The organism is Paenibacillus filicis (assembly GCF_038070315.1).
In the GTDB taxonomy this organism is placed as follows: Bacteria; Bacillota; Bacilli; order Paenibacillales; family NBRC-103111; genus Paenibacillus_G; species Paenibacillus_G filicis.
In genome coordinates this window covers 1-208,964 of record NZ_JBBPCC010000016.1, presented here as the reverse complement: position 1 = coordinate 208,964, position 208,964 = coordinate 1, and the positions used below count along the sequence as shown (strand labels likewise).

At 54.9% G+C, this 208,964-nt stretch carries 198 protein-coding genes, 1 other RNA gene, 3 pseudogenes and 2 riboswitches; of the genes and pseudogenes, 72 read left to right on the top strand and 130 right to left on the bottom strand.

Annotated features, from left to right (window positions below; translation table 11 throughout):
* Window positions 1-270: 270 nt before the first annotated feature.
* From WMW72_RS23190 to rpoE, 16 genes are all read right to left on the bottom strand, one after another.
* Window positions 271-540, bottom strand: a complete 270-nt coding sequence (locus WMW72_RS23190; RefSeq protein WP_341417947.1) for a pro-sigmaK processing inhibitor BofA family protein — start codon at window positions 538-540, stop codon at window positions 271-273.
* Complete coding sequence (locus tag WMW72_RS23185; RefSeq protein WP_341417946.1) at window positions 537-818, bottom strand: DUF2508 family protein; 282 nt, start codon at window positions 816-818, stop codon at window positions 537-539. Before WMW72_RS23185 ends, WMW72_RS23190 begins: the two co-directional genes overlap by 4 nt.
* Window positions 819-973: 155 nt before the next feature.
* A complete protein-coding gene (gene recR, locus WMW72_RS23180; RefSeq protein WP_341417945.1) occupies window positions 974-1,570 on the bottom strand; it encodes a recombination mediator RecR in 597 nt (198 codons plus the stop codon).
* 79 nt (window positions 1,571-1,649) lie between these two features.
* The gene (locus tag WMW72_RS23175) at window positions 1,650-1,961 is read right to left on the bottom strand and encodes a YbaB/EbfC family nucleoid-associated protein (RefSeq protein WP_341417944.1); all 312 of its coding nucleotides are present in this window, start codon (window positions 1,959-1,961) and stop codon (window positions 1,650-1,652) included.
* Window positions 1,962-2,001: 40 nt separating this feature from the next.
* A complete protein-coding gene (dnaX, locus tag WMW72_RS23170) occupies window positions 2,002-3,783 on the bottom strand; it encodes a DNA polymerase III subunit gamma/tau (protein WP_341417943.1) in 1,782 nt (593 codons plus the stop codon).
* Window positions 3,784-3,868: 85 nt separating this feature from the next.
* On the bottom strand, window positions 3,869-4,930 hold the full coding sequence (locus tag WMW72_RS23165) for an ATP-binding protein (RefSeq protein WP_341417942.1): 1,062 nt from the start codon (window positions 4,928-4,930) through the stop codon (window positions 3,869-3,871).
* A gap of 189 nt (window positions 4,931-5,119) precedes the next feature.
* An RNA gene (ffs, locus tag WMW72_RS23160) (signal recognition particle sRNA large type) lies at window positions 5,120-5,383 on the bottom strand.
* A 76-nt stretch (window positions 5,384-5,459) separates the two neighbouring features.
* A complete protein-coding gene (locus WMW72_RS23155; RefSeq protein ID WP_341417941.1) occupies window positions 5,460-5,852 on the bottom strand; it encodes a hypothetical protein in 393 nt (130 codons plus the stop codon).
* A gap of 89 nt (window positions 5,853-5,941) precedes the next feature.
* Window positions 5,942-6,139: a 50S ribosomal protein L31 gene (rpmE, locus tag WMW72_RS23150; protein WP_341417940.1), complete on the bottom strand. Its 198-nt coding sequence runs from the start codon at window positions 6,137-6,139 to the stop codon at window positions 5,942-5,944.
* A 78-nt stretch (window positions 6,140-6,217) separates the two neighbouring features.
* Window positions 6,218-7,495 carry a radical SAM family protein gene (locus WMW72_RS23145; protein WP_341417939.1) on the bottom strand — a complete coding sequence of 426 codons (1,278 nt, stop codon included), beginning with the start codon at window positions 7,493-7,495 and terminating at the stop codon, window positions 6,218-6,220.
* 13 nt (window positions 7,496-7,508) lie between these two features.
* Window positions 7,509-8,813, bottom strand: coding sequence for a transcription termination factor Rho (gene rho, locus WMW72_RS23140; RefSeq protein ID WP_341417958.1), 1,305 nt, complete (start codon window positions 8,811-8,813; stop codon window positions 7,509-7,511).
* A gap of 87 nt (window positions 8,814-8,900) precedes the next feature.
* Window positions 8,901-10,154 carry a UDP-N-acetylglucosamine 1-carboxyvinyltransferase gene (locus tag WMW72_RS23135; RefSeq protein WP_341417938.1) on the bottom strand — a complete coding sequence of 418 codons (1,254 nt, stop codon included), beginning with the start codon at window positions 10,152-10,154 and terminating at the stop codon, window positions 8,901-8,903.
* 188 nt (window positions 10,155-10,342) lie between these two features.
* Window positions 10,343-11,197: a class II fructose-1,6-bisphosphate aldolase gene (fba, locus tag WMW72_RS23130; protein WP_341417937.1), complete on the bottom strand. Its 855-nt coding sequence runs from the start codon at window positions 11,195-11,197 to the stop codon at window positions 10,343-10,345.
* Between the two features lie 164 nt (window positions 11,198-11,361).
* Window positions 11,362-11,754, bottom strand: coding sequence for a response regulator (locus tag WMW72_RS23125; protein ID WP_341417936.1), 393 nt, complete (start codon window positions 11,752-11,754; stop codon window positions 11,362-11,364).
* A gap of 178 nt (window positions 11,755-11,932) precedes the next feature.
* Window positions 11,933-13,534, bottom strand: coding sequence for a CTP synthase (locus WMW72_RS23120; protein ID WP_341417935.1), 1,602 nt, complete (start codon window positions 13,532-13,534; stop codon window positions 11,933-11,935).
* Window positions 13,535-13,738: 204 nt separating this feature from the next.
* Entirely contained in the window at window positions 13,739-14,317 is a 579-nt protein-coding gene (rpoE, locus tag WMW72_RS23115) for a DNA-directed RNA polymerase subunit delta (protein WP_341417934.1), read from the bottom strand.
* Between the two features lie 425 nt (window positions 14,318-14,742).
* Here rpoE and WMW72_RS23110 point away from each other — a divergent pair, with 425 nt between their 5' ends.
* Window positions 14,743-15,945, top strand: a complete 1,203-nt coding sequence (locus WMW72_RS23110) for a S8 family peptidase (protein ID WP_423227582.1) — start codon at window positions 14,743-14,745, stop codon at window positions 15,943-15,945.
* Window positions 15,946-15,959: 14 nt separating this feature from the next.
* Here WMW72_RS23110 and WMW72_RS23105 read toward each other — a convergent pair whose 3' ends face one another.
* Complete coding sequence (locus WMW72_RS23105) at window positions 15,960-16,415, bottom strand: YwiB family protein (protein WP_341417932.1); 456 nt, start codon at window positions 16,413-16,415, stop codon at window positions 15,960-15,962.
* A gap of 192 nt (window positions 16,416-16,607) precedes the next feature.
* Here WMW72_RS23105 and WMW72_RS23100 point away from each other — a divergent pair, with 192 nt between their 5' ends.
* The gene (locus WMW72_RS23100) at window positions 16,608-17,522 is read left to right on the top strand and encodes a metallophosphoesterase (protein WP_341417931.1); all 915 of its coding nucleotides are present in this window, start codon (window positions 16,608-16,610) and stop codon (window positions 17,520-17,522) included.
* Here the strand turns inward: WMW72_RS23100 and WMW72_RS23095 are convergent.
* The 3 genes from WMW72_RS23095 to speE all read right to left on the bottom strand — a co-directional run bounded on the left by WMW72_RS23095 (window position 17,503) and on the right by speE (window position 19,794).
* A complete protein-coding gene (locus WMW72_RS23095) occupies window positions 17,503-18,135 on the bottom strand; it encodes a DUF2238 domain-containing protein (protein WP_341417930.1) in 633 nt (210 codons plus the stop codon). The two genes, WMW72_RS23100 and WMW72_RS23095, sit on opposite strands and share 20 nt — an antisense overlap.
* Window positions 18,136-18,293: 158 nt before the next feature.
* Window positions 18,294-18,833, bottom strand: a complete 540-nt coding sequence (locus WMW72_RS23090; protein WP_341417929.1) for a hypothetical protein — start codon at window positions 18,831-18,833, stop codon at window positions 18,294-18,296.
* A gap of 133 nt (window positions 18,834-18,966) precedes the next feature.
* A complete protein-coding gene (gene speE / locus WMW72_RS23085) occupies window positions 18,967-19,794 on the bottom strand; it encodes a polyamine aminopropyltransferase (protein WP_341417928.1) in 828 nt (275 codons plus the stop codon).
* 216 nt (window positions 19,795-20,010) lie between these two features.
* On the opposite strand from speE, the gene WMW72_RS23080 reads away from it, so the two are divergent.
* The gene (locus WMW72_RS23080; protein WP_341417927.1) at window positions 20,011-22,068 is read left to right on the top strand and encodes a transglycosylase domain-containing protein; all 2,058 of its coding nucleotides are present in this window, start codon (window positions 20,011-20,013) and stop codon (window positions 22,066-22,068) included.
* Window positions 22,069-22,259: 191 nt separating this feature from the next.
* Here WMW72_RS23080 and WMW72_RS23075 read toward each other — a convergent pair whose 3' ends face one another.
* Complete coding sequence (locus tag WMW72_RS23075; RefSeq protein ID WP_341417926.1) at window positions 22,260-22,793, bottom strand: YwhD family protein; 534 nt, start codon at window positions 22,791-22,793, stop codon at window positions 22,260-22,262.
* A gap of 169 nt (window positions 22,794-22,962) precedes the next feature.
* On the opposite strand from WMW72_RS23075, the gene WMW72_RS23070 reads away from it, so the two are divergent.
* Window positions 22,963-25,170, top strand: a complete 2,208-nt coding sequence (locus WMW72_RS23070; protein ID WP_341417925.1) for a M1 family metallopeptidase — start codon at window positions 22,963-22,965, stop codon at window positions 25,168-25,170.
* Between the two features lie 11 nt (window positions 25,171-25,181).
* Window positions 25,182-25,991 carry a hypothetical protein gene (locus WMW72_RS23065; RefSeq protein ID WP_341417924.1) on the top strand — a complete coding sequence of 270 codons (810 nt, stop codon included), beginning with the start codon at window positions 25,182-25,184 and terminating at the stop codon, window positions 25,989-25,991.
* Between the two features lie 74 nt (window positions 25,992-26,065).
* On the opposite strand, the gene WMW72_RS23060 is transcribed toward WMW72_RS23065, so the two are convergent.
* From WMW72_RS23060 to WMW72_RS23050, 3 genes are read right to left on the bottom strand one after another with little or no spacing between them, the layout of a single operon-like run.
* Entirely contained in the window at window positions 26,066-26,773 is a 708-nt protein-coding gene (locus WMW72_RS23060; RefSeq protein ID WP_341417923.1) for a YceI family protein, read from the bottom strand.
* Between the two features lie 54 nt (window positions 26,774-26,827).
* Window positions 26,828-27,679 (bottom strand): M56 family metallopeptidase, encoded by an 852-nt coding sequence (locus WMW72_RS23055; protein ID WP_341417922.1) that lies wholly within the window; start codon window positions 27,677-27,679, stop codon window positions 26,828-26,830.
* 3 nt (window positions 27,680-27,682) lie between these two features.
* The gene (locus WMW72_RS23050) at window positions 27,683-28,099 is read right to left on the bottom strand and encodes a BlaI/MecI/CopY family transcriptional regulator (RefSeq protein ID WP_341417921.1); all 417 of its coding nucleotides are present in this window, start codon (window positions 28,097-28,099) and stop codon (window positions 27,683-27,685) included.
* A gap of 310 nt (window positions 28,100-28,409) precedes the next feature.
* Window positions 28,410-28,545, top strand: a riboswitch (cyclic di-AMP (ydaO/yuaA leader).
* Window positions 28,546-28,548: 3 nt separating this feature from the next.
* On the opposite strand from WMW72_RS23050, the gene WMW72_RS23045 reads away from it, so the two are divergent.
* Together WMW72_RS23045 and WMW72_RS23040 are read left to right on the top strand one after the other, a co-directional pair.
* The gene (locus WMW72_RS23045; protein ID WP_341417920.1) at window positions 28,549-29,022 is read left to right on the top strand and encodes a C40 family peptidase; all 474 of its coding nucleotides are present in this window, start codon (window positions 28,549-28,551) and stop codon (window positions 29,020-29,022) included.
* A gap of 157 nt (window positions 29,023-29,179) precedes the next feature.
* Complete coding sequence (locus WMW72_RS23040; protein WP_341417919.1) at window positions 29,180-30,595, top strand: cryptochrome/photolyase family protein; 1,416 nt, start codon at window positions 29,180-29,182, stop codon at window positions 30,593-30,595.
* A 92-nt stretch (window positions 30,596-30,687) separates the two neighbouring features.
* Here WMW72_RS23040 and WMW72_RS23035 read toward each other — a convergent pair whose 3' ends face one another.
* Complete coding sequence (locus WMW72_RS23035) at window positions 30,688-31,047, bottom strand: response regulator (RefSeq protein ID WP_341417918.1); 360 nt, start codon at window positions 31,045-31,047, stop codon at window positions 30,688-30,690.
* A 303-nt stretch (window positions 31,048-31,350) separates the two neighbouring features.
* Between WMW72_RS23035 and WMW72_RS23030 the strand changes: the two genes are divergently transcribed.
* Window positions 31,351-32,073, top strand: a complete 723-nt coding sequence (locus WMW72_RS23030; protein ID WP_341417917.1) for a response regulator transcription factor — start codon at window positions 31,351-31,353, stop codon at window positions 32,071-32,073.
* Between the two features lie 67 nt (window positions 32,074-32,140).
* The gene (locus WMW72_RS23025; RefSeq protein ID WP_341417916.1) at window positions 32,141-32,851 is read left to right on the top strand and encodes a response regulator transcription factor; all 711 of its coding nucleotides are present in this window, start codon (window positions 32,141-32,143) and stop codon (window positions 32,849-32,851) included.
* Between the two features lie 95 nt (window positions 32,852-32,946).
* Here WMW72_RS23025 and WMW72_RS23020 read toward each other — a convergent pair whose 3' ends face one another.
* The 8 genes from WMW72_RS23020 to WMW72_RS22985 form a co-directional block, all read right to left on the bottom strand.
* Window positions 32,947-34,749, bottom strand: coding sequence for a SpoIIE family protein phosphatase (locus WMW72_RS23020; RefSeq protein WP_341417915.1), 1,803 nt, complete (start codon window positions 34,747-34,749; stop codon window positions 32,947-32,949).
* A gap of 4 nt (window positions 34,750-34,753) precedes the next feature.
* A complete protein-coding gene (locus WMW72_RS23015) occupies window positions 34,754-35,152 on the bottom strand; it encodes a DUF1987 domain-containing protein (protein ID WP_341417914.1) in 399 nt (132 codons plus the stop codon).
* A gap of 2 nt (window positions 35,153-35,154) precedes the next feature.
* Entirely contained in the window at window positions 35,155-35,703 is a 549-nt protein-coding gene (locus WMW72_RS23010) for a SiaB family protein kinase (RefSeq protein WP_341417913.1), read from the bottom strand.
* The gene (locus tag WMW72_RS23005; protein ID WP_341417912.1) at window positions 35,700-36,725 is read right to left on the bottom strand and encodes a sensor histidine kinase; all 1,026 of its coding nucleotides are present in this window, start codon (window positions 36,723-36,725) and stop codon (window positions 35,700-35,702) included. The genes WMW72_RS23010 and WMW72_RS23005 overlap by 4 nt, the downstream gene beginning before the upstream one ends.
* 213 nt (window positions 36,726-36,938) lie before the next feature.
* Window positions 36,939-37,565 (bottom strand): hypothetical protein, encoded by a 627-nt coding sequence (locus WMW72_RS23000; RefSeq protein ID WP_341417911.1) that lies wholly within the window; start codon window positions 37,563-37,565, stop codon window positions 36,939-36,941.
* Entirely contained in the window at window positions 37,555-38,394 is an 840-nt protein-coding gene (locus WMW72_RS22995; RefSeq protein ID WP_341417910.1) for a hypothetical protein, read from the bottom strand. The genes WMW72_RS23000 and WMW72_RS22995 overlap by 11 nt, the downstream gene beginning before the upstream one ends.
* A 90-nt stretch (window positions 38,395-38,484) precedes the next feature.
* Window positions 38,485-40,092: a GNAT family N-acetyltransferase gene (locus WMW72_RS22990; protein ID WP_341417909.1), complete on the bottom strand. Its 1,608-nt coding sequence runs from the start codon at window positions 40,090-40,092 to the stop codon at window positions 38,485-38,487.
* Between the two features lie 6 nt (window positions 40,093-40,098).
* The gene (locus WMW72_RS22985; RefSeq protein WP_341417908.1) at window positions 40,099-40,686 is read right to left on the bottom strand and encodes a glycerol-3-phosphate acyltransferase; all 588 of its coding nucleotides are present in this window, start codon (window positions 40,684-40,686) and stop codon (window positions 40,099-40,101) included.
* Window positions 40,687-40,910: 224 nt separating this feature from the next.
* Here WMW72_RS22985 and WMW72_RS22980 point away from each other — a divergent pair, with 224 nt between their 5' ends.
* Window positions 40,911-41,135, top strand: a complete 225-nt coding sequence (locus tag WMW72_RS22980) for a DUF1540 domain-containing protein (protein WP_341417907.1) — start codon at window positions 40,911-40,913, stop codon at window positions 41,133-41,135.
* A gap of 240 nt (window positions 41,136-41,375) precedes the next feature.
* Complete coding sequence (locus WMW72_RS22975) at window positions 41,376-41,801, top strand: VOC family protein (protein WP_341417906.1); 426 nt, start codon at window positions 41,376-41,378, stop codon at window positions 41,799-41,801.
* 24 nt (window positions 41,802-41,825) lie between these two features.
* Here WMW72_RS22975 and WMW72_RS22970 read toward each other — a convergent pair whose 3' ends face one another.
* The 9 genes from WMW72_RS22970 to WMW72_RS22930 all read right to left on the bottom strand — a co-directional run bounded on the left by WMW72_RS22970 (window position 41,826) and on the right by WMW72_RS22930 (window position 54,806).
* A complete protein-coding gene (locus WMW72_RS22970) occupies window positions 41,826-43,649 on the bottom strand; it encodes a sensor histidine kinase (RefSeq protein ID WP_341417905.1) in 1,824 nt (607 codons plus the stop codon).
* Between the two features lie 10 nt (window positions 43,650-43,659).
* The gene (locus WMW72_RS22965; RefSeq protein WP_341417904.1) at window positions 43,660-44,493 is read right to left on the bottom strand and encodes a response regulator transcription factor; all 834 of its coding nucleotides are present in this window, start codon (window positions 44,491-44,493) and stop codon (window positions 43,660-43,662) included.
* Between the two features lie 83 nt (window positions 44,494-44,576).
* Window positions 44,577-46,244 carry an extracellular solute-binding protein gene (locus WMW72_RS22960; protein ID WP_341417903.1) on the bottom strand — a complete coding sequence of 556 codons (1,668 nt, stop codon included), beginning with the start codon at window positions 46,242-46,244 and terminating at the stop codon, window positions 44,577-44,579.
* A gap of 70 nt (window positions 46,245-46,314) precedes the next feature.
* On the bottom strand, window positions 46,315-47,205 hold the full coding sequence (locus WMW72_RS22955; protein WP_341417902.1) for a carbohydrate ABC transporter permease: 891 nt from the start codon (window positions 47,203-47,205) through the stop codon (window positions 46,315-46,317).
* A gap of 13 nt (window positions 47,206-47,218) precedes the next feature.
* Window positions 47,219-48,082 carry an ABC transporter permease gene (locus tag WMW72_RS22950; protein ID WP_423227585.1) on the bottom strand — a complete coding sequence of 288 codons (864 nt, stop codon included), beginning with the start codon at window positions 48,080-48,082 and terminating at the stop codon, window positions 47,219-47,221.
* Between the two features lie 400 nt (window positions 48,083-48,482).
* Window positions 48,483-48,911, bottom strand: coding sequence for a DUF6157 family protein (locus tag WMW72_RS22945; RefSeq protein WP_341417901.1), 429 nt, complete (start codon window positions 48,909-48,911; stop codon window positions 48,483-48,485).
* 76 nt (window positions 48,912-48,987) lie between these two features.
* Window positions 48,988-50,529, bottom strand: coding sequence for an MDR family MFS transporter (locus WMW72_RS22940; protein ID WP_341417900.1), 1,542 nt, complete (start codon window positions 50,527-50,529; stop codon window positions 48,988-48,990).
* A gap of 97 nt (window positions 50,530-50,626) precedes the next feature.
* Window positions 50,627-51,763, bottom strand: coding sequence for a response regulator (locus tag WMW72_RS22935; protein ID WP_341417899.1), 1,137 nt, complete (start codon window positions 51,761-51,763; stop codon window positions 50,627-50,629).
* Window positions 51,738-54,806, bottom strand: coding sequence for an ATP-binding protein (locus WMW72_RS22930; protein WP_341417898.1), 3,069 nt, complete (start codon window positions 54,804-54,806; stop codon window positions 51,738-51,740). The genes WMW72_RS22935 and WMW72_RS22930 overlap by 26 nt, the downstream gene beginning before the upstream one ends.
* A 226-nt stretch (window positions 54,807-55,032) precedes the next feature.
* On the opposite strand from WMW72_RS22930, the gene WMW72_RS22925 reads away from it, so the two are divergent.
* The 3 genes from WMW72_RS22925 (at window position 55,033) to WMW72_RS22915 (ending at window position 57,155) form a co-directional block, all read left to right on the top strand.
* Window positions 55,033-55,806 (top strand): 3'-5' exonuclease, encoded by a 774-nt coding sequence (locus WMW72_RS22925; RefSeq protein ID WP_341417897.1) that lies wholly within the window; start codon window positions 55,033-55,035, stop codon window positions 55,804-55,806.
* A gap of 29 nt (window positions 55,807-55,835) precedes the next feature.
* On the top strand, window positions 55,836-56,612 hold the full coding sequence (locus WMW72_RS22920; RefSeq protein WP_341417956.1) for an exodeoxyribonuclease III: 777 nt from the start codon (window positions 55,836-55,838) through the stop codon (window positions 56,610-56,612).
* Window positions 56,613-56,819: 207 nt separating this feature from the next.
* Complete coding sequence (locus WMW72_RS22915; protein WP_341417896.1) at window positions 56,820-57,155, top strand: antibiotic biosynthesis monooxygenase; 336 nt, start codon at window positions 56,820-56,822, stop codon at window positions 57,153-57,155.
* A 151-nt stretch (window positions 57,156-57,306) separates the two neighbouring features.
* On the opposite strand, the gene WMW72_RS22910 is transcribed toward WMW72_RS22915, so the two are convergent.
* Complete coding sequence (locus WMW72_RS22910) at window positions 57,307-57,594, bottom strand: DUF2178 domain-containing protein (protein ID WP_341417895.1); 288 nt, start codon at window positions 57,592-57,594, stop codon at window positions 57,307-57,309.
* 17 nt (window positions 57,595-57,611) lie between these two features.
* Complete coding sequence (locus tag WMW72_RS22905; RefSeq protein WP_341417894.1) at window positions 57,612-57,824, bottom strand: helix-turn-helix transcriptional regulator; 213 nt, start codon at window positions 57,822-57,824, stop codon at window positions 57,612-57,614.
* Window positions 57,825-58,139: 315 nt separating this feature from the next.
* Between WMW72_RS22905 and WMW72_RS22900 the strand changes: the two genes are divergently transcribed.
* Window positions 58,140-59,567 (top strand): GNAT family N-acetyltransferase, encoded by a 1,428-nt coding sequence (locus tag WMW72_RS22900; protein ID WP_341417893.1) that lies wholly within the window; start codon window positions 58,140-58,142, stop codon window positions 59,565-59,567.
* Window positions 59,568-59,673: 106 nt separating this feature from the next.
* Here WMW72_RS22900 and WMW72_RS22895 read toward each other — a convergent pair whose 3' ends face one another.
* From WMW72_RS22895 to WMW72_RS22880, 4 genes are all read right to left on the bottom strand, one after another.
* Window positions 59,674-59,940: a hypothetical protein gene (locus WMW72_RS22895; RefSeq protein WP_341417892.1), complete on the bottom strand. Its 267-nt coding sequence runs from the start codon at window positions 59,938-59,940 to the stop codon at window positions 59,674-59,676.
* Window positions 59,941-59,965: 25 nt separating this feature from the next.
* Window positions 59,966-60,940 carry a permease prefix domain 1-containing protein gene (locus WMW72_RS22890; protein WP_341417891.1) on the bottom strand — a complete coding sequence of 325 codons (975 nt, stop codon included), beginning with the start codon at window positions 60,938-60,940 and terminating at the stop codon, window positions 59,966-59,968.
* Window positions 60,941-60,943: 3 nt separating this feature from the next.
* A complete protein-coding gene (locus WMW72_RS22885) occupies window positions 60,944-61,273 on the bottom strand; it encodes a PadR family transcriptional regulator (protein WP_341417890.1) in 330 nt (109 codons plus the stop codon).
* 196 nt (window positions 61,274-61,469) lie between these two features.
* On the bottom strand, window positions 61,470-62,111 hold the full coding sequence (locus tag WMW72_RS22880) for a nucleoside/nucleotide kinase family protein (RefSeq protein WP_341417889.1): 642 nt from the start codon (window positions 62,109-62,111) through the stop codon (window positions 61,470-61,472).
* 166 nt (window positions 62,112-62,277) lie between these two features.
* Here WMW72_RS22880 and WMW72_RS22875 point away from each other — a divergent pair, with 166 nt between their 5' ends.
* The 3 genes from WMW72_RS22875 (at window position 62,278) to WMW72_RS22865 (ending at window position 66,791) form a co-directional block, all read left to right on the top strand.
* Window positions 62,278-62,874, top strand: coding sequence for a PadR family transcriptional regulator (locus tag WMW72_RS22875; protein WP_341417888.1), 597 nt, complete (start codon window positions 62,278-62,280; stop codon window positions 62,872-62,874).
* On the top strand, window positions 62,852-63,706 hold the full coding sequence (locus WMW72_RS22870) for an alpha/beta fold hydrolase (RefSeq protein WP_341417887.1): 855 nt from the start codon (window positions 62,852-62,854) through the stop codon (window positions 63,704-63,706). The genes WMW72_RS22875 and WMW72_RS22870 overlap by 23 nt, the downstream gene beginning before the upstream one ends.
* Before the next feature lie 64 nt (window positions 63,707-63,770).
* Window positions 63,771-66,791: a hybrid sensor histidine kinase/response regulator gene (locus WMW72_RS22865; protein WP_341417886.1), complete on the top strand. Its 3,021-nt coding sequence runs from the start codon at window positions 63,771-63,773 to the stop codon at window positions 66,789-66,791.
* A gap of 106 nt (window positions 66,792-66,897) precedes the next feature.
* Here WMW72_RS22865 and WMW72_RS22860 read toward each other — a convergent pair whose 3' ends face one another.
* On the bottom strand, window positions 66,898-67,800 hold the full coding sequence (locus WMW72_RS22860; protein ID WP_341417885.1) for an AraC family transcriptional regulator: 903 nt from the start codon (window positions 67,798-67,800) through the stop codon (window positions 66,898-66,900).
* Window positions 67,801-67,895: 95 nt separating this feature from the next.
* On the bottom strand, window positions 67,896-68,468 hold the full coding sequence (locus tag WMW72_RS22855; RefSeq protein WP_341417884.1) for a DJ-1/PfpI family protein: 573 nt from the start codon (window positions 68,466-68,468) through the stop codon (window positions 67,896-67,898).
* Window positions 68,469-68,525: 57 nt separating this feature from the next.
* Window positions 68,526-68,605: riboswitch (ZMP/ZTP riboswitch) on the bottom strand.
* Between the two features lie 187 nt (window positions 68,606-68,792).
* Here WMW72_RS22855 and WMW72_RS22850 point away from each other — a divergent pair.
* The 3 genes and pseudogenes from WMW72_RS22850 (at window position 68,793) to WMW72_RS22840 (ending at window position 72,895) form a co-directional block, all read left to right on the top strand.
* A pseudogene (locus WMW72_RS22850) lies at window positions 68,793-69,644 on the top strand (Rpn family recombination-promoting nuclease/putative transposase).
* A gap of 548 nt (window positions 69,645-70,192) precedes the next feature.
* On the top strand, window positions 70,193-71,821 hold the full coding sequence (locus WMW72_RS22845; protein ID WP_341417883.1) for a helix-turn-helix domain-containing protein: 1,629 nt from the start codon (window positions 70,193-70,195) through the stop codon (window positions 71,819-71,821).
* A gap of 87 nt (window positions 71,822-71,908) precedes the next feature.
* A complete protein-coding gene (locus WMW72_RS22840) occupies window positions 71,909-72,895 on the top strand; it encodes an ABC transporter substrate-binding protein (RefSeq protein ID WP_341417882.1) in 987 nt (328 codons plus the stop codon).
* Between the two features lie 329 nt (window positions 72,896-73,224).
* Here the strand turns inward: WMW72_RS22840 and WMW72_RS22835 are convergent, their stop codons facing one another.
* Complete coding sequence (locus tag WMW72_RS22835) at window positions 73,225-73,776, bottom strand: TetR/AcrR family transcriptional regulator (RefSeq protein ID WP_341417881.1); 552 nt, start codon at window positions 73,774-73,776, stop codon at window positions 73,225-73,227.
* Window positions 73,777-73,925: 149 nt separating this feature from the next.
* On the opposite strand from WMW72_RS22835, the gene WMW72_RS22830 reads away from it, so the two are divergent.
* Entirely contained in the window at window positions 73,926-74,849 is a 924-nt protein-coding gene (locus WMW72_RS22830; RefSeq protein ID WP_341417880.1) for a ketopantoate reductase family protein, read from the top strand.
* 215 nt (window positions 74,850-75,064) lie between these two features.
* Here the strand turns inward: WMW72_RS22830 and WMW72_RS22825 are convergent, their stop codons facing one another.
* Complete coding sequence (locus tag WMW72_RS22825) at window positions 75,065-75,241, bottom strand: hypothetical protein (protein ID WP_341417879.1); 177 nt, start codon at window positions 75,239-75,241, stop codon at window positions 75,065-75,067.
* Window positions 75,242-75,299: 58 nt separating this feature from the next.
* Between WMW72_RS22825 and WMW72_RS22820 the strand changes: the two genes are divergently transcribed.
* Window positions 75,300-76,379, top strand: coding sequence for an NAD(P)/FAD-dependent oxidoreductase (locus tag WMW72_RS22820; protein WP_341417878.1), 1,080 nt, complete (start codon window positions 75,300-75,302; stop codon window positions 76,377-76,379).
* Window positions 76,380-76,611: 232 nt separating this feature from the next.
* Here the strand turns inward: WMW72_RS22820 and WMW72_RS22815 are convergent, their stop codons facing one another.
* Together WMW72_RS22815 and WMW72_RS22810 are read right to left on the bottom strand one after the other, a co-directional pair.
* Entirely contained in the window at window positions 76,612-77,598 is a 987-nt protein-coding gene (locus WMW72_RS22815; protein ID WP_341417877.1) for an aldo/keto reductase, read from the bottom strand.
* Between the two features lie 279 nt (window positions 77,599-77,877).
* Complete coding sequence (locus tag WMW72_RS22810) at window positions 77,878-79,347, bottom strand: esterase-like activity of phytase family protein (RefSeq protein WP_341417876.1); 1,470 nt, start codon at window positions 79,345-79,347, stop codon at window positions 77,878-77,880.
* A gap of 208 nt (window positions 79,348-79,555) precedes the next feature.
* Here WMW72_RS22810 and WMW72_RS22805 point away from each other — a divergent pair, with 208 nt between their 5' ends.
* On the top strand, window positions 79,556-80,275 hold the full coding sequence (locus tag WMW72_RS22805) for a YebC/PmpR family DNA-binding transcriptional regulator (protein WP_341417875.1): 720 nt from the start codon (window positions 79,556-79,558) through the stop codon (window positions 80,273-80,275).
* A 78-nt stretch (window positions 80,276-80,353) separates the two neighbouring features.
* On the opposite strand, the gene WMW72_RS22800 is transcribed toward WMW72_RS22805, so the two are convergent.
* From WMW72_RS22800 to WMW72_RS22785, 4 genes are all read right to left on the bottom strand, one after another.
* Entirely contained in the window at window positions 80,354-81,217 is an 864-nt protein-coding gene (locus WMW72_RS22800) for a GyrI-like domain-containing protein (RefSeq protein WP_341417874.1), read from the bottom strand.
* A 138-nt stretch (window positions 81,218-81,355) separates the two neighbouring features.
* Window positions 81,356-82,201, bottom strand: a complete 846-nt coding sequence (locus WMW72_RS22795; protein ID WP_341417873.1) for an ornithine carbamoyltransferase — start codon at window positions 82,199-82,201, stop codon at window positions 81,356-81,358.
* A 99-nt stretch (window positions 82,202-82,300) separates the two neighbouring features.
* The gene (locus WMW72_RS22790; RefSeq protein ID WP_341417872.1) at window positions 82,301-82,810 is read right to left on the bottom strand and encodes a DUF4188 domain-containing protein; all 510 of its coding nucleotides are present in this window, start codon (window positions 82,808-82,810) and stop codon (window positions 82,301-82,303) included.
* Between the two features lie 17 nt (window positions 82,811-82,827).
* Window positions 82,828-83,457, bottom strand: a complete 630-nt coding sequence (locus WMW72_RS22785) for a TetR/AcrR family transcriptional regulator (RefSeq protein ID WP_341417871.1) — start codon at window positions 83,455-83,457, stop codon at window positions 82,828-82,830.
* Between the two features lie 223 nt (window positions 83,458-83,680).
* Here WMW72_RS22785 and WMW72_RS22780 point away from each other — a divergent pair, with 223 nt between their 5' ends.
* Window positions 83,681-84,154, top strand: coding sequence for a MarR family transcriptional regulator (locus tag WMW72_RS22780; RefSeq protein ID WP_341417870.1), 474 nt, complete (start codon window positions 83,681-83,683; stop codon window positions 84,152-84,154).
* Window positions 84,155-84,311: 157 nt separating this feature from the next.
* Window positions 84,312-85,544: an MFS transporter gene (locus WMW72_RS22775; protein ID WP_341417869.1), complete on the top strand. Its 1,233-nt coding sequence runs from the start codon at window positions 84,312-84,314 to the stop codon at window positions 85,542-85,544.
* Between the two features lie 151 nt (window positions 85,545-85,695).
* Here the strand turns inward: WMW72_RS22775 and WMW72_RS22770 are convergent, their stop codons facing one another.
* The 8 genes from WMW72_RS22770 to WMW72_RS22735 form a co-directional block, all read right to left on the bottom strand.
* Window positions 85,696-86,349, bottom strand: a complete 654-nt coding sequence (locus tag WMW72_RS22770) for a hypothetical protein (protein WP_341417868.1) — start codon at window positions 86,347-86,349, stop codon at window positions 85,696-85,698.
* A 58-nt stretch (window positions 86,350-86,407) separates the two neighbouring features.
* Complete coding sequence (locus WMW72_RS22765) at window positions 86,408-86,824, bottom strand: NUDIX hydrolase (RefSeq protein ID WP_341417867.1); 417 nt, start codon at window positions 86,822-86,824, stop codon at window positions 86,408-86,410.
* A gap of 206 nt (window positions 86,825-87,030) precedes the next feature.
* Window positions 87,031-88,596, bottom strand: a complete 1,566-nt coding sequence (locus WMW72_RS22760; protein WP_341417866.1) for an endonuclease MutS2 — start codon at window positions 88,594-88,596, stop codon at window positions 87,031-87,033.
* Between the two features lie 433 nt (window positions 88,597-89,029).
* Window positions 89,030-89,425, bottom strand: coding sequence for an RrF2 family transcriptional regulator (locus tag WMW72_RS22755; RefSeq protein WP_341417865.1), 396 nt, complete (start codon window positions 89,423-89,425; stop codon window positions 89,030-89,032).
* A 164-nt stretch (window positions 89,426-89,589) separates the two neighbouring features.
* Window positions 89,590-90,528: a hypothetical protein gene (locus WMW72_RS22750; protein ID WP_341417864.1), complete on the bottom strand. Its 939-nt coding sequence runs from the start codon at window positions 90,526-90,528 to the stop codon at window positions 89,590-89,592.
* Between the two features lie 194 nt (window positions 90,529-90,722).
* Entirely contained in the window at window positions 90,723-91,004 is a 282-nt protein-coding gene (locus WMW72_RS22745) for a barstar family protein (protein WP_341417863.1), read from the bottom strand.
* Window positions 91,001-91,537 (bottom strand): ribonuclease domain-containing protein, encoded by a 537-nt coding sequence (locus WMW72_RS22740; protein ID WP_341417862.1) that lies wholly within the window; start codon window positions 91,535-91,537, stop codon window positions 91,001-91,003. The genes WMW72_RS22745 and WMW72_RS22740 overlap by 4 nt, the downstream gene beginning before the upstream one ends.
* A 176-nt stretch (window positions 91,538-91,713) precedes the next feature.
* On the bottom strand, window positions 91,714-92,586 hold the full coding sequence (locus WMW72_RS22735; protein ID WP_341417861.1) for a LysR family transcriptional regulator: 873 nt from the start codon (window positions 92,584-92,586) through the stop codon (window positions 91,714-91,716).
* A gap of 111 nt (window positions 92,587-92,697) precedes the next feature.
* Here WMW72_RS22735 and dapA point away from each other — a divergent pair, with 111 nt between their 5' ends.
* The 6 genes from dapA (at window position 92,698) to WMW72_RS22705 (ending at window position 98,987) form a co-directional block, all read left to right on the top strand.
* Entirely contained in the window at window positions 92,698-93,588 is an 891-nt protein-coding gene (gene dapA / locus WMW72_RS22730) for a 4-hydroxy-tetrahydrodipicolinate synthase (RefSeq protein ID WP_341417860.1), read from the top strand.
* A gap of 239 nt (window positions 93,589-93,827) precedes the next feature.
* Window positions 93,828-95,087 carry a mechanosensitive ion channel family protein gene (locus WMW72_RS22725; protein WP_341417859.1) on the top strand — a complete coding sequence of 420 codons (1,260 nt, stop codon included), beginning with the start codon at window positions 93,828-93,830 and terminating at the stop codon, window positions 95,085-95,087.
* 114 nt (window positions 95,088-95,201) lie between these two features.
* On the top strand, window positions 95,202-96,311 hold the full coding sequence (locus WMW72_RS22720) for an ABC transporter ATP-binding protein (RefSeq protein ID WP_341417858.1): 1,110 nt from the start codon (window positions 95,202-95,204) through the stop codon (window positions 96,309-96,311).
* Window positions 96,308-97,114 carry an ABC transporter permease gene (locus WMW72_RS22715; RefSeq protein ID WP_341417857.1) on the top strand — a complete coding sequence of 269 codons (807 nt, stop codon included), beginning with the start codon at window positions 96,308-96,310 and terminating at the stop codon, window positions 97,112-97,114. Before WMW72_RS22720 ends, WMW72_RS22715 begins: the two co-directional genes overlap by 4 nt.
* Entirely contained in the window at window positions 97,111-97,917 is an 807-nt protein-coding gene (locus tag WMW72_RS22710; protein WP_341417856.1) for an ABC transporter permease, read from the top strand. The genes WMW72_RS22715 and WMW72_RS22710 overlap by 4 nt, the downstream gene beginning before the upstream one ends.
* Window positions 97,914-98,987, top strand: a complete 1,074-nt coding sequence (locus WMW72_RS22705) for an ABC transporter substrate-binding protein (protein ID WP_341417855.1) — start codon at window positions 97,914-97,916, stop codon at window positions 98,985-98,987. The genes WMW72_RS22710 and WMW72_RS22705 overlap by 4 nt, the downstream gene beginning before the upstream one ends.
* Window positions 98,988-99,060: 73 nt before the next feature.
* Here the strand turns inward: WMW72_RS22705 and WMW72_RS22700 are convergent, their stop codons facing one another.
* The 13 genes and pseudogenes from WMW72_RS22700 to WMW72_RS22645 all read right to left on the bottom strand — a co-directional run bounded on the left by WMW72_RS22700 (window position 99,061) and on the right by WMW72_RS22645 (window position 111,103).
* Window positions 99,061-99,516: an EVE domain-containing protein gene (locus tag WMW72_RS22700; protein ID WP_341417854.1), complete on the bottom strand. Its 456-nt coding sequence runs from the start codon at window positions 99,514-99,516 to the stop codon at window positions 99,061-99,063.
* 3 nt (window positions 99,517-99,519) lie between these two features.
* Window positions 99,520-100,068: a DinB family protein gene (locus WMW72_RS22695; protein ID WP_341417955.1), complete on the bottom strand. Its 549-nt coding sequence runs from the start codon at window positions 100,066-100,068 to the stop codon at window positions 99,520-99,522.
* 68 nt (window positions 100,069-100,136) lie between these two features.
* Window positions 100,137-101,084 carry a helix-turn-helix transcriptional regulator gene (locus tag WMW72_RS22690; protein ID WP_341417853.1) on the bottom strand — a complete coding sequence of 316 codons (948 nt, stop codon included), beginning with the start codon at window positions 101,082-101,084 and terminating at the stop codon, window positions 100,137-100,139.
* A gap of 84 nt (window positions 101,085-101,168) precedes the next feature.
* Window positions 101,169-101,489 (bottom strand): pentapeptide repeat-containing protein, encoded by a 321-nt coding sequence (locus WMW72_RS22685; RefSeq protein WP_341417852.1) that lies wholly within the window; start codon window positions 101,487-101,489, stop codon window positions 101,169-101,171.
* 111 nt (window positions 101,490-101,600) lie between these two features.
* Window positions 101,601-101,771, bottom strand: a pseudogene (locus tag WMW72_RS35650) (pentapeptide repeat-containing protein); the annotation flags it as partial.
* 257 nt (window positions 101,772-102,028) lie between these two features.
* A complete protein-coding gene (locus tag WMW72_RS22680; protein WP_341417851.1) occupies window positions 102,029-103,099 on the bottom strand; it encodes a glycoside hydrolase family 76 protein in 1,071 nt (356 codons plus the stop codon).
* Between the two features lie 6 nt (window positions 103,100-103,105).
* Window positions 103,106-104,158 carry a glycoside hydrolase family 76 protein gene (locus WMW72_RS22675; RefSeq protein ID WP_341417850.1) on the bottom strand — a complete coding sequence of 351 codons (1,053 nt, stop codon included), beginning with the start codon at window positions 104,156-104,158 and terminating at the stop codon, window positions 103,106-103,108.
* Between the two features lie 256 nt (window positions 104,159-104,414).
* The gene (locus WMW72_RS22670; RefSeq protein ID WP_341417849.1) at window positions 104,415-105,305 is read right to left on the bottom strand and encodes a carbohydrate ABC transporter permease; all 891 of its coding nucleotides are present in this window, start codon (window positions 105,303-105,305) and stop codon (window positions 104,415-104,417) included.
* Between the two features lie 28 nt (window positions 105,306-105,333).
* On the bottom strand, window positions 105,334-106,245 hold the full coding sequence (locus WMW72_RS22665; RefSeq protein ID WP_341417848.1) for a carbohydrate ABC transporter permease: 912 nt from the start codon (window positions 106,243-106,245) through the stop codon (window positions 105,334-105,336).
* A gap of 118 nt (window positions 106,246-106,363) precedes the next feature.
* Complete coding sequence (locus tag WMW72_RS22660) at window positions 106,364-107,656, bottom strand: ABC transporter substrate-binding protein (RefSeq protein ID WP_341417847.1); 1,293 nt, start codon at window positions 107,654-107,656, stop codon at window positions 106,364-106,366.
* A 37-nt stretch (window positions 107,657-107,693) separates the two neighbouring features.
* Window positions 107,694-108,998 carry a glycoside hydrolase family 125 protein gene (locus tag WMW72_RS22655; RefSeq protein WP_423227584.1) on the bottom strand — a complete coding sequence of 435 codons (1,305 nt, stop codon included), beginning with the start codon at window positions 108,996-108,998 and terminating at the stop codon, window positions 107,694-107,696.
* A 233-nt stretch (window positions 108,999-109,231) separates the two neighbouring features.
* Window positions 109,232-110,416, bottom strand: coding sequence for a GntR family transcriptional regulator (locus WMW72_RS22650; RefSeq protein ID WP_341417846.1), 1,185 nt, complete (start codon window positions 110,414-110,416; stop codon window positions 109,232-109,234).
* A 129-nt stretch (window positions 110,417-110,545) separates the two neighbouring features.
* A complete protein-coding gene (locus WMW72_RS22645) occupies window positions 110,546-111,103 on the bottom strand; it encodes a DUF4352 domain-containing protein (protein WP_341417845.1) in 558 nt (185 codons plus the stop codon).
* A gap of 553 nt (window positions 111,104-111,656) precedes the next feature.
* On the opposite strand from WMW72_RS22645, the gene WMW72_RS22640 reads away from it, so the two are divergent.
* Window positions 111,657-112,016, top strand: coding sequence for a YmaF family protein (locus WMW72_RS22640; protein WP_341417844.1), 360 nt, complete (start codon window positions 111,657-111,659; stop codon window positions 112,014-112,016).
* Window positions 112,017-112,084: 68 nt separating this feature from the next.
* On the opposite strand, the gene WMW72_RS22635 is transcribed toward WMW72_RS22640, so the two are convergent.
* The 5 genes from WMW72_RS22635 to WMW72_RS22615 form a co-directional block, all read right to left on the bottom strand.
* Window positions 112,085-112,195, bottom strand: a complete 111-nt coding sequence (locus WMW72_RS22635) for an IS3 family transposase (protein ID WP_423227583.1) — start codon at window positions 112,193-112,195, stop codon at window positions 112,085-112,087.
* A gap of 352 nt (window positions 112,196-112,547) precedes the next feature.
* Window positions 112,548-113,372 carry a VOC family protein gene (locus tag WMW72_RS22630; protein WP_341417843.1) on the bottom strand — a complete coding sequence of 275 codons (825 nt, stop codon included), beginning with the start codon at window positions 113,370-113,372 and terminating at the stop codon, window positions 112,548-112,550.
* 361 nt (window positions 113,373-113,733) lie between these two features.
* Window positions 113,734-114,537, bottom strand: a complete 804-nt coding sequence (locus WMW72_RS22625; RefSeq protein WP_341417842.1) for a methyltransferase domain-containing protein — start codon at window positions 114,535-114,537, stop codon at window positions 113,734-113,736.
* Between the two features lie 147 nt (window positions 114,538-114,684).
* Window positions 114,685-114,963, bottom strand: a complete 279-nt coding sequence (locus WMW72_RS22620) for a CD3324 family protein (RefSeq protein ID WP_341417841.1) — start codon at window positions 114,961-114,963, stop codon at window positions 114,685-114,687.
* 203 nt (window positions 114,964-115,166) lie between these two features.
* Complete coding sequence (locus WMW72_RS22615; RefSeq protein ID WP_341417840.1) at window positions 115,167-115,535, bottom strand: winged helix-turn-helix transcriptional regulator; 369 nt, start codon at window positions 115,533-115,535, stop codon at window positions 115,167-115,169.
* A 254-nt stretch (window positions 115,536-115,789) separates the two neighbouring features.
* Between WMW72_RS22615 and WMW72_RS22610 the strand changes: the two genes are divergently transcribed.
* Window positions 115,790-116,338 carry an NAD(P)H-dependent oxidoreductase gene (locus WMW72_RS22610; RefSeq protein ID WP_341417839.1) on the top strand — a complete coding sequence of 183 codons (549 nt, stop codon included), beginning with the start codon at window positions 115,790-115,792 and terminating at the stop codon, window positions 116,336-116,338.
* A gap of 489 nt (window positions 116,339-116,827) precedes the next feature.
* Here the strand turns inward: WMW72_RS22610 and WMW72_RS22605 are convergent.
* Both WMW72_RS22605 and WMW72_RS22600 read right to left on the bottom strand, forming a co-directional pair.
* Window positions 116,828-117,001, bottom strand: a pseudogene (locus WMW72_RS22605) (carboxymuconolactone decarboxylase family protein); the annotation flags it as partial.
* Between the two features lie 60 nt (window positions 117,002-117,061).
* Window positions 117,062-117,907 carry a sulfurtransferase gene (locus WMW72_RS22600; RefSeq protein ID WP_341417838.1) on the bottom strand — a complete coding sequence of 282 codons (846 nt, stop codon included), beginning with the start codon at window positions 117,905-117,907 and terminating at the stop codon, window positions 117,062-117,064.
* A gap of 203 nt (window positions 117,908-118,110) precedes the next feature.
* Here WMW72_RS22600 and WMW72_RS22595 point away from each other — a divergent pair, with 203 nt between their 5' ends.
* Window positions 118,111-118,602, top strand: coding sequence for a GNAT family N-acetyltransferase (locus WMW72_RS22595; RefSeq protein WP_341417953.1), 492 nt, complete (start codon window positions 118,111-118,113; stop codon window positions 118,600-118,602).
* 17 nt (window positions 118,603-118,619) lie between these two features.
* Window positions 118,620-119,228, top strand: a complete 609-nt coding sequence (locus tag WMW72_RS22590; protein WP_341417837.1) for a nucleotidyltransferase family protein — start codon at window positions 118,620-118,622, stop codon at window positions 119,226-119,228.
* Window positions 119,229-119,449: 221 nt separating this feature from the next.
* Here the strand turns inward: WMW72_RS22590 and WMW72_RS22585 are convergent, their stop codons facing one another.
* Window positions 119,450-119,767, bottom strand: coding sequence for a 4a-hydroxytetrahydrobiopterin dehydratase (locus WMW72_RS22585; RefSeq protein ID WP_341417836.1), 318 nt, complete (start codon window positions 119,765-119,767; stop codon window positions 119,450-119,452).
* A gap of 114 nt (window positions 119,768-119,881) precedes the next feature.
* Window positions 119,882-120,175 carry a hypothetical protein gene (locus WMW72_RS22580; protein WP_341417835.1) on the bottom strand — a complete coding sequence of 98 codons (294 nt, stop codon included), beginning with the start codon at window positions 120,173-120,175 and terminating at the stop codon, window positions 119,882-119,884.
* A 195-nt stretch (window positions 120,176-120,370) separates the two neighbouring features.
* Between WMW72_RS22580 and WMW72_RS22575 the strand changes: the two genes are divergently transcribed.
* Together WMW72_RS22575 and WMW72_RS22570 are read left to right on the top strand one after the other, a co-directional pair.
* Window positions 120,371-121,972, top strand: coding sequence for an SWIM zinc finger family protein (locus WMW72_RS22575; RefSeq protein WP_341417834.1), 1,602 nt, complete (start codon window positions 120,371-120,373; stop codon window positions 121,970-121,972).
* Window positions 121,960-125,079, top strand: a complete 3,120-nt coding sequence (locus tag WMW72_RS22570) for a DEAD/DEAH box helicase (protein WP_341417833.1) — start codon at window positions 121,960-121,962, stop codon at window positions 125,077-125,079. The genes WMW72_RS22575 and WMW72_RS22570 overlap by 13 nt, the downstream gene beginning before the upstream one ends.
* A 13-nt stretch (window positions 125,080-125,092) precedes the next feature.
* On the opposite strand, the gene WMW72_RS22565 is transcribed toward WMW72_RS22570, so the two are convergent.
* Window positions 125,093-126,292 carry an EAL domain-containing protein gene (locus WMW72_RS22565; protein WP_341417832.1) on the bottom strand — a complete coding sequence of 400 codons (1,200 nt, stop codon included), beginning with the start codon at window positions 126,290-126,292 and terminating at the stop codon, window positions 125,093-125,095.
* A gap of 199 nt (window positions 126,293-126,491) precedes the next feature.
* Between WMW72_RS22565 and WMW72_RS22560 the strand changes: the two genes are divergently transcribed.
* The gene (locus tag WMW72_RS22560) at window positions 126,492-129,431 is read left to right on the top strand and encodes an ATP-binding protein (RefSeq protein ID WP_341417831.1); all 2,940 of its coding nucleotides are present in this window, start codon (window positions 126,492-126,494) and stop codon (window positions 129,429-129,431) included.
* A 60-nt stretch (window positions 129,432-129,491) separates the two neighbouring features.
* On the opposite strand, the gene WMW72_RS22555 is transcribed toward WMW72_RS22560, so the two are convergent.
* Window positions 129,492-131,726, bottom strand: coding sequence for a methyl-accepting chemotaxis protein (locus WMW72_RS22555; protein WP_341417830.1), 2,235 nt, complete (start codon window positions 131,724-131,726; stop codon window positions 129,492-129,494).
* Window positions 131,727-132,000: 274 nt separating this feature from the next.
* Entirely contained in the window at window positions 132,001-133,152 is a 1,152-nt protein-coding gene (locus WMW72_RS22550) for a response regulator (RefSeq protein WP_341417829.1), read from the bottom strand.
* Between the two features lie 253 nt (window positions 133,153-133,405).
* Between WMW72_RS22550 and WMW72_RS22545 the strand changes: the two genes are divergently transcribed.
* Together WMW72_RS22545 and WMW72_RS22540 are read left to right on the top strand one after the other, a co-directional pair.
* A complete protein-coding gene (locus WMW72_RS22545) occupies window positions 133,406-136,465 on the top strand; it encodes an ATP-binding response regulator (RefSeq protein WP_341417828.1) in 3,060 nt (1,019 codons plus the stop codon).
* Window positions 136,466-136,598: 133 nt separating this feature from the next.
* Entirely contained in the window at window positions 136,599-136,847 is a 249-nt protein-coding gene (locus WMW72_RS22540; RefSeq protein WP_341417827.1) for a hypothetical protein, read from the top strand.
* A gap of 157 nt (window positions 136,848-137,004) precedes the next feature.
* Here the strand turns inward: WMW72_RS22540 and WMW72_RS22535 are convergent, their stop codons facing one another.
* The 3 genes from WMW72_RS22535 to WMW72_RS22525 form a co-directional block, all read right to left on the bottom strand.
* Window positions 137,005-138,591, bottom strand: coding sequence for a UDP-glucose--hexose-1-phosphate uridylyltransferase (locus WMW72_RS22535; protein WP_341417826.1), 1,587 nt, complete (start codon window positions 138,589-138,591; stop codon window positions 137,005-137,007).
* Between the two features lie 104 nt (window positions 138,592-138,695).
* On the bottom strand, window positions 138,696-139,682 hold the full coding sequence (gene galE / locus WMW72_RS22530; protein WP_341417825.1) for a UDP-glucose 4-epimerase GalE: 987 nt from the start codon (window positions 139,680-139,682) through the stop codon (window positions 138,696-138,698).
* A gap of 48 nt (window positions 139,683-139,730) precedes the next feature.
* A complete protein-coding gene (locus tag WMW72_RS22525) occupies window positions 139,731-140,906 on the bottom strand; it encodes a galactokinase (protein WP_341417952.1) in 1,176 nt (391 codons plus the stop codon).
* Window positions 140,907-141,181: 275 nt separating this feature from the next.
* Here WMW72_RS22525 and WMW72_RS22520 point away from each other — a divergent pair, with 275 nt between their 5' ends.
* The gene (locus WMW72_RS22520) at window positions 141,182-142,066 is read left to right on the top strand and encodes an AraC family transcriptional regulator (protein WP_341417951.1); all 885 of its coding nucleotides are present in this window, start codon (window positions 141,182-141,184) and stop codon (window positions 142,064-142,066) included.
* A 96-nt stretch (window positions 142,067-142,162) separates the two neighbouring features.
* Here the strand turns inward: WMW72_RS22520 and WMW72_RS22515 are convergent, their stop codons facing one another.
* Window positions 142,163-144,217, bottom strand: coding sequence for a sensor histidine kinase (locus WMW72_RS22515; protein ID WP_341417824.1), 2,055 nt, complete (start codon window positions 144,215-144,217; stop codon window positions 142,163-142,165).
* Between the two features lie 119 nt (window positions 144,218-144,336).
* Between WMW72_RS22515 and WMW72_RS22510 the strand changes: the two genes are divergently transcribed.
* Window positions 144,337-145,029 (top strand): response regulator, encoded by a 693-nt coding sequence (locus tag WMW72_RS22510; RefSeq protein WP_341417823.1) that lies wholly within the window; start codon window positions 144,337-144,339, stop codon window positions 145,027-145,029.
* Window positions 145,030-145,042: 13 nt separating this feature from the next.
* Here the strand turns inward: WMW72_RS22510 and rluF are convergent, their stop codons facing one another.
* Window positions 145,043-145,747: a 23S rRNA pseudouridine(2604) synthase RluF gene (gene rluF / locus WMW72_RS22505; protein WP_341417822.1), complete on the bottom strand. Its 705-nt coding sequence runs from the start codon at window positions 145,745-145,747 to the stop codon at window positions 145,043-145,045.
* 67 nt (window positions 145,748-145,814) lie between these two features.
* On the opposite strand from rluF, the gene WMW72_RS22500 reads away from it, so the two are divergent.
* The gene (locus WMW72_RS22500) at window positions 145,815-146,189 is read left to right on the top strand and encodes a hypothetical protein (protein WP_341417821.1); all 375 of its coding nucleotides are present in this window, start codon (window positions 145,815-145,817) and stop codon (window positions 146,187-146,189) included.
* 54 nt (window positions 146,190-146,243) lie between these two features.
* Here WMW72_RS22500 and WMW72_RS22495 read toward each other — a convergent pair whose 3' ends face one another.
* Complete coding sequence (locus WMW72_RS22495; RefSeq protein WP_341417820.1) at window positions 146,244-147,221, bottom strand: LacI family DNA-binding transcriptional regulator; 978 nt, start codon at window positions 147,219-147,221, stop codon at window positions 146,244-146,246.
* A 63-nt stretch (window positions 147,222-147,284) separates the two neighbouring features.
* Here WMW72_RS22495 and WMW72_RS22490 point away from each other — a divergent pair, with 63 nt between their 5' ends.
* From WMW72_RS22490 to WMW72_RS22465, 6 genes are all read left to right on the top strand, one after another.
* On the top strand, window positions 147,285-147,458 hold the full coding sequence (locus WMW72_RS22490; RefSeq protein ID WP_341417819.1) for a hypothetical protein: 174 nt from the start codon (window positions 147,285-147,287) through the stop codon (window positions 147,456-147,458).
* A 39-nt stretch (window positions 147,459-147,497) separates the two neighbouring features.
* The gene (locus WMW72_RS22485; protein ID WP_341417818.1) at window positions 147,498-148,280 is read left to right on the top strand and encodes a Cof-type HAD-IIB family hydrolase; all 783 of its coding nucleotides are present in this window, start codon (window positions 147,498-147,500) and stop codon (window positions 148,278-148,280) included.
* A gap of 6 nt (window positions 148,281-148,286) precedes the next feature.
* Window positions 148,287-148,442, top strand: a complete 156-nt coding sequence (locus WMW72_RS22480) for a hypothetical protein (RefSeq protein WP_341417817.1) — start codon at window positions 148,287-148,289, stop codon at window positions 148,440-148,442.
* Window positions 148,443-148,494: 52 nt separating this feature from the next.
* Window positions 148,495-148,953 (top strand): hypothetical protein, encoded by a 459-nt coding sequence (locus WMW72_RS22475; RefSeq protein ID WP_341417816.1) that lies wholly within the window; start codon window positions 148,495-148,497, stop codon window positions 148,951-148,953.
* Between the two features lie 242 nt (window positions 148,954-149,195).
* Window positions 149,196-151,478: a PBP1A family penicillin-binding protein gene (locus tag WMW72_RS22470; protein WP_341417815.1), complete on the top strand. Its 2,283-nt coding sequence runs from the start codon at window positions 149,196-149,198 to the stop codon at window positions 151,476-151,478.
* Window positions 151,479-151,589: 111 nt separating this feature from the next.
* Entirely contained in the window at window positions 151,590-151,751 is a 162-nt protein-coding gene (locus WMW72_RS22465) for a hypothetical protein (protein ID WP_341417814.1), read from the top strand.
* Window positions 151,752-151,902: 151 nt separating this feature from the next.
* On the opposite strand, the gene WMW72_RS22460 is transcribed toward WMW72_RS22465, so the two are convergent.
* Window positions 151,903-152,433 carry a hypothetical protein gene (locus WMW72_RS22460; RefSeq protein WP_341417813.1) on the bottom strand — a complete coding sequence of 177 codons (531 nt, stop codon included), beginning with the start codon at window positions 152,431-152,433 and terminating at the stop codon, window positions 151,903-151,905.
* A 154-nt stretch (window positions 152,434-152,587) separates the two neighbouring features.
* Here WMW72_RS22460 and WMW72_RS22455 point away from each other — a divergent pair, with 154 nt between their 5' ends.
* A complete protein-coding gene (locus WMW72_RS22455; protein ID WP_341417812.1) occupies window positions 152,588-152,737 on the top strand; it encodes a hypothetical protein in 150 nt (49 codons plus the stop codon).
* A gap of 98 nt (window positions 152,738-152,835) precedes the next feature.
* Here the strand turns inward: WMW72_RS22455 and WMW72_RS22450 are convergent, their stop codons facing one another.
* From WMW72_RS22450 to WMW72_RS22425, 6 genes are all read right to left on the bottom strand, one after another.
* Entirely contained in the window at window positions 152,836-153,393 is a 558-nt protein-coding gene (locus tag WMW72_RS22450; RefSeq protein WP_341417811.1) for a DNA-deoxyinosine glycosylase, read from the bottom strand.
* Between the two features lie 188 nt (window positions 153,394-153,581).
* Window positions 153,582-155,300 carry a hypothetical protein gene (locus tag WMW72_RS22445; RefSeq protein ID WP_341417810.1) on the bottom strand — a complete coding sequence of 573 codons (1,719 nt, stop codon included), beginning with the start codon at window positions 155,298-155,300 and terminating at the stop codon, window positions 153,582-153,584.
* A gap of 128 nt (window positions 155,301-155,428) precedes the next feature.
* Complete coding sequence (locus WMW72_RS22440; protein ID WP_341417809.1) at window positions 155,429-156,631, bottom strand: class I SAM-dependent methyltransferase; 1,203 nt, start codon at window positions 156,629-156,631, stop codon at window positions 155,429-155,431.
* A 37-nt stretch (window positions 156,632-156,668) separates the two neighbouring features.
* Complete coding sequence (locus WMW72_RS22435; protein WP_341417808.1) at window positions 156,669-159,029, bottom strand: PAS domain S-box protein; 2,361 nt, start codon at window positions 159,027-159,029, stop codon at window positions 156,669-156,671.
* Between the two features lie 152 nt (window positions 159,030-159,181).
* Window positions 159,182-159,412, bottom strand: a complete 231-nt coding sequence (locus WMW72_RS22430) for a hypothetical protein (protein ID WP_341417807.1) — start codon at window positions 159,410-159,412, stop codon at window positions 159,182-159,184.
* Between the two features lie 74 nt (window positions 159,413-159,486).
* Complete coding sequence (locus WMW72_RS22425) at window positions 159,487-159,864, bottom strand: hypothetical protein (protein ID WP_341417806.1); 378 nt, start codon at window positions 159,862-159,864, stop codon at window positions 159,487-159,489.
* A 291-nt stretch (window positions 159,865-160,155) separates the two neighbouring features.
* Between WMW72_RS22425 and WMW72_RS22420 the strand changes: the two genes are divergently transcribed.
* Together WMW72_RS22420 and WMW72_RS22415 are read left to right on the top strand one after the other, a co-directional pair.
* On the top strand, window positions 160,156-160,377 hold the full coding sequence (locus tag WMW72_RS22420) for a hypothetical protein (RefSeq protein WP_341417805.1): 222 nt from the start codon (window positions 160,156-160,158) through the stop codon (window positions 160,375-160,377).
* 229 nt (window positions 160,378-160,606) lie between these two features.
* Complete coding sequence (locus WMW72_RS22415) at window positions 160,607-161,977, top strand: D-alanyl-D-alanine carboxypeptidase family protein (protein ID WP_341417804.1); 1,371 nt, start codon at window positions 160,607-160,609, stop codon at window positions 161,975-161,977.
* Between the two features lie 96 nt (window positions 161,978-162,073).
* Here WMW72_RS22415 and WMW72_RS22410 read toward each other — a convergent pair whose 3' ends face one another.
* Together WMW72_RS22410 and WMW72_RS22405 are read right to left on the bottom strand one after the other, a co-directional pair.
* The gene (locus WMW72_RS22410; RefSeq protein ID WP_341417803.1) at window positions 162,074-162,349 is read right to left on the bottom strand and encodes a hypothetical protein; all 276 of its coding nucleotides are present in this window, start codon (window positions 162,347-162,349) and stop codon (window positions 162,074-162,076) included.
* Window positions 162,350-162,537: 188 nt separating this feature from the next.
* A complete protein-coding gene (locus WMW72_RS22405) occupies window positions 162,538-163,383 on the bottom strand; it encodes a DUF72 domain-containing protein (RefSeq protein WP_341417802.1) in 846 nt (281 codons plus the stop codon).
* Between the two features lie 136 nt (window positions 163,384-163,519).
* Here WMW72_RS22405 and WMW72_RS22400 point away from each other — a divergent pair, with 136 nt between their 5' ends.
* Window positions 163,520-164,380: an EcsC family protein gene (locus WMW72_RS22400; protein ID WP_341417801.1), complete on the top strand. Its 861-nt coding sequence runs from the start codon at window positions 163,520-163,522 to the stop codon at window positions 164,378-164,380.
* A 104-nt stretch (window positions 164,381-164,484) separates the two neighbouring features.
* On the opposite strand, the gene WMW72_RS22395 is transcribed toward WMW72_RS22400, so the two are convergent.
* A complete protein-coding gene (locus WMW72_RS22395) occupies window positions 164,485-166,212 on the bottom strand; it encodes a methyl-accepting chemotaxis protein (RefSeq protein ID WP_341417800.1) in 1,728 nt (575 codons plus the stop codon).
* Window positions 166,213-166,428: 216 nt separating this feature from the next.
* On the opposite strand from WMW72_RS22395, the gene WMW72_RS22390 reads away from it, so the two are divergent.
* Entirely contained in the window at window positions 166,429-168,102 is a 1,674-nt protein-coding gene (locus WMW72_RS22390) for a glutamine--tRNA ligase/YqeY domain fusion protein (protein ID WP_341417799.1), read from the top strand.
* An 81-nt stretch (window positions 168,103-168,183) separates the two neighbouring features.
* Here the strand turns inward: WMW72_RS22390 and WMW72_RS22385 are convergent, their stop codons facing one another.
* Window positions 168,184-168,456: a hypothetical protein gene (locus WMW72_RS22385; RefSeq protein ID WP_341417798.1), complete on the bottom strand. Its 273-nt coding sequence runs from the start codon at window positions 168,454-168,456 to the stop codon at window positions 168,184-168,186.
* 206 nt (window positions 168,457-168,662) lie between these two features.
* The gene (locus WMW72_RS22380; RefSeq protein ID WP_341417797.1) at window positions 168,663-168,797 is read right to left on the bottom strand and encodes a hypothetical protein; all 135 of its coding nucleotides are present in this window, start codon (window positions 168,795-168,797) and stop codon (window positions 168,663-168,665) included.
* A 223-nt stretch (window positions 168,798-169,020) separates the two neighbouring features.
* On the opposite strand from WMW72_RS22380, the gene WMW72_RS22375 reads away from it, so the two are divergent.
* Window positions 169,021-169,506, top strand: coding sequence for a DinB family protein (locus tag WMW72_RS22375; protein ID WP_341417796.1), 486 nt, complete (start codon window positions 169,021-169,023; stop codon window positions 169,504-169,506).
* 27 nt (window positions 169,507-169,533) lie between these two features.
* Here WMW72_RS22375 and WMW72_RS22370 read toward each other — a convergent pair whose 3' ends face one another.
* The 5 genes from WMW72_RS22370 to rsgA all read right to left on the bottom strand — a co-directional run bounded on the left by WMW72_RS22370 (window position 169,534) and on the right by rsgA (window position 175,719).
* The gene (locus WMW72_RS22370) at window positions 169,534-171,192 is read right to left on the bottom strand and encodes a HAMP domain-containing sensor histidine kinase (protein ID WP_341417795.1); all 1,659 of its coding nucleotides are present in this window, start codon (window positions 171,190-171,192) and stop codon (window positions 169,534-169,536) included.
* Window positions 171,189-171,896, bottom strand: a complete 708-nt coding sequence (locus WMW72_RS22365) for a response regulator transcription factor (RefSeq protein ID WP_341417794.1) — start codon at window positions 171,894-171,896, stop codon at window positions 171,189-171,191. Before WMW72_RS22365 ends, WMW72_RS22370 begins: the two co-directional genes overlap by 4 nt.
* Window positions 171,897-172,074: 178 nt before the next feature.
* Entirely contained in the window at window positions 172,075-172,824 is a 750-nt protein-coding gene (locus tag WMW72_RS22360; protein WP_341417793.1) for a hypothetical protein, read from the bottom strand.
* Window positions 172,825-173,263: 439 nt separating this feature from the next.
* Entirely contained in the window at window positions 173,264-174,514 is a 1,251-nt protein-coding gene (locus tag WMW72_RS22355; protein ID WP_341417792.1) for an MFS transporter, read from the bottom strand.
* Between the two features lie 131 nt (window positions 174,515-174,645).
* Window positions 174,646-175,719 carry a ribosome small subunit-dependent GTPase A gene (gene rsgA / locus WMW72_RS22350; protein ID WP_341417791.1) on the bottom strand — a complete coding sequence of 358 codons (1,074 nt, stop codon included), beginning with the start codon at window positions 175,717-175,719 and terminating at the stop codon, window positions 174,646-174,648.
* Between the two features lie 221 nt (window positions 175,720-175,940).
* Between rsgA and cysC the strand changes: the two genes are divergently transcribed.
* Window positions 175,941-176,507, top strand: a complete 567-nt coding sequence (gene cysC / locus WMW72_RS22345; RefSeq protein ID WP_341417950.1) for an adenylyl-sulfate kinase — start codon at window positions 175,941-175,943, stop codon at window positions 176,505-176,507.
* Between the two features lie 4 nt (window positions 176,508-176,511).
* Here the strand turns inward: cysC and WMW72_RS22340 are convergent, their stop codons facing one another.
* From WMW72_RS22340 to WMW72_RS22320, 5 genes are all read right to left on the bottom strand, one after another.
* On the bottom strand, window positions 176,512-177,018 hold the full coding sequence (locus WMW72_RS22340) for an SRPBCC family protein (protein WP_341417790.1): 507 nt from the start codon (window positions 177,016-177,018) through the stop codon (window positions 176,512-176,514).
* Window positions 177,019-177,046: 28 nt separating this feature from the next.
* Complete coding sequence (locus tag WMW72_RS22335; RefSeq protein ID WP_341417789.1) at window positions 177,047-177,664, bottom strand: TVP38/TMEM64 family protein; 618 nt, start codon at window positions 177,662-177,664, stop codon at window positions 177,047-177,049.
* Between the two features lie 61 nt (window positions 177,665-177,725).
* A complete protein-coding gene (locus WMW72_RS22330; RefSeq protein WP_341417788.1) occupies window positions 177,726-178,415 on the bottom strand; it encodes a response regulator transcription factor in 690 nt (229 codons plus the stop codon).
* Window positions 178,412-179,458, bottom strand: coding sequence for a sensor histidine kinase (locus WMW72_RS22325; RefSeq protein WP_341417787.1), 1,047 nt, complete (start codon window positions 179,456-179,458; stop codon window positions 178,412-178,414). Before WMW72_RS22325 ends, WMW72_RS22330 begins: the two co-directional genes overlap by 4 nt.
* A gap of 130 nt (window positions 179,459-179,588) precedes the next feature.
* Entirely contained in the window at window positions 179,589-181,412 is a 1,824-nt protein-coding gene (locus WMW72_RS22320) for an ABC transporter ATP-binding protein (protein ID WP_341417786.1), read from the bottom strand.
* A 210-nt stretch (window positions 181,413-181,622) separates the two neighbouring features.
* On the opposite strand from WMW72_RS22320, the gene WMW72_RS22315 reads away from it, so the two are divergent.
* Window positions 181,623-182,261: a DsbA family oxidoreductase gene (locus tag WMW72_RS22315; RefSeq protein WP_341417785.1), complete on the top strand. Its 639-nt coding sequence runs from the start codon at window positions 181,623-181,625 to the stop codon at window positions 182,259-182,261.
* 82 nt (window positions 182,262-182,343) lie between these two features.
* Here WMW72_RS22315 and WMW72_RS22310 read toward each other — a convergent pair whose 3' ends face one another.
* From WMW72_RS22310 to WMW72_RS22280, 7 genes are all read right to left on the bottom strand, one after another.
* Entirely contained in the window at window positions 182,344-183,498 is a 1,155-nt protein-coding gene (locus WMW72_RS22310; protein ID WP_341417784.1) for a response regulator, read from the bottom strand.
* 239 nt (window positions 183,499-183,737) lie between these two features.
* Complete coding sequence (locus tag WMW72_RS22305) at window positions 183,738-184,175, bottom strand: Dps family protein (protein ID WP_341417783.1); 438 nt, start codon at window positions 184,173-184,175, stop codon at window positions 183,738-183,740.
* A gap of 24 nt (window positions 184,176-184,199) precedes the next feature.
* Window positions 184,200-184,658, bottom strand: coding sequence for a Fur family transcriptional regulator (locus tag WMW72_RS22300; protein WP_341417782.1), 459 nt, complete (start codon window positions 184,656-184,658; stop codon window positions 184,200-184,202).
* 22 nt (window positions 184,659-184,680) lie between these two features.
* A complete protein-coding gene (locus tag WMW72_RS22295) occupies window positions 184,681-186,162 on the bottom strand; it encodes a catalase (protein ID WP_341417781.1) in 1,482 nt (493 codons plus the stop codon).
* 140 nt (window positions 186,163-186,302) lie between these two features.
* Window positions 186,303-187,178 (bottom strand): winged helix-turn-helix domain-containing protein, encoded by an 876-nt coding sequence (locus WMW72_RS22290; protein WP_341417780.1) that lies wholly within the window; start codon window positions 187,176-187,178, stop codon window positions 186,303-186,305.
* Complete coding sequence (locus WMW72_RS22285) at window positions 187,157-187,549, bottom strand: Fur family transcriptional regulator (RefSeq protein ID WP_341417779.1); 393 nt, start codon at window positions 187,547-187,549, stop codon at window positions 187,157-187,159. Before WMW72_RS22285 ends, WMW72_RS22290 begins: the two co-directional genes overlap by 22 nt.
* A 182-nt stretch (window positions 187,550-187,731) precedes the next feature.
* Entirely contained in the window at window positions 187,732-188,445 is a 714-nt protein-coding gene (locus tag WMW72_RS22280) for a DUF3221 domain-containing protein (protein ID WP_341417778.1), read from the bottom strand.
* Window positions 188,446-188,675: 230 nt separating this feature from the next.
* Between WMW72_RS22280 and WMW72_RS22275 the strand changes: the two genes are divergently transcribed.
* From WMW72_RS22275 to WMW72_RS22265, 3 genes are all read left to right on the top strand, one after another.
* Complete coding sequence (locus WMW72_RS22275; protein WP_423227581.1) at window positions 188,676-189,368, top strand: response regulator transcription factor; 693 nt, start codon at window positions 188,676-188,678, stop codon at window positions 189,366-189,368.
* On the top strand, window positions 189,365-191,023 hold the full coding sequence (locus WMW72_RS22270) for a sensor histidine kinase (RefSeq protein WP_341417777.1): 1,659 nt from the start codon (window positions 189,365-189,367) through the stop codon (window positions 191,021-191,023). Before WMW72_RS22275 ends, WMW72_RS22270 begins: the two co-directional genes overlap by 4 nt.
* A gap of 163 nt (window positions 191,024-191,186) precedes the next feature.
* On the top strand, window positions 191,187-192,821 hold the full coding sequence (locus tag WMW72_RS22265; RefSeq protein ID WP_341417776.1) for a stalk domain-containing protein: 1,635 nt from the start codon (window positions 191,187-191,189) through the stop codon (window positions 192,819-192,821).
* 107 nt (window positions 192,822-192,928) lie between these two features.
* On the opposite strand, the gene WMW72_RS22260 is transcribed toward WMW72_RS22265, so the two are convergent.
* The gene (locus tag WMW72_RS22260; protein WP_341417775.1) at window positions 192,929-193,906 is read right to left on the bottom strand and encodes a Gfo/Idh/MocA family protein; all 978 of its coding nucleotides are present in this window, start codon (window positions 193,904-193,906) and stop codon (window positions 192,929-192,931) included.
* A 92-nt stretch (window positions 193,907-193,998) separates the two neighbouring features.
* On the opposite strand from WMW72_RS22260, the gene WMW72_RS22255 reads away from it, so the two are divergent.
* Both WMW72_RS22255 and WMW72_RS22250 read left to right on the top strand, forming a co-directional pair.
* On the top strand, window positions 193,999-195,756 hold the full coding sequence (locus tag WMW72_RS22255) for a sensor histidine kinase (RefSeq protein ID WP_341417774.1): 1,758 nt from the start codon (window positions 193,999-194,001) through the stop codon (window positions 195,754-195,756).
* A gap of 156 nt (window positions 195,757-195,912) precedes the next feature.
* Window positions 195,913-196,683 (top strand): response regulator transcription factor, encoded by a 771-nt coding sequence (locus tag WMW72_RS22250; protein WP_341417773.1) that lies wholly within the window; start codon window positions 195,913-195,915, stop codon window positions 196,681-196,683.
* Here the strand turns inward: WMW72_RS22250 and WMW72_RS22245 are convergent.
* Window positions 196,680-197,438, bottom strand: coding sequence for a LytR/AlgR family response regulator transcription factor (locus WMW72_RS22245; protein WP_341417772.1), 759 nt, complete (start codon window positions 197,436-197,438; stop codon window positions 196,680-196,682). The two genes, WMW72_RS22250 and WMW72_RS22245, sit on opposite strands and share 4 nt — an antisense overlap.
* Before the next feature lie 347 nt (window positions 197,439-197,785).
* On the opposite strand from WMW72_RS22245, the gene WMW72_RS22240 reads away from it, so the two are divergent.
* The 4 genes from WMW72_RS22240 to WMW72_RS22225 all read left to right on the top strand — a co-directional run bounded on the left by WMW72_RS22240 (window position 197,786) and on the right by WMW72_RS22225 (window position 201,206).
* A complete protein-coding gene (locus WMW72_RS22240; RefSeq protein WP_341417771.1) occupies window positions 197,786-198,646 on the top strand; it encodes a MurR/RpiR family transcriptional regulator in 861 nt (286 codons plus the stop codon).
* A 27-nt stretch (window positions 198,647-198,673) separates the two neighbouring features.
* A complete protein-coding gene (locus WMW72_RS22235; RefSeq protein ID WP_341417769.1) occupies window positions 198,674-199,582 on the top strand; it encodes a LysR family transcriptional regulator in 909 nt (302 codons plus the stop codon).
* A 124-nt stretch (window positions 199,583-199,706) separates the two neighbouring features.
* A complete protein-coding gene (locus tag WMW72_RS22230) occupies window positions 199,707-200,249 on the top strand; it encodes an OsmC family protein (protein ID WP_341417768.1) in 543 nt (180 codons plus the stop codon).
* A gap of 36 nt (window positions 200,250-200,285) precedes the next feature.
* Window positions 200,286-201,206 (top strand): ABC transporter permease, encoded by a 921-nt coding sequence (locus WMW72_RS22225; protein ID WP_341417767.1) that lies wholly within the window; start codon window positions 200,286-200,288, stop codon window positions 201,204-201,206.
* Between the two features lie 89 nt (window positions 201,207-201,295).
* Here WMW72_RS22225 and WMW72_RS22220 read toward each other — a convergent pair whose 3' ends face one another.
* Complete coding sequence (locus tag WMW72_RS22220; protein WP_341417766.1) at window positions 201,296-202,612, bottom strand: LLM class flavin-dependent oxidoreductase; 1,317 nt, start codon at window positions 202,610-202,612, stop codon at window positions 201,296-201,298.
* A gap of 364 nt (window positions 202,613-202,976) precedes the next feature.
* On the opposite strand from WMW72_RS22220, the gene WMW72_RS22215 reads away from it, so the two are divergent.
* The 5 genes from WMW72_RS22215 to WMW72_RS22195 are packed head-to-tail and all read left to right on the top strand — an operon-like array spanning window position 202,977 to window position 208,812.
* Window positions 202,977-203,840: an ABC transporter permease gene (locus tag WMW72_RS22215; protein ID WP_341417948.1), complete on the top strand. Its 864-nt coding sequence runs from the start codon at window positions 202,977-202,979 to the stop codon at window positions 203,838-203,840.
* 37 nt (window positions 203,841-203,877) lie between these two features.
* Window positions 203,878-204,861: an ABC transporter ATP-binding protein gene (locus WMW72_RS22210; RefSeq protein ID WP_341417765.1), complete on the top strand. Its 984-nt coding sequence runs from the start codon at window positions 203,878-203,880 to the stop codon at window positions 204,859-204,861.
* On the top strand, window positions 204,858-205,844 hold the full coding sequence (locus WMW72_RS22205) for an ABC transporter ATP-binding protein (RefSeq protein ID WP_341417764.1): 987 nt from the start codon (window positions 204,858-204,860) through the stop codon (window positions 205,842-205,844). Before WMW72_RS22210 ends, WMW72_RS22205 begins: the two co-directional genes overlap by 4 nt.
* A 59-nt stretch (window positions 205,845-205,903) precedes the next feature.
* Window positions 205,904-207,232: an LLM class flavin-dependent oxidoreductase gene (locus WMW72_RS22200; protein WP_341417763.1), complete on the top strand. Its 1,329-nt coding sequence runs from the start codon at window positions 205,904-205,906 to the stop codon at window positions 207,230-207,232.
* A 32-nt stretch (window positions 207,233-207,264) separates the two neighbouring features.
* Complete coding sequence (locus tag WMW72_RS22195; protein ID WP_341417762.1) at window positions 207,265-208,812, top strand: ABC transporter substrate-binding protein; 1,548 nt, start codon at window positions 207,265-207,267, stop codon at window positions 208,810-208,812.
* Window positions 208,813-208,875: 63 nt separating this feature from the next.
* On the opposite strand, the gene WMW72_RS22190 is transcribed toward WMW72_RS22195, so the two are convergent.
* Window positions 208,876-208,959 (bottom strand): IS3 family transposase, encoded by an 84-nt coding sequence (locus WMW72_RS22190; protein WP_341414600.1) that lies wholly within the window; start codon window positions 208,957-208,959, stop codon window positions 208,876-208,878.
* Window positions 208,960-208,964: the final 5 nt, after the last annotated feature.

The window sequence follows — 208,964 nt, the reverse complement described above, 5'->3', positions numbered from 1 at the left end:
GGTAGTCTTTTCGATCCGAAGGTCGAAATGACTACAAGGTTTGTTCGACTTGCTCAAAAGTAATGCTAGCGAGAATTTTCATTCTCTATTTAACACTCACTCGTTGTTCAGTTTTCAAAGGGCAATTGATTACCGACAGAAGATAAAGCTTTAGCGCTTGTTTCTTTTGTCGTTTATTGTCGCTTTTGTTTAGCGGCGACTTTTTAAATATAGCACATTTACCTAAGTTAATGCAAGTGTTTTTTTGAAATTATTTTTTATTACGAGTGATTACCCCACAACCCACAGTTTGAGCGCGGTTATGGCAGCCAGTCCCGGCATTCCCAATACGCTTACCGTTCCTATTGTAGCTGCATTTAACGGCAGCTCCAAATGGGTGTACGGACTGAACAGATTAATAACATACAACAAAATGGAGGAAAACACAACCTGCAGCATCAACATTCCGATCCATTGGAAGGCTGCACGGCTGCGAAGAACCAGAATACCGAGCAGTCCGCCGGAGGCAATCAGCACTCCCCACAGCAAGTACGACTTCATCGCGTCTCCTCCATGGCATAGCTTGCGCTCACTTCGGATAACGACACCTGGCTGTCTTTAGCCAGCTTAATCAGCATCTCAAAGCGTTTTTCGGCAGCTTCCAGCGCGTAGACCGCGTAGTCAATCTGCTCCTTGCCAAGCGCGTACTCGAACCGCTTCTGAGCGACCTCCCATTCCATATGAGCCTTCGTAATTTCCTGAACCAATCTCACTCTTTCTATGAACACCGTTTCCGCCTGCTTGTCCATCCTGCGGGACTTCCACCATCTCCAGCCCATCGCCCACACCCCCCTACAGATTTGTCCTATAGTACATACATATAGGAGGAGAGGAGGGCTTAGAACCAAAAAAAGCCTGGCCTCCAGCAGCCGGGAGCCCCGTACATGCATTCAGCCAGACTTCGCTACTACATCTTACAAACCGATATGAAAGCCTACAGCTCCCGACGGCCTTCTAATGCCTTCGTTAGCGTCACTTCATCCGCATACTCCAGATCCCCGCCAACAGGCAGACCATGAGCGATACGGGTAACCTTCAGTCCGAAAGGACGAACGAGCCGCGATAAATACATGGCCGTCGCTTCGCCTTCGATATTCGGATTCGTGGCCAGGATTAATTCCTGAACACGTTCATCGCTCAGACGCTTCAGCAGGTCGGCAATCCGGATCTCATCCGGTCCGATACCCTCCATCGGCGATATAGCGCCGTGCAGCACGTGGTAATAACCGTTATATTCTTTCGTCCGCTCCATGGCAACCAGATCCTTCGGTTCCTGTACGACACAGATTGTCGAGAGATCCCTGGACTTATCCTGGCAGATCCGGCACGGGTCGGTGTCCGTGATATTACAGCAGACGGAGCAGTAATGGAGATTGCGCTTGACGTTGACGAGCGCCTTGGCGAAATCGATAACGTCATCTTCCTTCATGCGCAGCACGTGAAAAGCCAGTCTCCCTGCCGTTTTGGGCCCTATGCCGGGAAGACGCGAGAAAGAATCAATCAATCTGGCTAAAGGTTCCGGATAAAACAAAGGCGTTGCTCCTCACACGTTGAAGTTCTTCTGCACCGGCACATACGGGTCATCGCTTCCGAGGACCGCGCTATCCGGACTAGAACAAGCCTGGAATATTCATGCCGCCAGTCAGCTTGGACATTTCTTTGCCGGCCAGTTCCTCGGCCTTGGTCATGGCATCGTTAATCGCTGTCAGCACGAGATCCTGCAGCATTTCGACATCGTCCGGATCTACAGCTTCGGGCTTGATCGTGACGCTGGTTACTTTCTTCTGACCATTGACGATGACGCTGACTACACCGCCGCCAGCTGTGCCTTCGATCGATTTGGTAGCCAGATCCTCTTGAGCCTTGAGCATTTGCTCCTGCATCTTTTTAACCTGCTTCATCATTTGGTTCATGTTATTCATGACATTCTCTCCTTTATGATCATGGTATGCGTCATTGCGCTCAATCTTCCTTAATCTTCACCAGATCCTCGCCAAACAGCTGGATCGCTTCGCTAATCCATTCTTCCTTGACGACGCCTCCCGGCTCATCCTCCGGGACAAGCTGCAGTTCCTCCTTGGGAGCCTCCTGCTGCTTGCTGTCCGCTGCGGCCTGCCAGTCCTTCTGCATAACCGTTATCAGCTTGTACGGATGACCCAGCACCTCCTGCAGCGCCTGCTCGATCAGCTGCTTATTAGCCGGCTTCTCGCTCGTCTCGCGGTGCATGGAGCTTTTGAAGGCGACCAGCAGATTCGAATCGGCTCTGGCAACAGGCTCGCCATCGACCAGCCAAGCATGAACCGTAATCTTCAGCTCTTTCACGCGGCCGAGCACCTGGCTCCATCGCTGGGCGGCATCCCGAAATTCGGGGGTCTCCCGCCCAGCCAGATAAATGTCGGCCTTCTCCAGCGTTTTCCTGGAGGAAGCTGCCGTCTGGACCGCAGAAGTCCGGGTGGAACCCGATGCGGAGGCTCCGGAAGCCGGAGCGCCCGCAGACACCGTTCCGCCCTGCTTGACGATAGCTGCCAACTGGCTCTCCAGACGCTCAATCCGCCCGAGCAGCTGCGATACTACGGCATCCTGCCGTTCGCCGCCAGCTGCAGCAGGCGAGACAGCTCCGCCGGAAGCCGGCGCTGCAGCTCCGCTACGGCCCGGCGCACCGCCGCCGCTGCATAGCTTCATGACGGCTACTTCGAGCAGCGTCTGGGGTTGGACGGAATACTTCATCTCCGTCTGGTAGTAATTGAGCGTATCGATCATCGAGATCAGCCCGTCGGGCGTGAAGCGTTCGGCCACTGCTGCGAACCGGCGCACATCCAGAATTCGTTCCGTCAGCGCTTCCGAATTCGGCACCATGCGGACCATCAACAGATCGCGGAAATAATAGATCAGATTCTCCATACACTTATCCGCACTCTTGCCTTCCTGCATAAACGAATCGATCAGCGTCAGCGCCGCGCCGATATCGCGGTCCTGAATCACCTGGGCCAGCTTCTCGAACTGATCCGAAGCCATCCCTCCGGTGATGGAGAGCACATCGTCATAGGTGATCTTTTGGCCGGAGAACGCAATAATCTGGTCCAGCAGGCTGAGCGCATCCCGCATCCCGCCATCGGATAGCCGCGCGATAAATGCGACGGCATCCTCCTCAATCTCAATGCCCTCTTCGCCGCAGACGCGGCGCAGACGCTCGGCCTGCTCCTCCAGCGCCACACGGCGGAAGTCAAAGCGCTGACAGCGCGAGATGATCGTCGCCGGAAGCCGATGAGGCTCAGTCGTCGCCAGAATAAACATCACGTGCGCGGGAGGCTCCTCCAGCGTTTTCAGCAGCGCGTTGAACGCCTCTGTGGTCAGCATGTGAACCTCGTCGATGATGTATACCTTCTGGCGCACTTCCGTCGGCGCATACTTGACCTTATCACGGATATCGCGGATTTCCTCGACACCCCGGTTGGAGGCGGCATCGATCTCCACGACATCCATGACCGAGCCGTCGGTGATACGCCGGCAGGCCTCACATTGGTTGCAAGGCTCTATGCCGGGACCGTTCTGGCAGTTGACGGCCTTGGCCAGTATCTTGGCTGCGCTCGTCTTGCCGGTTCCTCGCGGACCGCTGAATAAATAGGCGTGGCTGAACCGCCCTTCGCGCAGCGAATTTTGCAGGGTCTGGACAATATGCTTCTGGCCAACCATATCCTCAAAGGACTGCGGCCTCCACGTACGATATAAAGCGATATGTGCCATGCTGCCCTCTCCAATGGTTGTTTATCCTATTCATTATACTACACCTGGAAAGCGGTTTGAAGCGAGCTTTGATTTCGGGGTCGCTTTAGGGGAATGGAATGCCGATCGTGAAGGTCGTGCCGTAGCCCTTGGACGATACCCGGATATGACCCCCGATATCATGAATGATACGCTGGCAGACGGATAGCCCGAGACCCGTGCCCTCCGCCTTGGTGGTGAAGAACGGATCAAAAATCTTGTCGATGACATAGAGCGGGATTCCCGGCCCGGTGTCATGGATTTCAATATTAACCCGGCGTTCCTCCAAGTCCAGCTTTTCCGTTATGCTCAAATATCCCCCTTCGCCCATGGCTTCGATGCCGTTTTTGCATATATTCAGAAACACCTGCTTCAAATATTCTCGATCAGCGATAACCGCCGGCAGGCCGAGCACGGCTTCATACTGAACGGTTACCTTATGTAGAATGGCTTCGTTATTAATGATAGGCAGCAACTCCCTGAGCACCATGGAGACATCGACCGCTTCGTACGTCGTATTCTTAGGTTTGCTGAGCAGCAGAAACTCATTGACCAGCTCATTGATGCGGTTGATTTCCTTCAGCATCACCTCGGTATAGCTGCTCTCGCGCACCATACCCTTGTCTTCGAAGGTTTTGCGGAACATCTGCAGGAACCCCTTGATGGAGGTTAGCGGATTGCGGATCTCATGCGCCGTCCCGGCGGCAATCTGACCGATCATCGCAAGCCGGTCGCTGCGCTGCACTTGTTCCTCCAGCGAGCGGAGATTCGTGACATCCTTGAAAATGATGCAAGCACCAACAACCTGCCCTTGTTCATCGCGCAGTACGCTGGAATCCACGAGAAGCTCGTAACGTTCCTGATCCTTGGTCCAGGACAACGCCTGATTGCGCACTACCCGTCCGTCCAAAACCCGCGGATCGACAATCCGGTGATCCTCCGGCAAATCCTGAAAGACCCGGTCCATCGGCAAATGGAGTACTTCTTCCCGCTTGAGTCCGAGAATTCGGCATGCCGTATCGCTGATATCCACAAGTTCGAGTCCGGTGTTTACCAGAATAACACCCAGATTCACATCCTTCAAAAACATATCGGCGAAACGTTGAAGCAAGCTGAGTTCCCTCTGCATCTACAGCCACCCCCCTCTATTTATACAACCGACTGCACAGTCTGTCTCCCGTGGCTCGGGTGAACTTTAGTATACAATTCTCCCCTTTCCTTTATTTTCCTCCAAAACCATACAAAAAAACACCAGAAATCCGCCAATAGCGACATTCGGTGTTCATAAACTTCTATGCTCTAATGGAAAAAATGTAAACCGTGCACCAACTTCGATAAGACGATCCAAGTGGAATTTTTATCACCAGCTCAAGTTAGGCTCCCCTTCGGCACATGAAACATCACGCTTATGGCTGCTTCCTTCCGGACCTGACCAGATTCACGAGCATCCATTGCGAAGGACCCGACTCTCAACACCAGCTTTAAAACCCAACCCTTACATCGCAATACCTCATGAAGGCGTTCAACCCCGCTACAGCGGATTGCGGGTTACAGGGCACCGCTACCTCCCCGTCTAGCACGGCAAACATAAGTATAGTCGAATCAGCAGCAAATAGCAACCTCACACCATGATTTGGCTAACTCGGTACCAATTCGCATTAGGAACGCTCAACGGTAACCTTGGCCTCGTAGCGTGGAGCATCGGCAGCGAGCACACGGACAGCTTCCTGCTGCAGCTTCTGCAGCTCCGCATCGGCCGTGCCGGACGGTGCCAGCAAGCGGATATGGGCTGTCGTACCGTTGAGGCGTATCGCTTGGACTTGAAGCTGCGGCAAGCTGCGGTTCAGCGCGTTCTGCATCACCGTCATATCAGACTCATAGGTGCGGTACGAGCCGCCAAGAGGATTGTTCGGATTGGCATCCACAATTCCGAGTGCTCCTCCGCTGGAATGCGCCTTCACTTTGGCATCCTGCTGCGATTGGCAGGCCGTCAGAACCGGCAGCATGAACAGCATCAGTCCCAGCCAGCCGATCAGAAGTCGTGGCAGCATATAAAAAACACCTCCTGCAGTCACTAAGATTTGTAATCTTAGCATGACCACAGAAGGTGTGTTTATGCTCGGAAGCAAATGGCAATCGATTAGATGCCGTATTTCTTTTTGAATTTGTCGACGCGACCGCCGGCATCCAAGAATTTTTGCTTGCCTGTAAAGAAAGGATGGCAGGCGGAGCAAATCTCAACGCGGAGATTTTGTTTCAAGGATCCCGTTTCAAACGTGTTACCGCATGCGCAAGTAACGGTAGTTTGATGATATGTCGGATGAATCGCTGCTTTCATTGACCTTTCACCTCTTTTGCCCTGAAACACCATGTGAATCAGAGTTGTAATCATACAAATGGCATTATATCATGCAGCCTATCCATGCTGCAAGTGTTTCTTCTGCATCTCGGCCAAGTCTCCGGGGATGTGTGTATACGATCCGAGCACGACACCTGGCAGTTCCTCGCGGAAAATTTCCAGCATCTGCTTCATCCCATAACGCTCGCCCTGCGCCGGCGGAATCAATTGCAGGTAGCTCTCCGGATCAATATTCAGATTCCGCAGCTGAATCAGCTTCAGATCGGTGCGCCGCACGAATTCAATCATCGCTTCCATCTCTTCCTCACGGTCAGTAACGCCAGGGAAGATCAGGTAGTTGATCGAGGTAACGACACCGCGGTCTGCGGCGTAGCGCAGCGACTTCTCTACATGCTTCAGCGTGTAACCGCGCGGCTTGTAGTAGGCGTTGTAATGATCATCCAGCGCGCTGATCGTGCTGACACGCATCAGGTTCAGACCTGCGTCCACGATCGCGCGGATATGGTCGGTCAATCCGGCGTTCGTATTGATATTGATGTAGCCCATATCCGTCCTGCTGCGCACCTCGCGAATCGCCTCGATGATGATCTTGGCCTGTGTGGACGGCTCACCCTCGCAGCCTTGGCCGAAGCTGATGATACTCTCCGGCGTCTTCAGATGCTCCAGCATGACCTGTACGACCTCGTCCACGTTCGGCTTGAAGTTCATCCGTGTCTGAGGAGCCGGGAACCCGCTATCGTCCGGCTGCTCGGATATACACCCGAAGCAGCCCGCGTTACAGGAGAACGAGACCGGCACCGCACCTTCCCAGCGATTCAGGAACGTATTGGAGGCGGTCAAGCATTCATACCCAAGCGCACAGTTGGACAGATGCTGGTACAGCCGGTTCTCCGGGTATTGCGTCAGCAAGCCCTGTACCTTAACCTCCAGCTCGTCCGGATCACAATTGCGCGGATTCCACCGCTCGGGATCGTCACAGGCTTCGGCCGCCACATAGAAGCCGCCGTCCTTCCAGACTACTGCCGTATATCCGAACAAAGGCAGCACCTTGGTCTTGTCCGCCTTGGCATAGCCGGGGAGCAGCAGCCGCGTGAAGCCCTGCGGCAGCAAAGCGCCGACTGCGTTGACCTCGCCAGGCACAACTTCCATAGCGCCGGTCTTGGCATGTAGGCCAATGGGACGCGTGTCCGGCAGACTGACCAGCGTAGCGCCTTCAGGGAGCGGAATCAGCTCCTCCTCCAGCAATTCGGTGACCAATTCGCCATTACGGCCAAGCGCAATATAATCCGGGTGGTCATACACATGACCGTCCGGTCCCGCATATACGAGATTCATCCTGATGTCCCTCCTAGGAGACGGAGTGTTTCACGCGCCGGGAGGCGCCTCCGCTGCCACCGGAGTTCGATCCGCCCGAGGTCTCCAGTGTATCCAAAAATTCTTGATTCGTTTTGGTGTCCGCAAACTTCTTCAAGAAGGATTCCGTATATTCGTGGGAATCGTTCATGTTTTTGCGGATGGCCCATACTTTCTCCAGCTCTTCCTTGGTCAGCAATATTTCTTCGCGTCTCGTACCCGAGCGGCGGATATCGATCGCCGGGAATACGCGGCGCTCAGCAAGCTTGCGGTCCAGATGCAGTTCCAGGTTGCCCGTTCCCTTGAATTCTTCATAGATCACGTCATCCATCCGGGAGCCTGTCTCGATCAGCGCGGTCGCCAGAATTGTCAAGCTGCCGCCTTCCTCGATGTTCCGGGCAGCTCCGAAGAACCGCTTGGGACGATGGAACGCACCCGGGTCGATACCCCCGGACAGCGTGCGGCCTGTCGGCGGCACGACCAGGTTGTACGCGCGTGCCAGACGGGTAATGCTGTCCAGCAGGATGACGACATCCTTCTTGGATTCAACCAGCCGCGTTGCTCTCTCGAGGACAAGCTCCGCAACCTTGATGTGATTTTCCGGCAGCTCGTCGAAGGTCGACGCGATAACTTCGCCTTTGACGGAACGCTGCATATCCGTAACTTCTTCCGGCCGCTCGTCGATCAATAATACGAATAATTCCACATCAGGATGATTGGTCGAAATACTGTTGGCGATTTCTTTCAGGAGCAGCGTTTTGCCCGCTTTGGGCGGAGCCACGATCAGTCCGCGCTGCCCGAAGCCGACAGGGGCCAGCAAATCCATCAGACGAGTGGAGACTTTGTTCGGGGTCGTTTCCAGAACCAGTTTTTTCTGCGGATAGAGAGGTGTCAAGGCCGGAAAGTGAAGGCGCTCAGAGGCCGTATCCGGGTTCTCTCCATTTACAGCATCTACATGAAGCAGCCCGAAGTAACGCTCATTTTCCTTAGGAGGTCTGCATTTACCTGATACCAAATCGCCCGAGCGAAGGTCAAATCTGCGAATCTGCGAGGCGGAGATATAGATGTCCTCCGAGCTCGGCAAGTAGTTGATCGGCCGCAGAAAGCCGAAACCCTCCTGCAGAACGTCCAGCACGCCCTGCATGAACATGAGTCCGCCCTTCTCGGCTTGCGCACGGAGAATGGCGAAGATCAGTTCTTTCTTCTTCATCTGACCGTAATACGGGATCTGATGCGTCTTGGCGAGCTTGTAAAGCTCTGTAAGCTTCAGCGCTTCTAATTGCGCGAGCTGCATATCCATCATTACCAACCACCAAACTATTAAATTTCTATTCTTCCGAAATATACTCTAACCTTGCCCAAAACAGCCGTGATCTATACTCGGCACCTAGTCTTTCTCCCGCCATACCTCGGCACCCAGATTTACTAGATTGGTCACCAGATGATCGTAGCCCCGGTCGATATATTCCACCCCGGTAATCTCCGTTGTCCCTTGGGCTACCGTCAGCCCGGCAATGACCAGCGCCGCCCCGGCGCGCAAGTCGGTCGCCTTGACCTTAGCCGAGGACAGAGCGCCGCCTTCGATGATGGCAGAACGTCCCTCCACCTTGATGCGGGCCCCCATGCGGACAAGCTCGGGAATGTGCTTAAACCGGTTCGAGTACACATAATCGCTAAGAATACTGACGCCTCGGGTCTGCGTAAGCAGACTGCTCATCGGCGACTGCAGATCGGTAGCAAAGCCCGGATACACCAGTGCCTTCACATCGACACTCTCATATTCAGGCTGACCGACTACACGAATGGATTCATCCATCTCGTAAATATGAACACCCATCTCCTGAAGCTTCGCGGTGAGCGCCTCCAGATGTTTCGGGATAACATTATCGACAATGACATCTCCGCGCGTAGCGGCGGCGGCAATCATGTATGTACCCGCCTGAATCCGATCTGGGATGATCGAATGCCGGCAGCCCTGAAGACCGTCTACCCCTTCGATGCGGACTGTTTCCGTACCTGCGCCCTTGATCTTGGCGCCCATTGCGTTCAAAAGCGTTGCTACATCTATGATTTCAGGCTCTTTTGCCGCATTTTCAATAATTGTGACGCCTTTGGCTCTCGCAGCCGCCAGCATAATATTAATCGTCGCACCTACACTCACAACGTCCAGATAAATCTTGGCACCGCGCAATTGCTTCGCGCGGATATGAAGCGCACCGTTCTCATTGGAAACCTGCGCACCAAGTGCTTCAAAGCCTTTGATATGCTGGTCAATCGGTCTCGGTTCGAAATTACAGCCTCCCGGCATACCGATCACCGCTTCACCGAAGCGGCCAAGCAGGGCACCCATCAAATAATAGGAAGCACGAAGCTTCTTCACATTACCGTTTGGCATCGGCCTGGATACAAGCCGGCTCGGGTCGATCACCATCTGATCGTTATCCCATCTTACCGTCGCGCCAAGCTCTTCGAGCAGCTCCGTATAAATCGCCACATCGCTGAGCGCAGGCAGATTGTCCAGGATCACTGTCGATTCCGATAATATGGCAGCCGGTATCAGCGCAATTGCGCTATTTTTGGCGCCGCTGATTTGCACGGTTCCCCGCAGCGGGCGTCCGCCGGCGATCATCAATTTCTCCATTCGATGTCGTTCCTCCTACTTCACCACTTGAAAAAAGCGCAAGCAAAAAACTCAGAATCAAAGCTTTCCGTGTAAACCATAGCATTCGTTTCCGATCTTAGATATGAGGGCGTATATAGAGACATGAGATAAATCCTGATAGAAGAAAAAGGGGAAATGCACCTTGCGGTGCACCCCCTTCATAACATTTAGGCTTGGTTGGAGCTGCCGAATAGCTTGATCTTGGATGTCACTACTTCAACCATTGCTTTGCGAGCAGGAGTGAGGTATTTGCGAGGATCGTAAACTTTGGCATCTTTGTTCAATACTTCGCGGATCGTTTCGGTACACGCCACTTGGTTCTCCGTGTTGACGTTGATCTTGCCTACGCCAGCTACGATCGCTTGCTTGATCATCTCGTCAGGTACGCCCGAACCGCCATGCAGAACGACAGGTACAGGAATAGCGGATGCTACCTTCTCGATGATGTCGAAACGGATGTTCGGTTCGCCAGCATACATACCGTGAGCCGTACCAACAGCAATTGCCAGGCAATCTACGCCTGTTTCTTCGTAGAAACGGATCGCTTCTTCCGGCTTAGCCAGGTTTGCATCGGACTCGTCTACGCTGATATCATCCTCAACGCCGCCGATCGTGCCGAGCTCGCCTTCGACGGAAACGCCCATCGCACGCGCCGCTTTCACGACTTCTTTGGTCAGACGGATGTTTTCTTCGAACGAATAGTGGGAACCGTCGAACATAACGGAGCTGAAGCCCGCACGGATACATTTCATAGCGACTTCAAAGCTGCTGCCATGGTCCAGGTGAAGAGCGATCGGCAAGCCGGATTTCTTCGCAGCCGCTTCAGCGATCGCTACGGTGTACTCGATACCCATGTATTTCAACGCACCTTCGGATACACCGAAGATGAATGGGGAGTTCAGTTCTTGAGCAGCCTCGGTGATCGCTTGCGCGAACTCCAGGTTGTTCATGTTAAATTGGCCAACCGCATACTTTCCTGCTTTGGCTTTCGGCAAAAATTCGTTCATAGAAACTAATGGCATGGTAATACTCTCCTCCTATGTGTTTGTGACCGTGCCGAGGGGGTTGACAACCGCCCTCCTGTCATACTGCGCTATTATATCATAGATAGGGACAAACGTTAAACAAGAAATGGCACAGAGTGGTCACTTACCAACAAGTGGCATCTAAGAAAAAAGGACCCTTGTCAGGATCCCATCGCATAAGAGCTGTTATTGGGGGAACGCAGTTGCTGATTGACGGCCTGCCTCAGCTCATCGATATCGAAGGGCTTCGTAAAATGCATGATAGCTCCCAGGTCCGTGGCTTCCTTAATCATATCCAGCTCCCCGTAAGCCGTCATCATGATGACCTTGATCGAAGCATCGATGCTCTTGATATGCTTCAGGATATCGAGTCCATCCATGCCTGGAATTTTCATATCCAGGAGTACCAGATCCGGTGACGAATTTCTGACAATTTCGAGCGCGAGCTTTCCGTTCGAGGCTTGAAACGTTTCATACCCTTCACTGTTGAACACTTCCATCAACAGGATGCGGATACCGTTCTGGTCATCAACGATGAGGAGCTTTTTTTTCACTAAGTGTACCCTCCCATTTCCGTTTCCCGGGTTCGTGAATCCATCCCGATTTGACGCTATTGATTTGTATTCGCTGCGGAGAAAGGGATTCCTGCCGCAGCGGATAAAAAAGTTGAAAACTTTTACAAATCAAGCAGAGTTTACAGAAAGGCGCTTAGGAGGGTATCTTCGTGATATTTTAGTAAGCCTGCTGGTAGGCAGCCTGTACAAAATGTTTGAATAAAGGCTGCGGACGATTCGGTCTGGACGTGAATTCCGGGTGGAACTGCACAGCCAGGAACCATGGATGCTCCGGACATTCGATAATTTCGACCAGACGTCCGTCCGGACTTGTACCGGAGATAATCAGCCCCGCCGCTTCGATCGCATCGCGGTACTCATTATTGAATTCGTACCGGTGACGGTGACGCTCGTAAACCAGCTCATCGTCGTAGCAGTGCATCGCGAGCGAGCCTTCCTTCAGCTTGCACGGATACAGGCCAAGACGCATCGTGCCGCCCAGATCCTCGATATCCTTCTGTTCAGGCAGCAGATCGATGACCGGATAAGCGGTTGTCGGATGAATCTCCGAGCTGTTGGCACCCTCTAGGTTCAGTACGGAACGTGCATACTCCACGACCGCTACCTGCATGCCGAGACAAATACCGAAGAACGGCACCTTGTTCTCGCGCGCATAGCGAATCGCCGACACCTTGCCTTCGATGCCGCGGTCTCCGAAGCCGCCCGGCACGAGAATACCGTGTACGCCTCCCAGCAGCTCGCCCACATTGTGGTCGAACACTTCCTCCGCGTTGACCCAGCGGATCTTCACTTCCGTATCGCAGGCAATGCCAGCATGTCCGAGCGACTCCACGATGCTGAGGTAAGCGTCGTGCAGGGCTACATATTTGCCGACGATGGCGATCTCGGTCGTCGTCTTGAGCGACTTGACGCGGTCAACCATAGCCTTCCACTCTGTCATGTCCGGCTCACCAGCCGTCAGCTTCAGGTGGTTGACAACAATATCATCAAGCCCTTGCTCGCGGAGCATCAATGGAACTTCGTACAGCGTCTCAGCGTCGATACATTCGACGACAGCGCCTGGATCGACATCACAGAATTGAGCCAGCTTACGCTTCATATCCTCAGCGAGCGGATGCTCCGTCCGGCAGACGATCACATGCGGCTGAATCCCGATGCTGCGCAGTTCCTTCACGCTATGCTGGGTCGGCTTCGTCTTGACTTCGCCCGCAGCTTTCAGATAAGGAATCAGCGTAACGTGAATGTACATCACATTATCACGGCCGATGTCGCTCTTGATCTGACGGATCGCTTCGAGGAAAGGCAAGCTCTCAATATCGCCTACGGTCCCGCCAATCTCGGTAATGACTACATCGGAATGAGCCTCACGGCCAGCACGGAATACGCGCTCCTTGATTTCATTGGTAATATGGGGAATGACCTGAACAGTACCGCCCAAATATTCGCCGCGGCGTTCCTTCGCGATAACGGAGGAGTAGATTTTACCTGTCGTGACGTTGCTGTTCTTGGACAGATTGATATCGATAAACCGTTCATAGTGACCGAGGTCCAGATCCGTCTCTGCGCCGTCATCCGTGACGAATACTTCGCCGTGCTGGTACGGGCTCATCGTTCCCGGGTCTACGTTAATGTACGGGTCGAACTTTTGAATCGTGACCTTGAGGCCGCGGTTTTTAAGCAATCTGCCCAGCGAAGCGGCAGTAATCCCTTTACCCAGTGAAGAAACGACGCCTCCGGTGACGAAAATATACTTTGTCATTATGTAAAACCTCCCAAGTTTATCATGCCGCACATAGTTGGTTGCCGATCCGACCCATTACCGAGTTAAAAAAAGAAAAAGTCCCCCGCATCGGCGGGGCACTTTTCCATAAAAAGACCTATTCGGTCTAAGCGTCCATCTAAAGCCCAGAAAATAGTTTACTCTGAACGATGCGCAGTGTCAAGGATAACCGGGAATAAGTGATTATTTGCCATCCTCTTCGTCATCTTCGTACTCGCCAGCTTCTTCTTCGGCATCTTCCTCTTCGCCTTCTTCGCCCTCTAGCGTCTCACCGTCAATCTCTTCTTCCTCGATCTCTTCATCCTCGAAGAACTCGGTCTCTTCTTCGACCTCTTCCTCGGATTCGAAGTCGTCGCGAGGCGCATCGAAGGAATCGTAATCCTCTTCCTCGACGAATGTATCCTCTTCCTCGGCGAACAAATCCTCGTCGTCCAGATCATCGTCTTCGTCGTTAATGATCCGCGGACGCTTGCCGCTGCCGACCGTATCCTCAGATTTCTCAATCGGATACCAGCGCTTCAGTCCCCACAGATTGGTGCCGACGCAGGCGAACCGGCCGTCAATATTGATCTCCGTATATAGCTGTGCGATAACCTGCATAACCTCGTCATCGGACAACCCTTTGATTTTGGCGATCTCCGCCATTAAATCCCGATAGTAAAATGGCGTATTAACCGCCTTCAGAAGCTCAAACGCCAGATCCACCATCGGCATTTCCTTGGCTTTCTCCGCGCTCACTTTGAGCTGATACTGGGCACTCATGACATGGCACATCCCTTCCGACATGTTCAATGTGGTACTGATTCCGGCGCGGCATCCGCCTTCCTACTACAATATCCACTAGTACCACTAAGTAAACCTTATTTTATGTAAAATTGCAACTGCTTCTACGAAGAGGAAGCTTGTCCGCCTTACGTGCGAAACGAGGGATCTCGCCCCGGAACATACGCCTCCTGCCGGTGGCCGTCCTGAAGCGGGATCCTCCGTCCCGACTGTACCCGCGGCAAGCGAATCCGGGCCTGTTCCCGTCCCCGCCTGCCGCCCCTTTGTAAAACGGAGAAGAAAGCCCCTCCCAATGTATCCTATGTGCCGCGCACCCGTTTGACACGGCCAAACACCTAATTATTTGGAATAAGGCGAACTGCTCATACCTATGGATAGCCTCCCACATACGATACAGCAAGGATATGGTAGAGGGGGATCGATCAACATTGAATCCATCGTCTTTCGGCAAATGGCTTCGTCATGCGATGGACGCAGGAGGGGCAGGCAGCAGACGCCGTCATATCATCCGGTTCCGCTCGCATGACGATTACGCGGCCTTTGTCCGCTACATGCGCAGCGAGTCCAAGGCGTTTCCCCGCATGCAGCAGGCTGTCCGGCTGCTGCCCCTGATCCGTGCCATCTCCTGTCCGCTGCGCTCGGTCGAACCGCTGACCGCGATCCCCGCCGTGCAGTCCGTCGAGGCGGACATCCGCCTCCGGCTGCAAGCATCTGGCCCCAATCTCGGTCCGGCCGGGCTCCATAGCCGACGTTCTTCTCCGCCGTCGAAAATTCCTTGGGGGATTCGCCATATCCGGGCCCATCAGGTATGGCCCAAGTCCAAGGGAGACCGAATTCATGTCGGCGTGGTGGACACCGGCGCGGATTATACGCATCCGGATCTGCGCCACTGCCTGGCCCGGGGAGTCAATCTGTTGCATCGACATCTGTACCCCATCGACGATAATGGCCACGGCACACATATCGCGGGTACCATCTCCGCCTTCACCAAGCATCGGGGAATCGTCGGCGTGGCGCCGCATGCACTGATTCACCCCGTGAAGGCCTTCGACCATCAGGGTGGCGCCTTCGTCTCGGACATCATCAAGGCGATCGACTGGTGTGTGCTTAGCGGGATGGATATTATCAATATGAGCTTCGGGATGAAGACGCACAGCAAGGCACTTGAAGCAGCCGTACTCAGCGCTCACCGGTCCGGCATCGTCATCGTCGCTTCCTCCGGCAACGAGGGCAAGCGGGCCGAGATCGATTATCCGGCCCGCTTCCCGCAGTCGATCGCCGTAGGAGCGACGACGCGCAAGGGACGGATCGCCCCGTTCAGTAATGACGGCCAGCAGATCGATATCTACGCGCCGGGTGAGAAGATCTACTCTACCTGGCTGGACGGGAAGTACCAGGAGCTGAGTGGAACCTCCATGGCGACATCTCATGTAACGGGCGTCGTCGCCCTTATGCTCTCCTTGAGGCCGGGCTTACGCCCGGGGCGCATCAAGACGCTGCTGCGCAAGTATGCCCGCTACATTGTAAGACCCGGCAAGCAAAGCTTCATCAAGGAGCTGCATGCGGCTCGTACCGTTAACAACCTGACACGGAGGCCCCTCAAGTAGGTGTCCTCCGCTTCCTAGGTTCCAGCCGTAACCTGGAGTCTCACCTCGAAGCCGCCTGCGGCTTCGCCCATAGCCGTAAGCTCATAGCACCAGCTGGCTTCCAGCGGGAGCGCTCTTCCGGCTGCCGGCCGCTTCAGCTCGACGGACTGCGTCAATGTCTCCAGCTCCATCCGCCCATGCGGCGTGTCCATGTACCCCACATGCTTGCGGCCCGCTGCGAATGTTTGCTCGAAGCTTACATCCCCATGCCGGATGATGCGAACCTCCTCCGGGTGCAGACGGACGGTCGTCGTCGTCCTGCCCATCTGAGCTTCTTCCGGCTCCTCGTAGCGAAGGTATAGCCATGATCCCTTCTCAATTAGGACCCCGGGCATCTCCCTATCCATCTGCTGTCCATCCGCCGAGCTGAGCAGACGGATCCTGACTTCGGTTTTGTCCGGCCCTGTTCCCGATTCCTGACGCTCATTCATTAGAATTGTCCTTCTTTCTCCACGATGACTTCCTGACCCCAGTGTACCTGAGCCCAATTCGGCAAGCAACTCGTTTGTTGGCCCAGCCTATGCCGAACTGAGGCTTCTTCGCTCAAGGGGAAACCTATCCGCCGCCTCGAGCGTCTAATAGCATACAGCCATGAAGAATAAAAGCGGAGGGCCTGCTGATCTATGACCAACTCATCATCTCAATCACCGAACCCTAACGATCCTAACGATCACCATCATACGAAGAAAACCTCCAGGCGCTCCTTTTTGTCCAAGGCGGCGCTCACGCTGCTCGGGATTGTAGCTTTGCCGCCTGCAGCGGTCGCTTATGCCCGATACGCAGAACCCAAGTGGCTCGATATCGAGCGTGTGACCTTACGGACACCGCGATTGCCGCAAGCGATGGACGGATTGAAGGTCGTGCAGTTCAGCGATACGCATCTCGGCTTTCATTATGATGCTGCGAGCCTGACTCAGCTGGCGGACATCATCAACAAGCTGGAACCGGACATCCTCTGCTTCACCGGTGACCTCGTCGATTATGCCGTCGGATCGGAGGGCTCCGCCTATGCGGAGGCGCTCGGCCGGATGCAAGCGGGGCTCGGGAAGTTTGCCGTGCTCGGCAACCATGACTACTTCAAGGGAGGCGACGTGGTCGTCGCCAAGACACTGGCAGCCGGCGGCTTCCGAGTACTCCGCAATCAGGCGGCGCGCGTCCAGAAGGGCAACGGGAGTATGTGGGTTGCCGGTGTAGAGGACATGTGGTACGGCAAGCCGGATATCGCCAGGAGCCTGAACGCCGTCAATCCGGATGACTATGTCCTGCTGCTCTCTCACAGCCCTGATTACGCCGACACGGTCGTCGACTTCCCCGTCGATGTCCAGTTGTCCGGACACAGTCACGGAGGCCAGGTACGTATCCCTTTCTATGGGCATGTCGTCGTCCCCAAGTTCGCCGAGAAGTACGTTATCGGTCACTATAACCTGGGCGAGAGGGACTTCCAGCTCTATGTCAACCGCGGCATCGGCGTCTCACAGCAGCCTATTCGTTTCAACTGCCGCCCGGAGCTGACGTGCTTCACGTTGAAGAGGGGATAATCCGGCGCTTCAGCGCCAGCAGGGCCATCGCGAGGATGCTGCCGGCAAGTTCCAGCTCCATGTCATGATGCGTATCCCACGGATCTCCCTGAGAGCCGAGAAACAGCGCCCCCAGCTCTGGTGCGACGAGCAGGGTAACCCACATCTCGATCAGCTCATAGAAAGCTCCGGTAGCCAGCACGACAGCGACGGTGTACCCGTAGGCTGCAAGGCCTCTCACACCGGTTAGGCGCACCAGCACCTCGCGGACCGGATGGGCCAGCAGTAAGCCATAACAGAGATGCACCAGCCGGTCGTACGGCAGCCTTCCTCCCCCGAACAAGCGCTGCAGCCATGGATCGATCGGCGTAGCCCCATAAGAGGTATTGGCGCCATAAGCATGCAACGCCAAGAAAAGGGCAATACCGGCATACGAAGCCAGCGACAGCGGAACTCTGCGGTAGGTGGCTCCGAGCACGCCGAGACAAGCAATGACGAGCAACTGCTCCAGCAGCCAGTCCGACCGGCTAGCCGGTGCCACAGCCAGCCACCCCCACAGCATCATGTAGACTCCAACAAGCAGAATCAGCGCAGCCCCTTTCCCGCGCGCTCGCCTAGGCTTATGACCCTCCATCGATAAAGCCCCTTCCCCATCGGTTTTGGCTTCATTGTATGCGGGTGCGGGGATAGGGGTAAGTACTAACTTGCCGTAGTACCGACCGGCTTCCTAAGCAGATGGCAACCTAAAATCACTAGTACCCCAGCCGGACTCACAGCGCTCCCGCTTCCTGCTTACCTGGCTGAACGCCAATACAGGAGGAGGGACGACACAGCCTCCGTTAACCTGACCACAGCAAGTTTGTCAGAAGCGGAGAACAGGATAAGCCTCCCCAAACCATCCTCCCCTTCATATACATAAACCTGCAGGATCGGCTCGGACAACCAGCGGGAGGCTGCATGGCCTGCCCTCTGGGCCGGTGGCAGCTCCAGCTTCACGATCAGCCCCCGTGATGGCAGCTGGACCCGCATCTGCTGCTCCAGAGTGCCCTCGGCACGCAGCAGGTGCTCGAGCCTGCGCACATCCTCCTCGGTGGCCGCTCTCCTCGTCAACACCCGCCCCTCGGCGGCATCGAACACTTCCAGTCTTATTTCGCCTGGCGTATGGCTGTCGGGATGTTGGCTCCCCATCCCGTTCGGTGCGGCGGCAGCCCGCGTAGTCACGGGACGGGAATCGTCCGTCGCTTCTGCCGCAGCCGGCACCTTCCCTAGACTTGAGAGGATACAGATCAGCAGCAGCCCTGGCCGGAACAGGCTGTTTAGCTTGCGAACCATCAGGAATCACCTCCGGTATTGCGATTACTGTCCCCGACAGCCAGTGAATGAATCCCTCACTGAACAGAAGAAGCCGGCTATTCCACCCCTCAGGGCGAAACAGCCGGCTTCCTTTATGAAAATAGAACCCTATTCATTTCGTCAGGTCCTCGACGAACTTAGGCAGCACGAATGCTGCTTTGTGCAGACGAGGCGTGTAGTATTTCGTATCGATCTCCGGGATAGCCGTCTCGTCGACAGCCAGGGGGTCATACTTCTTGCTACCTAGCGTGAATGTCCACAGACCGCTTGGATACGTAGGGATGTTGGCCACGTATACCCGTACGATCGGGAAGATCTCTTTGACATCGCGGTTGACGGTCTGGATCAGATCCGCCTTGAACCAAGGATTGTCCGTCTGAGCGACGAAGATGCCGTCTTCCTTCAGTGCATCGTAGATGCCTTTGTAGAAGCCTTGGGTGAACAAATTAACCGCCGGGCCTACAGGCTCGGTGGAATCGACCATGATGACATCATACGTATTCTTGTGATCATGAATATGCATGTAGCCGTCGTTCACGATGACCTCGACGCGCGGGTTGTCCAACTCACCGGCGATCGTAGGCAAGTATGTCTTGGAGTATTCGATCACCTTGCCGTCGATGTCGACCAGTACAGCCTTCTCCACCTCAGGGTGCTTGAGCACTTCGCGGACTACACCGCCGTCGCCGCCGCCTACAATTAGCACCTGCTTAGGGTCCGGGTGCGTGTAGAGAGCCGGGTGCGCGACCATTTCGTGATAAACAAACTCATCCTTGACCGTTGTCATGACCATGCCGTCCAGGACAAGCATTGTGCCCCATTCGACCGTTTCGATCATCGCGAGATCTTGAAAGTCCGTCTGTTCCTTTACATGCGTTTCCGTAATCTTCGCCGTAATCCCGAAATTATCCGTTTGTTTCTCCGTATACCACAACTCCATATGTGCTCAGCCACCTTTCCTTGGTTGCAAACCACTGCACGGGCATGTCAAGTTGTATTATAGTAGATATCCCTGGAAATGCAACTCCAACGGGAGGCATCGACTGGGGGTTCAAAAAAATTAATCCAATTCGACGAAGCAGGTGAATACGTTCTTCTATGTTTTTCCATACTGGATAGAAGAAGACTTCACGACCGGAGAAGGGAGGATGGCAGGATGGCCTCATCAAACAAACAGCAGAATAAACCTCAAAACACCCAGAGAAAGGGCCCCTTCCGGACTTTTCTGTCCTATTCCTTCACCTTCCTTATTCTCGGCGCCGCCTGCGGCATCGTTGCGCTGCTCTTCATGCGCTCCCAGGCGCTCCCCGTCTCCAAGATGGTGGCTGCCTCTGAGCTGTATGACGTACACGGCAAGCCGATCGAGGCCTACGGCGGCGGGAAAAGCACCCAGACCATCCCGCTGAAGGATATGTCTGAAAGCCTTATCCAAGCTACGCTCGCTGTTGAAGACCGCAGCTTCTATAATCACTACGGCTTCGATCCGCGGGGTATCGCCCGTGCCGCTTGGGTCAACCTTCAGCATATGTCCAAGGTACAGGGTGCAGGGACCATTACTCAGCAGCTCGCACGGAATCTGTATCTAAATCATGACCGGACGTGGTCCCGCAAGCTGAAGGAAACGTACTACGCCATCCAGATGGAACTGCAGATGGGCAAGGACCAAATTCTTGAGCAATATTTAAATCAGATTTATTACGGTCATTCCACCTATGGCATCCAGGCCGCTTCCCAGTTGTTTTTCGGCAAGAACGCCAGCGACCTGACTCTGGCCGAGAGCGCGCTGCTGGCCGGCGTCCCGAAGGGTCCGCGTTATTACTCCCCCTATTACGACTTGAACAGCGCGCTGGAGCGCCAGAGAACGGTGCTGGGCACGATGGTGGAGGCAGGCTTCATCTCGCAACAGCAGGCCGATCAGGCCGCCAAGGAAAAGCTTAGTATTATCCCGCTGGAAGCGAAGAAAACAGCCGTCACTGCTCCTTACTTCCGCGATTATATCCGCAGTCAGACCATCGACCTGCTCGGGATCGAGGAAAATGAGTATGATGACATGGGGCTGCGCATCTATACGACGCTCGATCTGAATGCCCAGCAGATTGCCGAGGATACGGTGAAGAAGGAGCTGGATCCCTATCCGGAGCTGCAAACCGCACTCGTCGCCATCGATCCGAGAAACGGCTATGTGAAGGCCATGGTGGGCGGACGCAGCTACGCGGCCAACCAGTTCAACCGGGTATTCGCCAGCACCCGGCAGCCGGGCTCGTCCTTCAAGCCAATCGTATACTTGACCGCTCTCAAGGAAAAGCAATATACGGCGGTCACCCGCGTCACTAGCGAGCCGACTACCTTCACGTATGACAAGGGCCGCAAAACGTATACGCCGAGCAACTTTGACGGCAAGTTCTTCGGGCAGATCGATCTGCGGACGGCCATCTCCAAGTCGGATAATATCTTTGCCGTGCATACGATTCTGGAGACAGGCCCGGAACGCGTCATCGAGATGGCGCGCCACATGGGCATTACGAGTCCTATGGAACCTCTGCCCTCCCTCGCGCTGGGTACCTTTCCGGTCAGCCCGTTCGAGATGGCTTCGGCCTTCAGCATGTTCGCCAACCAGGGCGTGCGGGTCGAGCCGACAGCGATCCTGCGCATCGAGGACCGCAGGGGCCGCCTGCTCTACGAGGCGGCTCCGACTCAGACGACCGTGGTAGAGCCGACCTACGCCTATGTCATGACGCATCTGATGGAGAGCGTCTTCGATCAGGGGGGGACGGGCAGCCGGGTCTCCAAGGTCTTGAAGCGCCCTGTAGCGGGCAAGACCGGCACGACGGATACGGATGCGTGGATGGTCGGCTATACGCCTGAGCTGACCACGGCGGTATGGGTCGGCTATGACAAAGGCCGGAATGTCGGCACCGTCGAATCGCATCTGGCTGCGCCGATCTTCGCGGAGTTTACGGAGAAGACGCTGGAATCCGTCCCTCCGAAGATGTTCCCGATCCCCGAGGGGGTCACGCATCTGTACATCGATCCAGCCACCGGCAAGCTGGCTAATGACAGCTGTCCCAAGTCGCGGATGGAGGCATTCGTGCAGGGTACGGAGCCACAGGAAACCTGCACCTCCGAGCCCGCCCCGGACAAGCTGCCTCAGCCGAGCCAGGAGAAAACAGGCGGGTCGTGGTGGAATGATCTCAAGCGCTGGTGGGCGAGCTAATCTCGCCTGGCAAGCCGGCCTGCTGTCCGGTCGAAGCGCGTAAAGCCGCGGCCGGTGCAGGTTTTCTTGCAAACACAAAGAGGCAGACCCGGGGGTCTGCCTCTTTGCTGTCCTAGTATATGATGCATATACTAGGCATTAGTATACATCGTTACGACAGACGACACAAGACCGTCACATAATGGACAAAATTACGCCAGAGCGTCCTTGAGCGCATCGTCCGAGCGCTCCCACATTTCGCTGTCCGTATCGATCAGGAACTGCTTGAGCTGTTCTTTTTGCTTGGCTCCCAGGTTATCCACCAGGATGCGGCGTTTCAGCGCATAGTCCATCCGGTTGACGTGATCGGCGAGAATTTTCCACCCTCTGCGGATTTCCGGATCAACCGTCATCTCACAAGAAGTGACGCCGGCATAGTATTTGCCGTCCTCCCGGAAGTCTACGGCTACCCACACGATCCAGCAGGTACGGCCGTTAGGCACCTCATCTTTATTCAATAGAAACTTGATGCCCTTCTCGATCTTGCTCTTCGCATGCAGCGCCCCTACATCCAGGTAAACCTCATCCCCGTCGATAATGACGCTGGAGAGCTGACTCAAATCGATGGAGCCTTGACCGAACCCCCGGTGCTTCGTTTCCTTGCCGCTTACAATATTCAACGACGGCAGCTTCTTCTTCTCCCCCGCCTCTGCGGCTGGCTGGCCGTTCTGATTATGATCTTCCATCCTGTACAGCTCCTTTCCTTACTTAGGCACCGCCTTGGCCCCAGGCCTTACGATAACCTTTCCTGCCCTTATTATCCATGAAACCGACGAGCTTGACAATTTTTTGTTCATGGAAAACTCCCTGTCCACATATACATGCTGTAGATGCTTGTCAACGGGGTGAATATGGATGAAAAAACGACTCGGCAATCGACTAGCGATATGGGGATGCTTGACGCTCCTCGCCTGCAGCACCGCCCTGATTCCGCGCCTCTCCGGCCTCGGCCTGCGCACAGGCGCTCCGGATAGCTCCTGGCGCCTACCCTCCACAGCCCTAACCCTTGCAAGCGGCTTGCCCGATGACGGCACGGAGCCGCTGATTCTCAAGCCGATCCGTGGGACGGACGGGCGCGCGGTCATCGCGGCACCTCCCTGGCCGGCCCGGGTAGGCGCCGACGGCTCATCGATCGGCCTCTTCCTGCCGCAAAGCGAGGCGCTGCCCGCCAGCGCCAGCGCCAGAGCCTACGAGCCTGCCGCTCCGCCACCCGCCCCGCCCGGCCTGCCGGCCAAGCCTGTGGAGAAACCGGCGCCAAGGCCACTGTCCAACCGCATCGTCGAGTACCATCTCAATGCGGAGTTTGACGCCCCAGGCAAGCTGATACGGGGCACCTCCTCATTGACCTGGAAAAACCCGGGCAGCGTGCCGGTGGAGGCCTTGTACGTTCATTTGTACCCCAATGCGTTCGAATCCAAAAAAACGACGTTCATGCAAGAATCAGGCGGCCGACTGCGCAATGATGCCAGCAGCGACAATAACTATGGCAGCATGCAGCTGACCTCCGTTCAATTGCTGGACGGGCATGAATCGGAGCTGGCGGATCAGATCGAGTTCGTCCAGCCGGATGACGGCAATGCACATGACCGTACGCTGGCGAAGGTTCCGCTCCCCCGGGCCGTAGCGCCGGGCGAAGAGGTCACGCTGCAGATGGCCTTTACCGTGCAGCTCCCCCAGGTATTTGCCCGCATGGGCTATGCCGGAGATTTCGTCATGGCCGGCCAATGGTTTCCGAAGATTGCCGTGTATGAACCGAAGGGCACCCGAGGCAACGCGGAGGAAGGGTGGAACCTGCACCAGTACCATGGCAATTCAGAGTTTTATGCCGACTTCGGCATCTTCGACGTCAAGCTGAAGGTCCCCTCGGCCTACACGGTAGCCGCGACAGGCTTCCCGACAAAGCCTGTCTCCGACGACGGCAAGACGAAGACTTACACCTTCTATGCCGATGATGTCCATGACTTTGCCTGGGCGGCTTCCCCCCACTTTATCTACGTCGAAGAGCCTTACGCAACCAAGCAGCTACCCGGCGTCCGGATCAAGCTGTACCTGGACCCCAAGCATGAGCATCTGAAGGCCCGCTACATGACAGCCGCCAAGAAAGCGCTCGCCCGCTACTCGGAATGGTACGGCAGCTATCCGTACTCCACCCTGTCCATCGTGGTCCCGCCTGAGAACGGCAATGGAGCGGGCGGTATGGAATACCCGACACTGGTCACTTCCTGGGGGGCCTCCGAAGAGAATCCCAGCCTCGAGCTGGAGCGGGTTATCGTCCACGAGATCGGGCATCAGTTTTTCTATGGCATGGTAGCCAGCAATGAATTCGAGGAAGCCTGGCTGGACGAAGGCTTCACCTCTTACGCCGAAGACCGGCTGATGGAGAAGGAATACGGAGTGCGCTCCAACCGGCTCGTGGAGGCCAGCTACATGACAAACCCCGCCTCCCTGAAGCAGCATGCCTGGAAGTATAGCGGGCATGACCAATATGCGGAGAATGTGTACACGCGCGCCAAGTTGGTACTCAAGGCGATGGAAGCTCAGCTCGGCAGCGAGACGATGAACAAGGTCATGCGTACCTACTTCCAGCGCTGGAAGTTCAAGCATCCGGGAACCGGCGATTTCCAAAAGACCGTGGAGGATGTAACGGGCAAGAGCTGGAAGGAGTTTTTCGACCAGTACGTCTACGGCGGCATGATGACAGACTATGAAGTAGCCGGCATACAGGTCAAGGAGCTGACGGACAACGGTCAGAAGCTGTACGACAGCAGCGTCAAGCTGCGCAGGCTCGGAGGCACGATGCAGGCGGTCCCGGTCCGCTTCCACTTTACGGACGGTACGCAGATCGACAAGTCGTGGAACGGTACGGAGACGGAAGTCATTTATACGCTCAGACATCCCGCTCCGCTTGAGTGGGCAGCGATTGATCCGCAGCATTCCCTAGTGCTTGAGAACAAGCGGATCAATAGTTTTATGAAAACAAACGTAGACAACAAGCTGTCTGTCCGCCTGAATCTCGGTGTCGTCAAAATTCTGGAGACCTTCTTCGGCTGGGTCGTGTGGTGAGGTGATCCTAGATGTGGAATCGAATCAAGTCCGGCTGGAGCCTCGCCTGCGGGCAGCCCTTCGCCGTGTTCGTTCTCTTCGCGTACCATCTGATCTGGGGCGTAATGCTGTATAAGCTCGTGCAATCCGTGCTGGTCCCTCTGCTCCATCGCTACCCGAGCGAGCTGTCGCGCGAAGCCGTGCAGTTATTCTGGATCGAGGGCCAGTTCCGGCTGATGAAAACGGATGTGCTGGACCCGCTGCTATGGTGGGCACTGGCACTGCTCCTCCTGCGCCTGCTGCTTCATCCGCTGCTGAACGCCGGCGTCTACTACTCCCTGCATCATACCGGAATGAACGCAGGCTACAGGTTCGTAGAAGGCATCCGCAAGCTGTCGCTGCCGTTCCTCGGCTACTATATCCTGCAGCTCGCCCTGATGGCCGCGCCTCTCTCCTGGCTGGCTCCTTACCTCTGGGAGCATGTGTCCAAGCAAGCCTCCTACCCGGAGCTGGGCAAAGCACTGCTGCCGGCGCTGGCCGTCTATGTCCTCTATGTCTTCCTCATCCAGTTGTTCTTCATGCATCTGCAGATCGGGCGGACGGACGAGCGCTCCCTGCTGTCCACGGTCCTGTTCGTGCTTCGCCACCTGCCTGCCATCGTCGCTGCGGCCGTGATCGTCGCGGCACTGACGGCAGCGGTGACCGCCGCAGTGATGACTGCCTCCTTCATCTGGGCAGGCTTCCTCGCTCTGGCAGGCATCCAGGCCTACCGGCTGGCCCAGATGTTCTTCAAGCTGTGGTCCATCGGCACCCAGTATGCTCTATGGACCGAGAAAGCCTGAGCGGTCCGACCCGAACGTCAAGAAGGCTGCCCGGAAGTTCTTCCGAGGCAGCCTTCTTATCTATATCAAACAGCTTAGGCCTTCTCCAGCACAAGCCGCAGCTGTACCTGCAGATCGTTCTGCGTGCTCAAGGTGACGGCGTGAGGATTTTTCATGCCGAAATCATCGAAGGTTACCACCGTGCTTCCCTGCAGCTTGAGTTTACCCTGCTCGTACACCGCCTCACTCTTGAAGACGACATCCTTCGTTTTGTCCTTCACCTTCAGTGTTCCGGGGAGCTCCAGAGGCAGCTTCTCACCTTCCTTCCATTGCTTCGGCAATTCGCCGAATGACTTGACGGTGAACGTAGCCTCGGGGAATTTGGCGGTATCCAGATATTCCTCGCTCTTCACATGGCTGTCCCGCTGACCGTTGCCCGAGCTCAGCTTGCCTACCTCCACCTTGCCCTCGGCCGTAGACTTGGCAGGCGCAGACGTATCCAGCTGCCAGGCTCCTTGAACAGGGGTCACCACGAAATTAACAGTCTCCTTCGATGTCGTAACGGAGAAATAGACTTCGGAAGCCGGGAGAACCTTCCAGCTGCCATTGATTTGATCCGCAGCTACCGCTCCTCCTGAGGGTGCAGGGGTCGACCCTCCTGCCGTACCAGCAGGACTGGCGGTCGAGATCACATCCTTAACCTCCACATGATTGCCTGCATAGTAGTCATAGGCCCAGTAACCACCAGCCAATAAAACGACCAAGACTCCTGCCGCTGTAGCGGCCAGCTTATTTTTATTCATCTTCAAACTCCTCCTAATAGCACTACACAACGTAGTGTTTGTTGGTAAAAAAATTTAAAGCAGGGAAAGAAAGAATACCCCCGATAACACGAGCACGACCGGCAGCGAGATGACGGCTAGCATCACCGGCAGCTGCGGCGATGCTGCGGATTCGGGATCTATGATATGGTGAATCCTGTAGTTGATCGACGTATCGGCAAAGGACACATAAGCAAAGTCCACAGCCTGCGGGCGATCCTGCTTCTTGAGCAGCTTGAGCAGCGCACTGCCAAGGCTTGCGGGCGTACCCATGACGGTCATCGCCTCATGATCGGCAATAATCTCTCTGGCGATCTTGTAATGACGGCTGCACCAGTCCAGAATGGGGACATACCACATGACCTTGCTGACGACCAGCAGCACGAAGGTTTTGAGCGGATCGCGATGACGCCGGTGCGAGCGCTCGTGATAGTAGACGGCTTCGATCTCGCTGGGGTCCAGCAGCTCCAGCAAGCCGGACGAGAGCACGATCCGGGGACGGAACAGTCCGAGCGTCAAGGCAAATGGCTGCTTGGCTGCGATCACGATCAGCGAATGCTTGTCCTCCGGAAATCTGGCCTGCAGCATAGCCGTAAGCGGGTGATGCGTCCGCTCCTGAACCTTCCGCAGCGCTTGCCTGGCCGCATAGGCTTGCTTCGCCACGAGCCAGAGAGTGACGACTGCCGTATAGGCTACGAGCAAGTTGAGCACAGGGCTGATCGAGCCAAAGCCTAATTTCAAGAGCAGGTGGTTGCACAGGTCGATGATATTGAATCTGATGTCCCAGCCGAGTGTCTTATGGGCCGCATACAATCCCATCTGCGACCACACCAGCAGCGCAATGAGCAACGGTGTGGCAAAAAGAAGTTTGGACCTGTTCTTCCACATGGTCTAGGTTTCCTTTTTCAACGCTTTGATTTTTTGTTCCAGCTTCTCGATCATCTCAGGGTCCGCTTCCTCCAGCGCATCCAGCATATGATTAACGACAAGCGGGCCGAAGTCCTCCAGCAGCTCGTGGGTGATCTCCTTGGACTGCATCTCCAGAAAGTGCTCCTTCGTGTCGAAAGGCTCGTATACCGAAGCACGCCCCTCCAGCTTCTTGTTCAGCACCCCTTTGGTTACTAGCCGGTTCATGACCGTCATCACGGTATTGAAGTTCAGCCGCTCCTCCTGTTGCTCCAGCTTCTGCTGCACTTCCTTGATCGACAGCCCGGGCTTCGCCCACAATATCTCGAGCACCTTCGCCTCCAGCGGCCCGAAGAACCGGTTGAGACCTTTCTCGTAAAACTTGAAATTTTGAATTTTCATGGCTTTGCGCACCTCACACTACAAATTGTAGTGGTTCTCCCCAGGTAAAGTCAAATCTTAACCCGTCTGCTTGTTCGCCATCCTTTGCGCTCCGGTCCGGCATTCGATAGTTTCAGACAAAAACGCAGAGCCTGTGCAGCTTTCTCTGGCTATTAGCCGTATCTACTCCTGAATTGATGAATACGTTATCAAGACGCAAAGCTCATTACCCGTCAGGGTTTCACTTTAAACAGTTTAAATGTGACAAATTTGTGACGAAGAAGGAGTTCGTCAGTTTAGCTCGAATACTTGTACTTCAGGAAAACCAAATAAGAAAAAATTGCCGAATTTCTGTCTTAGAAAACGGGGGAACCATTTCTGGGTGAATTGATCTCGCTTTAGAGTGATCATAGGGAACCTTCAACCGAACCCTTCAGCTAACCTCGTAGGCACTGGAAGGGGAAACTTCTTTGAAGAAGCTTGTCGGGTTTGTCTGCTCTACGGTTTTATTCTTTAGTGTTTCGCTTGGAAGCGCTCTTGCTGAAAGCCCACTAAGCGCAGCGGTTAACGAGGGTTTAGGTGCTCCGTACAAATGGTCGGGCACGACACTCAAAGGTTTTGACTGCTCCGGATATACTTCTTGGGTCTTCAACAAGCTCGGTCTTGACCTGCCGCATTCCTCCAAGAGCCAAGCTCAGGAGGGCACTCAAGTCGAAAAAAGCGACTTACGCCCAGGCGATCTTGTATTCTTCAACACCGACGGCAAAGGAATTTCCCATGTCGGCGTCTATGTAGGAGACGGTAAATTCTATCATTCCGCTACCGATGAGGGCGTTGTGATTACGAAGCTGTCTGACAACTACTACGCCAAGCGTTATGTTACCGCACGTCGCGTCCTGTCCGAAGATCAATTCAATCAAGTGATGTCCGACACCCAGAAGTAAGCTGCTCTGTTGTCCATTCCACATACCATGCGAGAAAGCCCTGGCCTGCTCCGCTGATTCGTTCGTTCTCCGAACGGCTCTCCGGTGCGAAGCCCGGGCTTTCTCTCTTTCCAGCATGGTATTCATGCTAATTTGGCCGAAAAGGAGCCAGTCTCTTATGATCTTATTCATTCACCGCAAAGACCTACGCACACATGATCTGCCTGCTCTGGACGCTATATTCGCCTCCGGACTTCCCAGTCTGCATATCCTGGTCCTGGACCCGTTCCTGCTGCGCAACGGCCGGGGCCGGGAACACAGCGGACGGAACTTCCTCGCTCATGCGGGCAGGCTGCAGCGGCTCTATACGAAGCATGGTCGCCGGCTTCATGTGCTGTACGGTGAGCCTGCGGCTGTTGTGAGCCGGATCGCCGACGCGCATCCGATCCGGGAGATCGTCTGGCACGAGGACCACACGCCCTATGCCCTGACCCGGGACCGTGAGCTGCGTCAGCTGGCGGCGGAGCGCGGTATCCCGGCGACTGCCTATGACGAGGCGGCGCTCGCCGACCTGCGCGACTTCGTGCGCTGGAGCGGCAGGGAAGATCCTTACAAGGTATTCACTCCGTTCTACAAGCGCTGGAGCGCCTATGTAACGGAGCGGTTCAAGCCAGCCTCCACCCGGTCTGTGGCTGAGCTCGAAACTGCCGAGCTCCACTCCGATGTGAGGGACGGCTTCCGGCTCCCGCCTGAGCTGGGAGCGCAGCTTCAGCATGATGACCCAGCTGATTCCGGCGACGAACCGGACCCGATGCAGGCGCTGGAGAGCTTCCTCGATGAGCGGCTGGCTGGCTACGCCGACGGACGGGACCGCTTCGCGCGCGAGGATACGAGCCGGATCAGCCGCCACTTGAATGTCGGCGCCCTATCCATACGTGAGGTCTACGAGCGGCTGATGGAAGCGCCGATCGGCATCGAACCATGGCTGCGCCAGCTCGCGTGGCGCGACTTCTACCTCTACCAGTCGAGACTTGACCCGGATTTTTTCCGCTATGAGCAGGTATTCGATCTGTCTCCGCTCGGCGATACGCACTTCCGGGCCTGGGCCGAGGGACGTACCGGCATTCCGATCATCGATGCGGCCATGACCGAGCTGAATGAAACCGGCTGGATGCCTAACCGGCTCCGAATGATCACCGCTATGTTCCTGACGAAAAACCTGGGCTGTCCATTTCCTTACGGGGAGCGCTACTTCCGGTACAAGCTGAGCGATTACGACAACGTGCTGAACCGGGGCGGCTGGCTCTGGTGTGCCTCCCTAGGCTTCGATGCGGCCCCCTACTTCCGGGTGATGAACCCGGCTACCCAGTCCGAGACCCACGATCCCTCGGGCGCTTATATTCGCCGGTGGCTGCCGCATCTCGCGGGCCGCTCCGACAAAGAGATTCACAAGCCTCTGCCCGAGGCAATCGTCGATCTGAAGGCCTCACGGGCGCAAGCGATCGAGACATACAAGCTCATTCTCAAGTCCGAGAGCGCAAGGCCTGCCGGAGATGACCTGGATGCAGGAGCCGACAGACCGTGGAGAGACTGACGACACGCCGGAAGAACCAAGCTGCCGGGCTGCCGACACAGCAAAGAAGGAGACTTCGCTTGCCGACTTGGCAAGCAAAGCCTCCTTCCCTATTAACCGAGCAGCCGCTGCAGCGTACTGACTACGCGCTCCTTCTGGATTGGCTTGACCAGAAAATCCTTAGCCCCGAGCTTGATCGCTTCGATGACCAGACTCTGCTGCCCCATAGCCGAGCACATCAGCACCTTGGCATTGCGGTCCTGCTTCATGATATTGCGCAGCGCCTCGACTCCATCCATCTCCGGCATCGTGATATCAAGCGTGACAAAATCCGGCTTGAGGAGCGAATATTTTTGCAGGGCGACGAGCCCATTCTCAGCCTCACCGACCACCTCGTGGCCCAAATCTCGCATCATCCCGCCTATAATGGCACGCATGAAAGCCGCATCGTCCACAACCAGTACTTTAGCCATCTCCAGCACCCCTTATCCTTGTCTGTTGTCTACGGGTGTTCTCTCTCTCAGTCCCTCTAGCGGCATCGCAAACTTCCAGAACTATGGTATACTGAAAAGTATACTGGATTTCCGCCCGCAACGGCTTCAAATCGAGGTCAATTTATCTTAAAGATGCTTAATACTTATGCCTTCCGTATACAGCCTCGGCTTTCCGATGAACCATGGTGCAACGCGCCTCGGATTCCGCCTTCCGACTGATTCCAATGAGCTTCCGGGGTCCGGCAGGCAGCCTGCAGGGCAAGGGAAAGGAGCCACCCATTCGTGAACCACCGGAAAATCCTCATCATTGAGGAAGAGCCCGAAGCTAGAAACATATTGAAGGTTTACCTGACCGAAAGCGGCTTCGAGGTGCACGAAGCTACCGGCTCGCTAGAAGCAATCGAGCAGTTCGACCGCTTAGAGCCGGATCTGGTCCTTCTGAATATTGCGCCTCCGCTGACGGATGGCCTGGAGCTCTGCCAGCAGATCCGCAGCTACTCCAATGTCCCGATCGTACTGGTGAGCGGGCATCCCCATTCCTCGGACATCATCCGCGGTTTGGAGCTTGGGGCGGATGACTATATTGCCAAGCCCTTCGATCCGGAGGTCGTGGTCGCCAGAGTACAGGCGAATCTGCGGCGCTCCGCGGTTTTCCGGCGGGACCGCCGGTGGGAGTCCCCAGCAGGGACGCTATCCAAGGAGGAAACCATCCGCTGGAAGGGTCTCGAGATCGATCCGCTCCGCTTCCAGGTGCTGCTCGGCGGCTCTCCGGTTATGCTGGTCACCAAGGAGTTCCAGCTCCTCGTCTATCTGGCCCGGAATCCCGGCACCGTCTTCACGCTGGAGGAGCTCTATGCCGCTGTCTGGGGGATGGAAAGCCATGGCAATACGCGAACGGTCATTGTCCATCTCAGTAACCTGCGCAAGAAGCTCGAGCCGCATCCGAACGGTCCGCTTTATATTCATAACATTCGTGGCGTAGGCTATAAGTTTGATCCCAGATAACCCTATGCAGCAAGCCTAGCCATTATTTTATCCAAGTACGTTATTATCCCGTATTAAGGAGACCGTCATGGTAAAGGAAAAAATACTCATCGTAGAAGATACGGATGACATACGCGATCTGCTGAAGCTCTATCTCGAGCCCCAGGGATTCACCGTCATTGAAGCCGGCAACGCAACGGAAGGCTTGGAGCGCTTCGAGGCCGAATCGCCGGATCTGGCACTTCTGGATATCGTCCTGCCGGATATGGACGGCTACGAGCTGTGCAGACGCATCCGCAGTGTATCCAGGGTGCCGATTGTCTTCATCAGCTGCAATACGTCCTCCGGCGATATTGTGCGGGGACTGGAGATCGGCGGCGATGATTACATCGAGAAGCCGTTCGACCCGGCGGTCGTAGTCGCGAGAATTCAGGCCAATCTGCGCCGCGTTCCGCTGTCACGCCCACGCCCGGACACACGGGTGGCCTCCCCGGCCTCAGAAATCATCCATATCAGCGGACTGGAGATCGACCCGCCTCATCTCCGCGTGAAAACCGGCACGGAGACGGCGCTGCTGACGGTGAAGGAGATGCAGCTGCTGGTTTATTTGGCCGCTCATCCCAATCAGGTATTCGCACCCGAACAATTGTATAAGGAGGTGTGGGGAAGCGACAGTGCAGGGGATACACGCACGATCTTCGTCCACATCAGCAGCATCCGTAAAAAAATAGAGCCGGATCCCTCCCATCCTGCTTACCTGCTGAACATCCGCGGTTCCGGGTATATGTTCAAGGGATGATTTCCAGCATCAACAGGCCGGCCCTCGGCGCTTCCTCTCTCGAAGGGAAACGACCGGGGGCCGGCCTGTTCATTATTCGCTATGCAGCTTGATCGCTAAGAGGCCTGAAAGGCGAGAAGCGTAATATCGTCGCGCTGTGTCTCATCGCCTCTATACGCCTCCAGCTCCGACCAGAACAGCTCAGCCTGCTCATGGAGCGGAGAACTTCCATAACGCTCCAGCAGCTCCGTGAACCGGCGCTTGCCGAAGGCATAACCCTTCTCCCCGCCGCTTTGATCGAAGAAGCCGTCCGTCGCCATATAGCACAACGTCCCCTGCTGCAGACGGATCTCATGAGAGACGAACGGATGCTCCATCGGCGTTCGGCGGTAGCCGATGCTCTTGCGCCCTCCTTCCAGCAGACGCAATTCACCCGAATCCCGGACGTACAGAGAGCAGCAAGCCCCTGCGAACCGCAGCACAGAACGGTCCCGGCTCACATAGCACAGGCCGATATCCAGTCCGTCGTCCGTCGGTCCATACGGCTCCGTCTGCTGGAGGGTCCGCTTGACCAGACGATTCAGCTCCCCGAGCACGCGTGCCGGCTCATCCGCATAGCCTTCCTCGGCCACCCGGTCCAGCAGGGAAATAGCCAGCATCGTCATGAGCGCTCCGGGAACCCCGTGACCGGTGCAGTCGCCGATCGCGATCAGCGTGCCGCCTTCCAGCGGCTTCACCCAGTGAAAGTCGCCCCCCACGCCGTCTCTCGGCTTGTAGAGCAGCACATGCTCCTTGGCCGCCTCGCTCCACTCCTGCGGGCGAAGCAGCAGTGACTCCTGGATGCGTTTGGCATAATCGATGCTGTCCATCAGCTTCTCATTGCGCTCGGCCAGCTCCTGCGTCCGCTCGCGCACCTTGCGCTCCAGCTGCTCATTCATCTGCAGCGCCCGCTCGTACGGATTGGCCAAGCGGTGGGATACGTAGTAGAACAGGAATAAGATCAGGATGAAGGAGATCAGCGATACCGCTATCGTGTTCAGCTTAATCCGGCTTAGGAACGATACGGTCTCCTGCCGCTCGATCTGGAACAGCAGCTGCATCGGGGTCGAAGACAGCGGATAGCTGATCAGGTCCGTTAAACTGCCGTTCGGGCCCTTGAACTCCAGCGTCTGCATCACAGGCTTCGCTTGCCCGAGCAGCGACCGCACCGTATCTTCATCCAGAACCGTATCGATCTGACGGCCATAGTCCGCTTCGTTCGCCGAGAGAATGACCTTGCCTGCCGGGTTGATCAGCCATAACTGGCTCGTAGAGCCATACTTGAACGCCTGAAATTCCTCGGCCAGATCCACCAGGCTTTGTCCGACACCCACAACGGCCAGCGGCCTGTCGCCCTCACGCACAAGCGCATTCGTAAACACGAACGCCTCCTGCCGCTCCTTGCTGTAATCCAGATTGACCTGAATCTCATCCCCGGACCCGATAAAGTCATAGAACCAGCGGTCGCCGGGGTCGGTCCGGCTGATCGTACCGAGCAGCTTGCCGCTCTCGCCCCAATACTGATGCGTCTCATTGCTGACGATGAAGGAATTGCTGTACCCGAACTGCTTCACCAGCGTCGACAGCCGCTGCAAGGAATGATCCCGTCTCTCTCCGGCAGGCTCACCGTCAAGCACCCACCGGCGGACCTCCGGGTCCGATGCCAGCACCATGGATGTTTCCCGGGAACGCTCGATTCTGGACTCTACCTTGGCGGCCATCGCTTGTGCGATCACCGGCAGATCCTTCTCCTTCAGCTTCTTCACCATGCCCGACTCCGTGAATCCGTAGACGATCGCTCCGATCAGCAGCATGGAGAAAATAATGACGAGACTGGCGAACCCGATGATCCGCAGCGTCCCCTTATCGTAATATTTCATCGGCTTACGCCTCTTCTTTCAGCACGATATCGAACGGTAGGCTCAGATCTTCCTTGAACTCCTCGGCGCATTCCTGCTCACTCTCATTATCCGGGCTGCAGTACCAGATCAGCCTGACCGGCCTCCCCCGGCCAAACGCGTCATCGAGCTTCTCCAGCAGCATCATGAAGCATTTGGTACTGCTGGTGTTAATATAGGGCAATCTCAGCTCAAGCAGCACTTCCTCGCCGGAAGCCGCCTCTTCCAAATAAACGTCCACCCATTGCAGCAGCGGCTCGTAGAATTTGAATGCATTCTCCGGATACGATTCTCCGCTGATCCATAGCCGGCCTGCCTTCGGATCGAAGCGGACCGACGGCGTGCTTTTCGTCGCCTCGATATGTAGTTCGTTTAACGTCACCATGTCTAAATCACCGCCTTTAGCGTAAAAAACGACAGCTCTTGATCGATAGGCGTGATGACATAATCGAGCGGCTTGCTGGCTTTCCGCGACATCTCGATCAGTCCGATGCCCGCTCCAGGCTGATCAGGGTCTGGGAGCTCGCGCAGCTTCTCTTTGTATAGCCGCTTGAGCTCTGTCTTATCGAGAGCAATCAGACGATCCAGTGCTTCTGACAAGTAAGCTGCATCGCCATTCTCCAGCAGATTGCCGCAGTGAATAAAATGCCCTTCCTCGGATTGCCCGATCGTCACAATGCTGGAGGAAGCGATACGCTCGGCCAACAGACTGTGCTCCTTGCTGCTGCAGTAGTTCTTGATATTCTGCGTCTGCTCGATGAAAATCGAGAACACATCGCGCACCACGCTGCTCGGCCGCTCGGCCTGCTCCAGATATTTCTTGACGGCGTCTCCATATTCTTCAATCAGTCCCTGGGTCAGCTTGCCAGAGAAGCTGATCAGAATCCGGTTGGCCTGCAGGAAGCGCTGTACTTCGAACAATGGATTAATCATCATAAGCCTCCTAGTATCTTCGACTGGGCATTTTCACACTTATCGATCAACTCCGCAGGGATCAGGAAGAAGAAGGTTGTCCCTTCGTCCGGCGCACTGGTGACGCCGATTTCCCCGCCGTGCTTCTGGATGATCTCTTTGGTGATGGCAAGACCCAAGCCCGTCCCCTGAATGCCCCGGGCTTTGGCCTCTTTGCTGCGAAAAAAACGCTCGAACACATGGGCAATATCCTCTTCGCTGATCCCGAGTCCCGTATCCGATATCTTAACGAACCAATGCCCGAGACGCGCTCCTTCGTACTTGGGCTGAAACTCGCTCGTCAGCTGGATGGAGCCGCCGGCTCCTGTAAACTTGATCGCATTCTGAACCAGATTCTCGAACACCTGATCCAATCTGACCGGGTCTGCCCATACGATCATCTCTTCTTGAGCGGATCCGGAGCCGTCCACTCCCTTGAAAACCTCCAGCTCAATGCCCGACCGCTCGCACTCTGGAGCATACTTGTCCTCCACCGATAGGATGAAGGCATCAATATCAATCTGCTGATGGTCAAAATGATTGCGGTTCGCCTGATAGGTCGACAGCAGGAACAAGTCCTTAATCAGGTGATTCACGGTCAGCACGCGGTCGTAGATCAGCCTTAAGTATTTTTCCTCAGGCTGGATCACGCCGTCCAGCAGCGCCTTCACATAGCCCTGTACCGCCACCATCGGCGTGCCCAGCTCATGGGAGATATCGGCAATCAGCTGCTGGCGCAGCTTCTCCAGACGCTTGAGGTTGTCATTAGCCGTCTGGATCGCCTCTTCCTGCTCCTTAAGCGTCTTGCCTTGAATATCGCTGATGCGGGACAGCTTGATTGTCGTTTTGAGCAGCTTGTCATATTGTGCTGCGAGCTCTTGATGAAGCGGGTACAGTTCAGCCTGGGACAAGGACCGGTCCTCCGCCGCCTGCTTGGCAGCCTCGGCCAGCCGCAGCTCATCCGCAAACAACCGTCTATAGTTGGAATCCCGATCTTTATGGGACAAATGACTCACCCCGACTCTCGAATTATGCCGCCGTTCCTTCTATTATACCGAATTTCAGCACGCTTTCGCTGAAAAAATCGACACTTCACACCCTGTGCAGATTAAATTTTGTTGATACGGCAAAAACGGCTGCCGGGATGCTCCCATTCAGCCGCTCTTCCGTTCGCCTACCGGCTTTTCAATGCAGGACGGTCAGCTTCGGACGGACCGCCCCTAGGCTTCCGGACCTTCCTGGCTTTGCCCGTCCAGCACCTTGGCCACTCTTCTCCAGGTGAAGAATAACAGCAGCTCCATGATAAACATCACGGCTCCCAGCGGCAACAGAAGATACGTCGTGGCTTCCCGGGCGTTCAGAATGAAAGGAGATGCCAGCAGCAACAGCCATAACATCCCGTTATACCACTTCCTGCTTAACCGGACACGTTCCGCGGTTTCCGGCAGAGCCCTCTCCCTGAGCTGGCTCTCCAGAGCCGTCAAGGCCGTATGGACCATGAACACCATCAGAAGCTGGCCCGCTGCGCCATATAGCATCCAGCCCCGATTCAGGGGCATATCCATTCCTGCTGCTGCAAGAGGCGTCGCCATATCACCCAGCGATAGAACCGCCAGCACGGTCGCCAGGATAGCGGCCACGTTGTATCTCCGCGCTATTTTCGGGGAAGGAGTCGTATGGGTGCTGTTCTCTCCGGCAAAGACTGCCTCTCGCCGCTTCAACGACTGCAACTGGTAAGCAATCATGAGAAAGCCGGCGAAATCCGGCAGAATATCGAAGCCCTCGATCCGGAAATCGAGAGCGACCAACAGCAGCCCCCAAGACATCCAACGAAGACTATCCGCCATCCGAAATCCCCCCTCCCTTCCGCTCGATCAGCGCCTTGATCCCCTTCCGGTCCGGCCAAGGCCCCAGCCCTCCCGATATGCTCCAGGATTGCCATGAGTCCGGCCGTCCTACCGCGTGCAGCTCCAGCTTCAGCTCGCCGAGCACGGGATTCATCCTGACCTCCTGGCCGGCTTCCTTCTCCATGCCGAAGCTCTGCTCTACAGTCACGCTTTCTCCCTGCTTAAGCTCCATGGGCACTCCGAGCTCTTCAGACATCGTCTTGTGGACGGAGAACACGAGACGCTCCCTAAGCTGCTGCTCCAGCGTATGCGAAACCGTCAGGATCCGCAGATCCTCCTTGGCCTGCATCACATACTCGTACTCCCCGTTGGAGCTGCCTCTACTCATCAAGCCGGATAGCAGTGAGTCCTGCACCGTGGGAGGACGCAGTATGATCCGTCCGACAGAGCCATTCATACCACCACCCTGCTTGAACCATCCCTTCAGCTCCGTAAAAACATGATAGGCTTCGGGAGGAAGAGGATCTCCCGATCGACCCAATTGGACCGTCGCTTTATTCACCCGATAAGGGCCGTAATCGCCGAACGTGGATACTCCCTGAACCGGCCACCTGATGTCCTCCGACGGCTGAACCATGATCAGCTCTCTGGGTTCATCACGATGCGTCACATAGTATAGGTCGAGGAAGGAACCCGAAGAAGCGGTAACGTCATAGAAGTGATCCAGAAAAACCGGCTCCGCCAGCTTGTGACGGTCATAATAGGCATAGTTGCCCACCCAGACGGCAACCACCAGCAGCGTCATCCATGCGAGCGTATATTTCTTCATCCTCCACCTGCTCTCCCATCTGATGGTCAAAGCGTTTCTTTAATTAAACGCTGTAAGCATCCTGAAGGTTTCAAATAAAGGGTCTCCGTCTCATCTTGCCGCTACGCCTGCCTGGCTCACATACCCTTCCAGATGCTCCAGCATGCTGGCCATATCCCTGGCTCTGAGCGCTCCCATACAGGCAATCTGTACCCAGTTGCGTGCCCGCAGGTATTCGCTTTCGTATTGAAGCTCGAACCCCTGATCCGCCATATGCTCTCCAAGCGCATGGGAGCTTAGCTGTGCAGGCAGTACAATCGTCACGATATATGGCGTTTCATGCCCGGGCTCCGCCAGCACCTGCAGCCCCATGGCCGACAAGGAGGCCCTCAGCCTCTCCCCCCGCTCCGCCAGGACGGCGTATGGATCATGCCTCTCGTAAACGGCAAGTGCCGCATCCAGAGCTGCCAGCAGATTGGACGAATGCGAGAATGGAATACCTTGTGCATGCCGGTACAAGGCTGCGTCCAGATAAGGCGGAATATGCGGCTCGGGATCGTGGCCGACCCTGGCTGCCGAGCCAGCTTCTCCGTAGAGGACGAAGCTCAGACCTGTATACGAGCCCAGCGCTTTGCCGCTTACGCCGGTGGCCCACCGGACGCCCTGCAGGCTCAGCGGTACAGCTCCCAGACTGCTGATGCAATCCAGAGCAAGCGCCACACCGTGCCGGCTTGTGAGGCCCTTCAACCGTTCCAAGTCTTGAAGAACACCGGTCGAGGTCTCGCCGTGCACAGCCCACAGCCATGCATAGCTACCCTGCCCGACCGCAGCTTCGAGCTGTGCATAATCGAAGGCCCTGCCGTACTCGCAAGTGATAGCATCGAAGTCGAGCTGCCACCGCTCCGCCTGCCTCATCAGGCGGTAGCCGAATTCGCCGCTCGCCAATACGAGCCCCCGCCCTCCCATCCTGCTCAGCTCCCCCGCGACGGCGTCATTGGCCAGCGTACCGCTGCCCAGCCAAATATCTGCCGCCCTAGCACCTGTCATCGCCAGCAGCCTGCTGCGTACCTGGTCATACAATTTGCGGAAAGCGCCGGAGCGATGGGATACCGGCCTCCGCAGCAGCGCCCGTGTGACCTCCGGCAATATCTCGACCGGACCCGCCGTGAAGCGGGCCGTCTTGTGGAGAAGGGCGTACGCCCCGGACGCTTCATAGGACGCCGGGGTCATGTACATCGGCTGGTAACAGGCCTGTTCGCTGCCTACGAGCCCACCGAATGGAATAAAGCCGAGATGCTTATATAACTTCAGTTCCCTCGTCGTGCCCGAGATGACGGCCATCTCGAAATCACGCTTCTCCATATACCGGTCCAGATAGCGGATCAGTCCATACAGCAGACGGCTTCCCCGGTATGCACGGTCGATGGCTAGCAGCCGGATCTCGATCATGTGCTTGGGCCGGAAAGGCAGCAGCTCCTCGAGGTCCGTTACTTTCGTATCGAGCGAGAACGGACGGCGGTCGCGGACCGCCAGCATCCCGGCAAGCCGCTCCCCGTCCACCGCAATCACATACGTATTCTCCGCATGGAACCGGTCGACGAGCACCCGGTCCTCATGGGGTGCATGCTGGGGAATTTCCTCGACGAACGTCTTGTAATTCAGACGGAAGATCTGTTCCATATCACCCTGCGTTTCTGCCAGCCGGTACACAATCGGCATGCTCATTCAACTCCTCTGCTGCGTCCATACTTGCTTGATATTGCCCCGGTGGGCGTACCCGATGACGGCGGTAATCGCCAGCGCCAGCAAGGGCACCACCGCTCCCTGCCCCTGATGCGTATAGAGGACGAGCACCGGAAACAGCCCGACCCCGCATAAGCCCGCTGGCGTCCAAGCCCGGAATACGAGCAGCAGAATGCCCGCTACACCGATCATCGCCAGCCATACCGTCCAGTCGAACAGCAGCGCACCGCCGCAGAAGACCGACATGCCCTTGCCTCCGCGAAACGCCAGAAGTGCAGGAAACACATGGCCGAGCACAACGGCCAGGAACACAGCCAGCGCAAACACCGGCCCCGCATCCATCGACTTCGCACAGCCAACGGCTAGTGCCCCCTTGGCAGCATCGCCGGCGAAGGTCCAGAGAAAAGCAGCTCTCCCGTAAATCCGTCCGGCATTCCTCGCACCCGGATTCCCGCTGCCGACCGTACGCAGATCGCGCCCGTCCTTCAGCATCCCAATCCAGTATCCGGCCAGCAAGCCGCCCAGTCCGTAGCTGAGCAGCATAAACGCCCCGGCGCCCCATATCGTCATGGTTATCCTCTCCTTCCGGCATTCGCGGTTCATTCCCCTGCCCGCCGCAGCCGAACGCGGCTGACCCGACTTCCTCATGTTGCTCCAGTATAAAAACATTCATCCGCAGGCGGGAGTACTATCTTTATCTAGTACCCGTTCCAGCAGCTCATGCCGCTGTACAATCCGGGAAACCGGCCGAGAGTTTGGAACGGCGGCCATACGGGTAAATACACCGTGAGGTGATGAACATGGAGAACCCAATGGTCAAATGCAGCATTGCCAACTGCGAATACTGGGAGCAGGGCAATGCCTGCAGCGCGGAAGTCATTATGATTGAAGTCAATGCTCATGCCGACAAGGCGGAGCCTCAAGAGCGTCATGGACAAGCCTATGATTCCAGGCATCGGGATGCTGCGAGCAATGTCGCCGACACCTGTTGTCACACCTTTTCGGAACGCACCCATTAATTACTAAAACATTATCAGGCCGGGCCGATATAACGGAGCTGCTACTTTCCCGCTATCCGTAAGATCGGCCTGTTCTGCGCTTCCACAATCATCCATACGAAAAAGCCCGGACATGGGACATGCCGGACTTTTTTCATGTATATAGAGAGAGATTTATAGCCTATAATTTGGTAAAATCAAATAGAATTCAGCGGTACTCGAATGTTGCCCGCGGACATCCCCTTACTTTGGAGGTAAGCCATGAACCAAGCACAGCAAGGCTATTCCCTCAGCTCACCGACGGTGCCCCAGCCACAAGCAAGTCCTATCCGGAATAAGATAGGCAGCCTCTTCATTCCTGTGCGAGATATCGAGCGCTCCCGCGACTGGTACGGCCGGCTGCTCGGCCTGGAGCCTGAGCTGCCGATCCTGCACGGACATCTATGCCCGCTACCTATGGAGGGGACCGGCCTCATCCTGGATACGATGCCGATGTGGGGAGGACTAGAGCCCGGCGGCGCCCCTCCGGTCCGAACGCCGGCCTTCATGCTGCTGACCGGCGATATCGAGGCAGCCTACGCCTTCGCTAGGGACTGCGAAGCGGCTCTGGTGACCGACATCCAGGACGGTCACTGGTTCGTGATCGAAGACCCGGACGGTAACAAACTCATGATCTGCCGGGAATAGACTTCAGGAGCAGGCCTGGCCGAATCAGGCCGATTCGGAATTATCCGGGGCTGCGAAAGGAACCGTACGGCTCACATAAGGGATGCGGATCGTCACCGACGTGCCCATGCCAGGACGGCTGAAGATGCGTACGCCGTACGGCTTGCCGTAGTGCAGCGCGATGCGCTGCTGGACATTGCGGATGCCATAGCCGGCCTCCCCTGACGTGTCGTAAGGCTGCGACAGCCGGCTTACCAGCTCCGGCCGCATGCCGATCCCGTCGTCGATGATGCGGAACTCGACGTCGTCCCCGGTGCGCCTGCCGGTGATGCGGATATGGATGCGGTCCCCGCACCAGGCGTGCTTGAGCACATTTTCCAGGAAGGGCTGCAGCAGCAGCTTGACCATCTCGCAGCGCAGCAGCTCCGGCTCGATCTCGAACAGCACGTCCAGCCGGTCCGCATACTTGACCTTCTGGATGTCCAGATACGCCTTGGCCTGCTCCAGCTCGTTGGCGACAGGGATGATCGTCCGCCCTTCGTTGAGCGACAACCGGTAGAACAGCGCCAGATTGCTGACCATCCGGTGCAGCTGGTCGACCTGTCCGAACTTGGCCAGCCGGCTGATCGAGGACAGCGTATTGTATAGAAAGTGCGGATTGATCTGCGCCTGCAGCGACTCCAGCTCCGCCTCCTTCTTCTTCAGACTCGTCACGTACACCTGCTGGATCAGATCGTCGATATGCTGCACCATCGAGTTGATCGACTGGGAGATGGCGGAGAACTCGTCCTTGCCCTTGAAGCGTATCCGCTTGCGGAAATCCCCATGGCGGAAGGAGTCCAGCACCATCACGATCCGCGAGACCCGTCTGGAGAAATACCTCGACAAGAGGGCGCCTGCCAGCAGAAACACCAGAAAGCTGGCTGATCCGATCACCACCGTCAGCAGCTTGACCTTGCGGGCGTCCTTCTCCACCCATTCCTTCGGAATCGTCGCCACGAGCCTCCAGTTCACATGCTGGAATGGCTCCGTGATCGTGAGCATCTGCTTGTCCTCGTTCTCCTCGGTCGTTTGCAGGGCATCGCCATGGCCTGTCTCGTGCAGGACCCGACCGTCGGCATCCTCGATCCGGACCCGCGTGCCCCGGCCGAAGTCGGGCGAGACCGTCTCGAACAGATCGGCGAGCTTAACCGTCAGCCGGACGAAGCCAAACTCCCGGTCATCCCGGACCGTACCCGTGTCGATCAGCCGGCGGAGCAGCGAAATATTGCCGAATTCTTCGTCACGCTCGATCTGCTTCCAGGTCAGCGTCTCTCCGTAGCGCTCGGCCGGAAGCTCCCGGTACCAGGAGTTGCCCCGGATGCGCCACATGTGGTAGATATCATAGCTTTTGTCGGCTGTGGCCAGAGGATCGCCATCGTCATAGCGATTGTAGATTTCCGGCAGTGTCTCATTGCGCAGATAGACCACGAGCGAGATGCGCCGGTCGGTGGCCTTCAGCACACTCTCGACCTTGGGCAGCAGGTAAGTCGTCGTCGACTCGTAGCTGTACCAGCCCTCCCGGTATTGCCGCAGCCGGGTCGCCGTGCCGTCGTCATAGTACAGAATATCCGACAGACGTACAGTATCCCGCAGCCGGTATTCGACATTGTCCTTCATCTGGCGCAACGCCGCCTGGACGTTATCCGTTGTCTGCTGGCGCACGGAGTCGACGAAGATCCAGTTGGCTACATAGCCGAAGATCAGCACGTGGACCAGCGTCAGAATAAGGTAAGAGAACATCAGCTTGTAGCCGAAAGGCAGAAAACGGTCCTCCCGGCCGGCAGCAGGAACAGCATGCGCATGACGCTTGCGGAAGCGGCTGATCATAGGCAGCCTGCTACAAGCCGTTGCGGAATTCGACCGGCGTCATCCCGTAGGCTTCCTTGAACTGCTTGCTGAAATACGGCATATACCGGTAGCCGACCTGCCCGGCCACCTCGTAGATGCGCAGCTTGGGGTCGCGCAGCAGCTCCCCTGCCCTCTCCATCCGCAAGGCGACGAGGCATTCATTGAAGGTTTGCCCGCTTCCCTCCTTGAATAGCTGACCCAGATAATTGGGCGAGAACCCAAACTTGTCGGCGGCTTCGCGCAGTGTCAGGGGCTGATCCAGCCTCTCCTGCATGTAGCCGGTGACCTCACGGATCAGCCGGGCATTCTTCCCGCCGCAGGCTGCAGGTCTCTCCGGCAGCTCGCCCTCGGCTGCTCGCCCTCCTTCCGGCGCAGGGGAAGCTGCCTGGGCTCGGGCCGATCCGGCTCCTGTCCGGATACGCAGCAGCTCGCGCTCGCGCTCCTGGGCTTCATCCAGATCGCTTCGTATCCGGTCCAGCGAAGCGATCAGCTCCGCATCGTCGACAGGCTTGAGTACGTAGCTGTAGGCCTGCAGCGCAAGCGCTTCCTTGACATATTGAAAATCCCGGTAGCCGCTGACAAAGACGACCCGCACATCGGGGTAACGCTCCCTCACCCGCCTCGCCAGCTCCAAACCGGACATATTAGGCATATTCACATCCGTCACCAGCACATCTACCCGTTCACGCTCCATCAGCTCGCAGCCGGAAAAGCCGCTCGTAACTGCGCCTACGATCTCCATGCCGAGAGAATGCCAAGGGATAAACGTCTTCATGCCCTCCAGATCCAAGGTTTCGTCATCGGCGATCAGCACTTGATACATACGCATCGTCCTCCTTCTTCTCCGGATGCGAACCGAAATGGCAAAATCGGGGGCACGTCATGTGCACCCCGACAGCTTCTTGCTTATTTCTTCTTCATCTTCGCTTCATTTTCCTTCCATTTGGCCGTCAGATAGTCATTCAATTTGGTAACGCCCAGCGCCTGGGCATCCTTCTCGCCCTTATCCAGAATATCGCTGACCTCCTGCTCGCTGCCGGCAAGAATCGCCTGTCCGCGCACCTTCTTGTACAACTCGATCCAGCGTTCGCGGATCACGCCTTCGGGGCTGTCCTTGGGTGGCTCAATCCCGCGCATTGCCGTGAGGTCGATATGCGTCTTCCAAGTGATAGAGTCCTGGTACTTGGTCTCCCACGAACGCTTCTCCTCCGGCAGGGAGAGCTCCGCCTTCAGCTTGATCTTGTCGTTATAGGTCGCATTGCCAACAAATTGCAGGTCGTTGGTGGCATTCATGTTCTTCGTCCGCTCTTCGGGCTCGCTGAAGAACTTGTCGGTCAGATTCGGCAGCTCTTCGCCGTCGACGCCTTGCCAGTACATACCTTCAGGTCCCCAGACGATCTCGCGCATGCCCTCAGGAGAGGTCATCCAATCTAGCACCGCGAAGATTTTCTCCGGGTCCTTAGCCTTGGTCGTGATCGCCGCCGCATTCCAGCCGAGCCGGTCGTAGTGCGCGACGGTAATCTTGTTCTTATCAAGACCGGCCTTGTGAATCGGCCAGATCATGAAGTAGCCGGCGTTCGGGTCATCCTTGCTGAGCAGCGCATGGCCCTTGGAGGCGTACTCGATGGCGGTGATGTCGACGTACACGGCGACGCGTCCGGTGTTGATCCTCTCCCGCACCTGATCGACAGTCTGGGTCAGGGCATCCTGGGTCATCAGCTTCTCGCGGTGCAGCTTATTGACGAAGATCATCGCTTCCTTGTACACCGGATCGGCGAACAGCGAGGTGAACTTGCCGTCCTTCGGCACAGCGCGCAGCGTACCGGCATAGCTGGCCGGATTGTTCTCGGCGAAGGCAGAGAACAGAATGTCCACGCCCTTGCCGTCCTTGGCCTGGCCGGGCTCGAGCGGAATCACGTTCGGATACTTCTCCTTGACCAGCTTCAGATAGCTGTACAGATCGTCCAACGTCTCCAGCTTCGGCTCGCCCAGTTCTTTGTAAATCTTCTTATTCACGACATAGCCCGCGTTGCCGGTCGGCTTATTGGTGTACCAGTTCGGGAACAGGTACAGCTTGCCGTCCTTGTAGCGGAGCATATTCAGGATCTCCTCCCCAGCCCATTTCTTCAGGTTCGGGTATTTGTCCAGATAAGGGTCCAGCGGCACGAGCGCCCCATTGGCGATCAGCCGGTCGAAGTCCGGCCGGTCGCCCCAGATCACATCCGGCAGGTCCCCGCCGACGATCATCGTATTCAGCTTTGCTTCCTGATTGCCTCCGGAATTGATCGCGGTAATGTTCAGCTTCGTCTTCTCCTGCACATGCTTGGAGAACAGATCCTTGCCCCACACCGGCATCGTGTACCAGCCGTAGTTGCCGTACAGCGTGAAGCTGAACGGTTCGCTGCCGACCTTCCACGCGCCTGCCTTCGCCTCGGTAGGCGTCTTCGTCTCTGGGACTGCCGGGTCCTTGGCGGCCGGCGCCTCTGTCTTATCCCCGGAACAAGCAGCGAGTATGGTGCCTAGCATCAGCACCGCAGCCAGGGAACCCGTCCCTCTTGCAAGCTTATTGCGCATCTTTGTCATACCCCTTTCCCTTACCTGTGAGATCTATGCTTAAAGCCAATCGCTTTGAAGCCAAGCCGGGTTATTCCTTGAGCGAGCCGACAAGTACCCCTTTGACAAAGTAGCGCTGCAGGAACGGATATACGAGAATGATCGGCAGTGTCGTCACCATCATCGTCGCCATCGTCAGCGACTTGGTCGTATAGGTCTGGCTGCGCATGATGAAGCTGGTCGAGGCCGAATCGGCGGCGCTCATCTCTGACGCGATATTGGAATCCAGCGTCTGCTTGAGCAGCGTCTGGACCGGAAGCAAATCCTTGTTGTTGATATAAATTGACGCGATAAACCAGTCATTCCAATGCGCGACCGCCGCAAACAGTGACAAGGTGGCGATCACGGGGCCGGACAGCGGGATCACGACGCGCAGGAAGGTCGCCCAGTAACCGCAGCCGTCGATCCGTGCCGCATCCTCCAGCCCCGGCGGAATCTCCTTGAAGAAGGTCCGGAAGATAATCATGCTCCAGACGCTGACCATCCCAGGGATGATGAACACAAGGAAGGAATCGAACATCCCGAGGCTGCGGATCACCAGGTACGTTGGGATCAGTCCTCCGCTAAAGTACAGGGTGATGATCGCGAAGGTCATATAATAGCCGCGCCCGATCAGCTCCCGGCGTGACATCCCGTAGGCAAATACAGCCGTCATCGCGATGGAGAGAAAGGTCCCGGCGACGGTCCTTGCGATGGAAATCACGAACCCTTGCAGGATGCGCATGTCCTTGAGCACAACCTGGTAGTTTTCCAGCGTAAACACTCTCGGCCAGAAGGTGACGTTGCCCAGGCTCGTGTCCGTGCCCTCATTGAAGGACACGACGGCGGCATTCCAGAACGGGTAGAAGGTCAGGAAGCCGAGCAAGGTCAACATCAGATAAACGAATACGGTAAATACCCGGTCATCCCAGGCAAGCCTCATACAGATGTCCTCCTTACCACAGGCTGTTGCCGGTCTTGCGGGCCAAATAATTGGCCAACGTGAGCAAGCCGACGCTGACGATCGCCTTGAACAGGCCGACGGCCGTCGCAAAGGAATACCGGCCCAAATTAATCCCCATCCGGTACACGTACGTATCCAGAACATCGGAGACGTCGCGCAGTGCCGGATTGACGCCGAGCAGAAGCAGATCCTCGAATCCCGCATTGAGCAGGTTGCCGATCGCCAGAATGGAGAAGATCATGATGACAGGCAGGATGCATGGAAGCGTAATCAGATACGTCATGCGAAACCGGCTCGCACCGTCGATGGCGGCCGACTCATACAGGCTCGGGTCGATGGAAGCGATAGCGGCCAAGTAGACGATGGAGCCGAAGCCGATCTCCTTCCACACATTGGTCGTGACGATGATGGTCCAGAAATATTCCATCACGGACAGATACGGAATAGGTTCGTCGATCACGCGCAGCTTCTCCAGCAGAATGTTAACGCTGCCATTATCCGTCGACAGCAGAGCGATGGCGAAGTTCGCCACGATCACCCAGGAGAGGAAGTAAGGCAGGTAGCTGACCGTCTGCACGACGCGCTTGAACAGCATATTGCGGACCTCGCCCAGCATGATAGCCAGCAGAATCGGAGCGGGGAAGCCGATCCCCAGCTTGAGCAGGCTGATCACGATCGTATTGCGCATCACCAGCCCCAACTCCGGCGACTGGAAGAAGTCGGTGAAATGCTTGAAGCCGACCCAAGGGCTGTTCCAGAAGCCCTTGAACACCGAGTAATCCTGGAAGGCGATGATGACCCCGTACATGGGGAAGTAGCTGAATACGAGGATCAGGAGCAGCGCCGGAATGACCATCAGCTGCAAGTCCCACTGCTTCAGCCACAGGCGCAGCCGGGTGTGGCCGGATCTGCCTGCAGCCGGGCGAACCGTCCGGGTCGCGGCCATTGTTTCTTTCAAGTCATACCACCCTTTCAGCCCTCAATCGTTGATACTCTAATCTTAAAGGGGAGGATGGCTTGGCGCCTACTGGCCAAATCAATGAAATGTGATAATTATCAATGAATGCATATTTTATACAGTTCTAATTTCCTTAGCAACCTTTCCGGTCTTCTCCTGCAATTGCAGCTAGATGTCTATGCACCGCAGTCCCGCCTTACAGCTATATGCCAAAAAAGCTTACCCCCGCATTCCGTCTGATACCGGAACCGGAGTAAGCTCTGCCAGGCAAGCCGGCCTTGTCATCGGATGAACGGACTTACTTGCCCCGGCTGCTGCGCATTCCCGGGACAACCTTGAGATCCCCTGTGGCGTTTGCTGCCAAGGCTCTGTACTCCGGGGACTCGACGCCATATAAGGCGACCTTGCCTTCCTTATCGAAATGCAGCCCCCAGCCGTACTTCTTTGGCAAGGCGGAAGCGCGCATACAGGCATGGGAGCGCGAGAAAAACTCCTCCCTCAGCTGTTCCCTGCGCTCCTCCAGCACTTCCTGCTCGAGGCCTTTGTGCCGGACGTGCACCTCGAATAAGACGTCCTCCTGCGTATACGTGTACGGACTGCCGGAGATGAGCTCGAACTCGATCCCGTGCTTGGAGGGCCCGCCCTTCCTCTCCTGTGGAATCATACCGACTTCGGCCGTGCTATCGGGAGAAACGGTGATGAAGGTGTCATAGTAATTCAGGTTCATGGACATGCCTCCTTTTCTCCCAGTATAACCCATCTCTATGGTTTCCGTCCCTCTGTTGGATGCGATGTGGGAAGACTTAATGGGTCGAGGCCGCGTACTCCGGTGCCCCGTCCTCCGGCTCCGCTACAGATACCAGCTTATCACGGGTCATCACCAAGGCCGTACCGAGCGCCAGGACCGCCGGAAGTATTCCCCAAGCGAAGGTCATGGCGATGGAGGAAGCCAATCCGTCCGTGATGGTCTGGAGCGCCTGCTCCGGCATGCGGGAGCGGGTAACCGGGTCCAGCAAGGCATGCGCGTCACCGAAGAGCAGCTCCTGGGAACCGGCCGAAGCCCCGTTCCCCATAGAGGTCAGCTTCTGTGTCAGCGAGTGGCTCTGGATGATGCCGAATACCGTAATCCCAATCGTCATCCCCAGAGAGCGCAAAAAATTCAGTGTCGAGCTGGCCGCACCGCGCTGTCTGGCGGAGAATCCATGAATGGCGGCATTGGATAGCACCGAGAAGGAAGCCCCGATACCGAGACCGACCAAAATCATATACCCGGTAATGGTCATCCGCGAGGAATCTGGAGACAGCGTCGACAGCAGGGCCAGCCCCAGCACGAGCAGCGCCAGCGTCGGGATCATCACCGCCCGGTACGATACGCGCTGGATCAGGAAACCGCCGGCTGTCGCCGTCACGACACTGCCGACCATCATCGGCAGCAGCACAAGCCCTGAGTTCGTAGCACTGCCGCCGAGCACGCCCTGGATGAAGATCGGGATGTAGACGGAGGCGATGACAAACGCCGCACCGCTGAAAATCGCCATCAGGTTGCTCGTCGCATACAGCCGGCTGCGGAACATGGCGAAGCTGATGATCGGCTCCTCCGCGCGCTTCTCCGCGAGCAGGAACAACACGGCGAGTATTGCAAATCCACTGAATAAGCCCAGGATCGGAGCGGAGCTCCAGGCGTACGTCCTGCCGCCCAGCTCCATGGCAAACATCAGACAGACGATCGCTCCCACGAGTGTGGCGGCACCCGGCCAGTCAATCCGCTGGCGTGCATGCTGCAGCGACTCCCGGTAGTAGACGGCGACGAAGAACAGAGACAACAGCCCGAGCGGCAGATTCAGGTAGAAGATCCAGTGCCAGCTGACGTAGTCTGTGATATACGCCCCGAGCAGCGGCCCGAAGATGCTCGACATACCGAACACCGCGCCGAATAATCCACTCAGCTTGCCGCGGTTCTCTACAGGAACCGCGTCGAACATGATGGCGAAGGTAATCGGAACCATCGCACCGGCGCCGATCCCCTGGATCGCCCGGTAGATGCTGAGCTGCACGATGGATTCGGCCATCCCGCACAGCGCTGAGCCGAGCATGAACACGATAATGCCGAAGACAAAGAACCGCTTGCGTCCGTACATATCGGACAGCTTGCCGAAGATCGGCATACCGGCCATCTCAGCAACCATATAGGCGGAGGTCACCCAGACAAATTTGTCCAGCCCTCCTAGCTGGCCAACAATCGTCCCCATCGCGGTCGCGACGATCGTGTTGTCCATCGAAGCCATCAGAATGGCCAGGAGCAGGCCTGCCAGAACGATGCCTGTTTTATTCACTTGCTGAGTCATGTACTCCATTCCTTCTTTCCTTGGTTTTGTGCTGCTTCTCCTGTTGATGATACGCCAACAACCCTGACAATAGATTGTCAGGGTTGTTGGACAGACTTTATTTTTTGGGGATATACCGCTTGATAAGCGTCTGCATAGCCGGCGTAATCTCCGGACCCATCTCTTCTTTCACCTGATGGTGAAGCTGCTCGATGACCTTGAGCACAGCGCCTCCGTTCCCCACTGCATCCAGATGCAGCAGAAGACGGTACACATGCATATGCGCGTAAGGCTCCAACTCGACCAGCTTGCGCAGCAGCGCCTCGCGCCTCATGCCCTGCTCCTGCGTCAGCAGCTGCTCCAGCGCCTGCACATAGGCTGCACGGAGCTCATCCCGGCGGGCCTCCGCCCAGCGGTAATGCTCCAACTCCAGATAGTCTCCCCTGTACAGGGAGAGCAGTTCCTCAGGATTAGCCTCCCTGCCTTCGCGCAGCCTGCCTTCCAGCCGCTTAACGTCGCTGTCGATACCCTCGATCCGCATCATATACCGCTCATCGGCAAACACAACCATCTCCTGGTAGCCTGCAGACTTCAGCGTGTGACGGAGGTGATACATGGTCGTGTGGAATAACGCCTGTGCCCGGTCTGCCGCAAGCTCCGGCCACAGCGCATCCAGAATGGAATGCCGGTATACGGGCATTCCTTGGTGATGCCATAAGTAAGCGAACAGCTCCTTCGTCTTCCGGGTTCGCCAGGTCAGCAGCTCGCCATCCCCTGTAAAAAGCTCCAAGCCCCCCAGTACATTCAGCTTGAGCGGCTGCTCCAGGCTAGCGGGCTCTGCCACCCTGTCGAGTACGGCGTCATCCCCCCCGCCCGATTCAGCCACAGACAGTGACGGCATGGACCGGTAATGACTAAGCAGCTTGGCGAGCCGTTCCTTGGAGACGGGCTTCAGCAGATAGCCCCGCGCATAAACGTCAAAGGCATGCAGGGCATATTCCTTATAGGCCGTTACGAACACGATCTCGGCTTTCCCGTAACGCAGGTGCAGCTGCTCGGCAGCCATCAGACCGTTCAGTCCCGGCATCTCGATATCGAGGAAGATCACCTCGGGCTGCAGCTCCGCCACCCTCTCCAGCGCCTCGGCCGCCTGCTGGAATTTCCCCAGTACGGACACCCCGCCGATCTCCTTTAACAGGATTTCGAGCACATCAAGTGCAATTTCCTCATCATCGATCAGTATCGCTTTGATCATACCTATCCTCCGGTAGTTTGAACTTAAAGCGGGCTCCCTCTCCAGGCCGGCTCGTTATGTCCAGCTTTTGTCCATAGAGCATCTGCAGACGGCGGTTCACATTGCCGATGCCGATGCCCCCATGCTGCGGGTTAAGGAGTCCCTTGATCGTAGCTTCATCCATGCCGGCTCCATCGTCTTCTACGGCGATATGGACCACACCGTTCTCATCCCGGAACACGTGGATGTCGACGGTGCCTCCCTCTAGCTTCTGCCCGACGCCATGCCGGACCGCATTCTCCACCAGTGGCTGGAGCGTGAGCGGAGGAATCATAAAGTGCAGGTCCGTCTCCAGCCGGTAGCGGATTTCCAGTCGGCTGCCGAAGCGGAGCTGCTCAATCGACAAGTACGCTTTCACCAGCTCCAGCTCGCTTTCGAAGGGAACGAGGCTTCCTTTGAACACAAAGGTAAACTTGGCACGGAGGTACGTAGTCAAGTGATGAATCGTTTCTCTCAGCTTGTCGATATCCTTATAACTGAGTCCTACCAGCGCGTTCATGCTGTTGTATAGAAAATGCGGCGTAATCTGCGCCTGCAGGAAATCCATCTCCCGGCGGACCGCCTGCTCCGAGGACTGCTTCATCGCGAGCAAGGATCTTACCCGCGCCTTCAGCTCCGCCAGCTCGAACGGCTTCTGGAGAATATCGTTGGCACCCGCCTCGAAGGCGGCCAGAATGTCGCCGTGCTGCCCGGAAGCCGTCAGCATCAGCACAGGCAGCTCCGCCAGATGATGCAGCCGGCGGATCTCCCTGCAGACCTCCAGCCCGGAGATGCCGGGCATCATCAGGTCCAGCAGCACCAGATCCGGCTTCGGAGACTGGCGCAGCAGCTCCAGCGCTTCGCCCCCGCTCTGCACAGCCCGGTAAGCGTAGTGCATGGAGGAGACGGCATCCACGCAAACTTTCAGGTTGGACCGCTCATCGTCCACGATGAGAATCGTAATCCCCTCGGCCTGGGCGCCGTCCGAAGCCTCCTGGAACTCCAGCGGCTCCTCCTGGTGCCAGGGGATCACCGACATCCCGGTCAGCTCGGCCAGCGGCAGCGTGAAGGTGAAGGCCGAGCCCTGCCCCTTCAGGGAGACAACTTCCAACTGACCGCCCTGCAGCTCCACGAGCTGACGGGTGATGCTCAGCCCGAGCCCGATGCCCGAGCGGTTGCCCACATCCGCGGACGAGGTTTCGAACGGATCGAACAGCTTGCCCAGCCGCTCGGGAGCGATGCCGCAGCCCGTGTCGGCCACGGTAACGGCCAGCATGTCATCAAGCTCCTGCGCATAGATGCGCACGGAGCCCGTCTGGGTAAATTTCAGTCCGTTCTCCAGCAGGTTGTACAAAATCTGGCGCAGCCTGTTCTCGTCGGCAAGCACTAGAGGCAGATCCTCAGACAGCTCATCGACGAGCGCCACCTGCTTGTTCTTCGGCGCGATGGACAGCATATCGAACACGAGACGCGCTGTCAGCCTCACATCCACCGGTGTCTTGTGGATGCGCAGCCGCCCTTCCTTGATCTGCGACATGTCCAGAATATCGTGAATGAGCCCGGACAGCCGGCGGCCGACGAGATTGAGCAGCCGGATATTTTCCCGGTGCCGGGGAGTAAGCTCTTGATCCGAGTCGTCCAGCAGCGCCTGGGACAAGTTAATGATGCCGTGCAAAGGAGTACGCAGCTCATGCGAGGTTTTCGCCAGAAACTCATCCTTGTGACGATCATGTGCGATCAGCTGCAGCGACAGCTGCTCATTGCGCACGAAGGCGCTCTGCAGCCGGTGCGAGGACAGAAAGGCGAGCGAGAACACCAGCAGCAGCGGCGCAGCCACGATAAAGTAGGGCTGATCCAGCCCCAGCTCATACCGGTACTGGGCGGAAGCCCAGATGACCATAACGAAGAACACGTTTAGAGTCAGCACGGCCTTGACATACAAGCCTTGAGTGCGATTCCGGAATATCGCATAAAAAACAAGGATAAAGGTCCCCGTTTGCAGCAGCAGGTTCATCGGCAAGGTCAGCGACAGAAAATCATTGGGACCCAGGACCCCTACGATGCCATACACATAGGCGAAGCCCCGCAGTAGGCGGAAGGATCGATGATCCGGCTCATCCAGATAGCGGTACACATAGAAGATGAAAAACAGAAATGTGAAAAATGTCGTGCTAAACAGTAGTTTTTGCAGCAGCGCAAAGGGCATCGACGGAAATAACGCCGACGACAGAATTTCATTGTCGATGCCGAAGAATAGGCCCATCATCAGGCAGAACAGGCTGAGGTGCATCAGATGCCGCTCCTTGCGCCATTGCCGGAACATCCCGGCAAAGTAAAGCGCAAAGACTATCATCGTCGTAAGCAGGCCCATATCGGTCAGCCGTGCGTAATCCCGGTGCTCCGCCATCACCTCCAGCGGACCGAATTCCGGCGCATGCGTCAGCCCGCCCTTGAGGAACGCCAAACTGGCTACCTGGATGATGATTTCCACCTGATCTCCCTCCACCTTCTCCGAACCGAAGAAGGGCAGGTTGCTGGCTACGAATTCGTCTGCCGATAGCGACGGCTTTCCATTGCCGCCGAGATCCGTACCGTTCACGAACCAGTGGCTGGACATCCGGGTTTTCTTGGCGCGGACGCTATAGATATCCGCCATACCCGTCTGCACCCTGATCCTGTACGTACCGGCTCCATAGCCGTCCCGGCCGTTATCCGCCACTTCATCCGTCCAGTTGCCCGGTACGTCGATCAACCTGCGGACGGCAGGCAGTGTCGGGTCGCTGCGGAAATCTGCAGGCGTCAGCAGACGGTCCGGGTAGAACTCCCACTCCCCTCGCAGCTGCAGGACACCGTTCTCGGCATAGTTCCAGCCTCTTGCATCCAGGAAGCCTCCACTCGCATAGATCTGCTTATCTGAAGGCTGCAGCCACTGAAAAATCAGCACGCCTGTCGAAAATAGAAAAAAAGTGACCATCACAAGCAGGATGGTAAAGGGCTTCGTCATCGCTTCAATCCTCTGGTTCAAGTGAGAATAACTAACACTGCTTCTCTATTGTAGCAGGTTATGGGGTCAGGCTTACACCCCTAAAGCCAAGAAATCGGCAGCTTCATGAAATCTTAGAGCGCTCCCCCGTCGCAAACCGGATGGTCCTGCCGGGCTAAGCTTCCCGCCCACTTCCTGCACATTGTCCAACGTTGCCGGGATTTGCTACAATGGAGGGCAAGGGTTACAGACCGGGAGGGCATCGAGATTGGATTATATCATTTTGGACATTGAATTTAACGGGCGGAAATTCGCCAGCGAGCTGCCGATGGAGGTCATCGAGATCGGAGCCGTTCGGCTGTCGCCGACCCTGGAGCCGGTCGATGAGTTTACCTCGCTGATCAAGCCCGTCTATTTTGCCAAGCTAAACAGCTTTATCAAGAAGAAGACAGGCATTCCGCAAGAGGATATAGACGTAGCATCCGGCTTCGTGCCGGTGATCAAGGACTTTATCGCTTGGCTGAGCCGCAGCGAGTCCTTCCTGCTCCTGACCTGGGGCGGCGAGGATATGAAACGGATCGTCCAGGATACGCGTATGCATAAGCTGGATGACGCCTATTGGATGGCTGCCCCTTACTTCGACCTGTTGAAGGGGTACACGCGCTACAAAAATGTAACGAACGACGTCAGCGTCGAAGCCGCTCTGGCGGACCTGGAGATCGTAGCCGAGGGCTCCGCTCACCGGGCGCTGGACGATGCCCGTATGACCTCCGAGGTATTCCGGCGCATCTTCCCTTCACTGGACCTGGAGCGTACCCAGTTCTACAAGGATTCCTTCTCCAATGCCAAGGAACGCCGGCTGGTGAAAAATGCGGTTCGTTCCATGAGGGCCCAGAAGGCAGCTCCGGCCTGGGAACGGGTGGTTGAGCAATACTTGACCGGCAAGGTGCCGCTGACTGACCCGAGGAAGGTCGCGGAGCTGCAGGCCTATTTCGAAGCTGAGCTGCTGGTCAAGCCAGCGCCTCCGAAGCCAGCCGAATAATGTTTAAGCTAAAGGAGGGCGTGCCGGTGATCAAGCTGGTATCTTGGAACGTGAATGGCCTGAGGGCCTGTGTCAATAAAGGCTTTAACGAGTATTTCAAGGCGGTGGACGCCGATATTTTCTGCATCCAGGAGACGAAGCTGCAGGAAGGGCAGATCGAGCTGGAGCAAGGCGAAGACTACGTGCAATACTGGAACTATGCGGAGAAGAAGGGGTATTCCGGTACGGCCGTGTTTACGAAGCTCAAGCCACTATCCGTACGGTACGGGCTCGAGGAAGACTCGGAGCCGGAGGGCCGGGTCATTACCTTGGAATTCGAAGGCTTCTATCTCGTGAACGTCTACACGCCCAATGCCCGGCGCGACCTGTCCCGGCTGGATTACCGGCTCGAGTGGGAGGACCGCTTCCGCAGCTATCTGCTGGAGCTGGACAGCCGCAAGCCGGTCGTCGTCTGCGGCGACCTGAACGTCGCACATCAAGAGATCGATCTGAAGAATCCGAAGTCCAACCGGGGAAATTCGGGCTTCACGCTGGAGGAGCGGGGCAAGATGACCGAGCTGCTGGAGGCCGGATTCATCGATACGTTCCGGCACTTCTACCCGGACCGGGAAGACGTCTACTCCTGGTGGTCCTATATGCCGAAGGTCCGGGAGCGGAATGTCGGCTGGCGGATCGACTACTTCCTCGCCTCGTCCCGGTTGCGCGATTCACTGACCGATGCGCAGATCGACTGTCAGATCATGGGCAGCGACCACTGCCCCGTCGTGCTGGAGCTTGGAGAGCTGCCGATCAGCGAGTTGACCTAATTCATTTCCGAAGGCCTGCAAGTACCCTACCCAGGGCTTGCAGGCCCAAGTCCTTACTTATATCAAAAAGTCCATGGAGAAACCGAAATACCCATTCCGGTTTCTTTTTTTTGATGTAAATAATATTGTATAATTGAAAATGATTATCATTACTAAAGGAGAAGCGAGCAAAGCGGCACAATCATACATCGGAAGGAAGCTGAGCTTATGTTGATTCAAACGAGGACGATTGTCGTACAACCGGGAAATGCGGACAAGGTGGTCGAACGCTTCAGCCAGGAAGGCCCGCTCGACGGACGGGAAGGACTGCTGGATATCACCGTGATGGTGAACAAGCGAAGCAAAGAAACGGAGGAGGTGCTCGTGCTCATTCGCTGGGAGTCCGAGGAGGCCTGGAAGAATTGGGAGAAGAGTCCCGAGCATATTCAAGGGCATCGTAACAGCAAGGGAAAACAGCCTCCAGAGTACGTGATCAGCACGACCGTCAGTATGTACGAGGTGAAGAAAGTAAGGCCGGGTAAGTTTGGGCAGCAAGCGGAGTAAGACTTTTTTAATTGTACAGCCCCTCTAACTCCCGAGAGAGTATCTTCAAGGCAGGGAAGCTGTCCTGAGGTCTGCGATAGACCCTGGGGCAGCCCTCTGCCTGTTTGTATGTCTGTATGAAGCGAAGCCGAGGCTTCCTGATTCCGAGCCCTTAGTATTTCTTTTTTAGGAAGAAAATCGTGCCGCTATAAGCCATAAGAACGAGGGCAAGAAGGCAAGCTAAGGCAAAGGTGTATTGCTTTCCATTTAATTCGTTTAACACATTCACGAGGAAAATGATATTGTATCCAAGCAAGAAGGAGACAAAGGCAGTCATTCCCGCTTTACCTAAGATGCTGTCGCCCCTTTCGTCTCTTCCTTCTTGTTTCATAAAACGAATAACGAAAATGAAAGTAGCAAACCCCATGAATGAAACCACTGCACCGATGAAGTTAAGCATGACAACTTCCTCCTCATTTACAATTTATACTGAAAAACTTCGTGAATCTCTTTTCCAAAAACAAAGGCGATTTCAAACGCTAAAATTAAAGAAGGGTTATAACGGTTGGCCTCTATAGAGGCAATCGTTTGCCTGCTGACCCCAACCTGATTGGCCAACTCTTGTTGCGACCATTTCTTTTCAGCCCTAAGAACAGGAAGGTTGTTAACTAGTTCGCCGTGCTTATTCATTACCAATGTTCACCATCGATTCCTCACCTGATTGTAACTTATTTTTAACTAATTGTAATATATTTTTGTCATTTCGTCAAAACTTAAAAGTTTCCCCCTTCCTACGTAAAGGAAAGGACCACCGAAAGATGCCTATAAACAAACTATAACTTGAACAAATTGGGAATTTATCCGATGCTGAATCATGAATGTATAACAGCAGCTAAAAGGAGTGATGGTGTTGAAAACGAACGACATGATCAAACAGCCGGTGAGAGGTCAGGGCTTGTAACAGCAGGCAATACCTCTCATAAGGCTATGGGAGGCTAAGAGGGTATGATGTTACTGAAGAACATGGTACGGGGACTGGAGCAGGACGCCCCGGCCAAGCAATTGATCCAGTGCTGGGATCATGATGCCGATACGCTGAAGTACTGGCGGGCAAGCAGCAACTTCGTCTATACGTTCGAACGAGAGGGACAGCGGCAATTCCTCCGGTTCATACATGCCGAGGACAACACGCCGGAGAACATTCAGGCGGAGCTTGATTTCGTCCTGTATCTGCTGGATCAGGGCTATCCAGCGGCAGCTCCGGTCCGGTCCATCGATGGAAATTGGATCGAGACGATCCAGTCCGAGAGGGGCCCGTATTACGGAGTCGTATTCGAGCAGGCCTCCGGCACCTATGTCCCGATGGATCAAATGTCGGAGGCTCATCTCGAAAGCTGGGGCCGGTCGCTGGCGTCCCTGCATCAGCTATCCGAAGCGTACCGGCCAGAAAACACGTCCAGAGGCAGCTGGACCGATGCGATAGCCTGGATCGCTTCCGTTCTAGACCGCTATCCACAGGAGACCGCTCTTCGGCAGCAGCTCGGACAAGTGACGGAACAGCTAGCAGCTCTGCCGGTCGGCTCCGGCTATACCGGGCTCATTCATTATGATTTCGAGACCGACAACATCTTCTACCAGGAGGAAGAAGGTCGGTATTGCGCCATCGATTTCGACGATGCAATGGTGCATTGGTTCATGATGGACGTGGCTTCTGCGGCGGCCGATCTCTTGGAGCAAGAGGGAGCGAACGCCGAACGAAGCATGCAGCTTTTCTTGGACGGGTACCGTTCGGTCAAGGAGCTGGATGAACGCTGCTTGCGTGCGCTTCCCGTTTTCCAGCGATTCGAAGATCTCTACAGATTTGCCCGGCTTCTTCGCAGCCTGGAAGGCTTCGAAGAGCTGCCCGCCCCGCCGGAATGGGCGGTCCGGCTCAAGCATAAGCTACTGGGCATATGCCACCGGATACGCGAGCGTTACTCCGTGCAAGCAGTCACACTCCAGCCGGTTGACGCCGGAAACTGGCTGGCCTGCACGCACCTAGAGGTTGCGAATGAACAGCGAAGCCTATTTCCCGTGCCTGCCGTATACTGGCTGGCCGAATCGGCCTATTGCGGATTTACGCCTTTAGCGCTATATGAAGGCGAGCAGTTGGCAGGCCTGACGGTTTATGCCGTCGATCCCGATGACGGGAGCTACTGGGTGATGGCCTATATGATCGACCATAAGTTCCAAGGCAGGGGACTCGGCAAGGCCGGTATGGTGGAGTTGATCCGGTATATCCGGGCCCGGAGCGGCTGCGACAAGCTCAAGCTGGGGCATCGGCCGGACAACGAACGGGCGGCCCGCCTGTATGCGGCTCTGGGCTTTGAGGAGATCAGCCTGCAGCATGGGGAGGTCATCCGCGAGTTAAGATTCTTGGGGGATAGTCTTTAACGTAAGCAAGCCGCCGGATTCCGGCGGCTCTTCTCTTCATCTGATGCCGGTAACATGCCTGCTCAGAAGATCTGCAGTTGAAAAGGTCCCTACATACTCAAAAAAGTCACGCTTTCTTCAATGAAAACAAAGTATAGATCGTATCAATTTCATGAGACTCTTCCAAAACCCACGAGGTTTGGGTTAAAATTCGCTGCAGCCCCTCCAGAAAATGATACGCCTGTTCATCAATGCTTGCGTTGAACAGGGGATGAGTAATATCCAAGATCGGGAATTGAATCTCATTCTCGAAAACCGCAGAGAGCATTCGCTGATTTTGATTGGCATTCATCATTTTCAACTGCGCTTCGCTGGAACGATGATTTTGATCCAACTAAGTATCCGCATGAAGAGTTAAGCTAGCTTTTCCGTTTGAGTATGTTGTAGGAAGCGCTGAATGCCCCGAACAGGATAGCGGTGATCGGGAAGATGATCCAGTTAATGTGCCATTGCTTGAACACCAGCCCGCTGATCAGGAAGATGCAAGTCGCAATCGGCCATACGACGGCGGCGATGGACCCAATCACCCGGTCTTCCTCTTGCTTTTTCTCGGAGTACTCGCCGATTTTCAGCAGCATGCTATAGCTATTCTTGATGCTTCCGTAATAAATAAACAGGAAGACTGCCACAGCAACCATCGCCAACATAACCACAATTCCATACGAAGACGCATCGCCTTCCAAAGCCGCTGCCAAGAAGATGGCGACCGGGGACAATACACACAGACTCACCCCTGTGATGACAGCCAACGTATGCGTCGAAGCGAAGGACGCTTTTCTTTGCTCGAGTTCAGCTTTCAAGTAATACGGCAGCTCGAAGCCGCCTTTCAAATATTCATACTTCTCCATACGCGTCCCGCTATATATAAAGATTCCGATGGCAGGCGCGACTAGCAGGATCAAGGCAATCAACCCAAACATCGCGCCAGCATTCTCACCGAATCCGAGCCTAAGGGAATACTGCTCCGTCAGAACGATGATCAGGATCAGAGCCGCGGCACCGGCTATACATAAACTGACGCCGATTCCTACCCATAGGCCCGAGTTTCTCTTGGCGGCGATAAAGCTCTCCGCCTCCTCTTCGGTCACATAGGGAAGCAGCTCCTCCTGGGACTGGGGGGTCTGACGGATGTCCAGCTCGCTGATCAGCTCATCAATATTGCCGAACTCCGAGATCACGATGCCGATCGCCTCGTGCTTGGACTTCCCTTCGCTCCTCAACTCCTCATATTTCTCTTCCATGCTAGCCAGCAAATCCTGCTTCAGCTTCAGCACTTGGCTCGTTCTCGGCAAGGTTTCGAATATATTGTCCAGATAGGCGATGATCGTCTCCATGCTTCACCACAGCTCCTTTATGAATGTATTGACGACTTCCTTGGTAACCAGCCATTCCTCGCATTTCTCACGGTAGTAGGCAAGCCCCTCCGGCGTTATGCGGTAATAGGTGCGCCGTTTCCCGAAGGTCTCATCCTTATAAAAGGAGTAAATATATCCGTTCTTCTCCAGCCGGGTAAAGGCCGAATACAAGGTCGTCTCCTTCATAATGTATTTCTCTTCCGACAGCTGTCTGATTTTCTTGGAAATCTCATAGCCGTAGGACTCCCCGTCCAGAAGCAAGGAAAGAATGATCGTATCGTTATAGCCGCGTATCACATCACTGCTGATCAAGAAGTACCCCCCTTTACTCCACCTGTCGTACTTCATCTGTCGTAGTAAAAGCATTGTAGCATAATTACTACGACAGATAAAGTAGATTTTCATAAAATGGGCGTTCTGCGGAGAAATGGATATACATGATGGCGTTGGAACGCAGAAAGGCTGCACCTCGGATCGGTGCAGCCCATCATGTATTATTCAAAACATTCTATCCCTGATCCTGGAGTATTCCGCGCCGCTTCAAATCCGTGATCACAGCCAGAGCCATCTCGTCGGTCGTCTCGAGTCCGTCTAGGATCAGATCGCAATCCGCAGCAACCAGCTCGTATAGCTTCTGGTAAGCAATTCGGCCGCCATTCAGATATTGGAGGAGCGTAGACTCCATGAACTGTATACGTTCCTCCGTAGGCAGATGATTAAAGTCCTGCTTCAGATTCCTCAGCAGCCGCCTCGCCAAAGCGATATCCATAGGCAGCTGAATACATGCGATATAATCGATCAGCTCGGCCATCCCTTCCCGCTCCCGGCCAAAAGGCTCCTCCACAATCAAATACGCCCCAGGTGTCACTTCCCGGTTCCAGGGGTCCACGACCGGTCGACCTTCACGAAGCGCACACAGATCCCTGTAAAATAACGGACTTCGAATGTGCTTAGGGTCTACATCCTTGCCATTCGCGAGATCCTCGAACAGATCGGGAGGAAATTCTGTTGTAGCCTGATAGGCATCGAAATAAAGGGCCGACGCATTCGAAATCAACTGGGACAGTCTGTCTACCAGGGTGCTTTTCCCCACTCCTGAGGAAGAACCGCAAACTACGATGACCTTGCACGGACGTGTTGAGCTGTTCATATATGCCCTCCATTACATGGAATATTTAACCATTTATTCGTTGAGGAGGCTTCGATCTCCTGCTTTGCAAACGCGCATACTCAATAACTATTCAAATTTGACTAGATAAAATCTAATCAGCTATACTGAAGCTCAGCACGTTCTAAACTAAGGAGGCACTGATGCTATGTCGTCCGTACGATTACTGGTGCTCGGGGTCATACTCCGGCGAGGCATTACCCACGGCTACGGGGTTCATCAGGATCTCACGTCCTGGCGCGCCGATACCTGGACCAGCGTCAAGCCGGGCTCGATCTATCATGCGATGGACAAGTTAGAGGCACAGGGCATGATCAGAGCCGAGCACTCAGGAGATTCCGTCAAGCGTGGACCTTCGAGAACAGAGTATACGCTGACTCCCGAGGGAAAAGCGGAATTCCGCTCCCTTCTCGAAGAAGCGCTCAAGAGCCATGATTTTCAATACCTGGCAGCCGGGATCGCCTTCATGGAGATGCTGCCCCGTCACCAGGTGATTGCGCTGCTGGAAGAACGGCTGACCGCCGTGCAGCAAAGCGCGGCATTTCTGAGAACCTTGCCGACTGAAGCGCTGCCGTCCGATCCGTCCAAGCATCCTGAGCTTGTAGGGCTGTGGGCGGGCTATATGGATTATGCGGTAGCCGCGACCCAGACCCTGCTGCAGTCTCTGCAGTCAGGAAAGTACGCCTTTATCGATGAGAAATCCGAAATGGAGGGGTTGAAGCATGATGGAAGTCACCTTACATGATGGACATACGATTCAGGTCGAGGTATACGGGGATGGCCCTTCGCTGCTGCTCCCGGTTAACCCTCACCCTATCCAGGGACAACAGGCCGATGAGATGCGCAAGTGGGGAGCAGATCCTGCTCTCGGACGGACGCTTATCGAAGGTCTAAGCGACACGTATCGGGTAATCGCCTTCGACTATGAAGGCCATGTCATGCAAGTCCCCAAGCCCGAAACCTTGACCCCTGCCAACGTCACCAGCGACCTGTTGGCTATTGCCGACTCGGCGGGTGCCGGGCAGTTCGCCTATTACGGATATTCCTGGCTTGCGCTGGCCGGACTGCAGCTAGCCATCCGAACCCGCCGGCTCTCGGCGCTGGTCATGGGCGGCTTTCCTCCGATCGACGGACCGTACCGGGAGATGCTCAGCGTCACGATGGCCACTCATCGGATGTCTTCCTCAGGGACCACCTGGGAAGGGAAGAATTCCCCACAAACCGCTTCTTCGGAGGACTTCGACTGGTCGACCGTGGAAGTCAGCCTGAGCGATGCCCAGACGAAACAGTTCGTCACCCTCTACCAAGCCCTGCAAGAGTTCAACGACCGGGAAGCCCAGTCCGGTCTAGCTTGTCCGCGTCTCTGCTTCGCAGGCACGGCCGACCGCATCCAATACGGGGAACGCTGGGGAGATGTTCTTGTCGACATCGCAGGGCCGCTTGTGCGGCAGCGCCAGGAGCTGGAGGCGCTCGGCTGGGACGTTCAGACTCTGGACGGCCTCGATCATACCCAAGCGATGCAGGCCGCCAGCGTGCTGCCTGTTGTGTGCCCTTGGTTACACGTTAAGCTGTTCTAACAAGCCAAGTATCCAAAACAGGAAAGAAAAAGGAAAAACGGAATAGATGTCGAATTTCCACGATATGATGCATATCCAACATAAAAACTCCCTGAAATACATCGTTACTATTGTCTTGTTCCTCAGCGTGCTCTGCGGCCTGCGCTGGACGTGGTCCAACTTGTTTTATACGCTGGAGGCTCCTGCTGCTGTTAACGGGGTCATCGACCTGCGCGGCTTGGATCTGGAGCAAGTACGCACGATTCGGGTCCACCAGAATCAGGGCGGCACGGGGAATCAGGATTCCGGTATGTCCAGCGAGCCCGGAGCCTTCCGGCTGCGCCTGCTTACCGATCCGTTGAAGCAGCCTGTCGCCTTCTGGCTCCAAGGCCTGCAAGCCTCATCCGAGGTGGACATCAACGGGGTAACCTCCGGCGGCAGCTGCACCTCTGCCGGGAACGCTGGCGACTGCGCACCCAAGAAGCTTACTTATACGTCCTACTCGGTCGAAGGAACGACAGCTATCGAACTGATCATACGTTCAGCCCGCTCCGATGAGGTGCCTAAAGGCAGCGTCGTTAGCTCTATCCGCTTCGGCTATCAGACGGTGATCGATAACCTGCGCTGGTACTCGATCAGCTTTCAGCTCGTTACATCGACCATCCTATGGCTTCACGGCTTGTATGCTTGTATCCTCTATCTGATCAATCCTAAGGAACGGGCTTTATTGATGACGGGACTGCTTACGCTGACAGTCGGTGTACTGGTGATAGGCAGTCACGATAATGTGCTCTTGTTGTGGGTATCCCTGCCCGAATCGTGGGCTATTAAAATCAGGCTGATCGCCTATCTCTGGCAAAATGCATTGATTCTTCTCGTATTCAGAAAATTCACGGCTCATTCTGCAAAAAATGTGTGGCTGCAAGCCTATACGGCAGCTCTCGTTGCACTGACAGGCGCCCTGCTGGCCGCGCCGGGTTCATTTATAAGCGGAACCCTGGATTTGAATCTCGTCGTGGTTATCGGGTTGATTCCGTTTGTCGGGTTCATGTATGTCGTAGGTACCATGATCTTCAGACAGCAGAACGACAAAGACGCCGTCTTCCTGCTACTGACCGCAGCGGGCATCATATCCAACCTGTTATGGAAAATCGCGGGTACCACTCCGGTCTACTATCCCATCGATATTCTGGCGACGATCATCGGGTTTTCCACCTATTGGTTTAAGAAATATTTCCGCAATGTCAGAGAAAATGCCCAGCTCAACGAGCAGCTACAGAAAACCGACAAGCTGAAGGATCAATTTCTAGCCAATACGTCGCACGAGCTGCGCACGCCCCTTCACGGCATTATGAATATCGCCCAGACTGTGGTCACCAAGGAGAAAGCCCAACTGACTGACCAAAGTGTGAAGGATATGGAGCTGCTGATTACGATCAGCCGCCGCATGTCCCATCTGCTCGGCGATCTTCTTGATGTCGCGCGTCTCCAGGAGCATCGTATTGCGTTGAAGCCGGAGCCGCTGCAGATTCAAGCGGTCGTTCCCGGCGTGATGGGCATGCTTCATTTTATGGTGGAGGGCAAGCCGGTGGAGCTGCTGACGCAGGTGCCGGAAGCTATGCCCCCGGTCATGGCTGACGAGAAGAGACTGGTGCAGGTGCTATATAATTTGCTGCATAATGCCCTCAAGTACACAGAGGAAGGGTCGATTACCGTATCCGCCGAGGTGCGGGATAACCAGGTCATGATCCACGTTTCGGATACCGGGAGCGGTATGGATGGGGAAACCCAGGGGCGCATCTTTCTCCCCTATGAACAAGGGGCTACCGGAGTGAGCGACGGAAGGGGGATCGGGCTCGGACTCAGCATCTGCAAGCAGCTGGTCGACCTGCACGGCGGGACCTTGACCGTCCGCTCCGAGCCGGGGAAAGGTTCCACATTCAGCTTTGGCCTGCCGATCGCGGATGATTCGCAGCCTCCGGGCTCCCATGATCTCCTGCAGCCGGGACCGGTTCAAGCCAGTATGCAAGAGCAGATACCGGCCGGATTCATTCCAACCGAAGCTTTCCCCTATGCGGAGGCTGCCCCTGCGCTATCCACGCCGCTGCTGAGCGAGGGGGACGTGAATATCCTGGTGGTCGATGACGACCCCGTTAATCTGAACGTGCTCGTCGGTATCCTTTCGGCGGAGCCGTATCGCATCACAACATCCAGTTCGGCCCGCGAGGCGGCTGCCTTGCTGCAGACCGGGCAGTGGGATCTGCTGATTGCCGACGTCATGATGCCGAATATGTCCGGCTATGAGTTAACCCAGCGGGTGCGGGAACGCTACTCCGTCTCGGATTTGCCGGTTCTGCTGCTGACGGCCCGCAGTCAGCCTGCCGATATCTATACGGGCTTTTCGTCGGGTGCCAATGATTATGTGACCAAGCCTGTGGACGCGATGGAGCTGAAGTACCGGATCAGGGCGCTGATCGCGATGAAGCAGTCCCTGAATGAACGGTTACGCATAGAAGCCGCTTATCTTCAGGCTCAGATTCAGCCACATTTTCTATTCAATACGCTGAATTCCATCATGGTGCTTAGCGAGATCGATACGGAGAAGATGCGAAGTCTGGGCGAGGCATTCACGTCCTTTTTGCGGATTAGCTTTGATTTCCTGAATACAGGACATCTGGTGGAGCTGGATCATGAGCTGAGGCTGGCGGAAGCCTACCTGTATATCGAGCAAGAACGGTTCGAGGACAGACTGTCGGTGGTCTGGGAGCTGGAGCCCGATATCCGCCTGCTTCTCCCTCCGCTATCGATCCAGCCGCTGGTTGAAAATGCGGTGAAGCACGGAGTCCTGAGTCAAAGGAAAGGCGGCACCGTCCAGATCCGGATTACCCGCCAGGAAGGCTTCACGTTAGTGGAAATCAAGGATGACGGCAAGGGTATGGAGCCTGGCAAGGTGGTCCAGCTACTGAACCCAACCCTGAAGGGCAAGGGCGGAATTGGAATCGCGAATACGAACCGGCGGTTGATCCAACTGTACGGTCAGGGACTATCTATCATCAGTAAGCCCGGTGAGGGAACTACCGTATCCTTCGTGATCCCCGATCGATAAAAGATTCATCTAACAAAAGAGCGGAGCCTCGTGAGGCTGCCGCTCTTTGTCTTATCCGCCGTGATCAAGGACGCTCGCTGAACTCGCCGCCTTGGTGGTGCAGAATCTAACCGTTCCTGGGTTTGACCGGAATGTAGATGTCCATCTCAAGCAGCTCGTTGCGGTCCTGCCAGCAGCGCTCATCATAATATTCAAATTCAGCGGCTCCTCCGTGCTCATAGCCGGATTGAGGGAACCACTCGCTGAAAATGGCGTTCCACGTGCTCTGAATGGCTGTAGTAAATTGATCATGAGCCGCCTTCGGGGTCGTAAATACGGCATAGGTCTGCTCCGGATAGTGCCGGCGAATGGCCCCTTCCGGTACAATGGCTCCCTCTTTGGCCTCCACCCCTATGATGTAAGTGAACTCACCGGTATCCATATCAAAGTCTCCACAGATGCCATACTCCGCTGTCGAAGCCGCTTGTTCATACAAGGCCTGTCCTTGCTTCTCCTGCAAATACCGCTGCCAGAAAGCCGGGATATCCCGGTTGTTCTGACCGTCCTTATTACGGGTGCGGATCGAGTAGCCAATCACATCAAAGCCGGGCTTGGTAACCACGCGAAATTCCATGCGAATTCCTCCTGAGTCGAGATTGAGCCTCCGCTCAAGCACGTTGGCTTTATCAGAGGCATGGGGGCGCAGACCTTGCTTGCGATACTCCCCTGGTGTCATGCCATACATCTTGCGAAAAGCTCGGATGAATGTTTCCGGTGTGCCGAACCCGTAGTCCAAAGCGATATCCATCAGCTTATCCTTCGTCCCGGCCACCCGGCATGCCGCATGGAACAGTCTGCGCCCGCGGACATATTCCATCACCGGCCAACCCACGATGGATTGAAAAACCCGATGGAAATGAAAGTCTGAGAAATTCGCCAGCTGAGCCAGCGAAGACAGGGTAAGCTCCTCGCCCAGCCTCGCCTCGATCTCATCCACCACCCGTTGCATCAAGCCTTCATAAGTTGACATTCACCCTCTTCCTTTCTGCTTGATTATAAACGAATACGAACCTTTGTTCTTGACGTTTTTTGCTGTTTGTTCCACCTGCTCTAACCATTCAGCTTCTATCGCATCGACCTATAGTACGGGTAGTCCATCTTGTCCTGGACCTGCCGCGCTACCTCTGGGCTGGTAAGGGACTCAATCACATACAGCCCCAAATCAATCGAAGCTGACACGCCTCCGCCCGTAAACAGGTTACCGTCTCGGACGAAGCGTTCTCTGATCACTTCTGCACAGTAAGGTGCCAACAGATCATAGGCAGAAGGGTTGGTTGTTGCCTTCTTCCCGTCCAGAAACCCCGCAGCTCCCAGAATCAAAGCCCCCGTACAGACCGATACCTTGTACTCCACATCTCGTGCCGTCTGAATCCATGATATAAAATCGGTATCAAATCTCAGCTGCCTTGTCGATAGCCCCCCAGGAATAAAGATCAAATCATAGACCGAAAGCTCGGGGCAGACCTGACTAACTTTGATCGTTAATCCTCGATCATCGGTGACTTCCTCTTGATTCGAGCAAAAATCCCAGGATACCTCTTCCTTCGCTCGTAGAATCCCCATCCACGTTACAGCTTCATAGAAGCCAACAAAATCTAACGCTGTCATCTTGTCGAACAATATAAACGCCATTTTCATTCCCTACACCTGACCTTTCCTCAAGTGAAATAAAAAAAGCATCTGATCGAAGATCAAATACTTTGCCCAGGCGTACGGCGATATGACTATGTGCTCCCTCGTGGTACTCCACGTTTACGCCAGTTGCACATACCAAATATTTACTATATTGTATGCCGGAAGCTTGGATTAATCAAGCACAATCCTGCGTAGGCGAGAAGGGTTCTATTCGTACCAAATTCATTTGTTGATGCAGATATGTGATTCATTAACAAGCGTGTCTGCTTAGGTGTGTCTAAGAACTTAGCTAGATGATATACTAATAATGAATGGAGTTGATTACGGATGAACGAACTGCTTGATCCTCGAAATGATTTTTTATTCAAACGCATCTTCGGCAGTGACGAAAACCGAGATGTTCTGCTTGCATTCTTAAACACGACGTTTATTGAAGCCGGTAGGCCTCCTTTAACGGAAATCACTCTGCTGAACCCTTATACCGATAAGGACGCTCCCCGCGACAAGTAATCCATTCTTGACATTCGTGGCAAAACAGCAGAAGGTGAACTCATCAACGTTGAGATGCAACTGTTCAACAAGTATGACACCGAGAAAAGAACCATGTTTTATTGGAGCAAACTATACAGTGGACAGCTACAAGAGGGTCACTCCTACAAGATGCTGAAGAAATGTGTTACCATCAACATATTAAATTATTCATTCCTTCCAAACAATGAATATCATAATGTGTTTCATCTACGTGAAGACCGTACTGGCATTCCACTTATCGATGATATAGAACTACATTTTCTCGAATTATCAAAGCTCGGTGACCAAGCTGCCCCCGTTGAAAGCGGCGGATTGGTAAACTGGTTGCTGTTCCTGAAGGGTGTCGATAGATCCAATTGGGAGGTGCTGACGATGAACGAACCTGTATTGAAAAAGGCTATGGATACGTTAGAATTTCTTAGTCAGGACGCAGAAGCCCGCCGATTGTATGAAGATAGACAGAAGTATTTACATGATGAAGCTTCCATGATTGAGGGGGCTTTAGCCGAAGGCGAAGCTCGTGGCGAACGAAGGAAAGCCATTGAAATGGCGTTAGAGCTTCTTAGCCTCGGAGTGGAAACATCCATTATTATCAAAGCTTCCGGGCTGCCTGAAGCTGAAATTATCGGTCTAAAAAATCACAATTGAACAGTCTATTCATACAAGAGTCAGCCGAATAGGGCTGGCTCTTACATGAATAGAAGATTAAACGAGACCTTTGTCGCTCCGACAATCAGCCTATCAGGCACGCCGACTACCTCGCAGTGACTAGTTTCGTGCTTGTTGTAGCCACTTTCTCCGATTTCTTGTTTGCGAGCTGTTTACGGAGCAGCCTTACCCCTTTATCTCTTCACCTGTCGCAATCGGATTGTCCACTTTTTATTTCCATGAGAACTCCTTCGCTCGAAGGACTCCAACAGCACAGTGAGAATCCTCGGAGGAGCTAACAACGCTTATTTTCATCGGTCTCCTTGACTACGATTGAGAATCTACTCGTGCAAGAATCACATCTACGACGAAGCTGCCGATGCAAAGTCATTGAGCCAAAGCCAGTTGTCCGCCCATGGCTTGAGCAAGACGATAAGTTCACCTTCCCATCACTAGGATGGCGGGATTTAGGTGCTCTTTGCGCGAACGAATGCCCTTCCCTTATACTTTTAATGAAGAAAAGCATCCTAGAAGGAGCTGGCACTCGTATGAAGCATTCAGGACTTCCTGTACTGAGCAACATGTATAGGCATGCAGAGGCCTTGCACACCGAGGGCCTTCGCTATCACCGGAATACCTCTAGCTTATTCGTGATACAGGCACATGCAGCTACAGTGACGATCAACAACCACACCCATAGGCTGGAAGGCTTCAGTTGTGTATGCCTGCCGCCACATACATCCATTCATTTTGGAAAAGATCTGACCGAGACCTCAACGTCCGCCGGACAGCTTCGTTTTTATGCCTGCGACTACGAATGGATAGGCGAGGAATCGTCCACAGACTCCCCGCTCATGCCGACGCTCGCTGAACTGAATCATGCCAGTCTGCTTGATCAGGCATCCGCGCTATTTGATGCCTACGAAAATCGGCTGTATAACAGCCTATCGCAGCGTCTCCCGGTACAAGCTCAATTCATGCTTCTATTCGCCGATGCAAGCTGGGCACTTGAACAGCCCGATTGTATTTCTTTTACCCAACAGCTGGACGGTATGGACCAGGTTATTTCTTATTTGCACACGCATTATGACCGCAAAATCCAAAGAGATGATGTGGTAAGCCTATCCGGTTTAAGCCTGCGTCAATTCACGTCAAGCTTCAAGCAGCGCACTGGCTTTACCTTTAACGAATATCTCAATCGTATACGCATTGATAAGGTGAAGGCAATTATGCTTCAATCCCGACAATCCTTAAACGAAATTGCCCGCCAGGTGGGGTATTCCGATGAATTTTATTTGAGCCGTAAATTCAAGCAGGTCACTGGAATGTCTCCAACGATATATGTACGGAAGCCCCATACAATCGCCTCCTTGGATCATGCCTATACGCTGGACTTGCTCTCGCTCGGCGTTACGCCTTGTGCGGCCATTACCGATACTTGGGTGAATGGGCATTTTCAATTATCTCAAGTCTCCCCTTCGTTTCACCCCCTCTACTGGCAGACACAGCAGTCCAGACGGCTGCAGATTCTCCAGAGCGTCAAGCCTGATATCATTCTGTATCCTCTTGCAGAAGGCGATGACCCGCACATTGAACCCTATCACCAGGTGGGTCTAGTCATACAGATTCCTTGGCGCGGTGTGACTTGGAAACAACATTTTATGAATGTTGCTCAGTTAACAGGTATGGAGCAGCAAGCGCGCAACTGGCTGGATGCCTTCGATCAGCGGGCAGGACAGATTCGGGAAGCTTTGCGTCGTACATTGAATCCTGGGGCGACCGTTGCTATCCTTAATGTGCGCAGCGATCGTTCGTTAATCTATGCCTATGGCTATATGGGCGCTGACTTACTCTACGATATCCTGAAGCTGACACCTCCTCAGGCTGTTGCGTCCATGCGCGTTCAAGGGCTAGAGCACCCCGAGTTTTCGATCCCTGAATTAACCGGATACGATGCCGATCATTATGTGGTATCCATTGAGAATAATCCGGCAGCAAGACTACGTGCAGCGACGATGATGAAAAGTCCCGAGTGGCTTGCCCGAACGGCTGTGAAGCAGCAATGTGTATACCCGGTTGATATGACCAAATGGTACGGTTACGGGCCAGCTGCACTGGGTGCACAGCTGGATGATGTCATCCATTACCTGCTGCCCCATTTGTCCAAAAAAACCTAGACTAATCTGACATGTACATGGATTAGTGAACTTGTTATAGTGATCAGTGAGAATGAGAATCATTATATACAGGAGGGGCAACAGAGAATGGCTAGAAAGAGAACCATACTGATTGGTTTCATGGCAATCATGATGCTTGTGGGAACGGTGGCTTGCGGTAATGCGAAGGAATCAGGCAGTAACGCGGGGGAGCAGCCGGTCAATAACACATCCGCAGCGAATAATAAGGAAGCCGATAAGCAGAGTACGGAAGCAAAAACTCGTTCCTATACACATATGGCAGGCAGCTCCGAAATTCCTGTCCGAGCAGAACGTGTAGTCACAGACTGGTATTATGGCCAACTCGTTGCCCTTGGGCTAAAGCCAATAGGTACCGACGATTACGTACTGAAGAATCATCCCTTCATTAAGAAAGATGGCACGGAGAGCATCGGACAGTCGCTGGAGAAGATCATTGAGCTGCAGCCGGATCTCATCATTTCCTGGGGAGCCTCGAAATACGACAAATTCTCCAAAATCGCTCCAACCGTTCCGCTGGAGCTGAGTGGCGGACCCAAGGATTCTGTACGTATCTTCGGAGATATTCTCGGACGGAAAGCAGAAGCGGAGCAATGGATCACTCAATTCGATCAAAAAGTAGAAGCGGCTCGCAAGAAGGTTTCCAGCAAAATTAGCAAGGATGAAACCTTCACCATCTTCAACATCTGGAAAAATAAATTGCGCGTATACGGATTTGTCAATATGGGCGGCTACGCTCTGTATGAAGGTCTGCAGGTGACACCTGCTCCCAAAGTAGATAAAGAGTTCCGTAATTCTAAGGAATGGTATAGTGAGATCTCTTACGAAGTTCTACCCGAATATGCGGGCGATCACATTATCTTGACTACCTATGATCCCGATGGAACTTCGACTGTCTTAAAGGATCTGGAGAATAGCCCCATCTGGAAAAACCTCAAAGCCGTCAAGAACGGAAACGTACACGTAATCAACTATAACTACTTGTATAATGATGATCCGATTGCGGTCGAGAATCAGGTAGATATTTTGGCCGATGCGATTTTGGCTGGCCGCTAGAGCTTAATACCCGTATCTGAATATGACCCTCTTCTCTCCGTTCGTTTACGAAGCTCGCTCCGCACCGCCTGCTCGTCATCGAGCTATCCGAGGCCGTGCAGGTGCCGGACATTGAGGATCCGATTCGCGAGGTTTATCGGACGACGGGGTAAGGTGTACTCTGGGTCCTGGCTGGCCCCTGAACCAAGTAAAAGGACGATAACATTGATGTTATCGTCCTTTTGCTTTAGAAAAACTTGCAGAAGTCTGTATTTACAGAATGCGGACCCTTAAGAGTAGGTTAGGTCAGTCTTTATGGAGTATATATGGAATTGGTTTGAATGACAGATTCATTCTTTAAAATAGGGCGTAATCCCTCTTGCATATAGGTTCTCCACTATCTTGAAAAATTCTTCTGACGATAAATCCTTTTGACGCTGGAGCCAAAGACGAAATAAAGAAAGGGAAGTTGTCAGGTAAAACTCAATGAAGTATGGCGTTAAGGAATGGTTATGCGGAACGTTTAATTCTAATTGATCCAAAGTGATTTCTTTTTTTAAGCGTTTTAAAAAACGGGCACTTCCATAATCACCCAAAAGGGCATTAAGAACCAGGAGATGTTCTCTTTTGTCCAGACAATAGAGCGTATCTTGAACCGTATGCATCGATAGCTCTTTATTCGCCCATTCTTTTTTCATGTCATTCAATAAGTCATTTTCAACAGAGTCTAACAATTCGTAAATGTCAGTAAAGTATTGATAAAAGGTGCTGCGGTTATATCCTGACTTATTCGCAATTTCCTGAACCGAAATTTTCTCAATCGGCTTTTGGCTATATAACTCACAAAAAACTTCTACAAACGTTTGTCTTGTTTTCTCCGTTATTTGGGGTTGCTTCTTCATGTTTCCCTCCTACTATCGAATAAGAATATCATCCGACAAATCATAAAAAACTGATGGTTGATCAAGGAATAATAAAGATTTACAATCACATCATACAACATGTTGTCTTATAATCCAAAAGGAAATGCTAATAAGTAGGGGTGGTTTTAATGTCAGCAAAACAAGATAGAATTTTAATTTTTGGTGCAGGTGTCATCGGGAGCATGTACGCAATTAAGCTTATTGAAGCAGGGTTTGACGTTAGCCTGTTTGCTCATTCGAATAGATTTAAATCATTAAGAGAAAATGGCCTGCAATATAAAGAAAAAGGTACAGTTAGATCGATACAAGTGAATGTCATTGATACGCTCGAAAATGACGATGTATACGATTTTATTTTCGTTACCGTTCGTTATGATCGGTCCGAATCAGCGTTGTTAGCGCTAAAAGATAATCAAAGCAAAAATATAGTTACGATGACTAGTAATTCAATTGGATTTTCTTCGTGGCTGGATATCGTAGGGGATAGACTTTTACCAGCTTTTCCCGGCTTCGGCGGACAGATTAAAGATGGAGTATTGCATCCTCGATTTCTACCAAAGATTATAGCGGCAACTGCATTTGGAGAAATTAATGGTGTCGTGACAGAACGCATAGAAAACCTCGCAAAATTATTTAAAAAAGCAAAGCTTCCCTACGTTATTAAGAAGGATATGCAAGCGTATCTAATCACACATTCCGTATCAGACATTGCCTTGATGAGCTTTTTACATTCTGAGAATAAGATAATTGACAAAAAAACAGCCAGAACCAGAAAGACGGCACGCAAAATAACAGTCACTTTAAAAGCATATCTAAGGGCCATACAAAAAGCTGGAGTTTCAATTGATCCACCCATGCTTAAAATCGTGCTTAAATTTCCAAACTTATTTTTGGATCTTTTCTTTATGACATGGCTACGAACTAAAATGGTTAGGGATATGATGCTGCCGGATTATGCGAATAATGCTAACCATGAGATTGTGCAGCTGAGTAATGATTTAATGAAATTTTTAAGTCAAAATGATATCAAATCGGAATTACATGTTCATTAAATCCTTCAATTGGGCATTAATCTGAATATGAAAATCGAAATATATAGTTTTTTCGTAGCATCCTTGACTAAACTAACGCGAAACGATAATTGAACAACAACAGCGGCAGTCTAAGACTTTATTTATCAAGCCTTGTTCTGTCGCTGGTTTATGTATTGGACCCCGTCTAAAACTTATTTTTAAGAAGCTGATGATTTATTAATTCATAAACGTTGTTAACTCAACGACTCCAGTCTAAGACTTGTACCGCCAACAAAAATAAGACGCTTGAGACGTTTAGGATCAATCGCTGCCAAAAGCCTCTTAGTTAACTGCAAATGTCCGTCTGTATACGAAAACGCCCCTTTTTTGGTTACTTTTGTCCCCACGCTGGTCGTGATCAGTACGTTCATATACCCGCCACTTTTGATGCCTATGTTACAATAAGAGATGACAAGGGGGGAGAAATTATTGAGAAAACAAAAAATCGTGATTGTTGGGGCAGGGATTGTCGGGGCTTCCGTGGCCTATCATCTGGCCAAACGAAATCAAGATGTAACCGTTATTGAACGACATCCCGCCCCGGCGCGTGAAGTCACGGAAAAATCTTTTGCCTGGCTACATACGACTCATAGGGTGGCTCCCGAATACTGGCATTTATACGATGCAGCTTTGGACGAATATCATGCGCTTCAGCAAGAGCTGTCCGACCTGAACATTCATTGGCATGGAGCGCTGACTTGGGGCACGCCGCCCCTAAGGGAACAACTCCACGTTCAAAGATTAAACCGGGAGCAGCTGGAGGCATTAGAGCCGAATCTGAAGGAATATCCGGATGAAGCGATGTTTGTCAGCGAAGAAGGTGCGGTGGACCCTATAGGGTTAACGGAGCTGTTGTTGAGCAAAGCGCGGGAGTACGGAGCAAAGGTTCAGTTCGGAACCAACGTTACACAGCTGCAGCAAGAAGATTCCCGCCTGGTCGGCGTCCATACGTCCATGGGTTTTCTGGAGTCGGATGTCGTGGTATTGGCCGCAGGTACAGGCATAACCGAGCTTTGCAGCCCGTTAGATTGTCCCGTGCCGGTAACGTCGTCGCCTTCCATTCTGATTCGGATGAAAACTCCGAATAAGCTGATACGCACCTTAATCTCAAATGCGCAGTTTGAAGCGCGTCAACTGACGGAGCATACGCTGCTGGCTGCGGAAGATTATATGGACGAGTCGGAGGAAAACGGACCCGAGGCGGTCGGCAAGCGAGCGTTCGACACGTTGCGTCGCAGTCTGAAGGGCGGGAATCAGCTGGAGCTGGAAAGCATCCAGGTCGGGATGAGACCCATGCCTGAAGACGGCTATCCGATCGTGGGCTTCCAAGATCACATCAAGGGACTTTATCTGACCGTAATGCATTCTGCGATTACGCTAGCGCCGCTGATTGCGCGTCTGGCTGCAAGTGAAATCATCGATCAGGAATCAAGAAGCGAATTAGACCCTTGTCGGCTCTCCCGATTTAAGGATCACTCAAGGAATGATCCCTCTGTTTCTCGCGCGTAAGGTTGTGAATCAAGTGGAATTGCATGCACGTGCAAATTACCCTCGATACTCCAGGACCCAAAGCAAAGGAGCACATCGCCACATGAGCGATGTACTCCAAGTTACCTACTATTATGCCGATTAAGCCTTCTCCTCTTCCCCCACCACAATCGGATTCTCACTATAAGAAGTCCAATTGCTCCAGCTGCCCTTATTCAGCTTTCACCTAATAAAAGCTTCCTCCACCCAAGAGCTAGAACCGCAGCCCGACCGCGCTAGCAGCCGCGTCGATCTCGGCCAGCTCCTCTGCCGGCAGCCGCTGTCCGGCCACCTGCACGGCATCCGCCACATGCTGCGCCTTGGAGGCGCCCAGAATCGCCGACGTCACGGCGCCTTGGCTCAGCACCCAGGCCAGCGCATACTGGCCCAGCGTCCAGCCGCGCCGCTCAGCGAGCGGACGGATGGCCTCGACGAGCGCGTACGCGGGATTGCTCTCCAGCAGCGCCTGCAGCCGTTTCTCTCCGGCGGCCAGCCTGGAATCCCGCGGAGGCACTTCGCCTTCGCGGTACTTGCCTGTCAGAATCCCCCGGCCGAGCGGGCTATAGACGATCACGCCGACCTGCTCGGACTCCGCGAACGGCAGCAGCTCGCGCTCGATCGAGCGTGAGATCAGGCTGTACTCCGGCTGGACGCTCTCGAACCGGTGCAGGCCGTGCAGCGCACTGAGGCCATGAGACTTGGCGAGCTGCCAGGCCGCATAGTTGGAGCAGCCGATGTAGCGGACTTTTCCCTGCTTGACGAGATCGTCGAGTCCGCGCAGTGTTTCCTCCAGCGGCGTGCCCGGATCGAATCGATGCACCTGGTACAGATCGATATGGTCGGTCTGCAGCCGCCGCAGGCTGTTCTCCAGCGCCCGGTACAGATGGTACCGGCTCTGCCCTTCGTCATTAACCCCGGCTCCGACCCGGCCATGGAACTTCGTAGCAAGCACAATATCATCTCGGCGCCCCTTCAACAGGCGTCCGAGTATTTCTTCGGACTCGCCAGTTTGCTGCACATTGCCGTTGTCCATCCCCCGGCCGTACACATCGGCCGTATCGATCAGATTGATCCCCGCATCCAGCGCCTGACTCAGCACAGTGGCGGAAGCCGCCTCATCGATCCAGCGGCCGAACGCCATCGTACCAAGGCTGATCTCCGATACCTTGAGTCCCGTTCTTCCCAATTGCCGATAATGCATAGTCTAATCCACTCCCGTCGTATGAATCTCGCTACTCCATGCCAAAAACGACCGCAAGACGCCCTATTCCCCAAGCGTCTCCGGTCGTCCGGTAGAAGTTATCCAAGCCAGCGATTCTATTAAACCTAGTTATTCACTCAGATATTAACATTGATAGAGTAACAAAGCAATGACCGGCATCCATGCCGTCCTGAAGACGGCTGATGGTATTGGCTGTCCCCGCACGGAACAAGCGGAAAAAGGGAGCCGTGATCGAATCGATCGCAGCTCCCGGTTTCTTTACTTAATCGTATACGGCAGCTTGAACTGCCAGAGCAGCGTTCCGTTGCCTGCACCGGTGTCGCCGGCTACGCCGAAGTCGTTGTCGTTGACGAACGACAGGATATTGCCGTTCACGAGCGAGATGCCCTCGATCTTCTCGAACGGGAAGCCGAATTCGACTGCATCCAGCACCGTGCGCTTCTGCGGGGAGCGGATGCCTTGCTGTGTCAGCTCAGCCACGCTGAATTGCTCCAGCGTCTTGCCTGTGGCTTTGGCGTCGTCATACTTGCCCAGAATATTGGTCGCCCGGGACAGGTCCGTGAGATAAATTCTCTTCAGTTGGGCTTTATCGCCCGCATTCTTGTCACGCTCGTCGATGAGCAGCGTGTTTTCATTAACAGCGACCAGATCGGAGATGACAATATCCGCTTGCACCAGGTCCTTGAACTGGGACGCATCTTCCGTGATGTAAGCGTACTCGGCTACTGGTTTCAGTGTGCTCAGATCGAACTTGAGGATGCGGAGCGCGCGGGAGTTGTCCGTCTTCTTGTCCGGGTTGCGCAGAGGGCTCTGCATAGCAGCGAACATCCACTTACCATCCGATGTGATGCCTACCGCTTCCATACCGCGGTTCTGGCGGCGGGTCAGGTAAGCGGCCGGGATCGTTTCTACCAGTGGAACCTCCGGCGAGTCGAGCAGAGCCTTCATGCCTTGCGGCACGATGCGCTGCAGGATGGTGCCGTCGCGCTTCACTTGGACGATGCTCGGGCCGTACTCTTCAGAGATCCAGAACGTGTCGTCCTTGGCGTTGTAGGCGATGCCTTCGATATCTAGACCGTAAGGGTCGTAGCTGAGCAAGGTTTTGGCTTCCTTATCGTATGGCTTCTCGTCGCGGGAAGCTACGTTCGGCAGGCCGGTGATGTTAGCGGTTTTGGATACCGGGTCCACGCCCTTCACCTTGAGAGGAATCGTCTCCAGAATCTTAATCTCGCCCTTGTCCACCTGAATCTTATAGATCGACGGCGTGTAGGACACGAGCGGGAACGTACGGCGAGTCTCTCCGTCCACGACAACTTCACCATTCGGCCCGCGGTCCGCCGTGGAGTAGAATACATTGTCCGGGTCGCCAGGCAGATGGGTCAAGGAAGAACCTACGCTCATCTTGATGCCCGGTGCGAGGTCCGGCGCCTTGAGCTCGTATTTGCCGATCAGCTCAGGCTTGTCCGTCAGCAGTACGCTTTGGGTAGCGGCGTCCCAATCGACATATTTCTTCAAGACTTGACCGAATGCGCGGACAGGCAGATACAGGCTGCCATCCACGTTCACAGGAGGCACAGCCGGGGATACGGAGCTGCCATTCAAGCTGAAATGCACCTGGTCGGCGACAGTTGCTGCCTTCTCCTGACCGGCAGCGGATGCCGATGCCTGGAATGCCGCGCTTGCGAGCAGAATGGCGGAGAGACCTGCGAGTACGGATTTTCGTTTCATGGGATCAAGATTCCTCTCTGGGTTAAGGTGGAAGATCTTTCTATACTGTACTCAGGCTCTGTAAACGGCATTATGATATTTTATTAACGGAATGTTAAGTTTTAAATATTTTTCCATGATGAAGACCTCCCCTCTGCAGACTGTCCATCTGCCCGGAAAATGGGTTATACTAGAGAAGAGAATATACTTCAAGGAAAGCAGGTTCGAGATGGGGCGCAAATGGAATAATATCAAGGAAAAGAAGGCATCCAAGGATGCCAATACAAGCCGTGTTTATGCCAAATTCGGCCTTGAAATCTATGTCGCGGCGAGGAAGGGCGAACCTGACCCGGAATCCAACCGCGCGCTGAGAGTCGTACTCGAGCGGGCTAAAACGTACAACGTGCCCAAAGCGATCATCGACCGTGCGATCGACAAAGCCAAGGGAAGCTCCGATGAAATCTACGAAGAGCTGCGCTATGAGGGCTTCGGTCCGAACGGCTCCATGATCATCGTCGATGCACTGACCAATAACGTCAACCGCACGGCCTCCGCCGTGCGTGCCGCGTTCAGCAAGAACAGCGGCAATATGGGCGTGAACGGATCGGTTGCCTACATGTTCGACGCCACAGCCGTCATCGGGGTCGCCGGCAAATCGCTCGACGAAGTCATGGACATCCTCCTGGAAGCTGACGTCGATGTGCGTGACATTGAGGAAGAGGAAGACAACATCCTGGTCTATGCCGAGCCCGACCAGTTCCATGCGGTTCAAGAGGCGCTTCGCCAGGCGGGCATTACGGAATTTACCGTAGCCGAGCTGACGATGCTGGCCCAGAACTACGTCACCCTTCCCGAGGAGTCCCTGGCACCGTTCGAGAAGATTATCGACACGCTGGAGGACCTGGAGGATGTTCAACAGGTGTATCACAACGTGGAGTTTGAAGACTAATACATCTAACAAAACCCGTACCGTCATCAGCAATGACAGTACGGGTTTTCTTGTTCCGGCTCGGTTGGGCTATGAGACTCAGATCGTGCTTTTCTTGACGACAGGGACCCATAGCTCGTTTTTATTCTCCTCCGGCGGCAGGTAGCATTCGATCGCGGGCAGGTAAGCGAGTTCGTAAGCCGAAGACGGCACCCACTCCGTGTACAAACGCCGCCAGATTTCGCCTAGGGTCTCAGGCGGACCTTCCGCTTCAAAGACTGCCCACGTGGCCTCCGGGAATTCCCGGGCGATCATCCCCTCCGGAGGCGGCTTATGGTCGGACACCATGGACAAGATATAGCTGAACTCTTCGCTCTTGCCCCAGTCTCCGTCCGCGCATACCCCCAGGATGCCTCTGACCGGATGATCCGGGCTGCGGACCTCCCACAGCTTGCCGAATAACCCCTCGCTCCCGGCCTTCGCCCATAAGCCCGGAACCACATGGAACGCCTCGTCCGTATTCACCCGCTCCTCCACGCCCACTATCGAGAAACCCTTCAATGCTTCGATACGGTAATTCATCTCCGCCGCTCCCTTGATCGATATGTGAAAGGAGATGCGTGAGTAGGCCTTGAGCTTGGCCCCGGCGCTTCGCGCCGCTGTCGGCGTCGTTCCGTGCACCTGTTGAAAGGCGCGGGTGAAAGCTTCCGGCGAGTCGTACCCATACTTGAGCGCCAGATCAATCACCTTCACCTTGCTGTTCTGCAGCTCGTAGGCCGCCAGTGTCAGCCTCCGCCGCCGGATGTATTCCGACAGGCTCACCTCAGTGATAAAAGGGAACATCCGCTGGAGGTGATACACCGAGCAGCAGGCGATTCGGGCCGCTTCGCTGTAGTCGATCTCCTCTGTCAGATGATCCTCGATATAGCCGATGGCTTGATTCATCCGGTCTACCCATTCCATTCACGATCACCTCTCCACAATCACTATATAACGGCGTGACACTCCGATGCCTTGCAATCTCTGCACCAATCTGCAAGGTCTTCTGCCCGGTGAGATACGCTCACTCCAGCACGGAGGTACAGCCTCAAACCAGGCCCGTCAGTGCCCGAGGGCATACACCAGGATAGCTTGCTGCACAACCAGCAGATTCTTCTTGAAGGCATAGCCGGTGAAATACGAAGAAGCAATGACTTCTTCGCTCACCTCTTCACCCCGGAAAAAAGGCGGGCATGGATTCAAAAGCGCACCCGGCTTGGTCCGCTTCATACGTTCAAGATTGATCTGATAGTTGGTTATATAGGCCTCGGTCTTATATGCAGCCGGAAGAGAATCGGTCAATATCACATCGCTTGCAGGTAATACGGCATCCAGATCCGTATGAAAGCGGTAGGCCGGAGACTCCGCCGCTAATTCATTCCCCGCCGTGCACACGTGATGAAATGCCAGGTTCATCACCTGGGCCATCTGCATCCACGATCTGGAGATATTACTTGCCGGGCCGACAAAGGTGTAGACCAATTCCCTGTAATCTTCCCTAGCTCTGCTCAGCGCGTATAGGTCTGACAAAATCTCACAAGGATGATTGTATGCCGTCATGGCGTTGATGATAGGGATGGCCGAATGTTTGGACAGCTCCAGCAGCTTGCTATGCTCCGGATACCGGACGATAACGCCGTCGGCCCAGTTCTGCACGTACTGAATGACATCCCCAAGCTGCTCTCTCGTGTCCAAGGTTTCCGGGGGGAACAACAGACATTGCCCGCCCAAGCTATGAATGCCCTTCTCAAAGGACGCCCTCGTCCGCAGACTCGTCCCGGGGAAGAATAGGACGAAGGTTTTGCCTGCTAGCAAGCTTCCTTCCGGCTCAGTCCTTAGCTGGTCGGCTAAGCGAAATATCTCGTTGATTTGAACCGGGGTTAAGCTCTCGATATCCAAGACATGCAACCCATATCTCCTCCTAATCATCGAATAACATGTATAAATATACATAATTAGGAGTTAATATTCGACACATGAACCCATTTCCCTTTGTTTCCTGGCTATTTACCTCGGATTAGCCGGCGTAGGCACCGCCGGTTCTCCCTCTCGCCCAAGCCTTCGGCTGGCCGTCTCACGCCGTCCTGTAGCGGGCACATGCTCCCCGGCCTTAGCCAGGCCATAGACAGGCATATTATTGTATACACATTCATACTGGCCTTCCCCGATCAGGTAGGTTTCGTGATAAATGCCGACCACGCCGCTCGTCCCAACCTTCTCGTTGAACCGGCGCCAAGCCTTCAGATGAGTCGCGCCCTTACGCGCATACGCCTCCAGCTGCTCGAATGACTTCCAGTACTGAATGAGAGATACGCCGCGCCAAGATAAATGAAAGCTGGCCTCCAAAAAACCAAGTTCACGGTTTCGGTACAGCTCCTGCATCATCGGCCCCATGGCCATGAACACCGGCAGCCATTTGTGAACGGCCCATAGCTTATTGATGCGCATCCCAATGATAAATACGACGAATGACCCTTCCATATGTGCCGTATACCGGCCTGGTATGACTTTGCTCATCGTTACACCACCTCTTCCTATTTTTGGAGCAATCCCAGATGGGCTTCATAGAAACCTTCAATATCGGCAGAAGCATAGAGCTGAGCGGTCAAGAAGGCTCCGTAAAACACCGTAAATAAAGCCTTTACCGCCATATCTACGGTTACGCCCTCTCTCAATTCCCCTGCGGCTTCCGCCTCGGTCATGCACTGCCGAAACAGCTTGAACATGTCGGGGGCCAGGGCTCCCAGGTCTTCATGCCCCGGGAACAGCAGCCGAACCTCAGCCTCGCTGAGCTCCGGCATCGCAGGATGCATCTTCACCTCCGCCAGCGCAGCGATCAGGCTGGGCATAATGCCCGCTCTCACCCGGTACGCTTCCGCCACTTGATGCAGCAGATGCCTGATCGCGGCGAACCCGCGCTTCTGTCCGGCTTCAATCTCGATCATACGCTCGGTCAGCCATACCCGCATGTAATAGACGAGCAGGTCTTCCTTTCTTGCAAAAAATTTAAAAAACGTAACCCGGGATACCTCCGCCCTCCGGCAAATATCGTCGAGCATCACTTCCCTGAACATCCTATCCTCTATCAATGCCAGCATGGCTTCATACAATGCCACTTTGCTGCGCGCTTTCTTCCACTCCCTCAAAGAGATATCTGTATGCATTCATCATCCGCCTTAGATAAATATTAACTAGCATAAATAAATTAACACTAGTTAATATATTTTGTCAAAGTAAAGTGAAACAAGAAAAACATCTGGTTCTCACCCTGGATGCTTATGTTGATGATAGATCTTATAAAATGTGCGGGTTGGGAGCTGGACTACCACTCTGTTTTTGTTTTTGGTAAGGTAGAGGTATGGAGACGAACGGATGGGAGGATCGGCCATGAACAAAGAAGAACAGGTCAGAGTGGGTTTCAGGGACTTATTCAACAAAATGGTTTGGCTGAATAAGTTTAAGATGGAAGACAGTCTTAAGGGTCATAAGTCTTCTGAAGTCCACTGCATCGAATGCATTGAAAGAAATGTGGATTCCAATGTGACAAAACTTGCCGAGTCCCTTTATATGACTAGCGGTGCCATAAGTAAAATAACGAAGAAGCTCGTCAAAAAAGGCCTGATCGAAAGCTACCAGAAGCCGGAAAACAAGAAAGAAATCTATTTTAGGCTTACTGAGCAAGGCAAAGTCATTTATAACATTCATGAGGAACTGCACCAAGAGTTTCAAGAGCGGGATAAAGCCGTATTTGAGCAGGTAACCGAGGAGCAATTTGACAGTATGCTCCGCTTCATGGACAAGTATAGCCGGCATTTGGATGCAGAAATTATGAAACAGGGTATAGATATGAAGTCGGAATAAATTTGAATAATGAAGATCAACCTACAGGCAGCCTGGCTCTATGGAGAACGGGCTGCCTTTTCTATGGCTATTATTTTGTTGCCAAGGAAGCAAAATGATGATACGATGTTTTTGTTTCCGAGGAAGACAAACCACGAATCTTGAGGGGAGAACTTAAGTGTCCAAATCTAGCTCACACAACGAACCGAACACAGTACAAGCCGTAGATAAGCACGCTTTACTATTCGGACTTATCTCTGTGTTTCTTTGCGGAATAGGCTTCAGTATCATCACACCCGTCGTCCCATTCTTAGTGCAGCCTTATACAAGCAATCCGGGAGAACAAGCTATAGTTGTTACGCTGTTGACCTCGGTTTATGCATGCTGCGTGTTTTTTGCGGCCCCCGTATTTGGAGCTTTGAGCGACAGATATGGCCGTCGTCCAGTGCTCTTACTATGCCTATTGGGTTCAGCAATCGGGTACTTCGTTTTTGGTATAGGAGGTGCTCTATGGGTACTATTTGTTGGGCGCATCATAGAGGGGATAACTGGCGGGAGCATAAGCACGATCTTCGCCTACTTTGCAGATATCATTCCTCCCAATCAGAGAACCAAATACTTTGGATGGTTGAGCGCGGTGGTAGGGGTAGGCACGGTCATTGGCCCCACTTTAGGCGGATTACTCGCCAAGTTTGGTTATTCGGTACCCATGTATGTGGGAGCAATCATCACTTTATTGAATGTCATTTATGGATTCTATTTTATGCCTGAGAGCCTTGATAAGAAGAATAGACTGAAAGAGATTACCTTGATCAGACTGAATCCATTTACACAGCTTGCACACCTGCTTGCCATGAAAAACTTAAAATGGCTGCTTATCTCAGCATTCTTACTTTGGATACCCAACGGATCCTTACAGGCCGTTTTTTCGCAATTTACAATGGATACTTTCGATTGGAAGCCTGCATTAATCGGAGCTATGTTTTCAATCATGGGCTTCCTGGACATTATTTCACAAGGCCTCATCATGCCCAAGCTTTTGTTAAAGCTTACTGATAAACAAATAGCCATTCTAGGAATGGCTTCGGAGATTATAGGCTACAGTCTGATTGCGCTATCTGCTTTGTTCTCCTTCTATCCTCTTCTTATTGTTGGCATGTTTATATTTGCTTTTGGGGATTCGATCTTCGGGCCTTCATTCAATGGGATGCTCTCCAAGTCTGTTGACTCTAGTGAACAAGGAAGAATTCAAGGAGGCAGCCAGTCTATTCAGGCTTTAGCAAGAATGATTGGACCTATTATCGGAGGTCAAATCTATGTATCACTCGGCCATGCCGCGCCCGCGTTTATGGGGATGATTCTTATAGCATTGGCAATACCAGTCTTATATAAGAGGGCGCATGTACATTAAGTATGGAATGACGATGCAATGGGGGAAATTGTAAAGACAATCTGCCCTGTGTAATTAAAAACGCAGTTTTGGCAAGGTTACTGAGGAAGTCAAACTGAACAAAGGTGTCGTTTTCTCAAATTTCCTGGCGCTTCCAGCCGGAACCGATATACTACTCATTCCTCCCCCATCTAACTCTAGACTTGTAGAGCAGCCACGATATCAAGACCAACTCCCTGGGCTTATGGCAAGAAACCTTATCCATCCAGTAAAAATCCTGCGGCTTTACAGACAGGCGGGTGAGAGGAGTGACAGGTTCTGAACTTGTCCATTCATCAAAGGAAACGATGCCATCGCTTGTGTGAGTAAAGGATGCATCGGGCAGGATATACACCATACCCTCCGTCCAGGGGTTCCGGTCCGCCGTTGCCCGGGTCAGGGAGAAGAAATAGTAACGGCTGGTATCCCCTTTGACGGTCAAGCAGGCATTTCGAAAATTCCCCTCCAGCTTCGCCCGGTCAAATACCGCATAGAATAACGCCCACACACTGTCTCTGGTTGCAAAGACAGCCTCGACATATTGACCGTTAAATAGCGTCTGCAGTCGGGGTTGAAATTCCGTAATGTCCTTTCTGTTGGAACCATGCAATCTTACCGGCTTGGACCCCGCGATATATTGAATAAACCGGTACTTGGGATACTTACTGGTGTAGAGGATGTCCGAATGACCGGAGACCGCAGCCGAGTAGAGCTCCTCATATTCTTGGATTTCTTGAGCCGACCATGGAACGGAAGGCGACCGGTAAAATATCCAACCTAAACACATCGAAGCCAATGCTCTGATCATTTTCCCCTCCGGAACTGGTCGTGATGCCTGCTTGCCCTTAATCGCGCAGAACTGCATCCTTATACATATTCACCTGCGCTACCATATGTCCTATATTGCCTTCACCCGCGTATAGCGACATATCGAAGAAATCCGGCGTTAATTCGGACCAGTATAAGGGATTTTCATCTCCGGAAATCTCGACATCGCGTCTTAATTTGCCAACGTACACTTCAACATAACAATGCTGATAATAATAAGTAAAATCCATCAAGTGATGCAGCGTGATATCCTCTCTAGAAATACTCGTTTCTTCGAATAACTCTCTATAAGCGCTATCTAGGCCTGCTTCGCCCGCTTCGATCTTACCGCCCACTAAGTTGCTTAACCCTTTATACGGATCTTTGATCCGCTTGCACATCAATAATCGATCCAGAGTGTTGTTGTACACCATGATGACATTATAACCTTGCATTCATTTCGCCCCATTCAATTCAACAAATTCATCCTTGGTCAGTCCGAATAAGATAGATTTTACTTGCGTTTATGGTCTATACAATTTTACCTTAAATACCTTGTCGTGGTTGGTACATTTTCTGTATAGGCGGGCAATCTGGCAGGCAGGCTGCAACAGCCTGCCAGACCGCAGTTGTCACAGCCTATGCTACTTTTCTTTGCCGCTTACGCATCCATGTCCGACCCGGCTCCCTGACGGCCCGCGCGGCCAGCAGCCGCACGCTCCTCCGCCCTTTCCACCACCTGCTCAGGCAACCCGAAACGCCGGGCTATCGCAAAGGCATAGCTATCGCCGGCTTCTCCGATCTCCAGACGGTACAACGGGCGCAGCGTCTCCGGGTCAAAGGCCATACGGGCATTCGTGCACCCCGGCGTATCCGCTGCGTAGCGCTTAATCTCATTGAAGTGCGTCGTCGCTGCAACCATGGAGCCCCGCTGCAGCAGCTCTTCCAGTACGGCAATAGATAAGGCGATCCCTTCACCAGGGTCCGTCCCTGCTGCCAGCTCGTCGAGCAGCAGCAGAGAGCGGCTGCCCGCCGCATCCATCATTTCCTTCAAGTTAGCCATATGCGCCGAGAAGGTGCTGAGCGACTTCTCGATGCTCTGTCCATCGCCCACATCGGCCAGCACATGCTCGAACAGTCCGAACACAGTTCCTTCCCCAGCCGGAATAAGCAGACCGGACTGCACCATCAGAGCCAGCAAGCCTATCGTTTTGAGCGCAATGGTTTTGCCACCTGTATTGGGCCCCGTAATAATCAATTGGCGCCAATGCTGGCCTATCGATAGGTTGAGCGGCTGACACGACGGCCCCAGCAGCGGATGTCTCGCGTTGACGAGCTTGACGATAGACCTCGAAGATAGCCGAGCAGCGATCCCGTCCCAGGTTCGGGACAGCTTGGCCCGGGCGAATATAAAATCAAAGACCGCCATCGTCTCCAGGTTCCACCTCAGCTTGGCAGCCCGGCCTTCGGCCAGCTCCGATAGCTCGGCTAGCACGATCATCCGCTCCCGTTCCTCCTCGGATTTCCACGACTGCCACTCTGCATGCAGCTCCGCCACATCGACCGGCTCGATAAATAAGGTTTGGCCGCTTGCCGATTCGTCCCATATCGTACCCGGCACCTGCTTGCGGGAATCACGTCTGACCGGGATGACATAATGCCCGTTGCGCTTGCTGATCAAGAGCTCCTGCAGCGCATGCTTGTACCTGCCGAGCGTCTGACTGAGCTTGCGCTCAACCTTAAGCTCCGCTGCCGCCTTATGCCGTCGAATATCAGCCAGCGCGCTGCTCGCCTGATCGGTCAGAGCCCCATGACGGATGCAGCGGTCGAGCTGCTCACACAGGTCCAGGCATTCGTCCATCGCATCGGCATAGCTGCTGATCTGAGGAGCGAGCGGGCGCTTACTCTCCATGTAGCGCTTCATCTGTGCGACAGCCGTGAGCCAGCTGTTGAGAAAGCCAAGCTCCTGCTCATTATAGATTTTTCCCTGGCCCAGCTGACCCAGAAACGGCTCAATCCCTTCCATGGCCGATAAGGGAATACTCGCCCCTGCTGCCAGCAGCCTAGCCGCCTCGTCCGTTTCGCTCAGCCAGGTGCGAACTTCCGTCTCCAGGGAGCTAGGCCGATGGCGCTCCGCTAGCCTTCTTCCGCCGGATGAGACCGTGCAGGCTAGCAGCTGCTCTCGGATTTTGTCGTATTCCAGTCTTTTTAGATTCATTTCATTCATGGGTCATATCCTCCCTATATTTGAGAAATAAAAAAAGACAGGGACGAAAAGCGCATGCGCCTTCCATCCCTGTCTTCATCGTACGGCAAATACGACCGTGTGTGTGGCGGGAAAGAGCCCCGACATACACCGTGGATCGCAAATAAAAAAGCGTGCTCCAAGAGCACGCAATTTTGCCGTTCGCAGGCGGAAATTGTCATGTTCTTAACTCAAGACTCCAGCCTGACAAACGCCCCGAAATAAACCTGCCGAAATAACCATTCAGCAAGCAACACGAATCCATTCATCATGACTGAATATCTAATTACGAGTTAAGAACATTCACCGACATCAAAATTTCCCCTTACACGATAGATTAAGTTGATCATACAGGTTACGTTAGATTTCGTCAAGCTAGGGGATAACCCCAACTCAGTCATATTCATCCTTACCATTAATGCTTCATGTGTTTGGCCAGCTCAGAGATTTTTTTGCCCTCCAAAAACTGCTCCATCTGCCGTTCCGCATCCATTACCACCTGCTGGATCAGGCATTCCTGTCCGTGATTAAAGCTGCATTCAAACAAAGACGCTGTGCCTTCGATCGCATGAATAATATCCAGGAAGGAAATATCCTCTTGATTGCGTTTGAGCCGGTATCCGCCATTAGCCCCTGAGACGGAATGAATGAGCCCCGCCTTGACCAGTTTGGTCAGCATTTTGGATAGATAAGTCTGAGAAACTCCAAGCTTCTCCGCTAAAAACTGGACACTGACCGGTTTATCCGGGGCCTCCGCCACCAAGAAAAGCATCGCATGGAGCGCATAGTCGGTCGCCTGTGAAAACTTCATGAGACACCTCCATGATAGACCTTAAGCATCCATAATAAAGTTGATTCAAATAAAAAGCAAATTCAATCTGGGCTAATTTAGCCGTACCGGTTACACCTTGTCGTCTGTTTGTGTTCACGCATGATTATCCACATCACATTCCTCCTACATAGGCCATGTTTCCACTACCGCGACATGTACACTAACTCTTCAACACATACCTGATACAACAAATGGCCTTCACTGAAAAGCACGCGATTCCCTCGGAAATCTTGGGCCCGAGATTTAAGGGGCTCAGCTCTTTCATTCAGAAAATGTATCGCTTTCCCTTTGGTCAAACTTCCAGGCTTTCCATATTTCTTAAGGATATAGGTTCCGCTCTTTCCGTAACCGCCGTCGAACAGAAAGTGATAACCATCCGTACAAAATCCGGAGGAACCGGAGATCTCAGGATTCATAAAGGTAACTTTGGGCTGCCTTGGCCCATCTGAGATGCAACCCAGCAAGAAGTCCGTATAATAATAAAACCAGATCTTCTCTTCATGAACGGCATTCAACGCGTAACAATCGGCGATTTCCGACACTTGATCTGCGTATAGGTTGCTGCCATGCTCATCCCAGGCCAGAAGGCCCTGTGCACCGATCGGTTGATTCCAACCGTTATTTCCGAAGACGCCTTCATCGAAATAACTGGTCCAGATAGTCCCCCTCTCCGTTACCTGGACACTCTGAATCCCGTCTCCTAGCAGGAACTCTCGGACGGTATGTCCTTGATAATCACATACTTTGGCATTCAGATCATATTGGTCTACGCCATAATAAGTACAGCGTGCCCCCACCAGCAGCAGAAGTCCCTGCAGGGGTTGGACGTAATGATAATTGAAGCGCTGGCCCCCAATCACCACTTCCCGGATGTTATTTTCTTCTACGATGAGTACCTTGTAGGTGTACGTATTCTGTAGAGCCGATGGGACAAACATGCCTCGTATCCGTGCCGGGATACGGTTAATCAGCAAGACATATACACAGCCGTCCGCGCCGAATTGGGCTGAGACCAGCTCAAAGCCCTCCATATGCTCTGCAATATCGGCAAAAGGCTGCAGTGTCACCGATTTTTTTAACATACCATTTCCTCCTTCATAGGTAATGACGAAAGCTCCCTCTGTTCCGGTTACTCTTATGATGCCGGAGAAGAACGTTCCAGACCATGGCGGAAGTATGGCGAAGCTCATAGCTTGGACGGTAAGCATGAAAAAAAGAGCATGCGAGTCTGTGACCCTCCATGCTCACTATGCTGGTTGTACGACCTGCGAGCCTCTCAGCTTTCTTGCGGACTAGACATGTACTCGAAGCCGATGTCCTCATATTGATCGGCAGCATCCCGGAAAACCTCCACGATCGCGGCATAGCGCTGATCTTGCTCGGAGTCTGCGATCCATCTGATCTCGAGCGGCCTCGGCAGATGTCCGGTGATACTATCCCATAGAGCGTCCAGGTTGTGACCGTACCATTCAGGCAGGCCCAGCTCCTGCTTCAGCCATACATGGGGATCCTCATACCGATCCCCATGCGATTGGATCAGCTCCACCACTTTACTCATTTGGGAACACTGCCTTCCTTCGTAATGTCCGTAAATGTCTTATAATGATCGTTCGTCATATAAATGAGCCCATCGCTCGAATAGAGAATCCGGTCCGCGTTTCGCGGCCCTTCCTTGTAATTGATATCCGCCTCATACCAGATCCGGTTTTTGGCATCCGGCAGCTGCTTCTCCCGGTTCCCGAAGCGGTCCCCGCCGATGCTCTTCCCAGGCGCTACCTTATTGAGATTTCCTTTGGAGGGTACCCAGCCGAGCTGCTCGGCTTCTTTTTTCGTCACAAAGTTATCCGGAAGCTTGCGATTCTTCCGAATATAATCCGAGACCTCCTTGAAGCCGGTAAGCGGCGCTTGAGAAATCTCCTTCGCCTTGGAGGGCTGCTGCTTCTGCTCGGTCTGGCTGGGACCGGATGCCGAAGAACCCGGCGGCTTGGCGCCTGAATTTCCTCCATACCCGCAGCCGGCGAGCAGCACGATCAGGATAACCATCGTCGCGGCCAGCCACGCGCGTGACCAGCGGCCCATTTGCTTCATCATTGCATTCAACATCGTAGTTCCCCACTTCTGATCCCTTTTTCCTTGCCTGCTAACGGGCAAGTCGTTACAGACTTCTTGTATACCGTAATCATTGTAACAAATCCGTTAATTAAAAGGTATAAGCGCATCATGGGCCCCTATTAAAGCTTCTGTACCAACAGATACCTTCTAGTCATTTAGTTGGATTTTAACCTATCGATCCATTCCTTCAAGGAATGAGAGAGCCATTTCTTGGGGTGAATCACCATCTGTAAATCTAGCCGAATATCCGGATGGGTAAACGGGAGAACGATCAATTCCCCTCTACGAACCTCCTCCTCCACGACGATTTGGGGCAGCAGGGAGATCCCCGAGCCAGCCATCACACATCTCTTGATCGCCTCCGGGTTCCCTAGTTCCAAGCCTATGCGATACATCACACCATTGGTGCGGAGCACCTTTTCCAGCATCATACGGTAGTTGCAGCTCTCTTCCGGCATAATCCATTCCATCTCTTGCAGCTGATCCAGTCCTACCTGTTCGAACGCTGTCAACGGATGGCCTGGATGGGTGATGAGAACCAGGGGCTCCTCCCGGATCGTAAGCCACTCGAGCGTTGGATCGGTAGGAGTTCCTTCGAGGATCAATCCAATATCCACCATGCCCTCCTTGAGCTTAGTGAGAATCTGGTCTTCGCGGTCCGTATACAGCCGGATGCTGAGGTCGGCATAGCTCCGGCGATGCTGTTGGATCAGAGGCGGCAGGTAATAGGCAGCGATAGAATCGATCGTGCCGATCAGCAGGGTTCCCCCTCCCTGACGATTCAGTTTTTCCTTGGACTCTTGATACAGGTCAAGGATTTGACCGGCGATCTTGAACAGCTCCTCCCCAGCCGAGGTAAGCCGAAGCCCTCGGCCGTGACGCTCGAATAGCTGCACGCCGTATTCCTTCTCCACCTTCTGAATCTGTGTGGTCACACTAGACTGTGCGTAGCCCAGCTCCTCGGCTGCTCGCGTGAAGCTTTGCCGCAGAGCCACCTCCCGGAATGTTTGCAGATAGGTCAGGTCCATAGCGCTCTCCTCATCAACATTTTCGATAATGCTTATCATTTATTATAGATAACTGTGATGATAACTTCTATGCTACATTAACCTTACTACAACGAATGGGAGCTGATTGGGATGCTAAACGAACAGAACCTGAAGGGAATCTTCGTGCCGGTGGTCACCCCTTTCCTAGCCAATGAGCAGTTGGATATCAACTCGTATAGAAACTATGTAAGCTCACTCTTCGTCCACGATATTCAAGGGCTAGTCGTTAACGGCACCACCGGAGAGTCGCCCACGGTAACTTGGGAAGAGGTGGCGGAGCTCGTCTCTGTAACGAAAGACTTGATGGCGGAGAAGGGGCGGCGATTACCGATCGTGGTTGGCACAGGCACGAATAGTACCGCCTCTACGGTTCAACGAACCGAGCTGGCGGGGCACTTGGGAGCCGATGCCGTACTTGTCGTCGTTCCTTATTATAGCCGCCCGTCACAGGAGGGCATCCTTGAGCATTTCCGAAGGGTCTCGCAGGTCGGCGTGCCCGTTATCGCTTACGAGATCCCTGCCCGTACCGGAGTTCGGCTAACCATAGAGACAACCCGGAGAATCTTGGATCTGGATGGGGTCATTGGTCTCAAGGACAGCTCCGGGCAGATCGGGTTCTCCTCCGAGCTGACACGCTTAAGCGCTAAGCCTATTTTATGCGGAGAGGATCTTTACTTTCATGCGATGCTAAGCCAAGGGGCCAGCGGGGGAATGCTCGCTTCTGCCAATGTGCATACCCGTTCCTTGATCAACGTTTATCAACTTTTCAACACAGGCAGCGTAACGGCAGCCAAACAAGCCTTCGATCTCTTAGTGCCATGCATTCAAAGTCTCTTTCAGGAATCTAACCCTGCACCTCTGAAATGGCTGCTAGCCCGGCAAGGCCTTATAGCCACTGACACCCTTCGTTCGCCCATGAGCCCGATTTCCGAAGGGCTAAAGTTGACCTTAGAGCAATGGCTTCCTAGCTTGTCTAATTGACAAGCCAACACCTTCGAGCCGGCTAAACGGCCAACGAAATTTGCCGGACTGCGGCCGGCTCCCAAGGTGATTCCCCCCAAATTCTCCAGGATGGAGTTTCCTTGAACAGAAATGCCTCTTGGTTCACATGGGTTCACATCCCGCTTCAACTCTCCGGAGCATCAAGGATAGCAGGTGGTGTGCTATAATGAAGGCGAATGCGCACCCCAACCTATCTTTCATTCGCATAGGAGGCGAATATGGAGTTTATTCAACATTGGCTTGTCACCCTCGGTGTTCAAGCGGACATTGCTTTTTATCTGACGAATACGATCATGGTTATTACCATTGTCTTGCTGAGTATAGCAGCCAACTTTATAACCAAGAAGGTCGTATTAAGAATCATCACCCATTACATTCACAAGAAGCGATTCAAGTGGGACACCTATATCTTGGAGCGCAAGGTTATACATAAGCTTGCTCATGTGATGCCGGCCATCCTTATTTATTACACCTCTTTTCTGTTCCCGACCTATCAGTCTTGGATCATGAAGGGTATCGTTCTCTATATCATCGTTGTAGCTTTACAGGTTTTGAACGCTTTACTGGATACGATCAACGACATTTACTTGACCTATGAGATCTCGAAGGTAAGACCGATACGGGGATATATCCAAGTCATTAAAATATTTATATATCTCATCGGCGGAATCTTACTGATCTCCAATCTGATGGGACAAAGCCCTCTTATTCTGCTCAGCGGCTTTGGCGCGTTATCGGCGGTTATTATGCTGGTATTCAAGGATTCGATCCTGGGACTGGTCGCCGGTATTCAACTGACCTCCAATGATATGGTGCGCGTCGGGGACTGGATCGACATGCCGAAGTACGGAGCGGATGGCAATATTATTGATATTTCACTGAATACGGTCAAGGTTCAGAACTGGGATAAAACGATCACGACGATTCCGACCTATGCGCTAGTCTCGGATTCCTTTAAAAACTGGAGAGGCATGCAGCATGCCGGAGGACGGCGTATCAAACGTTCCGTCTATGTGGATATGAGCAGCATCGCCATGTGTACTCCTGACATGGTAGAAAGATTCAAAAACATCCATTACCTCAGGGACTATATCATTCAGAAAGAGCTGGAGATCGAATTGTATAATCGAGACCATGACATAGACCGGTCCAGCAAGGTGAACGGGAGGGCGCTTACGAATATTGGGGTATTCAGAGCGTATATCCAGCTCTATCTGGAGCATCATCCCAAAATCCATAAGGACATGATTTGTATGGTCAGACAAATGCAGCCTGTGGAGACAGGACTGCCGGTCGAGGTCTACGCATTTACCAATGATGTGAACTGGGCAGTCTATGAGGGTGTACAGTCGGATATTTTCGATCATATCTTGGCGGTGGCGCCGGAGTTTGACCTTCGGGTCTTCCAGAATCCGACAGGGCATGATCTGAAGAGCATGCTCAAGACAGAGGAGCAGCGGGAGCGGCAATATGCCTGACGCCTGACGAAGTTTATCATAGATTTAACATTTCCAAGGTACCTTTCATGTATAATCGGTTGTGGAATTGCAGTTTGGGGACCATTTTGCCCTGTTGAAAGGAGGAGAGTGCGGATGTCGGATGAGACCATCATTCGTTTCGAACAGGTGACGAAGAGGTACGATCATGATCCTCCGGTACTCAAGGCGGTCAGCTTTGAAATCAAGAGAGGCCGCTTCTATACGCTGCTTGGGCCGTCAGGCTGCGGCAAGACGACGATTCTGCGATTGATCGCAGGTTTTATGGAGCCGTCGGAAGGGAATATTTACTTTAACGGGAAGGTGATTAACCGGGTACCCGCTGAGAAGCGGCAGGTGAACACCGTCTTCCAGGACTACGCGCTGTTTCCCCATCTGAATGTGTTTGAGAATGTGGCGTTCGGGCTGCGGATTAAGAAGCTGAGCAAGGAACGAATTGTCGAGAAGGTCACGGAAGCGCTGCGCTTCGTCAATCTGGCCGGCTACGAGAGGCGGGAAATTACCGAGATGTCCGGGGGTCAGCGGCAGCGGGTAGCGATTGCGCGCGCCATCGTCAATGAGCCGGAAATTATATTGCTGGACGAGCCATTGTCCGCACTCGATCTGAAGCTGCGTACGGAGATGCAGCATGAGCTGCGTGAGCTGCAGCGCCGTCTTGGCATTACCTTCATCTTCGTCACGCATGATCAAGAGGAAGCGCTGGCGATGTCGGATGAGATTTTCGTGCTGGACCAGGGAATTATCCAGCAGAGCGGGTCGCCGACTGACATCTATGACGAGCCGATCAACCGATTTGTCGCTGACTTCATCGGAGAATCGAATATTGTCCCCGGACGGATGCTGCGCGACTATCTGGTCGAGTTCGCGGGCCGTCCCTTCGAATGTGTGGACAAGGGACTGCGTCCCGACGAGGCGATCGAGATTGTGATCCGTCCCGAGGATCTGGAGATGGTCGCACCTGATCAGGGCAAGCTGCAGATGACGGTCGATTCCCAGCTGTTCCGCGGCGTTCACTATGAGATTACAGGCCATGACGATGCCGGCAACCGGTGGCTGGTTCATTCTACGAAGAAGGCCACGGTCGGCTCCAGAACCGGTCTCGACTTTGACCCTGAGGCTATTCATGTCATGAGGTTTGGTGAATCCGAGGAAGAGTTCGACAGACGGCTGGAGGGCTATAGTGATGCAGGAGCGGACAGGGCATGACCAGCAGAGCGCGTAATTGGTATCTGGCCCCTTATCTGCTTTGGATCGCCCTGTTCGTCATTGCGCCCATTGCGCTGATCGTCTACTATTCGTTATTTGACGTGGAAGGGCAGTTTACGCTGTCCAACTACGAGAAATTTTTTACGCCGGTTTATTTAAAAATGACCTTCAATTCGTTCTGGTACGCGTTTCTGGTTACATTCTGGTCGCTGCTGATTGCCTACCCGACGGCGTATCTGATTACCAAGACGAAGCATAAGCAGCTTTGGCTGCTGCTGATTATTTTGCCAAGCTGGATCAACCTGCTGCTTAAGGCTTACGCCTTTATTGGCTTGTTCGGTACCTACGGCCTCGCCAACGGACTGCTGGAGCTGCTCGGCATCGGGGTGCAGCAGATCTTATTTACGGATTTCAGCTTTATCTTCGTATCCGCGTACATCTTTATTCCGTTCATGGTGCTGCCGATCTTCAATGCGCTGGAGGAGCTGCCGCCCTCGCTGATTTATGCCGCCCGTGATTTGGGCGCACCCGCGTGGACAACCTTCCGCCGTGTCATCTTCCCGCTTACGCTAAGCGGTGTGAAGGCAGGCTGCCAGGCCGTGTTCATCCCGGCGCTCTCGCTGTTTATGATTACGCGTCTGATCGCTGGCAATAGGGTCATTACCCTCGGGACGGCCATCGAGCAGCACTTCCTCGTCACCCAGGACTGGGGCATGGGCGCGACCATTGCGGTATTCCTAGTGCTGGTGATGGCGCTGATGATGCTCTTGACCGGCAAGAGCAAGGCAAGGGGGACAAAATGAGACGGGGCATCAAGTGGTCTAACCTTTATCTGGCGGCTGTGTTTGTCATTCTATACGCGCCGATCTTCTATCTAATGTTCTATTCCTTCAACAGCGGCGGCTCGATGAGGGAATTCGAGAGCTTCACATGGAAATGGTACGGCGAGGTGTTCTCGGACACCCGATTGCTTATTATTGTACTGAATACGCTGGTGATTGCCCTATTGTCCTCGCTGATTTCCACCATCCTGGGTGTGGTCGGCGCATTGGCCATCCGGCAGGTCAGACGGCTGCGGTCCAAGCATACGCTGTTGTCACTGAACAATGTGCTGATCGTCAGCCCGGACGTTATTATCGGGGCGTCCTTCCTGATCTTGTTCACGATGATCGGCTTGAAGCTGGGATTCAGCTCTGTCCTGATCTCGCACATTGCCTTCAGCGTGCCGATCGTCGTACTGATGGTGTTGCCCAAGCTAGAGGAAATGAGTCCGACGTTGATCGATGCGGCCCGCGATCTGGGCGCAAGCCGCTGGGAGGTACTGACGAAGGTGACCTTGCCGTTCATCAAGCCTGGCATTTTCGCCGGATTTTTCATGGCGCTAACGTATTCGCTCGATGATTTTGCAGTGAGCTTCTTTGTCACGGGCAATGGCTTCTCCACCCTGTCGGTCGAGATTTACTCGAGGGCACGACACGGCGTATCGCTGTCCCTCAATGCGCTATCCACCCTGCTGTTCCTATTCACAGCGCTGCTCGTCGTCGGGTACTATTTCCTTAACCGCAGAACGAACAACAAGCCTGCACAGGCGGAGGTGGGACCATGAAGCAGCTCGTCCGCATGACGGCTGTCGTCATCTTGTTAACCGCCGCGCTGCTGTATATGACCTACTGGCTCAATACATCGGAGGGCTACCGGGGAAATGATACGCTGACCATCTACAACTGGGGGGATTATATCGACCCCGAGCTGATTGCGCGCTTTGAGCAGGAGACGGGAATTAAGGTCATCTACCAGACCTTCGACTCCAATGAAGCGATGATGACGAAGATCGCCCAAGGCGGGACTTCCTACGACATCAGCATTCCTTCGGAATATGCGATCAGCAAGATGAAGCAGGAAGGTCTGCTGCTGCCGATCGATGCCTCCAAAATTCCGAATCTGAAGTACGTGGACAAGCGGTTCATGAATCTTCCCTTTGACCGCGGCAACCAATACTCGATCCCGTATTTCTGGGGGACGGTCGGGATTCTCTACAACCGGGAGATGCTCGGCGGCCGGGAGATTCACGGATGGGCGGATTTATGGGATGAGAGCCTGCGCAACCAGATTCTGCTCGTAGACGGGGCTCGCGAGGTCATCGGCATGAGTTTGAATACGCTGGGCTACTCGCTGAATGATACCGATGAAGAGCATCTGCAGGAGGCGCTGCGCAAGCTGAATCAGCTCACGCCGAACGTGAAAGCGATCGTCGGGGATGAGATCAAGATGCTGCTGGCCGGTGAAGAAGCCGCCGTCGGTGTGGTCTGGTCCGGCGACGCCTCCAAGATTATCAGCGAGAACGATAAGCTGGAATATGTGGTACCCCAGGAAGGGACCAATCTGTGGTTCGATAATATGGTCATTCCCAAAACAGCGACCAATATCGAGGGTGCCTACAAGTTCATGAATTTCATACTGGACCCGGAGGTCAACGCCAAGAATACGGAATATGTCGGCTACTCCACGCCGAACGCCGAGGCGCTGAAGCTGCTGCCCAAGGAGCTTGCAGGCGACGAACGCTTCTATCCAAGCCCGGAGCTGGCCTCCAGGCTCGAAGTGTATGAAAATCTTGGTCCCAGGATGCTGTCTCACTTCAACGAGCTGTTCCTGCTGTTCAAGATGCACCGGAAATAGGGCTAAATAAGCGGCCCCATCCCTTTTATCCAGGTTTGAAGGATAGGGGATGGGGCCGCTTTTCGTATAAAATTCAATCCAACTGCTCATTGCCTAGCATTGCACTGGCAATCGTCATAAAGTCATCCCGGTTAATCTCAAAATGTCCATAGCGGAAGGAGTACCCCCAATTGCGGTTCATGCGTGTGAAGGTAAGCTGCTCCAATACATCTCTAATCTTTACTTGGCGGCAAGACATATAGCTTATATTTCTACGGAATGGCACAAACGACGGGGACATCTGATAGGCATAGACTTGATCATCAGCCACTTCCCCGATAGCAGTGAATGCTTGGATTGGTTCCCCTTTCGTCATGTCCATACGCGGGGAATAGTAAATCAGCCAATCGCCCGCCCGCATCTTGCGTAAAGATGCTGACTTGCCGTGACAGAGTTGGGCAAATCCCCCCAACTCTCCACGTTTCACATGAGATGCGGACACGACACCAATCCAGAAACGGCTTTGTTGGCTTATATCATTTAGCTTCATCACTCATCTCCCTTCCCCTTTTCCATACACGCTTTGTTTTAAGCGGTCAAGCTGCAATAGATGATGGCGGTAGTGCATCTCAACAAGCCGAAACCATTCCTCCGCACACAGTCCGCCGAACCGCGGATGGGGAATTGTATGTCGGTTGGACGCCTTGTGAAGAGCAGGTTCAACCTCCTTCATTCTCTGGACAACGGTGTGTAATCCTTGAATCAGCTGCTCCTTACTTTCCGGCTGGTCCGGCGTATATTGCGGAGAAGGCGGAACATGAACACGAATGGGCGGGAAACTGCCCTGAGCAAATATAGCTATGCCATCCTCGTTTTTTTGCGCTAAAGTTACCTGGAGATCTTGGCTCGGCAACAGACATTGATCCACATGACGAAGCTGCATATATAGCGCTGAGTTAATGAGATGTTGAACCATCTGTCCGATTGACCATTCGTCATGGCTTGGCTTATGCTGCAGCTGATCCAGACTGAACGAGCCCAATTCATGAATATACACGGACACCGTCTCCTCGAATCGTTGCAATACTTCCGTTGTTGTAATCATCTTCCTTCCACTCCTTCATTCATTCGTTAGTCCAAGTATACAAAAACGCTACTGACAGCATGATGTCAGTAGCGTTCAAACGCTTTTTTCAGTTCGTTTCTAACCCTATGGCTGAAGGATTCCGGCTCCAGCACAACTACTCCGCTTCCCCAGCCGAGCATCACGTGCAGCAACTCCTCAGGTTGTCGGACGCGATAGGTCATCAGCACCCCTTCTGTATGCTCCTCCCTACTTTCTAAATAAAAGCTGCTGGATTCCTCTACCCTATCGGCAATACCCGCCTGAACTAGGATGCGTACACGAACATTGCGGTTATCCGGAGGACTGTATGCATCCAAGTCAAAATCCACCGGCAGCTTAAAACTAGCTTCCAGGCCCATAAGCTCCGTCATCCGGGACAACCGGAAATGACGAATGTCTTGACGCAGCTCACACCATGCGATGAGAACCCATGACCCGTGAAGAAGCACCAGCCCATACGGAGCAGCCGTACGAACACTTTGACGGTTCCCATCGGCATCAGCAATTTTTTTGGAATAATGGAAGCTTATCTTCCTTTCCTCCAATATCGCTCGGCGAATCGTCTCGATATAGGTCTTCTCTTGTATGCGAGCTGTATCTGCGGCAGTTGCCAGCAGACGAAAACTCTTGCGAATCCTGGCTGCCTCACTGTGGGTCGCTTCGGGCAGGATGGCTTCGATCTTCCTCTTGGAAGTTCGGGACTTGCTGCCATAGTGGGCATCAAACCACCGCTCGATAAAATCTGCCCCGATGAGTAACGTCACGGCTTCTTCCGCCGTGAAGCTGACTGGAGGAAGGAAATACCCGTCCATTAAGGAATATCCCTGCCCAGGTGATCCTATCACGGATACACCTGCTTCACTCAAAGCCTGCATATCTCTGTAAATGGTTCTTACGCTTGTTTCAAATGTAGCCGCTAAATCCTCTGCTCGTAATACTTTGCTGCGCTGCAGTTCAAGCACGATGGCTAACAGACGATCCGTTTTGTTCATGCGGTCGCACCTTCCCGCTATCAGAATGCCTGTGCCACAAGAAGCCGGCCCCTGCTTAGGATACGATTCTTTTCGCTTTTAGCTTTACTCTTCTTTTAATTGGATATCCATACAGTAAAGCAAGGATACCGCCTCAGGCAGCATAAAGATGGCTTTCGTAATCCGATTGCTGCCCGGATCAATCTGGTAGTTGGTGGCATGTGAGAAATCCGCGTTAGTCAAATTAGTGTCTCCGAATACACTCTCGCTGAAGTCTGTCGAGCTTAGATCGGCCTTTGTCAGGTCAGCTTCCCTGAAATCCACGTCTTTGGCCAGGCATGACCGGAAGACACACTGCTGCAGTCCAAGCCCTATGAAGGTAGAATGGTTCAATGCACATTCCTCAAACGTGAACGTACCCGGCATGCTGAGTTTAGGCCAGATGGCCTCCGTCCAATTCACTCCGGTTACTTTACATGCTTGAAAACTGAGTTGAGAGAAGTGGCAATCCAAGACCTTGATTAAATTCAAATTACAATCTGTAAATTGGCAGCCTGAGAATTTGCAATCCGTAAATAACGTTTCACTGAAATCGCAATTCGTAAAGGTACAATCGTAGAATTTGACCGAATCCAAAGACTCTTTGGAAAAACTGATTCCCTTAAACTGCTCATCATAATATTCCGATTCAGGAAACAAATTGCTCACTCCCTAGACAGGTTATTTCTATGTACTATCTTCTACACCAGCACGGCGTTAACCTGCCCGTTCATTTAGCAATCTTGCTTTAAGGCGCTTGTGTACTAGCCCCCACGAATTCCTATACCCAGAGAAAACAGGTTCAAAATGCTGAATACGATGTCCAGTGCCACAACGCAAAAAGGCGCCCCACTGCCATGATTGGCCTATGGGACACCTCGCGGTCTATCATACTTCATTGAACGGGTGGGAATGGCATTGTACCGTTACATGAAATCCTGTGCTTTCACTGCCGCTGCTGCTTCCAATAGCATCAATCCGCTGAGCTGAACGCTCAACTGAACCGGAAGTTCCGGTGCTTCCCCCCATGACGGACCGCATAAGCCTAGTTCTTGGTTCAGGCCCGACTCCCACAGCCGTTCAGCATTTCTGAGAATGACCTCGCGCACCTGCTCCTGCTCGGGGAATTGACGGTACAGCTGCACCCAATAACGGATCAGAATTCCCTTGAACAAGCCCGTATCGTCAATGCCTTCATCCGGAAGCATCCGTGTAGCGGGATCGCAGAGCCGTTCGATGCAGGCTTTCGTAGTACGGAGAGCATCCGCCGCATATTGACGGTTACCCGTCTTAAGATAGAGTTCAAGTCCAGCGCCCAGGAACACCCCTTGGCAATAGGTGAATGCCCAGTCGTAATCGATTTTACCATCACCCATCCGGTTGATTCCGTCCCAGACAAAGCCGGTATCCGGGTCTACCAGATGAGTTTTGTTCCATGCATAGATGCGCTCGGCCCAGTTCAGATACTCCTCATCCTGAAGCAACCCGTACAGTCGGGCGGCTAGGATGGCTGCCGGGGCATTGGCCGGCGTATTTTTATAGTTAGTCTGATCCTTCTTCCAGGCCATCCCCCCGCCAACATGATCATTCCACGCGGTCTTGATGTCCTCCCACAACGCTAGCACCGCAAGCTTATACTCCTCTTCGCCTGTCTCCTCGTAAGCGCGAAGCAGGGCAAGAGCCGTCCATTCCATATCGTCGTAGTAGTTATGCAAGAAGGTGCCTCCGTTATATATACGAAGGCTCCGGCTCAGCTCACGAATCCGATCCGCATAGATTGGGCTGCCCGTTCGCTCCAGCCCGTCTACGAGCACATCGATCACATGAGCCTGCCACCAGTAGTAGAAGTTATCCTCCGCTTGATTGCTTCCCGCGGGATACCACTGATTCATAATGCCGGTCTCTGCATTGTAATAGTTATGAAGCAGACGCTGCTGGTACCACTCGGCCCGTTCCTTCCAGCTACTTGCACCCACAGTCTGTATAGAGTCTGACATTCGCTACTACACCTCTGTCTCCAGCTCGGCCAGCATCTCCAGCAGCTTGATTCCGCTGAGCTGGGAGCTTAATTGGATAACTCCACCGGCGGTAAGGTTCCAATCCGTGCCGAACAGCGCCGCTCCGCTGGATTTCCCGCGTGCCCAGAGCAGGTCGCCATTGGTACGCAGGAAATCCTCAGCGGCGCCAAACCCAGGATCGGCCTTGCACAGCTCAGCCGAGTAGCGGACTAGGATGCCCTTGAACAGCCCCGCATCCCCGCCGCCTTCATCCGGCAAGCCGCCGTGCCCGGCATCGGCCAGCTCTGCCACTGCCGCCCGGAAGGTGCGGCGGGCATCGTCCAGATAACCGGGTGCGCCGGTTATCCGGTACAGCTCCACGGCTGCGCCGATGTATATCCCTTGGTTATAGGTGAACTTCCAGTCCTTGTCGATGACGCCGTCTCCCGCCCGGTTCATGCCGTCCCACACGAAGCCGGTCTCCGGGTCCACCAGATGATCTTGCAGCCACGTGTAGATTCGCTTGGCCCAGACCAGCGCTTCGGCATCGCCGAACGCCTGATGCAGACGTGCCGCGAGAATCGCGGCTGGTGCATTGGCAGGTGTATTCTTGTAATCCAATTGTGTCTTCTGCCAGGCGATACCACCATCCATATGTCCGTTCCAGCCGGTCAAAATATCCTTCCAGAGGATATGCACGGTTTCTTTGTAAGCCTCCTGGCCCGTAGCCTGATAAGCGCGGAACCAGGCCAAGGCCATCCATTCCATATCATCGTACAATTCATTGGGCCACACGCCGCCATTACGCTTCAGCAGTCCTTGATGCAACGAAGCTAGCCGTTCTGCATAGCGGCTGTCTCCTGTTCGCAGCAAGCCGTCGACGAGCACATCCACGGCATGCGCCATCCACCAGTAATGAAAGATCGTATTGCACTCCCCATTCGGACATGGAGTCTCGATATTATACATCCCGATCTCATCATTCCAGAATAGTGTATCCAGCGCTTCCTGCGCCTGGTCTGCCCGTTCGTCCCACAGCTTGAGCTTCATTTGGCTCATATGCTTCTCTCCCTGGTGTCCCGGTTCTCCTCAGCAGTCCAGCCGAATCGGCAGTACCGTCTAAAGCCCGGTCATTTTGTCTACAGTCAGATAATTGCTATTGCCCTTGGTACTATCGTATCCAAGCTCAATCATGTTGTAGCCTGTGTTGAGCGGAACGCTGAGCGTCACCTTGTTCTTAGGCGGCGGGTGATTACAGATCCTCTTTTTCAGGATTCCCCCATGCCCCCTTCTCCCTAAGCTGAATAGGAAGCTTTTACCCCTTGATGCCGCTGAACGCAATTCCCTGTACAAAGTAACGCTGCAGCACCAGGAACATCACGAGAATCGGCAAAATTGCCACCAGCGCTCCCGCCATCATCGGACCGTAATCCGTCTGGAAATTATAGGAGAATGCCTGCAGCCCCATCTGAATAGTTGCTTTATCGGGGTCGTTAAGTACAATCATCGGCCACAGGAAGCTATTCCAGCCCGCCTGGAAGGTAAAGATGCTCAGTGTGGCCAATGCCGGCTTCGTCAACGGCAGATAGATGCGCCAGAATATCTTGAATTCCCCGCAGCCCTCAATCCGTGCCATTTCCATCATGTCGCTGGGCAGGGTCAGGAAGAACTGCCGCATGAAGAACACGGCGAACGTGCCCGAGGCCCCCGGCAGAATAACGCCCCAGAACGAATTCATCAGCCCCATGCCTCCGCTGCCCAAAATATCATTGCCGCCCATAAGCGGAATATGGCGCATGACATAGACGGTCGGAATCATCGTAACGATCCCTGGAATCATCATGGCGGCCAGCAGAACGCGGAAGATCGGCTTATTCAACCGGAAGTTCAGCTTCGCAAAGGCATAGCCGCTAAGCGAGCCGAAGAACAGGTTCGCCAGCACGCCCGATACGGCCAGCACCAGCGAGTTCCAGAAATACAAGCCAAACGGGACCGTCGTGAACGCTTTGAGGTAATGCTCGAATGTGAGATGCGACGGAAACCACTTGATCGGCATCGCGAAGATTTCATCATTCGGCTTCAGCGAGGTCAGCACGCTCCAGTAAAATGGCAGGAACATGACGACCGCGATGGCTATGCATACGAGATAATAGATCGATTTGCCTAGTCCCTGCTTTAGCGGGGAACTATTGCTGCTGCTATTCATTCCATTGAGCCCCCTTCTTGGCTTGCCTCTATATGACCGACTCTTCCGCCTTCGAGATCCGCATATTGATCAGAGAGAAGATCAGAATCGCCATTGCCAGCACAAAAGCCTGTGCAGACGCATAGCCCATCTGAAGCTGATTGAAGCCCTGCTGATAGATCAGATAGACAGGTGTCTTGGTCATATTGGCCGGACCGCCCTGGGTAAGTACAAATGCCTGGTCAAACAGCTGAAGCGCCCCTATGATCGACATCGTACTGACGAGAAAGGTCGTCGGCCTCAGCTGCGGCCAAGTGATATAGCGGAAGCATTCGAATTTATTGGCGCCATCGAGTCTAGCCGATTCATAGAGATAATCGGGAACGCCTTGCAAACCCGCCAGATAAATAACCATATTGGAGCCGACCGACTGCCACAGGGTCAGCATCACGATCGACAGCATCGCTGTACGGGTCTCCGACAGCCAGGCCGGACCGGTAATGCCTACATACGACAACAGTCCATTGACCAAGCCGAATTCCGGGTGCAGCAGCCAAATCCACACCGTAGCCGCGGCGACGGCGGAGGTGAGTGTCGGCAGGTAGTTCAGCGTCCGGAACAGTTTGACCCCGCGCCATGTCCGGCTGAGCAGAATGGCGAGCAGTACGGAGATCAAGATATTGAGCGGAACGAAAACCACTGCGTACAGGAAGACGTTGCGGAATGTTTTCCAGAGCAGGTCATCTTCCGCGAGCCGGCGGTAGTTATCCAAGCCGACCCAATCGTTTCGGCTCAGCACGTCATAGTTGGTAAAGCTTAAATATAAGGCCATCACCACGGGGATGACTGTAAATACCACAAACAGCAGGACCGTCGGCGTAATGAACAGATAAGCTGTCCGCGCCTGATGCCTTCCGATCTTTCTTACGGATGTCACCTGGGTTTCCCCCTCTTTATCCATTCAGTGGATGAAATCGTACCGAACCTTGCGTCGGCCGAAGCCGAGACTCTTGTCACTGCCCCGCGGAGGCGCAAGGGGAGAGCGTGCTCCCCTGCACCAGCCTCATCTGCGAAGATAGTTACTTCACGACTGCGTTATCCTTGAGCAGCTTGTCACCTTGTTCCTGGGCTTTTTTCAGCGTGTCGTTCATGCTCTGTTTCTGCTGCTGGTTAAGCTGGAGATTCGGAGCCAGCGCATCGGTTTCCATCACCGAATATCCGGGATGAGTCGGACGGATCTTCGCAAATTCCAGCGTATCCATGAACGGCTTCCACTGCGGGTCATTCTTGAAGAAAGGATCCTCCAGCGCCGGCTTGAAGCCCGGCATATTGAGACTCGTCTTCGCCCACAGCAGCGCATTGTCTTTGTTCGCCGTCCACCACTTGATGAATTCCCAAGCCTCGTCATGGTGCTTGGAGCCTTCAGGAATGACAAGGCCGAACCCGCCCATCACGCTGGCCTTATTGCCACCCGGACCTGCCGGAGGAGGAACGATGCCATATTCCAGATCCTTGCCGTATTTGTTATAGGTGCTCAGCATCCACGGACCGGAGTAGAGCATGGCGACCTTGCCGGTGACAAAAGCATCTTGTCCTTCCCCAAGGCCAAGTTCGAAGCCGACCTTATATACTTTGTCCTTGTTCATAAGACGGTCCCAGAATTCCAGCACTTGCTTGCCCTTGTCATTGTTGAAGTTAGTCTTGCCGTCATCGGTCAGCATCTGGCCGCCGGCCTGCTGGAGATACATATTGAACAATCCGAGATCACCCATGGAGAAGCCGGCGACCTCCAGCTTGTCACCTTTCCATTTGGTCAGCTTCGCCGCTGCCGCCTCCAGCTCATCCCACGTCTTCGGCGGCTGTACCCCTGCTTCCGCCAGGAGCTTCTTGTTATAGAACAAGGCACGTGCATCCACGGTGAGCGGCAGGCCATATAATTTGCCCCCATTCGTAAGCTCTTTCAAGGATTCGCTGTAGAAATCGTCTTTGGAGATTCCGTCCCGCTTCAGATACTCATCCACAGGATGAAGCACGTTCTTGGGCGCATACAGCGAGGTCCGCCAGCGGTCCCAGAACAGAATATCCGGCGCGCCTCCATTGGTTGCCGATGTCAGAAACTTGGTAATCATATCCTGCTGCAGCACATATTTGACATGAATTTTATCCTGGGATTTGTTAAAGGCCTCCACCATCGTCTGGAATTGCTTCTGTCCTTCGCCGCCCCAGTCGCCCCAGAAGGTAAGCTCTGTTTTTTTGCCGCTGCTGGTCCCGGCGCCACCCGTTTTTCCAGTATCCGCCGCACCACCACTGCAGCCTGCCGCCAGAACCGTAATCATCGATAGTAATGTCGTCGTAACCAACCATTTCTTCATCGATCTTCATCCCCTTTAATGGTATTCTGGCTTGCAGCTATTCACTTTTATCCCGCTTAACGGCAATCCCGCAAGTCATCAGGACAAACTCACAGAACATCATATTCGCCCAGGAGAACCAAGGTCTTGTGAATTGATCCGGGTCGTCGGCATGAAAGCCTTCATGCATAAATCCGGTTCCGGCATCTGTGGCCTCCATCAGGTCGAGAAGGCGCTGCTGTTCTTCGCGGCTCGTCGCAGTCATTCCTTGAATCGCCAGCGCAATATGCCAGATGTAACGTACCGGCGTATGCGGACTTCCGATGCCGGAGGCCGCGGCGCCTTCATAGAAGTACGGATTCGTCTTGCTCAGAATCAGACGCCGGGTATTGAGATAAAGCGGGTCCTCCGCATCCGCATACCCCAGGTAAGGAATGGAGAGGAGACTGGGAACATTGGCGTCATCCATAAGATTAAAATTGCCCATACCATCCGTTTCGTAGGCGTACACAGGACCGAAATCGGGATGCTCCACGATCGCATGCGCGCGGATGCCTTCATCAATCTGTGTCAAAAGCTCCTGCGCCTCCTCGGCCAGCATCGCATCGCCGAGCACTTCAGCGGCGATCTCCTTCACATAGCGCAGCGCCACAACAGCGAACATATTGGCCGGAACGAGATAGCCATACTGACAGGCATCGTCACTGGGACGGAAGCCCGACCAGGTCATTCCCGTATACGTGGTAGGGCTGCCCAGACCTTCCCGGACAAGGGTATCCGACGGCGGGCAGTCCAGCCGCTGGAACCGGTAAAGGGAATCGCTCTCATGATGCTGCTCTCTGCGCCACAGCTCCATGATCAGCCGAACCCCTGATACAAAGCCCGCGTTAAACTGGGCCGTTCGGCCTGTGTTCTTCCACAGCAGATAACCAAGCTGGATCGGATAACACAGGGAATCGATCTCGTATTTCCGTTCCCAGATCCAGGGGCTCATTTCGGTCAGGTCGTTCTGATGACCTTGCCCGCCCGGGGTTTCATTGAAGGCATTGGCATAAGGGTCCATCTGGATATAGGCGAATTGCCGGTCCACCAGCCCTTGAATCATATCCGCTATGGCTTCATCCTGTGAGGCCATGATCAGGTAAGGTCTGACCTGTGCAGCAGAGTCCCGCAGCCACATCGCCGGGATATCTCCTGTGATCACAAAGGTCGTGCCGTCTGAGTTGCGTTTAATGGTCGTATTCCACGTATTCAGCAAGCATTGTTCAAACATCTTAGCGATCCGGGGGCGATCCCTAAACTTATCGTGTACAGCATCTGTAAGCTCTTGAATAGCTTTTGGAATGTGAGGACTTGAATTCAGATGGAATACCTCCCTTCAAATATTATAAAGCGTTTTCAATAATTAGTATATTAGCATACTGTCATCATGTCAATACGCATTTTATCTTATAAATGATATAACATTATAGGGAGGGTTATAGCCATTTAAACAAAAAAGAACCCCAAAACCCGTTCGCTTGCAGACTGGGTTTCAAGGTTCAACTGCCCCGAGGGCATGAATAAGGGCACAGCACTTCGCTAGTACATGCTTTGTTAGAGTGACTTGGGCTGCCGGGCCGGACCGGTGGATTCTCCGGGAATCAGCCGGGCTTCCAGCATCACCTTGTTGGGCACAGAGCAGCCGTTCATGATGCTCAGCACATTCTCGACGGCAATCCGCCCCATCTCTTCTTCATTCTGCCGCATATGAGTGAAGGCATAACCACCGCCGAGATGGGTGGGCGGACTGTCGAAGCAGATGATCGAGATATCTTCCGGAATACGCAGACCGAGGCGCTCCACGGCTGTCTTGGCCAACAGGGCGATGTTGTATTCAATAGCAAATAATGCGGTAATGGAGGGATGGCGCTCCAAATGAGAGACCAGACGCCCGATGTCGCGCTCGATATTCTCGTCATTGAAGGAGTTTGGCAGCGTCGAGGTTAGATCGCTCAGCCACAGCTCCTTGTCAACCATGATTCCCCGCTGCGCATGAGCTTCAATAAAACCTTCGATCCGGTCCTCCACAGCAGTCGTATCCGCCGGAGGCGGGCACAAAAACGAGATGCTGGTATGCCCGAGATCAAATAGATACTCCGTGCCCTTCAGCGCGGCCGTGAGGTTGTCTGAGCTGATCGAAGCCGCCGCCACCCCCTTCAAGTGCCGATCCACAAGCACAAGCGGAAAGCGGTCAATGACAAGCTTCAGAACCTCGGCATTGAAATATTCACCCTGCGCGGGGAACACGATAAGCCCGTCTACCCCGAGCCCCAGCAGCTTCTGGATGGAGCGTTCCTCATTCTCGGGAACCCCAAAGGTTCTGCGTAAAACCAAAAAACAGTCATTATCGCGCGCGGCCTGCTCCATGCCGTAGATCAGCCCTGTCCCGTAGCTATTGCCAAAGTCCGTAATCACCAGGCCGATCGTCTTCTCCTCCTGGTGAAGCAGCTTGACTGGCGCTTCACGAGAGCCCCCCGCCGAAGGGGCCTCTTCCTCTGTAAACTCAAGCTCCGGATCGGTGACGAACGAGCCTCTGCCCGGCTTCCGCACGATCAACCGCTCGTTAGCGAGCAGCTCCAGCGCTTTTTTACTTGTAATCCGGCTAACGCTGTATGCTTCCGCCAGCTCCTTCTCGGAGGGCACGCGTTCGCCCGGTTTGTAAGCTTGGGTCATGATCCCGCGCTTTACTTCGTCAAAGATCTTCTCGTACATCGGCTTGGATGAAGTCGTCTCACTCATGACCATCGTTATCTCCTGACCTTCATAATTTCATCTTATGCATAATAATATATCATGATATATTATAGTTGTCGACCGTGCTGAGCGATATTGAAAGGAAGGCCTCTGAGAAGCAATTAGCAGCAGGATTTATTCAAAGCATTCATTTGGCGAGATGCATCGTTTGTCAAACGAAAAGCGCAGCCCGTGCTTGCCGTCCTTGTACACGATAGAATGTCCGGGGATCGTAGACTCGCGGCTGGCTACCATCGTATCCGGCACTGCATAAGCAAAATAACGATGCTCCATGACCATGCCATTCTTGTAAGGGGGGTACGTAAACCCAGGGTGTAGCGCATATGGTGCAATGGCTTTCGGCAGCGCGCTGTCCGGCAACGCGGTATATCGCTTCCCTTTATTATCAACCAGAGTAAACATCGATGACTCCACGACCTTGGGGTCGGAACCGTAGTTTTTGACATTGACGGCAACCATCATCAATTGCTTCCCTTCAGCAGATAACTTGTCATCGGGCATCAGACCCATGGAAGCCAATCTAATCTCGACGTGGTTAACCTCCCTCTTCAAGCCGTAATAGATGGATTCGTACTGATCGGTTGAAGAACAGCCTACTGCTGAAATAATCGCACATGCTATCAAGAGCATGACGAACAGATGACGCAAGCGAAAACGAAAACGTGAATTCAAGATTAGCTCCTCCTGTTCCTATTAAGTTTCTTTATTTTGCAGCATATCCGAACATGCTGCGTTGCCCCTTTTTTATATCGGATGATTCGCTCGTGATTGTCACCCTTTTTAATTTCGAGCTGTTCCTTTGTTCATAAAGCATTTCTTATGTGTATTCCTACCGAGGGCCGTGCGATAATGGATCCATACGAGCGTATGCTCGACCCGGAGCTCATGAAAATTGTTTCTGAGGGAATACAGTACAAAGAATACATCGCGGAAGGAGCGATGTACTAAGTCTTATACCGCTATCCCACTTAAGCCTTCTCCCCGTCCCCCGTCGTCACCGGATTCTCCTCATAGCTAATCTTCTTGTGAACAGCATCACATTATAGAATCCGCCCGCTGCAGGGTCAGCACAGCAGCTACTACAGCCAACCACATGACCATATTCAGTCATAGAACTTTTCTTTTAAAACTTTCCAATTAAAGCTATTTGTTTGCCTAGCACTTTAAAGTAACTGCTTTAATAAAATGTACTATTGATAATTTTATTTTAGGAGGTTACCGCAGAATGCCGAATAAAAGTAGAACAATAAAGAAGACACCCCAGACAAAGAAACAGCGGCACGTACATGAGTTTGAAGGAAGCACGAGATTGGCTGAGCAAGGTGCGGATCGGCATAACCATCGTTTTGCAGGAGTGACGGGGCAAGCAATACGTTCAGGCAACAGTCACGTCCATGAAATTGACCTCACACGAACAGACTTCTTGAATCACTTTCATAAACTGAAAAAAATTAGAACAGGGCCTGCGATTCCAGTCGGAAATGGCAAGCATGTCCATTTCGTTACTGGACAGACCACACTTAATGATGGTCATGTGCATCAATTTAAGTTCGCAACATTGATTCAAGCCCCCCTTGTTAAATAAATCAAGTAAACAATGGCGTGAACTGAACTGCCCCCCGTCAAGTAGACAGTACAAATAATAAAAATTGGCTATGCGGCCTTGGACCTGAATTCCATCGGACTGAGGCCGTTTAATTTCGTTTGTAATCGTTCGTAATTGTATAAGTGGATATAGTCCTTAATATCGCGTTCAAGCTCTATGCATCTTGTGGTTAATCAGCCGCTTCATTTCTCTGCATAAGAAACCTGGTGTTCCTTGGTCATAACCCTGTCAAGTAGACACGAATATGGATATGCTGCGTCGCCCCTTTTTTTATATCGGATGATTCCCTCATATATATGACTCTGGTTTTGACTGACCCTCCTGCAAGTATCATTGATGGTACGGGTTTGCAGGCTGCTGGACGGAAAAAGCCAAAGAGGACCGCGACATTATGCCTGCAGGCAACCTGTCACAGCCCTCCATCCCGCGTCCGTCGCGCACCCTCGATTCTTACTCTCCTACCCTCTTCACCGTATTCCCTCTATCCGAAGTACGATCGCTGCCGCGTTGTTACATGCTGCTGAAGTTCAAGCGATTACCGTCGGGATCATAGATATGGAAGCTAACCAATCCCTTGGTTAAAAATCCGCCAATTTCGGAGGTTTCGATTCCGCTGCCGGATAAGAACGTTTGGTAATTGAAAAAGTCCTCGCGACCCGCCACCCAGCAAACCGGCTGCACCGCACCGTCTACTTTTCCAATATAAGCACCCTCAGTTAATGGCTCCAACACCCATAGGGATTTATGATCCGGCTGATGATTTAAATAAAGGCTCATCACGGCGTAACCATCCTTGCTCCATTCGTTCTCTACCTGCATACCCAAATAGGTACAGTACCACTCGATAGATTGGGTTAGGTCACTCACGCCCAGTCTAATCCAAGAGGGAACGAATCCTTCATCCTGCTGAATGCGTTGATCTTCTTGGGCCGTGAATCTAATTCCTTCGCAGGTTGCCCAGAAGTCGAAGTATGTCGTGTTGCCAGGCCCTTTATATATATTCGAGACACGGACTCCACTAGATGAATAGTGACTGTGCAGCCTCTTAAGATTCCGGGTCCTCCAGCACAATCGGATGTTAGACTCCACGGTCCCGCGCTCCGCATAATGATGGGGCAATCTCACGGATGAGAGGCTTGAGATCAGCCATGTGCCCCAATTCAATCGGGTCATTCTGCCTTGCGTGCATCTCGGATCAGGCTTCCAACTCTCCTGCTGGCCTACCTCCCACGACATGTACTGCCGATACCAACGAATGGCCTCTTCGTGATTATCCCATAGCACATCGATAACCGAACCATCAAAAAATAATTTGGGTACTGCAAGAGTTGTCATAAGCGTTCTCCCTTCCTACTACATTTCAATAACCGGTATATTCCCTTCCAACAATCTCACTAAGTCATGACCAGGGTAAAGATAATAGCTTGCTTAGACTACCCTCCTGAAAATACTCTTCTACAAATTCAACGAAATAAATTCCATATCCTTCATAATTTCAACTAAAATTCAAATGAATGCAGGCAAACGCACGGACAACCCAAAGAGGACCGCAACAGCCTGCCCGCAAGCAACCTGTTACAGCCCTCAAACACCTCTGGACTCGCTCCCTCAGTTCTTACTCTTCCCCGTCACAATTGGATTCTCGCAAGAGGAAACAATCGCTCGAGTTCTAATCTTCCTCATTTATTGAAAACAGTTACGTTCTTTTCACTGCTGTAATTGATAACCATTGGGGAAGAGCCGCCCTAGGGTTCAATTGCCAGTTACATAACCGATCAAACTCTTCATTTGAGAGAGTATTTTCTTCATCTGCTGATTCATCAATCCAAAACGAACCATCCTCTGCATACATTTCTTCAACATGATGGATGCATAGACCCGATGAAATAACAGCATTCATCAAATCCTGTATACGCCATGTATGCCTAGGTACATGTTCAATGATAAAAGGACCTATTGAATCATACGGCCTGACTACTGTTAATTTCTCCGTATCATCTCCGAATGGACGGGTAAAAGGATGAACCTCAAACATGATATAAGTCCCATTAGCCTTAAGAATTCTGTGAATATTTTGGTACATGGAGCATAAATCATGAATCCATACATGAACACCGTTTGAGGTGTAGACAAAATCATATTCATTGCTGCTAATTTTACTTAACTCCATGGTATCATCGCATATGAATTCAATATCCCAGCCGTGTTTTTGGGCTATTGCAGCACTATTTTCCAATTGCCGCTCCGAAATATCGATGGAGGTGACCGACGCTCCCAACAAATGAAATGCAAACACTGCATGGTTATCGCCGCTTGAAGGTACACAAATTCGTTTACCATGCAAATCTGGACATACATGTTTAATCATTGCATAAGTAGTATGATGAAACGCGGACTCAGGGTTGTTTATGATTTTCGAAATTGCTTGATCAGTTCTATATTTTTGATACCACGTTTCGGACCAATTATTCCAAATTTCCTTCAAGTTAGAATTATTCATTCTTTTAACCTCCTGCATCGTTGATAGTATAAGTTTAACAAGGTCAGCAGCTTGAGATTGTATAATAATCGACTTGAATTCATTTTTTACACAAAAAAGCCACATCCTAGAAATACGATGTGACTTTTCATTTTCAAACACTGATCTTTAGATAGAATCCTTATTTTTTGAATATACGATTTTTTTAATACTATGATAAGAGAGACAGAATGCATCTGAAAGCTCATCCATTGAGGAGCCCTTTGAAAATCTTTGACGGATCTCTTCATTACGGGTATTCAAATACTCTCGACTCCCTGAACTTTGACCCCATTTTTCATGGGATTCTTCAGGTTTTGGAATATATAGGATCCCGCCAGGTATATAGGTTTGAATCTCTTTCAATAGCTGTTGTGGGAAAATGGTCTCAGCGTTTATATATTTCATTAGCTCTGCTCCTTAAAATTTTTAAATTTTAAAGACAGCAAAGTCTACACGGCAAACCATTAATGATAATACCCGGATATGACGACGGTAGTTTGTAGCTCCATACAAACAACCGTCGTTGTTTGTAGTATAGACTTTGCATGGAGCAGTACCACATCATTTATAGCTTGTACGAAATTAATCTTTTCCAGCATGAGTACCTCCTACTCATTGGATATCTGATCTTGTCTCTCCTTGTTCTTCTTGTACTCTAGGTGCTGAAATCCCCATCCACACATATCGCCGAGAACCGTACTAAGCGTTTGTCCATAATCGGAAATGAAGTATTCAACTTTAGGTGGAATCTCCTGATATACCCTGCGAACGATCATTCCGTCCCGTTCCAACTCACGAAGTTGGTTGGTCAGCATGCCTTGAGTGATGGTCGGCATCATCCGCCTCAGCTCTCCGAATCGCTTGGTCCCTTCAGTCAGCAGGATATATAAAATAACCGGCTTCCATTTCCCCCCAATAACTTGAAGAGTCTCAATGACCCCGTTTGTTAAAAGGGACTTGTTTATATCTTCAGACATACACTACCCCTCGATTGCTCATATTTTCGATTACTGTTATTGTAACAAATGTAAGTTAATTAACCAATACACTTTAAAAACGTACTTAGTACGTATTATCATACTTGACGGGAATCCAGTAACGATCTATGGTACGAAAAACCTGACATAGTATGAAAGAAAAGCGTACTTTACATAAACTGATTCCTCGAGAATAATGAAGCTGTCAAGCGGAGAAGCCCTGACGCCATTCTGTTAGAGAGAGGAAGATTTTCATGAAAATTTTGGTCATTACTGCGCATCCGTCCTTGGATCAGTCTCGAGCCAACCGCGCTCTTATTCAGGAACTGAGCTTACATGATAACATTGATGTTCACAACCTTTACGAGGAGTACCCTAATTGGACCATCGACATAGAGAGGGAGCAACAACTGTTGACCAAGTATGACCGGATCGTGCTTCAATTTCCTTTGTTTTGGTATAGTACCCCGCCGCTGCTCAAAAAATGGTTCGACGATGTGTTGGCGTACGGATGGGCATTTGGGACCGGTGGAGATCATCTGAAGGGCAAGGAATTCATCGTGGCGACAACGGCGGGCGGCAGCGAGCAGGATTATCGTCCGAGCGGTAAATACGGATTCATGGTCAACGAGTTCTTGAGGCCATTGCAGGTGAGCGTTCAATATATCAGCGCCCTCTACCTGCCTCCCTTCGTTGCGTACGATGCTATAGAGGCCACGGATGAGCAACTGAATTTGGAGGCCCGCAAGTATGCGGAGCATATCCGTGCTTCCGCAGAGGCACTTGTTGACAAGACCAAGTAATCAAATAAGAAAATTTTGTTGAATTGCGAACATAAACATACACCGCTCAAGCTACTATAGCTTAATGCGGTGTATGTTATTCATGTCCTGTATGGCATCCTACAGCCTTACTCTTCACCCGCCGTCAGCGGATTCCCCTCTATTCCTCCATCTTCAGCTCCCCGATTTCTGATCGAACATGTTGCTCCTCTCTTCATCTTTAGTTAAAGAACAGAGACAGGGCACTTTGAACCAGTATGGATAAGTCCAGCCATGGAATTATTTATAGACTTAGCCAAGCAAAATTGGACAAGCACATGAATCATTAGCCGCTGGCGTCGGTATGGGATGCCAGCTTTATTGCCTAATCCAAAGCTTAGCTCACAACTCCAAACCCGTTCTCATGAATCTATGAAGACGCCAAAAGACGTACAGCACGTAGTTGTCTGTACGCCAAATTGTCCGTTCGACCGGCCTTGTAATGTCCGTGGGAACCATCTGATTCACTCGTTATTCAAAGACACTCTTAACAACCGAGAGCGCAGAAGCTGCGCGCGGCCAAGCGGTGTAAAAGGCCAAGTGCGTGATGGCTTCCACTAGCTCTTCCGGTTGCAGTCCGTTATCCTTAGCCAAATGAAGGTAATATGGGAGCTGCTCAGTCATGCCTCCCGCCACCAGAGCCGCAACGCAAAGAAGTACATCGCCCTATGAGCGATGTACTTCAAGCTGCATGCTCGACTACGTTTAAGCCCTCTCCTCGTTCCCCGTCGCAATCGGATTCTCTTCATACGAAATCCAGTCGCTCCAGCTCCCTGCGTACAACTTCACATTAGTAAATCCCGCCTGCTGCAAAGCCAGCACGTTCGGGCATGCCGTCACACCAGACCCGCAGTACACGACAATCTCCTCGGCGTCCTTCAGATCGGTGAAGCGCTCAGCCTGCTCCGAAGCCGGCCTCCACAGCCCTTCCGCCGTGAGGCCATCCTTCCAGAAGCGGTTCTTCGCTCCCGGGATATGTCCGGCCACAGGGTCGATCGCTTCTTCGAGACCCTCGTAGCGGCGCGGCTCCCGCGAGTCGATCAGCACAGTGCCCGGGCGGCCCAGTCGCTGCTTGACCTCATCCACGGACAGCAGAATCTCCGGACGCACGTGCGGACGGAATTCAGCGGCACGCTCCACAGGCGGCTCATCGGTCACCGGATAACCGGTTTCCTTCCACTTCGTGTAACCGCCATCCAGAATCGCTACACGCTCATGGCCCAGATACGTGAGCAGCCACCACAGACGGGAGGCCATCGCACCTCCCTGGTCGTCGTAAGCGACGACGAACGCGTCAGAGTCTACGCCGATACGACCCAGCTTGGCGGCCAGTTCGTCCAGATTAGGCAGCGGATGACGTCCGCCATGCGCTGCTTTCGGTGCCGAAAGATCTTCTTCCAAATCGATATAAAAAGCTCCGGGAATATGATCCGTGTCATACCCTGTGCGTCCCGATGTCGGGTTCCCTAGTGCAAAGCGGCAATCGACGATGACGACATGATCGTCCGTACCATGCTCAAACAACCACTCCTGGCTAACTACATGCGACAAATCCAGTCACTTCCTTTAGCGGGATGATTTGCTGTATAGTAATCAGTATACAACGGAAGACGACCGGACGAAAGCAGTCCTTTCCGCTTAGGACTTTCGCCAGACCAACAGGCCGGGCAGTATGAAGAGGAGGTTACGCCGTGACTATAGCAGCAGATTCATCCCACTCATTCGACAGTCCTGACGATCCTCTTACGGAAACAATGGATATCGAAAGCGCGAAGTTATCCTTCCGCCTGGCCCCTCTGCAGTTGTCGCATTGCCGCGAAATCTGCGAATGGCAGTATGAACCACCCTATCAGCTCTACCAGTGGCGGCCCTGGGAGCTGATGGCTTCCCTGCAGGAGGAGTTCGCCGACCCGCAGCTCCGGGACGAGCAGTACCGGGCGGTGCTGGATGCCTCGGGCACGCTATGCGGATTCGCCCAGCTCTTCCCTATGGCCGGGGTTACCCGCCTCGGATTGGGCATGCGTCCGGATGCATGCGGACGCGGGAGCGGTGCGAACTTCGTGCGGGCGATTGCGGAGGAAGCTCGCAGATTGCAGCCGGAGCATGAGATCGATCTCGAGGTGCTGACCTGGAACGAACGCGCCATACGCGCCTACCTCCGGGCGGGATTCGAGATTACGGATACCTATGAGCGGATGACTCCGACAGGAGCCGCCGAATTCCATTGCATGGTATGGCAGAATTGAAGAAAGGAGCCCGTCTTATGTTAACCAAGCACCAAGAAGCGTTACGTCTAATCACCACTTCCCTCCACAAGGAGCAGATCGAGTGGGCGCTGGGCGGGTCGGCTCTGCTGAGCGTATACGGCTTGACTGAACGCACCAACGATCTGGACCTGTTCGTGTCGGCACAGGATGTCCTGCGGGCTCACGAGGTATTGCAGAAGCTGGGCGAATACACCGTCATGGCCCCGAAGGAGCCTTACTGTACCGTGCATTTCCTGCATTATACGATTGCAGGCACCGAAGTCGATCTGATGGGGTTATTCGGCATCCGCCATGAGGAAGGCGTCTACCGGCTGGACTGGCGCCGTCACGAGCAGGATCAGACCCTCCCTCTGCCAGTCGAAGGTACGGAGGAAACCCTCGACATCCCGCTGGCCTCGCTGGAGGATTGGTACATCCTGTACAGCCTCATCCCCGGCCGATCGGCCAAGGCGGAAGCCATCGAGGGATACTGGGAGCATGCCGGAGGGCCGGAACCCGAGCGGCTTCGCGAGGCGTTATCCCGGGAATTGCCACATACCCTTCGCAGGCGGATTCAGCTCCTGCTGGGTGCAGCGGGTGCTCACGACGAGCAGGAAATTGTTTAGAACAGCAGCGTAAGCATGGACCTGACAGACCGTACTTGTATAGGAGTATTAGCGAAGGGCTTCACCACCACTTGCCCGCTTCTCATGCAAAGGGATACAGGCTAAGAAGGGGCACAGATCGCAGTTGCGGTCTGTGCCCCTTCTTAGCTCGCTGTAGCTGTTCACTCACAGCTTCTTGCCCGGCTTCAATCCCCACCTGGCCCATGCAGTCCTGAGAGTGGTCATCTACGCTCCGGTTGTTGCATCGCGTCATAAGCCCCATCGAACTTGGCCGCCGTCACGAAATCCAGCTTCGTCAGCCCGCCTGCGCTCCAAGTCGTCAGCCTGAGGGTGACGACCCGGTAATCGATCGCGATGAACGGATGATGCTCCGACTCCTCCGCGATTCGGCCGACTTCTTGAACAAAAGCAATCGCATCCGGGAACGACCGGAACCGGTAGCGCCTCCGAATCCACGGCCTATCCTCGGCCGTAAGCTCCCAGTCCGGCCTCTCAGCCAGCCTATCACTCACAGCTGCATCATCCAGCTTGCTCCTCATTGCGCTCACCGCCCGTCCCATTAGATTCCTCAAGCTGCACAGCTGATCAAAGGCACGCGCTAACTAAGCCAACGACAGGATGTGCCTCCTTCTATCCGTCGCCACTCTGCCCGCTCAGACCAGATGAATCACACGGGTAAAGGAATCCCCGCGATCCACACGGATCAGGTGCCGCTTCGGATCGTGCGTAACCTGGCAATCCCCGACATGCATGGTGGATTCCGTCCCCAGTCCGTAGAACAGGTCATCCGCTAGAGTCTGCATGCAGGCCGTCCGGTCCTCGGGAGCCAGCTCCGTCCAGTCGCCCTCCTCCATCTCCAGAAACTCGTAACAACCGTCCACCGCTTGAAGCGCTTCCGTAAAATCTCCGATAATATCCTTGTATTCCCGACCGAATTTAATCCCCATGCCTGCTCATCCCTTCTTCACCGAAGCCAGATTTATTTGAACTCATTGTACCCGCAAAGCCGCCGCCCCTGCAACCGGACCGCAGCCCGATCTGGCAAATTCAATCAAGAGGTGCGCAGATGAGTGAAGACCCGCGCATTCACATGCAAAATCTGGTACACTATAAGGATAGACAAAACGAGCGGAGGGCAACACATGCTCAAGCTGCAGATCCCAAAAAATCGAATATCGATGCTGGCACGGTATCTGCGGGACTATTTCGACACGGAGCAGATCGAGGGCGGCTGGGAGGATTTCCACAAGCGCCGCGTCGAGGACATCGAGCTGAAGCATGGTCTGGAGATTCATGCGCTGGTGCGCGTCACCAAGCCCTATGAGGTGATCCTCGACCTGGAATCCGCCGTTCGCAGCCAGTGCAGCTGTCCGGAAGGCGAGCACTGCCGGCACAAGGCCGCCGTGTTCTTTGCGCTGTATGTGCCTTATGGCCGCCCCGAGCTGCTGCTCCAGCAGCTCAAGCAGGCGATTCTCGTCCGCCAGCGGCAGCAGCAGACACGGCAGACGAACCGCATCGCGGAGAAGAAACAGCAAGAACGGCTGGAGCCCCCGACGCCCGATCAGTCTCCCAGCCTGTGGCAGCGGTTTTTCGACCAGCAGTTCTATGGCTTCTCGATGAACCAGCAGCAATCCATCGAGCTGTTCTATAGCAGTGCCAAGGATTCGCTGACTCCGTATGCCGAGGCCTGGGAGAAGCCGCAGCGGGATTTGTACGGACTCCATATGCTGCTGTTCGTTATGCGAAAGATCGAGCAATTTTATACGGAAACAAAGTCGTCCTATCTGTCCTATTATATTGAGACCGGCTGCAAGACGGTCGCAAGACAATGCCACGAAGAGCTGCAGGAGCGCTTGCCTCAGATCGACATCCCGGGGATCGCCAGGAGCAACCCGGCAGCCTGGAAGGAGACACTCGCCCTGATTGGCGAGTCGGCGCTCGCCGCCAAGGAATCTCCCCTATCCTGGTCCGCGGTTTACCGGAGTATCTGGTGGAAGATGGCTCCGGAGACCAAGTGGGTCTCCGACGAGCGCACACGCATTCGGAAGCTGCTGAACGCTCCCGACATCAGCGTCAGGCGCAAGGACGTGCTGCAGCTGGCTGAAGCACACTTTGCCTTGATGGAGGAGGGCGACGAAGCCGCCCGCAGGCAGCTCGAAGGCTTGACCCGCAAGGAGCCGCGGGATTTCTTCCTGTACCTGCACGACAGCTACCGTCAGGAGCAGTGGGAGCGTATGCTCGCTTGGCTGCGCTGGCTGCTGCCCTTAATGCAGAAGGCCCAGCAGGAGGACCTGCGGCAGTTCTGTCAGTATTGGATCGAGGCGGTACAGCGCCAGCCCGATGACACGGAGTGGGTGGATGTGATGGTAGCCTTGCTGCCGCGCACCTATCATTTCTACACGGCTTATCTGATGAGGGCCGGCCGCTATCAGGCGTGGATCGACCTGCAGCTCGCCAACCGTGTCTCTCCGCTGAATCTGTTTGCCCCCGACCTGACCAAGGTCGAGAACCATGACCCGTCGCTGGTGCTTCCGCTGTACCATCAGGCGGTAGAGCGCTGCATCGCCGAGAAGAACCGGACTGCCTACCAGAATGCGATGAGGTTATTGAAAAAATTGAACGGCATCTATACCAGGCTGCAGCGGCAAGTCGTCTGGGAGGACTACGTCTACCGGCTGGCTGGCAAGCATGCTAGGCTGAGGGCGCTGCAGGAGGAGCTTCGGAGGGTAAAATGGATACCATAACCGATACGACAGCGATAGGCGTTCATATACGATGGGCGCAGCAGGATGGTTTCTTTCTCTGGGGAACGCGCTACAATAACGGGATTTGTGATGCGCAAGATCTGCGGGACTGGATGTTCGCCTGGCATGCGCCCTCTTTCTACGGTTCGTTCATCGAGGTGACTGAGGCTTCGGGAGTAGAGGGCTTGTTCCTGCCTGCACTGGATGCACTGGACTATCTGGCAGCTCCGGCTACCGTCTATCATCAGAAGCTGGAGTTCACGCGGGAACTGGCTGAGCTGACGAAGCTGGCGGCTCCGATCCGGGACGCCCTCAGCGCGGGGCGCTTCATGCCCGACTTTGCCAAGTGGAAGAATGGGGAGCTCGGCTGGAAGCTCGAGCTCCCGGAGCGCGCCGCCGCATGGGCCTCGGCTCCGCTCGCCCAGCAATGGATGGAGCGGCTTGTGCCGCTGTGGATTGAGGCCGATGGCGTGATGCGCGAGCATCTCGCCCGACTGGAGCGCTCCTTCCCTCTCTTCCGCCGCGGCCAGACGTCGCCCGATGTGTGGATGGATGAGGAGGACTGGCTGATCTCGATCGGCTGGCAGTCGGACGGCACGCCGTTCCGCACCTGTCTGAAGCTGGAGGAGCCGTCCGCCCCCGGAGGCGATTGGCCTCTGCGGGTCATCCTCCAGGATCGCAGTGCCAAGGAGAGCATCGTAGAGCTGCCGGCTCATCTCGTTCAAGCCTGGGCCGAAGAAGGACAGGATCGCGCGGACCTCACCGCAGTCGGCAGCTCGGACGAAGATGTTTCTATAGATACCGCAGGTGATACGGACCTCTCCGGCATCCAGGACGCATCTGTCCGTCCGGACAGAAATGGACAGCAGGAGGCTAACTCTACTCGTCGTTGGCCAGGTACAGACAGCGTGCCTGCCGAATGGCGGCCGCATCTCGACCGGGCCGCACGTGACACGGCCAAGTGGACGCGGATGGCGCCATGGCTTGCGGCTGAGCCAAGCGGTGCCCTGCGCAGCGAGCTGCCGGCCGACGAGGCATGGCAATTGCTGACCACAGGCAGTCTGAGACTGATGGAGGCCGGGTATTCCGTCTTCCTCCCTGCATGGTGGGAGAGAATTCGCAAGTGGCGGCCGCGGCTGAAGGCCAAGATCAAGTCCTCGGTCGGTACCGGACCGCAGTCGATTCTCGGTCTGAACCAGCTGATGCGGTTCGACTGGAAGATCGCGCTGGGCGACCTGGAGCTGACTGAGGAGGAATTCCGCGAGCTGCTGGCTCAGAACCGCAAGCTGATTCAGATCCGCGGCCAGTGGGTGCAGCTCGATCCGGCTCATCTGGAGCAGCTGCAGCAGGTCATGAACAAGGTTCAGAAGAAACAGGGACTTACGCTCCGCGACGTGCTGGAGCTGCACTTGCTCGGCTCCTCTGAGGGTGAGGAGGACAAAGATTTCCACCGCTCTCTGGACATGGAGGTCGAACTGAATGAACAGCTGCAGGAGCTGGTTGAGCTGCTGAATCATACCAAGAGACCGCCTCTGTTGGAGCCGCCTGCCTCTTTCCGGGGCACGCTTCGTCCTTATCAGCTGGAGGGCATCTCCTGGCTGCTGTTCCTGCGTCAGTGCGGCCTCGGCGGCTGTCTGGCCGATGACATGGGTCTCGGCAAAACGATCCAGATGATTACGTACCTGCTCCATCTGCGAGAGCAGCGGCAAGCGGCAGCCGAAGTCGAAGCCGAAGCATTTGCAGAGGTAAACGACGGCAGGACAAGTGCGGAGACCCCGCAGGACCAGGACCAAGTTCCGGCTGCCCCTTCCCTGCTGGTCTGTCCGACCTCCGTGCTGGGCAACTGGCAGAAGGAGCTGCAGCGATTCGCCCCCGATCTGCGCGTGCATCTGCATTATGGGCCGAGCCGAACCAAGGGCAGCGCATTCGAAGCGATAGCTAGCTCCTGCGACATCGTGCTGACCACCTACACGCTCTCGCATCTCGATGAGACTGAGCTAGGCGCTATCGAATGGGAAGCGATCTGTCTCGATGAGGCTCAGAATATCAAGAACGCCTACACCAAGCAAGCCTCGTCCATCCGCACCCTGCAGGCGCGCCATCGCATCGCCCTGACGGGTACGCCGATCGAGAACCGGCTGACCGAGCTGTGGTCGATCTTCGATTTCTTGAACCCGGGCTATCTGGGGACGCTTCGCGACTTCACCCAGCGGTATGTGAACGCCATCGAGCGGACACAGGACGCCGAGCTGATCGCCAAGGTCCAGCGGCTGATTCGCCCGTTCCTGCTGCGGCGCGTGAAGAAGGACCCGTCGATCCAGCTCGATTTGCCGGATAAATACGAGTACAAGTCGTACATCTCCCTGACCGCGGAGCAGGCGACCTTGTACGAGACTTATATCCGGGATATGTTCGAGCGGCTCGACAAGCTGTCGACCATGGAGCGCCGCGGCCTCATTCTAGCCGCGCTGACCAAGCTGAAGCAAATCTGCAACCACCCCGGACTCGCAGGAGGCAGCGGCACGGCCATCTCCCGCCTCGACTGGAGGCAGCGGTCCAATAAGGTGGAGCGTTTGCTGGAGATGGTACAGGAGCTGAGGCAGGAAGGCGACAAATGCCTGATTTTCACCCAATTTGTCGAGACAGGTCACCTGCTGCAGCGGGCGCTGACGGAGGAGTTCGGAGGCCATGTGCCGTTCCTCCACGGCGGAACCGCCAAGGCGGAGCGCGACCGGATGATTGATGCGTTCCAGAGCGGCGACGCCCCGACGGAGGACGAATCCGGCATCTTCCTGCTGTCACTCAAGGCAGGCGGCACCGGACTTAATCTGACGGCTGCCAATCATGTATTTCATTTCGACCGCTGGTGGAACCCTGCCGTGGAGAATCAGGCGACCGACCGGGCGTTCCGCATCGGGCAGACGCGTCAGGTACAGGTGCACAAGTTCGTCACCCTCGGCACGCTGGAGGAGCGCATCGACGAGATGATCGACCGCAAGCTCGGCCTAAGCCAGCAGATCGTCGGAACCGGAGAGCAGTGGATCACAGAGCTGTCCACCGACGATCTCAAGGACCTGTTCGCCCTGCGCAGCGAGTGGGTCGACTAGGCTAGCCAGCTCGTCACTCGATCTCCAGATCGAAAAACACATAGTGCGTATCCCCGAGAGGCTCCGAGTACGTGTGCACCTGACGCGACGTTTCCAGATCCGTATAAGGCTCGGAGAGGCATCCCTGCCGTCCGTGCTTCATCCGCAGGACGGTCGGGATGAAGTACGGACGCCATATCCAGTTCGAACCCTCGTACGTCGTATCCCGGCTCCAAGTTCCGTCCGCAGCGCGGGTGTAGTTCGAGGAGATCTGGAATCCCTCCTCCCGGCAAATATACATGCGCACCACGTTATTCCCGACATGACCAGCAAGCGTCTGCAGCAGCTCATCGGCATCCCCGGCAGTATCGAATCCCGGCTTCTCCCGCAGAAGCGCCCGCAGGCCATCCGTAGCTGCATACAGCCCACGATGACGCTCCAGCTCGCTGCGAGTGAAGAGCGCTATGCTCTCGCGCAGCAGCCGCTCGTACGCATCTGGACTCTGCAGCCCAGCCTTCGCTGGAGAGAACAGGAAGCCCTGCACATACCGCGCCCCGACCTTCAGCGCATAATACAGATCTTCCTTCGTCTCCACTCCTTCCACAAGCAGAGAGGCCCCCATCTGTGAGGCCAGAATCGAATAGGAATTCAGCAGCGCATGATACCCCTCATGCACGACTCCCTTCTTCATCAGCTTCAAATCGATCTTCAGAATATGCGGCTGGAGCGATGCGATCCGGTCATAATTGCTATGCCCGCTGCCGATATCGTCGATAGCGATCGTGCATCCCGCTTCCCGGTACAATCCGATCATCTTGGACAGCTCCTCCAGATCGCCGGCGAATGGCTCTTCCGTGATCTCGACCACGATACGCGAGGCCGGCAGACCCTGGCGTTGCGCCATCTCCAGCGTAGGCAGCTCGCTCACGCGGCTGGCCTTGCGATAAATCCAGGACGGCTTCAAGTTCAGAAACAGCCGTTCCTCTCCGCCCGATTGGGCCATAGCGGCAATCGCCCGCTCGCGGATCGTCCGGTCCACCCTCAGCAATTGACCGTCAGACAATCCGGTTTGTTGAAAAAAAGGCCCTAGGCTACGTACGGACCCGCCTGCTACATGGCGTCCCAGCGCTTCGTAGCCGATAATCCGCTGTGTTTGCAGGGACAGTATTGGCTGAAAATACGGGAACGTCTCTGTCGCCGGAGGAATCCATACAGAAGGCTCCGAATGGGACATCACTTGCCCCTCCTTACTGCGCTATGTAAGCTATACATCTTGTAATGGAAGAATATATGACATGAGATACGTTTATTGTAAGGCACCTTCGCACGGAGCGCAATCGCAACTTCCGCCGCCTCCCGGATAGAGGAATCTGGCAGGATTTGTCGAACTGTGTAAGGAATGCTTATTTATTTTGATGTAAGGTGGTCACGTAGTGAAGATACCCCGTTCCCGTACGTCTATTATTTACCCGATCGTTCTGGTCGCACTGCTCGCTCTGATCAGCCTGACCAGCTTCATCGCTTCCTCCAATACAGAGGAGAAGCTGAACAGTCTGGTGGACTCCGTCATTCCGGTCAACGATCTGGCAGACAATCTGCTGATCGACTTGATCAATATGGAGACCGGTCTGCGCGGTTACGAGCTGTCCGGCGACCATGCTTTCCTGGAGCCTTATAGCCTGGGCAAAACAAGGCTGCAGCTCGATCTCAAGCGGATGACCGAATTCGAAGAAGCCTATCCGCAGCTCCAACCGATCATGACGGAGAAGGCACTTCCGTTTATTCAGAACCTGCAGAGCTATTACGAAAGCCAGATCAACTTGATCGATAGCGGACAGCGCGAGGAAGCCCTGCGCCGTATCCAGAACGGCAAAACCTACATGGACAGTTTCCGCCAAATACAGATCGAGCTGAAGGATGAGATTGAGACGATCGCTACGGATGCGCGTCAGTCGGCCCGGATGGCGGAACGCTTTGCCCGCCTGGTCATCGGCATCGGCGGCGTGCTGGCACTAGGCGTCGGCCTGTTCTCCATTTTCGTGTTCCTGCGGGCCAGTCGGGCGGAGAGCGCACTGCGCAAGAGCGAAGAAACGTACCGTTACATGGCCGAAAGCCTGGAAATTCAGAACGAAGAGATCATCGCCCAGCAGGAAGAACAGGAAGCTACGCTGGAGAAGCTATCCGAGCGCGAACACGAGCTGGAGGCGATCAGCGGCTACCAGGAGAAGCTGAGCGGCTCCGCACATCTGGAGGCTTTCCTCCGCGATTCGATCCCGGCTCTGCTGGAAACGCTCAAGCTGGATTCCGCCATGCTCGTACTAAGCCGGACAGCCTGGAGCTCGGATGGCGAAGCAGCGGACAACGAATCTGCGAAGCAGACGGATGCGGAAAACCCGCTGTTCGAACCGGTGTTCTCGATCGGATACCCGTCCAAGCTGCCAGCTGTCCGCGAGAGCGAGCTCTACGGAACCGCAAGACGCGTACTCCAGGAGAAGCGGATGCTCGAGTCCGTCCGACAGCTGTCGGCGGCGGAGCGCGGCTTCCATCAAGGCATCGAGAAGGCTGTCGATTATTACTTCCCTCTGTTCAACGACCAGCAGGAAAGCATCGGATTCCTGATGCTGACGGGCTACGATGTGAGCTCATTCGAGCACAGAATGCGGATCGCCCAGGGGCTTATCCGCCAATTCGGACTCGCCTTCATGGTCCAGCAGGCCAACGAGGCCCGAAGCCGTCAGGCTGCCAGGCTGGAGCAGCTTAACTTGCAGCTGCTGCAGGAGAAGCTGTTGATCCAGGAGCAGCGAGATGTGATTGGCAACATCCTGCAATCGACGCACGAGGGCATGGTGATGTGCGACAGCGAAGGCCGCATCCAGTTCGTGAACCCGCGGATGCTTGAACTAACAGGTCTGGATTCGCCCGTAGGCGAGTCCGTCCTGGCTCTCGGACGAGAGATGCTCGCAGACTCCACATCGGCCCCTCAGGTCATGTCGGCCTTCGAGGAGCTTCTGAACGGAAGACTCCATAAGTTTACCGAGCGCTTCCCGATCGAAACCGACGGCGAACAGCGCAGATTCGTCGAGCTGTATGCAACCCGGGTCGGTGAGGCATCCCTGCAGAATGCTCAAGGCTACCTGTTCGTTATCCGGGACCGTACGGAAGAGGAGAAAATCGACGAGCTGAAGAACGAATTCATCAGCATCGTCTCCCATGAGCTTCGGACACCGCTGGCCAGCGTGCTTGGCTTTATCGAGATCCTGCTGCACCGGCAGCTGACGCCGGACAAGCAGCAGAAATATTTGCAGACCGTGTATAAGGAAGCAGGCCGCCTGTCCACGCTCATCAACGATTTCCTCGACCTGCAGCGCATGGAAGCCGGTAAGCAGGAATACCGTCTGCTCCCGCTCGAGCTGGGCGGACTGCTCCACGAGGTGGTCGACCAGTGGAATGGCAAGCAAGGCCATAAGGTTCACCTAAGTACCCCTGGTCGCGAGATCTGGGTGCGCGCAGATGCCGACCGGCTGATGCAGGTGGCGCATAACCTGCTCAGCAATGCCACCAAGTATTCCCCTCAAGCGGACCGGGTGGATGTCTCGCTAGAGGAGAGCGGCGGCACCGTCACCCTGCGCGTGCAGGACTACGGACTGGGCATCCCGGAAGACGCCAAGGACAAGCTGTTCTCCAAGTTTTACCGTGTAGATAACTCCGACCGCCGTCAGATCGGAGGAACCGGACTCGGCCTGTCCATCGTACGCGAGATTGTGGAATCCCATCAGGGAACGATCACCTTCGATTCGCTCATGGGCCAGGGCAGCGTATTCACCATCACCCTGTCCACGTATCAAGGCGCGAGCGCTGACCATGGCATCCTGCTGTTGGAGGATGACGAGAATCTGGCCAAGCTGATCCAGGTTGGGCTGCAGAAGATGCAGCTCAAGACCGTCCACCTCCGTTCTGCAGAGGAAGGACTGCTCGCTCTGGAGAACAGCGTTCAGGCGCCACCAAAGCTGTGCATTGTAGATATCGGGCTGGAGGGCGCCAAGAACGGCTGGGACTTTATCGCTGAGCTGTACCGTCATCCCCAGCTGCACCGTACGCCGGTCATTGTCTCATCCGCTATGGAGCCGCCTCCGGAATACCGCGAGAAGGTCGGCGAGACGTATCTGCGGAAGCCGTTCTCGATGGAGAAGCTGCTTCAGGTAGCCGAGCAGCTGGTGCATCGGAGCGAGAACCGGCCGGCTTACGTATTCCCGACGGAGGACGAACACCTCATCCGCTCCAGCCTTGCCAGACAGGGTATCGAGATCAACTCCGTGACGCATGAGTCCGGGCATATCCAGATCGAGCCCAAGACGAAGCCGGAGAATCCGTAATAGTTGTTCATAGCAGAAACAGGCGACCGGGTCCGTCCCGGTCGCCTGTTGGCGTGAGCATTAGCGGATGCGCGATTCGTTCAGATGGAACTGGTTGACCAGCTGCTCCAGAAACGCCGTGATGGACTCGACCCGCTTGCTGGTCAGCTTCACCTGGCCCGTATCGGCCATCAGCTCCTGGACATTGCCCTCCACCTCGCGGGAGATGACCCGATTATCCTTGCTGATCTCTGCGATGCGCTCCATCAGCCGCACCACCTCGTCAATCACCTGCATTTTCAGCGAATCATTGCCCGAGGCGTTATGGAGCAGATCGGAAGCAGCCGCCACCAGCAGACTGCCTTCCTCAACGACCTTGGTCCCTTCCTCCATCGAGGCAAATGCCTTCTCTGCATTCGCATAGATGTCCTGTACCGTACCCCCGATTTCCTCCGTGGATTGCCGGGTCAGATCTGCCAGCTTGCGGATCTCCGCAGCTACAACAGCGAAGCCCTTCCCGTGCTCTCCAACCCGCGCAGCCTCGATAGAAGCATTGAGCGCGAGCAGATTGGTGCGCGCGGAGATCTCCTCAATCACCTGCAGCACGGTGCGGATCTGCTGGGTCGTCTCCATGAAGGTCGAAATCGTCCGGTTCGTCTCCTCCACCTTGGCCGAGATATGAGACATCTTGCCGCCAATCCGTTCCACCTCATGCTGTGCCACCGCGATCTGACCGGTGGCATGGCTTTCGATCTCGCGAAGCGTCTGCTTCATCTCTTCCACAGCTACCTTCGCTTGATCGATATCCTTCAACTGCTTGCGCAGACTTCCGATCATGTCGTGAATCTTGACATTCATCCGCTCCGTCGAACCAGCCGTCGTATCCGTCGATTCATTCAGCAACCGCTGGCTGGACAGCACATCGGCCGCCGCCCGCTTCACCTGCAGCATAATACCTTCCAGCGAATCGATCATATTGTTGATCCACTTGGCCAGCTCGCGCGATTCGTTCCCCTGGAACTGATCCGGCTGCAGCCGCTGGGTTAAGTCACCTTTCCCCTCCGCATTCATGCGGATAAACCGCGCGATCCGCTGAAGATGCCTGGTCATCGGCGCACTGCCGCGCCGGTAGACGAGCAAGGCGATCAGCAGGCCGAATACGACCTGCAGCAGACCGGCCGCAAGACCTGTCAGCCAGAAGGGAGCATCTTCACGGGCCAGCAGACCGACCAGTAACGCAGCTCCCGCTGCAGCTCCTGCGACTCCGGGCAGCTGCAGCCGGAACAGCCGCCAGTTCATGCCGCGAATCCGGTAGACCTCCTCCAGATCTCCTTCGCACATCATCCCCCATACATCAGGACAATGAGGAAGCCGGAAGGTGACCCCCTTGCCGATCACCGGAATATGCCGATAGTCCGAATAGCCGGGGAAGGCGACGAACAGATTGCTGCCGTTCTCTATCGTATTGGCAACGCCGGGATGAAGCTCTCCGGTCGCCGGATCGGTAAATCTCAGCTCCAGCTCCGTATGGTTCTTCACCGTCACCAGGCCCCAATCTGTCGTCACGCCATCCTTCAGATTCTCTCCATGAGTAAAGGTCCGGTCCTCAAACCGGCTGCGCGATAGCGCCGTACCAGGCGCAACATGCTTCTGCAGGCCGGCCGAAGCCATGAACAGGTAGTTGTCCCCGGAGTCGGGATACACGTGACCAGACTCCCGCTGGATCAGATCTCCGATCACATCGTTAGGCACCCTTCCGCAGAGCGCCCCCCGCCACACACCTGCCTCCACGATCGGAACAATGAACAACAAGGTCATCTCGTCATGAAAGCTGGATGTGCTCGGTCCGATTCTCACTGTCATCGGGTCGGCATACGGCCCATACAGACAACGGCGTGCCCCCTTCTCCCCACGGGCGTACTGCAGTCCCCTGTCCAGTACACTTTGTCCTCCATACACGACCGAGCGATGGGCTCCGAAGGTAGAGCACACGACCTCGCCCTGCTCGCTGAGCACGAACAGCTCGGAGAAATCCGGCGCCTGCTGGCGCGTCGATAGACAATGACTTTCCCATTGTGCCGCAGCCGGACCGGAGCAGAACGACTCCCCGTCCCCCGTAGGAGGCGCACTGGCCGTCAGCCTTTCCAGCAGCCGGTCCAGGTGACCCCAATACTCATCGGCCCAACTGACCAACAGCTCTTGCCGCGTAGCCGCAATCCCCTCGAAAATATCCTCAACGTCCTGCCTGAGCCCCCGGTTCAAACGATACGACCACCAGAGAGGCAACCCCTTGCGAAACCCTAGCCAATCTAACATTTGCGCCCACCCCACCTTCGACTGGTTTCTCTATATGTCATATATTATAACATTATTTACGAAACTTTCATCTCTTTTTATGTAATTCTACCTAAGATTTCTTGTATTTTTTACTAAATGGGTGTGACTTTCGATAGAGTACCTCCCCTGCTGAGCTGATACTTCAGACTCAAACCAGGGTGAGCTGGCTGGGACTTCAGGGAAAACGCATGCCAAAAAGAGCCCGCGACACACGATCGGCCGGGCCCATGCTAGCTTTCCTATCCTCCCCGAACTAAGCCTTCTGCCTGCTGCGTTCGTTGTACCAGTCCGTGATCGACTCGCTAATGGGAGATTCCAGGTCATTGCCGACCTTGGACAACAGCAGCGCATACAGCTCCTTGACAGCATTCCAATTGCCCTGCGATTCAAATAGCTTCATGAGGGAGAAATAGCCGGATTCCTCGTAAGGAAACAACTGCTGCATCCGTTGATACAGCCGGATAGCCTCTTCCGTGCTATTCTGACCGGCATAAAAATCGCTGAGCCGCTCAGCTTGCTGCAGCCATATCCGCCGCAACCGCTCCCGTTCATTCTCCGCCCACAGGTAATCCAGCTGCCCGAGATAATCGCCCTTGTAAAGCCCCAGCATACGCTCATGCTCCTGTACGTTCTGCTCGGTCAAGGCCTGCAGAGCCTTCACACCTTCTTCCCACTCCTCACAGTCAAGTCTCGCCTTGCCCATGGAGAGCGTATAGCCGATCTCCATACCGCTGCCGGCAATCGTCACTGCCTCCAGCCCCATGTTCTTCAACGTCTGACGAATGTGGTAGATCGTCGTGTACAGCTGCTGCGCCGCCCGCGGTCCATCGAAGTCCGGCCATAGCAGCTCCGCCAGCGTGTCCCGCGCGAGAAACTGCTCCCTGTGATGAAGCATATAGGCGAACAGCTCCTGGGCCTTGCTGGTCCTCCACTTCACAGGCTCAGGGGACTGGCCGGGCCGTTGGAAACTGATGCGGTTGAAGCAGCACACTCTAGGCGGCATATCCACGAACACCGGCCCAGCCTCCATATTCTCCTGCTTCTCCAGCATGTGCTGCAATCTCTTCACCGTCTGATGGAGCCTGTCCTGCTGGATTGGCTTCATCACATAATCTAACGCATATAATTCAAATGCGTTCACCGCGTATTGATCGTAACCCGTCACGAACACAATCTCCGTCCGCGGCAGCGCCTGCTGCAGGCTGCTCCCCAACTGGAGACCGTTTATTTCCGGCATATGGATATCGAGAAATACGACATCCGGCTGCAGCTCCCTTGCACTTTCCAGTACCTCGCTAGGATTGGTGTACATGCCCACTACTTCTACGCCGCCGATCATCTTCTCCAGCATATGTCTAAGCTGCATCAAGGCCAGCCTTTCGTCATCCACTAAAATCGCCCGCATGAGCAATTCCTCCATTTCCTGCGGTTAGTCCTCTTCTCTAGATGTACCTTCGTTCACAACAGCCTCGAATCCTCCAAAGCTCGGATAACCTCTCTTTTCCTTTATTATCGGAAAATCTGCAGCATCGTTGTAGAGGAGCGGTAGCCCTAGTCAGACTTTCTGTAGAAGGAGTCCGCCTTTCTGTTGTCGAAAAATAATACACATGATGAAAAAAAGAACCCTACTGATCACTATCCTTCTATTTCTAATAGGCATGAACGCCATACGGGCCATCTGGATCGAGACTCATCTTATTCCCGAGCATCCCAGGGCCGATAAGGGACATATCGATCTGACCGGAATGAATCTCACGGGCCAACGCGCCATTACCCTGAACGGTGAATGGGAGTTTTACCCCAATCTCCTACTAACGCCGCAGACCGCGAAGGCTCCCGAATCCATGGCCGGAAGGAGCTATCTGAACGTTCCTGGCAATTGGGGAGCAGCCCTTCCTTCTTCCTCCGGACCACCCATGTTCGGTTACGCCTCTTACCGGCTACTGATTCATATCGATCCGATGCCGGGCCAAGGGTTCGGTATACGTATTCCGAGCCTACCGGCATCAGCTGCTCTATACGTCAACGGAAAGCTGCGCATGCAGTCCGGACACCCTGCAGCAGATCCGGAGGAGACGGTAGCCAGGAACGTTCCCTTCTCGGCCTTCTTCACGGTGGAAGGAAGCGAGATCGAGGTTATTATCCAGGCGGCCAACTACGCCAATTCCATGGCCGGTGGCATCATGCAGCCTGTGAAGTTCGGCGGCGGATTCATCGTGGATAAGGAAGAGACCTTCTCCCGAAACATGCAGCTGGCCGTTGTCGTGGTGCTGATCGTGCACATTCTTTATGCCGCTCTGCTGCTTGGGCTCGGTATCCGACAGAAGTCCTTGGTCACCCTGACGCTGCTGGTGATCTCAGCTGTTCTGATGGTGCTGCTTGACGATGACAAGCTGCTGCTCGTCTGGCTGCCTATCAGCTACGAGTGGGGAGAGAAGCTTTATGATCTGACAATGCTCCTCGTCCCCGGACTGCTGCTTCATTTCTTCATCAGCCTGATGCCAGAATCCAGCAAGAAACGGCATCTACGCACCGCAGTGTGGATCTTTGCGGCGATAGCAGTACTGGTCTTAAGTCTGCCGCTTCTATTGCTGCAGCCTTACGTACAGCCTGTCCTCATCGTCATCTGGCTCGCCGCCATTCTGTTCCCGTGGGTATTCCTGCGGGATCTGATGAAGGAGCAGGCCGACATCGTCTTTCTTATGATGGGAGCCGCCGCTGTCGCCAACAGCGCTGTCTGGGAAGTCATTAAGAACACGCGCATGCCTGAGATCAATTTCTACCCCTTTGACTTGCTCCTCTGCTTCCTAGCTTTTGCCGCCTTCTGGTTCAAGCGCTACATCCGGACTGCGACGGAAACGGAAAAGCTCGCCTGGAAGCTCAAGCAAGCGATGAAACGGAAGGATGATTTTCTTACCAGCACCTCACATGAGCTGCGCAACCCCCTGCACGGGATGATTCAAATCGCCCAGACGGTGCTCGAGCGGGAGAAGGCATCCATCGGTCAGAAAAGCTCATCCGATATGGACCTGCTGATCTCCGTCGGCCGGCGGATGTCCTTCCTGCTGAATGACCTGCTCGATCTGACCAGGCTTCAGGACCGGGGCATCCGGCTGCAGCTGGGCAGCGTCAAGCTCCAGGCCGTCGCCTCCGGCGTCATCGATCTGCTGCGCTTTATGACTGAGGGCAAGCAAGTACGTCTCATCGTGAATATTCCAGATGCCTTCCCCGCCGTTCAGGCAGACGAGAACCGATTGATTCAGATCGTATTCAATCTGCTTCATAATGCCATCAAATTCACGAACGAGGGCAGCATCACCGTGGAAGCCGAGCTGGAGCAAGGGAGGGCTCGCATCCGTATTATGGATACGGGTATCGGGATGGACCCGGCCACGCTGGAGCGTGTACTGCTCCCTTATGAACAGGGAGATCCCAGCATCACCGCTATAAGCGATGGTAACGGGCTGGGCCTAAGCATCTCCCGGCAGCTTCTGGAGCTGCATGGCAGCGCACTGGAGGCAGTCTCTTCGCCGGGGGCAGGAACCGTTTTCTCCTTCACGCTACCGCCTGCCGCATCCTTCCCATCGGATCAGAAAGCTTCCTTAGAAGCAGCCGAGGGGCAGAACGAGAGACAAAAGCCAGGTCTGGAGTTGCCTATGCAGTCCAAAATGGATGCTCCAGCTAGCCCAGCAGCGAGCGGACACTGGACAAAAGATCGCCCTGCAATTCTGGTCGTCGATGACGATCCTGTCAATCTGACGATCTTGAAGGATATCTTGACGGCGGAAAGCTATGATATGCATACTGCAACCAGCGCCGTAGAGGCTCTATCCATTCTGGAAACCAAGGACTGGGACTTGATCATGACCGATGTCAGGATGCCGCATATGTCCGGCTATGAGCTGGCCAAGGTCATCCGTCAGCGGTTCTCCCACTCCGAACTGCCCCTGCTGCTGCTGTCCGCCGGCAGCGGTACGGAGGACGTGCAGAGCGGGTTTGCAGCAGGAGCTAACGACTACGTGACCAAGCCCTTGAATGCCTTGGAGCTGAAAAGCCGCGTGCTGGCTCTGACGACGATGAAAAGATCAACCCGCGAGCATCTGCGGATGGAAGCAGCCTTTCTGCAGGCGCAGATTCAGCCCCACTTCCTGTTCAATACGCTCAACTCCATTGGAGCGCTCAGCGAGATTGATACTCTGCGCATGCGTGCGCTGCTCGCCGAGTTCGGCCATTACCTGCGCGCTAGCTTCAACTCCCGCAATGCCGATCGCCTGGTACCGCTCCGTCATGAGTTGGACCTGGTTCGTTCCTATCTGTTTATCGAGAAGGAGCGATTCGAAGAACGACTGAACGTCGTCTGGGAAATTGACGAGGGCATGGACCTGATGCTCCCGCCATTGTCGATACAGCCTCTGGTGGAAAATGCCGTGAAGCATGGGGTGCTGGCAAGGGTGCAAGGCGGCCAGATCACGATCCGGATTACAGAGTTCGACGAGTATGCCGAGATTGCTGTAACCGATGACGGCGTAGGCATCGAAGCAGAGGAGCTGGTTCTGCTGCTCCAGCCTGATGCGAATCTGAACTCCGGCATCGGCCTGCGCCATATCGACCGCCGGTTGAAGCAGCTCTATGGCCAAGGGCTCGTGATCCAGAGCACAGCCGGCCGGGGGACGACCGTCATGTTCCGGGTTCTCAAGAAAAATCCGCTGTCCCCATAAGCCGCCAGCGCGGGACAAGCTGCCGCCAGTCTCCCCCTGTATAGTTTTCGTATAGACCCGATTGCTACACTGTTCAAGGAAGAGCCCTGCGCTCCGTTCAGCTTAGAACAGCTCAATCGAAGGGAAGTTAGCTATGCTGTTTCGTATTTATTGGGAGGATCGGTCGATACCTGTCAATCTGCCCGAGAACTCTTATTCCGAAGCATGGCTCGAATCGTTGTCGGATCAGTTGATTCATACCTTAAATAGCCTGTTCCCACAGGAAGATCATGACGCTTCCCACCTGGAGATGATTGACCTTGAGCTTTCGACAGATGGTTGGCAGCCCACTCTGTATCTGGGTAACCGAACAGAACGGCTAAGCCGCTTTTTTCTAGTCTAGCCCTGTCACCCTGCTTGCATGGGCCATGCACGAAGAACCCCGATCCCGCCTGATCATTGGCGAAATCGGGGTTCTTTTTATTAAACTCACATCTGCTTGAACAGGAATGAAGTCCCTTACAGGGGTGCAGCCTCGCTATCTGCAACAGCCTCCCGCTTTACTCGAAGCCGAGCTGGTGGATAAACCGGACGAATCCTTCGCGTCCCGAGTCGCTCCGCTTGAATACGCCTGCATCGGTCAGCACCCGCTCGAACTTGCGTCCGACCTCGTCCTGCAGCACCAGAGCCGCCTGCTCACGGGTCAGCGCGGAGCCGTGCTTGCCGATCAGCTCCTGCAGCCATGTGGCATGCTTGTACAGCGGATGCTCTGGGTCGCCCTCGATCGCAGCGGGGAGCGTCTCGCCGGTCAGCAGTCCGGCAGCCAGCTCTAGCTCCTCCTTCAGACGACCCGGCAGCACCGCGAGCCCCATCACCTCGATCAAGCCGATGTTCTCCTTCTTGATGTGGTGCAGGTCTTGGTGAGGATGGAAGATGCCGTCGGGATGCTCCTCGCTGGTGCGATTGTTGCGCAGTACCAAATCCAGCTCATACTCACCCTCTCCGTTGATCCGGGCGATCGGGGTGATCGTGTTATGCGGCACCGGTGCACCCGCCTGCTCCGTGAAAGCCAGAATCTCGCAGGCCGAGTCGCTGTAGCCGCGCCAGCTATCGAGAATGTGTACGGCCAGCCCCAGCAGCTCCGAGCGGCTGCGGCTGGAGATGCGGATGACCGACAGAGGCCACTTGACGATACCGAGTTTCACTCCGTCGTAGGCCCGGCTGGCAAACTTCGCTTCGACCGGAGCCTCCTCCATCGGAAAGCGGTGACGTCCGCCCTGGAAGTGATCGTGAACCAGAATCGAGCCTCCCACAATCGGCAGATCGGCATTGGAGCCGATAAAGTAATGCGGGAACTGATCCACAAAGTCCAGAAGCCGCTCGAACGAATGCGGCGAAATCTTCATCGGCCGATGCTGCTTATCGAAGATGATGCTATGCTCGTTGTAGTAGACGTAGGGCGAATATTGAAGGAACCACGGGTCTCCCGTCAGCTCTACCGGGATCACGCGCAGATTCTGGCGAGCCGGATGATTGAGACGGCCCGCATAGCCCACATTCTCCACGCAGAGCAAGCATTTGGGATAATGGCTGGCCTTGGCGTTTTTCAGCATGGCGATTTCGCGGGGGTCCTTCTCCGGCTTGGACAGATTGACCGTAATCTCCAGTTTGCCGTACTCAGTGGGTGTCTGCCAATATTGATTGGTGGCGATGCGGTCCATCCGAATATAGTTCGAGTCGATGCTTTGGCGGTAGAAATCGTCCGTCGCACGCTCGATCCCCTCACGCTCTGCGGTCTCCCGGAACCTGCGCACCACTTCCGACGGACGCGGCATCAGCGCGCCCATGATGCGTGCATCGAGCAAATCACGCAGTGTCGTGTTATCCTCGGCCAGCAGGCCGGTGAGGACTGCATAATCCAATAACGGTGCCAGCAGCTCAGTCACGCTCTCCGCAGGCACGTCCGTCCATTCGCCTCCATGAGGCTCCTCCAACTGCAGCAGATCCAGCAGTGCATTGCGTGCCTCCAGCACATCGAGCAGCTCCAGCAGGCCGCGGGCTACGCCGAATTGCAGCAGTCGTTCGATATCGCCAGCAGCCTTGCGGGCAGCGTCATCATGCGCAGTATAGCTATCTGTCGTACTCATCTGATCCACTCCTGATCCCGGACCCCCGCCGGGCCGGATAGAGAGCCGATTGAAGAGCTCTCCGGGCTGACGGGTACTCCTTATCTGATATGCCTGATGCAGGCTTAGTCGTTATAGCCGTCGGGACGAGCTTGATGCCACGCCCAAGCGGAAGCAATGATACGCTCCAGAGAGTCCCGCTGAGGGGCCCAGCCCAGCTCCGTACGCGCCCGTTCCGAGGAAGCCACGAGGGACGCCGGATCCCCAGCGCGGCGCGGCTCGATCACGGCCGGGATTGGATGTCCGGTTACACGCCGTGCGATCTCGATGACCTCGTTCACGGAGAAGCCCTTGCCGTTGCCCAGATTGTAGACGCGGCTCGCGCCGCCTTCGCGCAGCTTGCCCACGGCCCGGATATGAGCATCCGCCAGATCCGTCACGTGAATATAATCGCGGATGCACGTACCGTCCGGTGTCGCATAGTCATCCCCGAATACCGAGATATGCGCGCGCTTGCCGAGCGCCACCTGCAGAATAATCGGAATCAGATGCGTTTCCGGATCATGATCCTCGCCGATCCGGCCACCTTCATGTGCGCCGGCCGCATTGAAGTAACGAAGCGAGATATATTGAATGCCATGTGCGGTGTCGAACCATTTCATCATGTTCTCCATCGCCAGCTTCGTTTCGCCGTAAGCATTGGTCGGCAGCGTCCGGTCCGTCTCCAGAATCGGCACCTGCTCCGGCTCGCCGTAAGTAGCCGCCGTAGAGGAGAAGACGATACGCTTGACCTGATGCTCATTCATCACTTCCAGCAGGCACAAGGTACCATACACGTTGTTATGATAATATTTACCCGGGTCCTTCATACTCTCCCCGACCAACGAGCTCGCCGCGAAGTGAATGACCGCGTCGATGTCGTTCTCCTCAAATACCTTCCCCAGAAAAGCCTTGTCGCGCAAATCCCCCACGTACAGCTTGCCGCCCAGCACGGCTTCCCGGTGCCCCTGCTGCAGGCTGTCGACGATCACAACCTCCTCGCCGCGCTCCAGCAGCTCCGCTACCGTATGCGAGCCGATGTAGCCCGCGCCTCCCGTTACCAATACCGCCATGTTCCTCTCTCCTTTCGTTTATGGGTACAAGGTCCGTCTAACCGGATCTTATCTATCCAACTGCTCTACACCGTTGCCAATCTCACACACATAGAAGCTCGCTTCCAGCCCGGTTTGTGCCTGGTAGCTCTTGCCTACTTCCTCGATAAAACGCTCCACGCTATCCTCATGGACCAAAGAAACCGTACATCCGCCGAAGCCGGCGCCTGTCATCCGCGCTCCCAGCACACCCGGCACCTTCCAAGCCGCCTCGACCATCGAGTCCAGCTCGAAGCCCGTGACCTCATACAGATCTCGCAGCGAAGCATGCGAGCCATTCATCAGTTGGCCGAAAGCCTCCAGGTCGCCGCGCTCCAATACCTCGATCGACTGCAGGACGCGATCGATCTCCTCCACCACGTGGCGGGCGCGCTTGCGGACGACCTCGTCCCCGATCAGATGCTCCGCCTCGTTATACTGAGCTAGCGTAAGCTGTCCGAGCAAGGTTAGCTCCGGGTATTGCACACGTAACTCGGCTACCGCCTGCTCGCACTGCGCTCTGCGCTCGTTGTAAGCAGAGTCCACCAGCCCGCGCTTCTTATTCGTATTGCCGATGACCAGCTTGTAGGCGCCGCTTTGGAACGGCACATGCCGGTACTCCAGCGTATCGCACATCAGCAGCACAGCATGATCCTTCTTGCCATTAGCGACGGCGAACTGGTCCATAATGCCGCATTTGACACCGATGAACTCATTCTCCGCCTTCTGAGCGAGCAACGCGATCTTAACCTTATCGATCGGCTGTCCTTCCAGTGTCAGCAGCGCGAAGGCCGTCACCACTTCAATGGAAGCCGAGGAGGATAGACCCGCTCCGTTCGGAATCGCTCCGCTGTACAGCAGATCGTAGCCGCCGACGTCCACGCCAGCCAGCTGAAGCTCGCGAATGACCCCCTTGGGATAATTCATCCAGTCATGCGCCGGATCATTGGCCAGGTCTGAAATGGAAATATGTTGGTGAAGATCGAAATTCGTGGATGCCAGTCCTACCTGCCGGTCATCGCGCCTCCGCGCTAGCAGCGTCGTGCCGAAGGTCAAGGCCGCGGGGAACACATAACCGCCGTTGTAATCTGTATGCTCGCCAATCAGGTTGACGCGCCCCGGTGCGTGAAACACATGAACCGGGTGCCCGCTGTCCGCTCCGTATAAAGAAATAAACCGTTCCTGCAAAGCTTGAATATCCGCCATTGTGGGCTTCACCTCAACTGTAAGATTAGGTAGGGATTCCGCCTGCCCATCCGTCTACCCCGCTTGCTTGTTTCTTGATTCCAGTATAGCCTCCGGATGCTCCGAAAACTATGGAATGATGTCAGTTCTATATGGAAAAATGTTAGCTAGAGCACTATACTTGGGTTAATGGGAATCCCGCTTGAAGGGCAGAGCCTTCCCTAATCGGACAAGCTGGACCGGACGCGGCCATTGAGCCTGCCTGTCCCTCTGAGCACCCTAAGGAGCTGACTGACCTGTCATCCCCCGATAATCGCAAGGACAGCTATTATGTCGTCTCCAACCCATCTGCGCCCGGAGACGAGCATGGACTGGTCGTCTTGTTCGCTGGCAACAGCCAGACCAAGCCCGGCCACAAGCCTGGACCCAAGGTCGTTGATTACTACTTGCTGCACCATGTGCTGTCCGGACGGGGCACCTACACCTGTGCAGACCGAGAGTACGAGCTGGGAGCCGGAGATACGTTCCTGATCGAACCGGACACCCTGGTTCAGTATACGGCAGATACTGAGATCCCTTGGCACTACCGCTGGATCGCCTTCAGAGGGGAATCGGCACCGGGGCTGCTCAGCCAGACCGGACTGGGCTCTCGCCAGCTCGTCGTGCGCACGCCGCGCAACCGGCGTATTCCGGCCCTATTCAGGCAGGTGCAGGAGGCCTTTCAGACGAGAGCGGCAGGCGCATCGCTGCAAGCGGCAGGCTGCCTGCATCTCGCCATGGCCGAGTTCGCCCGGGCGCTGCAGCCGGTCGAGCCGGGCCAGCCCGCCGCGGAGAGCGGAGGAGCACGCGTCGTGCAGCAGGCCCTGCATTATTTATCCGCACAATATGCCGAGCCGATCACCATCGAGCTGATGGCCGAAGCTCTAGGCTATAACCGGGCGTACTTGTCCACACTCTTCAAGTCGCATACAGGCGTCAGCCCTGTGACGTTCCTGCTTCGCCTCCGCTTGGACAAAGCGCGCCATCTGCTGCGCGAGCGCCCGGAGCTGACCGTCGAGCAGGTCGCCTCGTCCGTCGGCTTCCAGGACCCGCTGCACTTCTCCAAGCAGTTCAAGCGGCACTATCAGACATCGCCGACGGATTACCGGCTGTCCTTACTGCGCGGGGGAGGGCCATCCTAAGCAAGGGGCTTAGGTGAGATCATCTGAGCTGCTGCGCCGTGCAGGTCAGCCAGAGCTTCGCGCTGGGCAGAGGCCGCCCATCTCGCTCAGGCTGTCCTATTTCACCAAGGGCAGCATAAAAGCGAGGCTGGCACCTTGACCGAGCCGGCTGTGCGCCCAGATCCGGCCGCCATGAAAATCGATGATTTCCTTGGCAATCGCAAGCCCGAGACCGCTTCCGCCGCCGGAAGTATTGCGGGACTTGTCCTTCTTGTAGAACCGGTCGAAGATATACGGTAAATCTTCGGGCGCGATGCCGCTCCCGTTATCCTGAACCTGTACGACCAGCGAATGCTCGTCTACGGTGAACTGGAGCAGGATCATGCCTCCTTGGGGCGTATGCTTGACCGCATTGTAGATGATATTCGTCAGCACCTGATCAATCCGGTTGATATCGATCCGCACCATCGGAGGCTTTCCGTCGCCGGGATGCAGCACGGCAGCGGAGGTCTCGAAGCCAAGTCCGGCACCCGCAAGCTCCAACTCGTACCGTTCATCGAAAAACCGGATAAGCTCATCCGTACTGACCGTCTGAATATCGAACTCCATCTGTCTCGCCTCCAGCTTAGAGAGCTGAAACAAGTCCTTGATCAGCCGGCTGAGCCCGAGAATCCGGTTGTGGATCAGCTTCAAGTATTTCTGCTGCTGTTCCGGCATGACCACCCCGTCCATCAGCGCTTCCACATAACCCTGGATCAGCGTCATCGGCGTACCCAAATCATGCGAGATATTGCTCAGCAGATGGCGGCGCGAGGTTTCCATCCGAGCCAGGTCCTCGTTGACCAGCTCCAAGCTCCGGTTGATGCGTTCCAGCTCGGCGGTGCGGTCGCGGATTTTTTGCTCCAGGCCCGCATTGAGCTCCCGCATCTGCCTGGACAGCAGCTCCACAGACGTGATCGCCTTGGCGGAACGGGCGCTCAGGATGAACGATGCGCACAGCGTACCCAGCAGCAGTCCCATCGCAGACAGCTGATCAACGTAAATATATTCATTGCCGAGCAGCTTATCTCCCAGCATCGCTCCCAGACATGCAGCAGCGCCCATAATGACAAACATCGCCCCTTCCCGGCTGCGGTGCCAAGCCACGACGAGGGAGGCCAGCAAGCACGCCCCCAGGATGAAAGCAGCTCCCTGGAAGAAGGTGACGACATAGGTCATCCAAGGCGGCGGAAGCATGACAGCAAGCAGTGTGCTGCCCACACCAAGTCCGATAATCAGATGCGCCAGCAGCCTGGAGACCTCCTTGGGATACAGCAGATACACGAACATGCCGATGGCCGGAGCGCTGAGAAACAGGCAGATGTTCTCGATCCGCAAGGAATCCGCCCAGGAGAGGCCTATCTCTCCGTGAGTCACGATTTCTTCACTGACGAATAAAGCCCTGGTGCCCAGCAGCAGGCAAAATATTCCGAAGCAGAACGATTCCATCTCTTTGCGCCTCAGCACGAACTGGGCAATATAATGAACGCCGATAGCCAGCAATCCTCCGACGGCGATCATATCCAGACCCAGGCTCGTCTTGAGCTCGGCATCCACCTTGCTGGCCCAGCCAAGATATGGGGTATTTCCGGGCCCGCCGTTCCAGTGGTGAAAGTTCGAAATCTGCATCACAATTTCCGCGCGGCCTTCCGAGGGCGTGAATAGCACCACCCGCGGCGCATACTCGGGCGAGGAGGAAGCCAGGTCACTGCCGACCTTGCCCACCTCGGCCATCAGCACTCCATTGATCCACACCTTATAGGCGGTTCGGATATAGGGAATCTGCAAAGCGAACATCCGGGTTGAGGGGTCCAGCGCGACGTTCAGCCGGTACGTGGCGAAGCCTTTTCCGCTCTTCTCCTCAGAAGGCAGGCTGTGATTATTCCAGTGAGCCGGCAGCTTCACCAGGTTCGGCGGTCCCGACAGCTGCGCCGGAACGGGCAACTGCTCCGGTGTGAGCAGGCGCCGCCAGTACAGCTCCCACTCGCCGTTCAGCCGTATGCTGGGACGCTGCTCCCAATCATATCCCTGCAAGTCCAGCTCCCCTGCCTTAGCCGTCAACCGTAGGTCCGAAGGCGTAGAAAAATACTTTAATGGACCTACAAAGAGCAGAATGAACAAAACTATAGCCATCACGACCCAAAACCATTTATAATAGGAATAGTTTCTGGAAATGGATACCACTTTCTTTCTCGAGAAATGTTTCAGGAACGGACCATTCATCCTTGCAAGGCCAGTTGGAGGAGAACTTGATGTCTGGAGAAAAGATACTGATCGTGGACGACGAAACCGAAATCGTCGAACTCATTACTCTATATTTAAGAAAAGAGGGATTTAACGTATTATGCTCCTCCAGTGGAGCGGAAGCTATCGAGATGGTACGCGAGCACAGACCTGATCTGGTCATTCTCGACATCCTGCTGCCAGAGCTCGACGGTATCGAAGTATGCCGCCAGATCCGTAAGCACTATACGACCCCGATCCTATTCCTCAGCTGCAAGAGTGAGGATATGGATATCATCCTCGGCTTCAGCATCGGGGGCGACGATTATATGACGAAGCCCTTCAGCCCGGGCCAGCTTGTAGCCCGCGTCAAGGCACATCTGCGCCGCAGCCAGCTGCTGGAGCAGCACAAAGAGGAGGCCCAGATCCTCTCGTTCCCGGGCCTGGAGGTAGACTTGCTCAGCCGCACGGTCAAGCTGAACGGGCAGCCCGTCCCGCTGTCCTCCAAGGAGTTCGACCTGCTCCTGCATCTCGCCCGGACACCGGGCAAGGTGCTTTCTCTGGAGCAGCTGTACAAGCTCACCTGGGGTGTGGACAGCAATGGGGACACCCGGACCCTGCTCGTGCATATCAGTAATCTTCGAAAAAAAGTCGAGCCGAATCCGACAGATCCCCGGTATATTCTGACGGTTCGGGGAGTTGGCTACAAATTCAACGGCTGATGCTTCCTGCCGCCTAACGCGTAGGCTCGTGGCCGATCAGACGAAGCAGCTCGGACAGCTCCGTCTCGGTCAGCTCGCGCCACTTGCCGGCCGGCAGGCCGGCCAGGTGGATATTCATAATCCTCACGCGCTTAAGCCGCCGCACTTCGTAGCCGAAGGCGCTACACATCCGGCGGATTTGGCGGTTGAGCCCCTGCGTGAGGATGATGCGGAAGGTCCGCTCGTCCACCCTGCTGATCCGGCAGGGCTTGGTCATCGTCCCCAGGATGCGTACGCCGCTCGACATGCCCTGCAGGAACCCGGCGGTAAGCGGCCGGTCCACGGTGACGATGTATTCTTTCTCATGCTCGTTCTCGGAACGCAGCACCTTATTGACGATATCGCCGTCATTGGTCATCAGAATCAGACCCTCAGAGTCCTTATCCAAACGGCCGATCGGGAAGATCCGCTCGGCGTGACCGACATAATCGACAATGTTCCCGCGTACATGACGCTCTGTCGTGCTGGTGATGCCGACCGGCTTATTCAAAGCTATATATACGGCTTTGGTCTTGGCATGAATCGGCCGGCCGTCTACCCGGACGTCATCGCCTTCATCCACCTGACTGCCCAGCTCAGCCTTGACACCGTTGATCGTGATCCGTCCCGCTTCTACCAGCTTGTCGACTTCCCTTCGGGAGCAAAGACCGGTCTCGCTAATGTATTTATTGATTCTCATCGTTATTCTCGCTTTCCTTTCATGTCTGTAACCAGTGCTATCATACCATGTTTCAGGGGGTTATCGCGTGTCCTTGCCCGCTAAAACCATCTATTATTTCGGCTTCTACATTGGGGTGCTGGGCCTCACGCTGCTGCTGGGCCCGGGGCTGCTCGCCGAGCTGCTAGGCTTTCAGGCGGAGAGCTATATCTGGCTGCGCATGATCGGCATGTTTATGCTGTTTCTGGCGTTCTACTATTACCAGACCGCCCGTCAGAACATAACCGGCTTTTTCTATCTGACCGTATACACGCGAGCTTCCATCCCGGTATTCATGATCGTGTTCTACATCCTCGGTATGGTGAAGCCGATCTTCATCGCCCTCAGCCTGGTCGATTTCTGCTGCGCGATGCTGACCTGGAGCGCTCTGCGCCGCACCGGGAGCAAGTCCCCCGTCTCCTAGCCTGTCCGCGCCTTCACCCGGGGCATGGGCTAGCTTCCGATGCCCGGGACAGACTCAGACGGTTTGCCGCTCCAACAAGCGGTAAGACAGCTCCAGCCGCTCGAACTGTCCCGCCCGGCCGCTGATCCTGTCGTGCAGCAGCCGGACGGCCACCTGTCCCATCGATCCCACCTGATTGTCGATCGTGGTGATACCCAGCACTCTGGCGATCGGCTGATTATCCAGACCGACAATGGCCAGCTCCTCGGGCACTCGGATGCCCCTTCGTTCCGCTTCTGCCAGAACCCCTCCTGCCACGGTATCTCCCGACACGAGCAGGGCCGTCGGACGCTCCCTCAACTGCAGCAGCCGGTCGATCACCTCCGCACCGTCCTCCATATGGACGCAGTCGCTAAGCATCCACTCTTCCCTCAGCGGTTCTCCCAGTTCTCCCAGCAGGTTTTCGTAAGCACGCCGCCGCTGCAGCCCGCTGTTGCTGTCGGGCCGGCTCTGGCAGTAGCCGATCCGCCGGTGGCCCTTCCCGATTAGATACCGCATGCCGAGCTCGAAGCACCGGTAGTGGTCGATATACACCGACGATATCGGCCGGTCTCCGGCATCGTCGCAGGCTACGATGGGTCCATAGGCCGCATACGACTGGATCTTGTCCCAGGAGGAGGCCTTGGAGCAGACGATCAGCCCGTCCAGCTGCTTCATCTTGAGCATGTCCAGCACCTCAAGCTCCTTCGCTTCCTCGTAATTCGTCTGACAGAGCAGCAGCCGGTATTGGTGCTGCAGTGCTCCGATCCCGATTCCTTCGACCAGTGTGGCGAAATAAGCATGGTTCACAAACGGCAGCAGCACACCGATCATCTGCGTCTTGCCTTTGATCAGATGGATGGCGTTGGCATTGGGCGCATAGTTCAGCGCCTCTACCGCTGCCTCCACCGCCCGCCGCTTGGCCTCCGATACATACGGATGCCCGTTCAGTACCCGGGAGACCGTGGCGACGGACACGCCCGCCTGCCGGGCGATTTGTTTGATATTGGCCATAGGTCCCACCCTTTTCCGTTATCGAAAAAATGGCTTGACATGAAATGCATTTCACAAATTAAGATGAGCTGGAAGCGAACGATAACCGTTCAACGATCCCTGCCGAACCTAAGTTGGGATGGCGGGGAACCGACGGGCGGCGTCGCTTCAACTGCGGCAAGACGGCGTGACGGGTTCCCTCCGGGAGCAGGGAGTAACGATCATGCGACCACTCCCTTCCGGGGCGTACCGGCGTGACGGATGTCGCAAAGACTATACGGAGCGAGGAAACCATCTATGGCGCCAACAACGGATACTTATGTATTTTTTGATATTGACGGAACGCTGCTCGACCACCGTAACCAATTGCCCGAATCAACCAAGCAGGCCGTCAAGCAGCTTCAGGACCGCGGTGTTCATACCTTAATCTCAACAGGCAGGATGCCCAGCCAATTCGTCTGGCTGCGTGAGGAACTGGGCATTGATTCCTATATCTCGGCCAACGGCCAATACGTCGTCTACCAGGGCCGGACGGTCCATGCGACACCGATGGAGCCGGAGCGCCTGGAAGCTATGCATACGTTCGCCCACGACCGCGGACATTGTGTCGGGTTCAGCAGCGAGGCCGCTCTATGTGCAAGCCATGCGGCCCATCCTCTGCTTCATTCAAGCTTTGGCTCACTGAACCTGGAATATCCGCCGGTAGACCCGTTATTCTACAAGCATTCCCCGGTGTATCAGGCCTATTTATTTTGTCCCCATACCGACCGGCAGCTTTATGCGGAGAACTTCCCCGACTACCGGTTTTACCACTGGCATGAGCTGGCTGCCGACGTACTGCCCTCCGGCGGTTCCAAAGCCGTCGGGATTCGCAAGCTGCTGGATCTGCTCGGTGCCGCTCCGCAGCAATGCTACGCCTTCGGCGATGGCTTGAATGACAAGGAAATGCTGTCCTTCGTCGGAACTGGCATCGCGATGGGCAACGCCCCGGATGAGGTCAAGGAGCTGGCCGATCTTGTGACAGCCGCCAGCTCTCAGGACGGCATCCGGCAGGGGCTCCAGCTCGTCGGATTGATATAACCAGTTATGCCCAGTATATCACATCTGACCCTGACCCGCCGTATCCGCTGCCTCCAAGGAAGCGGGTTTACGGCGGGTTCGGTGCGTTTCTCGACAGGACTTCCGAAGTTTCAAGCTTGTTCGATCCGGTTAAATAAAGGGTACTCGGCGAATTCTACCTAGCTGCCTGACTGATTTCATGCGCCGAAGTCTACCATCGAAGGAGTGTTCATGCATGTCCCGTAGAAAAACGCTGCCGTCGATCGCCAAGCCATTCGCCCATGTTCACCGTACGCTTGCTACGCTAGGCTTCACCCAATCTTCAGCCCCTACGGGCGTCGTCTATGAGCTGTCGTTCCGGGATCCTTCCTCTTCGAGAATATACCCTTTCCGCTTGTATGCACGAACTCAAGATAACGGCCTGACCCATATTAACTTAAATGAAGCTTCCTTTGCCGGCAAAGGCGAGATACCTGCTGCGATAGCAGGAGCTGCAGACGAAATTTTAGTGGATATCGCCGATTATATGGACACTGGCTCCTTCCAGACAAGCTCCCAGCCTGCCCAGAGCCCCATGAACGGGAGAATGGCCAGTAATGAAGCGGAGGTCAAGCGGCTGGGCCGATCTATGGCCAACATGCGCACCAGCGCTCAGGTACGTGAAAGCGGTATGTCCCCCGACCCGCTGCAATAAGTGACTGCCATTCGGTCAAGCTGTCTCATCGCTATCCCAGAATGAAGAAGATAGGGCATCCACCGGCGCAACCAGCCGGATCGGAGCCCTATTTTCATGGGACTACCCTGTCAAAATCAAAGAAGTCTGCGAATAACTTAAAGCCCCGCGAACCGGACAAGCTCCGCATCGCGTCTATGGGGCGGCATAACCTTAACATCTATCAGACATCGTACAATGTCAGCAAAGGGGGTCAGTCATCGATGAAAGCTCCCCAGTCTTCCGATAAGCAAGCCCCCCCGTTCCCTTCGTCCCCGGCCCGCGCGATGCGCTCAGCCTGGGTTCATCCTACCACGGAAGCTGCAGGCCGTTCAGACGAGGCCGTCTCCCGGCCCGGCACTTCGCGCCCCGCTCCTACAGCCCGGGAAGCCGAGACAGTACCGGCCAAGCGGCGCAAGCGGTCGCGGACCGTGCTCTGGATTTTCATTGCGGCGATGCTGCTTCTGATCATCTCGATGGGACTTCTGGCGGGCTCAGTCAGCAGTCTGGACATCAGCAAGCTGGAGCATCCGCTTCCTGAGCCCAGCTTCGTCATGGACCGGCAGGGACAGCCGGTTTCCCAGTTGTCTTCTTCTCGAATTGAGCCCGTTCCGTTATCCCAGATCCCCAAGTCGCTGCAGCTTGCCATCATCGCCGTAGAGGACCGGCGCTTCTATGAGCACCGCGGCTACGACCTGAGGTCGATGGGACGCGCGCTGCTGCGCGATCTCCAGGCGAGGTCCATGGAAGAAGGCGGGAGCACGATTACCCAGCAGCTCGCCAAAAATTTGTTTCTGTCCTCGGATAAAACACTCCTGCGTAAAATCAAGGAGCTGGGATATGCCGTCAAAATCAATGTCTCGTACAGCAAGGACGAAATTCTAGAGCTGTACCTGAACAGTATTTACTTTGGCGAAGGACGCTGGGGGGTACAGGGGGCGGCGCAGCAATATTTCGGCAAGTCGGTGGAGAAGCTTACGCTCCCCGAAGCGGCGCTGCTGGCGGGACTGCCTAAGTCTCCGACCCGCTTCTCTCCGCTGCGCAATCCCGAAGCCGCCCTAGAACGGCGCAACCTCGTGCTGTCGCTAATGCAAGATCAGGGAGCCATCACCAAAGACGAATACGATAAGGCTGTGGCTGTGCCCATCGAACTGCATACCGATAACGGAGAGTCGTTGAAAGGAAAGTTTCCAGCCTTCGTCGATCTTGTGATGGATGAGGCTGCAAGCAAATACGGTTTTACCGAGCAGCAAATTCTGACGATGGGTCTGCGCATCTACACGACAATGGATCTGAAAGTGCAGCAAGCGGCAGACGAAGTCTTCGCCCAAGATGCTTTGTTCCCTGCAAGCTCGGACAAACGGATCGTTCAAGGCTCAGCCGTCTTGCTCGATCCAAGTGAGGGCGGCATCCGCGCGATCGTCGGCGGACGCGGCGAGCAGACCTACCGGGGCTTCAACCGGGCCACGGAGATGAAACGCCAGCCCGGATCGACCTTCAAGCCGCTGGCTGTCTACGGCCCGGCCTTGGAGCAGGGCTATACAACGCAGTCTGCGCTGTTCGACGGTGAGCTGGACATTGCTGGCTATCGGCCGCGGGATTGGGACGGTCAAACTCGTGGAGAGGTCTCGCTTCAAGAGGCCGTCGTTCGCTCCTGGAATATTCCTGCAGTGTGGCTGCTCCATGAGATCGGCATGGATAGCGGACTGGATTATTTGCGCCGGGCAGGCATAACTCTGTCCGAGCAAGATCGGCACTTGAGCCTGGCTCTGGGTGGATTAAGCGAAGGGGTTTCCCCGCTGCAGATGGCTCAGGCCTACGGCTCGATTGTCAATCAAGGGATACGGGTCGAATCCCATGCGATTGAACGAATTACGACGAAGGACGGCCAACTGCTCGTTCAGGCAGAGCCGCAGCAGACCGCCGTCACTCCGCCCTTCCACGCTTACACGCTGACCGCGCTGCTGCAGGAGGTTGTGGCTTCCGGCACAGGGACGGCAGCTCAGCTCGGCGGCCGGCCTGTTGCCGGCAAGACGGGAACAACGCAGCTGCCGGCGACAGAAGAATTCGCCGCCGCAGGCTCGAACAGCGCCAAGGATGCCTGGTTCGTCGGGTTTACACCCGAGCTGACGGCAGCCATCTGGGTCGGGTACGACCAGACCGACCGCAATCACTACCTGACCACTTCTGGGGGCTCCGTCCCTGCCGTGTTGTTCCGGGAGATCATGACGCGTGCGCTGCAAGGGGTGGAGGTCAAACCATTCCCCGTTCCTCCCGAGGTCATCCGTGCCCAGGAAGAAGCGCTCCGTCTGGAGCAGGAGCGAAAGAAGGCCCAAGAAGAGCAGGACAAGGCGCTGAAGGCAAAGGAAGACCAAGAAAAGAAGGAAGCGCAGGACAAGGAAAAACCGAAGAAAGAGAAAGACAAGGGGAAAGGAAAAGATGATGGAAAGAAGGGGAATCCCCCAGATTCGCGCAAGCCGCCTAAAAAGCCCAATAAAGATAATTAGTTTCTCTATCCGTTGTGGTCTTGCGGGGTGTGCATGCCCTTGAGGACGTCCGGGAACGATAAGCTTACCGTTAGATAGTCTATCATCCCGATTGACGAGGAGGCAGCACGCATGAAAATTGAAACGAATCTGTATGAGATTGCTCTGCTCCCCCCAGCCGAAGAGGCTGTACGTATCATCCAGGAAGCGGAGTCCAAGCTTGCCGCTCTCACAGGTGATGCCATTACGCTGATTGCCTATACGTCCACAGATTCATCAGGCAGCCCCAACTAGAAGGAAGCGTTCCTCGCTTCTGGACGATTACACAGAGCTCGAGCCACAGCATCTAAGCCTGGCCGTCGTCACTAGACGATGCCAGGCTTATTAGTCGTGAGCATATGGGTTGGACAGAGGAGAGATCTTCAGCCGCCGCCCCTTTAGCCGCCTATACGCGCTCCCACCGGTTCATGTGCTTGGCCAGCAAGGCCGGTACCGGGTCGCCCCCACCGCCTGTAACCAGCAGACGCACCTTGGTCAACCAGTCTTCAAAGCCGTCGTAACTGGCCAGCTTGCGGGCTACCTCGTCCGTGACATAGACGAAGAATGGGGATTTGTACTTCTCCTCCATAAACCGGAAAGCCGTATCCGCCGGCGTATATTTCTTGCGCTTTCCCTCGAAGCGCTCAATCGTCCAGTCTATGAACGGATCGGCCTCCTCGAGCAGAGCTTCCAGCTCCTGAACCCGGCGGTAATACGGCTCAGCCTGGCGTTTGTCCATCCGCCGTAGCGTCTCCTCATGAAGAGGATAGAAGACCAGCTTGGCAAAATGGCGTTCCTCGGCCAGCTCCAGCAGCGGCAGCAAATCCTGCTGCGTGTAGCCTTCGAAGCTGCCGTACACCCAGATCGTGCCGCGCTCGCGGTCCTTCTCCTTGGGCAGCTCGTATCCGAAGGGCACTCTCAGATTTTGTTTGGGCATATTCAGTTCCTCCCTTACAGCTCTTGGATGTAGTATACCATGAACGGTCCTCTCCATTCCCCGCATAGCGCCCGGGCATATTTTCTGCGATGGCTGCGCATGGTAAGAGAGCAGAAAGCTGCATCTTACCCCAATACGAAGGAGGACACCCGACATGTCCGAGAATAAAAAACATCAAGGCAATTATGAAGGCACCGCCTCGATGTCCGCCGAGAATCAAGACCTGGAGTTCGTGAATGACACGGTTGAAGATGTAAAAACAACTAAAAACCTGAACGGCGCTACGCAAAAGGAGAAAGAGTAGCCTTTATCCGTATAGGCTTGCCGGATAGGCCGCCGTTTCGCCCTGCGCCAAGTGCCGGGCGACCAACCGATCGCGGCCTAATCGGCTTGTCGAGTTCCCTAAGTCTCCTCCCGCTGCGAAGCCAGCCAGGCCTCACGCAGCAGGCTCCAGCCCGCCAGCTTGGCTTCCACGCTCATCGCCCGGGCCGGACTCGAGGATGGAAGCGTGGCGTAATGCAGAGGGTCCGGCACAGCGAGCGAGGGACGCACGTGCTTACGGTACAGCTCGGCGGCTGCGCTGCCGTTGAAGAATACATAGTCTACACGCGGATAACGTTCGAACAGTTCCTGGAAGGCATTAGCCTCTGGCTTCCTGATCGCAGAATCCAGGCTGCCCTCCCGCTCGCAGGCGCGCAATACATCCCACATGGCTATTCCACGGGATGCCGCGAATCTCAATCGGGTCTCATAATCTGCCTCGACCTCACCCCCGTCCAGCAGCGTGTATAGCAGACGCCAGAACATGTTGCGCGGATGACCGTAATATTGTCCTGCCTGCAGAGAGGCTTCACCAGGCATGGAACCCAGAATCAGTATGCGCGAGCTATCGTGAATCAGCGGACCAAATCCTACTTTTATCTTGTTGAACTCTTCCCCCGTACTTATCTGGTTCGTCATAGCTGCCCCTCCTTTTTAAGAAAAAAATGCTCCCCTTGGATGGCATCGGATAACCCGTAAGGTTGTCCCATGTCTATTCTAAGGGGTGCACTTCCTGCTAGTAAAGGGTTAAGGCAGGTTCAACGTACCGCTGTTGCCGGAGTCTCGCAATGATCGCTTAGCTATGCAGAGGTTATTTGCGCTTTGCCTTACTTACCCGTTAGCAGCTTAATAACCCCGTCCGCAAACTGGGCTTTCGCTGCTGCGGCATCCTTCTCAATGAGACTGCCTGCGCTGACATATGCATTCAACTGCTGATTGACCGGACCAATCAGTCCTGCCAGCAGACTGTTTAGGTCATTACCTGCGGCTTCTGCAGGCGTGCTTCCTGTCGCAATACTCCACCAGAGCTCATCCGCGTTCTTGTCACTCAGATCGCCAATGCGGTCGATAGCCGACGCGAGCTGGTTCTGCACGAAGGAAGTCGTATCAACCGCCGGGACGTAACCTCCTGTCGTTACAGCAGATGCCACAAGCCCCGCCGCGTAGGACTTCGTCGCAGCGACCTCTTGGGGCAGCAGCCGCTCTTGAGACACCGCTTTGTTAATGCTCGCTTCGACTGAGCTTTGCAGCATGGAGGTAAGCTCATCGGCGGAGATACCTGTCGCCTGCACGAGGGATTGACCGCCCGCCACAGCGCTTTGGATCGCTTCAGCCGATTGATCGGTATACACGGCGCTTTGGTTAACGAGCTGCAGCATACTCTCCTCCGCGATCCCTTTGTTCGCAGGAAGCGAAGCTGCACCGAACCCTGTACCATAGCCGGCCGTATTGACGGCTTTGTCGATTTCGCCAGCCGCTTGCTTCTCCAGTTGCTCCAGTGCCTGAACGCTCAAGGCTCCGGACTGCCAGGCCTCCTCGGCCTTGGCGGCGAAAGCAGCGTTAAGCTGGCTATTCAACGTCCCCGCATCCACATGCGTCGCGGAGGCCAGAGTGCCCCCCGCTTCCAGCGCGCTCACGATATCTCCATAGTCTGCATCGGATGACGATGCCGCATTCTGTACGACCGAGCCAAGGAACACGCGCAGCAGCCGCTCGCCATAGGCCTTCTGCAGGGCTGTAACTCCCTCGCCGTCATAACCGGCCGTATCGACAATACGCTGAATGTCATCCAGTCCGGCGCTCTTCAGCGTCGCTGCCTCTTCAGCCGTCACCGCACCGCCTGATGTCTGACTGTCCAGGTCGCTGGTCAGCTTCGCGTACAGTCCGTCGATGAGCGCGCTACGATCCAGCCCGGAGGCATCTACCAGGTTTTTCCCGTTGCGAAGCGCTGCTCTCAGCTCTGCCGAACCGGCATCCGCCAGCAATGCTGTGTCTGCTACAATCCGGGTAATCCGACTCTGCACAATGCTCTTGCCTGGGGACAACGAAGAAATCCCTACAGCAGAAGCCGGGCTCTGTCCGTTCAGCACACGGCTGACAGCGTCAGAAGAAATGCCTTTGAGCTGATCGGCTTCCGCTTCAGTCAACCGTCCCGCGCTCACTTCCGTCCGCAGATCTTCTGCGAACTTGGCCGTCAGTCTGCTAACCAGTGTACCTTCCGCGAGCCCAGATGCCTGTACGAGTGACTGGCCTCCGTCAATGGCCGAAGCGTAGCTGTCAGCATCGACATCCGATACGGCAGCCGCATACGGTTCGAGCTGCGACAGCCAGCGGCTCAACACCAACGAGCCGTAGACACCCGCGCCCTCTGAAATAACCGGAGCTGCATCGGCCGTTGCAGCTGTCACATTCGGCGCCTCAGCTGCGCTTGCAGACAGAGGAACGACAGCGAAAGCGCCCCCTAGCATAGCCGCGCAGGTTAGGGCCAATACCGTTCTGCGAATGGGTTTGATTCTGTTCTTATTTTCCGTAGCCTTCATGTTCATGGCTTCCAGCTCCTTTGATCTCTATGTAACTTCTCGGGTTCAACGACTCGACAAGAAGAAGTATAGAGCGGCAAGCTGAATACGCTCTGAAGCCTACCTTTAAAGAACCTGAAAGCCAGTTTAAAAATTTATTGGAGATGCTGCCCCTTCAGCTCCGGCAAGCCGCCCAGCGCATGCTCCAGATACGGATCTGCCTGGATGAAGTCACGGAAGCGGACATATTCCGCCTCCAGCTTATCACGTTCCGCCGCCGAAGATGCTTTGCCGGCCTTGACCGCACGGATCAGCAGATTTTTGGGCGTATGCTCCATATCGATGAATTCCATTAGCTGCGTCTTGTAACCCGCCAGCTCCAGCAGCCGGGCCCGCAGCGCATCGGTGGCCAGCGCGGAGAATCTCTCCTTCAGGATCCCATGCTGCAGCAGCGGCGACAGCACGTCACTGTGTATCTGGCGGAATAGCTCATGTTGGCAGCAAGGGACCGACAAGATGACGGAAGCGTTCCATCTGACGGCCTTATCCAGAGCAGCATCGGTTGCCGTATCGCACGCATGCAGCGTGACGACCATATCGACTTGCTCTAGCTCATCATATTGGGCGATATCCCCCACCAGAAATCGGAGCCGTTCGTAGCCTAGGCGCTCAGCTAGCCCGTTGCAGAACTCGATCACGTCCTCCTTCAGGTCCAGTCCGATAATCTGCAGATCTATCCCTCTCATCACATGCAGATAATGATACAGCGCGAACGTCAGGTAAGATTTCCCGCAACCGAAGTCCACGATATGCAGCTTCCTGCCTTGAGGCAGATGAGGCAGCACATCGGCGATCATTTCCAGGAACCGATTGATCTGGCGGAACTTATCGTACCGCTTGGCCAGCACCTTGCCTTCCGCATTCATGATGCCAAGCTCGATCAGGAAGGGAACAGGGACTCCATCTTGCAGCTCATAGTTTTTTTGCCGGTTATGGCCCGCCGGCTGAGCCTGTGCGGCCTGCTTGGTCGGCGGCTTGCGCAGAATGCCCAGCTTGCCTTTCTTGCTGATCAGCACCTGATAATCGGCTTCTCCAGCCTGCAGCAAGCCTTGACGGAACGAGCTACCGAGCCATTCCGACAGCTTCTTGCCCGCCTCCGCCCGGGGCACATTCTCATGCTGTACCTTGGCTCCCGTATACGCGCTGAATTGGTAGAATAGCTCTCCCCGCAGAGCAACCGGCTTGACCGTAATCTTGGCGGGCTCGCCCTCTCCGCTGCGTCTAGGCTGACTCAGCGTCGCCTGGATCAATGCCTGCTCCTGTACCAAGCGTTCGATTAACTCACTTAATTCCTGCATAGCTATGCTCCATTCCTTCATTCGGGTTTAATCAGACTTAGGGTCGGGAATCGGAAGAGCTTTGCTCCTCGAGGGCCGCAGCCACTTCGGCAGATGGTCCGCGAGCAGAAACCACCCCGCTGAACCTAACCTGGAAGATTGTCCCTTCCGGGCCTGTCTGCCAGGTAATTTTGGCTTGGTGACGGGCGGCGATACTGAAGCAGACGGCCAGGCCAAGCCCGGTCCCCTGCTCTTTGGTTGTAAAAAACGGCGTTCCGAGCTTAGCCACGACTTCTTTGTCCATCCCATGTCCCTGATCGGCGACTTCCAGCACGACATCTGCGCCTTCCTCCATGAAGGTCGCGATATTCAGCCGTCCGCCTGCTTCCATCGCTTCCAGACCGTTTAAGGCCAGATTCAGAATCATCTGCCGGATTTCCTTCTCATCGAGCTCCAGCAGCTCGCAATCGCCCAGATCTAGCTGCACTTCCTTGCCTGCTAAGGTCGCTTCCGCTTGAATCAGCGGATAGATCGCTTCGATGACATCATTCAACCGGCAGCGCTGGCGGTCGGTCGTCTTGTTTTTGGCGAGCGCCAGAAACTCGCTGATAATGTCATTGGCGCGGTCCAGCTCCTGAATCATCACCTCGATGACCTCCCCGACCGGAGCGCTCCGCTTCCTGGCCATCAATTGCAGGAACCCGCGGACGGTGGTCATCGGATTGCGGATTTCATGAGCAATGCCGGCTGCCATTTCTCCGATCAGATGCAGCTGGTCCAAGCGTCCGATTTCCTGCTCCAGCAGCATACGGTCAGTGATATCGATGATAACGGCCAGCAAGCTGGGCTCCCCTGGAGTATCGATCGTTTCGGTGGACAAGAGACCTGTACGCAGCTCACCCATCTTGGAACGATATTGCACCTTGACGTTGCTCAGACTGCGGTTCGATTCCATCGCGGATTCAAGACGTACAACCGTGCCGCTCTCCGTCATAAGCTGCAGATCGGGCGGGCCCGCGATCATCTCTTCATGCCCGTAGCCGGTGTGCAGCTGCCAGCTTTCGTTGACATCCAGGTAAGCCTTGCTGCGAAGCGACAAAATCGCCATCAGACTCGGACTCGCCTGGAAGATCGTATAAAACCGCTCATGGGAATGACGTACCTCCTGCTGCATCTGCCTGCGCTCCGTCATATCCTGTACATAGATATTGAGGCCAAAGACGCTGGGATATACGCGAATATCCACCCACTTGGCGATAAACGGTGAATACACTTCCTGCTGCATCGCTTCTCCCCGCCGCTTGGCCTCCACGAATAGCTCATAAGAACCCGATTCTTCAATGGGGACGAATTGCCAGAGCGAATGCCCCAGCGCGTGATCGCGGGATACGCCAAGCTGTGCTTCGGCAGAGCCGTTCAGATACATAATGCTCCAATCGTTGTCGAGCGAGTAAAATGCGTCCGTGATGCTTTCCAAAATATCATGGATGCGGTCATACGACGCCTGCAGCTCCGCATTGGCCTTCTTCAGATCACGGGTGCGCTCATCCACCGCCAGCTCTAGCCGGGCGAAGCTCTGCTTACGCTCCGTACTGTCGCGTACGGCACACACATAGACCGGCCGCTCATCGACGTAGGCCTCGCCTACCTGCACGTCCACCGGAAAGGCAATGCCGTCCTTGCGGATGGCAACCGCGTCCATGATAGCGGGAGCCTGGGCCGTGCGGCGGCTGACCGAAGTACTCGCCTTGTCCCATGGCAGATCGTCCCCTGTCAGCAGGCGGGATACGGGCATCCCTCTCATCTCCCCAGGCGTATAACCGAACATCGGTCCTGCCGCCGGATTAGCCGCCAGAATGTCTCCATCCTCGCTCAAGGTAAAGAACGTATCCAGGGAAGTCTCACCGATCACCCGGGCCATCGCCTCCGCACGCCCCAGTTGGCGGGAAGCCGCAATAAGCCGCTTATTGGCCGATTCCAGATCGGCGGTACGCTCGCTGATCAATTCCTTCTGGCGCTTCAACTCTTCACGGTCCCGGTACATGGCCACGAATTGCCCGACCTTCAGCTTCAGTACCTCCGGGCTGAAGGGCTTAAAAATAAAATCAATACAGCCCACTTCATAGGCCCGCAGAATATGTTCGGGCGCGTGGCTGAGCGCGGTTACAAAAATAACAGGCGTATGCCTGGACTTCTCGCGTCCCTTGATCAGCTCGACCGTCTCGAAGCCATTCATGCCCGGCATCTGAATGTCCATCAAGATCAACGCAAAGTCGTCCTTGAGCAATTTGCGCAAGGCCTCCTCGCCGGAATCCGCCGTAACGGTCGTATATTCATCACCTTGCAAAATAGAAACCATAGCCAACCTGTTCTCGGGTCGGTCGTCTACGATCAAGATGTTCACTTGCGGCTGCAGCATGTTGAACTCTCCCGTGTCCTGTATTCGTTGCAGTCATCTTATCCGGTCTGGCATAGGTTTATCTCACTTGTAACTTCGCTAGGGCTGCCCCTCTATCCTTCCCTCAATCAAGAAAATGAGGGATGTCAACCACCCGCCAGCTGCTGTACGCGCTAGGCGCGCCCGCTCTTTCTCCAAACCCGGTATCCCCGGCGCACTGTGTTCAGCAGCGCCTCGGGAATAGGCAGCCGGCTAAGCCACGGACGGTAAAACCTTCCGTAGGCTCCTTTCAGATCATCCCACATCTGACAAGGCTCTTGTTTCAGAAAATCAGACACGTCCACAACCTTGCCCCGTCCATCCTGAAGCATCACATTTTTGCCGTGTACGTCGTGGGGGTTCAATCCCTTGCTTCGCGCATAGGCCAGTGCCTGCTCGATGTCCAGAATGACCTGAGGGGGAATAGGAATTCCCCTCCTCAGGCACTGGTACAGCGTACGCCCGTCAGACGGCGCAGCACCAAATAGCCCGCACCCGTATGCAGGCATTCCGAGTACGCTGGGTGCACGCCCAATCTGCGGTACACCTCTGTCTCATCCCCAAGCCCCGGTCTGCCCGGAGCATAGACCTTCACAACGAGCTCCGGACGGTCCGGATGAATGAGAACGGCGGCGTAGTTGCCGACACCGACCAGTTGCCAGGGGGAGGGAACACGGAGGACCCGGACAGGCTCATGATGATGCTCGCTGAGAATTTCCAGCCCAGGCAGCAGCTGCGTTTCGATCGTCAGGACGAATCCATGCAAGCTCTCGAATGCTGGATGGCCGCCGGCGGCCTTGCTTGTTCCGCTACCCATAGGCTACGTGTCCCTTCCCGGGCCGGCTCCTCTCCGGTTTCCCGGACGGCAGCGCTACGCGCCCTGTATCTATTCCTTATATTGTAGCATAGAAGCTTGTGATTTCGCATTACGCACGACAGGACTTTGAGTTCTGCTCCACCGGAGTGTGCGCGTAGAGATAGCGGTTTTCCATGAGATCGTTGAGGGTTTCCATACAAAAGTTTCAAGCCTACGGGCATTTGAACAGTCGCCGGGTGAATGTACATCATACGATAACCTAGATCGATAAGAAAAGGAGAGTGAAGGTCCATGGCATACTGTCACAACTGCCCGCCGTTAAGTCCCATCGTCACAGACCCTACTCAAGTGTATAACAACTACTACTACCCGCAGGCCCAGCCTATTGTGCATCCCGTGGAGGTCATCAACAAACATCACTGTGTACCGGTTCCCCAGCATTTCGTCACGTACTCGTCGAAGGATGAGATCGTGATGGTCAGCAGCGTGAAGAAGCGTAAAAAAAGAAAATAACGCTTCTCCCGCATGTCGGGTCAGACCTGTTCGGTCGTGACCCACGGGCTTCCTCTCTATCGCCCCCAGCAAAGAGGAAGCCCGGGCTCCACCCGGAACACATACAGAAGAGGCCGTACGTTGGCAACTTGGAAATTCAATATGATAAGATAACTTTGTATGTTCACCAGGAGAGGTTTCAGTTATTTCTAGGTTTCGGTATAGGTTTAGAGGAGAGATTACACTGAAAATGAATATTGAATTCCGCACCCCTTCCAAATGGACAAGCTTCGCAAGCCGAAAGCATGTGGCAGCCGTATTGCTCGCGTTCTGCTTCATGACTGTTCCGTTATCTGCACCGGCCCAGACCGCCGCTACAGCAGCAGCCGGACCATCCACGATAGCTGCAGCCACGACTTCCCAGGCAGCCGTCTTACCGCCGGTCAGCTCCCTCCAGCTCAATCTCAAAGCAGCCGTGCTTCTGGAGCCTGACACCGGTGAGGTCTTCTTATCCGTTAACGCCGATAAGGCTCTCGCTCCTGCCAGCATGACGAAGATGATGACGTTGTACATCGTTCAGGATAAAATCAAGAAGGGCGATATTTCATGGGAGGATCCCGTTACGATCACTGAGAATGCCTCTAAAACCCTCGGTTCACTAGCCTTCCTCCCCCAAGGAAAGAAGCCTACAGTGAAGGAGCTGTACATCTCGATGGTGCTCCGGTCTTCGAACGGCTCTGCCGTCGCGCTGGCGGAATACATCTCGGGCTCCGAGCAGCACTTCGTGCAATGGATGAACCAGGAGGCGGGTCGCATGGGCATGCTCCATACGAATTATATCAATGCCAGCGGTCTGGACCGTTCCGACATGCCCAGGGCATACCGCCCTGAGAGCACCGCGGAGAACATGATGTCGGCTCTGGATGCAGCCACCCTGGTTAAGCATATCATCCGGGATCACCCGGAGTATGCCGAGGTATCGACTCTTCCCTCCTATACGTTTCGTGAGTCCGATAAGCTAGCGATCGAAAACTCCAACTGGATGCTGGAATCCAATAAGACGAGTACAAGATACAAACAGTTCGCCTATGAGGGACTGGACGGGATGAAGACGGGCTTTACGGATAATGCCGGCTATTGCTTTGCGGGGACGGCTGAGCGGGACGGCCTGCGTCTGATCAGTGTCGTCATGGGAACCGACTCGCCGGAAAAACGTTTTACGGAAACGAAGAAAGTATTGGACTACGGATTCGATCATTTGGAAATCAAGCAGGTGATTGCCCGCCATAGTGCCGTACAGGGGGAGGAATCGCTTCCTGTGAAGCTGGGTCAAGCGACAGAGGTTCCCGTGGCTCTGGACGCAGCCGTGGATTTTCTCGTGCCCAAGGGAAGCGATCCGGCCGGGCTTGCATGGAAGACTGAGGTGAATGCCGTAGAATTAACGGCTCCCGTCGAAGCAGGAACCAAAGCAGGGACTGTTACCTACACCTACCAGATCCAGGGGATGGACAAGCTCCAGAAGAAAACGGTGCATCTGATCACCACGGAGAAGGTAGAGAAGGCAAGCTGGTTCACCTTGATGGTACGTTCCGTACGGGAATTTTTCAGTCAGCTTTTCTAAGCTTATCGGACCGGTAGCCGCCACATAACAAAAAAAGCCGCAAGCATGAAGCTTGCGGCTTTGCTGTCTGTCATCACGGAATAGCTCGGGCGCCGATTACTGCTCCGTCATCGGGGGCTGGCTGTGCAGCGCGGCCTCATCTGCAGCCAACGCCTCCGCCGCCTGCTGGATAGGCAGTTCGTTTTCGCTGCCTGCTGCCTGGTCCAGGGAACGATGCGCCTTCTCAATGGCTGTCTCCGCTTGCTCGATGAGCTGCTGGGAAGGATGGGACTGCGCCTGCTTCACGGCATGATGGGCCTTCTCTACCGAATTTTGCGCTTGAGAGATCGGGTTCTGCGATTGCAGGCTGGAATCGTACTCATACTTGGTCATCTCACACATCTCCTTCGTCATACAAAGTCAACGCTGTTAATGTGGGATAATCCCCGGTATTTTATACGAAGCTTGCCAGAAGATACACCCTGAAGGAAATCTGACCGATGGCCCGCTCGCGGCCCGTGATTCTGACGGCTACCGCTTCGTCTCAGCCTAAGATTGAGCCTGAGGACCGCATCGCTCCTCTAGAATAAATCCAGCTGCTGCGGAGCCAGAGGCTCTGTCTCCATCCCGAGCATCCGCATCAGCTCCAGTCCGTTGGCCGCTGCGTCACCCCCGGAATTATTATTGAAGATCACGCAGATTTCTTTCGTTTCCTTCGCTAGTTGGAGCAGGCGCTCCTTCCACTCCAGCAGTTCGGCTTCATTGTACCGGTACAAATACCGGACCTCCCGCCAGTTGGGACCGCCGCCCTGATTCCAGTTCGCAGCATTCCGTCCATGCATCCGCACGATGGTCACATCCCCGTGCGTCGGCTGCAGCACGATCGGGACCGACCCCTCGCCCGCCTGCGGCTCGTCGCAGATGCTGTGGATCCATCCCTCCCGGGCCATGAAGGCCAGGGTCTTCTCTCTCATGCCGCCCTCGAACCAGCTCTGATGCCGGAACTCCAGCGCCACCGGGATGTCGCCCATCCTGCGCTTGGCCTCCCGAAGCAGCTCCACATGAGCCCGTTTACAATCGAACCAGGGCGGATACTGGAAGAGCACACACTTCAGCTTGCCTGCTTCGATGACCGGCTGCAAAGATTCGCAGAAGGCCTGGAACATCGTCTCCGTGTCCGCGAAAGGAACCGTACCGCGAGCATGCCCCGTCATTCCCTGATAAGCCTTGACGATGAATGTGAAGTCCTGCGGGGTCTCTGCCGCCCATCGGGTATAGTTCTCCCGCGACTGGACGGCGTAGAATGAGCTATCCACCTCCACCACCGGGAAATACCGGCTGTATACCTTCAGCTTATGCTTGCCTCCTGAGCCGGGACCGTACAAATCATCATGGTCGCCCCAGCCTGTGAGCCCGATGCGGATCATACCGCCCCTTCCTCCCTCCTGGCATCTCCGCAAAGTCCAGCAGCCTGTCCTATGGAGGACGGAGCGCTGCATCCAGATGCCGGTTTATCCGTATACTTAACTAATTATCCTGCTATATAAAGGAGCCTGTGCCCCTATGCCCGCTGATGACGCACTTCCATCCTATCATATTCCCGAATCCCAAGAAACGCTGCAGGCCATGCTACAGGACATCCGGGCCTGGGAGAAGAGTCAGAAGGATCTCTGGTTCTGGGAGAAAATCGGACGTCTGCCCTTCCAGCTGCTCGATCGCCTGACTCCCCAGTCTATCCAGAAAAAACTCGCCGAAGCAATGGACGAGGTAGGCAGCTACATCCAATCGGGCGGCCAATACCTTGTATCGGAGCAAGGGGTGCTGGACCGTCTCCGGCACGAGACCCTGTCTGCTGGCATAGGCAGCCCATCCGGATTTCCGCGGACACTGGAGGAAGTCAGGGGCTTGCCGGTCGCCACAATGGACGGAGCAGCCCGCCAGCTCGCACGGAGCCGTGTAGCCTTCGCAACCGCCCAGGGGGTAACCACCGGGTTCGGCGGCCTGCTTACGTTGGCTATCGACATCCCGGCCATTCTCGGACTGTCTCTGAAAACCATTCAGGAGATCGCCATGACCTACGGCTACGATCCCAACGAGAGAGCCGAGCGCGTGTTTGCCATCAAATGCCTGCAATTTGCCTCGGCGGATATCGTCGGCAAGAAAGCCGTGCTGGAGGAGCTTGCGGACTTCGGGAACGATCTCCGCCAGCGTGAGGCATTGTCCCAGCTTCAAGGCTGGCGGGAGGTTGTCGCCGCTTACCGGGATAACTTCGGCTGGAAAAAGCTATTCCAGCTTGTGCCGATTGCGGGCATGCTGTTCGGCGCCGTACTGAATCGCGGCACTTTACAGGATGTGACAGAAGCGGCGACCATGCTCTACCGAAAGCGACGCGTTCTTGAGCGGCTGCAGAGGCTAGTGACTTGACCTTCCTGACCGGGAGGATGCCATCCTGCAGCAGATTTGGCAGGCCAAGCAGCCCGCCGATTCAGACCGTCCCAGGATTCCCCATCCACTCTGCGACTTACTCACTACTTCTCGACAGTAAATTGCCGGATCAACTGCTCCATCCGGACTGACATCTCCTCCAGCGTACCGCTCAGATCCGCCATCCGGCGCATCGCCTCCTGCTGCTTATCCGCGGCTGCGGCAATGCCCTGTTGATGCTCCGAGCTTTGCAGGGACAAGCGCTCCAGCTCGTCAGCGGAGGCCGTCACCTGCTCTGATCCCGTCGCGATTTCCTCCGAGACGGCAGATAGCTCCTGCACCTGGCTGCCGACGCGCTCCGTCTCCTGCAGAATACGCCCGAAGGCCGTACCGGCGCTGTCTATCAGGCCGAGCCCCGTATCCACCTCGCGGACTTGCCGGTGGACGCCCGTTACCACCTTGCCTGTATCGGCGACCATCGCATCGATCAGCTCCCCGATGCGCAGCGCCGACTCCTCCGACTGCACAGCGAGCTTGCGGACCTGATCGGCTACGACGTGGAAGCCGAGCCCATGCTCCCCGGCCCTCGCCGCCTCGATAGCCGCATTCAGTGCGAGTAGATTCGTCTGCGAGGCGATTGCCCGCATCATTTCAGCGATCTGGCTCACTTCATCCGTGCGCTGCTTCAACCGTTCTACATCCTCCGCCGTATCCCGGGAAGAGTCCTGCACGACAGCCATCTGGGAGACAGCGCTCTGGATGAGTTCGTCGCCGGTCTTGGCAGCATCCGTCGCCTCCTGCGAAGCTTCCGCCACAATGGCGAGCGCATCGGCGATCCGCTGCACTCCTTCCCCGACCTCTCCGATCGCTCGTGCCGTTTCGCCTGTACACTGCAACTGAACACGGGAATCAGAGGCCGTCTCCGCGAGATGACCGGCAATCCGCTCGCTGGAAGCGCTTGTCTCCTCTGCGCTGGACGACAGCAGCGCGGTAGCCTGACGCATATCATGAACGCTCTCCTGCACACCGTAGATCATGTCCTTCAGTACATAGACCATCTGCTGGAATGTACCTGCAAGCCGGCTGACCTCATCCCGTCCCTTAACCTGGATCGTCACGGTCAGATCCCCGTCTTGTACCTTCTCCATCTCGCGCGTCAGCCTCAGCACGGGCGTCACGATCATCCGGGATACGGCGTAGATCGCCGCCAGCGACGCGAGCAGGATTGCCGCAGACATCAGCAGCACCTTACGCTGATTGGCAGCCAGCAGCTCATACACGGAGGTTGCGTCCATATCCGCCCCCAGCACTCCTATAAACTCGCCTGTCGATGTCAGAATCGGCACATAGACGGTTACTAGAGCGCCATAAGACTCATCCTTGGTCAGCTCCCCGACCTGGACCTCGCGGTCCCGGAACGCCTTCTTCAGCGGTTCGTGCAGCTCCGTCTCCACCTTGCCCAGCGGAGAAAAATCACCGCTCTGGGTATCCAGCGGCATCCCGTCCACGACGTAAAAATATTCGGTGGACTCCCCTTTGCTCCGTGCACCCATCGTATACAGATACTTGAGATGATTCGCCTCGCGCATATCATTGAACTTCAGACGAAGCTCCTTGTAATAAGCATTCTCGGTCAGTTCCTCCGCCAGCTTACGGTAGGATACCGGATCGATTTGCCGGACGGCATGCTCGGCAACGCTGCGTGCCTGTTCACCCAGCGACCGGGTAATTAAACTTAGCGAAGAAGCATAGATCTGATAGCTGAGCAGCCCACCGGCCGCCACGATAATGAACGAAAAAATAAGCATAATACGGAGATGCAGACTTTTCAAACCACGTTCGCCCCTTTGTACTTCCCTCTTTTTCGTGTAGCTTGCTACTATTTTACTGGATTTGGTACTTTGTTACTATATATTTGTACGTCGCCGGCTCTCCGGCTGCCGGGTTTCGTAGATTACTGCCGAAAACCATTATATTTACGACCGATTTTGTGTATTATAGAGAGTAATAGATTTTAGGAAACCCCATAGAGAAAGGATGGAACCCCCGTGGAGAGTACCAAACCGGCACCGGCCTCATCCGGCAATTTCATCAAGCAAATCGTCACCGACGATCTGAAAACAGGTAAGGTCAACGAAGTCGTGACCCGGTTCCCTCCTGAACCGAACGGCTATCTGCATATCGGCCACGCCAAGTCCATCTGTCTGAACTTCGAGCTGGCCGATGAATTCGGCGGGCGCACCCATCTGCGCTTTGACGATACGAACCCGGCCAAGGAAGACGAGGAGTATGTCCGGTCGATTCAGGAGGACATCAAGTGGCTGGGGTACGAATGGGATAAACTGTTCTTCGCCTCTGACTACTTCGAGGAGATGTACGAGCGCGCGCTCGTCCTGATCAAGAAGGGCAAGGCTTATGTCTGCGAGCTGACCGCCGAGCAAATCCGCGAGACGCGGGGCACGCTGACCGCTCCCGGCCAGGACAGTCCTTACCGGAACCGCAGCGTCGAGGAAAATCTCGAGCTGTTCGAGCGGATGCGCAAGGGTGAATTCGCGAACGGCGAGAAGGTGCTGCGCGCCAAGATCGACATGGCTTCGCCGAACGTGAATCTACGTGACCCGGTACTGTACCGCATCGCGCATGCGCATCATCATAACACCGGGGACAAATGGTGCATCTACCCGATGTACGATTATGCCCATCCGCTGGAGGATGCGATCGAAGGCATCACCCATTCGATCTGTACACTTGAATTCGCAGACCACCGGCCGCTGTACGATTGGGTCATCCGCGAATGCGAGATGCCGAACGTCCCGCAGCAGTACGAGTTCGCCCGCCTGAACGTGACCAACACAGTGATGAGCAAGCGCAAGCTGAAGCTGCTCGTCGACGAGAAGGTTGTGGATGGCTGGGACGATCCGCGGATGCCAACAGTCTCCGGTCTGCGCCGCAAGGGCTATACGCCGGAAGCCATCCGCGAATTCTGCCGTGAGATCGGCGTGGTGAAGAGCAATAACAGTACGGTGGACGAGAAGCTGCTGGAGCATTTTATCCGCGAGGATTTGAAGCTGAAGGCCCCTCGGACGATGGCGGTCGTACAGCCGCTGAAGGTCGTCATTACCAACTATCCCGAGGGCCAAGTCGAACAGCTCGAGGCCGAGATCAATCCCGAGAATGAAGCGATGGGCATCCGCCACATTCCGTTCTCCCGTGAGATCTATATCGAGCAGGATGACTTCATGGAGGAGCCGGTCAAAGGTTACCACCGCCTGTTCCCCGGCAACGAAGTGCGGCTGAAGCACGCTTATTTCATCAAGTGCGAGGATGTGGTAAAGGACGCTGACGGCAACGTCATCGAGCTGCACTGCACCTATGATCCCGAGACCAAGAGCGGCAGCGGGTTTACCGGCCGCAAGGTGAAGGGTACCATCCACTGGGTCGAGGCTGCACAGGCCCAGCCAGCCGAATTCCGGCTGTATGAGCCGCTGATCCTGGACGAATCGGCTGGAGAAAGCGCTGATTTCCTCAGCAATCTCAACCCGAACTCGCTGCAGACGCTGCAGGGCTTCGTGGAAGACAATATGTCCGGTGCCCAAGCGCAGGACAAATTCCAATTTTTCCGCCACGGGTATTTCAATGTGGATTCCAAGGAGTCGTCGGCAAGCAAGCTCGTGTTCAACCGGATTGTTTCGCTCAAGAGCTCCTTTGATCCCAAAAAATAAAATGCGCTGACAAACAGGCCCTTCCATCAGGAAAGGGCCTGTTTGCTTCCTGCCGAGTCGGTACAACAGAGCTACTGGCCCTTACCTGGGACCGCGCAGCCTGCGGATCACGCTGACCGCCGCCAGCAGAAGCGTGACAGCCCATGTGAACATCAAGGCTAGCCCCAGTCCGATATTGGCATCCGGGTATTGATGCCGATAATCGTCATAAGCCAGATAGGACAAAGGCGCGGCAAGCACGAGAAACAGCAGAAGCACACCGGTCGCTTGCTTACCTGTTCGGTCAGGGAGCGTTCTCCATAGCTCGAAATGAGCGGCTGCCAGCACCAGAAGCGTCACCGCGATCTTGGTCATGTTATCTGCGCACCTCCTTGTATGCTTACAATACCCGATAGGCGGCCGGTACAATCTATGCTGGAAAATCTTTCGCTCCGGCGTTTCTGCACAGGTCATAGCATTAAAAAAGGACGGCTGCCCTCCGCAAGACATCAGAGGAAACCGTCGCTTGGCCTAACAGACATATCAGGGCCCGATTCGGGATTGCGGTCAGTCGAGCTGGATCAGTCCCTTTTCTCAATTCGATTAATGACCAGTACGGAGTTCTGCTCAGACATGAAGTCGAAAAAATTCTCTTCGGTCTCAAAAAGATACGTATTCTCTTCTGTGACAACAGTGTAGAGCGCTTCTTCATTCATCGTTGCCGCCTCCTTTTGATCTACCCTATGAGAGCTTCGTTGAGAACATGCAGGGCCCCTCCTCTTATTTTAAACCGCTTACATCCAAAAAGAAACAACAAATCGTGAGAATGTGCCAGATTTGTTATACTATGGACAGGCCTGTTTATTTCTGTGCGCGGCTTTCGCCTACGGACAGACCAGGAGCAGGCCTATATGCCCGTCAAAGGAGAGACATCCAATCATGTTTATTCACAGTATCGCTGCCTTCGAAGAGGAACTCAAGCTGGAGAGCGGCTCGACGCTCAAGGTGTTCCGCGCTCTGAGCGATGAATCGCTCAATCAGGAGGTCGCACCGGGATTCCGAAAGCTCGGGGATCTTGCCTGGCATATCGTCACGACCTACCATGAGATGCTTTCGCGGACAGGGCTTCGCTTCGATGCCGCCGATGAGCACACCGTCCAGCCGACAACGGCACAGGGACTCGTTCAAGCCTATGAACAAGCCTCGCAGGCGGCAGCGGAAGCGGTACGTACCCAATGGACAGACAGCACGCTGACGGATACTACCGACATGTACGGGGATGCCTGGCCCAATGGCCTGACGCTTCACATTCTGATCAATCATGAAGTCCACCATCGTGCACAGATGACGATCCTCATGCGTCAAGCCGGTCTGAAGGTTCCTGGCGTCTATGGCCCATCCAAGGAAGAGTGGCCAGGGGAGTAAGAATAAGGGGCTGAGCATGAGCGCTCTTTAGGAGGCTCGCTCCTCCGGAACCTGGGTTTCAGTCCCGGCTTCCATATAGAACGCTACACCGCCATCCTCATTGACGGCGCGTACGTTCATCCCGTGATTGCCGGCGATCTGCCGGACGATAGCAAGGCCGAGACCGAATTGACCGCTGCCGCCTGTACGGAACGGCTCGAATAAGCCTTCAAGCTCACTTTCCTCCAGGGGAGGCCCGTCATTGGCGACCCTGATGGCGGGAGGCGAGCCCGCGGTCACGGATACCCGGATGCAACTCTGCGCGTAGCGCAGCTGATTATCCAACAGATTTTCAAAAGCGATGCCCCACTGCTCCCGGTCCCCGCGGAGTTCTGCGTCCGCCTCCAGGTCGAGCTCCCATTCGATCTCAGGACGGCGATATTTCAGCCTTTCGATCGTATCGTCCACGACGGACTTTACGTCGAAGGGCTCGTGGGGCTTCTCCCGTGTAGAAAAATAGTTCAGCTTGTTCAGGATGAGCAGGTCTCGAATCCGCTTCTCCAGCCGCTCCGATTCCTTCATGATCACACCCAGGCTTCCGGCCAGAGAGCCTTTGGGGAACACACCGTCCAGAATAGACTGCGCATAGCTGCGGATGACCATCACGGGCGTCTTCAGTTCATGAGAGATATGCTGCAGGAAAAACTGCTGCGACTTGTCCTGTCTGACCAGCCGTTGACGCATCGCTTCGATCGCCTTGGCCAAGCGGCCTATTTCGTCACGACGGCTTCCTGTCTCTAGTGGCTCATGCCAATCCCGTTGCGCCAGCCTTCCTACGTGCTGCTCCATCTGCACCAATGGGCGAGTCAAATACTTGGCCAGCGCCATACAGGGCAGCCAACTGACGACGAGCAAGCCGACGAGCAGCAGCATCAATCTCCAGAACATGGCCGTAACCAGATCATTGCGGTAATGACTGGAGGCGTAGGAGACAATATAGTTGGGCTGCCCGCCTAGCAATTCCTTGCGAATGACATACAGCATGCTCTCATTGTTGACATCCAGCTTGTATTTCTCCAATCGCTGCGTCTGGTTGTACGCGTTCTGCTCGATCGTCGCTATAGCCTGAGCCGGAAGAGCGCCGGGGGACAACTGTAAGGCAATGCCCGGAGTTGCCGGCATGTCTATCCGCTGAAGAGTGGCGGCCATCTCGCGGGTGTCTGCGGGTGCCTGATTTCTGCCAATCACGAAGTGCCGCACCACCTGCCCATCCGCACCTAATCCGCTTCTTGGCATCACAGGGGCCATCTGGATGAGCATCCTCTCAGCCGGAAGCTCTCCGGCTTGACCGATTGTGGCAGTAGCGCGCGCAACAGCCGTTTCCGCCCAGGGGGTTACCGGCCCAACCGTCTGTGTGGTGGATATCAGAGGGTACGCGTACCTGGGATTTACGGCTCCCACAGCGGCCTCCGTCTGCTTGTGCAGCAGATTTCCCATCGTGGCCAAGACGCCTGGTTCAACCGGCGTCTGCCTGTACTCCAGATGAACACCAACCTGGGAATCTGCCAGAATATCATAGAGCTGGTCGGTAAAAAAACCTTTGAGCAGCCAGGGCAGCAGCACGGCCAGCAGCACGAAGATACACAAGGTCAGCGCAGCAAACACGCCCCACAGCTTGACGGCCATCGGCCATTGTCCCACTCTCATACCTTCACCATCCTATAGCCATATCCGTATACCGTCTCCAGCCGCAGGTCAGGCAGCTTGCGGCGAAGTCTCCGCACCAGATCGTCCACCACCCGGTCCGAGCCGTAATAATCCGTCCCCCACACCGCAGACAGCACCTGCTCACGCTCCAACACCTGTCCCTTGTGCCCAGCCAAATACAGCAGCAGCTCGAATTCCTTGGAGGTCAGCTCGATTGCCTCTCCCCGTCCATCCTCTACCCTTCTCGCAGACTCGTCGATCATATAGGGAGGGAGCGCCACCTTCGGCTGCCTATCCATCGCAGGGCTAGTCGCCTCTCCTCCCCTGCCCGTACCCGGTCCGTACACGCGTTCGAGCAGCTTGCGCGTACGAACCACCAGCTCACGGGGCAGAAAAGGCTTCGCCAGGTAATCATCGCTCCCGAGCTCCAGTCCGATGATGCGGTCGATGTCGGCATCGCGTGCCGAGATGAAGATCACCGGCATCAGCGGACGGTCTGCCTTGATCTCACGGACGAGTCTGTAGCCGTCCACACCGCCGGGAAGCATAATGTCGAGGACCCACAGGTCCGGCCGTTCTCCGATAGCCGCTTGTGCAGCAACTCCATCAGGGAACGAGCGCACCTGCCACCCCTCCTTCTCCAGATAAGCGGCCAATACGCCTCTCAGATGCTCTTCATCCTCTACTAGAAAAACGCGATACATCTCCGATCTCCCTCCCGCACTTCGTCATTCAACGCCGGTCAAGCCGGGATGCAAGCCACCTGCTGGCTCCATCCCGGCTTACTCGGCCTTATGGCCTGAACTTATCCTTGCGTCCTCCGCTGTCCATGACGAGCCGTCTCAGCGGCGTCTCAGCCGGACAGCAGCCCGCACTCGTCAACTATTCGTTTTCAGCAGGTACCGACTTGATATCGTCCGTTTTTTGCTCCTTCAGCTTCTCAGCCAGCGTACGGATCGACTCGGTTTGCTTCTTGTAATCTTCCAGAAGCTGCGGCAGTAACCCACGAATGGCCTGGCTATCCCCTTGTTCAATAGCTTCGGACAGCTGCTGCTGACGCTTGATTTCCGCCGGCAGCTCCGTCTTGATTATATCATCGCCTGCCTCCAATGGGATGGCCTTCTTAAAGATTACCTCCGTTTGTCCGCCTTCTACAGGTTGGGCTGGCTCACCGTTGACATCCAAGCTCTTCAGTCTCAAAGTGAACGTGCCCTTCTCCCCTTCCTTCAAGGGCTCCGTCGAGACTTGGAGTTCAGCCGGGAGTCGATCTGTCGTGAGCGAGGATTCTGTCACGGCAGCGCCTTTATACAAAACATTGGTCTTCCCGAAAGGACCCGGCAAAGCGGCTTCCGCCTGCTTGCGCTCCTCCAGCGCTGTCGCCCATGCGGCCGATGTATCTGGTGCATAAGTCGCGGCCAGCAGCTTCCAGTATTGACGTTCATGCACGGGATTTTGCAGCAAGCCGTGAGTAACCGTGCCCATCACGCGAATGGCGGCTTTGCCGGAAGACTTCGCTTGCTCCGTTCCTTTCTCCTCGGCGGCAGACGCTCCGCCGATTCCTCCTGCGGCCATCGTCAGTACGATAGCGGCCATGCCAGTGTGTACCAGTCTTTGCTTCCATGTCAGTCTCATCTATAAACTCCTCCTGTACGGTGATGATTTGGGGATGATGCCGGGAACCTTGTTCCCTCCCCTTGCTTCACAATATACAGGGCAATTGCGGACATCCTATCGCAACATTGTGGGAAATTATGTGAGCAGCATCCGTATTCAACCCTTTTCAGCCGCCTAACAACGAAAAAAACGGAATCGCGAGTCCCGATTCATAGAGGAACGGGCAGCTTGAACGCTCCGCTCTCCTATTCTTAAGGGATAATCGCTATTCCGCTTTCCTTCGGGACTGCCGGCTTTCTCCAGACAAGGCTGAAGCCGCTTCCTTCAATCACACGCCTGAACCACACATCCTGCTATGTCCTGACTCTGCCATTGGGCCGGCGGGCTGATTCCTCCCAGTAAGCCTTGTGATGTTCTCTTACCCTCCGGTCTTATCGTTCTATACAGCCTGTCCTGTCTACACGGACGCTCTGCGCTTTCTCTCGTAGGCAGCCAGCCAGCCGACCAGCACCAGCGACCCGATCCCGTATACCAGTACCATCCATTGGAGCCCGATCGTATCGAGCAGCAGGCCGGTACTGAGCAGCACCACCTGAAACATCACGCGGTCCAGCATGCTGCGGAAGGAGAAGAAGCGCCCGTGATACGCCTTCGGAATCTGATGCTGGAACAGTGTCGCCGCCGCCGGGAAGAAGCCCCCGACCGATATGCCGAAAATACCGAAGGCCAGCAGCGATAGCGCCGGAATTTGCGCGAAGAATAATAACGCCTGCGCGACTGCTACGAATGAGGCGAACAGAAACAAACGTCCCAGCAAGGACCCGCCCGACGCAAAGCGCTTGATCAGGAAGCCGGTTACGATAATGCTGATGCCCTCTACCGCATACAGCCAGCTCTTGATGCCTGCGCTTTGCTGCAGCTCGCTGATATTGATGACCATCAGGTTGAAGCCCCCGATGAACAGCGTCGGCACGATCGTCAGCAGCAGCACCGTCATCACCATAGGATGCGCGCGGAGCAGCGGTACGATAGCCTTGAAGCCCCGCTCCGGCAGCATCTCGGGGAAGTTGCCGCCAGCCTCTGCAGCCGCAGCGCCCGGCGTCCCGCCTTCAGCGCCTGCGGTGTCCGACTGCGCAGTCTCCAGCTTCCTCTCCTGCACCTGCAGCAGGAAGGTGGATGCGAACAACAGCGCATAGGCGATGACCGACAGCGTGTACATCCCCTGCAGCGACATCACTGCCAGCAGCAGCCCGGCCAGCGTCGTACCGAGGATGCGGGCCAGAGTGCCTGCATTCATATGCACCCCGTTCAGCGTGAGCAGATCCCGCTCCGGTACGATAAGCGGGATGACCGATTGCAGCGCCGGGAAGTAGAAGGCCGCTGATATCTGCAGCGACACGAAGAAGACGACCATCCAAAGGACCGATTCCTGATGAAGCGCAATAAACATGAACCCTACGCTCAGCATCCGGCCGGCGCTTGCGTAGAGCAGCACCTTTCTCTTCGAAACCGTATCGATGACCCGCCCGGCGAGCGGCCCGAAGGCGACCCCGGCGACGAGCCCGGCAAACATAATGAGGGATTTGATAAAATCCGATGGAACCTGCTGCTGCATAAATTCCAGATTGGCAATAATAGACATCCAGAGCCCGAGTCCGGCTACAAATTCGCCGCTGAGCACGATCCAAACGTTACGAGATTTCCACATGCTGTCATACCTCTGCTTTCTAGGGTCCGGCCTTGACGTCGGTTCTCTAAGGGTAACACAACCGGACGGCAGCAAAAAGTCCTTTCTCCAAATCAATTTCGGAGAAGGACCTGAGAGTTGCTTTCCCCCGGCTAGCGGGGGCGCTTGATTTGATTTTTTAACCCGCTGTGAATTTTCTTCCAGCGGTCTTTCTCTGCACGTGCCAGTGAGCTGTCCGCTTTCCGGGCTTCAAACGCCAGCTCCTTCTGGAGCTTGAGATAGTTCTGGTAGCGGGCGGCGGTCAGCGTGCCATCCTCCAGCGCGGCCCGCACGGCACAGCCCGGCTCGCTGCCATGGCCGCAATCGCCGAAGCGGCAGGCCTGCGCCAGCTCCTCCACATCGCCGAACGCCGTGCCGAGTCCGGCGTCGGCATCCCACATCTGCAGCTCCCGCATCCCAGGCGTATCGATCAGCAGCGCTCCCTCGGGCAGCCGGATCAGCTCCCGATGCGTCGTCGTGTGGCGCCCGCGGTCGTCTCCCTCGCGGATGCCGCCGGTGCGCAGCACCTCGCTGCCATACAGCCGGTTGACCAGTGTCGACTTCCCGGCTCCCGACGAGCCGAGCAGCGCTACGGTCTTCCCAGGGTGCAAGTAGGCCGCAAGCGGGTCCAAGCCTTCCCCCAGCAGCGTGCTTACGGCATGCACCGGCACCCCCAAGGCGATGCTCTCCACCTCCGCGGTACGTGCCTCCACATCCTCACACAGATCCGCCTTGCTCAGCAGAATCACAGGCGACGCTCCGCTCTCATAAGCGAGCGTCAGATAACGCTCCAGCCTCCGCAGGTTATAATCCTGGTTCAGCGCATGCACGAGAAACACCGTGTCCACGTTGGCGGCCACAATCTGTTCCTCCACCGCCGGGCCTGCCGCCCGGCGCGAGAATTTGCTGCGCCGTGGCACAAGTCCGTGGATGATGGCACGCCCATCCGACAGCCTCGGCTGCAGCGCTACCCAGTCGCCGACAGCCGGGTAATCTGCGCGGCCTGCGGCCTGATGCATCAGCTTGCCTGATACCTCGCCCAGCAGCTCACCAGCCGCTGTCACAATCCGATATAAACGTTTATGCTCGAGCGTCACGCGCCCGGGCTCATAGCCATGTTCCCGATAAGGGGCGAACTCCGCTTCCAGCGCGTCATCCCATCCCCACCATTCCGGCTTCCATTCCATTGAAATACGTATAACCTCCATTTGGCTCACTTCATCATAGCTACGGGCAATCCCGTTATCCCTATTGTAGAAGAAGAACGCTGTCAGCCGCTATGGAGAGGACCGTTATAACCAATTATTCTCCAGTCCGCCGCCCGTCACAGACTTGTGGTCTAGCATTTGGTAGAATAGAGGATGTCTGTCCCTTGTAAGTATGCAGTTCGAGTTCGAGCCAGGGATGCATCCAAGAAAGAAAGCGAGGGAAGTTACGGATGACACAGCAAGGGGTTACCGTATGGCTGACCGGTCTGTCAGGGGCAGGGAAAACAACCATCGCCAAGGAAGTAAACCACAGACTGCTGGAGCGGTCCGTTCCGACCGAATATCTGGATGGGGACGAGCTCCGCCAAACGTTATGCAAGGACCTGGGGTTCTCGGAGGAGGATCGTCATACGAATATCGAGCGCGTTACCTTCGTGGCTAAGCTGCTCACCAAGCATGGCGTGATCTGCCTGGCAGCTTTCATCTCGCCCTATGAGGCGATGCGTGAGCTTGCCCGCCGGGAAATTGGCTCTTTTGTCGAGGTATTCGTCACAGCTCCGCTCAAGGTGCTGATCGAGCGTGACACGAAGGGGCTTTACAAGAAGGCCTTGCGGGGAGAAATAACGGACTTTACGGGCATTCAAGCCCCGTATGAGGCGCCGCGGCATCCAGACCTGGTCCTTGAAACCGACCGGCAGGACTACAGGGCCTGTGCGGATGCCGTGATTCGTTTATTGGAGGAGAGAGGCTACCTGCCGAAAGCCTAAGTCGTCACGGACGGCTCCGGGTGTCAGAGCCCGCTCCCTCAGCAAGCGGTGTTCCTGCAGCCCTGGCCTCCGCCCGCTGCTTGATCAACTCGTTGCGCCGGCCGAGCAGCCCCTTCATATAGGCTTCCAGAAAAATCCGGTCGGCCAGCTGGCCAAGCAGCCCGAGCGGAGACGTATAATCGAACGTATCGGTCACGAGCGTCCCGGAGCCCTGCGCTTCGAAGCGATGCTCGTGGTAGAAGCGACGGAAGGCGCCGTTCACCATCTCATCGACAAACCGGTGCGGACGGTTCATCTCTGTAATCCGGGCCGTCAGCCGCTGGCGGATGCCGAAGTGCACCGCTTCCCAGGTCACCGTCTCGCCGAGCTCGATCAGCCCGCCCACCCGGCCCCCTACAGCCCGCTCTCCGGTATGGGCCATCGAATCCATATGCATATCGATGCTGCGCGACAGATCGAAGCAAAGCTCCGGTGGTGCCTCCATATATAGCTGCTGCCTGATGACAGGCATGGACAACCTCCTCCTTCTCCGGTACGGTTCAATTCATATATTTGGATTCCACCTTCTTGCCGAGCAGCCACATGAGACCGAAGGCCGCCACAATCACGATGATCTTCCAAGGCTGGCGGAGCAGGCCTGCGAGGTCGCTCCCCGCGAGCGATACGAGGAAAATCATCACGCCCTTACCCAGCGCTGTCGCGGTGAAGAACGTATGGAATGGCATCCGAGACATCGCAGACACCAAGGTCACGACCGTCGACGGCGTGAAGGGGAAGCAGGCCAGCAGAAACACCGAGGTGAAGCCATGCGCCTCCAGCCAATGAATCAGCTTGCCGGTCCGCGGCAGCTTCCTCTCCAGCCAGCCGCGAAGCCGGCCACCGAAGGTGCGCACGATAGCGAAGACGCAGGAAGCTCCGCCCACGACCCCGATCCAGGACAGCAGCGTGCCCTCTCCCAGCCCGTAGGCATTGACATTGGCGACCAGAATCGCGACGAGCGGCAGCATCGGCAGGAAGGCCTCAATGAACGGAGCCAGAATGCCCGGCAAAGGTCCCAGCGCCTCGTATTGCTTCAGCCATCTGTCGATATCTTCCCAGCTTAGTGAACTTATCGCTTGCGTCCATCCCATACGTTCTTCCCCGACCACCTTTGGCATTTACTCTTCCCTCAACTATACGCCCACAAGAGGGATAAAATCAAAGCGGCGCCTTCCGCGCTCAGGCCTTCCGTTCCCCGTCCAGCAGCTCCAGCCGGTAGCCGAGCCCGCGGATCGTGCGGATGCGGAAGCCGGACGTCTCCTCGTCGAACCTTTCGCGCAGACGGTTGATATGCACGTCGATGGTCCGCTCGTTGCCTTCATAGTCGAAGCCCCAGATGCTCTCGATCAGCGCATCCCGCGAATGCGTTTTGCCGGGGTAGCCAGCCAGCTTGAACAGCAGCTCAAATTCCTTGAGCGGCATGGTCATCTCCGTTTCCCCGATCCGGGCTTCATAGGTTTTGCGGTTCAGCACGAGCCGTCCCGCCTGCACCGTCTGGGACGATGCGATCCGGTAGCGCTTCAGCAGAGCCTTGACCCGGGCGACCAGCTCCACAGGCTCGAAGGGCTTCACCAGATAGTCATCGGTGCCCAGCTCGAACCCCTTCACCTTCTGGGAGGTTTCCCCCTTGGCCGTCAGCATCAGGATCGGCAGATCCTCGTATTCCCTCAGCTCCCGGCAGAGCTGCCAGCCGTCCATGTTAGGCATCATAATATCGAGAATCACGAGATCGGCCCGCACCTTCCCCATAACGCTCAGCGCTTCGATGCCGTCCTGCGCTTCCCACACCTCATAGCCTTCCTCACGCATGAAAAAGGAGACCAGCTCCCGGATATTCGCATCATCGTCGACAACCAGTACCTTCGTCACTCCTCGCCGCCTCCTCTCCTTGATGCTTCGGGTCTATCTTGGGGGATGGTGACCGTAAAGGCTGCTCCCTGACCCAGCTCACTGATCACGGCGATATCCCCCTTATGAAGCTCCACGATTTTTTTGACGATGGACAGCCCGAGGCCGCTGCCGCCTGCCGCACGCTGACGCGAGGCATCGCTTTTGAAGAACCGCTCGAACAGATGCGGGATATGCTCAGGCTGGATGCCGATCCCCGAATCCGTGAAAGTAATGGCGAGCTGTCCGTCCTTGCTGAGGGCCTCTATACGGATTGTGCCGCCTGGAGGCGTGAACTTGATGCTGTTATGCAGCAGATTGATCCAGACCTGGCTCATCAGCTCCTCGTCGGCGACTACCGTCATCTCCGGCAGTTCGGCCTCCAGCTCCAGCTCCTTGTCAGACCACTGGGGCTCGCTGACCAGGATCACGTTCCGCAATTGCCGATCAAGCCTGTACGGCTGGGGTGCAAAAGGCTGATGCTCGGACTCCAGTGTCGTCAGCTTGAGCAGATTATCGCTAAGCTTGGAGAGCCTCATGCTCTCTTGCTCGATAATACGCAGATAATGGGCCCGCTCCTCCTCGTCCAGCCCCTCCTTCTGCAACGCCCGGGCAAAGCCGCGGATCGAAGTCAGCGGAGACTGCAGTTCGTGGGAAACATTCGAGATGAACTCCTGCCGCAAGCGCTCCATCTGTCCCAGCTCCTCGGCCATATGATAGATGCCGTCCACAATGCCGCCGAAGTCGGCTTCGTTCTTGTGGCCGAAATTCAATTGAATATTAAAATCACCTCGTGCCATCTGCCGCATCGCTCCGATCAGCACAGCGAGCATCTTGCGCTGTTGGGAGTAAAAGAAACGCCCGACCACTCCTGCAAGTACCATCAAGAAAATAAAGCTGACTAGCGTATTAGCCAGCTCCAGGCGCAGCCCGCTGAACTCGAAGCCCAGCCAGCGCAAGCTGGGCGCAGTGACATAGTAAGCCGCCGTATAAGAGAGCAGGATCAGGCTGACCAACACGATCATGGCGAAAATTCCCTTTATAGACTCCCACCAGCTCCTTCTGTGCCTTGTCTTCTCTTCTTCATCCCGTTGCCGCCCGGGAGGACCTTGTCTGCGGCCTTCCCGTGTTCGATCTCCTCTTATCTCCACCCGGTTACACCTTTCTCCCCGCACCTCTGAGCTCCACAACGACCGCTTGGGCTGGAGCCTTATCCGCCTCTGCCAGCTGTTGAGGCGGCTCCTGCAGCCTGAGCTGCTGCGAAGCGAACTCCCGGTATAGGTCATGGTTTTCGTACAATTGTTCATGCGTACCGATACCGGTCACGCGGCCCTTCTCAACAAATACAATCTGATCGGCATCCATAACGGTAGACAGGCGATGCGCGATCACGAGCGTCGTACGTCCTCGCATCAGGTTATTGAGTGCCTGCTGAACCACAATCTCCGACTTGCTGTCGAGACTCGAGGTCGCCTCATCGAGCATCAGCATCTGCGGATCGCGCAGCAGTGCACGGGCTATGGCGATCCGCTGGCGTTGGCCCCCGGACAGCTTGACTCCACGCTCGCCTACTTCCGTCTCGTACTGATCCGGTAACCCGTTGATGAACTCGTCGGCATAAGCCATCTTCGCCGCCCGCTCCAGCTCCTCAGCCTTCACCTCGCGGTCCAGACCATAGCAAATATTCTCCCGGATCGTCCCCGACACCAGCGGGCTTTCCTGGGACACATACCCGATGCGGCTGCGCCACGAAGGCAGCGCATAGTCCTCAATCGGTACGCCGTCCAGCGTAATCCGGCCGCCTGTCGGCTGATAGAAACGTTCCATCAGCGAGAACAGGGTCGTTTTGCCGCCGCCGCTGGGACCGACAATCGCCGTTACCTTCCCCGGGTTGATGCGGAAGGATACGTCATGCAGGATCTGCTCACCGGACGCATAAGCGAAGGAAACTTGATCCAGCACGATCCCTGCATCCACGGACTCCAGCGGCTTGCCCTCCAGAGATTCCTCCGACTCATCCAGCATCTCGATAATCCGCTCGGTGGCACCCTGCGCCTTCTGGAACTGTGTGAAGAATTGGGTAATCTGTGTGACCGGCATGACGATCTGGAACAAATACAGCAGGAAAGCGACCAAAGCCCCCGCCGTTAACGCTCCCGAAGAAACCCTTAGTCCTCCATACCCGATAATGACGACGAAGATCAGCATCATCACAAGCGACATGACCGGTGAGATAAACGCCTGCATCAGGCCTTCCCGGATTCCATACCGGAGGAGGTTCGTAATCCCGCTCTTGCCGTTATGATACTCTCTCTCCTCCGCATTGGACGATTTGACCAGACGGATCTCGGAGAGAACACGGCTGAGTACGGAAGTGAATTCGGCGGTTTCAGCTTGCAGCCCTTTGGATATCTCATAAATCCGCCGTCCCAGCGGAACCATAACGGCGGCCGCCAGCGGAATTGCAATCAGCATGATCAAGGTCATCTGCCAATCCAGGACGAACAGCATGGTCAACGCACCGATGATCGATATGATTCCTGTGAAGAAGCTGGCGATATGCTCCGTAATCAATCCCTTGAGCACACCGGTGTCATTGGTCATCCGGCTGATTGTCTCACCGGTCTGATGCTCATCATAATAAGCGACAGGAAGCCTTAGCTGCTTCTTCCACAGTCGGTCGCGCAGATTGGCGACTACCTGCTGTCCGATGCGGCTAAGCAGGTAGAGGGAGAAGCCCGAGGCCGCCGCCTGTCCGATAAAAGCCGCGGCGATGAGGACAATCTGCCACGGAGACAGACTCGATAACGTAAAGTTATCGACGATGCCTTTGGTAAGCAGCGGGATTACCAGTGCGGCTACGGTCGTGATCAGATTGAGAGCCACCGCTATGGCAAGCAAGCCTTTGGGAGGCTTGGTCTGCATGATCAGCCTGAGAAGCGGCTTCCAGCCGGTACGGGGAACAGGTTTTTCTTTCATCAATGATTCCTCCTTGTGATTAAAGACGCTCTGAGAAGCGGCCTCCATCCTTTGTTACCCGTAGCTTACCTCCGTTTTATGAACTTAATATAAACCAGATACCGAAAAAGCAAAATCTCCGGCTATTTACATCCCTAAGAACAGTTTGCCTTCCCTGCCCGAATGCCGCATACTAATCTTACGAAAGATGCTCTTGGGAGGTTGCTAATAATGCAAATTGATGTTTATTCCGATATGGTGTGCCCGTGGTGCCGGATCGGCAAACAAAACCTAATGAATGCCCTCGCGGCCTGGTCAGGCAAAGACGAGGCGGTCGTTACCTTCCGCGCTTATCAGCTCGATCCGGAGCTGCCGCCTGAAGGCAAGCCGTTCGGGGAGTCGATGGTCAAGAAGATGGGGGGAGCCGCTCAAGTTGCCCAGGCAACAGCCCAGGTTACACAAGCCGGCGCCGCAGTCGGCGTGACCTTCCGCTTCGATCAGGTCACGCGGATGCCCAACACGCGTCTGGCACACCGGGTGACGGCACTGCTGCCCGCCGACCGGCAAGAGGCATGGGTAGGCTCCGTCATGAAGGCTTACTTCGAGGACGGCCAGGATATTGCGCGCAAGGACGTCTTGCTGGAGCTAGCGGCCGGGCTGGGTGAGGATGCCGTGGAGCTCGGCAAGCGTCTGGAGCAGGGAGAAGGCGAAGCTGAGGTCAAAGCAGATCTGCAAGGGGGCGCACGTCTGGGCATTACGGGTGTACCGTTCTTCGTATTCAACAACAAATACGCCCTGTCGGGCGCTTATCCGCCGGATCAGATGATCAAGGTATTGGAGCAGACAGCTGCAGATACCCAGACCAGCTGATTCGTCTGTGCGGCTCATGAAGAAGACACCTCCAGGCTCTCGTTCCGAGCTTGGAGGTGTCTTGACGTTTAGGGATGAATCATCAAACTGGACTCGTCCTGCCCGTCCGCCGGTCGCCCCGGACCGCCCAGGACTGATACCACAGCATAATGCGGGCCTGCGGCGCGATGCCCAGCTCCTCCTGCAGCAGACGGCTCAAGCTGCTGTACTGCTCCTCGACAGCCGCACGGTCGCCGAGCCGGTCATATAGTTTCATCAGCGCGAAGTAGCTCTCCTCACCATACGGATACTGCTTCTGCATCCGTTGATACAGAACTACCGCCTCAGCCTCGTGTCCCTCGCTCTCGTCATACTCCGCCTGCCGCTTCAAATAACTGAACCACAACAGCCTCAGCCGCTGCCGCTCGCTCTCCGCCCATAGGTAATCGTAGTCGCCGAAATAATCGTCCCGGTACAGATCCAAGATCCGCTTGGCGCTTGCGGGCGGCAGATGCCCTTCCTTCTCGGATAGAGCGACCAGCCGTTCCCACTCGTCCGTGTCGATCTGCACGCCGTTCATATCCAGCACATACCCGTCCTCGAGTCCGGCATTGCGGATCATTAGCCCGAGGCCGGTCCGCTTCAACTGCTGCCGGGCCTGGTAGACCGTCGTGTACATATGCGTCATGCCCCGCTTCTCATCCAGCTCCGGCCACAGCAGATCGAGGAGCGCGTCCTTGCGCACAAGTTGGCCGCGGTGATGCAGCAGGTACGCGAACAGCTCCTGCGCCTTGGCGGTTCTCCACTTGGAATGCTCCACGCTGGATTCCGTCCCGTCGAAGGCCAGCGCCGGCAGCGTGCGAACTAGCGGCTGTGAGCTGGGAGCGGATTCGGCCGCACCGGGCGGGCTCAGCCGCTTTCTGAGCCGCTGTATCGTTTTCAGCAACCTCTCCCGCTGAAGCGGCTTCAGGATATAGTCCAACGCATTGTATTCGAAAGCTTCGATCGCATGCTCATCGTAAGCCGTGACGAAAACAATCTGTATATCCATGCCCTTCTCCTGCAGCCTCTCCGCAATTTGAAGGCCGGATAGCTCCGGCATGTGGATATCGAGAAACAAGACGTCGGGCTGCAGCTCTTCGACAAGCTGCAGCCCCTGATACGGGTCCCGGCAAACGCTCAGAATGGAGACATCGGGGAATTCCTTCAGCAATTTCTCAAGCTGCATCAGGGCAAGCCGTTCATCATCGATCATCATAACGTTCATCAGGATATCACCGTCCCGCAGCTTTTCCTTATCCGTAGTTCCTTTTCTCCATTTGTCGGCAAAGAACCTCGCCTAATGAGTTAATTTTACCACAGGATGAAGAGAAGTCTGTACCCGAACTATTCATTTTCCGACAATCTCCAATCAAATCAAAAAACCGGTAATGTCCCGTTTTTGGGACATTACCGGTTTTTGGGTCCTCGTCGTATTGAGTAGGAGGCAGGGACTGGTCAGCCCAGGAAAGATTTCAGCATCCACACATGCTTTTCTAACCCGGCATGAAGGCCAAGCAGCATATCGCCCGTTGTCTCATCCTGTACGGATTGGGCCAGCTCCATGCCTTGCTTCAGCTCATCGATCAGCACCTGGAAGTCGGCTACGATCCCGCTGACCATTGCTTCGGCATGCTCGCCTCCGGGAGCTTCCTGTACCGAAGCCAGCTTCAAGCTCTCCGTCATCGTGGCGACCGGCGCTCCACCCAGCGCGAGCAAGCGCTCAGCCAGCGCATCCACATGCAGAGCGGCTTCTGTGTACAGCTCCTCGAATTTGACGTGGAGCGTGAAGAACTGCGGACCCTTCACATACCAGTGATAATTGTGGAGCTTCATATAGAGAACGGACCAGTTGGCAATTTGCCGGTTCAGTACGGCTGTCATTTGTTGTTGCATCAATATCTCCTCCTCGGATGTGGATTAGATCGCAAGATGTCTTCCCGCTAAGCGGGGCATGCTGCAATCCTGGCAAATTCCTGAAATCTCGACATAGGCTGCTGAGGCCTCGAAGCCATCTCCAATCCGTCCCTGCAGCGGAGCGGACGCCATGTAGTCGGTAATGCCTCCGCATTGCAGGCAGTAGAGATGGTGATGAGGCTGTACATTCGTATCGTAACGGGTCGTGCCGCTGCTGTGGATATAAAATTCCTTCACCAATCCCAGCTCACGCAGCACCCGCATATTGTTGTAAATTGTCGTGATGCTCACGACCTTCGGGTAATCGGCGTAAATGGCTTCATACAGCTGCTCTGCCGACGGATGCGACAACCTGGCGAACAGATACTCCAGGATCAGCTGCCGCTGGACCGTCATACGGATGCCTGCCCCCTTCAGCTTGTCTTCAGCCTCTCCGATCATGACGCTTGAATGTTGAGCCATCTCCGTTCCTCCCGTGTTCCTATTATTTGCCGGATGGGGGCATATGGGCCGCAAGATCAATGCCCAGTCCTGCAGCCAGTCTGGAGCCATACTCACGGTCAGCGCGGAAGAAATTGCAGACCGCCCGAAGCTGAATATTCATCGGCGCCGCCTTCAGATCATTCACCAGATTCGCAATCAGGTGATCGCGCTCTGTACCGGTGAAGCTGCGGTACTTCTCTCCCGCCTGTGTGAAGTCGTCGGTTTTCTCAATGCGTCTCCGTTCGGCCTGTCCCTGCAAGGGAGACGGCGTATCGCGGTAGGCCGGCGCCTCGCTCGGGCTACCCGTGGAGCTATTGGGCTCGTAATTGTACGTGGAAGCCTCCTGCCTCATTCTCATCGCCCCGTCCCGCTGGTAGTTGCGAACCGGTGCATAGGGACAATTCACGGGAATTTGCAAGTAATTGGCGCCCAGCCTGTACCGCTGTGTATCGGGATACGAGAACAGGCGTCCCTGCAGCAGCTTATCCTCGGACGGCTCGATGCCCGGCACCAGCGCACTCGGAGAGAAGGCCGACTGCTCCACCTCGGCGAAGAAATTGTCCGGATTCCGGTTCAGTGTCATCGTCCCCACCTTATGCAGCGGATACACATCCTCCGGCCATACCTTGGTCGGATCGAGAGGGTCGAAGCCGTGCTCATCCAGATCCTCGAGCGGCAGCAGCTGCACATGCAGCTCCCAGGCAGGGAACCGTCCGTCCTTGATCGATTGGTGCAAGTCCCTCGTCGCGTGACTGAAGTCGCGACCCTGGGTTTCCTGAGCTTCCCCGGCGGAGAAGTTCACAACTCCCTGCTTCGACTTCCAATGATACTTGACATAGGTGACGCGCCCCTCGGCATTGATCCACTTGAACGCATGTACGCTGAAGCCGTCCATCTGCCGGTAATTGGCCGGTGTGCCGTTATCCGAGAACAGCCAGGTCAGCATATGCGTGGACTCGGGCGATAACGTCATGAAGTCCCAGTATCGGGCAGGCTCCTGAACATTCGTATCCGGTGCGGGCTTGAGCGAATGCACCATATCCGGGAATTTCATCGCATCGCGGATGAAGAACACAGGCAGATGATTACCGACGATATCATAGTTGCCCTCCTGCGTGTAGAACTTGACCGCGAACCCGCGGGGATCGCGAGCCGTCTCCGGTGAGCCGGTGCCGTGAATCACAGTCGAGAAGCGGACGAAGACTGGGGTAGTCCGCCCTGGCTCAGCGAAGAGATGAGCCTTCGTATATGCGCTCATTCCTTGTTCGACCTCGAATACGCCGTGGGCGCCTGCGCCGCGGGCATGCACGACCCGCTCCGGGATACGCTCCCGATCGAAGTGGGCAATCTTCTCCAGCAGATGATAGTCTTCCAGTAAAGCAGGTCCGCGCTGTCCGGCCGTGCGGGAGTTCTGATTGTCGCCTACAGGCGAGCCTTGATTCGTCGTGAGCTGCGGGTGCTGATTATTGTCGGGTTGGTTCATTCTTAATCGCCATCCTTTATATTTAGACTTAATCTAAATCTATAGGGTGATTATACCCTGATCGGATCGTCCGATCATGAAGTCCTCATGAACGTTGGATGAAGATATGATGAAGGCCGGATGAACCGGCAGACCTCCGATTACTCGTCGGCCAGCCGGTAACCTACGCCTCTTACCGTCACAATATATAGCGGCGCTGCCGCAGGATCGCCGAGCTTCTTGCGCAGGCTTTTGACGTGCACATCCACGACGTTGCTGCCTCCGAAATACTGGCTGCCCCACACCCGGTCCATAATCTCTTCGCGGGACAGCACTGCCCCCTCCGCCTCCATCAGCAGGAGCAGCAGCTCGAACTCCGTCTTGGTGACCTCAATCCTCCGAGAGGCGCGCGTCACGGTTATTCGCCTGGTATCCAGTGTCAGATCCTTGAATGTGCGCAGAGCTCCCGCCTGCGCAGTTGCAGCCTGCCCGGCCGCAGGAGACGGGGCCGCTGCGGGGCTATGTCCGGCCAATGCCGCTCGCACGAGCAGCTCCATCGACCTGGCTACCGCCTCGCCCAACGGACTGGGCCAGACCAGCGTCTCGTAGCCATCCGCCTGAAAGTCGGCCTCTGCGTCTTCGTGCACGAGCCAGAGGAAGCCGGCCCGGCTCTTGGTATCGGCTGCGCCCGCGCGCAGCTCGGCCGATTCTCCGGCCGCATCCGCAGCCGCGGCGTCGAGGATAATCAGCTCGACGGGCAGCCCGTTCATCACCGCCGGATCGAAGCGGTGAAAGACCAGCACGTCAAGGCAGCGCGTGGACAGCTCGCCTACGAGCCCGTGTACTCGCTCAGGAAAAGCACTGATCACGGCTACCCGCTGCGTCTCGCTGCAATACGCGCCGATCGCCGGGTCTATGTCCATAGCGGCAGCCACTTCAGACCGGGCGGATTGTCGAGCACCGCCGCTGTCCTGCGGATGGGCCGGTTCGAACGCGGCCTTGCCGTCTGCCTGCATTAATTTGTCCGTGGTCGGCATTGCGCGCACACTCCTTCGAATACGACATGAGAATGGTCCACCCGGTAGCCCGTTTCCTGTTCCACTGCTTGCAGCCATTCGTCTGGCGTCTTGGAGAGCACCTCGTCCACACGGCCGCACTGCCTGCATACAATATGATGATGGTCCTCCATCCGGGCGTCGTACCGGCTCGCAGCCTCCCCGAGCTTCAGCTCCCGAATCATGCCCATATCCGATAAATACCGTAAGGAATTATAGACCGTTCCATAGGCCAAATGCTGTCCGTTCAGCCGCAGACGCTCGATGACCTCCGCCGCCGTCGGATGGTCGTCACTTTGTGCCAGCAGCTCATAGATCGCCTTGCGCTGCGGCGTCAAGTTAATCTTGCTCATGACACCGACCCCTCGATTCATTTATATTTAGATTAAGTATAAATCGATTCACAAATAGGGTCAAGGGAGGACCGCCTCTTCCAGGCACAGTACTCCTCTGACCCGCTCGCTTTAGGTCGACCACCGCTAGGCGGCAGTTCTTGCCACTTGATTCTCCTGTACGTTCCCTTCCTGGGCGACTGTCAGGGTGCATCCACAGCTTCAATCTTCAGCGCCAGCGTCTGCCCCGGATAGGAGGTCGCGATATAGCCATGATGCCACACCTTAACCTTCTGGCCGACACGCAGCTCCTCCCAGCCTATTGAGCCTGCGCCGCCGCTGCCTTTCACCTGTCCGTCTTCGTCCAGCTTGGCCCAATACGCGTCAGGGTTCCCGCGGCTATCCGTCCGCTGCTCGTTCACGACGAGAATCCGCTTCCTGTCACTGTCTACTTCCCGGATGGTTCCTGTCAGCGTATTGTTTTCGTTCAGCTCCCATACCTCGATCTCCAGAGGGAAAGATTGTCCGACCGCTTCAAACAATGCCCCTTTCAGCACCTCTTTCAGCGTGTTCATCTCCTCCTCTGTAAGCTGCCGATCCAGTTCGCCTAAGCGGCGAACCGTCACGTAGATCCGATCCTGCTCCAGTGCGGATGTCATCAATACGACGGCGTGCTTCTCCTTGAGCATATGCCGGGCTTCCCCTACCTTGTTCTCCAGACCGGCCAGCCGGTTGCCAGGCTGCCGAATCTGGCCTCCCGGACCTAAGATCGGCGCGGGTAAGGGTACGGGTGCGGGTGCGGACTTGGGCGCCTGCGGGGGTACGGCTTCGGAAGAGATAATTCCATCCTGGGCAGCAGGTGCTATACTCCACAGCCAGATCCCCGCCGCTGCCAGCAGGGCGATAAGTTGCTGCATCTTCCATGCCTCCTTCATAATAAAGAAAATGATGTCTAGTACCGCTCCACGAGGCTGACGCTTCTGCCTGTTCAGACGATGCAGGACCTGGCCTTGTTGCACTTTCTTGGGAAATTAACCCAACTCTCTCCACTCAGTCCGTTTTAAGCAAATTTTCAGATTCCATTCAGGAGGCATTCATCTGCTCCCCGTATGATTATTCTATGTAGACTTCCGAAGGGACGAAAAGAATGAACATCAAATCCGTACAAGGCATCCGGCTGCTGCTGGTCGATGACGAGCCGACGATCCTGCAATTTCTGGAGCTGGGGCTGGTCAGCGAAGGCTTCGAGGTGAAAACCGCGCATGACGGCATCAGCGCCATCACGGCCGCGCGCGAGTTCGAGCCGCATGTCGCCATTCTGGATGTAATGATGCCAGGCATGGACGGCTTCGAGGTATGCCGTACGCTCAAGAAGGCCGGGTATCCCGTATCCGTCATCATGCTGACGGCCAAGGACGAGGTCGACGACCGGGTCAAGGGATTGAAGCTGGGTGCGGACGATTATATGTCCAAGCCGTTCAGCTTTGACGAGCTGCTCGCGCGGATTCATGCCCGGCTGCGCAACCAGTTCCCGCAGCTGCTGGAGGAAGCCGTACACGGCCCGTTCAAGCTTGACGACCGCAGGCGGGAGATCAGCTACCAGGACCGTGTTCTGGAGCTGTCGCCTACGGAATACGAGCTGCTGACCTATATGGTGCACAATCACGGGATCGTGCTGAGCAAAGCGCTGATTCTCGACAAAGTATGGGGCTATGATTTTGCAGGGGAAGAAAATATCGTCGAGGTGTATATCCGCTCGCTGCGTGAAAAGCTGCAGGACCGCGAGCATCGGCTGATCCGTACCGTACGCGGCGCAGGCTACCGCGTCGATCTGCCATGAGCGGGGGGCGGTTGTCCGATCGGCTGAACCGCCTGTTTCCGGCCGGATCACTGCGCATGCAGCTGCTGTCCCGCTCGCTGCTTATTCTCGCGGCGCTGCTGGCGCTGATCGGCACCCTGCAGTATGTGCTGATGAGCGATGCGCTCTACAGGAACAAGGCTGAGAGCATGCACAGCCAGCTCCAGACGCTGCCCCCCGATATTTGGGCGGAGCGTGGGCTTCCTGGAGGCAACCCCAGACCCAGCGACGACGGCGGTAACAACCCGCCGCGCACATCCCCGGGCAGCAGCGGCGATGTATGGCGGCCGGGGCCAGGCGGCCAGGAACCCCGGCCAACGGGCCTGGAGCAGCGGGCTGCAGCAGGCGGTACCCCAGGCAATGCAGACAGGAAGCGCCGGGCGGCGTTTTTCTTGCCTGAAGGCACCCTCAGCTCTATCGATTCGGAGGGCAACGTGACCGACTTGCGCGACTGGAGCGGGCAAGAAGCTGCTGCTGCCCCTCACCTGGCCCGGGACGAGTACCTGCGCCTGATGAACGGCGGAGGACGGGATTGGACCTACCAGGTGATGAAGGCCTCTGACGGATCGGAGCAGCTCGTAGTCATCTCCCGCACCGACTCCAAAAACCGGAAGACCGCCATGCTGCAGCTCAGCGCCAGCACGGCGCCGGTGCAGGACGTGCTCCTGCGTCAGCTGCTGATCTTCCTGACGGTGTCCTGCATCGCCCTCATCGCCGGGGTGCTGGCTTTCCTGCCCGTACTGCGTAGAACGCTGGTCCCGCTGTCCAAGGCTGTAGACACGGTCCGGCAGATCGATGCGGGCAATCTCGCGATCCGGATGCCCCCGAGGCAAGGACAGGCCGAGATCGACCGGCTGGCCGCCTCGTTCAACAGCATGCTGGAGCGGCTGGAGCGCTCCTTCGAGACGGAGCGGGAGGCCAGGGAGCGGATGCGCCGCTTCGTCGCAGACGCCTCCCACGAGCTGCGCACCCCACTGACCTCGATTCACGGCTTCCTGGAGGTGCTGCTGCGCGGCGCAGCCGATCATCCGGATAAGCTGTACAATGCGCTAAACAGCATGCATGGCGAATCCAAGCGGATCAATAAGCTGGTGCAGGATCTGTTGCTGCTGGCCAAGCTCGACCGGACGCCGCTTATCCAGCTGGAGGACGGCCAGCTGTCTGCCGTTCTGCAGGATATGGAGCCCCAGCTCAGACTGCTCGCAGGCGGCCGAACGCTCCGCCTGAACATCCAATCTGCCGGACGCTGCCGGTTCGAGCCGGATAAGATCAAGCAGGTTATCCTGAACCTGGTACACAATGCCGTCCAGCATACCGACGCAAGCGCCGGGAGCATCGCGATTGCCCTGGAAGAGTCGGCGGACCAGGTGCTGCTGTCCGTTCGCGACAACGGACCGGGCATAGAGGCCGATAAGCTGCCGCATATCTTCGAGCGCTTCTACCGTGCCGACTCCTCGCGTACCCGCCAGAATGGCGGAGCGGGGCTAGGGCTCTCCATCTCTCAGACGATCGCGGAGGCTCATGGCGGCACCATCGAAGCGGAGAGTCTGCCCGGCCAGGGAAGCTGCTTCCAGATTGTGCTCCCGCTCCTCAAGGAGTCATCGCCAGCGGTACCACCGCACCTCTCATCCGAATGAAAAGCAGCCGGTCTACAGCTGGTCCGGCCCCCGTATCCATTCATTCCCTGTGCGGTAATGCGGCTTTCATTGTCGAGAGACATGGAATCTACAGTGAAATTTGTATTATAATGCAAGAGAAAGTAAGAGATTTATATGTTAGCAGTTCAACAGGAGGTGTCCTATGAAGCGCTTATTGATCTCATTCCGATTATTTTTGACGCTTGCCGTGGCCTTCACCGGCTTCAATCTGGCTTTGCTCCCCCAAGCCCATGCCGAAGGCTTCTATTACTCTGCTTCTCCGGAGGGAACCGTCGGCATCCTGATGCCGAAGATCGGGTTCCAGATCACGAAGTCCTCCGTGTCAGCCGTCAGCCGCATCTCACTCCAGCTCGATGGTCAGACCGTACAGGGACAGTTCGACCCGTCAACCATGACCTATACGTATCAGCCGACCCAGCCTCTGGCTACCGGTAAGCACCAGGCTTCCATCACCGTGGAATTAACCGGCTATCAGCCGATCGTCCAAGACTGGAGCTTTACCATCTCGCCCCAAGCCGTAACGGAGGCGCCCAAAGCTTACTCGGACAAGCAGCTCGAGATGGTCCGTGCCATCAACGACTACCGCCTGCTATCCGGCCTGCCTGCTCTTCAGATCAACCCGAATCTGACGATGGCCGCCAAGCTTCATGCCGATTACTTGCAGTCCAATAACATTGATGTGGCCAAAGTATCGATGCATGAGCAGAAGGAATCTCAGCCCGGATTCATCGGAGCCAAGCCGGGGGAACGGGCTTTGTATGCCGGATACTACGACAATATAGCCGAAGATGTCTCGTACTATGCCGGGAACCATATCGAATCCATCGACAGCTTGTTCGATGCGCCTTACCACCGCATTCCGTTCTTGCTGCCCAGCGCCAAGGAAGTCGGAGTCGCGATGTCCGGACCTTTCGTCGTAATCGAGTTCGGCTTCCATGATAGCCCGCAGCAGCAGCTTGTCGTCACACCGTCCCCCGGAGAGAAATACGTGCCCGTCACCTTCGACGGTAATGAGGACCCGGACCCGATCCGTATGTACAAGGATGCCAGCTATCCGGTCGGCTATCCGATCGTGGCCCATATAAGCGGCACCGAGATCGGGGAGGTCAAGCTTATCGACGCGACACTGAAGGATGCGGATGGCAAGAACGTGGAGCTGCTGAAGAATTCGCCTCAGAATGACAATCATCTCATTCAGGAGGTTATCCTGACTCCTGCCAAGCCGCTGCTGCCCGACACGTCCTACACGGCCTATGTCAAGATGACATCAACCCGCGACGGCTCGACCCAAACCTTCGAGAAGGCGTGGCAGTTCCAAACCGAGCCTGCAGCAACTGTCGGCAAGAACAAGCTTCACGCCGATTCGCCCGCTTACAAGAAGCTGGCCGACCAGAAGGGCAGCTTGACGCATGTTGTCACCTTCAGCCTGAACGGCGGCAGCTACACCCTGGACGGCGTTAAGCTGAACATGACGCGGGAGCCTGCGGTCATCGACGGCTCATCCTATCTGTGGGTCCGGGACCTCGCTGCCGCTCTAGGCGCTCAGGTCGAATGGAATGATGCGCAAAAAGCCGCCATCTATACAAAGGGCGGTCGGACGATCAGCTTCTTCACCACACGCCCAACCTATTCGCTAGACGGTAAGGAAACGAACACTGACGTACCGGCCAAGCTCGTGAACGATAACACCATGATCCCCGTACGCCTGCTGTCCGAAGTGCTGGGTGCCAAGGTTGAGTATAACCCGGACAATCATAGCGTTACCCTGACTTACTAGACGGAATGAAGATATTCTCCACGCCCATAGCGCACATGAAAAAAGCCGAGCCGCTTTGTCCATCCGGACAAGCGGCTCGGCTTTTTTTGCCGTCTTCCGGTAGACGTCTACAACCGTTCGATCTTAACGGGCTGGCCCGAGGCAGCTGATTGAAGCGCGGCATAAGTCACTTGCTGTGTCCGCAGCGCATCGGCGTAGTCGGATCGGATGCGCGACGTATCTCCCGTGCGCAGCGCGTGGAGGAATGCGTCCGTCTCGGCCGCATACGGATTCGCCTCATCGACTACCTGCTCAAGTCTATTGGTACCGGTCACCTCCAGCCGATCCGGCGTCCAGTCCAGCAGTCCGCCGCTCGTGTACAGCCTGAGACCGGTGCGACCCACGCCCGACGGCAGCGCGCAAGTATTGGTCAGGCTCGCCACCGCGCCCGAGGCCAGCTTCAGTGTCACCGAACCGACATCGGGCACAGTAACGCCCTCGAATTGGGTATGTACCACCCGATTGGCATAGGCTGCGTACACTTCCTCGACCTCGCCCGCCGTATACCGCAGCAGGTCGACAATATGCGTCGTCTGCTCGATAAATTGGCCGCCTGAGCCCTCTTGGCGCCGCCACCACGATACCTGCGGCATACCGCCGGACCATTCGCCGACTGCCATCGCGATCGTCTGTCCCTCCAGCTCGGCCTTCATCCGGTCTAAGGTCGCCTTATAGCGGAAGTGATAGCCGACCGAGGTAATCAGGTTCCGGCTGCGGATCGCCTCAGCCAGCTCCAGCGGCAGCTCCAGGTCCACGCCCAGCGGCTTCTCCACGAGGAACGGAATGCCTCTCTGGATCAGCTCGCGCTCGATATCGCCATGAGACATCGGCGGCACGCACACATAGACGGCATCCAGCCGTCCCGCGTCCAGCATGCGGCGCAGACTGTCGTAGCCTCGGGCGTCCGGATACGCGGAAGCCAGCTGGTCCGCCTTCTCCTGGCTCGTCCCCAATACGGCCGTCAGCCGGACATCCTGCGTCTGGACCAGCAGGTCGGCATGCGTCCGGCTGAACCAGCCGGTTCCGATGATACCTATTTGTAACATTCTCCTTCGCCACCTATCGTTTTTCCCTCTATTGTATATGATATGATAGGGAGAATGAAAGCGTTATAGAGTAAGGAAGGTGCCGCCCCATCATGAGTCAATCTACAAAGATGCTGCTAATTTCCGTAAGCGTGGTCCTCGTCCTGACCGCCAACATTCTGCTGTACTTCAATCTGACGAAAAATACGCTCCACGACAACCATCAGCGGGAGCTCCGCTCCATCGAGGCCCATATTCAGCTGCTGGTCGAGCAGTCCCGCAACGGCTCCAAGCTCTATGAGGATATGATCGGCGAGAAGCTGCGCATGGCCTCCATTGCGGTGGAGCATGCCTTGCCAGCGGATGTGGAGCAGGTCACCGACCAACAGCTTCATGAGCTGCGGGAGCAGCTGATGCTGGACGATCTGACCCTGATGAAGAAAAGCGGCAACGACATCATCCTGTACAAATCAACCGACCCTCGGGAGGTTGGTCTCGGAACCCGGCATTGGGGAGCTTGGTACACGGCCTTCGAGCAGCTGCTCGAGAAGCAGTTCGTTACGATCCCTTGGGGACAGGTGCTGCCCAATTTCTGGTCGGGTCCCTACGAGGTCGCCACCTCGAACACGCGCAATATTATGAAATGGGGCTACTATTACAGCGGCAAGACGAATTACATCATTGATCCCTATGTCGACAATACAGCCTTCGATAAGTACGAGAAAGAGACCGGCCTGAATGCAATTATGGGCAACCTGCTGAAGACCTACCCGTTTCTCGTCGAAATTGCCGGCATCAACCCGATGACCTTCGACAACGAGAAAACCTGGGTTACGGAAAATGGCGAGCTGCTCGATCCGTTGATTCACCGGGCCGTATTCTTCGGGGACTACACCTACACCAATGTCGCCAAGGATAAGGAATACGTGAAGATGGCAAGCCGCACACGGCAGCCAGTGTCCTACGTGGAGGAAATCAAGGGGAAGAAAGTCGAGAAGTCGTTCATCGCCATCCACAGCGATACGCTGGATGTCGTCAGAGCCTGGGAAGAGCATCCCGATCCCTCGCTGCAAGGCCTCTATGTGCTGAATCTGACCTCTGATGTCGACTCGATGGAAGCGACGCTCAACAAGCAGTTTCAGACCGTAGTTATCGTGGTAGCCGTCATCACGCTGCTGAGCCTGCTCCTGGTGTTCTTCCTGATCCGGCGCGTGTCGCAGGCCCGTGACAAAGCGATCCAATTGACGAGCGAGACCTATTCCGAGGAGTTCAATCAGATGTATCTGGACTTCCGCGGACAGCGGCATGATTTCCTGAATCACGTCAGCGTGATCCATTCCCTGGTCGAGCTTGGACGGCACGGCGAGCTGCTGGATTATACGAATACGCTGGTAGGGGACATCCAGGGCGTTCAAGACATTATGGCGATCGGCCAGCCTGAGTTCGCCGCGATCATCCAAGCCAAAACCATGGCGGCCACGAACAAAAAAGTCCGATTTACCCACGATATCGATATCCCGTCCAAAGTATTACCCGGCACGAGGGCATTCGATATGGTTCGAGTGCTGGGAAATCTGATTGACAATGCGTTCGAGGAGGCAGCCCGCTTGCCTGCGGAGGAACGCTGGGTGTCCTGTACCGGCTGGATGGAGGGCGGCAGCGTTCATTTCAAGGTGGTGAACCCCTTGGCGTACACGGCCCCGTCGGGGCAGCCGAACGAGGTGTTCCGTGACGGCTATACGACAAAAGCCAATCATACCGGGCTCGGCCTGTGGATCAGCAACAAGCTGATCCGTAAAAACCGCGGGGAGATTTCCGTAGAAGCATCCCGCGAGCATTTTATCGCCCACGTCAAAATGCCTATCTCCTAACGACGCGGAGCAGGCAGTCCAATTTATTCGACATTTTTCGCACCGATGAAGCATGAAAATGAACCAATCGGTGCAAGCTTGTCTTCCTATCGTACCGGTTCCTTTATAATATAGTCAGGCATGACTGGGAATTCGTCACGATGAAGGAGACAGATTATGAGACCTAGACAAGTAGTTATCGTGGATGAACATTGGGATGTTGCCAAGTCGCTTCAAGATGCTTTACCGAAGGATGGCTTTACTCTGTCCTTATTCCGTTCTACGCAGGACCTGCAGAACAGGCTCCCGGAGCTTCGCCCGGATATCTTTCTCATCTCCCGCAACAATTCCGTGTCGGACGGTATCCGCACAGCCAGCTATATCCGTACCAAGCTTCGGCTGATTCAGCCTATCATTCTGTACGGAGACTGCCCGGAAGAGGCGGATATCATCGCCGGTCTCGAAGCCGGCGCGGACGATTACATCCCGCACAGCTCCAGTACCGGACAGATCATCGCCCGCATCCAGGCGCATCTCCGCCGGACGGAAGGCTTTGGCGCCGCCCGCGGCCTAGTCCGCAACCGGACGGCCCGGGGTCTTGAGATTGATCTCTCCACTAGGTCTACGTGGCTGGACGGACAAGTAATCGCTTTATCTGCCAAGGAATTCGATCTCCTGTATTACCTCATCCAGACAGCTGGCAAGGTCGTGCCGCTGGATGACCTCTTCGCGCTGGGCTGGGGAGCTCCGGCCGGAAAGGACACCAGAACCGTGCTCGTCCATATCAGCAATCTGCGCAAGAAACTTCGCAGCATCTCGGCGTCCGACTGTCCCTACATCATCACGGTGCGGGGCATCGGCTATATGTTCAACAGCAGAGCACCTGTGACAGACCTCTCACCACAATGGAGCCACCATACAGCCGCTCGCATCCGTTCGTCCGTTTAATCCTTAATCTGGCTGTACAGTCGCTCGAATTCCTTGCGCTTGCGGCGCGACAGATCGATCTCTGTATGGCCATACGTAAGCTTGATGGTATAAGTCCCGAAGAACTCAACGCTGGCATAGACGGAATCAATGTAATTCAGGTTCACCAGCTGCGATTTATTCGGATGAAAGATCTGCTCCGAGCATTGCACCTGAATTTCCGCCAGTGAAGACCGGGTTACGATCGGGTCTTCACCGGCCACGTAGATCTTCACCTTCCGCTCCGCCTTGTACCTCTCCGCATAAATCAGCTTGTTCTCGTTGATGAAGATGGGCTTGTGATTGGACTTGATCTCGATAATCCTCGTATCTGCAAGAGCCTCCGTGAAAGCCAGATCCCGTTCGAAGGCTTTAACCGCTTTCCCAACGACAGCACTCAGCCGCTCGAAGGTCACAGGCTTGGTGACGAAGCCGACCACATTCAGCTCATACCCGGCCAACAGCAAGCTGGAATCCGTGGTCCCGGATACCAGGATCAGATACGGCGTAACCCCTAGCTCCGCCAGACGCTTGTAGGCTGTAATGCCGTCGACCTCGGCCAGGCCAATATCCATGAGCACGAGATCCGGCTTGAAGGACAAGCAGTCCTCGACAAACCATTTCCCTGATCCAACTGAGCTGAGCACATGCAGTCCCAGTCTCTTGGCATACAGAACCAGCTTCTCGCGATCCGGTTCCTGATCTTCCGCGATGACGACCGTAAGCGCTCGCGACATAATGTCCCCCCTCTCTGTCTTCTTTCCCATTAACTTTATCGTGTTACGTCTAAATGTTCAATTCGTTCCATGCTCTCGACCGAAATAATTATTTCTCCTACAGCATCGGACCATGCCTCGTCATTCATGCTTGACCTTATGAGAATGAAATGATACTCTAATTATACCGATTAAATCGATATGAATAATCAAATACCTACCATACAAATGGAGATGTAACCCCCATGAACCTGCATGGGCAAATGTTACGTCTTTTTTTTATTATTTGAAGCAAGAATAATTATTGTCCAGGCAGAAATATTTCTTGCCATATCGAAAGGAGCTTTGCTTTGCCGGATGGGGAAACGTTGTTTGGGAGAATTCAAGCGTCGCTGTCCAATCTAAGCGGGGCGAAAAAAAACGTCGGCTATTACATTTTGGAAAATTGGCAGGAGGCGGCTTTTCTTACGGCATCGCGGGTTGCTCAAAAAGTCGGAGTCAGCGAATCGGTTGTTGTCCGTTTTGCGCAGGATATTGGATACTCGGGATTTCCGGTTTTGCAGCATGCTCTGCAATCCATTTTGCAGAACCGCCTGACCGCCATTACAACCTTCGGGGAACCGGAATCAGGTCTTCTCACATCTAAAGAAAACCACGATTGGGGAGCCACGCAGCAAATTTTCGATTTGACTTTGAAAAATTTACAAGCAGCCCTGCTCAACAATCCAGCCGATTCATTTGACAAGGCGATCCAGCTTATCTGGAGCTCCACCCGGATTGCCGTAGTCGGAAGCCGCAACGCTAGAGGGCCGGCCACAGTGCTTGCCGTACATCTGAATGAAATATTCACCAACACCATGCTGATTGGTTCGGGGCTGGATGAGCTGTTCGACTGCGTCCGTTCCTTAGGCCGTGAGGATCTATTAATATCCGTCGGGCTGCCCACCTACGGCAAGCATACCATTATGGCAACAGAGCTTGCCTTCGAACGGGGCGTCAATCAGATTACGATTACGGATTCCCTGCTTAGTCCTCTCGTCAAGCCTGCAACGGTCCCGCTGCTCGTGCAAGGAACCTCTTATTCGTTTGCAAATTCCCATATTGCCAGCTTGTTTGTTATCGATATTTTACTATATCTGATCACCATCCGGGGAAAAGGCAGAGTTCTTCAGTCGCTGGAAGAAATTGATTCGGTCAATCGGCGTTTCGGGCTCGTTCAATCCGAATGACAAACAATTTGTAAGGGGGGAAAGGCCATGGATAGCAGAAAACTGCATTATTTTGCCGAGGTTGCTACAGCAGCCAGCTTTACGAAAGCATCGGAAAAATTACTGGTTGCTCAGCCCGCTATTAGCAAAACCATCCAAAAGCTGGAGGATGAGCTTCAGCTGGTGCTTTTCGACCGATCCGAGAAATCCGCCATCCTGACGCCGGAAGGAAAAATACTGTTCGATTATGCCACGGATATCCTAGAGAAAATAGAAGATGCCCGGCGAAGGATGGAAGAACTGCGCGTTCTGCAGAGAGGCGAAATTCGAATCGGATTGCCGTCCACGTTCGGCAGCGCCTATTTTCTACCAATTATTAAGGAGTTCATCTATCAATATCCTTCCGTCAATATTAGCGTGGTGGAGGAAGGAACCAAGCGGATCCGTATGCTGATTGAACGCAAGGAAATCGATTTTGGTATTATTGCCGTGAATTCCGCTGAGCCGGAGGTTGAAATGATCCCCTTGCTGGTAGACGACATGGTCGCCTGCTTTCCGACCGATCATCCGTTTGCGAAAAAAAACGCAGTAGCTCTCCATGAACTGGTGGATGAACCTCTCATCTTGTTTAAAGACGACTGTTTCCAACAGAGGCTGTTTAAAAATGCCGGGCTCGACACAAAGGTCATTTTTACGACCAATCAATTATCGATCATTGAATCTCTTGTCGGCGAAGGCGTAGGTGCAACCTTGCTCCTGCGGATGGTGGCCGAATCGCTCAGCTCGCTAGGTTCGGTTCCCATTTACCCGCAAATTCCAATTTATCTGGGAGTGTGCAAAAAGCGGAACACCTATTTGTCCAAGGCAGGACAAACATTCCTCGATTTTCTAAAGCAGAAAATAGCATCATCCGGCTCAGTCACCTTGATCCCGTCCAATTTTCAAGACCTTGCCTAACAGGATTCATTCTAAAAAGTTATCATATGATGAATTAACAGTACTGTTTCCGGTGCAAGGGCTATGTTATATTAAAATCGATTAAACAAGTGGGTTTACTACATATTATAAGGAGTGTTGATACATGAGTACATTGAATGAGTATCTGGTACAGAAAAAAGCGGCGGCGCTTGCACTGAACGAACAGGCGAAGGCCGACCCTAAGGCGAATCATTTTTCGGCCAAGGTTCGTGCTGCAGGGCGAAGCGGAGTCCGTGAAATTCGCATCCGCGATTTCCAGATTATTAGCGACAGTCCGGAAAACTTCGCCGGCTACAGCCTGGGACCGACCTCTCCTGAACTTCAGCTAGGCGTGCTCGGAAGCTGCCTGACCCATATTACGCTAATCCAGGCTGCCAAACTCGATGTATCCCTCGAATCGCTTGAGGTCGAAGTGTTCGGCCAACAGCATCCGCTCGGTGGACAGGAAGGCTTTGAGGATATTCCTTTTTTCCCGTACAACATTCATTACAAGCTGCATATTGTTTCGAATGAATCTGAAGAAACGATCGCTGCGCTGCATGAAGCGGTAGAGCGTGTATGCCCCATCTATAACTTGCTGATCAATCCGCAAAACATAGCGGGAGAGGTCGTTCATACGTCCGCTGCCACCGTCCAGAAGGCATAGCCTCTTGTATCTCGGCATATAGAAGGATGGGAATCGATGGCCAAGTATTTGTATAAATCATTGCTGCAGATCATCCCGGTGCTTTATATTATTTCTCTGGTCGTATTTATTCTCGTTCACGTAACCGGCGATCCCGTAGCTTTAATGCTTCCGGATACGGCAAGCGCAGAGGACCGAAGAGTGCTTTCCGAAGCGCTCGGCTTGGACCAGCCGTTATATGTTCAATATTATCGCTACATGTCCAATCTGCTGCTGGGCGATTTCGGCACGTCCTTCCGCTATAATGAAGCTGCGCTTCCGATTGTGCTGGAGCGGCTGCCGGCAAGCTTCGAGCTTGCGGCGGCATCCATGGTGGTTGCCTGCGTTATTGCGGTTCCATTCGGCATCTGGTCGGCCGTTAAGCGCAATACGGGGGCAGATATTTTCATATCGGGTATCTCGGTGATGGGCAAGGCGATGCCTAACTTTTGGGTGGGCATCATGCTTATTTTATTACTTGCCGTTAATTGGGGCGTTGTTCCCGTTTCCGGACGGGGTACTTTTGCGCATCTGGTGCTGCCTGCCCTTACTCTCGGCATCGGTGTAGCCGCCGAAATGACCCGCTTGGTCCGCTCCAGCATGCTGGACATTCTCGGGCAGGATTACATCCGTACGGCCCGAAGCAAGGGCTTGTGGGAGGCGATCGTCATTAACAAGCATGCGCTGCGCAATGCGCTCATTCCGGTTGTGACGATCACTTCGCTACAGCTGACGCATCTTGTCGGTGGAGCCCTAGTCACGGAGACGGTGTTCTCTTGGCCGGGAATGGGACAGCTGATCGTCCAGGCGATCAACTCGCATGACATGGCGATCGTGCAGGCGGCTGTTTTTGTGATCGCGATCTTGGTCATTTTGATTAACCTTGCAACCGATATGCTGTATGCCCTATTAGACCCCCGCATCAAGTACAACCATTAAGGCTGCGGCAGCTTCGCACGGCTTTATACAAAAATAGACCTCGCGTTATTCCCGCCCGAAGGCGGTGTTAACGGAGGTCTATTTGTTTCTTAAACGGTAGCATACCTGCTCTTAGGGCGTGGGATTCCCAAGTTTTCGCGCAGCGTGCGGCCCTCATATTCGGTGCGGAACAAGCCTCTACGCTGCAGCTCGGGTACGACAAGATCGACAAAATCATCCAGGCCGCCCGGGAAATAGGGAGGCATAATATTGAAGCCGTCGGCTCCCCTGGCCGTGAACCATTCTTCCATATGGTCGGCGATTTGCGACGGGCTGCCGAGAATAACGCCGTGTCCGCGCGATGCTGCGACTCTGAAGGCCAGCTGCCGGACGGTGAGCTGCTCCCTGCTGGCTAACTCCCTGAGCAGGCGCGAACGGCTCTTGGCTCCGTCCGTCTCCGGCAGCTCCGGAAGAGGCTCGTCCAGCGGGAGTGTGGAGACATCCTGCCCGAGACGTGCCGATAAGGCAGCCAGTCCGACGGACAGATCGGCCCAGCCCGATAATTGCTCGAATTTGTCCTTGGCTTCCTGCTCGGTTTTCCCGATAATCGGCAGCAGGCCCGGCATAACAAAGAAATGATCCGGAGATTTTCCGTGCTTGGCTAATCTGTTTTTAATACCGGTATAAAAGGCTTGTGCATCCTCTAAAGTTTGCTGCGCTGTAAAAATAATGTCGGCGATTTCCGCCCCGACCTCTTGGCCGGTATCCGACGATCCCGCCTGAATAAGCACAGGATACCCCTGTGGGGGCCTGGACACGTTCAGAGGGCCTTTCACGGAATAATACGGTCCTTTATGATTCAAGTCATGGAGCTTCTCTTTATCGAAAAACACACCGGTTTCCTTGTTGTGGACGAAGGCACCGTCCTCCCAGCTGTCCCATAACCCTTTGACGACCTCCACAAATTCCTTAGCCCTGTCATAACGGTCAGCGTGATCGGGATGACTGCTTCTGCTGAAATTCAGCGCCGTTTCGGGGGAAGAAGTCGTCACCACATTCCAGGCTGCCCTCCCTCCGCTCAAATGGTCCAATGAAGCAAAGGCGCGCGCCATATGAAACGGCTCCCCGTAGGTTGTGGACGAGGTCGCCGCCAGCCCGATATGGGTGGTAACGGCAGATAATGAGCCGAGCAGGGTGAACGGCTCAAACCGGGCGACAACGGATGGAGCGGTAGTAGGGGATGTTCCCAATCCGTCTCCCAGAAACAGCAGATCGAATTTTCCGCGTTCCGCCGTCTGTGCAATGTGCTGGAGCAGCGATAAATTCTCTCCTCCGGCTTGCGCTTCCGGGTGTCTCCAACCGCCTACATGATGACCTGCCGCCTGAACGAAAAGCCCGAGCTTGATTTGCCGGGGTGAGTCAGCCATATTCAAATCCTCCCTTGATCGATATTCGGATGGCATTGCGAGATGCTTAGGCTACCAAAATAAACTATTCCGATGCGCATTAAGGAAAATAATAATCGCTCCATTTCTTGCTTGTCAACTGCAAAATACTGCAGCCATTCTCATTCCCTCAAGTTATCTTACAATAACAATTAAGTATTATATTAACGCCATCCCCGCATGCTATGCTCTTTGTATATGGCCCATGCCTAGCCGAATAGGCATTATTTTTTAAAATTAATACCAACTAATTCCGTATGTTATATGGGTTATTATTCGTGGAGGTGTGGAGTTGTCTGTATCGATCGAAAACAAGGTCGCTCCTTCGTCCTTGCCGGGGCAGCCCATGACTGGAAAAGGATTGCTGAAAAACGGGCTGAACCGGCTGGTTCACAGCAAAACCGGCATTTTGGGACTCGCCGTTCTCCTTGCCATTGCTGTTATTGCAGTGGCTGCCCCGCTCCTGGCTCCGCACGATCCGGCTCAGACGAATGTGGCGCGCAAGCTGCTGCCGCCTGCATGGTCAGCTAGAGGAATAGCGGAATATCCTCTGGGTACGGATAACCTGGGCCGGGATATCTGGAGCAGATTGATATACGGCTCGCGTGTGTCGCTCATTGTCGGATTTTGCTCAGTCATCATCTCCGGCATGATTGGGATCGTCCTGGGTCTCATTTCCGGATATTACGGACGTTGGATCGACGTTCTCATTATGCGTATTGTCGACGCTTTGTTGGCTATCCCGACGATTTTGTTCATGATGCTCTTTATGTTCGTGCTTGGTCCCGGAATAGGAACTCTTATTTTCGTCATTGGCGTTACCAGTTGGGTGAGCTACGCGAGAATGATCCGAAGCGAAGTGCTGGCTGTTCGCGAGAGAGATTTTGTCCGCTCGGCCAAAGCGGTTGGTGCGGGCGATCTGCGGATTATATTCGTGCACGTGCTGCCGAATGTCATTTCTTCCTTTATCGTCATCTCGACTCTAAGCATCGGCCGGGTCATTATTGCAGAAGCTTCCCTGAGCTTTCTGGGACTTGGCATCCAGTCTCCGGACGTCTCCTGGGGCGGCATGCTTAGCGATGGCCGGCAATATTTGGCCACAAGCTGGTGGGTAGCAACTTTTCCGGGGATCATCATTACGATTACGGTGCTGGCGGTCATTTTTGTCGGGGATTGGCTGCGGGATTGGTTGGATCCCAAATTAAACTGAGGCTCGTACGGCCGCAACGGGAAAAGGAGGTCATGACATGCCGGAAACGCTGCTCGAGGTTCGGGAGCTGCAAACCTCGTTTGCAACCAAGGAAGGAAGCCTCCCCGCCGTCAATAACGTTTCGTTCAGCGTGGCTAAAGGGGAAACCTTATGCATCGTCGGAGAATCGGGCTGCGGAAAAAGCGTTACCTCGCTTTCCATCATCGGGCTTGTTGCCCGTCCGGGGAAAGTCGTCGGGGGACAGATTTTGCTGGAAGGCCGCAACCTTCTGGACATGAACAAACGCGAAATACGCAAAGTCCGCGGTCATGAAGTATCGATGATCTTCCAGGACCCGCTGACTTCGCTTAATCCGGTTTTCACGATCGGCAGCCAAATTTCCGAATCGCTTCGCATCCATACGGGGCTGAATAAAACGCAAGCTCGTGCAAGAAGCATTGAAATGCTGGAGCTGGTCAAAATCCCTCGTCCCGACAAAGTCGTCAATTATTATCCGCATCAATTGTCGGGCGGCATGCGCCAAAGAGTCATGATCGCGATGGCGCTCTCCTGCAATCCGAAGCTGCTGATTGCCGATGAGCCGACAACAGCGCTTGATGTGACGATTCAGGCGCAAATTCTGGAGCTGATCGCGAAGCTGAAGGCCGACCTGAACATGGGAGTCATTCTGATCACTCACGATCTTGGAGTCGTAGCCGAGATGGCCGACCGGGTGATCGTCATGTACGCTGGGGAGGTGGTAGAGGAAGCCGGTGCAACCGAGCTGTTCGATCGCCCTCTTCATCCGTACACCATCGGCCTGTTGGGCTCTTTGCCGCAAATTCAGCAGCAGCAGGATGAACTGTATTCGATTCCCGGATCCATCCCCGATCTGCGGCAGCTTCCCGCCGGATGCGCATTCCAGGCGCGCTGCCCGGCCGCTACGGAAATATGCCGGCTGCAGAAGCCGGCTTTGGAAGAACAGGCTCCCGGACACCGGGTTCGATGCTTCCATACGGAAGGCAAAGGGGAGATCTTATGAGTTCGGAGCTTAACAACGAGCTGCCGCTGCTGGAAGTAAAAGGCTTAAAAAAATACTATCCGTTCAAGCAGGGCTTATTCTCCAATAAGGTTGGATATGTCAAAGCTGTGGACGGTCTTAGCTTCTCGGTCAACAGAGGGGAAACGCTCGGCATTGTCGGGGAATCAGGCTGCGGAAAATCAACGGCAGGACAACTGATCCTCCAGCTGCTGGAGCCAACCGAAGGTGAAGTATGGTTCGAACAGCGAAAATTAACGGGATTGGATCAAAAGGAGCTGCGCAAGGTTCGGCGCGATTTGCAGGTTGTGTTCCAAGACCCGTACGCCTCATTGAATCCGCGCATGAAAATCGAGGATATTATTGCGGAGCCACTGCGAATTCACGGCACGGCCAGCAAGGGTCAAGTTCGAGATACCGTGATCGAATTGCTTGAAGCCGTAGGCTTAAGTCAGCACCAGATGAACCGGTATGCGCATGAGTTCAGCGGGGGCCAGCGGCAGCGGATCGGCATCGCCAGAGCGTTGGCCCTGAAGCCTAAGCTGATCGTGTGCGATGAGGCTGTTTCCGCGCTCGACGTCTCCATTCAGGCGCAAATTTTGAATTTGCTCAAAAGATTGCAGAAGGAATACCAGCTGACCTACCTATTTATCGCCCATGGGCTAGCTTCCGTGAAATTCGTAAGCGAACGAATCGCGGTTATGTATCTCGGTAAAATGGTTGAGCTTGCGCACCGGGACGATTTATTTACAAGCCCCAAGCATCCTTACACGAAGTCGTTACTGGAGGCTATTCCGGTTTCCCATCCGAGGGAGAAGAAGGAACGGATCATTTTGCAGGGGGACCTGCCGAATCCGGCCAATCCCCCGGCCGGGTGCAGCTTTCATACACGCTGCCCTCTGGCGCAGCCTATTTGCCGCAGCGAAGCTCCCGAGTTCCGGCAGGCTGCCAGCGGACATGGAGTGGCTTGCCACTTCCCGTTATAGGGCGCTGCATGTACACATGAATGCTAAACTACGATTTTATAAACTTGAGGTGAATGGGCATGAGTGGCCAACGTCAAATGACTTTGCATTTTTTTATGAACAGCACCGGTTTTCACGAAACAGCATGGAGACTTGCAGATGCGGAGCCGGAACGGGTAACCGACCTGGCCTATTACAAGAAGATGGCACAGCGCGCGGAGGAAGCCAAGTTTCATAGTGTTTTTTTGGCTGACGGCTACGATCTCGGCGGCAGCGTGAAGCATCAGGCCCTGGGGCGGCTGGAACCGTATACCCTTCTGTCAGCTCTGGCTGCGGTCACGGAGCGGATCGGCTTGATAGCTACCGTATCCACATCATATAACGAACCTTTTCATACGGCTCGTTTATTCGCTTCGCTGGATCATTTGAGCGGCGGGCGCGCAGGCTGGAATATCGTCACAACGGGTATTGGCAGCACTCATTTGAATTTCAGCAGAGAGGAGCATTTTGAACATACGGAGAGATATAACCGGGCCCTTGAGTTTGTTCAATTGACGACCAAGCTGTGGGATAGCTGGGAGGATGACGCTCTTGTTGCTGATAAAAGCACGGGCATTTACGCCAATACCGATAAGATTCGCGCGATCGATCATAAAGGCAATTCCTTTGCAGTGAAAGGCCCGTTAAATATACCGCGCCCGCCGCAAGGCTATCCGGTGCTCGCTCAGGCAGGGTCGTCGGAGGATGGCAAGGAGCTTGCTGCCCGAACGGGAGAAATCGTCTACACGGCTCAGCAAACCTTGCCGGAAGCTCAAGCTTTTTATGCAGATGTAAAATCCAGGCTGTCCAAATATGGACGCAATCCCGAAGACGTGCAGATTGTACCGGGATTCAGCTCGATCGTAGGGGAGACGGAGTCGGAAGCGAAAGAAAAAGAAGCCGAGCTGCATGAATCGATTATTCCCGAGCTGGGGTTGAAAAGACTTAGTGACCGGCTGAAGGTAGACTTGTTCTCTTACCCGCTGGACGGTCCGGTTCCGCAGCTGCCCGACCCGGAGACGGTCAATGAAACGAGAAGCCGGTTCGAGCTTATGAAAAACATGATTGAAACGGAAAACCTTACTATCCGCCAATTAATCCAGAGAGTGTCAGGCGGCAATGGACATCGGACTTTCGCAGGGACAGCCGTTCAGGTTGCCGATCAATTGGAGGAATGGTTTGTGAATGGTGCTTGCGATGGCTTTGTCATCAGACCGCAGCAGCTGCCAGCAGGCCTGGATGATTTCGCCCGGCTCGTTATTCCCGAGCTGCAGCGCAGAGGGTTGTTCCACACGGACTACAAGGGAAGAACACTCCGTGACAATTTAGGACTATCCCGTCCGGTCAATCAGTTGACCGTCCAGAGATAAAACATGCAGCATCCAAATGGAGGGGATTAAACATGAGGTGGATTCGTAAAGCTCCAGTTATCGTCTTGATGACCGTATTGGCTCTTACAGGCTGCGGCGGCAATAATCGTACAGATACGGGAGCCGCGGAGTCGGGAAAGGAAAAGGTTCTGACGATTGCTCAAACCACAGACAATATCACTTTTGATGTGCACAATCACGGCAACACGCAAGTAGAAGCGATCCATGTCAATTTATTCGATTATTTGGTGAAAAAGGACGGGGCCGATCCCCAGAAGAAGATTCCTAGCCTCGCAACCTCTTGGGAGCGTACCAATGACACGACATGGAGATTTAAGCTGAAGCAGGGCGTGAAATTTCATAATGGCGATCCGTTTACAGCCGCTGATGTGAAATATACCCTGGAGAGGGCCGCCAACGATAAGAAGCTTATCGATTATTCCTCCTACTCCGGTATAAAGGAAGTTACCATTATCGATGATTTTACAGTCGATCTGATAACGAAGGAGCCGGATCCGATTTTGCTGGCTCGGTTAAGCCGGATCAGTTCGGGCATTCTGCCATCCAAATACATCCAGGAGCAAGGGCTGGATAACTTTCTGAAAAATCCGGTAGGAACGGGTCCTTACAAATTCAGCAAGTGGATTAAGGATGATCGGGTCGAGCTTGTTAAAAATCCGGATTACTACGGTGGAAAGCCATCATGGGACAGACTTGTATTCCGTACGATTCCCGAATCCACGACGCGTATTTCTGAGCTCCTAACGGGAACGGTCGACATTGCGATTACGATTCCTCCCGAAGATATCGACCGGGTGAAGAACAGCGGTACGACCTATTTTGTGCAGCAGGACAGCGCGCGGGTGCAGAGCTTGCTCGTTCGACAAACGCCCGGAACTGTGACGGAAAATCCGAAGGTGCGAGAAGCGATTGAATTGGCGATCGATAAAAAGTCCTTGGTGGACAACGTGCTGGGCGGCGCGGGGGTTCCTACGCAGGAAGGCATCGGACCGGGAATTTTGGGAAATAATCCGAAGTTGTTCAATACGAACATTTACAATAAGGAGCGTTCCAAGCAGCTGCTGGCGGAAGCCGGATATCCGAATGGCGTGGAATTAACTTTAACCTCTCCCACTTCATTCAAAGAGGTCGCAGAAACCGTTGCAGCGAACCTGAAGGAAGTCGGATTCAAAGTAAAGCTTGAAATATTGGAGCAAACCCAATACAAGCAGCGGGACAACTCCAATACGTTCAAGGAGCTCGCTTTGCAGGGAAAAGGGAATTCGATGTTTGAATCGGCGTTGCCACTGGAGCCATTCATTACTGAGCGGGCAAAGCAACAAACCGACTATAGCAATCCGGAGGTAGACAAGCTGTTACGGGCTGCCGCTCGCAATCTTAACGATAAGGAAAGAGAAGCGCAATATCAGAAGGTGCAAGAGATTTTGGCCGAAGGACGGCCGAGAATTTATTTGTATCAAAACAAATTCACGTACGGTGTTAACAACAGAATTGAGTTCACGCCGAGAATGGATGAAATGTTCTACGCCGAGGACATCAAGCTGAAGCCAGGTAAATAGAGGAAAAAACACCCTGATCCCGCAATTGGTCAAGACCCCATCTAATGGACATTGAAAAAAGCCCTAGGCTGCAAGCTGGCGTCGGTATTCAACCGGCGTCAGCTTGTTTAATTTTCGTTGTGCTCTGTTGTGGTTATAAAAATGAATAAATT

What these genes read in the sequence shown, in the direction of transcription:
- WMW72_RS22740 (WP_341417862.1), bottom strand. Translation starts at nt 91,537, where the DNA reads ATGATGAAGCAAATGGGCCGCTGGTCACGCGCGTGGCTGGCCGCGACG.
- WMW72_RS22865 (WP_341417886.1), top strand. Translation starts at nt 63,771, where the DNA reads ATGATGCATATCCAACATAAAAACTCCCTGAAATACATCGTTACTATT.
- WMW72_RS22540 (WP_341417827.1), top strand. Translation starts at nt 136,599, where the DNA reads ATGCTGTTTCGTATTTATTGGGAGGATCGGTCGATACCTGTCAATCTG.
- WMW72_RS23010 (WP_341417913.1), bottom strand. Translation starts at nt 35,703, where the DNA reads ATGATGATTAATCCATTGTTCGAAGTACAGCGCTTCCTGCAGGCCAAC.
- WMW72_RS22650 (WP_341417846.1), bottom strand. Translation starts at nt 110,416, where the DNA reads ATGAGTGAGACGACTTCATCCAAGCCGATGTACGAGAAGATCTTTGAC.
- WMW72_RS22985 (WP_341417908.1), bottom strand. Translation starts at nt 40,686, where the DNA reads ATGACGATATGGGGCGCCGGGGCGTTTATGCTGCTCAGCTACGGACTG.
- WMW72_RS22490 (WP_341417819.1), top strand. Translation starts at nt 147,285, where the DNA reads ATGAGCTGGAAGCGAACGATAACCGTTCAACGATCCCTGCCGAACCTA.
- WMW72_RS22365 (WP_341417794.1), bottom strand. Translation starts at nt 171,896, where the DNA reads ATGTATCGCGTTTTTCTAGTAGAGGATGAAGAGCATCTGAGAGGCGTA.
- WMW72_RS22300 (WP_341417782.1), bottom strand. Translation starts at nt 184,658, where the DNA reads ATGGCTCAACATTCAAGCGTCATGATCGGAGAGGCTGAAGACAAGCTG.
- dapA (WP_341417860.1), top strand. Translation starts at nt 92,698, where the DNA reads ATGCTAAACGAACAGAACCTGAAGGGAATCTTCGTGCCGGTGGTCACC.
- WMW72_RS23155 (WP_341417941.1), bottom strand. Translation starts at nt 5,852, where the DNA reads ATGCTGCCACGACTTCTGATCGGCTGGCTGGGACTGATGCTGTTCATG.
- WMW72_RS22360 (WP_341417793.1), bottom strand. Translation starts at nt 172,824, where the DNA reads ATGAGACTGACATGGAAGCAAAGACTGGTACACACTGGCATGGCCGCT.
- WMW72_RS22565 (WP_341417832.1), bottom strand. Translation starts at nt 126,292, where the DNA reads ATGTCCCATTCGGAGCCTTCTGTATGGATTCCTCCGGCGACAGAGACG.
- WMW72_RS23015 (WP_341417914.1), bottom strand. Translation starts at nt 35,152, where the DNA reads ATGGTGACGTTAAACGAACTACATATCGAGGCGACGAAAAGCACGCCG.
- WMW72_RS22780 (WP_341417870.1), top strand. Translation starts at nt 83,681, where the DNA reads ATGAACAAAGAAGAACAGGTCAGAGTGGGTTTCAGGGACTTATTCAAC.
- WMW72_RS22860 (WP_341417885.1), bottom strand. Translation starts at nt 67,800, where the DNA reads ATGTCAACTTATGAAGGCTTGATGCAACGGGTGGTGGATGAGATCGAG.
- WMW72_RS22890 (WP_341417891.1), bottom strand. Translation starts at nt 60,940, where the DNA reads ATGGAGACGATCATCGCCTATCTGGACAATATATTCGAAACCTTGCCG.
- WMW72_RS22610 (WP_341417839.1), top strand. Translation starts at nt 115,790, where the DNA reads ATGAAAATTTTGGTCATTACTGCGCATCCGTCCTTGGATCAGTCTCGA.
- WMW72_RS23000 (WP_341417911.1), bottom strand. Translation starts at nt 37,565, where the DNA reads ATGGCGGATAGTCTTCGTTGGATGTCTTGGGGGCTGCTGTTGGTCGCT.
- WMW72_RS22945 (WP_341417901.1), bottom strand. Translation starts at nt 48,911, where the DNA reads ATGAACCTGAATTACTATGACACCTTCATCACCGTTTCTCCCGATAGC.
- WMW72_RS23025 (WP_341417916.1), top strand. Translation starts at nt 32,141, where the DNA reads ATGGTAAAGGAAAAAATACTCATCGTAGAAGATACGGATGACATACGC.
- WMW72_RS23060 (WP_341417923.1), bottom strand. Translation starts at nt 26,773, where the DNA reads ATGAATAAAAATAAGCTGGCCGCTACAGCGGCAGGAGTCTTGGTCGTT.
- WMW72_RS22750 (WP_341417864.1), bottom strand. Translation starts at nt 90,528, where the DNA reads ATGTTAAAAAAATCGGTGACACTGCAGCCTTTTGCCGATATTGCAGAG.
- WMW72_RS22335 (WP_341417789.1), bottom strand. Translation starts at nt 177,664, where the DNA reads ATGCCAAAGGTGGTCGGGGAAGAACGTATGGGATGGACGCAAGCGATA.
- WMW72_RS22870 (WP_341417887.1), top strand. Translation starts at nt 62,852, where the DNA reads ATGATGGAAGTCACCTTACATGATGGACATACGATTCAGGTCGAGGTA.
- WMW72_RS22855 (WP_341417884.1), bottom strand. Translation starts at nt 68,468, where the DNA reads ATGAAAATGGCGTTTATATTGTTCGACAAGATGACAGCGTTAGATTTT.
- WMW72_RS22700 (WP_341417854.1), bottom strand. Translation starts at nt 99,516, where the DNA reads ATGAAGCTAAATGATATAAGCCAACAAAGCCGTTTCTGGATTGGTGTC.
- WMW72_RS22660 (WP_341417847.1), bottom strand. Translation starts at nt 107,656, where the DNA reads ATGAAGAAATGGTTGGTTACGACGACATTACTATCGATGATTACGGTT.
- rluF (WP_341417822.1), bottom strand. Translation starts at nt 145,747, where the DNA reads ATGAGAATCAATAAATACATTAGCGAGACCGGTCTTTGCTCCCGAAGG.
- WMW72_RS22910 (WP_341417895.1), bottom strand. Translation starts at nt 57,594, where the DNA reads ATGCTTAACTTCATCGGTGCAGTGGTTTCATTCATGGGGTTTGCTACT.
- WMW72_RS22935 (WP_341417899.1), bottom strand. Translation starts at nt 51,763, where the DNA reads ATGATCAAAGCGATACTGATCGATGATGAGGAAATTGCACTTGATGTG.
- WMW72_RS23190 (WP_341417947.1), bottom strand. Translation starts at nt 540, where the DNA reads ATGAAGTCGTACTTGCTGTGGGGAGTGCTGATTGCCTCCGGCGGACTG.
- WMW72_RS22295 (WP_341417781.1), bottom strand. Translation starts at nt 186,162, where the DNA reads ATGAACCAACCCGACAATAATCAGCACCCGCAGCTCACGACGAATCAA.
- WMW72_RS23040 (WP_341417919.1), top strand. Translation starts at nt 29,180, where the DNA reads ATGATCTTATTCATTCACCGCAAAGACCTACGCACACATGATCTGCCT.
- WMW72_RS22465 (WP_341417814.1), top strand. Translation starts at nt 151,590, where the DNA reads ATGAAAATTGAAACGAATCTGTATGAGATTGCTCTGCTCCCCCCAGCC.
- WMW72_RS22275 (WP_423227581.1), top strand. Translation starts at nt 188,676, where the DNA reads ATGAACATCAAATCCGTACAAGGCATCCGGCTGCTGCTGGTCGATGAC.
- WMW72_RS22995 (WP_341417910.1), bottom strand. Translation starts at nt 38,394, where the DNA reads ATGAAGAAATATACGCTCGCATGGATGACGCTGCTGGTGGTTGCCGTC.
- WMW72_RS23185 (WP_341417946.1), bottom strand. Translation starts at nt 818, where the DNA reads ATGGGCTGGAGATGGTGGAAGTCCCGCAGGATGGACAAGCAGGCGGAA.
- WMW72_RS22630 (WP_341417843.1), bottom strand. Translation starts at nt 113,372, where the DNA reads ATGACAACTCTTGCAGTACCCAAATTATTTTTTGATGGTTCGGTTATC.
- WMW72_RS22445 (WP_341417810.1), bottom strand. Translation starts at nt 155,300, where the DNA reads ATGAACATGAAGGCTACGGAAAATAAGAACAGAATCAAACCCATTCGC.
- WMW72_RS23110 (WP_423227582.1), top strand. Translation starts at nt 14,743, where the DNA reads ATGGTAGAGGGGGATCGATCAACATTGAATCCATCGTCTTTCGGCAAA.
- WMW72_RS22595 (WP_341417953.1), top strand. Translation starts at nt 118,111, where the DNA reads ATGGATATCGAAAGCGCGAAGTTATCCTTCCGCCTGGCCCCTCTGCAG.
- WMW72_RS23055 (WP_341417922.1), bottom strand. Translation starts at nt 27,679, where the DNA reads ATGTGGAAGAACAGGTCCAAACTTCTTTTTGCCACACCGTTGCTCATT.
- WMW72_RS22255 (WP_341417774.1), top strand. Translation starts at nt 193,999, where the DNA reads ATGAGTCAATCTACAAAGATGCTGCTAATTTCCGTAAGCGTGGTCCTC.
- WMW72_RS23145 (WP_341417939.1), bottom strand. Translation starts at nt 7,495, where the DNA reads ATGAATCTCGTATATGCGGGACCGGACGGTCATGTGTATGACCACCCG.
- WMW72_RS23075 (WP_341417926.1), bottom strand. Translation starts at nt 22,793, where the DNA reads ATGGAAGATCATAATCAGAACGGCCAGCCAGCCGCAGAGGCGGGGGAG.
- WMW72_RS22690 (WP_341417853.1), bottom strand. Translation starts at nt 101,084, where the DNA reads ATGAACAAAACGGATCGTCTGTTAGCCATCGTGCTTGAACTGCAGCGC.
- WMW72_RS22510 (WP_341417823.1), top strand. Translation starts at nt 144,337, where the DNA reads ATGTCTGGAGAAAAGATACTGATCGTGGACGACGAAACCGAAATCGTC.
- WMW72_RS22405 (WP_341417802.1), bottom strand. Translation starts at nt 163,383, where the DNA reads ATGATCCGCATCGGGCTCACAGGCTGGGGCGACCATGATGATTTGTAC.
- WMW72_RS22535 (WP_341417826.1), bottom strand. Translation starts at nt 138,591, where the DNA reads ATGAGTACGACAGATAGCTATACTGCGCATGATGACGCTGCCCGCAAG.
- WMW72_RS23080 (WP_341417927.1), top strand. Translation starts at nt 20,011, where the DNA reads ATGGCCTCATCAAACAAACAGCAGAATAAACCTCAAAACACCCAGAGA.
- WMW72_RS22260 (WP_341417775.1), bottom strand. Translation starts at nt 193,906, where the DNA reads ATGTTACAAATAGGTATCATCGGAACCGGCTGGTTCAGCCGGACGCAT.
- WMW72_RS22525 (WP_341417952.1), bottom strand. Translation starts at nt 140,906, where the DNA reads ATGGCGGATATTCAAGCTTTGCAGGAACGGTTTATTTCTTTATACGGA.
- WMW72_RS22620 (WP_341417841.1), bottom strand. Translation starts at nt 114,963, where the DNA reads ATGAAATATATAAACGCTGAGACCATTTTCCCACAACAGCTATTGAAA.
- WMW72_RS22410 (WP_341417803.1), bottom strand. Translation starts at nt 162,349, where the DNA reads ATGACCAAGTATGAGTACGATTCCAGCCTGCAATCGCAGAACCCGATC.
- WMW72_RS22640 (WP_341417844.1), top strand. Translation starts at nt 111,657, where the DNA reads ATGCCGAATAAAAGTAGAACAATAAAGAAGACACCCCAGACAAAGAAA.
- WMW72_RS22755 (WP_341417865.1), bottom strand. Translation starts at nt 89,425, where the DNA reads ATGAAGTTTTCACAGGCGACCGACTATGCGCTCCATGCGATGCTTTTC.
- WMW72_RS22220 (WP_341417766.1), bottom strand. Translation starts at nt 202,612, where the DNA reads ATGGCTGACTCACCCCGGCAAATCAAGCTCGGGCTTTTCGTTCAGGCG.
- WMW72_RS22320 (WP_341417786.1), bottom strand. Translation starts at nt 181,412, where the DNA reads ATGAAAGAAAAACCTGTTCCCCGTACCGGCTGGAAGCCGCTTCTCAGG.
- WMW72_RS22475 (WP_341417816.1), top strand. Translation starts at nt 148,495, where the DNA reads ATGTCCCGTAGAAAAACGCTGCCGTCGATCGCCAAGCCATTCGCCCAT.
- WMW72_RS23120 (WP_341417935.1), bottom strand. Translation starts at nt 13,534, where the DNA reads ATGACAAAGTATATTTTCGTCACCGGAGGCGTCGTTTCTTCACTGGGT.
- WMW72_RS22470 (WP_341417815.1), top strand. Translation starts at nt 149,196, where the DNA reads ATGAAAGCTCCCCAGTCTTCCGATAAGCAAGCCCCCCCGTTCCCTTCG.
- WMW72_RS22875 (WP_341417888.1), top strand. Translation starts at nt 62,278, where the DNA reads ATGTCGTCCGTACGATTACTGGTGCTCGGGGTCATACTCCGGCGAGGC.
- WMW72_RS22735 (WP_341417861.1), bottom strand. Translation starts at nt 92,586, where the DNA reads ATGGACCTGACCTATCTGCAAACATTCCGGGAGGTGGCTCTGCGGCAA.
- WMW72_RS22720 (WP_341417858.1), top strand. Translation starts at nt 95,202, where the DNA reads ATGTCGGATGAGACCATCATTCGTTTCGAACAGGTGACGAAGAGGTAC.
- WMW72_RS22830 (WP_341417880.1), top strand. Translation starts at nt 73,926, where the DNA reads ATGTCAGCAAAACAAGATAGAATTTTAATTTTTGGTGCAGGTGTCATC.
- WMW72_RS22340 (WP_341417790.1), bottom strand. Translation starts at nt 177,018, where the DNA reads ATGCCTGTCATCAGGCAGCAGCTATATATGGAGGCACCACCGGAGCTT.
- WMW72_RS22550 (WP_341417829.1), bottom strand. Translation starts at nt 133,152, where the DNA reads ATGCGGGCGATTTTAGTGGATGACGAAAGGCTGGCCTTGATGCAGCTT.
- WMW72_RS22315 (WP_341417785.1), top strand. Translation starts at nt 181,623, where the DNA reads ATGCAAATTGATGTTTATTCCGATATGGTGTGCCCGTGGTGCCGGATC.
- WMW72_RS22400 (WP_341417801.1), top strand. Translation starts at nt 163,520, where the DNA reads ATGCCCGCTGATGACGCACTTCCATCCTATCATATTCCCGAATCCCAA.
- WMW72_RS23095 (WP_341417930.1), bottom strand. Translation starts at nt 18,135, where the DNA reads ATGGAGGGTCATAAGCCTAGGCGAGCGCGCGGGAAAGGGGCTGCGCTG.
- WMW72_RS22580 (WP_341417835.1), bottom strand. Translation starts at nt 120,175, where the DNA reads ATGGGGATTAAATTCGGTCGGGAATACAAGGATATTATCGGAGATTTT.
- WMW72_RS22380 (WP_341417797.1), bottom strand. Translation starts at nt 168,797, where the DNA reads ATGAATGAAGAAGCGCTCTACACTGTTGTCACAGAAGAGAATACGTAT.
- speE (WP_341417928.1), bottom strand. Translation starts at nt 19,794, where the DNA reads ATGGAGTTGTGGTATACGGAGAAACAAACGGATAATTTCGGGATTACG.
- WMW72_RS22485 (WP_341417818.1), top strand. Translation starts at nt 147,498, where the DNA reads ATGGCGCCAACAACGGATACTTATGTATTTTTTGATATTGACGGAACG.
- WMW72_RS22980 (WP_341417907.1), top strand. Translation starts at nt 40,911, where the DNA reads ATGAACATGGAGAACCCAATGGTCAAATGCAGCATTGCCAACTGCGAA.
- WMW72_RS22230 (WP_341417768.1), top strand. Translation starts at nt 199,707, where the DNA reads ATGAGTACATTGAATGAGTATCTGGTACAGAAAAAAGCGGCGGCGCTT.
- WMW72_RS22975 (WP_341417906.1), top strand. Translation starts at nt 41,376, where the DNA reads ATGAACCAAGCACAGCAAGGCTATTCCCTCAGCTCACCGACGGTGCCC.
- WMW72_RS22545 (WP_341417828.1), top strand. Translation starts at nt 133,406, where the DNA reads ATGAACGCCATACGGGCCATCTGGATCGAGACTCATCTTATTCCCGAG.
- WMW72_RS22370 (WP_341417795.1), bottom strand. Translation starts at nt 171,192, where the DNA reads ATGAGAGTGGGACAATGGCCGATGGCCGTCAAGCTGTGGGGCGTGTTT.
- WMW72_RS22305 (WP_341417783.1), bottom strand. Translation starts at nt 184,175, where the DNA reads ATGCAACAACAAATGACAGCCGTACTGAACCGGCAAATTGCCAACTGG.
- WMW72_RS23035 (WP_341417918.1), bottom strand. Translation starts at nt 31,047, where the DNA reads ATGGCTAAAGTACTGGTTGTGGACGATGCGGCTTTCATGCGTGCCATT.
- WMW72_RS22205 (WP_341417764.1), top strand. Translation starts at nt 204,858, where the DNA reads ATGAGTTCGGAGCTTAACAACGAGCTGCCGCTGCTGGAAGTAAAAGGC.
- WMW72_RS22280 (WP_341417778.1), bottom strand. Translation starts at nt 188,445, where the DNA reads ATGCAGCAACTTATCGCCCTGCTGGCAGCGGCGGGGATCTGGCTGTGG.
- WMW72_RS22705 (WP_341417855.1), top strand. Translation starts at nt 97,914, where the DNA reads ATGAAGCAGCTCGTCCGCATGACGGCTGTCGTCATCTTGTTAACCGCC.
- WMW72_RS22195 (WP_341417762.1), top strand. Translation starts at nt 207,265, where the DNA reads ATGAGGTGGATTCGTAAAGCTCCAGTTATCGTCTTGATGACCGTATTG.
- WMW72_RS22810 (WP_341417876.1), bottom strand. Translation starts at nt 79,347, where the DNA reads ATGAAACGAAAATCCGTACTCGCAGGTCTCTCCGCCATTCTGCTCGCA.
- WMW72_RS22425 (WP_341417806.1), bottom strand. Translation starts at nt 159,864, where the DNA reads ATGGGTAGCGGAACAAGCAAGGCCGCCGGCGGCCATCCAGCATTCGAG.
- WMW72_RS22675 (WP_341417850.1), bottom strand. Translation starts at nt 104,158, where the DNA reads ATGAGCCAAATGAAGCTCAAGCTGTGGGACGAACGGGCAGACCAGGCG.
- WMW72_RS22790 (WP_341417872.1), bottom strand. Translation starts at nt 82,810, where the DNA reads ATGAGCAAAGTCATACCAGGCCGGTATACGGCACATATGGAAGGGTCA.
- WMW72_RS22845 (WP_341417883.1), top strand. Translation starts at nt 70,193, where the DNA reads ATGAAGCATTCAGGACTTCCTGTACTGAGCAACATGTATAGGCATGCA.
- WMW72_RS22800 (WP_341417874.1), bottom strand. Translation starts at nt 81,217, where the DNA reads ATGGAATGGGTAGACCGGATGAATCAAGCCATCGGCTATATCGAGGAT.
- WMW72_RS22435 (WP_341417808.1), bottom strand. Translation starts at nt 159,029, where the DNA reads ATGCTGCAGCCGCAAGTGAACATCTTGATCGTAGACGACCGACCCGAG.
- WMW72_RS23135 (WP_341417938.1), bottom strand. Translation starts at nt 10,154, where the DNA reads ATGGAGAAATTGATGATCGCCGGCGGACGCCCGCTGCGGGGAACCGTG.
- WMW72_RS23105 (WP_341417932.1), bottom strand. Translation starts at nt 16,415, where the DNA reads ATGAATGAGCGTCAGGAATCGGGAACAGGGCCGGACAAAACCGAAGTC.
- WMW72_RS22615 (WP_341417840.1), bottom strand. Translation starts at nt 115,535, where the DNA reads ATGTCTGAAGATATAAACAAGTCCCTTTTAACAAACGGGGTCATTGAG.
- WMW72_RS22625 (WP_341417842.1), bottom strand. Translation starts at nt 114,537, where the DNA reads ATGAATAATTCTAACTTGAAGGAAATTTGGAATAATTGGTCCGAAACG.
- WMW72_RS22285 (WP_341417779.1), bottom strand. Translation starts at nt 187,549, where the DNA reads ATGAGCAAGATTAACTTGACGCCGCAGCGCAAGGCGATCTATGAGCTG.
- WMW72_RS22915 (WP_341417896.1), top strand. Translation starts at nt 56,820, where the DNA reads ATGTTGATTCAAACGAGGACGATTGTCGTACAACCGGGAAATGCGGAC.
- WMW72_RS22665 (WP_341417848.1), bottom strand. Translation starts at nt 106,245, where the DNA reads ATGGATAAAGAGGGGGAAACCCAGGTGACATCCGTAAGAAAGATCGGA.
- WMW72_RS22415 (WP_341417804.1), top strand. Translation starts at nt 160,607, where the DNA reads ATGAATATTGAATTCCGCACCCCTTCCAAATGGACAAGCTTCGCAAGC.
- WMW72_RS22460 (WP_341417813.1), bottom strand. Translation starts at nt 152,433, where the DNA reads ATGCCCAAACAAAATCTGAGAGTGCCCTTCGGATACGAGCTGCCCAAG.
- WMW72_RS22965 (WP_341417904.1), bottom strand. Translation starts at nt 44,493, where the DNA reads ATGTATCAAGTGCTGATCGCCGATGACGAAACCTTGGATCTGGAGGGC.
- WMW72_RS22670 (WP_341417849.1), bottom strand. Translation starts at nt 105,305, where the DNA reads ATGAATAGCAGCAGCAATAGTTCCCCGCTAAAGCAGGGACTAGGCAAA.
- WMW72_RS22440 (WP_341417809.1), bottom strand. Translation starts at nt 156,631, where the DNA reads ATGCAGGAATTAAGTGAGTTAATCGAACGCTTGGTACAGGAGCAGGCA.
- rho (WP_341417958.1), bottom strand. Translation starts at nt 8,813, where the DNA reads ATGGATATGCAGCTCGCGCAATTAGAAGCGCTGAAGCTTACAGAGCTT.
- WMW72_RS22515 (WP_341417824.1), bottom strand. Translation starts at nt 144,217, where the DNA reads ATGGCTATAGTTTTGTTCATTCTGCTCTTTGTAGGTCCATTAAAGTAT.
- WMW72_RS23050 (WP_341417921.1), bottom strand. Translation starts at nt 28,099, where the DNA reads ATGAAAATTCAAAATTTCAAGTTTTACGAGAAAGGTCTCAACCGGTTC.
- WMW72_RS22900 (WP_341417893.1), top strand. Translation starts at nt 58,140, where the DNA reads ATGATGTTACTGAAGAACATGGTACGGGGACTGGAGCAGGACGCCCCG.
- WMW72_RS22245 (WP_341417772.1), bottom strand. Translation starts at nt 197,438, where the DNA reads ATGTCGCGAGCGCTTACGGTCGTCATCGCGGAAGATCAGGAACCGGAT.
- WMW72_RS22325 (WP_341417787.1), bottom strand. Translation starts at nt 179,458, where the DNA reads ATGATCGTGTTGGTCAGCCTGATCCTGCTCTCTTATACGGCGGCTTAC.
- rpmE (WP_341417940.1), bottom strand. Translation starts at nt 6,139, where the DNA reads ATGAAAGCAGCGATTCATCCGACATATCATCAAACTACCGTTACTTGC.
- WMW72_RS22955 (WP_341417902.1), bottom strand. Translation starts at nt 47,205, where the DNA reads ATGAGGCTTGCCTGGGATGACCGGGTATTTACCGTATTCGTTTATCTG.
- WMW72_RS22770 (WP_341417868.1), bottom strand. Translation starts at nt 86,349, where the DNA reads ATGTGTTTAGGTTGGATATTTTACCGGTCGCCTTCCGTTCCATGGTCG.
- WMW72_RS22680 (WP_341417851.1), bottom strand. Translation starts at nt 103,099, where the DNA reads ATGTCAGACTCTATACAGACTGTGGGTGCAAGTAGCTGGAAGGAACGG.
- WMW72_RS22760 (WP_341417866.1), bottom strand. Translation starts at nt 88,596, where the DNA reads ATGAATGAAATGAATCTAAAAAGACTGGAATACGACAAAATCCGAGAG.
- WMW72_RS22420 (WP_341417805.1), top strand. Translation starts at nt 160,156, where the DNA reads ATGGCATACTGTCACAACTGCCCGCCGTTAAGTCCCATCGTCACAGAC.
- WMW72_RS22880 (WP_341417889.1), bottom strand. Translation starts at nt 62,111, where the DNA reads ATGAACAGCTCAACACGTCCGTGCAAGGTCATCGTAGTTTGCGGTTCT.
- WMW72_RS22310 (WP_341417784.1), bottom strand. Translation starts at nt 183,498, where the DNA reads ATGATGATCGATGATGAACGGCTTGCCCTGATGCAGCTTGAGAAATTG.
- WMW72_RS22785 (WP_341417871.1), bottom strand. Translation starts at nt 83,457, where the DNA reads ATGCATACAGATATCTCTTTGAGGGAGTGGAAGAAAGCGCGCAGCAAA.
- WMW72_RS22235 (WP_341417769.1), top strand. Translation starts at nt 198,674, where the DNA reads ATGGATAGCAGAAAACTGCATTATTTTGCCGAGGTTGCTACAGCAGCC.
- WMW72_RS22555 (WP_341417830.1), bottom strand. Translation starts at nt 131,726, where the DNA reads ATGTTAGATTGGCTAGGGTTTCGCAAGGGGTTGCCTCTCTGGTGGTCG.
- WMW72_RS22725 (WP_341417859.1), top strand. Translation starts at nt 93,828, where the DNA reads ATGGAGTTTATTCAACATTGGCTTGTCACCCTCGGTGTTCAAGCGGAC.
- WMW72_RS22225 (WP_341417767.1), top strand. Translation starts at nt 200,286, where the DNA reads ATGGCCAAGTATTTGTATAAATCATTGCTGCAGATCATCCCGGTGCTT.
- WMW72_RS22480 (WP_341417817.1), top strand. Translation starts at nt 148,287, where the DNA reads ATGCCCAGTATATCACATCTGACCCTGACCCGCCGTATCCGCTGCCTC.
- WMW72_RS23090 (WP_341417929.1), bottom strand. Translation starts at nt 18,833, where the DNA reads ATGGTTCGCAAGCTAAACAGCCTGTTCCGGCCAGGGCTGCTGCTGATC.
- WMW72_RS22570 (WP_341417833.1), top strand. Translation starts at nt 121,960, where the DNA reads ATGGATACCATAACCGATACGACAGCGATAGGCGTTCATATACGATGG.
- rpoE (WP_341417934.1), bottom strand. Translation starts at nt 14,317, where the DNA reads ATGAGTGCCCAGTATCAGCTCAAAGTGAGCGCGGAGAAAGCCAAGGAA.
- WMW72_RS22970 (WP_341417905.1), bottom strand. Translation starts at nt 43,649, where the DNA reads ATGATCAGCCGCTTCCGCAAGCGTCATGCGCATGCTGTTCCTGCTGCC.
- WMW72_RS22825 (WP_341417879.1), bottom strand. Translation starts at nt 75,241, where the DNA reads ATGAACGTACTGATCACGACCAGCGTGGGGACAAAAGTAACCAAAAAA.
- WMW72_RS22215 (WP_341417948.1), top strand. Translation starts at nt 202,977, where the DNA reads ATGACTGGAAAAGGATTGCTGAAAAACGGGCTGAACCGGCTGGTTCAC.
- WMW72_RS23020 (WP_341417915.1), bottom strand. Translation starts at nt 34,749, where the DNA reads ATGAAATATTACGATAAGGGGACGCTGCGGATCATCGGGTTCGCCAGT.
- WMW72_RS22940 (WP_341417900.1), bottom strand. Translation starts at nt 50,529, where the DNA reads ATGACTCAGCAAGTGAATAAAACAGGCATCGTTCTGGCAGGCCTGCTC.
- dnaX (WP_341417943.1), bottom strand. Translation starts at nt 3,783, where the DNA reads ATGGCACATATCGCTTTATATCGTACGTGGAGGCCGCAGTCCTTTGAG.
- WMW72_RS22715 (WP_341417857.1), top strand. Translation starts at nt 96,308, where the DNA reads ATGACCAGCAGAGCGCGTAATTGGTATCTGGCCCCTTATCTGCTTTGG.
- WMW72_RS22840 (WP_341417882.1), top strand. Translation starts at nt 71,909, where the DNA reads ATGGCTAGAAAGAGAACCATACTGATTGGTTTCATGGCAATCATGATG.
- WMW72_RS22815 (WP_341417877.1), bottom strand. Translation starts at nt 77,598, where the DNA reads ATGCATTATCGGCAATTGGGAAGAACGGGACTCAAGGTATCGGAGATC.
- WMW72_RS22450 (WP_341417811.1), bottom strand. Translation starts at nt 153,393, where the DNA reads ATGACGAACCAGATAAGTACGGGGGAAGAGTTCAACAAGATAAAAGTA.
- WMW72_RS22265 (WP_341417776.1), top strand. Translation starts at nt 191,187, where the DNA reads ATGAAGCGCTTATTGATCTCATTCCGATTATTTTTGACGCTTGCCGTG.
- WMW72_RS22250 (WP_341417773.1), top strand. Translation starts at nt 195,913, where the DNA reads ATGAGACCTAGACAAGTAGTTATCGTGGATGAACATTGGGATGTTGCC.
- WMW72_RS22455 (WP_341417812.1), top strand. Translation starts at nt 152,588, where the DNA reads ATGTCCGAGAATAAAAAACATCAAGGCAATTATGAAGGCACCGCCTCG.
- WMW72_RS22290 (WP_341417780.1), bottom strand. Translation starts at nt 187,178, where the DNA reads ATGCCGACCACGGACAAATTAATGCAGGCAGACGGCAAGGCCGCGTTC.
- WMW72_RS22960 (WP_341417903.1), bottom strand. Translation starts at nt 46,244, where the DNA reads ATGCGCAATAAGCTTGCAAGAGGGACGGGTTCCCTGGCTGCGGTGCTG.
- WMW72_RS22745 (WP_341417863.1), bottom strand. Translation starts at nt 91,004, where the DNA reads ATGAGTAAAGTGGTGGAGCTGATCCAATCGCATGGGGATCGGTATGAG.
- WMW72_RS22585 (WP_341417836.1), bottom strand. Translation starts at nt 119,767, where the DNA reads ATGAGGAGCAAGCTGGATGATGCAGCTGTGAGTGATAGGCTGGCTGAG.
- WMW72_RS23175 (WP_341417944.1), bottom strand. Translation starts at nt 1,961, where the DNA reads ATGAATAACATGAACCAAATGATGAAGCAGGTTAAAAAGATGCAGGAG.
- WMW72_RS22210 (WP_341417765.1), top strand. Translation starts at nt 203,878, where the DNA reads ATGCCGGAAACGCTGCTCGAGGTTCGGGAGCTGCAAACCTCGTTTGCA.
- WMW72_RS22375 (WP_341417796.1), top strand. Translation starts at nt 169,021, where the DNA reads ATGTTTATTCACAGTATCGCTGCCTTCGAAGAGGAACTCAAGCTGGAG.
- WMW72_RS22710 (WP_341417856.1), top strand. Translation starts at nt 97,111, where the DNA reads ATGAGACGGGGCATCAAGTGGTCTAACCTTTATCTGGCGGCTGTGTTT.
- galE (WP_341417825.1), bottom strand. Translation starts at nt 139,682, where the DNA reads ATGGCGGTATTGGTAACGGGAGGCGCGGGCTACATCGGCTCGCATACG.
- WMW72_RS22685 (WP_341417852.1), bottom strand. Translation starts at nt 101,489, where the DNA reads ATGCCGGGTACGTTCACGTTTGAGGAATGTGCATTGAACCATTCTACC.
- fba (WP_341417937.1), bottom strand. Translation starts at nt 11,197, where the DNA reads ATGCCATTAGTTTCTATGAACGAATTTTTGCCGAAAGCCAAAGCAGGA.
- WMW72_RS22905 (WP_341417894.1), bottom strand. Translation starts at nt 57,824, where the DNA reads ATGAATAAGCACGGCGAACTAGTTAACAACCTTCCTGTTCTTAGGGCT.
- WMW72_RS23070 (WP_341417925.1), top strand. Translation starts at nt 22,963, where the DNA reads ATGAAAAAACGACTCGGCAATCGACTAGCGATATGGGGATGCTTGACG.
- WMW72_RS22950 (WP_423227585.1), bottom strand. Translation starts at nt 48,082, where the DNA reads ATGGTCATTCCGGCGCTGCTCCTGATCCTCGTATTCAGCTACTTCCCC.
- WMW72_RS22805 (WP_341417875.1), top strand. Translation starts at nt 79,556, where the DNA reads ATGGGGCGCAAATGGAATAATATCAAGGAAAAGAAGGCATCCAAGGAT.
- WMW72_RS22495 (WP_341417820.1), bottom strand. Translation starts at nt 147,221, where the DNA reads ATGGCCAATATCAAACAAATCGCCCGGCAGGCGGGCGTGTCCGTCGCC.
- WMW72_RS23065 (WP_341417924.1), top strand. Translation starts at nt 25,182, where the DNA reads ATGTGGAATCGAATCAAGTCCGGCTGGAGCCTCGCCTGCGGGCAGCCC.
- WMW72_RS23165 (WP_341417942.1), bottom strand. Translation starts at nt 4,930, where the DNA reads ATGCAGAGGGAACTCAGCTTGCTTCAACGTTTCGCCGATATGTTTTTG.
- WMW72_RS22590 (WP_341417837.1), top strand. Translation starts at nt 118,620, where the DNA reads ATGTTAACCAAGCACCAAGAAGCGTTACGTCTAATCACCACTTCCCTC.
- WMW72_RS23100 (WP_341417931.1), top strand. Translation starts at nt 16,608, where the DNA reads ATGACCAACTCATCATCTCAATCACCGAACCCTAACGATCCTAACGAT.
- WMW72_RS22990 (WP_341417909.1), bottom strand. Translation starts at nt 40,092, where the DNA reads ATGCCGATTGTGTACCGGCTGGCAGAAACGCAGGGTGATATGGAACAG.
- WMW72_RS22835 (WP_341417881.1), bottom strand. Translation starts at nt 73,776, where the DNA reads ATGAAGAAGCAACCCCAAATAACGGAGAAAACAAGACAAACGTTTGTA.
- rsgA (WP_341417791.1), bottom strand. Translation starts at nt 175,719, where the DNA reads ATGGAATGGAAGCCGGAATGGTGGGGATGGGATGACGCGCTGGAAGCG.
- WMW72_RS22270 (WP_341417777.1), top strand. Translation starts at nt 189,365, where the DNA reads ATGAGCGGGGGGCGGTTGTCCGATCGGCTGAACCGCCTGTTTCCGGCC.
- WMW72_RS22200 (WP_341417763.1), top strand. Translation starts at nt 205,904, where the DNA reads ATGAGTGGCCAACGTCAAATGACTTTGCATTTTTTTATGAACAGCACC.
- WMW72_RS22575 (WP_341417834.1), top strand. Translation starts at nt 120,371, where the DNA reads ATGCTCAAGCTGCAGATCCCAAAAAATCGAATATCGATGCTGGCACGG.
- WMW72_RS22355 (WP_341417792.1), bottom strand. Translation starts at nt 174,514, where the DNA reads ATGTGGAAATCTCGTAACGTTTGGATCGTGCTCAGCGGCGAATTTGTA.
- WMW72_RS22385 (WP_341417798.1), bottom strand. Translation starts at nt 168,456, where the DNA reads ATGACCAAGATCGCGGTGACGCTTCTGGTGCTGGCAGCCGCTCATTTC.
- WMW72_RS22765 (WP_341417867.1), bottom strand. Translation starts at nt 86,824, where the DNA reads ATGCAAGGTTATAATGTCATCATGGTGTACAACAACACTCTGGATCGA.